Below are 230,686 nucleotides of genomic sequence, written 5' to 3' on the forward strand. Positions count from 1 at the left end.
GACTGTGGACATTTCTTCTTTGCAACTCTAGGTGATACGGCTGCATCGAACTGGATCTCACCGGAGATCGGAAGATCCGGGTTACGCTCCTTTGTCTTTCTTGCTGCATTTCTCATCTTATCCACATCTTCGCCCTTACCGGAACCATAGGTTGAATAGCTTAAGAATGCAACCTTTGGATCTACACCGAAGATTCTTGCACAACGAACCGTCTCCTCTGCGATCTCAACCAGCTCATCTTCGTTTGGCTTGATGTTGATACCGCAGTCACCCATAGCGAACACTTCATTACCACCTGTTGCAAATGGACGTACCAGAATGAAACAGGATGAAACCAGTGTGTTGCCCGGTCTGGTCTTGATCAGCTGTAAAGCAGGTCTTACTGTATCTGCTGTTGAATATGTAGCACCGCCAAGAAGTGAATCTGCAATTCCCATCTTAACAAGCATAGTACCAAAATAGTTATTCTGATACAGGATCTCTCTTGCCTGTTCCGGTGTCACGCCCTTGCTCTTTCTGAGTTCACAGAACATCTCGACCATCTCATCCATACGATCAAAATTCCTTGGATTAATGATCTCGGAACCTCTTATATTAAAACCGCTTTCCTCTGCAACTTCATAAATCTTATCAGGATCTCCTACAAGAATCGGATGCAGGAAGTTACTTGCAAGAAGTCTTGAAGATGCTTCCAGAATACGGGGATCAGTACCTTCAGTCAAAACAATTGTTTTTGGATTTTTCTTCAAAATATCGATCAATACACCGAAACCAAAATTTTTACGTTCTTCCACGATTATAGTCCTCCATTGATTATTTATACGAATCATATATCATGCATTATATACACGTTTCGTATATTTTCAGTATTAAAAGCTATACTTGCGCATAGCGAGTCATCTTATTTTTATTATATTGATTTTTAACGAATAAACAAGGTTTTCCATCGAAATAATTGTACCTTTTTTTGAACAATTTTAAAATTAGCTCTTGACAAATATATCATACCAGTGCAATATGAATACAATAAAACAAACCAATGAGCAAGAAGAGTAGCTTATGAACAACATGTCCAGAGAACTGCAGGTGGTGAGATTGCAGTGATGATTTCTTAAGTGAATGGACTTGCGAGGGCAAACCGAACGAGCGAATCTAGTAGGGGCGACGGAGACTTCCCGTTATAGAAAGTACATATATGTTAGTATATGGTTGAGTGCATCAGATTTTGATGAATATAGGTGGCACCGCAGGAGTGTTGTATTTGTATCTTGTCCTATAAGCGTTTTGCTTTTGGATGAGATTTTTTTATACAATCTTCTGATGGTGCTTTTTCTTTTTATAAAAAGCAGATCAGGCAAAGCGCACCTCACCATACATGAACAATTTCAAATAACTTATTAAACTATTATTTATGAACGAGGTGAAACATATGATACGACCAACACTTAACGAAGCAAAAGAATATGCGAAACAGGGATATCACATGGTTCCGGTCTGTTATGAGATGCTCTCTGATATCATCACTCCGATCAATCTGTTGAAGAAACTGAAAGCGGAAAATGAGCATTGCTACATTCTGGAAAGCGTGGAGAATCAGGAGCTCTGGGGAAGATACACCTTCCTTGGATACAGTCCAAAACTGGATATCACCTGTATGAACGGAACACTGACATTAAAGGATGAGAACGGAGCAGTCATCAAAGAGGCCTCCGGCATCCATCCGGAAGTCTTTATCCGTGAGGTTTTAAAAGATTATAAGAGTCCGAAGATCGAAGGCTTCCCTACCTTCACCGGCGGACTGGTTGGATATTTCTCTTATGACTATCTGAAATACAGTGAAAAGAAGCTGGTGCTTGATGCAAAGGACGAGGAAGGATTTCAGGATGTCGACCTGATGTTATTTGACAAGGTGATCGCATTTGACAATGTAAGATCCAAGCTGATCCTGATCGCCAATGCCGGCACAGCAAATATCGAAGAAGGATATCAGAAAGCCTTACAAGATATCAAAGAAATGAAAGAACTCATTCTCCATGGCGCAGAAGCCGATATTCCTGCTCCCGTTCTTAAGACAGAATTCAAACCATTATTTGACAAAGAAGCCTACTGCCGGATGGTAGAAAAGGCAAAGCACTATATATATGAAGGAGATATTTTCCAGGTCGTGCTTTCCAACCGACTGGAAGCCGAAATGGAAGGAAGCCTGTTCGATACCTACCGGCTGCTCCGAAGCACAAACCCATCTCCTTACATGTTCTACTTTGACGGTGACACGATCGAGGTTGCCGGGGCTTCCCCTGAAACTCTGGTCAAGGTAGAGGATGGCGTTCTCCATACATTTCCTCTGGCAGGCACAAGACCAAGAGGAAAGACAAAGGTCGAAGATCTGGAACTGGAAAAGAGCCTGATGGCAGATGAAAAGGAACTTGCAGAACACAATATGTTAGTGGATCTCGGAAGAAATGATCTCGGAAAGGTCAGTCAGTTTGGAACGGTCGAAGTCGAACGATATATGTCCATCCAGCGTTATTCACACGTTATGCGTATCGGCTCCACCGTACGCGGAACACTCCGTGAGGATCTGGATGCGATCTCCGCTGTCGATGCGGTTCTTCCGGCCGGAACCTTATCCGGTGCACCGAAGATCCGGGCATGTGAGATCATCAACGAGCTTGAAAATAACAAACGAGGTATTTACGGCGGCGCGATCGGTTATATCGATTTTTCAGGAAATCTGGATACCTGCATCGCGATCCGAATCGCATACCGCAAGGGGCATAAAGTATTTGTCCGTTCCGGTGCCGGCATTGTAGCCGACAGTGTACCGGCAAACGAATTCCAGGAATGCATCAACAAAGCAAAAGCCGTAACGGATGCATTGATTAATTCTCAGAAGATACGAGGTGACGAAGCATGATATTACTGATCGATAATTATGACAGCTTTTCCTACAATCTGTATCAGCTTGTAGGAAAGATCAATCCTGACATCAAAGTGATACGAAATGACGAATATACCTGTCAGGAGATTGAAGCAATGAATCCGGATAAGATCATCATTTCACCGGGTCCCGGAAGACCTTCCGATGCAGGTATCTGCGAAGAAGCCATCTCCTATTTTGCCGGCAAGGTTCCGATCCTTGGTGTCTGTCTCGGACATCAGGCAATCTGTGAAACCTACGGTGCAACGATCACATACGCCAAAAAGCTGATGCATGGCAAAATGTCCGTTGCAAATGTCGACATCAACTGCAAACTGTTCAAGGGACTTCAAAAAAGGATCGAGGTTGCCAGATATCATTCCCTTGCCGCTTCCGAAGAAAACTTCCCGGATGTTCTTACCGTTATCGCCAGAACCGATGATGATGAGATCATGGCAGTCAAACACAAAGATTATGAAATATATGGTGTCCAGTTCCATCCGGAATCGATTCTGACACCAAAAGGAACGATCATCTTACGAAACTTTTTAGAGGCGTAATCAAACATTTGCAATCAGCACTATATTTCTATGATTAAACATTCCTGACATTACCAACCAGTGGACGCTTCCGCTCGTTGAGACCTGCAGCGGTACTAAGATGCTGCTAACGCACCATCACACCACAGGGGTGCGCTTTCGTTCTAAGCTCGTGCAAGCACTCACTAAGTACGAAATGTGAGTACCGGCGGACTCAAATGTCCCTGTCTTGGTAAGTCAAAATCTTTAATCATAACAATTCTATACATAACCTGCAAATGTCTTATTAAAAGATAATATCAAGGAGGAAATGAATATGATTACAGAGGCAATTGCAACAGTAGTAAATGGTGAAAATCTAGACAAAGAAATGGCTGCGGCCGTTATGGATGAAATTATGAGCGGAGAAGCAACACAGGCACAGATTGGAAGCTTCTTAACAGCCCTTCATATTAAAGGTGAAACAATCGATGAGATCACAGCATTTGCTGAGATCATGAGAAAACACTGTGGTGAATTTACACCGGATGTCGATGAGGAGATCGACATCGTAGGAACCGGCGGAGACTGTGCAGGGACCTTTAACATCTCAACTGTTTCCTCATTAGTAACAGCCGCAGGCGGTGGTAAGGTGGCAAAGCATGGCAACCGTGCAGCATCCAGCAAATGCGGAACAGCCGACTGCCTGGAAGCCCTTGGCGTCAACATCGCAGCAGACTGTAAAGTCAGCGAAGCCTGTCTGAAGGATCTTGGTACCTGCTTCTTATTTGCACAGAAATATCACACAGCAATGCGATTTGTCGGCGCTCCAAGAAAAGAGATCAAGATTCCTACAGTATTCAATATCTTAGGACCTCTTGCAAATCCAGCAAAAGCAAATCTTCAGTTACTCGGTGTCTATGATGCCTCCCTCGTTGATTCGCTTGCAAAAGTACTCAGCAACCTCGGTGTAAAACGTGGTATGGTCGTTCATGGAAACGACGGTCTGGATGAAATCTCAGCGGTTACAACAACAACTGTATGTGAATTCAACGATGGCACATTTAACACCTATACCTTAGACCCAACCGCATACGGCTTCACCCTCTGTGACAAAGCCGAACTGGTCGGTGGTACACCGGAAGAAAATGCACAGATCACAAAGGATATCTTATCCGGCAAGATCACAGATGGCAAGCGTACAGCCGTTATCTTAAATGCCGGTGCGGCTTTGCATATCACAAACCGGATCTCACTTGAAGAAGGCTTCGCCCTTGCAGCCGATATTCTGGCAAATGGCAGCGGTCTGAAGAAGCTGGAAGACTTTATAGCAGCAACAAACGCTTAATTATTTGTAAAAGCAAAACACATAACCGACCCGGAACCTTTAATCTCCGGACCGCTATGGAGGAATATATATGATCTTAGATGAAATAGCAGCAAAAACAAAAGAACGGATTGCCAGATGCAAAGAGCAGATCTCATTTGAAGAAATGAAGGCAAAAGCTCTTGCAATCGTAGAAAAGGAAACAGAGAACGGAACAAAACCTTATACCGTTTTTCCTTTCCGTGACAATCTGGCAAAGCCGGGAATATCCTTTATCTGCGAAGTAAAAAAGGCTTCTCCTTCCAAAGGACTGATCGCACCGGATTTCCCATATATCGAGATTGCGAAAGAATATGAAGCCGCCGGTGCATCCGCCATATCCGTGCTGACCGAACCATTTTATTTTCAGGGAAGCAACGAATATCTGACAGCGATCCATGAAGCAGTATCCACTCCGATCCTGCGGAAGGATTTCACCGTCGATCCTTATATGATCTACGAGGCAAAAGTGATCGGTGCCTCTGCGATCCTTCTGATCTGTGCGATCCTTACCGACGAACAGCTCAAAAGCTATTACGAGCTTGCAACAAGTCTTGGCCTGTCCGTTCTGGTAGAAGCACACGATGAAGAGGAAGTCAGACGTGCGATCGCGATCGGTGCAGATATCATCGGTGTGAATAACCGTGATCTGAAAACCTTCATCGTTGACATCATGAACAGTGTAAGACTTCGGACGTTGATCCCGGATTCGATAAACGGAAAACCGGTCGTCTATGTATCCGAAAGCGGCATCCGCACACCGGAGGACATCGACCGTTTAAAGGGAAATGGCACAGATGCAGTATTGATCGGAGAAACCTTTATGCGAAGCCCTGATAAGAAAGCCGCATTTGCATGGTTACGGGGTGAAGCTATAGGATAGAACCGGATCCTGTTTCTGCAGGAACAACGAACTTTATTTGAAAGCATTAATGATATTTTATAATATAGAAACAACACATACAGGAGGAAACATATATGTCAAAAGGACGTTTTGGAATCCATGGCGGACAGTACATACCGGAAACACTGATGAACGCCATGCTTGAGCTTGAAGAAGCATATAAGAAATACAAAGATGACCCGGAATTCAACCGGGAGCTGACAGAACTGTTAAATGAATACGCCGGCAGACCTAGCCGTCTGTACTATGCCAAGAGAATGACAGAGGATCTCGGCGGTGCAAAGATCTACCTGAAGCGCGAGGACTTAAACCATACCGGAGCACATAAGATCAACAATGTTATCGGTCAGATGCTCCTTGCAAAACGAATGGGTAAGACAAGAGTTATCGCCGAGACAGGAGCCGGTCAGCACGGTGTTGCAACTGCTACAGTTGCTGCCATGATGGGTATGGAATGTGAAATCTTCATGGGCAAGGAAGACACCATCCGTCAGGCTTTAAATGTCTACCGTATGAAATTATTAGGAGCAAAGGTTCACCCGGTAGAAACCGGTACAGGTACATTAAAGGATGCCGTTTCCGAAACCTTCCGTGAATGGACTTCCAGAATCGATGATACTCATTATGTTCTGGGTTCTGTTATGGGACCTTATCCTTTCCCTGAGATGGTTCGTGATTTTCAGGCTGTTATCAGCAAGGAGATCAAGGAACAGCTTATGGAGAAGGAAGGCAGACTACCGGATGCCGTTCTCGCCTGTGTCGGCGGCGGTTCCAATGCGATCGGTGCATTCTATAACTTTATTCCGGATAAGAGCGTTCGCCTGATCGGATGTGAAGCGGCCGGACGTGGAATTGATACATTTGAGACAGCTGCAACGATCAATACCGGAAGACTTGGTATCTTCCATGGTATGAAGTCCTACTTCTGTCAGGATGAATTTGGACAGATCGCACCGGTTTATTCTATTTCCGCAGGTCTTGACTATCCGGGAATCGGACCGGAACATGCATACCTGCATGACATCGGCAGAGCAGAATATGTCGCTGTTACAGATGATGAAGCTGTTGATGCATTTGAATATCTGTCCAAGATCGAGGGTGTTATCCCTGCGATCGAGAGTGCTCATGCAGTTGCCTATGCAATGAAGCTTGCACCACAGATGGACAAAGACCAGATCATGGTTATTAACATTTCAGGACGAGGCGATAAAGACGTTGCCGCCATCGCCAGATACAGAGGGGAGGATCTCTATGAGTAATATTAAAAATGCATTCAAAAACGGAAAGGCGTTCATCCCATTTGTTACATGTGGTGACCCTGATCTTGAAACAACAGAACAGATCGTATATGCCATGGTAGAAGCAGGTGCAGACCTGATCGAACTTGGTATCCCATTCTCAGATCCAACCGCAGAAGGCCCTGTTATCCAGGGTGCAAATATCCGCGCACTCGCAAACCATGTTACGACAAATGATGTATTTGACCTTGTAAGAAAGCTCCGTAAGACAGTTACCATTCCTATGGTATTTATGACTTATGCAAATGTTGTCTTCTCTTACGGCTCTGAAAAATTTATCAGCATTTGTAAGGAGATCGGCATTGATGGACTGATCCTGCCGGATATCCCTTATGAGGAAAAGGATGAGTTCGACGGTATCTGTAAGAAGTATGATCTGGATCTGGTATCCATGATCGCACCAACCTCTCACGACCGTATCAGCATGATCGCAAAGGAAGCAAATGGATTTATCTACTGTGTTTCTTCTCTCGGCGTTACCGGAACAAGAAGCAAGATCACGACCGATATCGGTGCTATGACCAAGCTGGTCAAAGCCGCAACGGATACTCCGTGTGCGATCGGCTTCGGAATCTCTACACCGGAGCAAGCAAAGGAAATGGCTGCTCATGCTGACGGTGTGATCGTCGGCTCTGCCATCGTCAAGCTCTGCGCCAAATATGGCAGGGACTGCGTTCCTTACATCAAAGACTATGTCGCAAGCATGAAGGACGCTATCCGATAGAAGGACACCCATGTAAAACCATGTAACTATATAAAAGAACTGCCTTACTTAGACTCGCTGTGGTTTCTATGATCTGCATATACGTGATTCGCAAATGTTCCTGTGCCAACTCGCCTTTCAGGCTCAAACAGGCACCCACATTTGCTCGTATATGCATCTCATTACGAAATCCTCGCTAATGTCTTAGTAAGGCAGTTCTTTTATATAGATTGTATAGTTTCACATGGACTGATTTTTCTCATCTCCTTAAAATCCTATATTTGTAGTCTTAATACTGCTGTATATCTGTATATGCCTGCCGATATTGTAACTATGTACACAATCTATATATTTTCCCGTTTCTTAGCCGGTTTCTCACAAATATTTAATATTTAATCCGATTGACACTACCATACGTTAACTTTATAATTGTTACGGCGACAGAAGTCGACATAATAATGAAGTTAGTTGGGGTATCACATGGTTTTTTCCAGTTTGACATTTTTATATATTTTTTTACCGGTTACACTGGTTATCTATTATATTGTCCCGAAGCAGTTACGGAACCTGTTCATCCTGATCAGCGGTCTGTTCTTCTACGCATGGGGCGAACCAATCTATGTATTTGTACTGATCGCATCGACAATGATCGATTATTTTGCAGGTCTGGTCATTTATAAGGCAGGCGACCGTCAGGCACTTCGAAAGGTTGCACTGATCATATCGATGGTCATGAATCTGTCCTTACTTGGCTTTTTCAAATATAGCAATTTCATCATAGAAAATATTAATAACATATTCGGAACGCACTATGGTTCACCGACCTCTCTGCTTCCGATCGGTATCAGCTTCTTTACCTTCCAGTCCATGTCGTATACGATCGACCTGTACCGGAAGAACATCTCTGTTCAGAAGAATCCGATCACCTTTGCAGCCTTTGTCACGTTGTTCCCACAGATCGTAGCAGGTCCGATCGTTCGTTATGAAGATGTGGCTGCCGAGCTGAATGAACGTGTGATCGACATCGACCTGATCTGGGAAGGTGTTCTCCGCTTTGCGGTCGGTCTTAGCAAGAAGGTTCTGATCGCAAATAATATCGGTGTTGTCTGGACAAATGTCAAAGCTATGGACTTATCCGCGCTTCCGGTTGCAACCGCATGGCTTGGTATTGCCGCTTATACCTTACAGATCTATTTTGATTTTTCCGGGTATTCTGATATGGCAATCGGTCTGGGTAAGATGCTCGGTTTCCATTTCCCGGAAAATTTCAATTATCCGTATATGTCGAAGAGTATCAGTGAATTCTGGCGCAGATGGCATATGACCCTCTCCGGCTGGTTCAAGAGCTATGTATATTTTCCTCTCGGCGGAAGTCGCAAGGGACTTGCCCGTACGATATTCAACACCGCAGTTGTCTGGTTCTTAACCGGTGTCTGGCATGGTGCAAGCTGGAACTTCATTCTGTGGGGTTCTCTGTACGGTGTTCTGATCATTATAGAAAAGCTGGTTACAACTGCTCTGACAAAAGCAGGAAAGCAGGATATCTTTACAAAGATTCCTTCTATTATAAAACGTGTTTATGCGATCGTCCTCGTCATGCTTGGATGGGTACTCTTTGATACATCAACAATCGCACAGGCATTCTCCTATATGGGACGGATGTTCCGCTTTGGCAGTAGCTTCTACGACAGTTATACCATATATATCCTTGTGAACTTCGGATTGTTATTCATCATTGCGATCATCGGTTCTACGGATCTGCCAAAGAAGCTGGCTACTAAGCTCGCAGACAAAGTTCCGGCTGTCGGCAATTACGGAAGCGTCATTTTGATGGCGATTCTGATGCTGCTTTCCACCGCCTACCTTGTCAACGCAAGCTATAACCCATTTTTGTATTTCAACTTTTAAAAAATGAGCCATGCAGCATCTGCAACCCATATAGATGTTGGGAGCTTGCTCACAATCATCTATATGAGGTTCGGATGCTATACGGCGAATGCCGTAAATCGAGCCGTCAGGCGAGATTGGCATGGCGATAGCCTTTTCGAGCCGTCAGGCGAGATTGGCATGGCGTTTTGCAAACGCCTATTTATAGAATTTTGTGAGGTGAGCCCTTATGCATAAAAAAATCGGAATTATCATATTTGCATGTATCATCATCGCTCTTCCCATTTTGACACTTGTTAAGCTGCCAAAAGAGAAAGCGCCTTTTTCCGAAAATGAAAATCGTTATCTGTCGGAATTTCCAACCGTCAGTCTTTCCTCCATCAAGGACGAGACATTTATGAACGGTTTTGATTCCTGGTTCTCTGACCGGTTCTATGGCAGGGAACAGTGGATCTCAGCCATGAATGATTCTGAACGATTGATGGGAAAAACAGAGATTTCAACTGTATATACAAAGGATGATCAGATGATGCAGGTGCTTTCAGATTATGATGATATCGGTGCCGCGTACAATGCTGATAAGATCCATACAAATCTTGCTGTTATTAACAGCTTCGCTGCAAAGCATCCGGAGGTTCCAACCTACTTCATGCTGTGTCCAACCTCTGTCGGTATCTATGGAGACTCCCTGCTGCCTGCAGCTGTTATGAATGTATCAGTTGACGAAAAAGACATGATCGAATCCTGTTATCGCGAGCTGTCCGGCGTGACACCGATCAATATATATAATACATTAAAAGAACATGATAGCGAGTATATCTATTATCGTACCGACCACCACTGGACATCCCTTGGTGCTTACTATGCATATCAGTCTGCCGGAGCAGAGCTTGGATATACTCCTTATGAACTGAAAGATTTTACAAAGGAAACCGCCAGTACAGAATTTCAGGGAACCCTGTTCTCAAAGACCTTGGATCAGTCTGTTACAAAAGATGAGATTGATTTCTACACTCTGGCAGATAATAGTGTAACACCATCCATGACGACATCGAATGGATTTGACAAAGAAGATTCTCATGACTCCATTTTCTTTCGCGACTATCTGAATGTCAAAGACAAATACGCATCCTATACCGGACAGAATGTTGCAGTTGCAACGATCAGCCGCAACAAAGCATCCGATGCGGAAAATGCTTCAAATACTTCGGATTCCGGAAAGCGTTCCATCCTTGTGATCAAGGACAGCTATGCGAATTCAATGATGCAGTTTCTGATCAATAACTACGATACCGTAACCATGATCGATCTGCGATACACGAATCAATCGATCAGCAATCTGGTAAATGTCGAAGACTACGATCAGGTATTATTCTTATACAACTGTATTACTTTTTCCGATGAAAACGACATCATAAAAGCGGGCTTATAAAAGGCCCGCTTTCTCTATATCCCTTCATTTGTAAATGGAGGTATAAAACTCTCTGATGCCGTTTCTCCTTCCTGGATGAAACCATTTTCTACACCGATCGAGATCGCATAATCAACCAGTTCATCATATTCCCGCTCTGTCAGTTTGCGGTTCAGTTCCGGGAACTTCTCACCGATACCCTCCATCGGAGTGTACTGGTTCATAATGCTGATGTAAATATTATTTCCATATGTTTTATATAAGTAACGGACGACCGCCTTGGAATCCTCGATACATCCCGGCAGCTCCAGATGACGGACAATAACACCACGCTTCATGATGCCATCCTCGTCAAATGTCGTCTGATCGCCTCCAACCTGTCGTACCATCTCCGCCAGTGCCCGCTTCGCCACCTCCGGATAGTCCGGTGCGTGACTGTATCTTGCCGCCAGATCTGCCGACATATATTTGAAATCGGGCAGATAAATGTCAATGTATCCATCCAACAGCTTCAGGGCTTCGATCTCCTCATACCCGCTGCAATTATAGACAAACGGAAGATCGAACCCCTGCTCCTTTGCTATATCGATTGCCTCTATGATCTGTGGAATAAAATGATCCGGCGTAACCAGATTGATATTATTGGCTCCCTGCTCTTTTAACTCAAAGAAAATTTCCGATAAGCGTTTTATCGTGATCTCTTTTCCATTCAAACCCCCGGATATATCGTGATTCTGGCAGTATGCACATCCAAGCGAACACCCGGAAAAGAATACCGCACCTGATCCGTTCTCTCCGGAAATACATGGCTCCTCCCACATATGCAGTGCTGCCCTTGCGGCTGATATTGATAATGTTTCATTACATGCCCCTGTCTGTCCGTTTATGCGGTTCACCCCACATTTTCTCGGACACAGATGGCAGCTTTCCAGTAGTTTTCTAAGTTTCATCCTATCTTTCCCACGATCGTCTGTGCGAATTCCTTCAGCTTTGATTCCGGCATATCCTCGATCTTACCTTCATCCATCAGACCGGCAAGTGCAGGGTCGATCGGAAGCTTTATGACCGTCTCGATACCAAAACGATCCCGTATCTCCTCTACCTTACTCTCACCGAAGATGCTATGCTCTTTGCCGCAATCCGGACATTTAAAATAAGACATATTCTCAACCAGACCTAAGATACGGATTCCCATATCGTCTGCCATACGGACTGCCTTCTCCACAATAAGAGACACCAGATCCTGTGGTGTTGTAACAATAACTGCGCCATCAACAGGCAGAGACTGGAATACCGTAAGCGGTACATCTCCGGTTCCGGGCGGACAATCAACCAGCATATAATCAATATCTCCCCATACAACATCTGTATAAAACTGTTTTACTGCTCCCGCGATGATCGGACCACGCCAGATAACCGGTGCCGTCTGATCTTCGATCAACAGATTGATCGACATCATCTTGATTCCGGTCTTTGTTTCAACCGCATACAGGAAATCGTCGCCTCTCTCCGGTTCTTCATTTATTCCAAATGCTGTCGGAATCGAAGGTCCGGTAATATCTGCATCCAGAACCGCCGTTTTATAACCAAGACGATTCAAGGTAACTGCAAGAGATGTCGTTACGGATGATTTTCCAACACCGCCTTTTCCACTGATAACTGCTATGATATGTTTGATCTTTGTTCCTTCATGTGGTGTTTCAAGTAAACTCTGAGGAGCAGTTCTTGATGAACAGCTCTCTCCACAACTACTACAATTATGATTACAACCTTCTGCCATTTTCTTATACTCCAAATTTCATTTCATATTTTTTCAACTCTTACAAATGCATATACTTTCTATATGAACCGCCATGTACTTATTCATACTGACGGAACCATGCACATTCTTCCTCATTGCACTGTACGCCTTCCGGGTTTTTCAGATTAATGTGAAATACATGTCCGCTGTCCGGATGTTTCTCTCCAAATGACCGGATCACATGCCGGATACCCAGCTTCTCCATTCGTTCATCCAGATGAATGGTCTGAAATCTCAGATCATCATTTACACTGTACATCAGATATGCCGGTGGAAAATCTTTCGTCAGATACTCAAGCTGTGAAAGGAACAACTTTCTCTGCTCTTCAGATACTGCATAACTTCCATCTTCCTTCTTCATATACCAGTCAGAAATATTATCCTCCCGCTTGTCCATCTCATATGCTCCGCAGTTCAGGCACACAGCCTTTGGAAGTCTGTCATATGTAAAGAAATCCAGCTTGCTCCGATACGCTGCATTCCCGGCAATAATACAGTAATTTGCTGTAAGCTGCGCTCCTGCTGAATCCCCCAGCATATAAAACTTTTCCATATCCAGATGAAGCACACCTGCATTCTCATGAATATATCGGATAAGATATGCCACATCCTCAATCGCTGCCGGATATTTGTTCTGAGGTGCCAGCCGGTAATTAAAATTCACAACCGCAAATCCCTTTGATGCCAGATGGCAGCAATAATAACTATACAGCTCTTTATCTCCATAAAACCATCCACCGCCATGAACGCTGACGATCACCGGATATGATGTCTGCGCATCCGGCTCAGCCGGATAATATATATCAAATAAACTGTTTGATGCATAACGTTCAGAATCAAGATTCGAAGCATCGTCCGGTTCATTATAATAGAAAATCCGACTATACTTTTCCGATGTCTTTTCCCCCATAGTTCTCTGTGAAGCTAATAATTCAACTGCCTCACACCACTTCTGATGATCCGGCTCTTTTTTATAGTCCAAATTCTTGATCTGAATTACATTATTCGGATATATCAGTCCTTCATCCCGCTTTGCATCACTGGCACTCCATGCATGCCGCATATTTAACCATGCCGGAAGCTCTGCATTTTTATTTCCTTGATTTATAATTTCTGAAACATTTTTCATATTATTCTATTTCCTCTAATATCACATAATATATGAGTCTATCTTACTCTCTGACAAATACGAATGCAAGAAAACAATAAACTTCCAGTAAAGATTTAATTAAATTAAGCACGATTCTCTTGTAATCAATGGTTTTCTCGTGTAATATTTGACCATAGTAAAAAATGTATATGACAGAACAGGAGGCTTTTATATGAATAAACTAAAAACCATCTTTCGTTCCCTACACTGGAAAAATATCCTCGGGCTGACCATTGCCGGGCTTATCAATGCCTTCGGTATTACGATATTTTTAAGTCCTGTTAATCTCTATGACAGTGGCATATCCGGTACTTCCATGCTGCTAAGCCAGATCACTCCGGAACACCTGTCACTTTCTGTTTTCCTTATTATTTTAAATATTCCACTATTCTTATATGGCTGGAAAAAGCAGGGATCTACCTTCACCATCTATGCGATCTATGTAGTTGCAATCTACTCTCTGGGTGCATGGTTGATTACAGATGTCCTTCCTGTCGATGTCCGATTTGTATCTCCGCTTGCAGGCTCCGATCTGCTTCTGTGCGCACTCTTTGGCGGTCTGATCTCTGGTGCGGGAAGCGGACTTGCGATCCGTTTTGGCGGTGCAATGGATGGTATCGAGACACTTGCGATCATATTTGCCAAACGCCTTGGCATCACCGTCGGAACCTTTGTTATGGCATATAATGTAATGCTTTATATCATCTGTGGCATTATCCTGAACAGTTGGATCCTGCCTCTCTATTCCATCGTTACATATATGGCTGCACTTAAGACTATCGACTTTATCGTAGAAGGTATTGACCGTTCCAAAGCCGCCTATATCATTACAACGAAGCCACAGGAAATCTGTCAGGAACTCTCGGATACATTTTCCTGCGGTATAACGATGATCGATGCAAAGGGCTTCTATTCGGATCAGGAAAAGACCATGATCTACATTGTTGTAAACCGTTTCCAGATTGGAAAGATGAAGAATATTGTCCATGAACTTGACGATAAAGCCTATGTCTCCATCAGCGAGATTGCCGAGGTTTACAGCTTTAACAAACAATAATATCTCAATAACTTATTTGCGCAACAGAAACAGGCACCGGTATTATCACCAGTGCCTGCCTTGCATAAATACTTATGTGTTTATATGCCTGTGAATTATTCAGCAAGCTTTTTTAAAGAGATATTTGATACTGTGATTGTAGATGCAGGGGTATCAACATCCGCAATCTTACCCATAGAGAGGAAGAATCCAGCATCAGTATCTGTCTCTTCATTCATTGTGAATGTAATGGTTTTTACAACCTCTTCATTCTTTGGAAGAACAATTGTTTCTCCACCATACCATTTATAAGTGTTGCTCATGAAATTCAATAATACCGTTCTTGCTTCGGTTGACTTTAAAGTAATACTTGCTTCATAGGTCTTTCCATTTTCCAATGCCAGTCCCGTCTGCTTCAACTGTACATTCCAGTCAGCAGTTCCAACATCTGATAATTCATAAGTGATAACACCCTTATCAACTGTCTGTGTTCCAACAGCATCACCCATAATACCACCTTCCCAGTTTGAAAGTCCATTGTCTCCCTCTGAGAAATCTGCGTTCTTGATCAGATTCACATCTGACTCCGTCTCATCAACCTTTGGAGCATCAATTTTCTCAAGAATAATATCATCAATACAGATTCTATGCTGCTGTTTGATCTGAACACCGCCTACAGCACCCATAGAAATACTTAAAATTGTTCTAGGATCACTCTTGTTCTTCATCTTGAACTCAACAACAATAGACTGATATTCATCTGTAAGATCAACTGTCTTTGATCCTGAATATGGTGTCCAGTCATCATCAGATGAACCATCTCTCTGAAGTGCAACCATAAGCTTACGGTTCATATCTGATTTTGCCTTTAATGATAGTCTGTACCACTGACCTTCTTCAAGACTAATATTGTTCTGCTTTAACTGGATCATCCAGTCCTGAGCACCTGTATCCTTGATCGTAAAATCTGCTGCACAATCTTCTGTCTGACTGTCGACTACATAAGATACATCTGTGCTGCCTTCTGCATATACTTCGTAACCGGAGAAACCTGCCTTAAAACTTCCGTTCTTAATCAGTGTATTTTCAACAACGCGAACATTGTCCAAATAGATCGTTCCCTTATTTCCAAGGAAATATGTTATCGTCTTAAGTGCATCAGTTAACTCTTCCGGTGTTTTAAATACATAGTTAAATGTCTGTTTGTCTGTTGTTACATCTGCAGTAAATGTTTCACCTGCAATAACTACATCAAGCTGCATATCTGTATCTGCCTGTGCGTCAAAGCTCAATGCATATTCTGTCTCACTGTTAAGTGGAAGACCATCCTGTGAAAGGATTACATCCGCTTTATTCTTTGTATCAGCCTTTACCATAAGACGACGGCCATCTGCCAATCCTGTTACGCTAACTACTGCCTGGCAGTTATTTGTCACAGTCCAGTCACCGAGACGATTCTTACCTTCCTGAAAACCACCATTGTAAATATAGTTACCATCTGATAAAGGTTTTTTACTATTATCAATTTCCTTCTGTGCTGTCTTTTTAATTGATACATTTGTAATGTATACAGTAGCTGTTGAATCTGTAGCACCGAAATTGAACTCCAGACGTGCATTTGCATCCGGCTTATCCATCATGGTGTATGTATAAGTATAGGTCTGCTTCTCTGTTTTCAGGTCAACAACCGTATCATTCAGATAACGCTTGTAGGAACGATCTGGTGCAGATACATCTACTTTCATAGTACGTGCTTCATCTGCCCATGCATCAAATGTTACTGTATATTCGCCACCTTTTTCTGCAGGAATTGATGGCTGAACAAGCTGAATACTGTAATCAACTGTTCCTGCATTATCTGTATGTATTTCAATTGTCTTGTCATTAATAACTGCATTTCCTTCTCCTTCTAAAGTGGTAAGGAATTTCCAGTCTATGTCATCTGTGAGATCTTCTGTCTTAGCAAAATCTCCATTGTTTACATAGTTTCCATTTGCATCCGGATCACGGATAATTACTTCGTTAACAGGTTTTTCTACATCTTCATTGTAGCTGTCCTTCTGATATACTTTTACATAATCAATACTATAACTCTGAGTATTGATATAATCTGCATCATCATCCGGATATCCAACCCATGATCCACCAACTGCAAGATTTAAGATCATGTAAAATGGCTGATCAAATGGTGCCGGATAAGCAACCTCTGTCTCACCTTCAACTGCTGTGAACCAGTCACTTGTCTCATGATATTTTACTCCATCTACATACCATGTGATTTTACCTGGCTGCCAGTCGCATGAAAATGTATGATATTCATCTGCAAAATTTCCATCTTCTAATGTATATGTCCCCTGTTTTTCAGCATGTGGACTTCCATAATGAATCGTACCATAAACCTTATTTGTTTCCTGACCCATAACTTCCATAGCATCAATCTCTCCACATCTTGGCCACTGTCCATACAGATTTTCATCTGTTGGCATCATCCAGAAGGCCGGAAGGAAACCTTTTCCGCTTGGAACCTTAGCTCTTACCTCAAACAATCCATATGTAAAATCATGCTTACCCTGAGTATTGATTCTTCCTGAAGTAATAGAATATGAACCATCTTCATTCTTTGTCTTGACAGGCTGGATAACCAGCTTTCCATCCTTTACATATACATTCTGATCAGACTTTACATATGCCTGTAATTCACTGTTTACCCATCCTGGTGCATGCTCTTCATAATTCCAGTCATCCTCATTTAACGCATCACCATCAAAGTCATCTTCCCATTTCAGATTATATCCATCATAAGAAAGCTTGTTGTCTTTGTCGTCCGGCTTATTTGGGGTCTCTGGCTTGTTTGGTGTCTCCGGCTTGTTTGGTGTCTCCGGCTTGTTTGGTGTCTCTGGCTTATTTGGTGTCTCCGGCTTGTTTGGTGTCTCCGGCTTGTTTGGTGTTTCTGGTTTATTGGATGGCTTGGTGGTCTTCTTTTTAATAGTAATTTTACATTTTGCCTTCTTTCCGCTGCCATCTTTAGCCGTAGCTGTAATTGTAACCGTTCCAGCCTTCTTACATGTAACAACACCCTTCTTACTTACTGTTGCAACCTTCTTATTGCTTGAAGTAAACTTTACACCCTTTACACTGGTTTTTTTAGGTGAAACTGTTGCTTTTAATTTTACCTTCTTGCCAACCTGTGTTTTCACCTTGCTTTTATTGAGCTTTACAGATTTAACAGGTGTTCCAACAATAACCTTCAAAGTTGTCTTTTTCTTCTTATTCACCTTGCTTCTTACTGTTATAGTTGCTTTTCCCTTTTTCAGTGCTTTGATTTTACCGGTTTTACTTACCGTAGCAACCTTCTTATTTGAAGATTCATAGGTTACCTTTTTACTGATTTTTCCATTTACAGTTACTTTTGTTTTCAACTGGTATGATTTTTTTGCTTTTAAAACAAGTGTTTTTGTCTCAGGCTTTACAATCGATACCATCTTGATTGTTGCTTTTTTTGTTGTTGCAGCCATAACCGGCATCTGGATGGTGCTTACCAAAAGAGTAAGAGCCATTAAAAAAGCAATAATCTTTTTTGCATTTTTCATAAATACATACCTCCCGTATAGATTTTTATTATGCAAATAGTATAAGAAGATTACAGTTTTCTTTATATCGTTTATATTACTTTTATATCGTTTTATTGACCATAGCCATGTTTTATGATACAATTTATACAAATTTACTAATAGTCATTTTGTTTTATCTGTCATATTTACTATATAGTCTTATGACTGCTTTATACGAATGGGGATAGGATATGCAACTAAAAAAAGAACTTGTATACCGAGAATTTGTTCAAAGGGAAAATAATCTTCTGCGGGCTCCATACAATCCGGAGGTTTCCTTTTATGCAGCGATAAAAGAAGGAGATGTAGCAAAGGTTAAACAGCTGTGTCAGGAATCCTTATTAGATAAAGAAGGATTAGGCACCTTGTCCGACCACTATCTTCAAAACATAAAATACCATTATGTCATTACAACAGCAATTATTGCACGTTACTGCATTGAAGGTGGTATGGAATTGTCAAATGCCTACAGTCTGAGCGATTTCTATATCCAAAAAGCGGACCGTTGCAAAACGCCAGAGGAAGTTGCAGCACTTCATCCTGCCATGTGTATGGATTATGCGAAACGAATGCGAAACCTTCGAAAATCCAAAATATCATCACTCCATATTGCTGTCTGTCTGGATTATATCTATGATCATCTTCATACTCATATCACAGCAGAACAGCTTGCTAAGCTGACAGGATTAAATATCTCCTATCTATCCCGGCTTTTTAAAAAGGAAACCGGTCAGACAATCAGCAACTATATTCGTGATAAAAAAATTGAAACAGCGAAAAATATGTTACTTTATTCTGATTTCTCGCCTTCTGAAATTGCATCAATTCTGGCATTTCCCAGCCAGAGTTATTTTACAGAAGTATTTCGAAAGACAACTGGAGTCACTCCAAGAAAATATCAGGAATCTTTTTTACGAACAACTGCCCTTGGAAAATAATACAACAACTATCTGTGCATATCTTGTGTTATACTGGATATGCACATTTTATATTGTAAGCTTATTTCAAGGAGGCACATATGTCTGTATTATCATCTATAGAACCACAAAATGTATTTCATTATTTTGAAGAAATCTGCTCCATCCCACATGGCTCCGGTCATACCGATGCGATCAGTAATTATCTGACAGCATTTGCCGAAGCGCATGAACTGAAATATATCAAAGATGCTTCCAACAATGTCATTATCTTTAAGCCGGGAACCTCCGGCTATGAGACTTCTGCCCCTGTCATACTGCAGGGACATATGGACATGGTTGCTGTGAAAGAAAAGGACTGCCCGATCAATATGGATACCGATAGTCTGAAACTCAAATTGGAAAATGGCATTATCAGCGCAGAAGGCACGACCCTTGGCGGTGATGATGGAATCGCTGTCGCATTTGCACTTGCAATACTCGACTCCCACGATATTCCACATCCACCATTAGAAGCTGTCTTTACGGTTGACGAGGAGATCGGTATGCTCGGTGCGGCAGCTCTTGACTGTTCGCCACTCTCATCCCGTATCATGTTAAATCTTGATTCCGAAGACGAAGGCTATCTGCTTGTCAGTTGTGCAGGCGGCGCAACCGCAGATGTTCAGATCCCCGTTATATGGGAAAATACGAACGAAAAGGCATCGGCCTATAAACTCTCTGTCTCACATGCCTGTGGCGGTCATTCCGGTGTCGAGATCAACAAGCAAAGTGCAAATGCCAGCAAGGTGCTGGGACGTGTTCTGAACGCACTTGCAAATGATTTTGATATGAAATTATCCACGCTCTCCGGCGGTTTAAAAGATAACGCCATCCCGACCGATGCAGAAGCTGTCGTTATCTTTTCTGATACCGATATGTCTGACATAAACACACCAGACCATGCAAATATTCCAGCAAATTCTGTGCACTCAAGCCTTCAGGATCTCATCTCCAAATGGAATCAGATCATCCGTCATGAATACACCCATACAGACCCGGATATCTGTATCACCTTAGAGCCTGTTGATCTTCCGGCAGCCACAATGACGGATACATCTACCCATACCGTGATCGATGTCTTAATGACTTATCCAAATGGTGTCCGGAAAATGAGCAAAGATATCGCAGGGCTGGTTCAGACTTCCCTGAACCTCGGTATCCTGTCAACGATCAAACCAGACGATCAATCAACAAATGGCATAGTATCTTTTAAAAGCTCCGTCCGAAGCAGTATCGGAAGTGAAAAAGATGCTCTGCTTAACAGCCTGAAATCTCTCGCCACTCTTGCAGGCGGAACACTGACAATAACCGGAGATTATCCTGCATGGGAATACCGGGAGGTGTCTCCTCTTCGCGATCTGATGGTAAAAATATTTAAACAGCAATATGGAAAAGAACCTGTGATACAGGCACTCCATGCCGGTGTAGAATGTGGAATCTTTGCGTCGAAAATGCCGGGACTCGACTGTGTATCCTTCGGACCGGATATGGACGATATCCACACAACCAATGAATCCATGAACGTTGAAAGTGTCCGCAGAACATGGGAATATACCTTAAAGATATTGAAAGAATTGAAATAATATATCTTAAAAAAAGGAGCTGACACCTAACAATTCTATTGTTATCGTGTCAGCTCTTATCATAAAAGAATCTGAGAGAAATTAATAATATTTTATCTTACTTAGTATATAAATGTTATTTGTTGTTTGTCATCACTTGTTTGACTGCTTCCAAGCCCTACAACCCTCAAACTAACACTTTTATTCTTATCTATTGTGTTAGTAAGATTCATTGTAGTGTTTTTATTGTTCTTGTATAACTTAATTGATGATGAATATGCCGCCCAACTACCTGATATATTAGAACGGACTTGTCCATAACAGTACTCCATTTTACCAAATCCAGATGCATTCTTTGCATACACTATTTTTCCTGTTGATGTTTTTGTATATATACCATGAACGCTCCAGATAGATGGATGTACATACATTGTCTTTAAAGTTCCAGCCGCCTCTGCCTTTGGAACACTCGTAGGAGCTATACAAAATATTGCCATTAATGCTATAACAAGAATCTTTACCTTCATTTTCATAATTACCCTCCCTTATTCCTCTCTCAGATCCTTTAAGATTCTTTGTCTTTTTAATTGAATAACATCCATAAAAATTGCCACTATCTGAATAAACAGAACAAATGCAAGCACCAGTGCTATGCTTTTCCAGCCATCAACTAACACAATATTTTTTGTTATTTCTGACAAATATAAGCGGCACAAAAGTGTCACTATAAAGACAGCTACAATAGATACAACAATTCCCTGACCAATCTTGGTCAGAAGCATCGGCAAAATAATACTGCTGTCTGTGCGGCCAATTGCCTTCAGGATGGCAAAGTTGTGTCTGCGTCGAACGAATGTCAGTGCATGAATATATAAAACTGCCAGGAAATTAATTACCATAATGATTACAAAAATTCCATAAGTACCACCCTGAATCGTTTTCTTATTATCCTGATCCCGGATGTAATCTGTCAAAGTATCAAAAAAAGAATATTCATATACAGGTGCATGTGTATTCAGAAACTCTGCTGCCTTTAACTCATAACCCGACTTTACATTTATATTAATAAGTACATTTGTATAATCGAATTGTTTTTTAAACAGCTCTTCAGGAACAATGATAGCGATTCCATTCTGATCCTTCCAGTTTAAGAATCTGCTTCTTCCGAAAACCGGTACTTCTCCCTCTGAAAATACCGGTCCTTCTTCCTCCTGACGACCCGCATACTTTAGTGTATCCGGGATATCATTTAAAATACAATCTTCTGTATTCTTATAATTATCAATTATGATCACTCCTCCAGATTGGACAAACTTATTATAGCTGACCTCCTGTGACATCTCTATTTTTCGGTTATATTGTTTTTCACTGACACCAACAATCTCACACCACACACCCTTTTCATCATCTGAAAATATCAAATCATCTGCATAGTCCATATTGATAAGAGAAGGATCAATGAAAAACTCACCCATAGTATCATAAACCTCATCATAGTAGGAAACGCCCGGTATCAGATTTTCAAAATCGTCCATATGACTGACATCATCGGATATTAGTGAAAACTGTACATCCTGACTTTCCTCAGACAATAACTGATATGATACATAACGATTTACCATAAGAACCAGCATCGTTACCATTCCGATCAAGACAAGAGACAGGAATGAAAATACCTTTTCATAATCTCCGGTATCCCGAATGGAATACCGCATCATGATATTTCCTTTTTCAGATCCACGTTTATCCTTTACCTTATAATTGTTCTTTCCACCTTTCATAATATCGATCATTTTCATTCTTGAACGATATATTAATACAGGACAGATTCCAACTATAAAATCCAATACACAGATTCCCCAAATGACCATATATGAAATTGGCTGGAACTGTGGAGCGAAATGTTCCAGTGGGATGGTTCGTAATGACTGTATAAGCTTAAAGATCAAAATGGTAATATATCTTCCAAGTATAAGTCCAAGCACACATCCAATAATTATCAGAATGAAACCCTCCAGGAAATATGCCGAAAAAATATAGCTATTTGAAAATCCAAGACTCATTAGGATTCCCTGCTGATTACTTCTTTCACTCATATACGACAGGAAAATATGAATACCAAGAATGAGTGAAGTAAGTATGATTAGTATGATAAAACCCATGAGGAGTTGTCCAATATTGGTATCCTCCAGCCCGCCTGATCTGTCAATCTCTATCGCATTCAGATCTCCATTTGTAATCATATGGTATCCTTCCATAAATCCATGGGCGGTATCACCATTAAAAATCTGTTTGGAACTCAGATCCATATATTTTTTTATTGCTTTATATCCCGGCTGATAGTCCCGTCGATCATTAAAATGAATATAGATGTTGTATAAATTTCCCCGTATACTTCCATTTACGATCGCAACCTTATAGACATCCTGTGTACTATAATCATAATCATTTAAAATTCCACTAATCGTATAGGTCTGATCCTTGAAGGTAACTGTGTCTCCCAGATCAAATTGTTTTGCAATATATACATTTTTGTATTTGGCTGTTGCCGATATAGCAATCTCATTTTCTTTTTGGGGAAAAATGCCCTTTTCTAATTGGTAATGATTCATAGTGATCGAAGCTGCATCACTATCCACGATGCATAATTCATTATTTACATTTGCAACTATTTTTTCTACACCAAGTGTTGCCTGATCCTTATACTGCTCCAATATCCAGTCACGAACCTTATATGTTACATTATGTAAAGTAATATTATATTCTCCATTTGTCTGATACGCATTTTGCAGCCGCATATCCTGAAATGATATATATGCATTGATCGAGAAAAAGATAAGCATAACAGAAAAACAAATACTTATAATTGCCCGAACCGCTTTTTTCCTGTTGTGCAGGATATTGTGAAATATCAATCGGCACTTCATATTGTTTCCCCTCCTTAATTCTGCTGGATTCTTCCGTCAACAAGATGAATACAGTGATCTGCCTGCTTTGCAATATCAGCATCATGCGTCACCATGAGCAAAGTCATGCCATATTCATTTGTTGTCTGTTTCAACAGATCAATGACACGTCTGCTGTTCTCCGAATCCAGATTACCGGTTGGTTCGTCTGCCAGAATGATCCTGGGTTGATTGATCAATGCCCTCGCGATTGCAATCCGTTGTTGTTGTCCACCTGATAACTGATCCGGATATTTATTTAAAAGATCTTTTATATCTAATTGTTCTGTCAATGTATCAAAATAATCCTTCTTACATTTCTTTACACATTCATTTGCGATCATAATATTATCCCGACATGTAAGAACCGGTATTAACTGAAAAAACTGGAATACCATTCCAATCATTTCCCGACGATATCGTAAACAGTCTTTTTTACCATAGTCCAATATATTCCTGTCTTCAACCAATATGCTTCCAGAATCCGGCTTATCAATCAATCCGATCATATTTAATAATGTTGTTTTTCCGCTTCCACTTTTGCCTGTAATAACTGTAAATGTATTTTCCTGAATATCTGCACTAACGTCATTAAGCGCCAGACAACAGGAATCTCCTTCTCCATACTTTTTTGTCAAATGTTCTATTTTTATCATGATATCCACCTCTCTGCGCTCAATATTTTTATTTAACAAAAGCACGTCATATTTTCCATTTACAGTCGATTTTTCTTATTATAAACAACATGGAAAATATGACGTGTTTCATTATTTGAAGAATCACTTTCTACTTTTAGCCCCTCTAGCTAACCCTATGCTTATTGGCAAAAGCCGCTAATCCTTCAGGCTCTTCCGGCTGATAATACTTATTTCTACATATATCAGATACCAGTGGTGCGATCACCATAGCCACGGCACAGAGTTGTGCGCCAAACTTACAGATTAGTTTGGTTACTGTCTTCTTCATAAGTATCTCCCCCTTTCTTCTTTTTTGCCCTTTAATCACAACGGCTAAAGCCCAAACCGTGTCTTTATTTTAGCACATCTTTTTCAAATTGTGACGATTTTGGAGTGAGTGGTCGAAATTCGGGAGTGAACGGTAATTTTTGTACCATTCACTCCCGAATTTCGACCACTCACTCTAAAAAAATACATTTTTTACTATTTCATGTTATACTGATTTTATTAATAAAAAGGGGGATTTTTGCTGATGAAACAACCCGGAACATATCTGGCAGATATATTAACAGAAGACGGACAGATACCAAAAGAACAACAATCCATATATGCTTATCTCTTTGACTATCTGATCGAGTCTCTCTTATATGATATCATAGTTCTTATCTTCGGTCTGCTCGTCCATCGATTTGGCATTACCATTTGCTATCTTCTGGTTACTATCCCGATCCGTCATTTTGCCGGAGGCTTCCATGCAAATACAAGACTTGGGTGTACCCTGCTTTCATATGGCATTTATCTGGCGACTGTTTTTCTCGGTCCGGTTCTTGTACCATATATAGAACCTGTCGGGCTGCTTATTCTATATCTGATTTTCTGGGGTATGATCCTCCCTGTTGCACCGGTTGATACAAAGAACAAACGATTATCTGTAGATCAGCGAAAAAAATTATTTCACCGATGTATAATAACCTGTATAATTATGAGTATCCTTATGATCGTCCTCTATATATGCAGACAGATACTTTATATGGGAATGGTTACAATCTGTATGATGGAAGGCGTAATAAGTGTATACATCGGTATCTGGAAAAACAGGAGGAATTTATGACCTTTCGACTCGGCATCTGTGATGACACTCAGTTAGATATTGCCTGTCTGACAGAACACATTAAGCATTATATGATATCTTACAATATCCAATTTGAAATCGAATCATTCCAATCCGGCGAAGCCCTTTTACAGGCACAGCGGAAACATCCATTTCAGATTCTTCTGCTGGATATCGAAATGCCCGGAATCAATGGCATGACGATTGCAAGATATCTGCGTGATGAATTATATGATGAATCATTTATTGTATTTGTAACATCCTATCCTGAATACATGCAGGAAAGCTTTGAAGTACAACCATTTCAGTTTCTTACAAAACCGGTAAGCTATGTAAGAATTGAAAAATTACTGTCTGATATTATCCGTCGTTATCAACATTCACACATAACTAAAATTGTGATCGATACAAATGGAGAAGAACATCTGATCCCCGTTAATAACCTTTTATATATTCAGGCAGTGAAAGGTGAAAAACGGTATCTTGAATATCATCTGACTGATGCTATTCTATATGGCGAGGGAACCATTCAGGAATGGGAAAATCGTCTGGCAACACACAGCTTTTATTCAACTTATCGTGGATATCTGATCAACATTGGTCATATCCAGATCATTCAGCAGACACATGTTTTAATGGATAATGGTGAACAGCTTCCGATCAGCAGAAGAAAGATAAGTCCATTACAGCAGTTATATGCAGATCGAATCATACATGTATTAAACTAATTATTTTTATAGAGGAAAGAGAATCAATGTCAACATACATTACATTGTTAAGTTCTATAATTGATAACATCGTATTATATTTATACTTTCAGACGATGTTTGAAAAAAGAAAAGATAAAGTACGCTTTTACTGGCTGATACTTGCATTTTTATTATCTGATTTTATCTTCTGGAAGATAACTGCGCCTTTTAATGGTGATGTATCAAACATGGTTACCTTTTTCCGTACCTCACTGACAAATCTGAGGACCTTTCTTCTCTCTTTCTTTTTTGTCTCCGGGTTTATTTATCGTGTATTGGTAATTGTAAGCTACTCCATTATAATCTCAATCTGTGAGGAGCTTGCCTACTATATTATTGCTCATTTTACGGATGTTACGATCCAATTCGACACCCTCCCTGAGATAACATTTACATCCATTTCTTTTATATGTGATCTGTTAATAATCTTGATTATCATGATTATTCACATTATTAAGAAGAAAAAAGCCGGTGTAAAGTCAAAAAAATATGCAGCACTTCTGATTCTTATTCCAGCCTTATCCTGCATATTGGTTCTATTGCCATCCTTTTTCCACATGAATAAAACCAACCCTGATGCTTACCTGATCCTTGTTATCTTTCTGCTTATTATTAATATCGTAAACTACATTCTTCTTCAGAGCGTCTTAAAAGCTGAATCACTTGCCCAGGAAGCAGGACAGCTTACCGAGCAGGTAAACTATCAGCGACAGAAATACCAGCAGCTTGGAGATGCCTATAAAAACATTCGTGGATTCATGCATGATATCAAGAAGCATTTATTCTATATTGAGACCTGTGTAAATGAAGAACACTATGATCGTATCATTCCATATGCAAGAGAAACCATGTCCGATCTGGAAGCCAGATATTGTACTGTAAATACAGGAAATCTGGTCATCGACGCTTTTATAAGCAATCTTATGCTTCGGACTGCCCGACACAACATCAAACTCACAACCAAACTAAAAATCGACAATGACCTTGTTCCATGTGACGATTATCATATGACTATTATTCTTGGAAACCTGTTAGATAATGCATTAAATGCCTGTCTGGAAGAACAGAGTGGAGAAATCAATATCAATATTCAGACGATTGAACATACCTTTACGATCTATATTACAAATACCTACCATTTTCCTATTGGAGAAAAACCACCGGAAGATATAGAAAATCTGGACTTTATTCATGGATATGGTTTGAAGAATGTAAAAAATTCTGCTGAAGCCTGCGGCGGATTTTGCCTGATCAATTACGAAAATGGAATCTATTCCGTAACGGTTATTATTCCTGAAAAAAAGAGAACTACCTGAATCAAAAATATATATTCCTAAACCGAAAAAAAGCCCCAACCCAGCAGCTTCAAATATCTGCCAAATTAGGACTTTTGTAGTGGGCCGCCGGGGGCTCGAACCCCGCACACCCTGATTAAGAGTCAGGTGCTCTACCAAATGAGCTAGCGGCCCGAAGTCTTTTTTAATTTGTTATCTCGCCGACAACGAAATTGATTATATAACATAGTTTATCCAAATGCAAGCATTTTTTTCAAAAAATTTTAACTTTTTTTAATATCGGTTATTTGCATAGATTTTATGCGGATTTTTGTACTTTTTCCCTATTGATTTTTATCTTCTTCTATTGTAGCAGTGCGGTTTCTTTTCTCTATTACAACAATCCTGATTTAAAATCTTTTTTACTTCCTCATACCCCTTATACAGGCAGACACACCACCGGTTAAATCCTTTATTACAATAACTACGGGCTGTCACTTTTTTCTGAAATTTCTGATTCCGCATCGTTCACCCCTCCAAACCGAATTACTTTTTTCATCCATCAACGCCTTCCATCCTTCCGGTAAAAAAGTCCTCTATAACACATTATATGAAGAAACTGAAATAAGTTCCTTTATTTCGCAGATTTCCTTATGAAAACCCACGAAAAAACATAAAAAAAGCCGCCCTGCTATTTACTTTAAAACCCTAATATTGATATAATGGAACAATGAGCAATGCAGAATTATATATATGTAGAACGAGCGGAAGCTTGCTTACGGCGAGTTCTATATATATGTAATTCTATAGTGCGAAGCACTACAACGAGCCGTCAGGCGAGGTGGGCATTGCGAATTGACCACATAGTGGGCATTGCGAATTGACCACATAGTGGGCATTGCGAATTGACCACATGGTGGGCATTGCGAATTGACCACATAGTGGGCATTGCGAATTAAGATTATTTTGGAGGAACACCCTCGTGAGACTTAGAAACGTAAAAGGCTCCAGAGAGACAATTGCCGACAACAAATATGTCGTGCATGACGAAGAAAGCATGAAAGGCAAATGGAGCGAATTTTTTGGAAATACAAATCCTATCCACATCGAGATCGGTATGGGAAAAGGACAATTTATTATGGAGCTTGCCAGACAGAATCCGGATATCAACTATCTCGGTATCGAGAAATATTCCAGCGTTCTGGTGCGCGCCATCGAGAAACGTGAACAGGAAGAAGGCATGACCAATCTTTATTTTATAAGAATGGATGCCGAATATATCGAGAATGTCTTTGCAGAGAATGAAGTAGCAAATATCTACCTGAACTTCTCTGATCCATGGCCAAAAGATCGCCATGCCAAGAGACGTCTGACTTCAACTCACTTTTTCGAACACTACGATCATATCCTTGCGCCGGACGGACGTGTTATGTTCAAGACAGATAACCGCCCATTATTTGACTTCTCCTTAGAGCAGGTTCCGGAAGCAGGATGGACACTTGAAAACTACACATATGATCTGCACCATTCCGAATACAACGAAGGAAATATCATGACAGAATACGAAGCAAAGTTTTCTGCTCTTGGTACTCCGATCAACCGGCTGGTTGCATATCGAACAAAGAAATAGCATTGGAGAATAACCGTTCATGAAGATAAGAAAGAACCCGAAGAAAAACAGGACAAGACATGCAATTCCTGTCGTTATCCTGTCCACTGTTCTGTTATTTACCATGAGCGTTTTCTATATAGACAGCACGTCATCCTCTGCTGCCGGAACAGACCATTTGTTTCTTCCAGACAGTACAGTTACGAATACGGCATCTGATGACTCTACAAACGAAGGATCAGATAACAGCACAGATGAGGATGGAACAACTGAATACTTAGTTACAACCGAGTACCCTGACGAACCGGGCAAAGCACCGGAGCTTGCATCCAACTATGCCATCGTACTGGATGCAAATACTGGGAATATTCTATATCAAAAAAACGCTTTTGATAAACAGTACCCGGCAAGTATTACGAAGCTTTTGACCTTCTTACTTGCCATTGAAAATACAAAGCTGACCGATACTGTAACAATGTCACACGATGCCGTCTTCGGCATTGATCGAGGAAGCAGCCATATCGGTCTGGATGAAGGTGAACAAATCTCTATGGAGGATGCCCTCTATGGTATGATGCTGGAATCCGCAAATGAAGTTGCATGGGGCATCGGAGAATTTGTCTCCGGCGGAAGCATCGAAGATTTTGCTAAGATGATGAATGAACGTGCAGTCGAACTTGGCTGCCTTGGCACTCATTTTGTAAATGCAAACGGCCTGCCGGATGAGAATCACTATACGACCTGTTATGACATGGCGTTAATAACCAAAGCCTGTCTGAAACACGATGAATTCCGTAAAATAACAGGTACCAGAAATCACGTCATCGGACCGACAAATATCTGTGAGGAAGAACGTCAGCTCTGGCAACACTGCAAGATGACAAATCCTGACAGCAAATATTACTATGAATACTGTGAAGGTGGTAAGACCGGCTACACAAACGATGCATTAAATACCCTTGTTACCTGGAGTAAAAAAGGTGATACAGAACTGATCTGTGTTCTGATGAACTGCAATGGTGCGGCAAATACCTACACTGACAGCAAAGCCATCTATGAGTATTGCTTCCGGAATTATAGTCTCCAGACCCCTCTGGCCGACTATACCTTTGACAGCACCCAGACATCACAGACGCTTGATTATCTGAACTCCTATTACAAAGCTGATTCCGCTTCTGATATTACATTGCAGATTGATAAGGACTATAAACTGAATTTCAATAAAAATGATGATATTAAGAAATTAACTTACAGTATCGAATATAACAAAGAACCTGTAAAAGATGGAGATACTTATACCGTGGGGCATCTGATCCTCTCCTATGGAGGAAATATGATCGGAACAACAGATCTTACCGTAACCGGCTATAATCCGGATGGTAAACAGCTGTCATCAAAAAACACGGAGAATGCAGCTGATACTACAGTTGCAGCTCCAATAACAAAAAAGAAACTATTAATCCGTCCGTTATGGATCATTTTTGCAGCTCTGCTTCTTCTTGCCATATTATTTGTGATCTATCTGATCCATATAAAGAAGGCAAGAAAACGTCAGCGTGCGATTCAGGCAGCAAGAAGAAAACAATATGAAGAACGCCGACGACAGCTGCAGGAAACATTTGATAATGACCTTGACGAATAAGGTACAATAAAAACAACAAAACCTCTTATCGGTTATAGAGGAGAATGGAGAATATCATGGATATTTCAACAACGGAAAATCTGAAAACAGTGCGGGATTCCAATCAGGAAATGCTGGACTACTTCAACGGATTGTATGTAGCGAAGCTGGAACAGATCCAGTCTTTAAAAACAGAGCAGTTTGAATTGAAGATCAAAATTGATGAGCTTATGAAAACACTGGAGGTCTATTCCTTTAAAAACAGTGCCGGACATAATGTTTTTTCTCCATTTTCTACAACGACTACAACGCAGGAGGAAAAAGCAGCACAGATTGAACAGGAATTAAAAGAACTAAATGCTTCTGATGCTGAACTTACGGCAAATATCCATAGCTTACAGGCTGATGCTGACGAGCTGAAAAGCAGGATCACTCTCCTTCATACAGCGACCAGAAAACTGGATACTTTCTTGGACGAACTGGCAGATGAATTCACAAAAGAATCAACTGCACTTGAAGATGATGAATCTACCGAAGAAAATCTTCCGGTTATCAATCATGGATTCAATATCTTACGTCTGAAGAAATACGATCAGGACAAATTGGTACAGACCCTACATACCGATATTCTGGATCAGCTAGATCGAACCAGACATACTCTGGATTCCCTGTCATGGTTGATCAAATCCGATATCAACCGGGCAACAGTCACCCTTGATGAACTGATTGAAAGGACAATTTCCATGAAAGATTCTCTGAATGCTATCCTTTCAGGACTTACCGGGGACATCGATACGTCTGTACCGATTGAAACCTTGTTAAGGGATACCATTTTCCGATATAAAGACACTCACCCGGAATGTGTCATTGAATCTGACATTGACTGTCCGGACGCTTCGATCGAGATTCCGGAAATTATCACAATCAGTCTGATCCGTATACTGTGTGAATGTCTGGACAATGTATATAAGCATGCAAATGCAAATCGTATTGATATCAATATTCAGATTCTTAGCGATCAGATATCGGTACATATCAACGATAACGGCATCGGCATTGATAAGAATTACAGTCACACCTCTCCATGGAACAGTGGACTTCACCGCATTCAGGAGCTTATTTATCTGTTAAATGGACAACTTAAGATAGATGGTGATATCATTAGTGGAACAGATATCCGTTTTTCTATCCCAATTGAAATAATGTAGATTATGGGTTCTCCCCCTTAATTATGAAATGAAAGAAAAATAAGGACATTTCCTTAATATATAAGAAAGAATTTGAAAGGACAACCTTAATTATGAAAGAAAAAATCGTAAATCTGATTGCAGATCATGTAGAAGGCATGACTGCTGAAGAAATAGCAACCTTTATTGAGATACCACCAAAGCAGGAGCTTGGTGATTATGCATTTCCTTGCTTCAGACTTGCAAAGACTATGCATAAAGCACCAAATCTGATTGCAGCCGATATCAAAGAAGCTATCGGTGATGTTGATTTTCTCGATAAGATTGATGTTCAGGGTGCATATCTAAACTTCTTCGTAAAGAAAGATATCTTTGTCCAGACTATGATCGAAGCTGCATTAAAGGACAACTTTGGTGGTTCAGACGAAGGTGCAGACAAGGTTATCTGTATCGATTACTCCTCGCCAAACGTAGCAAAGAACTTCCACGTTGGACACCTCAGAACTACTATCATAGGTAATTCCCTCTATAAGATCTATTCCAAACTCGGCTATAAAGTAATCCGTATCAACCACTTAGGTGACTGGGGTACACAGTTTGGTAAGCTGATCGTTGCATATAAGAACTGGGGCACAAAGGAAGCAGTTGAGAAAGATGGCGTTGCCGAGCTTATGCGTCTCTATGTGAAGTTCCATGAAGAAGCAGACAAGAATCCGGAGCTTGTAGATGAAGCAAGAGCATGGTTCAGCAAGATGGAACATGGTGATGAAGAAGCACTTTCAATCTGGCAGTGGTTCAAGGACATCAGTCTTGTAGAATACAAACGTACCTATGATCTTCTGGGTATGGATTTTGATTATTATCTCGGTGAAAGCTTCTATCGTGACAAATGCCAGGACGTTGTTGACCAGTTGACAAACGCGAACCTGTTAAAGGAAAGCGAGGGTGCTATGATCGTAGATCTGTCCGACTATGATATGGCCCCATGTATCGTTACAAAGAAAGATGGAAGCTCCATCTATGCAACCCGTGATCTGGCTGCTATCTTCTATCGTAAGAATACCTATCATTTCACAAAATGCTTATATGTAACCGGACAGGAACAGAAGCTGCATTTTGCACAGGTGTTCAAAGTAGTAGAGCTTCTCGGAAATGACTGGGCGAAGGATTCTCTGGTTCACATTCCGTATGGACTGGTAAGCTTAGAGGGTGCAAAGCTTTCAACCAGAAGCGGAAATATCATCTACGCAGAAGACATCCTGCATGATGCAATTAAAAAGAGTTTTGAAATCATCTCAGAAAAGAGTCCAAACCTTCCTGATAAAGAAGAAGTTGCCAAGATCGTCGGTGTTGGCTCTGTTCTTTTCAATGACCTTTATAACCAGCGTATCAAAGATGTATCCTTTAGCTGGGACAAAGTATTGAACTTTGATGGTGAGACCGGCCCTTATGTTCAGTACACCCATGCAAGATGCTCCAGCGTTGTAAGACTTGCTGAGAATTTTGATCCTGCAAAGCCGGTTGATTATAGCACGATCTCTGAACCGGACGCTATGAATCTCTTAAAAGAAATCAACCGTTTTCCTAAGGTTGTATCGGATGCAGCAGAGAAATACGAACCATCTGTTGTTGCAAGATTTGCTGTAGATGTTGCTCAGGCATTTAACAAATTCTACAACTCTACACGTATCAACGTGCCGGAGGAAAATGTAAAGAATGCCCGTGTCATGCTCACATACCTTACAAAGAAAACACTTCACGATGCATTAGATCTCCTTGGAATCAATGCACCGGAAGCTATGTAAATCAGGTGATCTTTCATGTCTAAACGATTAAATAAGACAATTAAATGGGATAAACTCGATAATACAGCCAATCTGTTTCCTGTCATTGTAAGTGAAAATGTAAGTAATGTTTACCGCATTTCCGTTACATTGACAGAAGACATCGATGCAGAACTTCTGCAAAAGGCATTGGACAAGATTCTTCCATTTTTTGATGTGTTTAATCACAAACTAAAAAATGGTATTTTCTGGTATTACTTTGAAGCAAATAATCGGCCTGCTCCAAGGGTAATACCGGAAGATACATATCCTTGTCTGTATATCAATCCCTATACAAATAACGAATATCTGTTCCGTGTTACCTACTATCAGAAGCGGATCAATCTGGAAGTATTTCATGTCCTAACAGACGGAAATGGTGCTCTTATTTTTCTGAAGGAATTGACTTACCAGTACCTCCGGTACAAATACCCGGAACTTGCTGAAAAAGCAGGTAATACCTTAAATGCAGATTCCTCGTTGGATATCGAGGACAGCTATAAGAAGAACTATATACGACCTGCCAAACGTTCCTATAAGACGGAAAAAGCAGTTATCTTAAAGGGGGAAAAGCTGCCATTTAATCATTTTGCTATCCTGCACGGCTACATCCCGGTTGCCGAGATCAAACAGGCGGCAGCAAAATATGGCGTAACCATCAACCAGTATCTGCTCGGTACATTTACTTGGGCAATCTACAAAGAATACCTGAAGGGTCAGCCTTCCAAGCGTCCGATCAGCACCGTCGTTCCTGTAAATCTTCGCCCATATTTTAATTCCAATACAACGAAGAACTTCTTTGCCGTTGTCTCCGCTTACTTCAAGCCGGAGAAGGATACTTATACATTTGAAGATGTTCTGCACATCATCGCAGATAGTCTGAAGGAACAAATCAATAAAGAAAATCTGGAGAAGCTGTTATCCTATAACGTTTCCAATGAAGTAAATTTTATCATCCGTGCCGTTCCGCGTGTCTTTAAGAGCATCGCCATGCGCCGTATTTATAAAGCTTCATTAAAAGCAAATACATCAACGATCACAAACCTTGGAGTTGTATCCGTTGATGATATGTATAAGGAATATATCGACCGCTTCCATGTCGTTCTGTCAATGTCCAAAGGACAGTTCATCAAAGGAAGTGTCATCAGTTATAAGGATACACTGGTCTTCACCTTCAGCTCTGCCATTCGTGAAACATTTATACAAAAAGAATTTTTCCGCCAGATGGTTCGAGACGGAATTCATGTATCGATAGAAAGTAACGGGGTGTATTATGAGTAAATGTAGACGTTGTAACATAGATGTTCTGGATCACTCCCTTTCATGTCCTTTATGTAACGGAGTTCTGGAATATGATCCGGTGAAAGATCCGGAAAGTGAAAAAGACTTTCTTGACCATAGTCAAGGAACCGGTGAGAAGTCAAAATCTGTTATGTATCCGGATATTACGCCCGCAATGCGTCGTATGCGGTTTGTTATTAAACTGACAATATTTTGCAGTATTGTTGTAGAAGGTGTCCTTATTCTGATCAATTACCTGACATATTCAAAGGTAAAATGGTCAGCCCTGTGCGGAATCGGACTTGCATATGCCTGTTTTTCACTGATCTATTCATTTAGGCACAATAAGAGTCATCGAAAGAAAATGCTGGTACAGGCAATTTTCATCATGCCCGTTCTTGTATTGGTTGATTATATACTTGGATATACCGGATGGTCAATCGACTTTGCAATACCTTGTGTTATTGCAATGCTAGACATTGCAATTCTTGTTTTGATGATTATTAATACTGAAAATTGGCAATCCTATATTTTATTACAGGTATATATCATTATTATTTGTGTGATCCTGACAATACTTATGCTTACCGGAAAGTTCTTTAAACATGATTTCTTTATGATCATTGCAGATGTTATGAGTGCTCTGTTGCTCGGTGGTACACTGGTATTCGGAGATCGACCTGCAACAACAGAACTAAAACGTAGATTTCATGTATAAAATTATATTTCATATATAGAATTATATTTCAAGCATAGGATATTATTTTATAAATGACATCACAGGTAATAACCTACAAATACAAATTATCTTATAGTAAAAGCAGTGCCAGCAATTATTTTTCGTTGTGCACTGCTTACTATTAACTAAATTTAGAAAGAGAGATTTTATTAAATGGCACTTTTAGATAAATTAACCTCCGGTTCTTCCTCATCTCCTGATAATTCCGGAATGAGCAAACAAGCAAAACTTGTATGTGAACTGGTCGCAGATTTCAATAGTAACAACCTTCTTACACAGATTAGAAATAACAATCGTTCCAAAAGCGACATTGATAAAACATATAAATATCCGGATCATTTTACCAGCGAATTAATAGAAACAAAGAATTTCAAAATGGAAATGTTAAAATGGAAAAATTCCCATAATCCATATGTCATCCTTCAATTTCATGGTGGCGGATATGTCGGAGCTTTTAAGACACAGTATCGTATGTTTGCCGGTTTATATTCAGAGCTTGGGAAAGGCGCATCTGTTCTTTCCATTGATTATCGTGTTGCCCCGGAGAATCCATATCCAGCAGCTTTAAACGATGCCTTATATTCATATGACTGGCTGTTAACCCATGGCTACTCTGAAAACCATATCATTCTGGCCGGTGATTCTGCCGGTGGCGGATTAGCTATGGCATTATGCCATTATCTTGCAGATCGAGATCGTATTCTTCCTGCCGGAATCGTAGCTATGTCTCCATGGACAGACCTGACAGCAAGTGGTCCATCCTATACAGAGAATTTTGAGATTGATCCACTTTTTGGAAATACAAATGAAAGCTTAATCTACAACAGTGTTTATCCGGGAGCTCATGACTCAAGTGATCCTTATATCTCCCCATTGTTTGGTGATTTTACCGGTTTTCCTCCGATGCTGATTCAGGTTGGATCTAATGAGATGCTTTTATCTGATTCTGTTCTTGTTGCTGAAAAAGCAAAAGCCCAGGGTGTAAAAGTTCGTTTATCCATATATGAGAATATGTTCCATGTTTTTCAAATGGGTATGACCCTTATGCCGGAATCCAAAAAAGCCTGGGTGGAGGTTTCTAAATTCTTAGAGCAATTAATGATATTCTAACAGATATATGGAATAAACGGATAGGATACTCTTACACATAAAAATTTAGTAAGTAAACAAACATAAGATAGGATTGTCTTACTATAAAGAAGCAATCCTATTTTATGTTTCACGTGAAACACAGACATATTTTTTATTATTATATGTTTCACGTGAAACACAATCATACTTGTTTATCATTACTTGTTTCACGTGAAACACAGCGAGGAATTCATCTCACGAGAACATCTTTTTTAATTTTTTCTACATTTTTCAAAATAATAGTAGATATTTCTACATATTAGTGTTATAATAAATCCATCGAAACGCAGTCTATACGTTTTGATAAGATTGATGTGACTACACATAATATAGCAAAATTTAATCCCCCCCTTTTTTTAAATTGCTCTTTCCGGAGCCCGCTATATCATGTTACGTCACATCTTTCCTTTTATATAGACATTTTCTTGTACCCGTTCTGCTAATTTATTTTTTAATTAGTGTGACGGGATTTTATAATATATAGAGATTTTTTCATTTCAATAATTCTATTATAGTGATATAATGGACAAGGAAAAAATAATACAACAAAGCAAAAAATAAATTTGTAAATAAAATGTTTCACGTGAAACATCTGTTATTAGACTTTAAGAAGGAGATTATCAACAAGTGGGAAGAATAATCGCAATTGCCAACCAGAAAGGTGGCGTAGGAAAAACTACAACTGCAATTAATCTTGCAGCCTGCCTTGCAAAAAAGGGAAAGAAGGTATTAGCTGTAGATATGGATCCACAGGGTAATATGACAAGTGGTCTCGGTATCGATAAGAATGCACTTGAATACAGTGTATATGATATGCTAAATGGCGATTGTAACCTTGGCGAATGTATGATTATTGATGCCTATCCCGATATCAAAGGTTTGAATCTATTACCTGCAAGTCGAGAACTCGCAGGTGCTGAAGTAGAATTTGTTACGGTAGAAGACCCACAATATGTCCTTAAAAATCATCTTAAAAGTGTAAGGCGAAAATTTGATTACATCATTATAGATTGTCCACCTGCTCTCGGAATGTTAACTGTCAATGCCTTAACTGCAGCCAACACAGTATTAGTTCCTATTCAGTGTGAATTTTTTGCTCTGGATGGATTATCACAGTTAATCTATACAGTAAATTTGATTCGAAAACAGCTTAACCGTTTACTAACGATTGAAGGAATCGTATTCACTATGTATGATTCACGAACAAATCTTTCTATGCAGGTTGTAGAAAATGTAAAAGAAAATCTGAATCAGCATATCTATAACACTATGATTCCCAGAAATGTACGTCTGGCAGAAGCACCAAGTTATGGAATGCCTATAATTGAATATGACCCAAAATCTGCTGGAGCTGAACACTATATGATGCTTGCAGATGAAGTAATCGAAAATGATTATTATAAATAAAATACAGGAGGAAAATCATGCCCACAAAAAAAGGTTTGGGAAGAGGTCTGAATCAACTGATTCCCACAGGCGATGAAGCAAGAACGAAATCCAAATCTACTCCTGGCGAAACAACAAAAACCATTACAAAAGAAGTTGTAAAGGAAGTTGTAAAAGAAGTAGAACAAAAAGTTAAGATAACACAGATTGAGCCAAATAAATCTCAGCCCAGAAAGCAATTCGATGAAGATGCATTACAGGAACTTGCAGATTCTATCAAACAGTATGGTGTATTAGAACCCCTTATTGTTACAAAAAAAGGCAAATTTTATGAGATTATTGCCGGTGAACGCAGATGGCGCGCAGCCAGACTTGCCGGTGTAAAAGAAGTTCCTGTCGTCATTCGGGAATATACAGATCGTGAAATTATGGAGATTTCTCTCATTGAAAATATTCAACGTGAAGATCTGAACCCAATTGAAGAAGCTCTGGCATATGAAAGCCTGATTAATGAATATAGTCTGACTCAGGAAGAAGTTGCTGAAAAGGTGTCCAAGAACAGATCAACTATCGCAAATTCTCTTCGTCTCTTAAAATTATGCGACGAAGTACGTCAGATGATTATTGAAGATAAACTAACAACCGGTCATGCTCGTGCACTAATTCCGATTGAAGACGCTGAATTACAGACAGAAGCGGCCAATTTTATCTTTGATAATAAACTTAGTGTTCGCGACACAGAGATTTATATTAAAAAGCTTTTAAGTATTCCGAAAGAGTCGAAAGAAAATATTGTAGCCACAAACGATTTATCTATCTTCTATAATGATATTGAAAGTCGTTTAAAAGATATTTTGGGTGCAAAGATAGCTATAAAATCAAAGAACAATGAAAAAGGAAAAATTGAAATAAATTACTATTCTCAGGATGAATTGGAAAGAATAACAGAGATGTTATATTCCATCAACAGAGAATAAACGGAAAGGAACTATATCAGATGAACAATACATTACTTGATAAGATTGGTCTGGATCCTGCTATCCTTTTCATCATTTTATTCATTTTAATCATCGCCCAGTTTATATTTATATTCTATATACTGGCAAATATACGAAAAAGAAATAAAGATATCAAACGTCTTCTAAACGGGAAAACAGCAGGCGATATGGAAGACATTATTCTTGATCGTTTTGCTGAAATGGACGCTGTTAAAAATAATTCCAAACGTCTTACAAAGGAACATAAAGAGATACAGGAAACTCTTGCCTCCTGCATAAGTAAGATTGGTCTTGTAAAATACGATGCCTTTGAAGGAATGGGTGGAAGTCTCAGCTTTGCTATTGCATTTATGGATAGCAATAACAATGGTATTGTTCTAAACTGTATGCATTCCAGAGAAGGATGTTTTGCATATGCTAAAGAATTGATTCGAGGAGAATCTTATGTTGCTCTCTCCGATGAAGAGAAAGAAGCAATTGAACGTGCAAAAACTCTGGATGAAGAAATTGAAGATATTATAGAACAATAATAATTTTCAGAACAATAATGACTTTAGTCAAAAAAATATAAAAACATATGGATATACAATATTCATATAAACTAGGAGGAATATCAAAAAATGATAGACATTAAATTTTTAAGAGAGAATCCAGATGTAGTAAAACAGAACATTAAAAACAAATTTCAGGACAGCAAGCTCCCACTTGTTGATGAGGTAATTGAACTCGATGCACAGGCAAGAGCTACACAGCAGGAAGCAGATGATCTGAGAGCGAATAGGAATAAACTGTCCAAGCAGATTGGTGCTTTAATGGCTCAGGGTAAAAAGGAAGAAGCTGAAGAAATTAAGAAACAGGTAACAGAACAGGCTGAGCGTTTATCAGAATTACAGGAAAACGAAACAGAACTTCAAGCAAAAGTAAAAGAAATCATGATGGTCATTCCAAATATCATTGATCCATCAGTTCCTATCGGTAAGGACGATTCCGAAAATGTAGAGATTGAACGCTTTGGTGAGCCGGTCGTTCCTGATTTTGAGATTCCATATCATTCAGAGATCATGGAACATCTTCACGGACTGGATCTTGATTCAGCAAGACGTGTAGCAGGAAATGGTTTCTACTATCTGATGGGTGATATTGCAAGACTCCATTCTGCTGTTATCTCTTATGCAAGAGACTTCATGATTGATAGAGGATTTACCTACTGTGTTCCTCCTTTCATGATTCGAAGCAATGTAGTTACAGGTGTTATGAGTTTTGCGGAAATGGATGCGATGATGTATAAGATTGAAGGCGAAGATCTTTACTTGATCGGTACATCCGAGCACTCCATGATTGGTAAATTCATCGATCAGATTATTCCGGAAGAAGAACTTCCAAAGACATTAACAAGCTACTCTCCATGTTTCAGAAAAGAAAAAGGTGCTCATGGTATTGAGGAACGTGGTGTATATCGTATTCATCAATTTGAGAAACAGGAAATGATCGTTGTCTGTAAACCGGAAGAAAGCAAGATGTGGTTTGATAAATTATGGCAGAATACAGTTGATCTTTTCCGTTCACTTGATATTCCTGTTCGTACTCTGGAATGCTGCTCAGGTGACCTCGCAGATTTGAAAGTTAAATCACTGGATGTAGAAGCATGGTCACCACGTCAGAAGAAGTACTTTGAAGTAGGAAGTTGTTCAAATCTGGGTGATGCTCAGGCAAGAAGACTTCAGATTCGTGTAAAGGGCGAAGATGGTAAGAAGTATCTTGCACATACCTTAAATAATACTGTAGTTGCTCCACCTAGAATGTTAATTGCCTTCCTCGAGAACAACCTTCAGGAAGATGGCTCAGTAAGAATTCCAGAAGTACTTCGTCCATACATGGGTGGCAAGGATAAAATTGAAGCTTAATTATATAAAACAGACTTTTTTGACCATAGTAAATTAGACTAAATTATAAAAATGTAAGACAGGAGGTGTCTGTATGCACAGTTATCTGCGTTCAATTGGTTTTTCCGATATAAAAAACAGAAGGCAATTGACTCCGATCACAAAAGAAATCATTGCCTATCCAACAACAAGAAATATTATAACTGTTGATGCAGACACACGTCTTGTCCAACTGACCAAAGACTTTGGAGAAGGCTTTGGCATTTCACTTGTTGGTGAAATGGATATCGACAACACAGTTTCATTTGAATATTACTTTCCTTATGTTCGCAGTTCTTCCGTAATGAATCAGGAACGCATCTATATAGAAAAGCACGGAGATAAAGAATCTTTTGCCGGTGTATGTGAGGATTATAATCTCGGCATGACACTTATCTTCTTTCTTACCAATGTTTCCGACTATGCAAATACAAAATGGATGAACTACTCCAACCATCTGATCAATAAGGCTTATATGTCCGGTCTGTCTACAAATGGTAAGATCATACTTGATATAGAACAGCTTCCACCATCAACAAAAGAACACAATCATTCTTCTGCTAACCGAAACAAGTTAATTGAAGCTGCCAGACAAGGTGATCGCACCGCAATGGAAAGTCTTACGTTGGATGACATGGATATCTATACACAGGTAAACCGTCGGTCACATTATGAAGACATTCTTTCTATTGTAGAAACAAATTTCATGCCATATGGTATTGAGACAGAACATTATTCTATTATAGGAAATATTCTGGACTACACCTTATGTAAGAATGATTATACAAATGATAATGTCTATCTTCTGAACGTGGAAACAAATGAAATGCTTATGACCATAGCCATTAATGAAAAAGATCTTCTCGGGCTACCGGCTCCGGGGCGCCGTTTTAAAGGTGAAATCTGGCTGCAGGGAAATGTCATTTTTTAAAAATTGACATTTCTAATATTCTTAGGTATCATAGTAATGTTAGGGTTTCTATAAAGTTTAACTCGTCTGCATTTGTAGCTCAGCAGGATAGAGCGTCCGCCTCCTAAGCGGAAGGCCGTGGGTTCGAATCCCGCCAGGTGCATTTTTTATGAAATTCTTATATTTTAAATTATTTTCAGAATTTCATAGATGTAAATTAATTAATTTGAAAGTATACGACAGTTATTTTCATATAACAAATCAAAGGATCAATACACATGAACTATATCGTAATGGATCTTGAGTGGAATCAAAGTTATTCCGGTCATATCGGAGAACATCCCCGAATGCCTTTTGAAATTATCGAAATTGGTGCAGTTAAAGTAGATAAGAACTATCGCATCATTGATGAATATTCCAGTTTGATAAAACCCCGGATCTATAAAAAATTACATTCAAAAATCAGAACCATTTTAAATTATGATGAAACGGATCTGGCAAAAGGAAGAGGATTTAAAGAAGTCTGTACGGAATTTCTGGAATGGTGCGGTAAAGATTATATCTTTTGTACCTGGGGTCCCATGGATCTTACCGAATTACAGACAAATATGGCTTTCTACTATATGGACAAGCTTCCTCGTCCTTTGAAATTTTTAAATCTTCAGCAGATATATGCAAACATGGTCGATCCAACCGGTTCTACCGTCAGTAAACTGGAAAAAGCAGTTGCAGATTTTAATATACCGGAAGATGAACCTTTTCATTCTGCTGTAAACGATGCCAGATATACCGCTCTTGTTTTAAAAGAGATGCATCCAAGAAATTTGAAAGATTTATACAGCTTCGATCTGTATATTCATCCTACAAAAAAGGAAGAGGAAATTGTAGCCATACATAATAATCAGTATGAATACATTACAAGAGAATTTTCAAGCAAGCAGGAAGCAATGGACGATGAAGATATTACCTGTATAAGATGCTACAAATGTAACAAGAAGATCAATAAGAGGCTTGAATGGTTTTCAAACAGTCCGTCTTCTTACATCTGTGCAGGGAAATGCTGGCACCATGGTTATTTCAGTGGAAAGATAAAATTTAAACCACTTGATAACGGAAAATACTATGTTGTTAAAACAATTAAACCAATAGATAAAAACGGTGTTGAAGCTATCAAACAAAAACAGACAGAAATTCGAGAGAGACGTAAAGAAAAACGGCACACTCGTGCTACAAGATAATATTCTAACATTTGATAATAAAACGAACAGATCATTTTTCTGTATATTTTCCTAATAAAAATGGAGCAGGTTTACAAATACCTGCTCCATTTTTATATAATGTCTTTCATTGATATTATATATTTTTCATATTATATATTTTCATTTCTACTATACTTTTTTATTTTTCTTTCATTCCAAGAGGCTTCTTTGTCGCTGTTCCTGCTTTTCTTGGATACTCCTCCGGTGTTGCTGCTATCTTCTTCACGAAGACAAAACAACGCTCCATATCCGTATCAGGTATCGTTGTATGGAAGATATTCTCTACCTGTCCTCCAAGGATACGAATGGCTTTCTTTCCTGCATGGATCTCTTCATCCAGTCCGGATGCCTTATATGGAATAAAATATCCACCTGTCTTAACAAATGGCATACAAAATTCCGATAAAGAAGAAAGATTGGCAACTGCCCTTGATACCGCAAGATCATACTTCTCACGATACTGTACATTTCTTCCACCATCCTCAGCTCTGCTGTGAACAGCTTCTATATCATCCAGCTCAAGCGTGCGGATAACTTCATTTAAAAACTTTACACGCTTATTCAGGGAATCCATCAAAGTTACCTTTAATCCCGGAAATGCGATCTTAAGCGGTATTCCGGGAAATCCTGCTCCGGTCCCTACATCTATGACTGATAAAGATTCATCCAGCTTTTTATATTTTGCAAGTAGAAGACTATCTGCAAAATGCTTTATAATGACATCTTCCTTCTCTATGATGGCTGTCAGATTCATAACCTTATTCCACTCTACCAGAAGCTCATAATATTTCTGAAACTGTTCTAACTGATGATCACTTAATTCAATATCTATCTTCTTTGCTACTTCATATAGTCGATCCATATTTATGGTATCCTTTCTATATATTTCTGAACATATATATTACATCTCATATTATATGCTTTCAAAAATAACACTTACCTACAGATAATTTTATATTATCTTCATATCTGCTTTTTTATTTATTTTCAGGCTCTACGGCATGCTGCTTCATCTTCAGATAAACCAGCAGCACAGATATATCTGCCGGTGATACACCGGAGATTCTGGATGCCTGACCGATATTTTCCGGCTTGATATCCTTTAACTTCTGTCTGGCTTCTTTTCGAAGATTCGACACATCATCATAATTCAGATCAGCCGGGATCATTCTCTTTTCCAGCTTCTTAAACTGATGTACCTGTTCCGTCTGTCTCTTGATATATCCTTCATACTTGATCGATATATCAATTTGTTCGATCACATCCGCAGGCAACGGCTGTCTCTCCGGATCGATTGGTGCAATCTTCTCATAAGAAAGCTCCGGTCTGCGGGTCAGCTCTGCAAGACTTACTGCTGTCTTTAACTCTGTTGTTTCCATAGAACGCAAGAATTCCTGAATCTTACTGTTTCCGCCAACCATCGTTTCAGTTAAACGCTTTGTTTCTTCTTCGATCATTGTACGTTTCTGACAGAATTTCTCATATCTCTCATCGTCGATCAGCCCGATTTCATGACCTATATCGGTCAGTCGAAGATCCGCGTTATCCTGTCTTAACAGCAGACGATATTCTGCTCTGGAAGTCATCATTCGGTATGGTTCTTTTGTCTCCTTTGTAACCAGATCATCGATCAACACACCTATATAAGCCTGTGAACGATCCAGTACAACAGGCTCTTTTCCAAGCACCTTTCTGGCTGCATTGATACCGGCCATAAGTCCCTGTGCTGCCGCTTCCTCATAACCGGAGCTTCCATTTAACTGACCTGCTCCAAATAAGCCTTCCACATCCTTAAATTCCAGTGAATGCTTCAGATTGATCGCACTGATACAATCATACTCAATCGCATAAGCATTTCTTACGATCCTGACATTCTCAAGTCCTTTCATGCTCCGTATCATCTTATACTGAACATCCTCTGGGAGAGAGCTGGACATTCCGCCCATATACATCTCATTTGTAAATTCACCCTCCGGCTCTATAAAAATCTGATGTCTCGTCTTATCCGGAAACTTCATAACCTTGTCCTCGATCGAAGGGCAGTATCTAGGTCCTGTACCTTCGATCACACCGGAAAACAATGGAGAACGGTTGATATTCTCACGAATGATCTCATGTGTTTCCTCATTTGTATAACAAAGCCAGCAGGATACCTGATCCCTCTTGATATCTTCTTCTGTATTTGTAAATGAAAATGGAACGATATGCTCATCACCCTTTTGTTCCTCCATCTGAGAGAAATCAATCGTTCTCTTATCCAGTCTTGCAGGTGTACCTGTCTTAAACCGGCGGATACCGATTCCGGCTTCTTTCATGGAATCCGACAAATGATTGGCTGCCATAAGTCCATTTGGTCCTGTATGATTTACGACATCTCCATAGATACATCTTGCTTTCAGATAAGTACCTGTACAGAGAACAACTGCCTTTGCATAATAGGTTGCACCGGAAAATGTCTTAACACCCTTAACCACGCCGTCTATTACCATCAGCTCTGATACCTCAGCCTGACGTAATACCAGATGATCGGTATTCTCTAATGTATGTTTCATTGTACGGGAATAATTTGACTTATCTGCCTGCGCTCGAAGAGAATGAACAGCAGGTCCTTTTGATGCATTTAACATTTTGGACTGAATATAAGTCTTATCAATATTCTTTCCCATCTCCCCGCCGAGTGCATCCAGTTCTCTTACCAGGTGTCCTTTCGAGCTTCCACCTACGTTTGGATTACAGGGCATCATGGCTACACTGTCCATACTAACTGTAAACAGAATCGTTTCAAGTCCAAGCCGAGCAGAAGCAAGTGCAGCTTCACAGCCTGCATGACCGGCCCCCACAACTACCACATCATAATTTTCTTCAACCACTGGCATTTATCCATCCTCCTATTTACCCATGCAGAATTCTTCAAATATCTTATCTGCAAGATCATCTCTGTTCGTTTCTCCTATAATAAGCCCCAGATGTTCATAAGCATCCATCAGGTCAATTGAGAAGAAATCCTCCTCCATACCCATATCAATGCTTTCTCTTACCTTTAAAAGACTTTCTTCGGTCTTCATCAGTTCTTCTTTATGTCTCGCATTTGTAATGTACAACTGATCATTATAATCCAATTCTCCGGAAAAGAATTTGTCATTTAACAGATCATATAACTTTTCTTTTCCATCTCCTGTAGAAGCAGATAATTCTACGATATCACAACCAAGCTCGCATGTTATCCACATTTTATCCACAACTGTTTGTAAGTCGTTTTTATTCATAACGGCAATGACATTCTTGCCCTTAATCTCTGATATTATCTGCTTATCGTTGTCATCTAACGGTACAGATCCATCGATCACATATAAGATCAGATCTGCCTGTGATGCAAATTCCAGTGCTTTATCCACACCCATCTTTTCCACAATATCTTCTGTATCGCGAATACCTGCTGTATCCACAATGTTCAGTATAATACCATTTATGTTGACAACTTCTTCTAATGTATCTCTTGTCGTTCCTGCAATATCCGTAACGATTGCTCTGTTTTCTCCCAGAAACATGTTGAGAAGTGAGGATTTTCCGGCATTAGGCTTACCAACGATAACAGTCTTGATTCCCTCTTTTAATATTCTTCCGTTATCAAAAGTTCGCAGTAATTTATCCACATTATCACCCAATTTATCCACAATTGTTTGTAGTTTTTGTGGATAACCATCCAGACTGTAATGTTCCGGATCATCAAGTGCCGATTCTATAAACGCTACATTATATAAAATCTGTTCTCTCATATCTATGATCTGATTCTTCAGATCACCACGCAGCTGCATAAGAGAAGATTTCACCGCAAAGTCATTCTTCGCACTGATCAGATCCATAACTGATTCTGCCTGTGACAGATCGATCCTTCCATTTAAGAATGCCCTTTTGGTAAATTCTCCCGGTTCTGCAAGTCTTGCACCATTTTTAATTACTGCAGCAAGTACATTTCTTAATACAACCATTCCTCCATGACACTGCAGTTCACACACATCCTCACATGTATAAGTATGCGGAGCACGCATCAGAAGCAGAATACCTTCATCCAGCTCTTTATCGCCATCATATACCTGTCCAAATGCTGCCGTGTAGCTTTTCATGCTTTCTATTTTTTTTTCTTTATTTGCCGGTCTGAACACCTTTGAAGCGACTTCAACTGCATTCTTACCACTGATCCTTATAATACCAACTCCGGCATTTCCCATACCGGTTGCGATCGCGGCGATCGTATCATTTACAAGCATATGATTTCTCCTGTTTCTATCTGATCAATATTCTACATATCGTTTACTGTCATGACAGATATCATGTATTTTATCTTATCATGTCATTTTATTTATACTAACATACTTTTAGATAATACACCTATACATACTTTTTTTCTATCCCTAAAAAAAATTTCCGGAAGCCGATTCACCAGAGCCGTTACCCTGATTCTTCGTTTTCCGGAAATCATATTTTTTCAGAAATTCATATTTACATATGTTTTTCTGTTTTTATACAAGTATCTGTTAGCAAAATACTTTATTATTTGTTATTCCTGTCGTATTTTTTTAAATATACGATAACCTTACGATATGGCTCTTCACCCTCGCTTCTTGTGGATACATACTTATCATTCTGTAAAGTAGCGTGGATAATTCTTCTCTCATAAGGATTCATTGGTTCAAGTGCAAATGAACGCTTTGTTCTCTTTACCTTGAATGCAATGTTCTTGGCAAGATTTTCAAGAGTTTCTTTTCTTCTTGCTCTGTAATTCTCTGTATCAAGCTTTACTCTGATATAAGAGTCACTCTTCTTGTTTACTGCGAGACTGATCAGATACTGGAGTGCATCTAATGTCTGACCTCTCTTACCGATCAGAATACCCATCTCAGGTCCTTCTACATCGATATCAAGAAGATTGTCTGTCTCATTAAACTCAATCTTAATGTCAGCCTGAATATCCATAGCCTTGAATAATGTTTCAAGATATTCTCTTACATCATCCACAAATGTTTTCTTCTTTCTGGCACTGATGACAAATGGCTTTGAACCGATCAGTCCAAGAAAACCTGTGCATCCCTCACTGACTACATTATATTCCAGGTCTGTACTGGCACATCCAAGCTCAACACTTGCCTGCATAAGTGCCTCATCTAAAGTTTTACCTTTAAATTCTACAAACTCCATTATTTTTTTCCTCCCTTATCATTACTCTTATTCTGATACTGAAGCATGATATTTGCTTTGGAACCAATGCTTCCAGATTTGTAATGAACGTTGTTTTCTGACTGTTTCACTTCATCAACTGTCGGATTCGTATAACTTTTCAGTCTTGAAGATGCCATTCTGTTAATACTTTCAGACTGGGTGCTATCTGAACTTACATTACCATTCTGAGCGTCCATCATTCTTTCATAGAATGACTTCTTACCAGGATGCTTTGCTTCTTTCTTTGCCTGCTTCTTAGCTGCTTTTACTCTACATTTCTCAAGAACTGCTTCTTTATCACACTTCTTATAATAATTGTTGATAATAAGCTGTGTAATAATTGTAATAACAGAACCTATGATCCAGTAAAGACCAATAGCGATTGGCAGATTAATACAGATAAATAATGACATAAGCGGCATACCGTAAGTCATCATATTCATCATGCTGTTTGCCTGTGCAGCCGTAGGATCATTTGAATTTGTATTGGAAGCACTCATGCTGATTTTTGAAGATACAAACTGCAATACTGCTGACAGGATTGGAACGATCAGTGCTGCTGAAAGCTTCAATCCGGGAGCATCTGCAATATTCATATTAAATAAAAATCTGTTCATATTCTCAAAGTTCTGAATATAATCTGCTTCTTTTCCACTTGTAAATCCAAAAATATCCTGTAACTGTGACCAGTCATATGTGGATATCTTATCCAGTACATCAATTACCTTATTATTTGTAAGATCTCCATTTGATGCAGCCGTCATCATCTGCTTTGAAGCAGTAACTGCTGTAGAAACCTGACCTTCCTTATCTGTTGCAACCGCATTGATAATATCATAATATTTTGCACCGGAATCAAGTCCGATTGCCTGTAACTTGGAAGCATCTATCTTATCGATAGCTACACTCTGCATACTTGTTACAATCGCATCATACTTACCCTTCATATCTTCTACATAAGCAGGAATATTCTGGATAACACGGTACAAACCATAGAATACAGGAAGCTGGATCAGAGTTGGCAGACATCCGGATGTAAGGCTTACACCATACTTCTTCTGGATCTTCTGTGTCTCCTGCTGCTTCTTCATCAGGGATTCCTGATCTGTTTTATTGTTATACTTCTTTGTTGCCTTATTAATCTCCGGCTGGATAAAACTCATAATCTTAGAAGATTTCTGCTGTTTGAAATTCAACGGAAACAAACAAGCTCTTATAAAAAACGTAAATAAGATAACGCAGATACTAAGATTAACATATCCTATTCCCATGCTGTTACTGATAAGCTCAATCAATTTATACATAAGATCGAATATCTTACCGAATAACCAACATATCGGTCCTAAGATCAGACCGTCTTCTACTGTTAGAAACATCTTGTCCTCCTTTATGGAACGGGATCATATCCTCCTTTAGAAAAAGGATTACATCTAAGTATTCTCCATACAGCCAGGAGGCCACCTTTTATCACTCCATACTTTTCCAAAGCTTCGATCGCATATTGTGAACAGGTTGGAAAATACTTGCAGGTAGGATGTCCTTTTAACATGGACAAATACCTTTGATAAAATCTGATTAAACCAATTAACATTCTTTTCATTTTTAATTTTCACCATCTCTGACTAGCGTCAGTTTCTTCAGCCTGAACAGATGCATCATAGCACTTTCTATCTCATGATACCCTTTGTCCTTCGCTGTTGTTCTGGCAACGAACACAATGTCATAACCACTGCGGATACAGTCTTTGTTTAATCGATAAGCTTCTCTAATCAATCTGGTTACCTTGTGTCTCACCACACTGTTACCAACTTTTTTACTAACAGAGATTCCAAGTCTATTGTATTCCAAGCTGTTGGCTCTCAGATACATAACTAAATATTTATTGGCCACCGAATCCTTTGTGTTATAAACACTGCCAAACTCTCTGCTGTTTTTTAACGTAATAAAATTACTCATAACATAACCACCAAATCATTGATTGAAAATTAGAAAAACTAAAAAAGGCCACAACCTTGTGACCTATGCTGATAATTTCTTTCTACCCTTAGCTCGTCTAGCGGCCAGTACCTTTCTGCCATTAGCAGTACTCATTCTCTTTCTGAAACCATGTACTTTTGATCTCTGTCTCTTCTTAGGCTGGAAAGTCATCTTCATATCTATACACCTCCTTTAATTATTATGACCATGATTTATCCACATCCATTCGTTTCCTCTGTTTATAACAGACTCGGACGAACACATGTAGATACCTACAAAGTCCTTGCATATTATAAATAAATAACCACATACAGTCAAGTTTTTTTTGAATATTTCCTTTAAAATCAAGGGTTTTTACACTATAAAATACTTAGTTAGAAAAATGTGATTTTTTATTTTTCAAAAATTGGTGTACATATAATTTTCAAATACAAAATCTTGTGGTTTTTCTTTCTTTTCACATTTATCCATTGATATGTACTTTACCATAATCAATTTACATAATGTTATCCACAAATTGTTAATAACATGTGGATAACATCTGGATTTGTTGTTTTCATTCTTACATAAATCCATATTTTATCTTATTTTTTGATGTTCACAATTTATTAGGTAACATTTTTATTACTTAACATAACAATACTTTTTCATAATTATTATGTAACTTATTTTCAACCTTTTACAAAACGATTTCCATCCATAATGCAAAATGAGTTTCTTCCTATTATATAGAAAATTTTTATCATATGTCTGTCTGAGGGTAATAAAACTTGAAAAAATGGTCATTTTATTATAAGATATAAATACGTGGTTCTATGCCTATAACTCCATAGATACAACGAATGGACTGAAAGGATTTTCATAAAAATGAAAGAATTGATATTATCAAAATGGGACGAGATTCTCTCCCTTCTTGAGACTGAACATGGATTATCCCATATCGTTATTAATACATGGATAAAACCTTTGAAGTTATATTCTGTCGAAGGAAAAAAATTGTATTTCACAATTGACGAGCAGATGGGAGCAAGGGGCATAGAATTTATCAACAAGAAAATGTACGATATGTTTCTGGTTACTTCTATAAGAGAAGTTCTTCAGGATGATTCTATCGAAGTTGTCATTGATCTTGAAAGTAACCTCAAAAACGATTCAAAAGAAATCGTCACATCTGAGGAATACAACGAGGCAATTACAAAAAGCAATCTTTACCCAAAATATACATTTGAAACATTTGTAGTAGGTGAGAGTAACAAACTCGCCCATGCAACATGTCTGGCTGTCGCAGATTCACCGGGACTGGATAAATTCAATCCACTATTCTTATATGGTGGGGCAGGTCTTGGAAAGACACATCTGATGCAGTCGATTGCACATTATATATTACAACATAATAAGAATATGAAAGTTCTCTACGTTCCATCTAACAAATTCACAAATGAGATCGTAGAAGCAATCAAGAAAAATAAGACAGATGAATTTCGGGAAAAATACAGAACCGTCGATGTATTACTTATCGATGATATTCAATACCTGATTGGTAAAGAGAGTACCCAGCAGGAATTTTTTGATACCTTCAATGCACTTCATGATGAAGGTAAGCAGATCATCCTGTCTTCAGATAAACCACCAAAAGAGATCAAAACTCTGGAAGAACGTTTTCGTTCCAGATTTGAATGGGGTGTACCGATCGATATTCATGCTCCTGATTACGAGACAAGAATGGCGATTCTTAAAAACAAAGTAGAGATGAACGGTTATAAAAATATCAGTGATAACATTCTCGAATATATTGCTAATAATGTTACCTATAATGTAAGAGAACTGGAAGGTGCATTGAACAAGATCAGTGTATATGCCGAACTTGGAAATGTCACAATAACCGAAGATCTTGCAAAGAACATATTAAAAGACATGATATCCAAGGAAACCAATGTAGCTATTACACCTGATCTTATCATTAATACGGTTTCCGAACATTTAAATATAAGTGTAGATGATATCAAATCTTCCAAACGTAGTCAGGATGTTGCAAATGCAAGGCAAATATCCATGTATCTCTGCCGTAAGTTTACAACTAAAGGACTCAAAACAATCGGTGATGTATTTGGAGGAAAAGATCATTCCACTGTATTAAGCAACATAAAGAGAGTAGAGGAAAGAATAGCAAATGATCCTGAATATGCTGAAACCATTGATGTGATCATGAAAAAGCTAAGTCCTCACAGCTGATGTTAATTAAATGTGGATGAATGTATGTAATAGTATTATGAAATGTTAGTATCTGACAATTCATTCAATTCAAACGATTTTTAAATGTTAAAAACCTCCATTAAATTAACATTTAAAAAGAGCCTCATTAACATAGTCACATAATTAGTTTTATTATATTTTATAATGGGTTTTAAGAGTTTCAACAAATCCACACCTACTACTACTATTATTACTACTTTAATTATTAAATATATATATGGAATCAAACCGGGAAAGGAGTTATAAACAAAATGAAGATTTCGTGTATGAAGGGAAAATTGATGCAGGGAATAAGTAATGTATCAAAAGCTGTATCTACAAAAACCACACATCCAATTCTTTCATGTATCTTTATAGAAGCTGAAAATGGAAATATCAAACTTACAGCAAATGACATGGAGATTGGTATTGAATCATATGTTGAAGGAACTGTTATTGAGGAAGGAAAGGTTGCTATCGAAGCAAAACTTTTATCCGATATTGTTCGTAAGTTACCTGACAGCGAGATACATATGGAGACAAATGAAGATTTTAAGACAACTATAAAATGTGAGAAATCATTATTTACAATTGCCGGAAAGTCAGGAGAGGATTTTTCCAGTCTTCCTGTTGTAGAGAAATCTAAATTTATAACTATTTCGCAGTTTACATTGAGAGAAATCATTAACCAGACAATTTTTTCTATTTCAGACAGTGAATACAATAATGTTATGACAGGTGAGTTATTTGAAGTTTCAAATAATCGTCTTCGTGTAGTAGCAATTGATGGTCATAGAATTGCTATTCGTAACGTTGAACTTAAGAATGAAAGTGAAGATGTAAAGGTTATTGTTCCAGGGAAGGCACTCAGTTATATAAGTAAGATTGTAAGTGGTGGAGTAGATGATGATGTAAATATCTACTTTGCAGATAACAATATATTATTTGAATTTGATCGGACAAAGGTTGTATCCCGTCTGGTAGAAGGTGAATTCTTCAGAATCGATAATATGCTAAATGTAGATTATCAGATTAAGTTTACAATCAACAAGAGAGAGTTTCTTGACTGTCTGGATCGTTCTTCTCTTCTGATCAAAGAATCAGATAAGAAGCCTATCAAACTTACGATCGAGGATAATATGTTATATTTGAAGATTGATTCTCTGATAGGTTCCATGAATGAAGAGATTGAGATTCATAAAGAGGGAAACAATATTATCATCGGATTTAATCCAAAGTTTTTAATGGATGCGATCCGTGCAATTGAAGATGATGATATTACAATATATATGAATAATACAAAATCACCTTGCGTAATAAAGGATGAAGAAGAGAGTTATATTTATCTGATTCTTCCAATGGGTATCGGAAGCAGATAATCCGGGATTGGAGATAAGAAAAAATGGAAATAATCAAGCTGAGAGATGAATTTATAAAACTGGGTCAGGCATTAAAGGCAGCCGGTTTTGTAGAGTCAGGAGTAGAAGCAAAAGAGGTTATATCTCAGGGTCTTGTCATCGTAAACGGTGAGATAGAGACCAGAAGAGGAAAAAAACTGTATGATGGAGACGAAGTAGAATTTGATGGAGATAAGATAAGTATCCAGAAATAATTCTATATGTGTGGCTGGTAGATAGTATGTATGTAGAATCACTGAATATTAACAACTATAGAAATTATGATGAATTATTCATCACATTCGATAAGAATACAAATATCTTATATGGTGATAATGCACAGGGAAAGACAAATATATTGGAATCTATCTATATGGCAGCCACAACCAAGTCTCACCGCGGAAGTAAGGATCGGGAAATAATAAAAATAGGCGAAGAAGAGTCACATATACGTCTTTGCATTAAAAAAAGTGATATAAGTCATAGAATAGATATGCATTTGCGTAAAAACAAGAATAAAGGAGTTGCAATAGACGGACTTCCCATCAGACGTACAACAGAACTCTTTGGTTTATTAAATGTGATATTTTTCTCGCCGGAGGATTTATCTATCATAAAAAACGGTCCTTCTGAAAGAAGAAGGTTTCTGGATCTGGAATTATGTCAGTTGAGCAGATTATATTATCAGAACCTTTCATCTTATTCGAAAATATTGAATCAGAGAAATAATCTTTTAAAGCAGATTGTCTATAATAAGAGTCTGATGGATACCTTAGATGTATGGAATATCCAGTTAGTAGATTATGGAAAAAAAGTTATAAAAGAAAGACAAAATTTTATAATGATGTTAAATAATCTGATAGGAGAGATTCATTCGAAGCTTACTTCCGGAAAAGAAAAGCTGGAAATTATATATGATAAGAATGTAAGTGAAGATGAATTTGAAAAGGTACTGGCAGACAAGGTTCATGTCGATCTGAATTATATGAGTACCCAGACAGGACCTCACAGAGATGATATCATGTTTATGATAAACGGAATCGATGCGAGAAGATTCGGATCGCAGGGACAGCAAAGAACAGTTGCTCTTTCTCTTAAAATAGCGGAGATAAAGCTGGTAAAGAATATTATAAATGATAATCCGATATTGCTTTTGGATGATGTTATGTCAGAGCTTGACAGCAGCAGAAGAGAAGCTTTGTTAGAGGAGATCAAAGATATTCAGACAATTATAACCTGTACGGGTTATGATGATTTTATAAAAGAACAAGTAGTGATCAATAATGTGTATCATGTTATAAACGGAACTGTAAAAAAAATATAAGTTTCGTGTGTTGTGGAATATTAAGGAGGAAAAAAATGTCAAATAATTATGATGCTGAACAGATACAGGTTCTGGAAGGACTTGAGGCTGTCAGAAAAAGACCGGGAATGTACATAGGAAGTACGTCTACAAGAGGATTGCATCATCTTGTTTATGAGATTGTCGATAATTCCGTAGATGAAGCTCTGGCTGGTTATTGTAATCACATAGAAGTTTTTATTAACCCTGATAATTCCATAACGGTTGTTGATAATGGACGTGGTATCCCTGTAGGTATTCAGGAGAAGACCGGAAAGTCTGCATTGGAAGTAGTATTTACCGTTCTTCATGCCGGTGGTAAGTTCGGTGGTGGAGGATATAAAGTATCCGGTGGTCTTCATGGTGTAGGTGCTTCTGTTGTAAATGCTCTTTCCGAATGGTTAGAGGTTGAAGTTACAAGAGATGGTCATGTATATAAGCAGACCTATAAGCGCGGTAATGTTGACAGTACATTACAAATCATTGCGGATGCACCGGAAGATAAATCCGGAACAAAGGTAACATTTCTTCCGGATAAGACGATTTTTGATGACTGGATCTATGATTATGATACTTTAAGAACACGACTTCGTGAGACTGCATTTCTCACAAAAGGTTTAAAAATAACATTGACAGATCTTCGTGTAGATCCGCCAAAGGAACGTCATTTCCATTATGAGGGCGGTATCAAAGAGTTTGTTGAATATATGAACAGACACAGAGAAGCACTCTATGATAAGGTAATCTACTGTGAAGGACTTAAGGACGGTGTGTATGTAGAAGTAGCAATGCAGCATAACGATTCTTACAATGAAATGATACACAGTTATGTAAACAATATTAATACACCGGAGGGTGGTACACATTTAACAGGTTTCAAATCAGCTATTACTAAAATATTCAATGATTATGCCAGAAAGAATAATCTGTTAAAAGAAAAAGAGGATAATCTGTCCGGTGAAGATCTGCGAGAAGGTATGTCTGCGATAGTATCTGTAAAGATCGGTGAACCTCAGTTTGAAGGTCAGACAAAGCAGAAGCTTGGTAATTCAGAAGTAAGACCTGTTGTGGAAAATATCGTAAGTGAACAGCTTACCTACTTCTTAGAGCAAAATCCGAATATAGCAAAAATAATTATAAATAAATCTGTGATGGCACAACGTGCAAGAATCGCAGCAAGAAGAGCCAGAGATGTAGCAAGAAAGGCAAATCTTGCAGATAATATGGCACTTCCCGGAAAACTTGCAGATTGTTCCGATAAAGATCCGAAGAATTGTGAGATATATATCGTAGAGGGAGATTCCGCCGGTGGTTCTGCAAAGAAAGCTAGATCCCGTGCAACACAGGCGATACTTCCACTTCGTGGTAAAATATTAAATGTAGAAAAAGCAAGAATTGACAGAATCCTTGAGAATGCCGAGATTAAAGCAATGATCACAGCATTCGGTACAGGTATTCATGAAAATTTTGATATTGATAAGCTCAGATATAATAAGATCATCATTATGACGGATGCCGATGTAGATGGTGCTCATATCGCAACTCTGCTTCTGACATTCTTCTATCGGTTTATGCCGGATTTGATACGAAAAGGACATGTATATCTGGCACAGCCACCACTTTATAAACTGGAAAAGAACAAGAAAATCTGGTATGCCTACAGTGATGATGAACTGAACAGTATTCTGAATGAAGTTGGAAGAGATCAGTCAAACAAGATCCAGAGATATAAAGGTCTTGGAGAAATGGATGCAGAACAGTTATGGGAGACAACCATGGATCCGGAAAAGAGAATTTTATTAAAAGTTGCGATTGATGATGATGATGAATCAGAGATTGATATGACCTTTAATGTACTGATGGGAGATAAAGTAGAACCTAGAAGACAGTTCATAGAGACAAATGCCAAGTTCGTTAAGAACCTTGACATTTAAACGAAAGGGAGAAGAACATGGATGATGATAAGATTTTTGACAAAATAAGTGAAGTCGGACTCAAAAAAACCATGGAGCGGTCTTATATAGATTATGCCATGAGTGTTATTGCAGCACGAGCACTTCCTGATGTAAGAGATGGCTTGAAGCCTGTTCAGAGAAGAATTCTTCACTCAATGATAGAATTGAACAACGGTCCGGATAAGCCACATCGTAAATGTGCCCGTATCGTCGGTGATACCATGGGTAAATATCATCCACATGGAGATAGTTCCATCTATGATGCTCTCGTAAAACTGGCTCAGGACTGGAATACAAGATATCCATTGGTAGATGGTCATGGTAACTTCGGTTCAGAAGATGGTGATGGCGCTGCTGCGATGCGATACACAGAGGCAAGATTATCAAAGATAAGTATGGAAATGTTAGCTGATATCAATAAGGATACAGTAGATTTTGTACCAAACTTTGATGAAACGGAAAAAGAGCCTACGGTACTTCCATCACGTTTTCCTAATCTATTAGTAAATGGAACAACGGGTATCGCAGTTGGTATGGCTACAAATATTCCACCACATAATTTAAAGGAAGTAATCGGTGCAACCGTAAAAATTATTGATAATCGTATAGAAGAAGACAGAGAAACCTCCATTGACGAGATTATGCAGATCATAAAAGGACCTGATTTTCCTATGGGAGCAGAGATTCTCGGACATCGTGGAATCAAAGAAGCATACAGAACCGGCCGTGGTAAGATCAAGGTTCGTGCCGTTACAGATATCGAAGCAATGCCAAATGGCAAGCATAAGATTGTAGTAACGGAGCTTCCATACATGGTAAATAAAGCTTTACTGATCCAGAAAATCGTAGAGCTGGTAAAGACCAAGCGTGTAGAAGGAATCACGGATGTAAGAGATGAATCCTCCAGAGAAGGTATCCGTGTTGTCATCGAATTAAAGAAAGATACAAATGCAAATGTACTTTTGAATCAGTTATATAAGCATACACAGCTTCAGGATACATTTGGTGTTAATATGCTGGCACTTGTAGATGGTGTTCCAAAGATCTTAAATATTAGCCAGATGCTTGGATATTATCTGAAGCATCAGGAGGATGTAGTAACCAGACGTACAAAGTATGACCTGAATAAGGCAGAGGAACGGGCACATATTTTAAAGGGATTGTTGATCGCACTCGATAATATCGATGAAGTTATCAACATTATCCGTAGTTCTAAGAGTGTACAGGATGCGAAGAATTCATTGATCGAAAGATTCGGACTGACAGAGATTCAGGCACAGGCAATCGTAGATATGAGACTTCGTGCTCTGACAGGTCTGGAACGCGAGAAGTTAGAGGCAGAATATAAAGAACTGATGGATAAGATCAGTTATTTGAAAGCAATCCTTGCAGATGAGAAAAAATTACTCGGAGTTATCAAAGATGAACTTCTTGTTATTTCTCAGAAATATGGTGATGAGAGAAGAACAGCTCTCGGCAGAGATGTTGATGAAGTAACAGACGAGGAACTGATAGAGAGAGAAAATATCGTTATAACCATGACAAAGCTTGGTTATATCAAGCGTATGCCGGAAGATATCTTTAAAGCACAGAACAGAGGTGGAAAAGGTATTCGAGGTATGCAGACGATTGATGAAGATTATATAGAGAGTATGATCGTAACAACGACACATAATTATCTGATGTTCTTTACAAATACCGGTCGTGTATATCGTCTGAAGGGATATGAGATACCGGAAGCAGGAAGAACAGCCAGAGGTGTTGCAATCGTTAATCTTCTTCAACTTCAGGCAGGCGAGAAGATTACAGCAGTTATTCCGTTAAAGAGCTACGAAGATGGTAAATATCTGTTTATGGCAACCAGAAACGGTATGGTTAAGAAAACAGATATATCAGAATATCAGAATGTCAGAAAGACAGGACTTACAGCTATTGTTCTGCGTGATAATGATGAACTGATCGAAGTGAAAGCAACAAATGGAGAAGATGATATATTCCTGATCACAAAGAAAGGTATGACAATTCGTTTCAATGAAAAGAATGTCAGACAGACAGGAAGAACTTCCATGGGTGTAAAGGGTATTCATCTTGGAAAAGATGATATTGTAATCTCCATGCAGATGAGTTCACAGGGAGAAAAGATTCTGCTTGTTACCGAAAATGGTATGGGTAAGCGGACATTGATTTCAGAATTTAACGTACAGAACCGTGGTGGTAAAGGTGTTAAATGTTATAAGATTACAGACAAGACAGGTGATCTTGTAGGAGCAAAGATAGTTACCGATGAGAATGATATTATGATCATTACAACAGAAGGAATCATTATCCGTACAAGCTGTGAAGGAATATCTACACTTGGACGTGTAACCTCCGGTGTAAAGGTTATCAATCTGAATTATGATAATAATGTCAAGGTAGCATCCATGACAGAAGTACAAAAAGAAGAATTCGACGATGAGAATCCGGAGGGAGAAGGTCCGGAAGAAACGGAAGATACAGAAGTATCAGAAGAACAGTCATCGGAAGAAACTTCAACAGAAGAATAATATAAAAAATACCGGCTGAATAAAATCAGTCGGTATTTGTAAAGAAGGTAAAAGTTACTTAATAAAATTGGAGGTGGGATATGCCGTCTAAAATGTATTTGGGGTTATATAATGCTATCAACAGCATTGTATTTAAAACAGCAACAACGGAAGCAACGACAGAAGCACAGAATATAATTACCAAAAATGACAGGTTAAGTAAGTTTCTGGAATCTTCCAATAATACAATAGGTATTTCCAGTTATATTATGGATATTTTGTATATATTGATCGTTCTGGTCATTGCAGTGGCGTTTCTGACGCTGCTTGCACATATATACAAATATATGAAACAAAAGAGAGATCCACATTATAAAAGAAATGATGATGATTTCTTAGATAATTAAAAAAGAGGATAAAAGAGATGCGTACAATTAATACAGATGAGATTATTCAGACTGTAAAAAAGATGTGTATAGAGGCAAATCTAAAATTGTCAGAGGATATGGAAAAGGCAGTCAGAAATGCCGCAACAGAAGAAGACAGTGTACTTGGCAGACAGATTCTGACACAGTTATGTGAGAATCTTGATATCGCGGCAAAAGAACAGATACCAATCTGTCAGGATACAGGAATGGCAGTATTCTTTGTAAATGTTGGTCAGGATGTTCATATAGAAGGCATGAATCTGACAGATGCGATCAATGAAGGGGTAAGACAGGGATATACAGAAGGATATCTCCGTAAGTCCGTCGTAAGAGATCCGCTGATCCGTGAGAATACAAAGGATAATACACCGGCTATTATTCACTATGATATTGTTCCGGGTGAGAATATCGAGATCACGATTGCACCAAAGGGATTCGGAAGTGAGAATATGAGCCGTGTGTTCATGTTAAAGCCCGCCGATGGAGAAGAAGGAGTAAAGGCAGCTGTTCTTCAGGCAGTCAAGGATGCAGGTCCAAATGCATGTCCTCCGATGTTTGTAGGTGTAGGTCTTGGTGGGGATTTTGAAATGGCTGCAAAGCTTGCAAAAAAAGCACTTACCAGAAAAGCCGGAGAACATTCACCATATGAGCATATCGCAAGAATCGAGAGTGAGATTTTGGATGCCGTTAATCATACGGGAATCGGACCAGGTGGTCTGGGCGGTAAGACAACAGCACTTGCAGTTAATATCGAGACTTATGCGACACATATCGCAGGAATGCCTCTTGCAGTTAATATGTGCTGTCATGTAAACAGACATGTAACAAGGATTCTGTAATGGATCTCAAAGACTGCCATTAAGGTCAATACATGGCAGATATGAATTACAGAATTTATTTTATAGAAGAATAAAAAGAGAGAGATGAGAAAAATGGATAAGCATATTACAGCACCATTTGATAAAAAACAGGTAGAAGAACTTCATGCAGGAGATTATGTATATATATCAGGTGTGATTTATAGTGCCAGAGATGCTGCACATAAGAGAATGTATGATACATTGATCGAGAATGAAAATGATGAATCAAAGCTTCCAATTAAGTTGGAAGGAAATGTAATCTATTACCTGGGACCAACACCTGCAAGAGAAGGACAGGTCATCGGATCGGCAGGACCAACAACCAGCAGTCGTATGGACAAATACACACCACTCATTCTTTCAAAAGGTTTGAATGGAATGATCGGAAAAGGAAAGAGAAGTCAGGCAGTTATTGATGCCATCGTAGAAAACAAGGCAGTATATTTTGCTGCGGTAGGCGGTGCAGGTGCACTCCTTTCCAAATGTATCAAGAAATCAGAAGTCGTTGCATATGATGATCTGGGAACAGAAGCCATCCGTAAGATGACAGTAGAAAATCTTCCTGTTATTGTTGTAATTGACAGCAAAGGAAATAATCTGTACGAAACAGCGGTTGCAGATTATCTGAAACAGCAGGAATAATAATATAGAATAAAGCTGTTTTCGTTCTATTATATCAAAATTGATATATTAAAGAATTATAATAGGGATATTCACAGCTATACATAATTATGTGCATCAGGTTACAATAGCATTGTGATGTTCAAAGCCATTTAAATAGTAAATGTTTAAGAGAGATGCGCTGGGATGTTCCTGGCGCATTTTTTCGATTAAAGAGGAGAGTGATGGATATGGGTAAGAACAAAAAGAAAAAAGAAAGTTATTATGATGCAGACCAATCCGGCAGAAAATTTGGTAAATGGAATTTTATCATGTTGGCAGCAATCATCATAATAGAAGCAGTATTATATTATGTATTAACGCCGACAATCAATCTTCACAGTGTTGAATTCTGGATATGGATGATTGTAACAGTTGTTGCACTTTTTATTTGTACACTGAATTTAAAGGCAGAACAGATGGATGATATGCCTGTATCACCAAAACTGACGAAGATATTTGGTATTGTGATCGGAATCATGATCCTGGCAGCACTTGTTGGATGGATCGGATCATCCAAATTATTTGCAGCTTCCAAATATGCGGGTCTGATCCGGATTGAAGATGGAAATTTTGAGAAAGATATCGTTGAAAGCAAAGAGATCAATGACATAGCTCTGATGGATACAGATACAGCGGTTATCATAGGTGAACGTGCGATCGGTTCTTTATCTGATGTGGTCAGCCAGTACGAAGTAAGCAGTGACTACAGTACGATCGATTATAATGGAAGTCCGATGAAGGTAGCAGCTCTGGAATATGCCGGATTCATCAAATATATGAATAATAAAAAGAGCGGTATACCGGGATATGTACTCGTCGATCCGGTAAAGAATGAAGCAAAATATGTAAAGCTTGAAAAACCAATGATCTATTCACCTTCTGCATATTTCAATCAGAATCTTTATCGTCATGTGCAGATGGCATATCCGACGGCTATGTTTGAAGGCTTTTATCTGGAATTGGATGATAACGGAAATCCATATTATATCTGTCCGTTACTTACATCAAATGCAGGTTTGTTCGGTGCAAAGGATGTAAAGGGCGTAGTAATCTGTGATCCATGTACCGGTGATACTGAATATTATGAAGTCGGTGATGTACCAAAATGGGTAGACCGTGTCTATGACGGAGATCTGGCATGTAAAAAATATGACTGGTACGGAAAATTATCCGGTGGTTACTGGAACAGCGTATTTGGCAACAAGGGATGTAAAACGACAACAGATGACTATGGTTATAAGGTAATGAACGGAGATGTGTGGGTATACACAGGTGTAACTTCCGTAAATGGAGATGAATCTAATATCGGTTTTGTTATGATCAATCTTCGTACCGGAGAAAGCAAATATTATTCGATTGCTGGTGCAGAAGAACACTCGGCAATGGCATCCGCAGAAGGACAGGTACAGCACCTTGGATATAAAGCATCCTTCCCTTCATTGATAAATATTGGCGGTATTCCTACTTATATTATGGTATTAAAAGATAACGGTGGCCTTGTCAAAATGTATGCACTGGTTGATGTCGAGAAATACAACATCGTAGCAACCGGAAATACACAGAGAGAAACACTGGCATCTTATAATAAACTGCTGGCACAGAATGGACTAAAGACGGGTAAAGATCTGTCCGATGATCTTCCGAACAAGCAGATCACTGTCAAAGATATCAAATACATTAATCTGGAAGACAGTACCTATGTCTATATTACAGATGAAAATGGAAATGTCTATAAACAGGATTTTGCAGAAAATGAAAGTCTGATCTTCATTCAGCAGGGCGATTCAATCAAGGTATTCTATCAGGAAGGAGAGGATGCAATCAATCAGTTGATCTCGTACGAAAAATAAATCGTTTAGTAAAAAATACTGTATAAAATAAATTATTTTAAATATATACACTTATATAAAGTATATGCAAGATGTATTTAAAATCTGTGTAAATGTGTACAAACTGCATAAATAAAATTGGCAGTATTCACTAATCACATCAAATTGACACGAGATCAAATATATTGTAAATTATTATTATAGGCTGATTCTTGGGCTGAATCAGTTGATGCAAAAGGTTTTAAACAAGAAAAAAGGAGAGTTCTATGGAAAAGAAGAGAGTATTCAGTAAATCACTAATTTTACTGGCAATTACAAGTATTATGCTGTTTGCGATGAGCATTACATCTATGGCAGCAACTGAGACAAATATGAATATTCAGCAGACAGGTTCAAGCAGTAGCAGGGTAGATATTACATGGCAAACATACCTTGGTCAGAATATTCATTATCATGTGGAAATGAGTTATGATGGTGTAAACTGGGCAATGCAGGATTATGCATATAATTCTAATGAAACAATTTATGTAGGTTTGTCAAACATATGTTACACAGATGCCAGATAATCCTTTAGTACCTGATTTGGAGATTTCCATCCTAATGGACGCATAGGAAAGTTGTTATAATCCCTGCGATTATACACTTTCAACTGTTTGGCAAAGTCCTCAAAAGAATAAAAAGTATGAGTTGCATAAAAACGCTCATTATCCTTTCGGTGGCTTCTTTCAACTTTCCCGTTATGTCGTGGTGTAAAGGGTCGTATAACTTTATGGCGAATCCCATGCTGCTTCAGATGCACCTGAAATAGTGTGGGTTTATCACGGTGAGTGGTAAAACGATTTGTAAATTCTGCTCCATTATCAGTTTGGATACATTGAATGGGTAACGGAAAGGCTTTCACCAGATGCTCTATAAACATAGCAGAAGAATACGTGTTGTGTTCTTCAAAAGCCTCTACGAAACGCCATCTGGAATACTCGTCAATGGCAGTATACTGAAAGAATTGTTTGCCGATGACCTTGGGGTTTTTGAGGCATGCAGAAGGAACAAATTTTACATCAACCTGTATGCGTTGTCCCGGATAATCCATCTGTTCGTAAGGCTTTGGAATATATTTAGGATTTGGCGGATGAACTGCCATAATTCCCTGCTTACGGAGAAATCTGTATAGTCCAGGGATGGAACGGGAGTAACCACGCTGCTTGAGTTTAACCCAAAAGACAACAAGACCGGCATTGGGATTGCGTCTGCGCATATCAAAGATCAGCTTGATCTCTTCAGGGGTATGTTGGTTTGGATGATGATGGGGTCTGCGAGAGCGGTCACGAAGGGACTCAATAGAACCATCATAACGTCGTTTCCAACGATAAATGTATTGACGGTTGGTTTTATATTTGATAGCAGCTTTGGTGACACCAAACCTTTCAGCGTATTTGATTAAGGATAGACGATACCGCATATCTTGTGTTATAGTAGCCATAGCAGAGAACTCCTTTTTTGTTTTTTTGTTGTGGTGACTAAAATATAACACAAAAGAAGCATCTCTGCTTTTTTTATATTCAGTTGTAACACATGTATTGTAATCCTACAGCATATAATTCTAATGAAACAATTTATGGCTTGACAGAAGGCTCATCTTATTATGTAAGAATATCAGTATATAATAAAGATTTTCATTCAACAAATAGTAGCAAAGATGGCAATCTTGTAGCTGTATCACAGAAGCAGTTAGTCAGTACAAATCCTTCAGAGGTACAGAACCTGAGACAGACAGGAGCAACAAAGAATTCTATATCTATGGAATGGGATCCAGTAGCAGGTGCATCATATTATCGGATACTCATATGGGAAAACTATGAGTATAAGACAATCGCAACTTCAAATACAAATTCTGCTACAATTAGTGGATTAGATCCTTCCAGTGAGATCAGGTATTATGTGGCAGCTGTAAAAAATGTAAATGGATATGAGGCTGTAGGCGATGAATCAGAATCTTCTTATATGAAGACAGTTCCAAAGAAAGTAACCAGAGTAGCAATAACAGACTTATACGATAATATTAAGGTATGTTATTATGGTTGGACATCTTGCGAGAAAGCAGATGGATATCAGTATGAAATTACTAGCTTAAATGGAAAGAAAAAATATTATAAAGCTACAACAACCTCTACAAGTGCTCGTTTAACAACATATCCTGTAGGTGCATTTACAAAGGCAAGAGTAAGAGCATATGTTGAAATTAATGGAAAGAAAACATATGGTCCATGGTCAAATTATGATTATAATGCTTGCAGTAAGGACGTTACAGCAAGAAGAAGTAAAAATGGTAAGAAAATTACGTTGAAGTGGAAAAAGGTAAGTGGGGTATCAGAATATCGAATTTACATTTCAACTAAAGAAAAGAAAGGTTACAAAAAGGTTGCAACTGTAAGTTCCAAGAAATCAAGCTATACAATTACAAAGTATAATAAGAAGAAACTGAAGAAGGGTCAGAAGTATTATGTACAGTTAAGATATGTTGGTAAGAATGGAAAGAAGAAGGTTGTAAGTAACATATATAGTTATGTACGTCTTTAATAAACAAAATTGGTAAGAAGTCATATAAGGCAGATGCAACTTGGTAAACATATACATATATGAGCAAGTATTATTAAAAATATTACTTTAACAATCATAAAAGTATCTGGTAAAATTTAAAACACCGGAGGAATCATAGTTTTTTGCGATATGGTTTCTCCGGTGTATTTATTTTTCAGGCGAGACATGGTTTTGTGCATAATTAACAAAAATAAAACACCAAATTGACAAAATAAATAAAAACGAGTACTCTGAAATTACAGGGTACATTTTATATAGGTATTTTGTGCATCAAAAAAATAGAGGAGAGTATTTTATGGGACAAAGAGTAGTAAAAAGATCATTTCTATTGGTTGCAGTCATGTCAATCATGTTATTTGCAATGAGTATTACGGCATTTGCAGATGGCGGAGTGACAGGACTTAAGCAGACAGGAGTATCTGCATCAGAAGTAGCAATCTCTTATAACGAGGTAACGAATGCATCCGGATATTTAGTATACTATGCAGGCAGTGATGGTGTATGGCAGCGACCATATGGTCGGACAGAGGTCTCACAGCTAGACAGCAGATCAAACAGTGTAACAATATCAGGTTTGAAAGCAGCAACTGTTTATACAGTAAAAGTTGTTCCCGTATTTATTGTAAATGGTACATATGCAACAGATGAGAATCAGGCAGGTACATTGCAGGTATTTACATCTCCGAATGTAGTTACAGGTCTGAAACAGACAAAGGCAACAGCAAAGACTGCAACATTATCATGGAAAAAGGTAAGTGGTGCGAATAAGTATTATATCGTAAACAGTTCGAGAACAAAGATCATTGCAAAGACAACAAAGACTTCTGTTACTATCAAAAAATTAAAGACAGGCTCTGCAAATATATATTATGTGTATGCAGTAAAGAAATTTAATAAAAAGAATGCGATATCACAGGGAAAAGGGCTATATGTCTTTACAACACCCGGAAAACCAACAAAACTGGGGGATTATAAGTTAGGAAATTACATCTGGAAACCAACAGAAAGTAATCAGATAACGATTGGATGGAACAGAAGCAAGAAAGATAAGTATTATTCATCAGGATATCGTTTGGAGATTTATTCTTTAGAGGGCAAGAAGATAAAGGTGTATGATATCAAGAATGGTCATACATTATATAAAAAATTCACCGGTATGAAATCCATCAGAAACAAAGGCTTCAAATGCAGAGTTACCGGTTATGTCAAGTTGAATAAAAAGAAATTCTATGGAACAAAGTCAGACTGGAAGGTAATCATTCCACAGCCCGGTTTCAAGATGACAAGAACCGGATACCACACAGTAAAACTTAACTGGAACTCTATCAAGAATGCAACAGGTTATACTGTATATGCCTGTAAGGATATGAAGGCAGAGAAGCCGGCGTTCTATAAGGTAAAAGAGGTAGGGGCAGGTACAACTTCCTGTGAAGTAAGCAATCTTACAAGACAGAGATATGTTGGATTTTATGTTATTCCAACTGTAAAAGTAAAAGGAAAGACATATAAGCCGGCTCCAACGTGGACGATATATGGATATTTGAATTAATATGCGTTAATCATTGAATTAAGAACTATAAAAGTCATGGGAATATGTAATTTGTACAGATAACATTTCTTGTGCAGTAAAGGACTTCTATGGGGTAAAATGTATATTTGTAAAGAATGCATTTGAACCTGTAGAAGTTTTTTATATAAAAAAAGATATTGACTATAAATATAAAATTTGATATTTTTGTAATATAATTTTAACAAAAAGGAAATGATTTAAATGAAAACAAAGAAAATATCAATTATAAGGATGATTATAATGACTGTTATTGCGGTCTGTTTTTTTTGTAATCTGACTATGGTTGCACATGCTGAAAATGATGTAACAGAGATCAAGCAGACGGCTGCCGGCGAGAATACAGTTATGGTAAGCTGGAAAAAGGCAGAAGGTGCGTATGGTTATAATGTATACATATCGACAGATGGTGTTACTTTTGTAAGGACAACAAAGGGAAGCGAATGCGATGTCTATAATGATACAAAGAAAAAAATCAGTAATCTTACAGCAGGAAGTACATATTATGTATCAATAGAGGCAGTATATAAGGACAGTGAGGGAAATATCACATCGGGAACGATGTCTGATAAAGTGGAAGTCGTAACAGCTCCAAGTGCATCTAAGATATTCACATCATCTATAAAAGAGACAAAGACATCCCCGAATGCAATCTCTTTTAAATGGGGAAGTGTTCGAGGTGCAAACAGATATATCTTATATGTTAACGATAAAAAGATAGCAACGGTAAAGAAGACCAGTGCAAAGGTAAAAGTAAAGGTAGGTTCTGTGAATACAGTTCGTATCACACCGGTTCGACAATCAACATCCGGATTCCTCGCAAAGGGTGGTCATGCGGAAGCGTACGACCTCTATGCTGCGCCGGGAAAACCATGCAAAGTAGCATCTTTTAAGAGAAATAATTATACATGGTATCCGACTGTCAGCAATAAAGTTATGGTCGGATGGAATAAATCTGCCCGTGACAAATATGAACCGTCAGGATATCAGGTTCAAATTTATTCTTTAAAGAATAAAAAACTGAAAACATTTAATACTAAGAAGACAAAAGTAAGATTTGATATCCCTGCGGTGAAGGGAAAGGGATTTAAGGTTCGTGTAAGAAGCTATGTTAAGATCAACAATAAAAAATGCTACGGAAGATGGTCAGACTACAAGGTAGTGATTCCTCAGGCAAAGATCAGTATCCAGAGAACAGACGAGACAACGGTTACCGTAAGGTGGAATAAGGTTACAAATGCAAAGCGTTATTATATTTATGCTTGTAATGACATTAAAGCGGCAAAGCCATTATGGAAAAAAGTAGCTGTTGTTGGTCCAAATACCGGAAAATATGAATATAATAATTGTATCGTAGGAAGATCTACTGCGATTTATGTTATTCCGGAGGTAAAGGTTGGTAAGTCATTATATAAAGCTGCATATGTGTGGTATTTATATATGGATATTAAATAAAAAGTTCTTGACAAACCCAATATCCTTTGATATCATGTACTAGCGTCAAAATTTAATATCCCTGGTGGGAACATTTCATTTAGGCATTTTGCAGAAGTACTCAAGTGGCTGAAGAGGCGCCCCTGCTAAGGGTGTAGGCCGTTTGCGCGGCGCGAGGGTTCAAATCCCTCCTTCTGCGTATTCTATCTGAATTATTAAGTCATCAGTTGAAAGCAGATCGTGAACGGAAGCAGATATTAGAATTTTGACAGTGGTATTCCTCGATAGCTCAATGGTAGAGCACTCGGCTGTTAACCGAGGGGTTGTAGGTTCGAGCCCTACTCGGGGAGCTTAGCGAAAGCTAATTGAATAAATGGCGCGATAGCCAAGTGGTAAGGCCCCGGTCTGCAACACCGTCATCGCCGGTTCAAATCCGGCTCGCGCCTCTTTTAAAGAGATTGGAATGGTCCAGTCTCTTTTTTAGTTTGCACAAAGTTCTCCTGGTTTACTTTTATAGGGTGGTTTGATATAATATTTTCGGGAGTTTGTTCATTTTTTTATTTGGTGACTCTTATAGGAGGGTTTATGACGCAAAGAAACAAGGAACAACGAATTAATTACAAATTAGATGAAACCATACAGGTAGATCAAAATGAGATAAAAATATATAATGTGCCTTTTGCGGGAAATTCTAATACATGCAGAGAAGTGTTTGTGAAAGGTGATCGTGTTCTGGAATTCAATATTTCAGGAGATCTGACACTGGATCAGCTTGCACAGAAGCCGGTATTCAGGGATGAACTGGTTGAATATCTGTATAGTATCAGCAGACAGCTGGTTTCCATGGTACATAATGGATTGAAGTTAGAAAAAGTTGTATTCGATCTGAAGTATATGTATGTGAGATTGAGTGATTTCAGTATACAATTAATCTATCTTCCGTTTGAAAAGGTAGAACCAATGGAAGGACCGGATGCATTTATCCGTTGTCTGTTAAACAAGATGACGTATGCACACACATCTGCGCTTGAGTGTGCCAATCAGATCATTGATTATCTGAATAGTCAGAAGGAATTCAATGTAATACAATTTAATTTGTTTGTAAAGGAATTACGTTTAAAGAGTCAATTGCTTCTGATAGGTGAGCATGTGTCTTCAGAAAATAAAGAGAAAGCAGCGAATTCAGCGAAGACAGAATCAGCGATTCTGATAGCGGAGGAAGCTGCAAGAAATGCAGATATTGCGAGAATGCAGGCAGAGAGCGAAGCCAAGAGACTGACAGCTTATGCAAAACAGCAGGCAAAGGTTGCAAAAACAGCAGAAGAGATGCGTATGTTGGCAGAAGCTGCAAGAATACAGGCAGAAATCAATCGGCAGAAAGCAGAAAAAGAATATCGGGATCAATCGCAGACAGCAGTTCTGTATGCCTGTCAGGTGCAGGAGCAGCCAGATGATGCTGTAAGAAAAGAATATGAAGAGGCGAAGTTGCGTGCTGAGACAGCAGCTAAGAAAGCGGAGGAAGAATTCAGAAAAGCATCAGCGGAATCTGAACGATTGGCAGAGGAAGTAAGAGCTGCCAGGGAAGAAGAAATGCGTGCAGAAGAAGCAAGGATGCGTGCAGAATATGAAGCAAGAAGAAATTATAAAGAAGCTGAAAAACAGGAGAAGGAAGCCCGACGGAGAAACGAAGAGATTGGAAGACTGTCAGAGACTAGACAGACGAACAGGATTGATCCGGAGGAAGATGAGACAGTTGTTCTTACGAATGTAACAGAGAAAATCGGAAAAATACCGGTACTGATTCGGGAAAAAACCGGTGAACAGATTTATATTAATAAGCAGGCATTTTGTATAGGAAAAGCAGATCAGGGTGTCGATTTTAAGATCACGGATAATAAATCCGTAAGCAGGAGGCATGCTTATATTACAAATATAAATGGTATTTATTATCTTCGAGATAATAATTCCACGAATCATACATATTTGAATGGTGATATGGTCTATAGCAATGTGGAGATCGTTATTCCGGATAACAGTAGTATCCGGCTTTCAAATGAAGAATTTTTATTTAAAATGAATTAGGAGGAGCGGAATATGTTTTGTGACAATTGTGGGTGTGAGATTGCGCCAGAGGTGAAAATCTGTCCTGTCTGTGGAAAGAAAGTAGAGGATATGAATCCGGCAGGTATTACGGATGCCGGTACGATCGAAGATGTTTCTACAACAGCAGACGATAAAGCCGAGACAGCAGATGTGATGAAACAGGCATCAGATATAGAAAAGAATCTATCCGATGCTGCAGATAAAGAAAGTGCAGATGTCATTGATACAGATGATATGGAAGAAGAAGGGACTACTGTTTTAAAAGCAGTTGATCTGGAAAAAGAGACCTCTGTTGATGAAGATGAAGAAGGAACAACGGTTCTGAATTCCGATATGTTAAAGGGATCGGCACCAAATGGAATTCCATCATTCCAGAACAGACCAATGGGAGTGAACAATCAGCCAATGCAGGGACGTCCAATGATGGGACCAAACGGTCAGCCGATGCCGGGACGTCCGGTGATGGGACCAAACGGTCAGCCGATGCCGGGACGTCCAATGATGGGACCAAACGGTCAGCCGATGCCGGGGCCGAATGGTGAGGATAAGAAAAAGAACAAGAAGAAGGAAAAGGCTCCAAAGCAGCCAAAGCCACAGAAAGCACCTAAGCCACCGAAAGAGCAGAATGCTTCAAAGGAAAAGAAGGGCAAGGGCGGCAAGATCGCTCTGATCGTTATTCTTATCGTGATCGTTCTTGCAGGTGGTGGAGCTGCAGCAATATTTGTTCCTAAGTTCATGAATTATAATAAAGCTGAGGATGCTTTAAAGAATGGTAAAGTAGATGAGGCAATTGACCTTTATAATAAAGCAAAGCCGATCAAAGATTCTAAGACCAAGGTAAATGGTGGAGCATATTTTGAATACGCAGAGAATCTGTTTGCAGCCGGAAACTTTGTTGAAGCTGCAGATAATTACAGAAAGGCAGCAGGTCTTAACTATGAGGGGGCTGCTCAGAAGGAGAAAGAGAGCTACTTTAGTCAGGCCGAAAAGCTGTATGGTGAGGCAAATTACACAGAAGCAGCAGATTATTATGAGAAAGCAGGAGATGTAAATGGTGCAGCCGATAAGGTAAAAGAATGTTCTTATATGAATGGTTGTGCATTGGAAGGTGAGAAGAAGTACGATGAGGCCATTCAGGCATTTACCGCAGCCGGTGACTATCAGGATGCAGCCGAAAAAATTAAGGAATGTTATTATAATGATGCGGTTGACAAGATGGCAGCAGGCGATTATATTAATGCAAAAGATTTATTTGTAAAGTCAGAATATAATGATTATGCAGATAAAGCAAATGAGTGTCTGTGCTTACTGGCAGAACAGTATGTATCACAGCAGGATTATTCAAAAGCGATCGAGACATATGGTCAGGTCGATTCTTCCTATAAGGACTGTACAGCAGATATAGACGCTGTGCGAATCAAATGGGCAAAGCTTTTGAGTGATGGAAAAGATTATAAGGCAGCAGTAGAGATGTATAGTCAGGTTACGACCAAGGATATGACTAAAAAGATCAACAAAGCAAAGTCTAAATACATCAAGGATCATTTTGACAGTAACGATGAGACTACTATGAATTACATCTGTGATCTTCGTCAGGCAGGTTATGACTCAGCAGATGATGATTATACAGCACTGACAGGCTGGTTTATTGAGTCATTTGTAAATGATGACAAGGAAGATTATAAGAGTAAGAATGATTCAGCTTCATCTGATAAAACGATCTATATCCATACGATGTTTTTAACAGAGAATGATGTAACAATGAACCTGAAAGGTTACGTTGTATATTCAGATGGAACAAAGAGCAATGAAGTTACATTTGGTGAAGTGAAAGACAGATATACAACGTGGATGAGCATTGATTCCTCACAGGCGATCAAGGGAGCAGCTACGTTATACATATATGAGATTGATACAAACCGATTGATAGAGAAGTATGTATTTACTATAGAATAAAGATCGGAAAATAGTACAGATAAAAAGCGGCTGTATTCTGAATTAAGAGTTGCAGACGCTTTTTATGCCGAAGTATGTAGAAAGGAACAGTGGACACATGGAGTCAGTCAGCAAGAGAACAATGTCCAATCAGAATACGGGGAATACAGTACAGCAGATGGAAAGTGAATTTACTCCCGGAGTAGAGATCAAGATCATTGTAGCGGTTATTTTCCTTATGGCGTTCGGTCTGGTCATGATCTTCAGCGCGTCCAGTTATACATCATCTATAAGCAGTGCTACGAATTATGATTCGGCATTTTATTTTAAGAAACAGTTGAAAATGATTATTTTGGGAATGGTGGCTGCCGGAGTGGTAAGCGTGATTCCGTATAAGGCATTTAAGAAGGTCGGACCTTTGATGTATGGTTTATCGATCGTTTTGATCTTTGCTTTAAAAACGCCACTTGGTATAACATCCGGCGGTGCGACCAGATGGTTGAATCTTGGAATAATCCAGTTACAGGTTGCCGATGCTACAAAGGTATGTATGATTATCTTTATGGCATATTATGTCAGCAAATACTGGAAAGAAATGCATAAGTTTCTTAGGATATTTAAGCTGTGGCTGTTTATTGCATTTCAGGCAGGACTGATTCTTGCCATTTCTTCAAACCTGAGTAGCTGTCTGATCTTATTATTGATGGTATTTGTTCTGACCTTTATCGTAGGTAAGAATCCATCCCTGCATATCGGAGTCGGAGTGTTTGGTATTGTCGCTGTGATTATATTGATCATATGGTTGAAGGCAACAATGCCGCTTGAAAGTGAGATGGATAAGTATCCGTATCAGATCCAGCGTTTCTTCGGATGGATCGACCCGGAGCGTTATGCCGGCTCACTTGGTTATCAGCCATTGCAGTCCTTATATGCCATCGGAAGCGGCGGCTTACTTGGAAAGGGGCTTGGAAATGGTACACAGAAGCTGAGTAATATTCCGGAAGCACAGAATGATATGATCTTTGCGATCATCTGTGAGGAGTTGGGATTGGTTGGAGCGATCATTATGTTCCTGATGTTCGGCTATCTGTTGTATCAGATGTTTATTGTTGTAAGAGAATCGAAGAATCTATATGGAAGCGTAGTTGTAATAGGAGTTATGCTTCATATTATCTTTCAGATTATAGTTAATGTATGTGTTGCTGTGAACTTTTTCCCGAATACGGGTGTATCCCTTCCGTTTATCAGTTCGGGTGGTTCGGCGATCCTATGTACCATGATCGAGATCGGTCTGGTGCTTGGCATACGAAGACAGCAATGTAATAGAAAATATTCCAGAATAAATTAATTGAGGAGAGATTATGAGAAAAATAGGAAAAGGCTTAATTCTGACTGCATTATTTGCAGTCTGTACAGTAGGAATGATCGGGCTAAATCTGGATGCTGCAACTTTGCAGAATAAGGATCAGAAGAGTTATGATATCGAGATCATGACAGATGGACAGATCCCGGGCGCAGACAGTTCGACGACAGAAGCGCCAACAACAGAAGAACCGACAACGGAAGCTCCAAAGAATGGCTGGGTAAAAGAGCCTGATGGTAGAAAATACTATGTAAACGGTGTTGCAAAGACGGGAAGTCATGTAGCGATCAAGGACAGTAATGGCAAGAAATATTATTATTCTTTCGATAAGAAGGGTAATCTTGTGTATGGTCTTGTGAAGGTAAATGGTAAGCTGTACTATCATTCTTCAAGTGACAAGAAGCATCCGGGTGCAGCTGTTACTGGATGGCAGCAGATAAAAGGTAAGAAGTATTATTTCAGCAAGAAGACCTGTGCAGCTTATACAGGATATAAGAAGATAGGAAATTCCAGATATTTCTTTGACAGCAAGGGAAGGATGCTGACAAAGAAATGGAAGACGGTTGAGAAAAGAAAGTATTACTTTGGCAAGGATGGCAAGGCTGAAACAGGACTTGTGAAGATCAGTGGAAAGAAATATTATTTCAGTAAAAAAGGTGTCCTGCAGAAAAGCAAATTTGTAAAATATAAGGGAAAGAAGTATTACCTTGGAAAGACAGGTAAGGCTGCAGCAGGTGAAGTAAGGAAGGTAAATAGTAGCTACTATTACTTTAATAAATCAGCAAGCATGATAAAGAGTTCCTGGATTAAGACATCGAAGGGCAAGTACTATTTTGGTAAGAGCGGAAAAGCCTATACCGGATCACATAAGATCAATAATAAGGTGTATGTATTCCGTTCAAACGGAACGTTGGTAACACAATCAGGTCTGGTGACGATATCCGGCAAGACTTATTATATGAACAGCAATGGTACAGCACAGACCGGATATAAGAAGATTGGTGATGCATATTACTATTTTGGTAAAGATGGTGTTATGTATAGAAAGAAATGGGCGTATGTCGGTGGATATAAGTTCTATTTCTGTTCTAATGGTAAGCGTGCAGTCGAAGTAGATGATGTCATCGGAGATCAGGATGCTTATGAGATCATCATTAATAAGAAAACCAATGTTGTAACTGTATATGCAAAGGATGGAAAGAATGGATATATTATTCCGGTACGTGCTTTTATATGTTCTACCGGTGTGAGCACACCACTTGGTACATTCCATACACAGAGCCGTTACAGATGGCATGAACTGATGGGACCATGCTGGGGGCAGTGGTGCAGTGGTATCTACGAAGGCTATCTGTTCCATTCGGTATACTACAACGATGTAAATAATAACAATGCACTTAGCGTAAATGCTTATAATAAGCTTGGCACAACATGTTCACATGGATGTGTAAGACTGACAGCAGGAGATGCAAAGTGGATTTATGATCACTGCAGTGTCGGAACAAAGGTAACGATCATTAATGAAAGCGGCAGAGATCCATTTCCAAAGCCAACTGCATATAAGCTTCCATCATGGCATACATGGGATCCGACAGATCCTAATATGCAGTATAAATGTAAACAGAAGGGCTGCCACTAGGGAGGACGATCGTGCACACGATTATTAAAAAACTATTTGCGATATCTTTAATATGTATATGTATGTGTGCCTGTGTGTCCTGCAAAAAGGAGGAGACACAGACGGAAGGAACAACAGAGGCGATAACGAATGGATCGGTAGAAGATTCTTCGGCGTTTATTCCGTTGGGAATGGTCATTGATGTTTCACAAAATGATATGATCAAAGATGTAACTTACGAGATAAAAGACACAGAGATCGCTGTTGTGAATTTTAAATATAATGGACTTCAGTGTCAATTTCGGGGATCGGCAGTTCATAATGAATTTGATCTGGCCGGTGTTCAGAATAATGGTGACGGAAATATGGTTGTAACTTCTGTAGGAAGTTATAATGCGACCTATTATAAGCTGGATCCCGGAAGAGTGGTATTCTGGAGCGATGAAAATATTCATTACAGTCTGTATGTATATGTTACGGCGGAAGATTCTGTGTTAGAGGAGATTTTGTCAAATCTGATATTTGAGAATCATTATACGGAGCGTGCCGATGTAAAGAAAAGTACAGAGGCAGCAGCCGAAGAGTTTGCCGGACAGGTTATAACGATCATTCAGAATAAGGATATGCAGGCCTTATCAGAGATTATGAATTATCCGCAGGAGCTTGGAAGCGGACAGTCGATCGGAAATATAGATGAGCTTATGGCGATTCCGGCAGAAGATATTTTTACAAAGGATATTCTTGAAGCCGTGAATGAAGATTCTCTGGCTAACCTGCGACAGGGCAGAGATGGCGATTCTTATCTTATTGGTTCAAATTATAAAAACATCTATTTTCGAAAAAATGCAGATGGAGATTTTAAAATTGTAAAAATAAATAATTAAGAATAGAAAGCAGCCCATTTAGCTGCCCGTAATGCATAGACTGCCCCTGCAATAATATGTGCGAGGATTTCGTTGTGAGATGCATATTGCCGGTAAATACGAGCGCCCGTTCGAGCTCAAAGAGCGAGTTGACGCAAGAATATTTAAAAATCAGGCATATGAAGCGAACAGAAACCGCAGTAAGTTATTGCAGGGGCAGTCTATGCATTACGGGCAGCTAAATGGGCTGCTTTTTATGTGAAAAAAATATGGCGAAAATCTTGTAGAATTCTGTAGGAATAATGCCTACGATATGAATTGTAGAGATGGGAAGATAAATGTAGAATTATTTTGTGTAATGGACAGGCTGGGTCTGACTGTCCGAAAATAAAGCAGGAGGGTACATATAAATGGGAAATAAATATCTGATAAAGGAAGCGGCAAAGCTGGTTGATGTGGAGCCTCATGTATTAAGGTATTGGGAAGAGGAACTTGATATGCGGATCAAGCGGAATGATATGGGACATCGATATTATGATGAGCAGGATATCCGCATTTTAAAGAAGATAAAGGAATTGAAGGATCGCGGAATTCAGCTTAAGGCAATACATGAACTGGTGCAGAAAATGTATGATATTTTGGAAAATGGTGTTCCGGCAGAGGATGCATCCAAAGAGGTAGAGGCAGATTTTACCTCGGAGTTAGTGAATACGGTAACACAGATCGGTGAAGATGTGGATGACGATCAGGCAAGGATCGTGGATTTCAAGCTGGTTCAGTTCCAGTCCGTGATGTCAAAGATCGTTGGAAATTCCATAAAGGAGAATATTAAGCCAATCAGTCAGGCAGTGACAGCGGAGACAACCGAGCAGATAGCAAAGCAGATGGATGTCATTATGAGAGAACAGGACGAGCGGGCTGAGGAGCGGTACCGAAGACTGGATACCGTGATCCGGGAAATGCAGCAGACCAGACGGGAGATTGCGGCAGCAGAAACTACCGGAAAAAAGAAAAAACATTTCTTTGGCAAGAAAAATAAGTAACAATGTATGCAGATCCATCTATCATTCGTTTTCTTTATAAAAACTTCATATAAGAGGCTGCAAAAGCATGATATAATGAGCGTAAGCCGAGCAATGCAGAATAAAAAGTACATAGACCGAATGTAAGCTTGCTTACAATGAGGTCTATGTAGTTTTTATTCTATAGTGCGAAGCACGGACATCGAGTAATCAGAAAGATTACGAGATGAGCATTGCGAAGGAAAAGACATCGAGTAATCAGAAAGATTACGAGATGGGTATTGAAAATTTTTTATAAAGGAAAACATATGAAGATCATTAAAAAAGTTAAATGGGCATTGGTTTCGGTTTGGATTTTTATCGTGTTGATCATGGTGATAGGAACGATTGTGATCGGACGAAGTTATCTGTCAGAAATGTTTGGAGATGGATATAGTATACAGTCATTATATTCCATTAGTGATCCGATCAAGGAGACCTATAGAAATCTGTCGATTATCATGTCGGAGGTACAGGAAGATCTGCAGACAAATCCCAATAAATTTTATGATAAAAAATATTTTGAAAGTTTGAATCAGAAAGCTGGAAATTACAGGACATCGGTTCTCGTCTATCTGAACGGAGAATTTGTATATTCCGGAATACAGAAAGATATAGAGGAACTGGAATCCTCGTTACTTACTAAAAGAACCATTTATACAAATGGTGAAAGAGACATTGATCAGGATAACAATTTATCGGAAGTCAGTGTGGAAGATATGGGGGCACAAGGTTCATACTCATTTGGAGAGAATGGAAAAACCTATGAATATATGTTGACTACCCCGCAAGCATATCTGTGTAATGAGATTGATTATCAGATTGACGGAAAACCGATCAGCGTTTTTCTGGTTACCTACTATGGTAATTATGTCAGCCAGTTTAAGAGTGCACTTGTGGGTTTCATTTTTATGATGTTTTTGATCATGCTTGTGTTGACGACGGCATTGTTAGCGCTGGTATATACACAGTTTATTCGACCGTTGGTACGATTAAAAGAGGCAGCAGAGGAGATCGGTACAGGAAATTTGAACAGCCCGGTCGACGTGAGCAGCAGCAGAAAAGATGAGATCGGAGAGTTATGCCGGTCATTTAATGACATGAGGGTACGTTTGAATGAGTCTGTTGAGCTTAAGATGCAGTATGAGGAAGAGAACAGAGAGTTGATCAGTAATATTTCCCATGATCTGAAAACGCCGATCACGACGATCAAAGGTTATGTCGAAGGTCTGATGGATGGTGTGGCAGATACGCCGGAGAAACAGGATCGCTATCTGAAGATGATCTATAATAAGGCAAATGAATTGGATGCGTTGATTAATGAGCTGTCGCTCTATACAAATATTACGAACAATGCGATACCATATGAATTCCACAGGGTATCAGTTAAGGATTATTTTAATGATTGTATGGAAGAGGTTCGGGCAGATCTGTTGTCACATAATATGACTCTTACTTATAATAACTATTGTGCAGAAGATGTAAAGGTTGTCGTTGATCCGGATCAGTTGAAGCGAGTTATCAACAACGTTGTTACGAATGCAATCAAGTATACAGACAAAGAGGAAGGTCATATTGACATTTCTATAGAGGAAAGTGAGAAGATGATCAAGGTATCGATCAATGATGATGGACGGGGTATTGATAAAGAGAGCCTGCCGCATATATTTGACCGAACCTATCGTGCAGACAATGCAAGACGTTCCAGAGGCGGAAGCGGACTGGGACTTGCTATCTGTAAGAAGATCGTGGAAGAACATGGTGGAAAGATCTGGGCAACCAGTACGAAAGGCGAGGGTACAACGATCTATTTCACATTGAAGAAGTACATCAAGGAGGAAAATAAAGATGAGCAGAATATTGATAATTGAAGATGAACTTAGTATTGCAGAACTGGAGAGAGATTATCTGGAGTTAAATGATTTTGAAGTCGAAATAGAGACAAACGGAGCAAAGGGTCTGGATAAGGCACTGGAGAATGACTACAGTCTGATCCTGCTTGATCTGATGCTGCCGGATCTGGATGGATTTGAAATCTGTCGTCAGATTCGTGAGAAGAAGGATATTCCGATCATCATGGTAACAGCGAAGAAGAATGATATTGATAAGATTCGTGGATTGGGACTTGGTGTTGATGATTATGTAACAAAACCCTTCAGTCCAAGCGAACTGGTTGCCAGAGTAAAAGCACATATCTCCAGATATGAGAGATTGATCGGTTCAACTGCATTGCAGAATGATGTGATCGAGATTCGTGGTTTGAAGATCGATAAAACTGATCGTCGTGTCTATGTGGATGGCGAAGAGAAGGTATTTACAAATAAGGAATTTGATCTTTTGACCTTCCTTGCAAGCAATCCGAATAAAGTATTTTCAAAGGATGAACTGTTCAATAAGATTTGGAATATGGAGAGTATCGGGGATATAGCGACCGTAACGGTTCATATTAAGAAGATTCGCGAGAAGATTGAATTTGATACATCTAAGCCACAGTATATCGAGACTGTATGGGGCGTAGGATACAGATTCAGAATGTAGTGAGACAGAAATTATTCAGGCAGGAGAGAGCGTATCAGGGCTTTGGATTGTAAGAGGTTCTGATAAGGAGATAACAGATGAAGATAGAAGTATTATATGAAGATAATGATATATTGGTTGCTGTGAAGCCGTACGGACTGCCATCACAGCCGGATAAGAAGAATTCTGAAAATATGGTCAGTATGTTGAAGCTCCGTATCTTTGAGAAAGAGCATCGGACAGAGGAACCGTATCTGGCACCGATCCACAGATTGGATCGACCGGTTGGCGGCATTATGTTATTTGCAAAGAATAAAGAAGCTGCGGCAAAATTGTCTAAACAGAGCGAAGATGGTGAGATGGTCAAATATTATCAGGCGATCTTAACAGGTGAACTTCCGAATGATGCCGGAACGATTACGAATTATCTGATTCATGATAACCAGACCAATGTCACAAGGATTGTGGATAAAGATACACCGGGAGCAAAATTAGCAGAGCTTGATTATGAAGTGTTAGATGTCATGGAGACAGATGATGGAATCTTAAGCTATGTGCTGATCAATCTTATCACAGGCAGAACACATCAGATCCGTGTTCAGATGGCTGGTAAAAAAGCAGGCATTTGGGGTGATACAAAGTACAATCCTAAGTTCCGGAAGACAAAAAAATCTTATAAACAGATCGGTCTTCATGCATCCAGGCTGGAATTTGAACATCCTGTGACAGGAGAACACATGGTATTTAAGAATGAGCCGGAAGGCAAGGCATTCGAGATTATCGAGCTGGATGAATTTTAGAGATAAAAACCGAAGCTATAGGACAAAATGTGTTGATAAAAACCGCCTTCAACCCTGATAAATAAAGGGATGAAGGCGGTTTAATCTTTTTCAAATAAAATTTGAGGGTGAAAAATATGCTGATAGCTGAATCTGTCTACTACATATATCTATTTGGTTTTTGGGATAGATGTCGGATAGATTACATCTTCAAAGCCATTATAGCTGTGAACCCAGCGCATATTTCCATCGCTGTCATATTCTATTAAGTAGCTTATGATTTCGTCCCTGAAAGTCATAATAAGAACGTTCTGATCATTTATCTCATAGGTTCCTGTCCGTGTCGTCTGCCCTTTTTCGGTGACGGTCATATCTTCTGAGAAGGTAAAGTTCCCCTGATCCTCTACTGTCCATAGGGAATCGCACAGTTTTTCTTCAACTGTCCGTTCATCCCGTTTTTCAGGAAGATGGGTCATAACGAAATAGATTGAGACAAATGCTGCTGTGAGGATCAGAACAACGATAATGGTTATCTTCATAACTTTGAAGGTATGTGTCGTTTTCCTCTGTCTGGACAGGGATGCCTGCTGATCTTTGATCATATCCTGATAGGAGGCTGTGATACTGTAGCTTGAGCCTGTGATACTATTTGTCTTGTTTGTTGATAGTTCCTGTGTTGATTTTAACCGCAGGATAGCAGTCTCGGTCATGCCTTTGGTATTGATGTCTTCGGTCTGATTCGGAAGCTCTTTTTCCTGCAGGTATTGTTCGGAGATGGGAAGTCTGCCTGACTTGTCTGTTCCATTTTTCAGATGGAAGGAAGAATGGGTCTGTTCTTGTTCACTCATTTATTTATCCCTCGGTTTATATACGCAATTTATCATGGATACTATATACACAATTGGTAGAAAATGCAAGAAAAAAATATTTTGCATTCTATAAGAACAATTCCACGAGAACAAGCTATGAGAACAAGCAAAAATCCCTTGAAAATATTGGACTATATCTATATAATGACAGAAGGTATGTAACTTTTTAAAAGACAGGTATAGATGTCAGACACATTTAAAAGGTTACACGATAGAATTATTTTATGAGTATATAAAGGAGAAAATTGAGATGGCTAATGAAAAGAAATTAGTAGAGGCTATTACTTCCATGGACGAAGATTTTGCCCAGTGGTACACAGATGTTGTAAAGAAAGCAGAGCTTACAGATTATTCAAGTGTAAGAGGATGCATGATTTTACGACCGGCCGGTTATGCCATCTGGGAAAATATACAGAAGGAACTCGACAGAAGATTCAAGGAAATAGGCGTAGAAAATGTATATATGCCATTGTTCATTCCTGAAAGTCTTCTTCAGAAGGAGAAGGATCACGTAGAAGGATTTGCACCTGAAGTTGCATGGGTAACACAGGGTGGCTTGGATCCACTTCCGGAGCGTTTATGTGTAAGACCTACATCAGAGACTCTGTTCTGTGATCTGTATTCGAATATCATTCATTCATATAGAGATCTTCCAAAGGTTTATAACCAGTGGTGTTCAGTTGTTCGTTGGGAAAAGACAACCAGACCTTTCCTTCGTTCGATGGAATTCTTATGGCAGGAAGGTCATACGGCACATGCTACAGCAGAAGAAGCAGAGGAAAGAACCATCCAGATGTTAAATGTCTATGCTGATTTCTGTGAGCAGGTTCTGGCTATTCCTATGATCAAGGGACGTAAGACAGATAAAGAGAAGTTTGCAGGTGCAGAGGCTACTTATACGATCGAAGCTCTGATGCATGATGGTAAGGCACTTCAGTCCGGAACAAGCCATAATTTCGGAGATGGATTTGCCAAGGCATTTGGCGTTCAGTATACAGACGCAAATAATAAATTACAGTATGTACACCAGACTTCATGGGGTATGTCAACCAGAATTATCGGCGCGATCATCATGGTTCATGGTGATGACAGCGGTCTGGTGCTTCCACCAAGAATCGCTCCTACACAGGTTATGATCATTCCGATCAACCAGAAGAAGGAAGGCGTTCTTGAAAAGGCACAGGAGGTCAAGGCAGCTCTTTCTGAGAAGTTCACAGTTAAGCTGGATGATTCTAATAAGAACCCAGGCTGGAAATTCTCTGAGCAGGAGATGCGCGGCATTCCGGTTCGTATCGAGATCGGACCAAAGGATATCGAAGCTGGTCAGGCAGTTATCGTACGTCGTGATAACAGAGAAAAGACAGTTGTGTCATTAGATAATATTACAGAAGCAGTTGGAGAGATCCTTGAGAAGATGCAGGCAGACATGCTTGCAAAGGCAACTGCTCACAGAGATGCCAATACACATGAGGCTCATAACTGGGAAGAATTCACTGACATTCTGACAAGAAAGCAGGGATTCATCAAAGCTATGTGGTGTGGCGACAGAGCCTGTGAGGAAGCGATCAAGGATGAGACCGGTGCAACAACCAGATGTATGCCATTTGAGCAGGAGCATCTGTCCGATGTCTGTGTACATTGCGGTAAGCCTGCAAAGACGATGGTATACTTTGGCAAGGCATACTAAGAGGAACATCGGCAAAGACGATGGTATACTTTGGCAAAGTATGATAAAAGAAAGAGTAGCCATTAGCAGATGATAGATAAGTAGTGTATTTGATTTTGCAGAATTTATGATACTTGCAATAGGTGATAACAAACATATTAATAGATTGTTATCACCTATTTTAATGTAATATATATTTGGGATGGAATATGCTGTTTTCAATTGATATCATGAAATATGGCATAGATGATGGCGCAATCATGAAGTATATGGTATAGATGATGACGCTTGAGGGTATATTGGATGAAAAAGCTTGTTAATACCCAGACGAAGGATAGGCATACGGGTATGACAGCTAAGAAACAGAAGTGATACCCAAGTGAGAGGTAGGCATACGGGTATGACAGCTAGAAAACAGAAGTGATACCCAAGTGAGAGGTAGGCATGTGGGTATGACAGCTAAGAAACAGAAGTGATACCCAAGAGAGAGATAGGCATGTGGGTATGACAGCTAAGAAACAGAAATGATACCCAAGTGAGAGGTAGGCATGTGGGTATGACAGCTAGAAAACAGAAGTGATACCCAAGAGAAGGGCAGGCGCGTGGGTATGACAGCTAAGAAACAGAAGTGATACCCAAGAGAAGGATAGATCATAGGGTATACTAGAAGAGAAGATGAGAGATACCCTATCAAAAAATAAAGTAATGGTATTGTGTACAGAAAGGCATAGAAATACCCAAGGAGGAGGTTGTGATATGGAGATCAGGATGCCGGAGAATGCGAAAAAGGTAATAGAGACACTGGAAGCTGCCGGATATGAAGCCTATATTGTTGGTGGCTGTGTGAGAGACAGTATTCTTGGCAGAGAACCGGGAGACTGGGATATTACGACAGCAGCAAGACCGGAACAGGTAAAGGCGTTATTCAGACGGACGATCGATACTGGAATTAAGCATGGTACGGTTACGGTTATGTTTGGTAAAGAGGCATATGAAGTAACCACCTACCGGGTGGATGGAGAATATTCCGATCACAGAAGACCGGATTCTGTGGAATTTACTGCGAATTTAGAAGAAGACTTGAAGCGTAGGGATTTTACGATCAACGCTATGGCATACAGTCCTTCAGCAGGTGTGATCGATCTGTTCGGTGGAATGGATGATCTGGACAATAAGGTCATTAAGGCGGTCGGTGATCCGCTGGCACGGTTTGACGAAGATGCCCTGAGAATCCTTCGGGCGATCCGGTTTGCAGGCCAGCTTGATTTCACAATCGAGAGGGATACCAGAAAGGCGATGATCCTGCGGGCACAGTTCTTACAGGATATCAGTGCCGAACGTATCCGCGTGGAGCTTGACAAATTGCTGACTTCTGCGCATCCGGAGAAATTGATGGAAGCATATGTGACAGGTATAACAGCATATATCCTGCCGGAATTTGACCGAATGATGGAACAGCCGCAGAACAATCCATACCACAAATACAACGTAGGAGTTCATTCGATGGAAGCAGTTAAGGTTATTGAGCCAACTACAGTATGCAGATGGGCTGCGCTGCTTCATGATGTGGGAAAGCCGGAATGTCATACAGTGGATGAAAATGGTATCGACCATTTCTATGGACATAATGAGAAGGGGGCAGAGATTGCCCGTAAGGTGCTTCGCAGACTGCGGTTTGACAATGAAACGACAGATCTGGTATGCAAGATGGTGCTGTGGCATGATTATGGTTTAGGGGAGATGTTGAAAAAGACAACCTTCCGAAAAGCACTCAGCAGGATGGGAGCAGATTTCTTCCCTTATTATATCAAGATTCGCCGGGCGGATATGGCGGCGCAGAGTGATTATAAGTTAGAAGAACGGAGAGGCAGCATCGAGCATCTGGAGAAATTGTATCAGGAGATCACGGATGCGAAAGATTGTCTGACGATTAAACAGCTTGCCATCAATGGAAAGGATTTGATCGCACTTGGCGTAAAGCCGGGAAAAGAGATCGGCGATATCCTGCAGGAGCTTCTGAATCAGGTGCTTGGCAGTCCTGAGTTGAACAACAGAGAAACGCTGCTGTCTATGGCAGATAAATATATTAAGAAGTAAAAAAATAAAGGTGGAATTATAACTGCATCCAGCTAATTATATATTGACATTACCCAAGATTTCGTAATGAGATGCATAGTGCCGGTAAATACGAGTGCCTGTTTGAGTCCGAAGGTAAATGTGACATTTTATGTGAAAGACAGGAGATTATTTAAAACAGATAAAAATATGGAGGTGTAGAATGAGACTGAGGAATGTGTTAATTGTTGTGAAAGATATTGAACGGTCAAAGCAATTTTACCATGATCTGTTTGAACTCGAACCAATATTAGATAATGACGGAAATCTGATTCTGACGGAAGGATTAGTATTGCAGGATGAGAGGATATGGAAAGATTTTCTTAAAAGAGATGTGATATCCCACAATAATTCCACCGAGCTATATTTTGAGGAGCGGGATATCGAAGCTTTTGTTGAAAAGCTGGAGCGGTTATATCCATCGATTGAATATGTAAATCCACTTATGGTTCACAGTTGGGGACAGAAGGTGGTTCGTTTCTATGATCTGGATGGAAATCTGATCGAGGTTGGGACGCCGGCGTAACCGGAAACAGACAAGGAAGCTATATGCGGCGGAAAATTTATAATTCTGGGTGAAACATTGAGGTAACTGTGTATTAAGGGAAAATCTGTTTGACATGAAGGAAAGCAAGTAATACATAAGCTGACGGGGCTAAATAACAGGAGAGAAAAAATGAGAAACATCGTTTTGCTTGTCAGATATACAACACAATCAGGGATGAGAGGGAAATTTGTTGAGGCTGTGATGGCATCCGGGATTTTAGATCAGATTCGGAAGGAAAAAGGATGTGTGTCATATAATTATTATGAGGATGTCGAAGATCCGGACAAACTGCTGCTCGTAGAGGAATGGGAATCGGAGGAGGATCAGCAGAAGCATTTGCAGATGCCGCATATGGAGATGTTAAAGCAGATAAAAGAAAAATATGTCTTTGATACAGTAGTAACAAAAAGATAGGGTTTATATAATGGGAAAGGGGAAATTACTATGTGGAAAATATTTATAATTTTATTCGGAGTGCTTTTCGGCATATTTATTCCAAAATCAATATACGAGAATTATACAGATACAAATCGGGAAGACAGTACTTATGAAGAATATTCATATGCAGACTCAGAGGACAGTGTTTATGGGGACTATCCGTATCCAGATCCGGAGTATGCTGCCGGACGAGGTAACTTGAAAACCTATAACAACAAGGACTATGATCCGACAAAAACAGACTGGGAAAATTATGGGGATACCGGCTCGATCATGGAGATTGCGGACACGGACTGGGCATTAGAAAATGCTCCCGTGTTTCATGTAGAAACAAAGGAACAACTGGCTGGAGTTGTGTATTATGTCAATGCAGTCAAAGGGTATAATGATTCCGTGGAACTCTACCTTGAGGCGGATATAGATCTTGACGGTCTGGAATGGGTTCCGATGGGCGGATGGTACAGACCAGATAGATATCTTGAGTACACTACATTTGTGGGGCTTATAGATGGACAAAATCATATAATAAAAAATATGCATATAGATACAAAATACGGTGGACATTGCGGATTTGTAGGATATTCTTATTCCTTGCAGGTGAAGAATATCACTTTTGAAAAGGCATATGTGTCTGGAGGAACGTATGTAGGAATTGCAGGCGGAGAAATTTATGGTTCTGAAGACTGGATAAATGTAAATGTATCAGGTATGGTTGGAACACCCGGACCTGAAACCGGCTCGATCGTTGGCAGGGAAGCCGGTATTAATTTCAGAGACTGCGATGCAACGGTTGTGTATAAAAAGGAAAACGGAAGATTTGGAAGTATCCGGTATTTTTCACACAGATATCAGTTAATTGCAGAAACACCGGTTGTTGAAGCATTTACCCTGACTTATGAAAATGGCGTGATCATAAGAGATGAAGTTGAAGGATATGATAATCTGGGCTGGCATATTGAGCGGGATGGTTCGCTTCTTTTGGACAGAGCAGCAGAAGGTGAATTGCAGCTGCCGGCAGAATATACATATCCGGATACATCGATCTGGCTTGAGGCATATATAAATGGAACGTATATCAGAGTCAGCAATATAATCGAAGTGCCTTGATCAGATAGCGCTATTTTGTCCGGTATTTCAGGAGAAAGGGAAGTATATTATGTGTTTGCGGAGTGGTGGTGTTTCAGATATTATAATAATATACTTAAATTTGGAGAGCAAAAATGGTTGTATATAAATATGGTGATCCGGAAGCAAATATTGTATTGATTCAGCCAGTGGGAGATCATGATGTGCATGATATAGAAAATGAGGTTTCAGAGATAAAGAAGAGGACTTCTCTGGAATTTCAGATGGTCGCAGTTAAAGTAGATAGCTGGAATCAGGATCTGTCTCCGTGGAGAGCACCTGCTGTATTTGGAAATGAAAATTTTGGCGAGGGCGCATCGGCGTTACTGGTGCAGATATTGGAATTGTGCAAGGATGAAAGAAAGACTTATTATCTCGGTGGATATTCCCTTGCAGGACTGTTTGCACTTTGGGCATCCTGCCAGACGGACAGGTTTGCCGGGATAGCGTCAGCATCCCCATCAGTTTGGTTTCCGGGATTTCTTTCGTATGTGAAAGAATATGGGATTGCAAGCCCGGTTGTTTATCTGAGTCTTGGTGATCGGGAAGAAAGAACGAAGAATCAGGTTATGGCTACGGTAGGCGATTGTATCCGGGAATTGTATGGATGGCTACAGGAGCAGGAGATTGACAGTATACTGGAATGGAATCAGGGAAATCATTTTAAAGAACCGGGAATCCGGACGGCGAAAGCATTTGCATGGGTGATGGAAAGAACAAAAGGAACGATCAGAGGAAGGTGATACTTTATGAATGTTACGATGCTTGGAACAGGAAGTGCACTTGTTACGGAATGTTATAACACCTGTTTTGTGTTGCAGGAAAATGAGAAATATTTTATGGTGGATGGTGGCGGTGGAAGTGCCATTCTGCATCAGTTAAAGCATGCCGGAATTGACTGGAAAGAGGTTAGAACTATCTTTGTGACACATAAACATATCGATCACATTACGGGTATCATATGGATGATCCGTATGATATGCCAGCATATGAAGCAGGGCGAATATGAAGGCGAAGCTGTGATATATGCACATGATGAAGTCATTGATCTGCTGCTTGATCTGGCCAGAAAACTTCTGCCAAAGAAAGAGACAGATTTTATCGGTAAACGGCTGCATCTGATAGCAGTTAAAAATGGAGAGTCTGTTGAAATTTTGAATAAACGGGTTACATTTTTTGATATCCAATCCACAAAAGCGAAACAGTTCGGTTTCTGCATGGAACTGGGAGATGGAGAGAGATTAACCTGCTGCGGAGATGAACCATACAATCCATGTGAAAAGAAGTATGCAGAGAACAGTACATGGTTGTTGCACGAAGCATTTTGTCTGGATGGTCAGGCGGATATATTCCATCCATACGAGAAGCATCATTCAACAGTGAAAAATGCCTGTGAGTTTGCAGAAGAATTGCATGTGAAAAATCTGCTGCTGTATCATACAGAGGATCGGAATCTTTCACATCGAAAAGAATTGTATTATGAAGAAGGAAGAAAATATTTCAGTGGGAATCTTCTGATCCCGGATGATCTGGAAACGTTTATAATTTAATATGGTGATCCGGACGGCGAAAGCATTTGCATGGTTGATGAAGAATATGCTAATATAGTTAGCAGAGGCTAACTGCATTGGCATATTTTTTTTATAAAGGAGAATAGATATTATGTTACAGTGGAAAATATTTATGGTGATGGCATTGATCGGGCATATATTGTGTGGGATTTCAGATGGATTTCTGACATATGCTCCAAATGGAAAAGTCAATCTGACAAATTTTAAGGATTATGAAAAATCCAAGGTAGCCTTTCATGGAATGCCACTGAAGAATCTGTCGGTTGCGATGTTGTTGGGCGTGTGTGCAATGACGCTTGAGATATTCGGATACATAGCTCTTTGTGATTGGATGCAGCAGTATTCAGAAACATATTATCTGATCATGCTAATAACAACACTTGTCATGTTTATCAATCTTGCATTGCATCATCTGTTCTGTTGTCTGGTTGAATGGTTTTTTGTAAAATTAAATCTGACAGAAGAAGCTCTGCACGCGGTATGGGATTTCTTTAAGACAACCTGTTATACGATGTATCTGGGATATCTGGGAATGTTGGTATTTGCGGCAGCATTTTTTATTGCTGTTGTGACAGGAAAAACTTCACTTCCGGCATGGGCATGTATTTTTAATCTGCTGCCGCTTGCAATCGTGATCCTGCCAACAAAACTTCCGGCAAAAGCAAATGTAATCGGGGTGATCATGTTTGCCGGGTTGCTTTTTCTTATATAATGGTCACGTTCGAGAGTCGGGAACTATCGGCGTTCTTACTTTATAGAAATTATCTTGTAAAAAAGTATAAAATAAAGGAAAATGTAAAAAAAGTATAAAATGAGGTAATATATGCAGAAGCCATTTACAATTACATTTAGTAAAGCACCGAAAAACGCATGCATTCATGCAGATAAAACAGCATATTATCATTTACCGGGGCTGTTCGAATTCTATGAGCTGTATCGTGTATTCCTGCCATTGTTCCGGGAGCACAGAGAATATTTCTATGACTGGTGCGAGATCGGTTCGATCTATGGTGCTCCGGCGGACTGTCTGTGGGGTGGCGGACGTGTTGGATATGGTGATTGTGATCCGGAGGATGTACGGGAATTGATGGACGAGTATGGAATCTCAGCCCGATTGACCTTCAGCAACTCCCTGCTTTGTGAGGAGCATCTGGCGGATAAGAGATGTAACGAGCTTTGCAGATTATTTGAGAAAAACGGAAAGGCAGAAAATGGGGTGATCGTCCATTCGGAGCTGTTGTTAGATTACCTAAAAAAGCAGTATCCGGGTTTTTATTTTGTATCATCGACTACAAAGGTTCTGACAGATTTTGAGGAGTTGGTAAAGGAGACAGATCGGGAAGATTTCCGTTATGTTGTGCCGGATTTCCGATTGAATAAGGCATGGGAAAAATGGGAAACACTGACACAGTCGCAGAGGGATAAAGTGGAATTCCTGTGTAATGAATGTTGTTCCTTTGGGTGTAAGGACAGACGCAAATGTTATGAAACGGTCAGTCGCAAGAATCTTGGAGAGGATTGCCCGGAGCATGAGTGTACGGCTTCAGATGTCATGGGCGGTTATCGTTTTTCAAAGGCAATGACAAATCCGGGATTTATCGGAATCAATGATATAAAAGAAACATATCTGCCGATGGGATTTTCTCATTTTAAGATTGAAGGGCGAAGCCTTGGCAGTGCATTGATCTTGGAATTTTTGCTTTATTACATGACAAAACCGGAATATCAACTGCACGTTCGGGAGGTTGTCTATCTGGATAATATGCTGGATCTTTTTTAATGAAGTAAGTGGTTACGAAAAGGTGACTATGTAATAAAAAAGCGCGTACTTTTTTGCGTGATATTTCAATGTAAGCTATGAGTGTAGCAAAAAAACGCCGGATCATTATTTGTCCGAGATAAGAGAAATAAGGAGTTGGTTTCATATGGCATATTTTAACCGCACTCATCTGGCTGGAAGTTATGTATCAAAGGAGCAGCCACACAGCAAACCAAGAAAGTCGGGCAGAGTTAAGATTGTGGAGTAGTGCAAGAAGTAATATTATATGGTTCAAGGGCAAAAGGTACAGCGATGGAAAGAAGCGATATTGATATTGCTGTTTCGGGTGTGGATAACTTTGAATCACTTGTTGAAAAAGTGGAAGAATTGCCAACACTTTTCAGTGTGGATTTAGTGAATATGGATACCTGTAGGAATCAGTTATTATTGGAGGATATCAGGCAATATGGACGAGAAATTTAACAGACGGTTTTTATCTTTCTGCAATTCACTGGATGGATTGTCGGATTAAAGCCATCCCAATTTTTCGTTTGACTTTTTCGAAAATGAGAAATATAATAACGTCTTGAACGAGTAGCAAACATGCGTAAATCCAGTTTTGCTGCTCTTTTTTTTAATTATATATTGCCATTAAAAAGTGTGTAGCTTATCAGCGTAAGTCCAACTTATAAGATAAGTACACACTTTTTTTATGTGAAAAAAGGAGGATTAAATTAAGATGGCGGAAAGTAATAAGATGAGGGAGATGCCGGTAAATAAGCTGATGGTTCAGATGGGAATACCGATGATCCTGTCGATGGCATTACAGGCGGTCTATAATATCGTGGACAGTGCATTTGTAGGCAATATGAAGGTGGGGAGTGAAGCAGCATTAAATGCACTCACACTGGTATTTCCGGTTCAGATGCTTATGGTGGCTGTGGGAATCGGAACAGGTGTAGGAACAAATGCACTTCTTGCCATGACACTTGGGCAGAGAGATATGAAAAAAGCAGCAAGAGTCGCAGGCAACAGCTTATTTCTTGGTGGAATTATTTATGTGGTATGTCTGTTATTTGGTATCTTTGGAGTGAAAGCCTACATCTCATCTCAGACCGTTGATCCGGAAGTTATCTCGATGGGAACAACATATTTGCGGGTCTGCTGTGTGTTGTCCTTTGGCATTGTCTTCTTTTCATTATTTGAAAAATTATTACAGGCAACAGGACGTTCCCTTTATTCAACAATCGGTCAGGTTGCGGGAGCTGTTATAAATATTATTCTTGACCCGATCATGATTTATGGTATCGGACCTGTTCCGGAAATGGGAGTAGCGGGAGCCGCATATGCTACCGTCATAGGACAGATCGTATCTGCCGGTTTGCTTCTGGTATTTCATCTGAAGTTAAATAAGGAATTTGAACATGGAATAAAACATATGAAGCCAAGTGCCAGAACTATGAAAGAGATATATTCCATTGGTCTTCCTGCTATCATTGCACAGGCACTTATGTCAATTATGGTTTATGCGATGAATCTTATTTTAAAGTTCAATCCTTCCGCCCAGACGGCATATGGATTGTTTTATAAGGTGCAGCAGTTTGTATTGTTCCTTGCATTTGGACTGAGAGATGCAATCACGCCGATCATAGCTTTTGCATATGGCATGGGAAGCAAGAAAAGGATCAAAGATGGAATCCGCTATGGTCTTATTTATACCATAGCATTGATGATCCTGGGCGTTCTCATCACAGAGATTTTTCCAAATGCCTTTGCTTCGCTGTTCAATGCAGGTCAGTCAAGAGCGTATTTTATCGGTGCAATGAGAATTATCTCGATCAGTTTTATATTTGCCGGAATCAATGTGGCATATCAGGGAATCTATCAGGCATTGAATGGCGGCCTTGAGTCGCTTGTCATATCACTTCTCAGACAGCTTGTGATCATATTGCCATTGGCAGCGATTTTTTCTGTCTTTGTAAGAAATGGTCAGATAGGTGTTTCGTTGATCTGGTGGGCGTTCCCGATTACAGAATTTATCTCATGCTTAGCGGGATATGTATTTTTGAAGAAAATACAGAGAAACAAGGTAGAAAAATTAGGATAAACTACGAATGTGGTATCTGTAAGCTCGGTAAGAGGGAAAACTGTTTTGAATTTGTTCCGTGTCTGTGCAATATGGATGAGCGGAATTCAGGACAGGTGAATGAAAAGTCTAATCCTTCAGCTTTGTAAGATTGACAAAAACAATACAATGCAGTATATATAGAACAATATAAATGCTTGTCTCGGCGTTAAAGAAGACTATAGATTTTGCTGTTTCTGAACATAACAGTATGCTCTATAGTCTTTTTTATTTATGTAATTACAGAAGATGGAGGAAGAACATGATGTCATCAAAGAATTGGTTGAAAAAAATAGTGATAATTATAGTAGGTTCTGTTATTGCAGCTTATGGAATCACACTTGCCTTGTATGCGGGATTTGGAGGCGCAACACTTGCAGTTTTGTGGCAGGGTATTTCAGAAACATTTCATATAAGTATCGGAATGGCTTCGTTTGTTGTAGCTGTTGTGATGATCTTATTTGCGGCTATTTATGACAGGTCGCAGATTCATATAGGAACATTTTTGTATCAGGTTGTGTACAGTGGGTGTGTGGATGTATTTGCAAAATGCCATATATACAGCAAATACATGTGGATAAATTTCTTCATTATGCTGGCAGGTGTGGTCTTATTTGCAGTTGGAACAGGTCTGTATGCATCTGCATCTCTTGGCAGAGGTTCTTATGAAGCAGTAACCTTTGCATTGGCAGAGAAAAATAACTGGCAGGTTAAGATCGTTCGTATGATATTAGATATTTTAATGGTCGTGACAGGCGTGCTTTTGGGAGGAAAGTTTGGAGCATGTACGATCATCACAGTTATAATTTCAGGACCGGTTATACAATTTACAAATGGCAAGGCAAAGCAGATTTTTAAGATGTAGGATGAAAATATTCAAAAATATATCCTTAAAAAATCCTCATGATACTGTATGAATATGCCTATAGAAAAATAAAATATGCTGTGGTAAACTGAGAGAAGAATTATCCGTTATGGAGGGAGACAAATGGCATATAATCTTCCGGATAGAGTTATAAAGGAAATTACAGTGTTTGCAAAAGAAAATTCAATTATAAAAATAGTTTTGTTTGGATCTCGGGCAAGAGGAGATCATACAGAGAGAAGTGATGTGGATTTAGCTGTGTACGGTGGGGATTTTGATTCTTTTTATTGGAATATAAAAGAAAACATCCATTCGCTCCTTTCTTTTGATGTGGTTGATATGAATTCAAGGGTTACGGAAGAATTAAAAAAAGAAATTGAAAGGGATGGGGTTGTTATATATGAAAAAACTAGATAATTTTGCAAATTGCCTTGATATATTAAAGCAAGCAGATTTTGAACTTGCAGACAGCAATGATATATATCGAATGGGTGTTGTTGGGCAGTTTAATCTGACTTTTGAACTTGCCTGGAAAGCATTGCAGGAAGTGCTGAGAATGCATGGAGTAGAAGGAGCGGAAACAGGTTCGCCAAGAGAAATATTACAGGTCGGGTATAAAGTCGGATTTGTGAACGACTCATCTGTTTGGCTGCTGATGTTGAAAAAAAGAAATACATCAATTCATATATATAACGAGGAAGAAATTGATGAATTGATCGTGTTTATACGAGATAGTTTTATTCCAGCTTTTACAGATCTTGAGGAGACATTGCAGGAAAAACTTATAGAAGTAGATGAGTGGTAATCGTCTTTAATAAACTCCGGTTTGCAATAGTGAGATGAATAAGTCCTTGCACAAATACCCTGCATAAGGTAAAATAATTTCATATGAATATTTGTGAACTGGGGGCACCACTTTTCACAAGGAAGATAACAGGCGCCGGATCATACCGTTATGGTTATATGATCCGGTGCCTTTTTGTGTTACAGGGCATATGTCCTGTAGTGCAAAAAATGTGTAATTATGAAAGATAGGAGAACATACATGGTAAAAATCAATGGTGAAGAAAAAGAGATTGCCGGTAAGAATCTTCTGGAATATTTGAAGGAAGCCGGATTTGAGCCGGAACGTGTCGTTGTAGAACGGAATCTCGACATTATTCCAAAAGATGGACTTGGCAATACGATCATTCAGGATGAAGATGTGATCGAAGTATTACGATTTGTTGGTGGAGGTTGAGACATGACAGAGATGCAGAAGAAAATGCAGGAGCTGATCTCACAGGAAGAACTGGATCGTGCATTTGATGCAAGATTTCTGAAAGAGATGCAGGTAAAGTTACGTGCGGCGAAGGTGGCTGTTGCAGGTATCGGTGGACTGGGGTCAAATATTGCAGTCATGCTTGCAAGAAGCGGCGTCGGACATTTGCTTCTGGTGGATTTCGATGTGGTGGATGTGACGAATCTCAATCGTCAGATGTACTTTATATCCCAGCTCGGGAAGCCGAAGACGGAAGCCCTGCTCGAAACCCTGTATCAGATCAATCCATATCTGACGTATGAGACCGTGCAGACGAAAGTAACACCGGACAATGTAAAGGAGTTATTCGGTGAATATCCTATCGTGTGTGAAGCATTTGACAAACCGGATCAGAAGGCAATGCTGGTGCGTGAACTACTGATGCAGTGTCCGGATGCAACTGTTGTATCAGGAAATGGCATGGCAGGGTATGCAGATACGAATGCGATACAAACCCGCCAGATGATGCGCCGCCTGTATGTGTGCGGAGATCAGAGCACCGATGTCGGCGACGGTATAGGACTCATCGCCCCACGGGTAGCTGCCTGCGCAGCTCATGAAGCAAACAAAGTATTACAATTGATAATGGAGAAATAAATGTTAGAGAAAATTGGAGATTACATGATACTCGGATGCCTTGATATACCAAAACAAGGGCATTTGAGTCCGCCGGTACTTGATGGCGCATAAGCGGCATCTTAGTACCGCTGCAGGACTCAACGAGCGGAAGCGTCCCTTGGTTGGTAATGTCAAGGTATACGAGTATTATAATATATATAACTCTAACATTTATTTCTCTGCAGAGAAAAGGAGACAACATGGAAGATAAATTCATCTTAGGCGGCAAGGAATTCAAGAGCCGTTTCATTTTAGGATCAGGCAAATACAACCTGAATCTGATCAAGGCAGCAGTCGAACAGGGAGGGGCAGAGATTATCACCCTTGCATTACGACGTGCAAATACACAGGAAAGTGAGAATATTCTGGACTATATTCCGGAAGGAGTTACCCTGCTTCCGAATACCTCCGGTGCAAGAAATGCCGAAGAGGCTGTCCGCATCGCAAGACTTAGCCGGGCAATGGGCTGCGGCAATTTTGTAAAGGTAGAGATCATGCGTGATGCAAAATACCTTTTTCCGGATAATTATGAGACTGTGAAAGCAACCGAGATCCTTGCAAAGGAAGGCTTCGTGGTACTGCCATATATGAATCCGGATTTAAATGTAGCAAGGGATCTTCAGAATGCAGGTGCGGCTGCTGTTATGCCGCTTGCAGCTCCGATTGGAAGTAATAAGGGGCTTGCGACAAAGGCTATGATCCAGGTATTGATCGATGAGATCGACCTGCCGATCATCGTGGATGCCGGCATCGGAAAACCATCTCAGGCATGTGAAGCGATGGAAATGGGTGCAGCTGCGATCATGGCAAATACAGCCATTGCAACAGCAGGTGATGTACCGGAGATGGCGGCAGCATTTAAGCTTGCAATCGAAGCCGGAAGAAAAGCATACCTGACCGGAATGGGACGTGTACTTGCAAGAGGCGGAAGTGCATCGGATCCTTTGACAGGTTTCTTGCGTTAGGGGGCAGTCGGAAATGAATGAAGAAAATCAGGTATATTTTGTTGACAGTGACAAGCTTCCACAGGAAGCGCTAGCGCGCAAGCATCGTCTGGAACAGGATGCATCGTTCCGGACAAATCATATGGAATATATGGAAGGCATGCAGGTGATCGATTCGGATATCAAGGACAAAGTACTTGCGGCTATGGATGCATATGACTATGATTCCTATACTGCGGCAGATGTAGAACGTGCGCTGTCACATGAGAGCTGTACGATCGAGGACTTTAAGGCATTGCTGTCACCGGCAGCAGCACCGTATCTGGAACAGATGGCAAGGAAAGCAGAGGAGATCACGAAGAATCATTTTGGAAATACGGTCTATATCTTCACACCGCTTTATATTGCAAACTATTGCCAGAACTACTGCATTTACTGTGGTTTCAACTGTTATAACAACATTCGCCGGAAGAAGCTGACGATGGAGGAGATCGAGCATGAGATGCAGGTTATTGCGCATACCGGCATGGAAGAAATTCTGATCCTGACAGGCGAGAGCCGGGCATATTCGGATGTTACATATATCGGGGAAGCGGTGAAGATCGCAAGAAAATATTTTAAGAATATCGGAATCGAGATCTACCCGGTAAATGTGGATGAATACAAATATCTGCATGAATGTGGTGTTGATTATGTGACTGTTTTTCAGGAGACATACAACACAGATAAATACGAGACCTTGCATCTGATGGGACATAAGCGTGTCTGGCCGTATCGTTTTGATGCGCAGGAGCGTGCGCTGATGGGCGGCATGCGTGGAGCCGGATTCTCAGCACTTCTGGGACTGGATGATTTCAGAAAGGATGCACTGGCGACAGCACTTCATGTCTACTATATCAACCGCAAATATCCTCATGCAGAATTATCATTGAGCTGTCCGCGTCTGCGTCCGATCGTGAATAATGAGAAGATCAATCCAAGGGATGTAGGTGAGAAGGAGCTCTGTCAGGTGCTCTGTGCATATCGGATGTTCCTGCCATTTGCCGGAATCACGGTATCGAGCCGTGAGAGCGCAACATTCCGAAACGGAATCGCAAAGATCTGTGCAACGAAGGTTTCTGCCGGAGTATCGACCGGTATCGGTGATCATGAAGAAAAATACGAGGGCAAAGAGGATGAGGATGTAGGAGATGAGCAGTTCGAGATCAACGATGATCGTTCCTTTGCATCCATGTATCAGGATATGGAGAAGGGCGGCTTACAGCCGGTCTTAAACGATTATATCTATGTGTAAATGTTATGAGCATGCGATCGTGATCACCAATCGCGCGCTGGTAAACGGAGACTTTCTGGAACAGCTTCAAAAGGTCGCTCAGGTGCATCCACATGCATTGATCCTGCGGGAAAAAGATCTGCCGGATGCAGAATATGAGAAGCTTGCAGCGAAGGTTTTAGAAATATACAAAACGGCAGGCATACCTGTCTTTCTACATTCCAGAATGGAGATTGCAGAACGGCTTGGCTGTGAGAATATTCATTTGTCGATTCCTGTGTTGCAGGATTTGTCAGATGTCTGGCGTGATGCACTGACAACGAATTTTAAAGAGATCAGTGTGTCCTGTCACAGCATGGAGGATGTCGAGCTTGCAGTTAAGAGCGGAGCGACACAGATCGTGCTTGGAACGATATTTGAGACAGAATGTAAGAAAGGGCTGAAGGGCAGAGGGCTGGAATTTGTTCGTGAGATCTGTGCGAATTGTCCGGTTCCGGTATATGCGATCGGTGGTATCAATGAAGAACGCCTGCTACAGGTGATGGAAGCCGGTGCGGCAGGCGGTTGTATGATGTCCGGATTTATGCGGATGTAGGGAGATATGCCATGGTATACAGCGTGATATCATGTGCCATCTTCTTCTCGGCAGTTTTCGTCATGCCGCAATGTTCGTATTTGACAACCTTTTGGATGTTGTCGGTGTCAAGAATGCAGGGGCAGCCACGTTTGGCGGCTTCTGCAAATGGCAGCTCCAGAACCTTCTTCATGAAGCCCTGTCCCTGGTAAGCCTGTAAGACGACTACCATCGAGATGGCGATATAATCTTTTTCTTTGCGGTATAATTTCTTATATTGCTCGTTTGATCCGGTTGCGATATTTAATAATGATTTAAATGGAATCTCGCACAGCATTCTCCAGATCATATGTAGGGCAGGCCCGAGTGGCTGTCTGGTATTCTTATCCCAGTATGCAAGGAAGCCTTCATATTTTTCGGAGGTTGCATATAATGTACCCATCCGGTAGTAGAATTCAGTAATGATCTCGAAAGATTTGACGAGGTCATCATGTGGTATCGTCTCGGCAATTCCGGGAGATGCGGCAAATGCTTCCCCGATCAGTCTGCCGTATTTTGCTATATCTTCTGGTGACCAGTTTTCGATCTTTATCATGTTTTACCTCCTAAATTTCCTTTCAATATGTTTGAAAAGCCAGTATGGTTTCCATAATCTGAAAGTTTGCTGTTTATGAGTTTCACATATCGTTCGATCAATGTATTCAAAAAAATGATATCTCTGCAACGTAGAATATACCATTTTTTGAAATGTGAGTTATAACTCATATTATGTATGGCTGTAGAATATCACGCCGGGATTTTGCTGTCAATAGAAATGTGAGTATATACTCATGTTTTATTGACTTTATTTTATTATATGCTTATACTGGAAACAGTAAAACTATATGAACGGAATTGTTTTTTACATAAAGGAGTAACACATGCCGGAAGAAATTCGTATCCCAAAACAGAAAAGAAGTATTGAGAAAAAAGAAGCACTGAAGAAAGCGGCGGTCGAGCTGTTCTCGACAAAAGGGTTTCATAATACCAGCAGTAATGAGATTGCAAAGAAAGCAAATGTGTCGATCGGCACATTTTACAGCTATTTTGTTGATAAGAAGTCGTTATATGAGGAATTGATCACGGATCTTTATAATGAGTCTTTGCAGGAGATCACGATTATGGATGTATCTGAAATCACATCTCCACGGGAATTTGTCAGAAGATACGTTGCTCTGATCCTGCATAATCATGAACATATGACGGCATTCCAGAAGGAGATATCCGCCTTATCCCTGCAGTATGATGATTTGCACGAACTGGAAGCGAAGGCGCGTGCAGGTGCATTTCAGACATTTTTCTCGCTGCTTGAGACAAATAAAAAAATGCTCAGAATCTCTGATCTTAAGACCACATCCCTGATCCTTCAATGTGCATTGGAGTCCGTTGTGCATGAGGTGACTTTCTATGAAAATGACTATGATAAAGAAAAAGTCATCGATGCGCTTACGGATCTGATCTGCCGATATTGTATTGCAGATGAATATGATAAGAAAATGTAAGAAAGTGTGGAATCTGGCAGTCATTTAGAGTATACTGTCCATGGATGTTAGAATATACTAACTTGTGTTAGGGACAGGAGAACAACATGAAAAAACAATTTTTTGAAAACGAAAAAGATGGATTTTATGGAACGTATTACGAAAATCCCAAAGGGGCAGATTGTGCCGTGATCGGATTATTTGGGGATGATCCGAATGATTATATGGCGAAATGTGGAGCAAAATGGCTTCACAGACAGGGCGTAAATGCTATGTGTGTATCTCCGGGCAGAAAAAATTACAGTCATGTCAACAACCCTCTGGAAAGGATTCAGACCGCGATAAAGTGGTTACAGGCTCATGGAAACCGGAAGATCGGTATCATGGGAATGAGCACGGCTGGAATGGATGCGATCGTTGCAGCATCTTATTTCCCGGATATTACGATGACGATCGGACTTACTGCCAGTGATTTTGTATGGCAGGGATTTGAACAGGGAGAAAAGGATGGATGTAAGGAATGGCCGATACCGAATGCATCCACACTTTCATGGCAGGGAAAGCCGCTGCCTTATATGCCATTTGTCTATGAACATCCGGTGTATTGGCAGAAGATTGAGGAGGAAACAAAAGGCTCCGGTGATATCACACGGTCGACCCGGTTGTTTATAGATTCGGAAAAGGCAAGACCGCATACAGAGGAAGAAATGGTAAAGGTCGAGAATATAAAAGGCCGCTTATTCCTGATCGGTGCGGATGATGACAGCTTCTGGGAGGCCGGCAAATATGTCCGCCGTATGGATCAGCGTTTAAAGGAACGTCCACATACATGTGAATACGATGCTCTTGTTTATGAACATGGTACTCACTTTGTATTGCCGGAAACTTTGCTTCGGATCGCACTTCCGGTTGGACTCAAATTTGTATTGAAATTTGTCTTTAAGGCTGCAAAAGATTATCCAAAGGAATGTGAGGCAACCAGAAAAGATATTGACCGCAGATTGTCCGCAGCGTTAAAGGAGTGGACAGCGGATTAATATCCGTATTTGCTCTTATTTTTCATCAGGAGGGTCACAGTGATAATAAGGGTTATTAGCTCAGCAGCACTGATGGCACACCAGATTCCGTTGATCCCAAGTTATAAATGGAAAGAGATCATTGAGTATTCCGCTCTTATTGATCTACGGATTTATCATTGCTGTATATTCGTATGGGTTTGTTCGATTTCGGAAAACGAAGAAACGAAGAAATCCTGCAGGCAGTAAAACACATTGGACAAATAGACATATTATGATATAATTTGCATATAATATAAACGGAGGTGGTTTTTATGTTAACATTAAAGGAATCAATCAGACCATCGGCTGATTTAAGAAACCATTATAATGATATTTCAAAACAATGTAAGGAAAATAAAGAAGCGGTAATTATTACAGTAAATGGCAGAGGTGATACGGTAGCCCTCTCATATGAAGAATATAAAAATATGAAAGCTCGTATAGAGTTACTTGAAATATTAGCTGAGGCAGAGGATGATATAAAAAATAATCGTGTTGCACCGATAACTGAAACATTTGATGATTTGCGTAGAATGCTTCAGGAGGGCTAAGTATGGAATATGAGGTAATACGAACTGATACTGCGGATGCAGGAATTAGAAAAATAATTTTATATATAGCTCAGAATTTTGGCAATGAAGTAGCTTTGGAACAACTTGATTATATAGAGAAAAAAATTCTTGAACTTGGAAATGATCCATATATTGGAACAGATCCAAGATACCTTGTTCTTAAACGACAAGGATATAAAGTCCTTATACTAAAAAAGGATCTGGTTTTTTATAAAATTAATGAAGAGAATAAAACGGTTATTGTATATGCGGTAGTGGATGGCAGACAAGACTATTTGAATATAATACGTGGATTATAGAAAGTGCGCAAATTTTCTGGACAGAAATTAAGAATGAATTTGAAGGTTCCCTCATACAATTACTTATCGGGATTTCCGATTCATACAAAGTATGAAGACAATTCAAGGAGGGGATTTTTTGTCTGAGAAAATGAGTGAAGTCTACGAAGCATATGACATGGAAATACTGGGTGCCGTCAGAGGCCGGGGATCTATGATCCTGAAAACGGATCAGGGAATCAGGCAGATATCTCCATTTGACGGCAGCGAGGAACGGCTGGAGCAGGAGCGGGAATTTAAGGAAAATCTGTATGAGACAGGATTTCACCATATTGACCGCTGCGTGCCGAACCGGGAAGGAGAGCTGATCACCTGCGACCGCTACGGGAATCCATATGTGATGCGGGAATATTTTGAGGGACGGGAATGTAATCCCGGAAGTATCTGCGATCTGAATCAGGCGGCTGCAAATCTTGCGATATTTCATATCCGGGGGCGTGAGCTGTATGCAAAAGAGGGGAGAACGTATGCGTACCGTGAGCCGGGCAACTTCAGACGAAAAACGCAGGAAATGAAAAAAATCCGGAGCTTTATCTCAAAGCGTCCGACGAAGAATGATTTTGAGCTCTTATATATAGAAGCGTATGACGCATTTTACAGACAGGCAATCGACTGCCAGGCGATGATGGATGCCTGCGACCGGACAAATATTGCCGGGCATATCGGATATTGCCATGGAGCATATAATTACCATAGTGTGTTATTTTGCGGGGGGTATCTGGCGACTGTGAATTTCGACCGGTTTCATGTCGGATATCAGTTGATCGACTTATATCAGTTCATCCGGAAGGTCATGGAAAAGAATAATTATAACTTCAATATGGCGGTGAAGATCATAGAAGAATACGATCGTATTCTGCCGCTTACCGGAGAAGATTATCGATATATCTACATATTATATAGTTATCCGGAGAAGTTCTGGAAGGTCAGCAATCGTTATATGAACTCCAGAAAATGCTGGATTTCCCCTGCAAATCTTGAAAAACTCAGTAAACTTATAACAGATGAACAAGAAAAGCAGAAATTTTTAAGTGATTTTTGCAATCATTATGGGTTCACAAGTTAGGAATTTGAATGTATAATGTCATGTGTGAGAAAATCTAACTTTGGGATTTAGGAAATATATTAAGTGTAATGTTTTAAAGGAACGCACAGGAGGAAATATTAAAATGAGCGAACGCAATTATATGGAAGTATATGAGCAGTGGGTCAACAATCCATTATTTGGTCAGGAGACCAAGGATGAACTTCTTTCAATCAAGGATGATCCAAAAGAGATAGAAGAAAGATTCTACTGTGATCTGGTATTTGGTACTGCAGGACTTCGTGGTATCATCGGTGCCGGAACAAACAGAATGAACAAGTACGTTGTCCGTAAAGCAACACAGGGTCTTGCAAATTATATCATCAAGCAGGGCAAACAGGATAAGGGTGTTGCTATTGCATATGATTCCAGAAGAATGTCACCGGAGTTTTCCATGGAAGCAGCATTATGTCTTGCAGCAAATGGAATCAAGGCATACAGATTCGAGTCTTTACGTCCGACACCGGAGCTGTCATTTGCAGTTCGCTATCTGGATTGTGTAGCAGGTATTAATGTAACAGCCAGTCATAACCCACCGGAGTACAATGGTTATAAAGTATACTGGGAAGACGGTGCGCAGATCACACCTCCACATGATACAGGAATCATGGCAGAGGTTAAGGCCATTACAGATTTTGCGGATACTAAGACAATGGAAATGATCGATGCGATCAAAGCAGGACTTCTGGTAACGATCGGTGCAGAAGTTGATGATGCATATATGGGCGAACTGAAGAAGCTGGTTCTTCATCAGGATGCTATTGATAAATATGGTAAGGATCTGAAGATCGTATATACACCACTTCATGGTACCGGAAATATTCCTGCAAGAAGAATTCTTTCTGATCTTGGATTTGAAAATGTATATGTTGTTCCGGAACAGGAACTTCCGGATGGTAACTTCCCAACAGTTGATTACCCAAATCCGGAAGCAAAGGAAGCATTTACCCTTGCTCTTGATCTTGCAAAGAAAGTAGATGCAGACCTCGTTCTTGCAACTGATCCGGATGCAGACAGACTGGGTGTATATGCAAAGGATTCCAAGACAGGTGAATATAAGGTATTTACCGGTAACATGTCAGGAAGTCTTCTGTGTGAATATGAAGTAAGTCAGATGAAAGCACGCGATGGCAAGCTGCCGGAGGATGGTGCGATCATTAAGACGATCGTTACAACAAACATGGTTGATGCGATCGCAAAATATTACAATACAGACCTGATCGAGTGCTTCACAGGTTTCAAGAACATCGGACGTGAGATCTTACGTTTCGAGCAGGAAGGAAAGGGAACTTACCTCTTTGGTTTCGAAGAGAGCTACGGCTGTCTGATCGGAACACATGCAAGAGATAAGGATGCCATCGTAGCAACAATGGCACTTTGCGAAGCTGCTGCATTCTATAAAGGACAGGGTAAGACTTTATGGGATGTTATGATGGATATGTATGAGAAATACGGCTACTATGTAGATGATATCAAGACAGTAACTTTGAAGGGTGTAGAAGGTTCAAAGAAGATCGGACATATCATGAATGTGCTTCGTGACAATACACCGGCAGAGATCGCCGGATATAAGACAAAGGTTGTTCGTGACTACCGTCTGGAGACGATCAAGAACCTTGAGACCGGTGAAACTGTTAAGACCGGTATGCCGAACTCAAATGTTCTCTACTATGAATTAGAGAATGATGCATGGCTTGCAGTAAGACCATCCGGTACAGAGCCAAAGATCAAGTTCTACTATGGAATCAAGGGCAGCTCGTATGATGAGGCTCAGAAGATGTCCGCAGAAGCAGGCGACAAGATCATGGATCTGATCTATGATATTTTAGAGAAATAATAAAAGTTTAATTTAAATATAAAACACAGGGATTGCCCCTGTACAGACCATAAGCCCCATTATAATATGACATCAGCGAAGGTTTCGTCGTGAAATGCATATTGCCAGTAAATACGAGCGCTTGTCTGAGCCAACGTTTAGTTGGCGAGTTAGCGCAGGAGTATTTACGAATCAGGCATATGCATTGAACAGAAACCATAGCGAGTCATTTATAATGGGGCTTATGGTCTGTACAGGGGCAATCCCTGTGTTTTCTGTTAAAAAAGAAGGGCACAATGTCCCTAAAATATCAAAATGAAAATAGCCTTGATCTGTAAATGTTAGATATCGATATCTTAGAGAAATAATAAAAGAAAAACTTAATAAAAGACTGAGGCTCTATATAATTTATGAAGCAGACCTGTTCGAACGAAAGTGTTCTGCGGAATAAATTGATATAGAGCCTCAGCCTTTTTATTCAAAGTAGAAAATTATTTAACGATTACAACGTTAGTAGCTCTTGTTCTTGAACCACCCTTAGGATCTTCCTCTGTGTCGAATGTAACCTGCTGACCTTCAACAAGTGTCTTATATCCTTCACCCTGGATAGCTGAGAAATGAACGAATACATCTCCGCTTCCGTCATTGTTTGAGATAAATCCATAACCTTTTTCTGCGTTAAACCATTTTACTGTACCGTTGTTCATGTGGGTACCTCCTTATATATTTCTTGCTTGTACCCAATGAAAACGTGCATCATTTATGAGAGAAATACGATTAAAACCTTAATCCATACGTCCGCTTAAAAGCGATTACATAGTTAATCTTGAATACGCTCTCATAATAGTATGGGCGCACCTATTTGTCAAGAAAAACAAGGTAAAAATAATGATAAAATCCGGTAAAAAATGATCCATGGGTTCTTGGCAGAAAAGAAAAAGTAGGGTACTATAAATACAGAAAAATGCAAAAACAGGAGGAGAGCGTATGAGAAAGGGAAAACGTCTGATTGCATGGATCATGGCAGTTGTTATGCTGTTTACAATCTGTGTATTTGGTGGAAATGGAACGGCGGAAGCGGCAGCTACAACACCGGTTGCAAAGCATGGAAGACTGTCTGTAAAGGGAGCAGACCTGGTCGACAGTAAGGGAAATAAATTCCAGCTTCGCGGTATCAGCACACATGGAATCAACTGGGATGTCGGATCGCCATATGTGAATAAGAAAGCATTCAAGACGCTTCGTGATGACTGGGGCGTGAATGCGATCCGGTTGGCAATGTATACCGAAGAATACAATGGCTATTGCAGTGGCGGCAGTCAGGCAAAGCTTCGGAAACTGGTGGATAAAGGTGTCGGGTATGCGACTGATCTTGGTATGTATGCGATCATCGACTGGCATATCTTAAGTGACGGAAACCCGAATAAGAACAAGTCACAGGCGAAGAAATTCTTTACCACGATGGCAAAGAAATATAAGAACAATAAAAATGTTATTTATGAGATCTGCAATGAGCCAAATGGCTGTAGCTGGAAAGAGATCAAATCCTATGCGACAGACATTATCAAAACGATCCGCAAATACGACAAGAAAGCAGTTATTATCGTGGGAACACCAACCTGGTCACAGCTTGGAACGGATGGAACGTCAAATGAAGTTGCAGACAGCCCGATCAAGGGATATAAGAATATCATGTACTCCCTGCATTTCTACGCAAGTGAGTGGGCGCACAATGAATATCTTCCGGCAAAGGTTGCTTATGCAAGAAAGAAGAAGCTTCCAATCATTGTATCTGAGTTTGGTTTATCACCGGCCAGTGGCGACGGAGCCATTAACAAGGCATCCGCAGACAAATGGATGAAGCTGCTTAACAAATATAACATCAGTTATTTCTGTTGGAGCCTCAGTAATAAGAACGAGTCGGCATCTTTGCTTAAGCCATCAACAAAGAAAACCTCCGGCTGGAAGTCAGGTGACTTATCCACAGCAGGAAAGTATATCAAGAAGAAATATCTTGCGAGAAAGAAAGCTCTTGGCAAGAAAGCATAGTGATCATGTATATGAGATAAACAGTAATATCGGCAAACAGCCGGATGGTCTGTTTGTATAATGAATCAATCATATTTTGCACCTGTGCATCATAGAATAAATAATACAGGAAAATCGTATGAAGCGAATCGGATTTTTCCGGAATGATGACAGGACAGGATGTGATGGTATGAAGAAAAATAACAGGATTCTAGCCTGGTTCACCATGGTTTTGTTAGCATTTGCAATTCCATATGTGGGAACCAGGCTTTTTGTGCGTTATCGGGATGTGTCGGATGCCCGGATCGCGGCACTTAGTAGCAGCCGGGATGTGTGTATCCTGCAAAATGAGAACTACAGGCTGATCGACTGTGAAGAATATATTTTGTATGTCCTTGCCGGATTGTATGATCCGTCGTGGAATGTGGAAATGACAAAGGCGATGGCAGTTCTGACCCGGACTGCGATCTATTATGAAATGAACGATCAGGCGGACACTGCAAATGGCGGGGGCAAGATCATCAATGAGGGAGATCTGAAAGAGATCCGTGTGGAGAAAGATGAATTAAAGCAAAAATGGGGGAAAGAATATAAGCAGAATATGGAAATGGTATATCAGGCTGTGAAGGATACAATGGGACAGGTTATCGTTTATGATGGCAGACTTATTATTCCTGTCAGTCATGCAGTCAGCATAGGGGTAACTGTCAGTGCAGAAGAATTATATGGTACTGCGATTCCATATCTGGTATCCGTTGACAGCAGTCAGGATATCCAGTCGCCGGATTTCTCATCGACAAAGATCTACAGTGCGCTTCGTATAAAGAAAGAATTTGGCATGAATGGAGAGGGAGAAGCGTTTGACGGATCAGAGAATCTGGGGCAGACCGACGTGGATGTTGAAAAAAACGAATCTGCGACGACTGGTTCAGCACAGAGTGAGGAACAGGCAGTGGATGCGGATGCACTGACTGTGCTTGAGGCGACGAAATCAGGATTTGTCCGAAAGGTAAATGTGTTCGGGACGGTCGTGACCGGAGAGACATTTGCACAGACCCTGTCACTTGGAACGACAAATTTTCATATCGATCAGGTCGAGGAGGGATATCGGATCATCTCGATCGGTAAAGGCTCATCCCTTGGAATGTCGATGTACGGAGCCGGATGGAAAGCCGATCAGGGCAGTACATATCGTGAGATCATTGCATACTATTATCCGGAAACTTCGATCGCGGATGGAGCGGCATATTAAACACCTGCGAAAACATATAAGGACAATTACCAATATATTGAGGATATTTGAAAGCATACAGATGGAATTGCAAAAGTGGTTGCTTTGCAAATCATTTCATTTCGCTGGTGGCAGGATACGACAAAATGCATAAGATAAATAAAAAGCTTGTGGAAAATATTTGCCTGTGTATATAATCCGGAAGTTCAGGCAACAATATCCATGAGGTGATAAACATGAAGAAATTTTTGAATGTTATTAAGAGAAATATTTTCTACATTGCCCTGATCGCCGGAATGGTGGCACTTGTAGGACTTGTAGCTCTATATAATGTGAAAACCCAGTCAGATGATGAAAATGCTGTCAGCTCGGAGGCAGTAGAAGAAACCGCAGACAGAAGCAATCTCGGAACAACAGAAGCAGTAAAAGAAACACTTGGCGGTACCGCCAAAGCAGAGAACAAGACAGAAGCAACAACAGAGAAAAGCTCAGAAGTAGAAACCGGAGCAAATGCTGCCAAGGTGGAAGAACAGATCGAACTGAACTATGACGGCAGTACAGCTCTTATGTGGCCACTAAACGGAAACGTGATCATACCATTCAGCATGGACACCACAGTATTTTACGAGACATTAAACCAGTACAAATGTAATGCCGGAATCGTATTGGAAGCAGCCGAAAATGATAAAGTATCAGCCGCTTACAAATGTAAGATCACAGAGATCACAAGCACACCGGAATTTGGAAATGTGGTAAAGGCATCCCTTGGGAATGGCTATGAAGTCATGTATGGACAGCTTAAGGATATCAATGTATCCGTTGGTCAGGTGGTAGATGCCGGCTGCACCATTGGCACTGTAGCAGAACCAAGCCGTTATTATTCAAAAGAAGGAACAAATCTGTATTTCGCAATCACCAAAGATGGCAAACCGGTCGATCCTGTATCATTGATCGAAGGGGAATAATCAGAACAATCCATATAAAGTATAAGAACAGATGCATGTCGTATCCACAGGGTAGGGTGTGTGTCTGTTTTTATTTTATCTCCTTCCTCTGGAACACCAACAGGGAAATAACGGTTGGCAGGATCAGAAGTACGGCGGCGATCTCCATAGCGTGAACAATCAGGCCGGTGGTTAGTGTCTGCCATGCAACAGCGGTCAGGCAGACGGTAGGAAGATTGGTGTAGATGATACGGAGTGCTTCTACTTCCGGGAAAATGGCATAGAAAAGCATGATGCCATTTGGCAGCAGGGCAACGACTACAGCATAGATACCGCACCACAGAAGGTCTGTGGAGAAGAACATGCACAGGGAGGATGCCATTGTCTGTCCGGCGATGATCATAGGAAGCATGATCACAAAACGCAGAAAATAATTCTGATATGCCGAAGCGGTCAGACTTCCATCATGACGAAAACAGATGTAATTCGTCAGCAGATAGGCTGCAGATACCACAACGATTCCGATAAGCAGCAATAGTGTATTCACGATACATTTGCCAAAAAAAATTGTGTTTCGGCTGGTTCCGAATGACACGATATTCTTCATCGTATTATTCCTCCATTCACCGGAGAAACCGATATCGGTGGTGAAAATAATGCAGTACCAGACGATCGTTGCCATCATGTACAGACCGGCATTCATAATATCTGCACCTTCAATCGTAAATGGGATCCGGATAACATGGATGGCATACCAGACAGATACGTTGATCAAAATGGCAATGACCACTCCGATTATGAGCAGGGTATATGGATAAGCCCGATGGATTACTTTGTAACATTCGCTTTTGAGGAAATTATTCAATCGTTGTCCCTCCTAACAGTTCAATAAAGAAATCTTCCAGTGTGGTTTTCACAATCTCCAGTGAGTACAGATCATATCTCTTTTCAAATAAGAAACGGCTGATCTTCTCAGTTGGGTAAACCGTGTTGTTTTCAAAATAAATATAAATGGTATCATCATCTGCATTGTAGGATGCGTCGAGTTGGAGCTCTTTTGAAAGACATTCAGCAGCTTTTTCACCATCACTGGTACGCACCTTTACATAGCTTTTTTCTTTTGCTTCTAATTCTTCAGCAGACATTTCCTGTAAGATCTGACCGTGATCGATGAACCCGTAGCATGTTGCCATATTTGCAAGCTCGGATAGAATATGCGAGGAAATGATGATCGTGAGTCCGTTCTCTTTGTTCAGCCGCAGCATCAGCTTTCGCATTTCGACGATGCCGGCAGGATCCAGACCATTGATCGGCTCATCTAAGATCAGAAATTCCGGATCGTGCATGAGCGACAGGGCGATTCCCAGACGCTGCTTCATGCCGAGAGAGAAATTTTTAAACTTTTTATCCTTAGCTTCGTAGAGTCCCGTTTCCTTCAGAACTGTTTCAACAATGGATGGATCGTCGATTCCGCGTTGGATACGGTAATATTCCAGATTGCGTTCTGCAGAGAAAAATGGATAAAATGCCGGAGTTTCGATGATAGCACCGGTTCTTTTCCGGGCTTCATTTAGTCCATGTGTTCCCTTCTTGCCAAAAAGTTCAATGCTGCCATAATCAGGAGCATTCTGTCCGGTAAACAGGCGGAGAAGTGTCGTTTTTCCTGCACCGTTTTTACCGATCAGAGCATAAATGTCGCCCTTTTTCACGGACATATTTATCTTATCAAGTGCAGGCTTATCACCGTATATCACTTCTACATCTGTTGCTTTTGCAATGACTTCTGCCATGGAACAGCACCTCCTGATTCAACCGAATTTTCCTATAATCAGCATACTGTTTTGCCGCAGGAAAGTCAATTCATGGAGCCGGCTCCAAGTTGAAACTTTTTTTATTTTTTCAAAATTAAAAATGTGCAGTTTGTAAGTTTATATATGTGCTGGTACAAGGTAACAATTATACAGAATTATCTAATGAAAGTGCATAATGAAAAATAAGGAAAAAATAGTGAAGATATAATGGAGAAAAAGATCAATATTTATTATAATGAAAGAATATCATGTCCTGCCAGACAGGACGACAAGGGGAGAGTTACAAATGATGCAAATGTTAAAAATCATGTTCATTATTCTTGTGGGAATTGGCATGTTGATCATGGGGATATACGAATTTATCCGGTTGAAAAAACGACGTAGGAAATTAAAGCAGTTATTGGACAATATTGCTTCGGGATCAACGGTTGATCAGTTGTTAAAGGAAAACCATCCGAAGCTGTCAGCTATGGATGAGATGGAAAAAGGTATCTATATCATAATAGGATTTGGAGCCGGGCTTATTTTGTTTGGAGCATTTTTCATGGCACAGGAGCTGATGGAGAGAAATGTCATACCGGATATGACGGGAACGACCGGGTGGATGCTTGTGCAGCGGCTGGTTGCATTTGCATCCGGCATCATTCTCCTTTTTATAGGAAGTGGCATGAAGAAGAAACAGGTAAAAGAAAATGATTACATGGATATGATGATTCCGGGGAAGGTAGTCGGAGAAGTGCCGGGAGCCAAGACACTGACGCCGGGGAAGGCGATCCTTACGATCCAGTACAATGATCCTTATGATGATAGTGTGCATAACTACCAATTGGTGCAGGAATTGAGCCGGAAGAAGCATCCGGTTGGCAGCGAATATCCGTTGTACTATTCCAGAGAGCAGCGCAAAGTATATGATCCGGGATCAAACAAAGTGAACCGGAAAACAGAACTGTTTCTCAAATGGCTGGGGATTATCATATGTCTGGTGTCCGTGTTGAGTATGTTCACGGCATTTTGATGAGGATAAGATAATATGCTAGAATAGCATTGGTTAGCAAACACTAACCGATGCCATTTTACGTTAAAGGAGAGAAATTTATCATTATCTGAATGCATTTGGTCTGACACCATGGATGTGTTTGCACTTGTTCTATATTATGATCCTGTATCTGTATACATGGATGACCGGATATGGATATGCCGATGCGGCACTTCCGGCATGCGAAGCCTTATTCGATCATCTGTCATGGGTTATCATAGTAAGCGAAGTCGTTATGCTTCCGGTATTCTTATACTGGTTTTATGTGGTCGTGCGCGGCAAAACTACATTGCCAAGATGGATGGCAGCAGGAAATGTACTTGTATTCTACTGCATTCTCTCTGCCATAAAAACAATACTTCCGGACACAGCATTCCGCCTTGGATTCACAAACGGCTTGATGAGCGAAAGCATGATCTTTTTCTTTATCCTCATATGGATTCTGGGAAGCAAAACTGCGGAGAAATAATAAAAAGGGATTGCCCTGTTAATCAGATTTACTGCTGTCTCTGAAATGACTAACTGCGGTTTCTGTTCGATGCACATGTCTTATTCGTAAATACTCCGGTGCTAACTCGCCTTCGGCTCAAACAAGCACTCGTATTTACTGACAATGTGCATCTCTCAACGAAATCCTCGTAATGTCATCTACAGAGACAGCGGTAGATCTGTTTTAACAGGGCAATCCCTTTTTCGTTTTTATAGACTTTTTTTAAAATAATATTCACTAATATTACTTCTGTCTGATGCTAATATCGCCGCTGGTCGTGCTGACGCCACATTCATATTCGGAATAATTTGCACCATGTGGAATATCAACATCGCCACTTTGTGTATCTGCTAAGAAACTGTAGCTTCGGTCAGAAGCAAGATCCAGATCAATGTCGCCGCTCGTAGCAGAAATGCTGATCGCATCAGCGGCCGTGATGGACATATCAATATCGCCACTCGTCGTATTACTGGAAAGACTGGTATTAGCAGTAATGTCACTGGCTGATACATAGCCGCTTGTGGTATAGAATTCTGCCTGATCTGTTGTTATGCGGTTCAACTGGATATCACCGCTTGAGGCATGAAGCTCCAGCTTAGTTGTAAATGAACCATTGCTGATAGAGATATCACCCGATGTAGTTTTGACTGTGAGGGTATTAGCTTCGATATCTGCGATATGGATGTCACCGCTGTTTGTCTTAAGACTGGTATATGAAGCGTTAAACACTGGCTTGCCATCAGTCTTGTGAGAATACAGATAGTCGATATCTCCACTTGCTGTGGCTACCTGGATAGATTCGTATTCTTTATCTGCCAGATAAACAACGGTAGTAGTATCCTGACCAAATCCGAGTGAGATTGTCGGATGGTGGGTACGTTTGTCTTCGCAGCGGAAGGTGAGCACGCCGTCAACAACCTCTGCATGGTTGGTCAGACCATCTGTATCATAATATTCGATGTAATTCGTTCCGTTGTCGGAGTTTTTGATCATGACGTCGGTAGATGCTTCGCCTGCGATGTCAATGGCGTTGAAATCATCTTTGATCTGAACTGTTTTCTTCACATAGTCCGGCAAGGCTTTCATACCGAGCAGGTCGACAGAACCATTTGGAAAATGGAATCCGTTAATTGCAAAACTTAAGAATACGATAATGACGCCGACCACTATAAATATAGAAGCAACAATAACTGCTTTTTTGGATTTACTCATAATTATCTCTCCTTTACAAACATTCTCTTAATTCCATTGATGGATGCCTTGTACAGCTTGAAAATGCCGATCGTAACAGGCTTCACGGCTACGACGAACAGGATCGCAAGTCCGATTCCGGCAAATGCAGCTCCAAGCATGAAAAGGGCAGCCGGAACATTCTGTGTAACAAAAAATGGAATAACTCCCAGCAGCCCGCCGATACCTGCAACTGCCATCGAGAGTACGATCGCATAGAAGGACAGGAGAAGTGCCAAAATGACAACCGCCATGGCAATGACCAGAACGATCGCGGTCAGTAACAGCGGAGCCCATATAGGAGAGCCAAGAATCAGCAAAATGATCTCCCATGCTTTTAACCGGTGGGATGGTTTGATCTTTTCTTTCACAAGTTTCGTTAGTGGCATATCTGCCAGAATCTGGTCAACGACATCGTCCGGGGCATCCATATCGGCAACCGCATCTTCCTCCGACAGACCATCTTCCATACGGTCATCGATCATTTCACTATAATAATCCATAAATTTATTAATATCGTCTGCCGGCATTTTCCGGATCTTTCCTCGGATCGCCGACAAATATTCCTGTTTAGTCATTGTCATTCTCCTCTCTGATAATAAAACGATATATAGATTCAAGTTCTTTCCATTCTTCTTTGAATTCCTCGATTCGTGCTTTGCCCGCATCGGTAATATGATAGTATTTCCGAAGCCGTCCGTTGTGTTCTACGGAGCGAACGGTGAGGAATGCGCCGGCTTCCAGTCTTCGCAGGATCGGATACAATGTAGATTCCGATATCGTTACAAAGGGTTTCATGTCCTTGATGATCTGATATCCATAAGAATCTTCATCCTTGATCGCAGCCAGTACACAGACATCCAGCATACCGCGTTTTAATTGAATATCCATATGTATACCTCCTTATGCACTATACTATATTACGCATAGTATAATATGTCAAGAGGTATTTTATAAAAAATAATTTGACAAGAACGCTCATGGTTGCTATACTCAAGGTTGATAAAAATAAGAAGAAAAGCGATGACAGAGACAGTAGATCATGTTTGAAAGGCAGAGCGAGCCGGAGATGGTGCAAGACCGGTGCGAGTAGAAGATGATGGAAGATCACTCTTAAGCTTCAGACCGAAAACGACAGCCAGTAGGCTCTGACGTCATTCCCTCGTTACGGGAAGCACATATGTTAGTATGCAAGTAATAGGTGGTATAACGAGAACTTTAAGCCTTCGTCCTTTTTGCGGCGGCGGCTTTTTTTACTTTATATGCAAATTATCTTATAAAGTAAATACTCCGATAAAGGTGTGCACCTCGCGATGAAGTAATTAATTGCTTCGCAATTCCGCTCGGGCGCGAAAGAGCCGCAAGCTACTCTTTGTTCTTTAAATAAAAAATATTTTGCATACATTGAATAAAAAGAAAGGAAGAACAACATGTACGAAAAAGTATCGACCAAATTGAATTTCGTAGACAGAGAACAGAAGGTTCTGGATTTCTGGAAAGAAAATCAGGTATTTGAGAAGAGTGTGGAAGAAACAAAGGATCTTCCGACTTACACATTTTATGATGGACCTCCAACAGCAAACGGTAAGCCACATATCGGCCATGTGCTTACACGAGTTATCAAGGATATGATTCCAAGATATCAGACAATGAAGGGCCATAACGTAGTAAGAAAGGCAGGATGGGATACACATGGCCTTCCTGTAGAGTTGGAAGTTGAGAAACTTTTAGGAATCGATGGCAAAGAGCAGATCGAGGAATACGGTCTGGAGCCATTTATTCAGAAATGTAAAGAATCCGTATGGAAATACAAAGGTATGTGGGAAGAATTCTCCGGCAAGGTAGGATTCTGGGCAGATATGGATGATCCATATGTAACATACCACAATGATTTCATCGAGTCCGAGTGGTGGGCACTGAAGAAGATCTGGGATCAGGGACTTTTATACAAAGGCTTCAAGATCGTGCCATATTGTCCGCGTTGCGGAACTCCACTGTCAAGCCACGAAGTAGCACAGGGTTATAAGACTGTAAAGGAACGTTCCGCAGTTGTAAGATTCAAGGTTATCGGCGAAGATGCATATTTCCTTGCATGGACAACTACACCTTGGACACTTCCATCAAACGTAGCCCTCTGTGTAAATCCGGATGAGACTTATGTCAAAGTAAAGGCAGCAGACGGATATACCTATTATCTGGCAGAAGCACTGGCAGACAAGGTACTCGGTTCCCTTGCAAAGGAGGCTACAGACGATACACCTGCTGTACCTGCATATGAAATTCTGGAGACATACAAAGGAAAAGATCTGGAATACAAAGAGTACGAACCATTATATGAGTGCGTAAAGCCTGTATGCGAGAAGCAACATAAGAAGGGTCACTACATCACATGTGATTCTTATGTAACTATGACAGATGGTACAGGTATCGTTCATATCGCACCTGCATTTGGTGAGGACGACGCAAATGTAGGAAGAAAGTACGATCTTCCATTTGTACAGTTCGTAGATGGCAAGGGTGATCTGACAGAGGAAACCCCTTATGCGGGAATCTTCGTAAAGGATGCAGATCCAAAGGTATTGGTTGACCTTGACAAAGAAGGACTTCTGTTCGACGCACCAAAGTTCGAGCATGAATATCCACACTGCTGGAGATGTGATACTCCGCTGATCTACTACGCAAGAGATACCTGGTTTATCAAGATGACAGCAGTCAGAGATAAGCTGGTTAAGAATAACGACACCGTAAACTGGATCCCTGAGAGCATTGGTAAGGGACGTTTCGGTGACTGGTTAAAGAATGTACAGGATTGGGGACTTTCCCGTAACCGTTATTGGGGAACTCCGTTAAATATCTGGGAATGTGAATGCGGATGCCGTCATGCGATCGGTTCGATCGAAGAATTAAAGAGCATGAGCGACAACTGCCCGGATGAGATCGAGCTGCACCGTCCGTTCATCGACGCTGTAACGATCAAATGTCCGGAGTGCGGTAAGCAGATGCACAGAGTATCTGAAGTTATCGACTGCTGGTTCGATTCAGGTTCCATGCCATTTGCACAGTGGCATTATCCGTTTGAGAATGCAGACATCTTCGAGAAGCATTTCCCTGCTGACTTCATCAGCGAGGCAGTTGACCAGACAAGAGGATGGTTCTATTCTCTGATGGCGATCTCAACCCTGTTATTTGACAAGGCTCCGTTCAAGAATGTAATTGTCCTCGGACATGTACAGGATAAGGATGGACAGAAGATGAGTAAGTCCAAGGGAAATGCCGTAGATCCGATGGATGCATTGAACAAATACGGTGCAGATGCGATCCGGTGGTATTTCTACAGCAACTCCGCTCCATGGCTTCCAAACCGTTTCCATGAAGATGCGGTTATCGAGTGCCAGAGAAAGTTCCTCGGAACCTTATGGAACACTTACGCATTCTATGTATTATATGCAAATATCGACAACTTCAATCCACTTGAGCATGAGCTGGATTACGAGAAGCTGTCACTGATGGATAAATGGTTATTATCAAAGCTGAACTCAACCGTAAAGGCTGTTGATGAGAACCTTGCAGCATACAAGATCCCTGAGACAACCAGAGTATTAGAGGAGTTCGTAGATGACCTTTCCAACTGGTATGTTCGTCGTGGACGTGAGAGATACTGGGCAAAGGGTATGGAGCAGGATAAGGTAAATGCCTACATGACACTGTATACAGCCCTTGTTACAATCTCCATGACAGCAGCTCCGATGATTCCGTTTATGGCAGAGGATATTTACCAGAATCTGGTAAGAAGCATTGATAAGGATGCTCCATTATCTGTTCATCTGTGCGAGTTCCCGAAGGTAGAGGAGAAGATGATCGACACAGATCTTGAAGCAGCTATGGATGAGATCTTAAAGATCGTTGTTCTTGGACGTGCAGCCAGAAATACTGCAAATATCAAGAACAGACAGCCGATCGGAACCATGTATGTAAAGGCAGCAAAAGAGCTGACAGAGGATGAGACAGCGATCGTCAAAGACGAGCTGAACATCAAGAACGTAGTATTTACAGAGGATATCGCAAGCTTCAGTTCTTACACATTCAAGCCGCAGCTTCGTACCGTAGGACCAAAGTACGGCAAGCAGTTAGGCGGAATCAAGGCATATCTGTCATCCGTTGACGGAAATGCAGCTATGGCAGAGCTGAAGGAAAAGGGTGCTCTGACATTTGACGTAAACGGCACAGAGGTATCTCTGGCAGAGGAAGATCTGCTGATCGATATCGCACAAACTGAAGGCTACGTTACAGAGGCAGACGGTGCGGTAACAGTTGTTATCGACACAAATCTGACAGAAGAACTCTTAGAGGAAGGATTTGTCAGAGAGATCGTATCCAAGATCCAGACCATGAGAAAGGAAGCCGGCTTCGAAGTAATGGACAAGATCACAGTCTATGCAGAGGGAAGCGACAAGGCAACCGGACTTATGAATGCAAATGCTGACAGCATCAAGTCAGACGTTATGGCAGATGCACTGGTAACCGGAAGTGTAGATGGCTATTCCAAGGAATGGAACATCAACGGCGAGAAGGTAACACTTGGTGTAAAGAAAAACGCATAAATAATACAGGGCGATGACCGATGCCGAAAAAAGCAAATTTATACTTGCTTTTTTCGGAAAGCGTCTGTATTATAGATAACATATTAAAAGGTGCAAGGAAGTACTAGAGATAGCAACTTCCCTGCACCTTTTTCTCGTTAATGAAGTTGCCAATTACACAACAAGGAGTAGAAACGAGCGGAAGCGTTCCCTGGTTGGTAATGTCAAAAACATTCAAATATAACATCAAACAGTAGATATTGTGTAATTGACTATGAATGAATATGGAGGCGATGGGTATGGAAAAACTCAATCAGATTGTAAGTGCAGTTGATTCGTTTGTGTGGGGACCGGTGATGCTGGTGCTTCTCGTAGGAACCGGTATCTTTCTGACGATACGGACGCGATTCCTGCCGTGGAGGAATCTCGGATATGCGATCAAGAGCACACTTAGTAAAGAAGCAAGAACAAAGAACAGAGGAACCGGTGATGTATCCCCATTCTCGGCACTGACGACAGCGCTTGCCGCAACGATCGGAACCGGAAATATCGTAGGTGTGGCGACAGCAATGGTATCCGGTGGTCCGGGTGCTCTGGTCTGGATGTGGATCTCGGCGTTGTTCGGAATCACATCGAAATTCTCAGAATGTATGCTGGCAATCAAATACCGTGAGGTAAATGCCAAAGGAGAGATCTCCGGCGGCCCGATGTATACGATGAAGAAAGCATTGAAACACAAAAGATTCGGAAGTGTGCTCGGTTGGTTGTTTGCATTCTTTGCGGTTGTTGCATCCTTTGGTATCGGAAATATGACACAGGCGAACTCGATTGCATCCTCCATGAATGAGACCTTTCACATCAATCCGATCATTATCGGTGTAATCCTTACGATCCTTGCCTTAATGATCATTATCGGCGGTATCAAATCCATATCAAAGATTTCCGCGATCGTTGTTCCGTTTATGGCAATCTTCTATGTACTTGCAGGACTTATAGTAATTATCGGAAATATATCGAATGTGCCGGAAGGTCTGCATGAGATCTTCACAATGGCATTTTCCATGAAATCCGTATCCGGCGGTGTGCTTGGTACCGTAGTTGCATCTATGACAAATGCAATGCGGTTCGGTGTTGCCCGTGGTTGTTTCTCAAATGAAGCAGGTATGGGATCGGCAGCGATCACCGCAGCAGCAGCTACAACAGATAACCCGGTTCGTCAGGGATATATCAATATGACAGGAACCTTCTGGGATACGATCGTTGTATGTACGATTACCGGTTTGGTAATCGCAAGCTCCGGTGTGATCGGTAAAACATCGACAACGACGGAAGGCTCATATGCGATCACCTCTGAAGCCGAAGATACGCTGGCTCTGACACATGAAGAAAAAGGCAAGATGGTGACGACAGAATATACCGTTACATACCAAGATGGAACAATGACTTTGTCCGGTGGAGCAGAGGATATCGTTCTGACACCATATGCAGACGCTTCCGATAGTGAAGCATTTGCAAAGCTTCAGCATCAGCCGGACAGTCTGGAAGCAGTTTATGAGAATGGTGCGATCACAGGTGCATGGACCTCTGGCTGCAATGCTTATATTTTTGATGAAGATGGTACATATTATTATGAAGAAGCCTATACAGGATCGGCACTGACGATCAAAGCATTTGAGACAGTTCTGGGTAAGGCGGGAGCATGGCTGGTAACGATCGGTATTGCGTTATTTGCATTCTCGACGATCCTTGGCTGGGAGTATCATGGAGAGAAGGCCTTTGAATACCTGTTCCATTCCCACAAATACAACATGATCTATCGTATCGTATTCTCCCTTGTAGTATACATCGGTGCGACGACTTCACTGGATCTGGCATGGAACTTCTCGGATATCGCAAATGCACTGATGGCGATTCCAAACCTGATCTGCCTGCTTCTGTTAAGCAAAGAGATCGCAACGGATATGCAGGAATTCCAGAAAGTACTCGCAGAAGAAAAAGCAGCAAAGAAGCGTGCGTAAATAGTCGACCTGTCTGTAAGTTTTTTGATCAAAATGGAAAATACATTACATATTATTCCGCAAGTCGTTTGCACTCTATTTCAACGCAGCGGTGCTAAGCTCCTCGCCGGTGGCGACTCACTAAGAACCGGCGTTGAAACAGGCTTGCTACATAACAGTAATGTTATTTTCCATTTTGTCTTAAACATTTGCGTACGGACAGGCTGACTATTTTTGTGTAGAATATAATAGTAGTTTTTCACATTTATAGTAGCAAAATGACAGTTTATGAGTATAATTATAGTAAACGCGCAGACGGAATAATAAGAGGAAGATGCCGGAATGTGAAGCACAGCCGGATATGAGAGCGCATGAAGATGCGAGATTTACTGATGAAGTACCGGGATCTGTCTGCTTTATTATAATGGATTCAAAAATGAGTTCAGGGGGAAGCTGTCGGAGAAGCTCCGGCGGCATACCCGGATACATAGAAAGCTGATGACAGGACATTTGCGAGGCTGCAGGAAAGTGCCATGGCAGGACACTTGCCACGGAACACAGGAAAGGCGCTGGCTTGTCGATATCGGCTTTGGATAAAAAAGAAAACATGTGGGTAAGAACACAATGAGTACGACAGAAGAAAAACACAACTATACTTACATAGTCCGGTGTAAGGACGGAACGTATTACACTGGATGGACGAATAATCTGGAAAAGCGGATGAAAGCACATAATGAAGGACGAGGGGGCGCCAAGTATACCAGAAGCCGGCGCCCTGTTGTCCTTGTTTATTATGAGGAATCAGAGACGCCAGAGGAAGCAATGAGCAGAGAGTGGCACATCAAGCAGATGAGTCGGAGCCGAAAAGAAGAATTAATCAGAAATTTTCAACCAGATAGTATACAGAAGCCATGAAAATAGTATAAAATATAAGAATTGAGAAAATAAAAGTCGAACACCAGGAGGTTATAGATGGGAAGACAATTATGGAAACCGGGGAATATGCTGTACCCGGTACCGGCAGTTATGGTAACATGTAAGCGAGAAGGCGGACAACCGAATATTATTACGATCGCATGGGCGGGGACAGTTTGCAGTTCTCCGGCGATGGTTTCAATATCTGTTAGACCGGAACGCTATTCTTATGATATTATAAAAGCTAGTGGAGAATTTGTGATCAATCTGGTGACTGAGAAGCTGACATTTGCGACCGATTATTGCGGCGTAAAGAGTGGGCGCGATATTGACAAATTCAAAGCAACAGGACTTCATACCTGTCCGGGACTTACAGTTGCCACACCGGGTATCGCGGAGAGTCCGGTCAATATCGAATGTAAGGTAAAAGAAGTGATCCCGCTTGGAAGTCATCATATGTTCCTGGCGGAGGTGACCGGCGTACAGGTGGATGAAGCATACATGAATGAAAACGGCAAATTCGAGCTTAACCAGCTTGGACTGGTAGCATATTCCCATGGAGAATACTTTAAACTTGGAAAGAAACTGGGAAAATTCGGATATTCAGTGAGGAAGAAATAAGAAACATGAAGATAGAATTACAGGCATATGGTAAAGTAAATCTGGGACTGGACGTGCTCAGAAGAAGACCGGACGGTTATCATGAAGTAAAGATGATCATGCAGACGGTAAAATTACATGACACATTGACATTTGAGACAGTGGATGAGGATGTGATCGTTCTCAGCACAAATGCGGACGAGCTTCCGGTAAATGAAGATAATCTGGTATATAAAGCATGCCGGATGTTGAAGCAGGAATATCAGATCACGCGTGGAATCCGGGTATTTCTTCAGAAAGAACTTCCGGTTGCAGCCGGTATGGCAGGAGGAAGTGCTGATGCCGCTGCTGCGCTGATCGGAATGAATAAGATCTTTGATCTTCAGATTCCGAAACATAAGCTGATGGAATATGGTGTGAAGCTTGGGGCAGATGTTCCATATTGTATCATGAAAGGAACTGCATTATCAGAAGGAATCGGTGAGAAGCTGACGGCACTTGCACCGATGCCGGATTGTTATATTCTGCTGGCAAAGCCGCCAATCGCTGTATCGACGAAGATGGTATATGAGAACCTGCATGCAAATGAATTAAAAAAACATCCGGATATAGACGGCATGGTGATGGCACTGGAAGAACAGAGTTTACAGGGAATCACGGAGCGAATGGAAAATGTACTGGAAACGGTGACCGAGGTTCGGTATCCGGTTATTGCGGAGATCAAAGCCTGCATGAAAGAATGTGGTGCGATGAATTCACTTATGAGTGGAAGTGGCCCGACTGTATTTGGTATATTTACAGAAAAGGAAAAAGCGGAGAAAGCGGCAGATGCGATCCGCAGCCGGAAGCTGGCAAAGCAGGTATTTGTCACACAGCCATATAATGTGTAAGATCAGACAGAACAGAGGGAGTTGTTCTGCAGAAGAAATAGAGAGAAATGGGGTAACTTATGGAGTTGAAGTTAAATATGGATGAGTATCTTCCGCTTCGGGAGGTTGTATTTGAAGCGTTGCGGGATGCCATCGTACATGGAGAATTTGAACCGGGCGAACGGTTATTAGAAGTGGCACTCGCAAAACGTCTGGGTGTCAGCCGGACTCCGGTGCGTGAAGCAATCCGGATGCTGGAATTAGAGGGCTTAGTCGTGATGGTTCCAAGGAAAGGCGCAGAGGTTGCCCGTATCACGGAGAAGGATCTCCGGGATGCGTTGGAGATCCGCCTGAGTCTGGAAGAACTGGCAGTCGAACTTGCCTGCAAGCGGATTGATGAAGACGGCAGACTCAGATTAAAAGAAGCCTGTGAGAATTTCCGTGAGGCAGTCCGTTCCGGTCGTGTGCCGGATATCGTAGATACAGATGTTGCCTTTCATGAGACAATCTGTGAATTAAGCAACAATCCAAGGCTTGTGAGTCTTACCAAGAACTTCGGAGAGCAGGTGTACCGATACCGTGTGGAATATGTGCGGGATACCGGATATCATGGCAAACTGCTCCGTGAGCATGATGAGATCACGGAGGCGATATTGCTCGGAGATGTAGAGAAAGCAAAAGCAGTTATGCATCAGCATATTTACGATCAGGAACAGATCGTGATACAGAATATCAAACAGAAACAGGATACTATATAAGACTGAGTGGTCAAAAATAGGGAGTGGACAGTAAGAAATTTACCGTTCACTCCCTATTTTTGACCACTCAGTCCATTTTACAGTTTTTTTAAATGCAATCTGGTATAGTTTAGATATTCTAAAACATAAGGCGTGTAAAGTAAATTGACAAATACATATGTATGCCATATACTTGGTATTACTAGGTATAAAGATAATAGAAAGAGGAATTATGGCAAATCAAAGTATAAATCAGTTTAAAAAAGGAATACTTCCCATGCTCATTCTGCAGATTATATCAGATGAAAAGGATTATGGGTATAACATTGTCAATCGTTTTAATGCACGATGTGTTGCTGGGATGGATATCAAAGAAGGAACATTGTATCCGATCCTGCATAGATTAGAAGAAGATGGTGCGATTGCCAGTGAATGGGTGATGACATCTGAGAATGGAAAACCAAAGAAATTCTATAAGATTACAGAAGAAGGGAAGCTTCTATTGGAAGAACAGTGGAATTGTTGGATGCAGATAGAAGGAATGGTACGAGACTTTGAGAAAAAACATATATCTGATTAAAATATTCGTTTTGTTGCATGCACCATTTGGGCAGCGGATGCAGCTTGTAAAAGAGATAAGACAATCTATAGATGATAAATTGGATACGGGCATGACAATCAATGAAGTGATTGAGGAGCTTGGTGAAGCTTCCGCACTGACAGAAGAGTATAACGATATCGGTATGCGGCAGCAGACAAAGGAGTATGTATGGATGGTGCTCTGGATTCTGATTGGAATCTGTCTTGGCGTTTTGCTGATAATTGATGGATATACATTATACACCGGATATCATGAGATTAACCAGTACATAGCACCGACTGGATATGAGTGGATTGATTTTAGACCAAAGGCAGGGGGAACGTGGGGCAAAGTGATTGTAGAAAGCATAGGTTTTTGTATCTGTCTGGGAAATGTAATCTATCATTTTAAAAGGCGAAGAAAAGCAAAAAAAGATAATGAATTATAAATAAAAAGGGGAACAAAAGAAATGAAAAAGAAGAAATATCTTATGAAGATATTCATGCATCTGCATGCACCATTAAAGAAACGGATACAGATGGTAAAGGATCTGGGACGGTCGTTAGATGATAAACTGGCAGAAGGAGAAACTATAGAGGGAGCAATCGCAGAACTGGGAGAAGCCGCAGACATTATTCAGGAATATGAAGATCTCGGAATGAGAAAACGAACGAAGGAATGGGTGCTTGCTGTGATCTGGATATTGATCGGAATTGTGGTGGGGTATCTGTTGTTTACGGAATGTAGGATACTGTATAGGGGATACAATTATGTAATAATACGGACATCACCTAACACGGGTGTTGGAGTAGCCTATGGAATAAATATGGGCGCAGAGGTAGTGAAAATAGTGTTTGAATCGATAGGTTTTATTATATGTGTAGGAAATGTTATCTGGCATTTTATAAAACAAAAAAGAAAAAAGGAGATGTAAAAAAATGAAGAAAGTAGTGCGAAAGATAATAAGTATGGCATTAGCATGTATGTTAATTTGGGGACTTCCAATATCTGCTCATGCGGAAACAACGGAGTCGATAGTAGTGGATGAAGGAACAGAAAATACAATGGAGCTGATAGGACAGGAAGTTGTACATATTAAATATGATGGGACAATAGTCCGTGAACTAATATATACAAAATTGCAGAATAAAAAACTATTGTATGCAAGTCAATCGGATAAAGTTACATGTAGCTATGCATATTACTATTTGGGTAAAGATTCTAAGAAACAGCCTCAGTATCAGATTGTTATGAATATATCATCAAAGGAGAACTTAAAATCAAGTGTACTAAGTACCAAAGCAGAGGGAATATCAACTTGGCATAATAATACAGTGACACATTCCGGTAAGACAGGAAAAAATACGAGGACTTTTGTTTATACAAGCAGTAATCCACCGTCAAATCCGTATTGTTACGCAAAAGCAACAATTAAAACGGTTAATGGAACATATAATTATTCTTTTGGCAAACTGACGAATCCTAAGAGTAAATAAATGATATACCTTGATCATTATATAAAGATGGTCAATGGATATAGATGTAAGGACACTGGCTAATAATGCAAGTGCTCTGCAAAAAAAGAGACTCTGGCACAATTTTGCGAAGAGAACCAGAGCTTCATAGCCATATATACTTATGAAAAAGTACATGAATAAGATGATATACCGTTTTTTCATATGTATGTAAATTCAAAACAAAGGAGGGCAGCATTACATAAGGTGAAATGTAAATATGCATGTTTGAAGGTATAGGAAAATATACAAAGGAGATTTTTATATGAACAAAGTGGTAAAGACAATAAAAAATAAATTAATGATTGCAGCAATGGTGGCAGTAATGGTATTTGGAACGGCAATGGTTCCGGTGCATGCAGCATCTGTAGAGACAAATGTATATGGTGGAGGTTCTACCTATAATTATTATATCAGAAAGGCAGGGGGTACAGAGATATTGGGTATAATGCGTATTTCAAAAAGTGCAAGTAAAATAACAAATGTATTTACGGCAGAGATGGGATGCAGTAAGGCACAGGTATGGGTTAGAGAAAACTCAAAAGCATCGTATGCGACTAAAAGTCGTTCTAATATGGTAAAAGGTAATACAGTAACTGCTGTAAAAGGTGGACGAGAATTTACTGAAGCTTATGGAAAGGCTAAAGTTACTTATTAATAAATAGCAGATTATAACTTTGGTGTATGGACATCCGGGAATCTGCAATAATGGCAGATTCCTGTGATGTTTTATAAAATAATGAAAGCGGGGTAGACAGATGAAGAAAGTAGTGCGTACTATTTGCATTGTTTTATGTGTCGGTTTGATTTTAGGGTTGGGATATATTGTCTCACGAAAAATGAAAAAATATCCGGAAGAGATAGAATATTCGGCATTAAGGGCATTTACAGATAACGGTATGTATTATGCAAGAAGGAATATACTTTATTTCCTGGATTCAGCGACAGGAAAATCAGTAGTAGTTTGTAATAAGGCAAATTGTAAACATAATACGACGAAGTGCAATGCATACACGATAGATATTCAACCTGCTATGCTTTGCTATGGAGATAAAATATACATAAGTGAATTTGATTCTGAGTTAACGTTTAATGATGATGGTGATGCGGAACAAAAAGGAGTTTCACAGATTCGTGAAATAAATAAAGATGGAAGTGGAGCTCGGGTTTTGTATTCTGCAGATGAAGGAGCCGTTATAGGTATGGAAATGGTAGATGGAGTATTGTATTTCACTACATGGAAGTATCATGATGGATTTAAGTTGAATGAATATAAGCAAGACTGTACGTTATATGCATATGATTTAAGATGGAATCGGTTACGGACATTGCTAAGCTATGAAGGAGATGCAGAGCATGACAGTGCTGCACTATATATATTAAATAATAAGAATAAAGAAAAGCTTTATCTGACATATGAATATGAAGATAGCAAGGAAAACTGGCATACAATACTGTTTACATATAATATAAAAACACACGCAGATGAAATTGTCGAAGATGATCTAAATACAAAATATGGTGAGTATTTTGATATTATCAGCACTTCAAGTGGAAATTATATAAAGACTACAGAATTGGATAATGATGTTGAGTGGAGTGTGATATGTTCATGCGATGAAAATTTGCAGAATCAGAAAGAGATTTTTCGGTTTGTAGGGGGAAGTGTTGATTGTATGGATGGATATTTATATGTGATTAACACAGATTATAATAAGTTTTTTTATCAATGCGATACAGGAACAATTTATCTGGCAAATACCTGTTTTACAGGAGAAGGAACCTATATATCCGATATCTATGGATTGGATGAATCAAGTGACAAGCTATATATAGATGGACATGATTATACTGGTATGAAACCAGGTGATATAATCACATCGGATCAGAGTGAACAGACAGTGACAGGATGGACCAAATTCCGGGACACATATTTTACAAAACTGGAGGATGCAGATCAGAGCATCGTAAAGACATTTGACTGGGTGAAATGGCCATAAAAAAAGAGACTCTGGCACAATTTTGCGAAGAGAACCAGAGTCTCGTAGCCATATATACTTATGAAAAAGTACATGAGATAAATATACCGCTTTTTCATATGTATGTAAATACGAAATAAAGGAGAATAGAGAAAAATAGAAGTGTAAATAGTGTGTTTGAAGGTATAGAAAACATATGGAAAGACCAAAGTTACTTATTAATGTACAGTAGATTGTAACTTTAAGATTTGCAAAATTGAAAATTACGGATCAGAAAGCAGTAAGGGAGATGAACGTATGGAGTTAAAACTGGAACACATTTCGAAAGAGTATAAAAATACAACAGCGCTTGATGATTTTTCGATGACATTTTCAGAAGGGATTTATGGCTTACTTGGACCGAACGGGGCAGGAAAAAGTACCTTGATGAAATTGATTACAAGGAATATCAAACCGACCACAGGAGAGATCTATCTGGATGAAACGAATATTCATGACTTAAAACGGGAATATCAGCGGTTGATCGGTTATATGCCACAGCAGCAGGAGATCTATCCGTTTTATACCGGACGAATGTTTCTTGCCTACATGGGGCTACTGAAGGGAGTAGAGAAGAAGATGCTGAATGATGAGATTGAGAAATACGCATCAAAGGTAAATCTTCTTGACGTATTAGATCGGAAAGTTGGAACATATTCCGGTGGTATGAAGCAGAGACTTCTGATCGCACAGGCATTTCTTGGAGACTCGAAGATTATAATATTCGATGAGCCGACGGCAGGACTTGACCCTAAGGAGAGAATCCATGTGAGAAATCTGATCCATGATAATTCTACAGGAAAAATTATTCTGATTGCAACTCATGTTGTTCAGGATATTGAGGACATAGCAAGTCAGATTATGTTACTTAAAAAGGGTGTATTGATCGAGATGGCAGCACCTGAGATTTTGACCGGAAGAATTACAGATAAAGAAAATCCTGATTTGGAAGATGTATATCTTAGTATATTTGGAGAGTAGCTTTTGCATACCAGTCATTTTTTACAGAGAGGGTGACGGTTTGCGGAATTGGAGGACGATATGTATAAATCAAAACCAGAGAAAAAAGCTGCTCACATCAATTATTCCAAACGCAGGGGCGGTTTTTTTCGATTTTTTATGAATGAAATGCGGGCTATTATATATAACCGTAAATTAGTATTGTGTTTTCTGTTGTTCCTGGTTATGAATGTTGGTTTGCTGACTGTAGCTTTTGATACAGATGAGGTAGACAGCACGGTGTATACAAGGCTTCAGACAGACACGGATTCCATTATGGATATGTATATGGAAGATCCGGAATCAGAGACCTATAAACAGTTATATGATGAATATACGGCAAGTACTACATATGACGAATATTTGCAGCAGATTATCGAGGATGCGGAGAAGAACCAGTCGATTTCCATATTTCAGACAAAGTTCTCGATCAGTAATCTGGAACGGACGAAGAGAGATTTTGAGAGACTTGTGGGAACAGAAGTATTTTTTGTTGGAGGATATGGAGTCTGTAAGGCGTTAAATTTTACAGGAAGTTATATTCTGATCTTCTTTTTTCTTGTTGTGCTGGTGCTGGAGCTGGTACTACGTGATAAGAAGAATGGTCTGGCAAATCTGTATAAGACAACATGGAATGGAGACAGTCGATTATTGCTGTCTAAGTATGCGGCAGCAGTTGTCTATATGGCACTTTTTGTAGCAGGTATATCCTTAAGCAATTTTTTGGTTGCAGAATGGAAGTTTGGAGCTGTGGATCTGTCAGCGCCGGTACAGAGCCTGATGGACTATATCGGATATGGTTTTTCATGCAGAATTGGTACATTTGCTGTTCTTGTCTGTGTGGTGAAAATTCTGATCTTTTCTGTGATTCTTGCGGCATTATTCACATTTGCAGTTATTTCTTCGAATGAGATTATGCTATGTGTATGGACGGCGGTTGCCATGTTTGTAGAATTGTTGTTTTCCGTATTGGGAGAGAAACTGAATCTGACATTTTTATATCGATTCTCTATTTTTTCAATGCTGGATACAACCAAATTTTTCCAATATGAGAATTATAACCTGATATCCCATGCAAAGCCTGCGATCTATCTGGACTGTATTATCTGTGCAGTGTTGTTGGCAGGATTTCTTATCATATCGTCGGTGATCTATCTGGAGGGAAGCAGTGATTATCGGGAGAGTCGTATACGATTGCGAAAAAAAGGTACGAAATCCCGCAGGATATTTTCCTCAGTATGGAGACTGGAAGGTTATAAGTTATGGCTGGGATATAAAATGATATTTGTTATTCTGTTGCTGGTTATATTTCAGGTGTATATATATCAGAACAAATCTGTAAGGTGGAGCACAAATGAATATGTGTACCAATACTATATCAGTCAAATTGAGGGAGTAATCACACAGGGAAAGCTAGATTATATAACTTCAGAGGCAGAACGGTATGCAAATCTCCATAAAGATGGAGATCAGGTTGAGCAGGATTACGATGCAGGGAAGATAACAGAAGAAGAATATAGTGAAAGATGGAGAGAACTGAATAAACAGCTTGAAAATGAGGAAGGGTTTAATCGTTGTCAGGAATATGTAGATTATGTTAAGGGGCAATGTGGAATTACATCGCAGATTACAGAAGCTGATCCTGCTGTATTGGAACAGATGGGATTTGTCTATAACAGAGGCTGGAATATTCTTGCTGGTGGTAGAGATTATAAGGATGATGTAATGAATGCAGCAAAGATTATTGTTGTATTAATGCTTACAACTGCATTTCTGTATTTGGAAGATTACAGATATAAGATTAATGGCATTATTGATATTACAGAGAATTACAGGAAACTTCATGTGATCAAAGCAGTTCGGTTATTCTTGACTGTTCTTGTCACATATATCATGGTTTATCTGCCGGAATTAATGTGGGTAAAGAGTGAGATTGGGCTGACAGGTGGAAAATATCTGGCGCAGTCACTTCCGTATCTGGAACATGTCAGTATATCCACCAGTATTACAGGGTATTTTCTGCTGGTATATGGTATTCGGTTACTCGCTATTCTGATATTGACAGGTCTGTATGTTCTGGTTGGAAAATTGATTAGGAATACAAATGGTGCAATATTCTGCGCAGCAGCGGTTGTACTTCTGCCGTTGTTATTATATCTGTCAGGATTTACTGCCGCAAAATATTATCCATTAGTTCAACTGCTGTCAGGTAATATGGTGTTGAGGTAAATATTTACATAGTGGGATTTTTATCTGCTGTTACCAGTTCTTTCGTATCTCATCAAATAACCGCATAATATATAAAGTGTGTTCATGTGGCATTTCCGGACATTCGGTCAGACCTTTTTCCAGTGCTCGCTTACAGGCGAGCACTTCGTATTCATAGCCGCTGATCTGGGCAGGACAGTTGATCGTCTGAACCAGTCGGCGGTCATTTTCATATATATGGAATGCTTCGTAATTGTTGATGTTGTCAACCTCGATGTAGCCTTTTGTTCCGTAGATCACGCCACGGCGGTCGGTGGCTGATTCCATAGTTGTGAACAAGCCTGCGATCGCACCGTCTGGGTATGCCAGGTTGATAAATTCTGTTTTGTCTACGCCCGATTCGTGTGGAGTCATCGTTGTGTGGATCGCAGATACGTTGTCGCCAAGCACCCAGGTTGCAAAGTTTAAGGTATATGGTGCAAGATCTAAGAGAGCACCTCCGGCAAGCTCTGGGCGGATCAGACGTTCTACCTGCATCAGGGAATAACCAAGATTTGCGGTCAGCCCTGTTATTTTTCCGATAACGCCGGAATCTATAATTTCTTTTAAGGTAAATGACATTGGCATATAGCGAACCCACATCGCTTCCGCCAGTAATATATTCTTTTCTTTTGCAAGCCGGATCATATCTTCGGCTTCTTTTGTATTTACGGCAAATGCTTTTTCGCACAGAACAGCCCGGTTGTGATTCAGACACAGCATCGTATGTTCTTTATGGTGGGAGTGTGGAGTTGCAACGTAGACAAGATCAATCCCGTCATCAGCAACCATTTCTTCATAAGAGCCATACCATTTGGATGCATGATAAGTATCTGCAAATTGTCTGGCTTTTTCTTCTGTTCTGCTTGCTACAGCATAGAGTTCAACCTCTTGCATCTGGTTAACGGTTTCCGCCATCTTGCAGGCGATACCACCTGCGCCGAGGATGGCGAGACGTAATTTTCTATTTTCTAATCTGGTGTCTGAGTTTGTCGTAGCATTTCTGTTGTCTGATTTATGATCTGGATCTGTTGTATGTTTTTTGTAGTCGGATATATTATCTGATTTTATCATTTTTTTCGTTTCCTTTCCGGGTGGTTTGTGAAGTCATGGTATTTCTATATTTCCGGTTAAATTCTATATGGTACTGATGCAACTGAAGCTATTTGAATATTGCCGGGTTCATCATATGTGAGCAATTCTATGATTTTATGCAATTACTATAGAAGCTTTTGGGGATTTGTGCAAGCGCATCCCATCATAATGATCATTATATCGTACTCGTTCAATGCATTCGAAAAATCGACCCTTACAAGCAAGCGATTTTTCATCATTATATCATGTGCTTCGCACATTCTATGCATTCCGCAAAATCAGCATCCTTGCAAGCAAATAATTTTGCGTTCATTATATCATGATTCAATGTAACATTTTATGTATAGTTCAGAGAGTTGCTGGTAATACTGGAAATAGTAAGAAGATAAAACAAGTAATAGTTAGATCATGGAGGAATAAGGTTGGGGAAAGTCGGTCAGAGTCGTAAAAAATATAAATGTACATAGGAGCAGCGGGAGGTGGAACGTTTGGGGAAAGACAGAGATGCGGAAGGCGGAATTTATAGTGCAGACAGCCGGATCGATAAAGACATAGATGCAAATATCAGCCGGGTAAAGTCGCTGTTTGCTGATTGGGGAGACATCGTGGAACGTCGGTTTACTGTAAGAAGAACCGGAATGGATGTGTATGCAGAAGATACCATCGGATCAGCAGATGAGACATCCTCTTCGGTAGGAGCAATCTATGTAGTGTACATTGATGGGTTATGTGACAATGGTCTGATCGAGGATACGATCATTAAGCCTGTGACCTGGGAGTGGCGGCATGAGCATGGCAGTTCCCTATGGGAGGCAATGGATTCATTTGAGACACAATCGGCGGATATAAAGGCAGAAAATGACTTTAAAAATGTGATGTTTTCCATATTGAAAGGAGACACAGCGGTATTTGTATCGGATGCAGACCAGGCGTTTGTTGTGTCTTCCAAGAAGCTGCCGGTACGTGGGGTGGAAGAAAGTTCTACCGAGGGTGGAATGCGTGGTCCGCGGGATAGTTTTAATGAAAGCATCCGTACATCGACAGCGCTTATCCGGCGAAGAATCAAAGATACCAGATTGAAATTGATTCAGAATACGATCGGTGTTCGTTCCAGAACCGAGTATGGAATCATGTATATTGAGGATATTGCAGAGAAGAAGCTGGTTGAACAGGTGAAAGAACGGATGAATGAATATGAGATAGATGCCATATTTGACAGCGGTATGGCAGAACATCTGATGGAGAAGAAATGGTACCGGCCGTTTCCGGTATTCCAGTCAACCACCAGACCGGATAAAGCGGCAGCAGCACTGGCAGATGGCAGGGTAGTAGTTGTATTTGACAATTCGCCGGAGGTTCTGATCGCGCCGGCGACGATCAATACATTATTCCAGACTGCCGATGATTATTATAACCGTTGGCCGGTTGCAACTTTTGCCAGAATCATTCGTTATATAGCGGCATTTATCGCGGTGGGGCTGCCGGGCTTCTATATAGCTGTTACCTGTTATCACCGGGAGGTGATACCGGATAAACTTCTCTATGCGATTGCAGTTGCAAGAAATCAGTTGTCTTTTCCAATCGTGTTAGAGGTTTTGATCATGGAGTTGTTGTTTGAATTGCTGCGGGAGGCAGGGATCCGTCTGCCGAGTCAGCTGGGAAATACGATCGGTGTTGTTGGTGGTTTGATCGTTGGACAGGCTGCAGTGGAAGCAGGGATTGTCAGTACGATCGTGGTGATCGTAGTTGCGTTGACGGCAATCGCATCTTTTGCAATTCCAAATGAAGCCTTTGCGTCAGTGTTCCGCCTTTTGAAATTTCTTACCATACTGGCGGCAGCATTTTTTGGACTGTATGGCTTCCTTCTGGTGATGCTTTTATTGATCTATCATCTTGCCGGTCTAAACAGCTTTGGTGTTCCATACATGGCACCGGTTGTAACCTGTGGCTATGCAGAGGATGGAATGGAAGATTTTATCCTTCGTAAACCAATCAAAAAATTTGTCTTTCGGCCGGCATGGGCGAACCACAGAGAACGCAGGCGGCTTCGCAAAAAGTAATGATGAATGGATGTGAATTGATATATGGATTATAGAAATGTGACATTTCGACAGCTTTTTATAACGGGAACTTGCCTGATTTTTCCGATTGCTTTCTGGAATATAGTACAGATTATGACGAATTTTTCAAAAAATAACGGAATTTTATCACTTTTTTTGATGCTAATGCTTGCTTTAGTTTATGTGGTGCTACTACATCTTGCGCTTTCAGGTGTAGTGAAAATGTCAGATCCGGCTAAAGAAAAGACAGAGATAACGGGTGCAAAAGTATGGAATAATAAGAAAAAAGTGGCTATTGCGTCTATTTATGTGATCAGATATGTAATTCGGGTTCTTTTTTTGCTTTATTTCTTTGTACAGGGGAGCCGGATCCTGATGCTGCCGGATTATGCAGGAACGATTCTGGTTGTTCCGGTATTACTGGCACTTTTCTATATGGCAGGAAAGGGGCTGCGTGGTTATATCGGATTTGCGGAAGCAAGTGTGATCGGAATCGGGATCACATTGGTGCTGTTTGTCATTTGTGGATTTTGGAATGCAGATTTTTCCGGATTAAAAGAATATGTAGAATTCCAGATGCAGGCATCTGCATGTAACACGATATGTCAGGTTTTGATAAAAGGATATCTGATGATCGTAGGGTTATGTATGCTGGAATTTGTCATGTATCTTTATCTGAGAGTAGAGAAACGAAGACGTGGGATGCTGGTGTGGACGGTATCTGTTCCGGTTGTGTTAGCCTTTGTTGCTTCCTGTTTTGTGATATCATTGCTTGGCTTGCAGGGCAGAACAGCCGGCTCAAAGGGAATACTAAATGTTGTGGGTGCGATGATGTTCCCCGGAGGTGCAAATGCGAGGCTTGGTTTACTCGCCTGTTATCTGCTTATAATCTTCGGACTCTTGCTTCTGGCTATCCACATTGTATTCATTTGTCAGTTTGTGGATGAGATCTGGAAGATCATCTGTGTATGGAGAAAGAGCGGCGGGATGAGAGCAGTCGGGGATGATAAGAGTACAGACTTACATGGATGTGATTCTGATAATGCAATGGATAAAAAAGTGATGGAAGAAAAAAACGATACATTTGAGGATAAGACACAGAAGAAAAACAAATATTCGGCAGAAGAAGATATGGAAGAGAAAAGAAGCCTGTGGATAAGAGGGGGCTGTGTGGTTGTTTTGTTTCTGTTGTTTATGTGGATGGACCGGTTCCTTGGAGAACGGGATGCCGGCCGGGCATTCATGAGCTACATTGCTGCTGTGGATATTCCTTTGTCTGTTCTTGTACCGGCATTTGCAGGACGGAAACGGACGAATCCGGGGAAGCTTGCAAAGATGGCTGCAGAAGTGATCGGCGGAGTTCTGATCGCCTGTATGTTGTCCGGGTGCATGGACAGATCCATTGAAGCGGTAGACTATCTCCGGGTGGTTATGATCTCTGAGACGGAAGGGGGCTACGAGTACACATTTGTTACAGACAGTCTGGAGGGAGCGGAGTCGGCAGCCGAATCGGAGGAACGAGAGTATCCGGTCGTTGCGGAGAACCTGCAACAGGCGCGGGCTGAATATGATCAGGCGCATGACCGGAGTCTTGACCTGAGCCACGTTGAATATATCGTGGTGGATTCCGAAGAAACCCTGCGACAGATGTATCCGGAGCTGATAAAAGAATTTGTAACGAATTATGTAGAAGTGATCTGCACCGATTCGCTTTATCAGGGTGAAGCGTCCGGCAGCATCCGGAAATATATCGCAACGCATTACAAAGGAGAGTGTCTGGCGACACTGGGGGAGTAGACATTCGTTTAAAGTATTAGTTATTGATAAAGAGTGTGAAACAGAATTTGTTTCAATAATAAAGGAATTTAAATATATCAGATATAGATATTTCGTTAATGTAGATAAAGAAAAATGGAGGTTATGGAAATGGGTAGAGCAGTAAGGGCGGCAGTTGCCGGAATCCTGATCGGTTTATTTTGTGGAACATTATATGTGGAAATGGGAGCACTGAAAAGATTATACAGCGCGAAAAACAGCGTAGAGCAGGTGATGAACCTGATCGAATATGCGGAAGAAAATGAAGATATAGCCTATGACAGTACAGAGGAAAATTATGCCGGAATAACCAGTGACAAAACTTCACAGACAGACGGTAAGAATGATGGATCGAGCCAGCAGGTGGTAAATGGTCTTGAGCCTTCGGATGGTCAGGATACAGAACTGTCAAATGATATCCAGACTGCATTTCGGATTCTGGATGGCACAACATTAAATGCGTATGAAACACAGAAGCAGTTACAGGAACTGGAAGCAATGTATGATGACATAGCAGGGAATTCAAAAGCGGAGCTTGTGGAGAGCAAAATGAATGATCAGAATAAAACATCAGATGTTATCCGGATTCGGATAAGATATGAGGGAAATGAGAATTTATCGGATAAGCAATTGGATGAATTTACTTCATATGTTGAGCAGGCGGTACTTTATGGCATAGCCGAGAAACTTGGCGCAGACTATAACGATCAGGAGAAAAGCATTGTGCGAAAGAATCTGATACTGAGCAAAGAATATATCGATGCCTGTGCAGAGGAAAGTGCAGAAGAATACGGCATCCCGGTTACTGCCTGGTCAGCCTTTGAATACCTGAGCCTCCCGGCAGCAACATTGAATGGCGTTGCTTATCCGGCCGGGTATTATGAGACTTTGTGTGTGACGTTGAAAAGATTATGACTGACTTTTCCACCTACTCCTAAACCTACCCATAAATCCCCGGAATCCTTGAATTATATAGGTGGTTGTGGTATGATATGAGATATTTTGATTATATATTTCAAAGGAGCTCAAGGGAATATGACTAAGAAAAAACTGGTAGTTATTTTTGGAGGAAGATCATCGGAACATGAAGTTTCATGCATTTCAGTTCAGACAGTTGCCAAAGCGGTGGATACGGACAAATATGATATGACACTGATCGGAATCACAAAGGACGGCAAATGGCTGAAGGCTGACAGCATTGAGAGTATTGCTGACGGAAGCTGGTACGACAGTCAGGTTCGTGCAGTGATTTCACCGGATTCTGCAAAAGAGATTATCATAAAAGATGGCGACAGAATCTATGCGGAGCCTGTAGATGTTATTTTCCCTGTTTTGCATGGTTTATATGGAGAAGACGGTACGATTCAGGGATTGTTTGAGATGGCGGACATTCCATATGTGGGCTGCGGTGTATTTGCATCGGCTGCTGCAATGGACAAATTCCATACAAAGATCATTGCTGATCATATCAATGTAACACAGGCAAAATTCGTTCCTGTAGTAGAAGATGATTTTGATGATCTGGATGTTGCGATGGATCGGGTAGAGAGCGAGTTAAACTATCCGGTATTTGTAAAACCATCATCCGCAGGTTCATCAAAGGGTGTTACAAAGGCACATGACAGAGCCGAGTTAGAAGCTGGTCTGCATGAGGCACTCAACCATGATTCCAAGATCCTTGTTGAGGAGACGATCATCGGTAGAGAGCTGGAATGTGGTGTACTTGGATATGGCAATCATACAAAGGCATCCGGTGTTGGCGAGATCCTTGCTGCCGCAGACGCAGATTTCTATGATTTTGATGCAAAATACAATAATGCAGATTCCAAGACGATTATCGGTGCGGATATACCGGAAGAAGCTGAGGACGAGATCCGTGCAGAAGCAATCCGTATCTTTAATGCGATTGACGGCTTTGGACTTGCCCGTGTGGATTTCTTCCTTGAGAAGGACACCAATCGTGTAATATTTAATGAAGTAAATACATTGCCGGGATTTACATCGATCAGTATGTATCCGATGCTGTGGGATGCAGAGGGATATGATATCAAGACCCTTGTAAATACCTTAATTGAGATGGCATTTGAAAGATAATTTATGACGACGAGAGATATAAAGATAAAAGTAACGGGTGTACAGAGTGTTGCCGGAGCGGATGATGAGCCGGAGGTTCTGGAGCTTGAGACGCGGGGAACATACTCTGAGAAAAACGGAAACCGCTATATCAAATATGACGAATTCATTGAAGATGTGGAAGAACCGGTGAAGAATCTTCTGCGATTCGATGAGCATGCGCTTCAGCTGACGAAACGTGGCAGTGTGAACACGGTTATGTTATTTGACCGTGAGAAGAACAGCTCAGTGCATTATGTAACTCCGGTCGGACCGATCTGTATGAATATCTGTACGGAGGAATATCATATGGAGCAGTCCGAGAAGGGGATTCGGATCGATATTCGTTACTGTATTGATTTTAACAATGATTATATTACGGATTGCAGTCTGAATGTGACTGCGGACTACGAAGGGGTATAAATATATATGGGTAGTGAGAAATCCTTCGATAGCTTTTTGGGGATTGAAACGATCGCGGAGACAGCATTTGGAGATATGGATGTATGTCTTCCGGTGAACGAAGAAGATAATAATTATGAGGTTACATATTATAATGATCTGGTGACGATGTTCGATGAGATCAGCATGGAGCCTGAAGATACGCTTGTGGATTTTGGCTGTGGACTTGGCAGAGTGCTTTTTTACTGTAATTCCAGACATTACTGCCGGACGGTTGGAATCGAGAACAATGCCAGGGTCTATGACAGACTTCTGACAAATGCCGCAAGCTATCAGAGCAAATTCCTTGATCAGGAGGAACGGATGCAGTTCCTGAATGTGGAAGCGGAGGCATATGAGATCGGAGATGAAGACAATTATTTCTATTTCTTCAATCCATTTTCCGGCGTAACCTTCAGGAAGGTACTGGATAATATCATCGCATCGGTACGGAGACAGCCGAGAGATATTGAACTTCTGATCTACTATCCGACATTTGAATATCAGAAAGCAATCCGTGACTGCAACCTGTTCGTTTTAAAGAAGATGATCAAATTGTCCGGTTATGAAGAAGACCCGGATGAGAAGGTTCTGGTATATCATTTGTCACGATATTTTGTAGCGTAGAATAAATAAGGCGGTCTATCTGGCGGACTAGCTTTATATTGACTTGCTGCGATTCCTATTCAATGCACATGTCTGATTCGTAAATACTCCTGTGCCAACTCGTCCTTCGGACTCAAACAGGCACCCGTATTTACTGACAATGTGCATTTCATTACGGAATCTTCGCCAATGTCAATATACAGCCCTACTGCCAGTCAGACCGCCTTATTTATACACATTATATATAGCAGTCATGCAAATTGCAGTCAGGATACAGGTGATTCCGATGATTCCCCACAGTATAGAGGGGGAGATCGCTATACTTCCGATCACATAGGAAGAAGCGTTTAAGATTATATGAAGGATCATGCCTGGGACCAGGGAGCCTGACCATACGGCAAGACAGCCCAGAATGATTCCGGCCGGAACGCTGTAGCAGAACTGAACGACATTTCCATGATAGCAGCCGAAACAGAATGCTGTGAACAGGATTGCACAGAGGGCGGCATGCTTCGTGTGAAATGCAGAGACAGACAGCTTCAGTGCCACTCCCCGGAAGGCGAATTCTTCTGCGATCGGTGCGAGAAGTGTGACTGTACAGATACGGATGATTCCATTGTTGATGGAAAATGACCGCTGTACCCGTTCATGGTATGAGATTAGAAGCTCCGGCCTATAAGTGTCGATCAGACGAAGAATACAGGTTGTTAAGAGCTGAAGACTGATACCAAGGATCAGCAGTAAAATAAAGATAACAAAAGCACGCAGGAAAGGATTTTTCTTTCCTGCGTGCTTTGTTTTTGAATGATCGGACAGATAAAAATATCCGAAAATACAGATACAAAGAATATATGAAATACATGATGTGATACTGCCGACAGAATCAGTCTGACTGCCTGTAAGATCACAGATCCGGGTGCCTGCAAGATAGACAATATTATGTATCAGTAATGCGGTAACCGGAACCAGACAGGTAATAACTAATTTTCTGAGGTCGACACGAGTATTTATCATGATTACTGGATCTTCTTTGCCCTTTCTTTCTCTTCCTTTGCCTTTGCTTTTCTTGCGGCTTTTTCTTCTTTGCTGAGTTTCATGCTGGCAGTTTCCTGCTCATAAGTCTGCTCGTATTTCTTCTGTTTTGCACGAAGCTTCTGGCTGAATGATTTCTTTGCAGGCTCCGGTGCTTTCTTACCACGAACATTCTTAACGCTTGTGATGTAGATACCGCTGACCATAGCTTTAACTTCGCCACGGACAGGCATAACATCAAAGATTCCATCGTCGCAGATCAGATTGATGATCTGTGGGCCAATCTTGGCTTTAACGATAGGAAGCTTGGCTTTCTGGTAACGCTTTGGAGTTGATTCCAATACCTGTTTCGGAAGATTTGCATCTTTCATAGGCAGCATCTTTTTATCGATGACCAGCATCGTGACAGGCTGTGCAGCCTGAAGCATAGCTTCTTTCTGTGCGCTCTGCTTTTTCTGCAGGCGGTTTCCTACTATGTAAAGTACTACTAAGATTACAACTAATATTGCGATGACGATTAACATCCATCCCCACCAAGGCATAATAAGTTCCTCCTTATATTTCATTATTTGTCTGTGATTGCAAATTGTATATATTATGATTACTTTTGACCTTACCAATCAGGGAACGCTTCCGCTCGTTTCTGCGCTGCATAACTTCGAACTAAGCTCGAAAATACCTCGCTAAGATCTCAGTTACTCCTGCAGCGGTACTAAGATGCCGCTTCTGCGCCATCTAAGGACCGGCGGACTCAAATGTCCCTGTATTGGCAAGTCAAAGTAATCAAATATATATACAATTTGCAATTATATTATTTTTCTGTCATAGGCAGATTTTTTAACCGGGCTGCCTGAATCTTACCGGGGATTGCATCCAGAACCTCTTTACGTTCCTTCGGCTTCAATCCACGGATATCAACCGGCTCTAAGAATTCGATCACAACCTTGCTGCTGTGAAGAAAATTGTGTTTATTTGCTTCCATACATTTGTCTGTTCCGCAGATAGCAACCGGAATGATCAGACATCCGGCTTTCTGAGCGATCTTGAATGCACCGTCTTTAAATGGCAGCAGTTCGTCGCCCTTATTTCTTGTTCCCTCCGGGAAGATCATCATGGAGTGACCGGATTTGATGATATCAGCAGTCTGCAAAATCGTTTCCAGACCCTTTTTCAGATCGGTACGATCCAGATATGTGCATCCGATATCATCCATGTATTTGTAAAGCAGAGGTATATCCTTGATATTGTCCTTGGACATGAAGCCAAGCGGCATATCGATTGCATTGTGACAGGATAAAATATCAAAATAGCTTCGATGATTACCAACGAACATGACCGGTTGGTCGGTAGGAATATTTTCCTTGCCAATAATTGTTCGTTTACATCCGGTTAAGAACATAACTACTCCGAAAAATCCTTTTACCAGCTTCTGAGCCTTGATATAAGCTTTGTCCTGATCCTTTTTTGCAAGCTGCTTCAGATACAGATGATATGGAAAACAAAATATGATTCCAAGTACTGCAAACAGTACAGTAATAATGGTTCTCAAATATATCCTCCTGTTCTATCTGCCGTAGAGTTTTGCTGTCTCAAATAGACGTTCTTCTAATTTAGTATCCATGTCTTTATCCTCAAAGCGCCAAGCCCAGTTGCCTTCCCCTACACCCGGAGTATTCAGACGAGCCCATGAATCTAATTTCAGAACATCCTGCATAGGAACAACAGCCATATTTGCGACAGACGAGAAACATGCACGGATCATAACCCAGCAGATATCACTGGCATCTGTGCTGAAATAGCGGCGAAGCTTGTCCTTGGATGCTTCGTATGCTTTCTGATACCAGCCAAATGTTGTGTCATTGTCATGTGTTCCTGTGTAGCATACACAGTTTCTTGTATAATTATGCGGAAGGAAATCATTTTCTTCCGGATTCTCAAATGCAAACTGTAAGATCTTCATGCCAGGCAGATTGAATTTGTCACGCAATTCGATAACAGAATCGTCGATCTCACCCAGATCCTCAGCGATGATCGGAAGGTCATAGCCAAGATTTGCCTGTAACTGTGTGAAGAAGTTGATACCGGGAGCGGGTTTCCATTCTCCGTTGATGGCGGTTTCTTCGCCATAAGGTACAGCCCAGTACCGGTCAAATCCTCTGAAATGGTCAATTCTTAAGAAATCTGTCAGAGTGAGCTGGTATTTGATTCGCTCGATCCACCATTCATAACCGGTAGCGGTATGCTTTGGCCAGTTATACAGTGGGTTGCCCCACAACTGTCCGGTCTCTGAGAAATAATCAGGTGGTACACCGGCAACTTCAGTTGGGTATCCCTTTGAGTCCAGCATGAAAAGCTCCTGATGGCTCCATACATCGGCACTGTCCCATGCAAGGAAGATCGGAGCATCACCTATGATGCTGATGTTCTTTTCATTTGCGTATTCCTTGATCGCCATCCACTGTGTATGGAATAAGAACTGGATGAAATCATAGTAACCGATCTCATTTGCAAGCTTCTTTTCCCATGTGGTACGCTGTCTTTTGGTAGGTGCTTTCAGGGAATCCTCCCACATATACCAAGGCATTCCTTCATGGAAATCCTTACCTGCCATAAACAGGGAGTAGTCAGCGAGCCAGGAGGAATCCTTTTTGAAAGAAGCAAATGCTGCCATCTGTTCCTCGTCTGTTGACAATCCGTCCTCATAGTCAGGATCAGTAAAACGTTCGTAAGCGAGCTTTAACAGCTTTGTCTTAAAAGTGATCAAGGTTCCGTAGTCGATGTGGATGGGATCCCATTCCGGCATATCGGTAAAATCATCTTCTGACAGAAGCTTGTATTCTTTTAATGCATCAAGGTCAATAATTAACGGCTGACCGGCAAATGCGGAGAATGGCTGATATGGTGAATCACCAAATCCGGTATGTCCAAGTGGAAGCACCTGCCACAGATTCAAGCCCGAATTTGCCAGAAAGTCTATAAACCGGTATGCACCTTTTCCGAGATCACCGATTCCGTAAGGACTTGGAAATGAAGTCGGATGTGCCAGAATACCAGCGTATTTCTTTGGCTTTTTTTCATGGTTGTTTTCTAACATGCTTATCCTCTTTTCCTATTATTATATTGACGTTTTTGGTCTGGTCAGATATATCTGTCTGCCCGAACATCATAAAACCCCATTTTTCCTTGAAAAATCAAGGCGGTGTGGAAAAAAACACCGTACGTTTTATTATACATAAAACGAATTATTCTTACAAGCCTGAAATTGGGGGAAGTCGCAGTCCGCCTGCCCGCCTCTGTCGGTCTCCTTGGCTGGTATGGGTGGCTGGCATGGGCAGTTGGTCTCCCCACTATAATATGGCATCAGCGAGAATTTCGTCGTGAGATGCACATTGCCAGTAAATACGGGTGCTTGTTTGAGCCGAAGGCGAGTTAGCACAGGAGTATTTACGAATCAGGCATGTGCAACGAACAGAAATCGCAGCAAGCCATTTATAGTGGGGAGACCAACTGCCCATGCCAGTCACCCATACCAGCCAAGGAGACCGACAGAGGCGGGCAGACAGGTTGTGTTAGCTTTATAAAGTTTTGTTTATGATCTTCATAAATACATCAGAAAATAAACACAGTTTAGACACACTTCCCTTATATACTGTGTATTGTAAGAGTTTTTCATTTATTTGAATCCTCTCTCCCCTCATTTTTTGCAAGTGGTAATAAATCTTTCCCCGGTTTGTTACCACTTGTTTTTTGTTATAGCGACGAGGCAAGTGCAGTGTGCTTGCACAACTGCATTTGCCGACCGCTAATCACTGAGCCGATAGGCTTTTATCTTAAACAAAAATGTCAGTTTTAGTTTATAAACACATCAGAAAATAAACACAATTTAGACACACATCCCTTATATACTATGTATTGTAAGAGTTTTTCATTTATTTGAATCCTCTCTCCCCTCATTTTTTGCAAGTGGTAATAAGTCTTTTCCCCGATTTATTACCACTTGTTTTTTTGCCTTTTCGGCGGTATACTTCCATTATTAAATTCACAACAGACGGAGGATAACAGGTATGATTTCGGAAAAATATGCAGATATGACAACCAAAGGTTCTATAATAAGAGAATTTGCGCAGTATGCATCAAAACGTGCGGCAGAGATCGGAAAGGAAAATGTATATAACTTTACGATCGGTAATCCTTCTGTTCCGGTATGTCCGGAGTTTACAGAGACATTGGAACGGATGTTAAAAGAGGAAAATCCATTGACACTTCACGGATACAGCCCGACACTTGGTATTATGTCCGTCAGAGAAGCGGTTGCAGATTCTTTAAACAGAAGATTTGGAATGGAATATACAGCAGATGATATTTTCATGACCTCCGGTGCAGCAGGTGCGATCGCACATGCGATTCGTTGTGTAACAAAGCCGGGAGATGAGGTGATCACATTTGCTCCATATTTCCCTGAGTATGTTCCATATGTTGACGGAACAGGTGCGGTGCTTAAGATCGTGCCGGCGGATATTACATCCTTCCAGATTAATTTTGATGCATTTCTGGAGCTTTTAAATCCAAATGTACAGGCAGTTCTTATTAACTCTCCGAATAACCCATCCGGTATCGTATATTCAACAGAGACGATCAAGAAGCTGGCTGCAATTCTGGAAGAAAAGCAGAAGGAATATGGACATGATATCTATATTATCTCTGATGAGCCTTACCGTGAGATCGTATTTGAAGGAACGGATTCACCATTTATTTCATCCTTCTATGACAACAGTATCTGCTGTTATTCATTCAGTAAGTCACTTTCCCTTCCGGGTGAGCGTATCGGATATGTAGCGGTAAATCCGAAATGTAAGGATGCGAAGCTGATCGTTCTGATGTGTGGTCAGATCTCCAGATTTACAGGACATAACTGTCCGCCATCCATGATCCAGCTTGGTGTGGCAGAAGTGATCGATAAGACAGCTGACCTGTCAATCTATGAGAAGAATAAGAATATTTTATATAAAGAGCTTACAAATATGGGATATGAGTGTGTAGAACCGGGCGGAACCTTCTATATGTTCCCAAAGACTCCGATCGCGGATGCAAATGCATTCTGTCGTATGACAGCCAGCAAGCTGGATCTGATCCTGGTACCGGGAGACAGCTTTATGTGTCCGGGACATATGAGACTTGCTTACTGTACCACAACGGAGATGGTAGAACGCGCACTTCCGTTATTTGAAAAAGCAATGAAGCTTGCAAAAGAGATGGAGTAATCAAAGGAGAACATCATGGTTACACAGATTCCGATCATACTTGCATCGAATTCACCGAGAAGAAAAGAGCTGCTTGAAAGAGCCGGTTATACATTTACGGTTATGCCAAGTGACTGCGATGAAGCTACCGATATCCGTTTTCCAAAGGATATGGTGATGGAACTTGCCGGAAGAAAGGCAGAAAATGTATATAAAAAGGTATGTGCAGACCATGCCGGTACGGAGGCGGAGACACAGCCGTTTATCGTGATCGGTTCCGATACGGTCGTCGCATTAAATGGCAGGATCCTTGGAAAACCGGTTGATTATGACGATGCATATAATACGTTGAATAGTTTGTCAGGACAGACACATAATGTATATACAGGTGTTTCTATTATGTATTATGACGGAGAGAAATGCCGGACAAAGACATTTTACGAAAATACAGAGGTTACATTTTATCCGATGACGCATGAGGAGATCACCGGATATCTTGCGACGGGAGATCCGTTTGACAAAGCAGGAAGCTATGGGATACAGACACAGGGTGGTCTGTTTGTGAAAGGGATCAAGGGCAGTTATGATAATGTTGTCGGACTTCCGCTTTCCCGGTTGTACCATGAGTTAAATGAGATGTTATATGGGCAGTAATGTGTGAGAAAACGATGTGCCGATCATGTATGATAGAATAGTAGAGATTATAAACTGCTGAAAAAAGAAAGGCAGGAGGACAGAGATATGGACGAAAAAAGAAATTTTACCTTATTAACAGACTTCTATGAATTGACGATGATGCAGGGATATTTCCGTGAGAAAGCAGATGACATCGTTGTATTTGATGCATTCTACAGAAAAAATCCATCCGGAAGCGGCTATGCGATCGCTTGTGGTTTGGAACAGGTGATCGACTATATCAAGAATCTGTCCTTTTCCTATGAAGACGTTGATTACTTAAGAAGTCTGAATATGTTTGATGAAGAATTTCTGAATTACCTTGCAGGATTTCATTTCACAGGTGATATCTATGCGATCCCGGAAGGTTCTGTAGTATTTCCGTATGAGCCACTTGTGAAGGTGGTTGCACCGATCATGGAAGCGCAGTTGGTTGAGACTGCATTATTAAATATCGTGAACCATCAGAGTCTGATCGCTACAAAGGCATCCAGAGTCTGCTATGCAGCAAAAGGGGATGGTATCATGGAATTCGGACTTCGCCGTGCGCAGGGACCGGATGCCGGAACCTTCGGTGCGAGGGCGGCAGTTATCGGTGGCTGTGTCGGAACCTCAAATGTAATCTGCGGTAAGCAGTTCGGCGTGCCTGTGCTTGGGACACATGCACATAGCTGGATCATGAGCTTTCCGGATGAATATACAGCATTTAAGAGATATGCGGAATTATATCCGGATGCATGTACATTGTTGGTTGACACATATGACACATTGAAATCCGGTGTGCCAAATGCGATCCGGGTATTTGATGAGATGAAGGCAGAGGGAAAGATGCCGACCAGATATGGAATCCGTCTGGATTCCGGTGACCTTGCATATCTGTCTAAGAAAGCCAGAAAAATGTTGGATGCAGCGGGATATCCGGATGCAGTCATTGCAGCATCCTCTGATCTGGATGAATATCTGATCAACAGTTTGAAGAATCAGGGTGCAGCGATCACGTCATGGGGCGTTGGAACCAACCTGATCACGTCGGCAGATAATCCATCTTTTGGCGGTGTTTATAAGCTTGCGGCGATCAAGAAGCCGGAGGATGAAGAATTCACAGCCAAGATCAAGATATCAGAGAATCCGGCGAAGATCACAAATCCCGGAAATAAGACGGTGTTCCGTCTGTATAATAAAGAGACCGGAAAGATCAAGGCGGATCTGATCGCACTTTCCGATGAGACATATAATGAAGCGGAAGATCTGGAGATATTTGACCAGATGGCTACATGGAAGCGTTCGACACTTCCGGGTGGTTCTTATGAGATCCGTGAGATGCTTGTCCCGGTATTCTTAAAGGGACAGTGCGTATATCAGAATCCATCCACGATGGAGATCCGGGAGTATTGCCGGAAAGAACTGAACACACTCTGGGATGAGACCAGACGACTGGTAAATCCGCAGGAAGTATTTGTCGATCTGTCAAAGCCGTTATATGACCTGAAACAGAAGCTGCTAAACAGTAGACATTGATGCAGGAATGGTCAGATCAGAAAATATATATTATTTTATCGTCCGACCGGCGTTATAATGAAAATCTTTAATATCAAAATTCATAGCAGAGATCTCGCTCATAGCAGCGTTGATCTCTGTTGTTGTTTTAGGGACAGCTTTTGTAATATGAGCCAGAGTCGTCTCGTAGCCAAGCATCTGTTGAAGGATCTTCCTGCAATAAGCTTCTTCTTCAATCATGGTGTGGATGTCATGCTTTTGCAGATAATCAGTCATGAAGCCGGCACGGACATTGATCTGATAGATGATATAGGCTCGGATCACACGGCAGATCATATAGATCGTGCCGAGAATTAATGCACCTACGGCGATCCAGCCTTCATACGTCTGCATGACAACTCCGCCACCACTTAACATAATATTAGAAAAAAGAGAGTCAAATATTATCAGGCAGATCAGAAATACGACATTATAAAGAAAATGTGTTTTCAGGCTGTGCCGCCTTTTTGCCAGACCATCGATCTCAGCAGTATATACCATTTTATAATATTCGATCTGCTTGCCTGTATTATCGATCATATCCATCAGATCAAAATATTCCTGTGAATACGGCGAATCAGATGGGTCTGCATCTGATTGAAAAATGTCAGTTTCTATTATTGGTTCATTTTCGGATGACTCCGAATCTTTTGCCTTTAAAGTAAGCATGCTTTTATCCCCTTATGTAATGATGAAAGAATCCCCTGTCTGTATATGCGCAATTTTCAAATATATTGCATATGCGAAGCTCATATACATTGCTTTTCAAGTTTGTTTATGGATTTCATTGTAACACAATTTACTGCCGGATAGGGAGTCTTCCTCAAAAAGTAAAATAAAATATCTAGTCTTTCAAACCATGTTACAAAGCCCCGAAAACCATGGCTTTTCTATATAGAAACTACGATTGACATTTGCTGTTCGAATCATCTATATTATAAAAAGTTAAGGGATACAGGCATTTTTGAAACTTGGAATTAGTAGAGTGTATAAGAGTTTTGAAGTGCCGGTTTACAAATAGAAAGATGAGGTTTTACCTATGAGCAAGATCAGGATCATAACAGATTCAGCCAGTGATATTTCAACTGCTGAGGAACAGAAATATAATATATTAATCCTTCCGTTTCCGGTAACGGTCGGTGACAAATCTTATATGAGCAGAGTCGATTTTGACAATGCCGGTTTTTATAAGATAATGGAGGAAAATCCAAACGAACTGCCAAAGACGGCGCAGATCACAGCATTCCAGTTCGACGAGCTGTATAAGGAGCAGTTTGATGCAGGATATACAGAAATTATATTTGTCAGCATCAATAAAAAAGGTTCTGCTACCCATGATAATGCAGTCATGGCAAAGAATGAATTCTTTGAGGAGCATCCGGAGTATGCAGGAAAAGGAACGATCCGGATCTTTGATGGTGTTGGATACAGCGGTCAGTATGGATATCCGGTTGTGCAGGCAGCAAAGATGGCAGAAGAAGGAAAAACAGTGGATGAGATCACTGCTTATCTGTCAGACATTCTTCCGAAACGACGGATCTACTTCGGTATTTATGGATTGAAATATGCAGCAAAATCAGGACGTATTCCGAGTGCCGCAGCACTGGTCGGTGATGCACTTGGCGTAAAACCGATCATGAAGATATGGGCAAATGAGATCGTTACAGCATTCAAATGCCGCGGCGAGAAGAAATTACTGGCAAAGATGGCAGATGTCTCAGCAGCAGAGATGCTTCCGGGTTCGCCATATCAGATCGTATATGGATGCGATGATGTATGCAGGGATGAACTGGCTGCCAAGATGACAGAAAAGGTTGGTTATGCGCCGGACGATTTCTTCCAGATCGGAGCAGCGGTTGCTTCCAATGCAGGACCAAAGGTAGCCGGAGTTATTTTTATGGTAAAAGACGAAGCATAAACAGAATATAGATTTTCATAGAAAAGACCTTTGTTCACAGGAGCGGAAGCAGATATACAAGAACCGATGTGGATAAGGGTCTTTTTGTATGGGGATTGACTGGCAAGAAAAAGATGAATTGTGCGGCATAAAGGAAGCCGATTGGCGTAAAGAATGACAACAGTTGGTTGCATATGCTGATCTTAGTAGTGTATACTTAAAAGAATGAAGAAAAATGTGCCGGCAGATGAAAGGCAGATGAGAGATATGGGTGACACACCAAAGATTGAAGAAACAACATTTTATCATATTAATTATTATTTGTATGGAAAGGCATTTAAGGGAAGTTATCAGGGCATGCGGTTCCGCCTTGCCAGAAATCCGCTTGAAAATGTATTTTTTAAACCTAAAGAAGTACAGAATGCCGGAACTCTGATGGCAACGGTCTGGCCGGAGCCGTTCAGTTACGAGAATACGGATGATGAAAAGAAGCTGACAAAGGAATTTCCGTTTTCGGAGGATGGAAAGCTTGCGGCAGTAGACTGGTTCAATGAGCAGTATGAGAGCCGGAAAGAAGAATGGGATGCAGCGAAGCATACAGACTGGAGCAGTCTAAGAAAATAAATGACCGAGGAATATGAAGATGATATTTGAGACACACGGACACTATGATGATGAACAGTTTGATACAGACAGAGAGCGGTTATTAGAGGAATTTCAGAGACAGGATATCCGATATGTAATGAATATAGGGGCTAATATAGTGACCTCAAAGGCATCCGTTGAGCTTGCACACCGATATGATTTTATCTATGCGGCGATCGGAACGCACCCGGATGATGCACCGGAGCTGTCAGATGCGGCGATCGAGATGTATCGGCAGATGGCAGCAGATGAGAAGGTAAAGGCGATCGGAGAGATCGGGCTGGATTATTTCCATGAGGATGTGCCAAAAGAGGTGCAGATCCACTGGTTTCGAAAGCAGTTGGAGCTGGCAGAAGAACTGAAGCTTCCGGTTGTGATCCACAGCAGGGATGCGGCAAAGGATACCATGGATATCATGAAAGAGATGCAGGGAAGACTTTGCGGTGGCGTCATTCACTGTTTTTCATACAGTACAGAGATTGCAAGAGAATATATTAAGATGGGATATTATATCGGCGTTGGCGGTGTAGTGACATTTAACAATGGACGTAAGCTGAAAGAGGTGGTGGAAGCCATTCCGCTTACCAGCATCGTATTAGAAACGGATTCGCCGTATCTGTCACCCGTACCATTCCGTGGAAAACGGAACTCTGCCCTTAATATTCCTTATGTGGCAAAAGAGATCGCAGCATTAAAGGGAGTTACGGAAGAAGAAGTGTATGACGTGACATTCAGAAACAGTCTGAAGCTGTACAGAATGGAAGAAAATATGCAGGCAGAGGCGTAGGAAGAATGATTGCGTGATAAGATGAAAGCGTAAGAATGCATAGATGGAGGACAGAGCATGGAGAAATTAAGTAACCCGCAGGTTACGATACAGACAATAAAGAAATATGAGTTTGCATTTCAGAAGAAGTTCGGTCAGAATTTTCTGATCGATGACCATGTGATCACAAAGATCATAAATGCAGCGGAGATCACGAAGGATGATCTGGTACTGGAGATCGGACCGGGAATCGGAACGATGACACAGTATCTGGCAGAGTCGGCCGGAAAGGTGATCGCGGTTGAGATCGATAAAAATCTGATCCCGATCCTTGGGGAGACTTTGGCGGAATATGATAATGTAACGATTATTAATGAAGATATATTGAAGTTAGATATCAACCGACTGGTTGAGGAAGAAAACGATGGTAAACCGATCAAGGTCGTTGCCAATCTGCCGTATTATATTACAACTCCGATCATTATGGGCTTATTTGAAAGCCATGTACCATTACAGTCAATTACGGTCATGGTACAAAAGGAAGTAGCAGACCGGATGCAGGTAGGACCGGGATCGAAAGATTACGGTGCGTTGTCACTTGCGGTTCAGTATTATGCAAAACCATATATTGCAGCAAATGTACCGCCAAACTGCTTTATCCCGAGACCGGGTGTAGGATCTGCGGTGATCCGATTGACCAGATATGAGGAGCCGCCGGTGATGGTAAAGGATGAGAGCCTGATGTTCAAGCTGATCCGGGCATCCTTTAACCAGAGAAGAAAGACGTTACAGAACGGAATCGCAAACAGCCCCGAGCTTCCATATTCAAAAGCACAGGTGGAGAAAGCTCTGGAAAAAATGGGACTTGCCGCAAATGTTCGGGGAGAAAGTTTAACGCTGGCAGAATTTGCAAAGTTAAGTGATACTATTTCCGAAGAATAAAGGAATAAGTTACAGAAAAAATGCATAGATACAAGTAAGGCTTGTCTTTCAGGGATAATAGCGGAAGCAGACATGATTTCCTGTCAGATGAAAAATGTCAGATAGAAAAAAGAGGCGGAGGTATCTATGGTTTACTGGAACAGATTTATATCATATATTTTCAGATATCACAATTATGATAAATGTGAAAATGTTGGATTTGCAAAGGTGCAGAAGCAGAATGAGAAAGGTAAAATGCAGGTGAATCTTAAGGATCAGGTAAAGAAAGAGGGCTTATATTCGGTTTATCTGTATCGTGAGACGCTTGCGGACCCGGAGGAATATCCGGAGGCAGTGCCGGACGGTATGATTCCGGCTGTTCTGTATCTTGGGAAATTGAACATGAAATCCGGCAGGGGAGAAGGCTGCTTTACCTTTGACTGGAATAATGTCAATCAGACCGGACGGCCGATCACAGCGTGGAGCGGCATTATCATAAGGCGGATGGGCGAAGAAGAAAGTGATATTTTCTGTTCTTCATGGACAGATAATACTGTGGACTACAGTCAGGCATTTGCCAGACGGGAGGAAGAAGCTGCCCGCGGAATTGCAGTAACAGAGTATGATCGGAGAAGAATCGTGTCCGAGACGATGGCGGAATCAGAAAACATGGACAGCGAATCTGAGACGGAGACAATGGCTTCAGAGGTGAAAGAAACGGCACATACAGATACAGACAACTCGGAAACCGTTTTGCCGGAATCGGAGGAGTCTCCGGATGAAAAGATATTTTCCCGGGCCGATGAAGAAACGGAGAAACGGGTAACGGCAGCCGAGGTTTTAGAAACAATGAAAGAAGACGGAAGAGCGGCAGAACTGATGGCGAACCGGGAAAAGCTTCCGCTCCTGCCGAATTGTCCGGATGGAGAAAACGGAGTGATCGAGTGTGTAAAGATCAATCCGAACGATATCGGACTGCTGAACATGGATAACTGGCGGTTGGGGGTGAATAGCTTCCTGACACATGGATTTTACAGTTATAAATATCTGATGCTCGGCAGGGTGCTGTTTGATGAAGAAGATACGAACGGATACATATTGGGAGTGCCGGGAGAGTATTCATCCAAAGAGAAGTATCTCGCAGGAATCTTTGGATTTGATCGTTTTATTCCGGTGAAGGAGACAAGGATCAAGACAGGAAGCTTTGGCTACTGGGTGGTGGATCTGAAATAAAAAAAGAGCTGTGGCATAAAATAATGTTTATTGAATGATAGAAAAAGCCGGCATGGTGAAGAGCGCAGGTTGAATGACGGAGGATGCCGGCATGGAGAAGAAAATGGAACAGAATACAGAAGAAAATGTAATAGGACAGGGGATAGAAGATGATCAGAATATACGGAACAGGGAAGATGAAGTAAAAGATACATACGTAGATCGGCAAGGGACAGAACCTGAGATGTCGGGTGAAGACAGGAAGATGTATGAGATTTATATGAAAAAGGCAATTAAGCTGGCGCAGAAAGCTTATGTTCAGGGAGATGTTCCGATCGGTTGTGTGATCGTAAAGGATAATAAGGTGATCGCACGGGGGTATAACAAGAGAAATCTGAAGAAGACAACACTGGCGCATGCAGAACTGCTGGCGATCGAGCAGGCATCAAAGAAACTCGGTGACTGGCGGTTGGAGGATTGTACGATGTATGTGACATTAGAACCGTGTCAGATGTGTGCCGGAGCCATCGTACAGGCAAGGATCCCGAAGGTTGTGATCGGGTGTATGAATAAGAAAGCCGGATGCGCCGGTTCGATCCTTAATATGTTCGATATGTCGGCATTTAATCATCAGGTAGAAACAGTATATGGTATCTGTCAGGAGGAGTGCAGCAGCCTGATGAAGGACTTTTTTGCAGACCTCCGCAAAGGCGTGGTCGTAGGAAGCCGTCAGCGGTAGAATTTTTGAAGATTGCATGTTCAACATAGACGGATTTCATGACCTGCCAATTTATATATGTTGTCCAGCAATGTTTCTACTCATCACACACGCCTGATCCGCTCATGCTCCAGTGCTAACTCGCCCTTCGGGCTCAGACAAGCACCCGCATTCGCTGGCAGTGTGTTCTTCGTAACGAAACATATGCAAATGACACCATATACCAATCAGCAGGTCACAGAATCCGGCTGTTAAACATGCATCTTGCTTTATCGATAGCCGGATTTCATGACTTGCCAATTTATATATGTTGTCCAGCAATGTTTCTGTTCATCATACCTGCCTGATCTGTTTTTTTCAGTGTTGTTAGGGCGGTATTTGGGCTGCAGGCTGTGGCAGAGGCTGTTTGGACATTCGCAAAAGGACCGACGTGAAGAACGCGCTGCCAGCTCATGCGGGTGCTTGTCTGAGCCCGAAGGGCGAGTTAGCACAGGAGCATGAGCGGATCAGGCGTGTGTGATGAACAGGGACGTTGCGAGGATCAACAGCCTCTGCCACAGCCTGCAGCCCAAATACCGAATCCACCAAAAACGCTGCCAAAGAAACAGGTTGACGTATGTGCGATCGTCATTTATAATCAAATATGCGCCAAAAATGTGGCGTGCAATTGAATATGTTATAAAGTTTCCATGCAACCGGGGAAGTAGCGGTGCCCTGAACCTGCAATCCGCTATAGCAGGGGTGATAGTTTTCTTGAGGGATGTCCACTGTAGGGCTGCCCTTAGTAAGTGGCGTTGATGTCTGGGTCTTGCGCAACAGGACTCTTCGAACCGTGTCAGGTCGGAGACGAAGCAGCACTAAGGAGAATCTCCTGTGTGCCGCGAGGGTGCCTGGGCTGAGTTAACTGCTAAGGTAACGCTTATGGCGGCGTTTCGAGAGAAAACTGCATGGATTTTTTTGATAAAAATATTTATAAAATTTTCAAAAAAACATAGCAAATCTATACAAAAGATGCTATCATAGATAATGATACTTTCTTTTTTTATGAGAAAGTTTTGGAGAAAGTCTGTTTGGCAGGATTTTAAATCGTCAAATAGAGCGTAAGTTACAAAAAAAGGTATAAATCAAGGGGCGAACAGAGATGAATTACGCTGATGTAATTGAGTTTGTCAAAACGCAGACTGCGAAGAATGGCAGACCGCCAAATTATGAGTTTAGAAGTAGATATGAACACACGATGCGTGTATACAGATGGGCAATTAAGTTACAGTCCAAGTTAGGGGGCGATCTTGATATTATCGTACTTGCAGCACTTTTACATGACATTGGCTGGGATGAGAACAGACCACATGGAGAAGTTGGTGCAGAGATAGCTGTTGAATATCTGGACAGCATAGGAGTAGATCCTGAAAAGATCGCAAAGATCGGGGAGATTATAATGATTCACGAGGAGAAGGATACAGATGCAGATCTTTCTTTGGAATGTAGGATCGTTATGGATGCAGATCTGTTAGATGAAGTGGGAGCAGTCAGTGTACTATGGGATTCCATGGCAACTGCGCTGGAGGACGATGCAAGCTATAAGCGCGCATATTACAGAATAAAGAACTTTTACAGAATTAATAAACCAAAGATCAGAAGATGCAAGACAGATGCCGGCAGAGTGGAATATAATAAGCGTATGCAGCTCTTGGAAGAATTTATATTTCAGTTGGAAAAAGAACTGTTCTAAGTATTTAATAATAAAGGAAATGGGAGTGTTGATATGAAGACTTTTGTAAAAGTGTTAGTTGCTATTCTTATAGTAATCGGATTGTGCTTTGGAGTTTATGCTGTTCTGCCGCAGACATCAAAGATGTTTGTAAAGGGAAATATTCAGTATCGTACAGATGATACGGCGAAAGCTCAGGTAGATAAGATCAAGAAGACAAAGATTCCGGGATTTGATAAGACTTTTGGTGATGGTCTTGAAAATCTGTGTAAGAGCAGTGCTTGGTATTATGAAGAAGAAGCAAGCGGTGACTGGAAAGTTACATACTACGGATCTAAGGCTACAATGGATCTTACTACAGCAGGCATGGATCAGATGTATACAGATCAGCCTATGAAGGTTGAATTTACAGTAAGAAATAATTCTCAGGTTGATATCGTGATAACGATCAAGGATGATATTCTTTCGACCGATCAGGCAAAAGAAGCTGCCTATGAGAAGATCGCAAATGCAGCGAAGTAATTATAATATATACCATATAAAAGAAACAGGCATATATCGAAATGATATGTGCCTGTTTCTTTTATGCGCGTTATACCTGTTGCTGTATTTATTTGTTATTCACCAGTTCCTCGATCATGCCGATTATAATAGACGTGGAATCTGTAAGATTGCTCTTTTCCATTGTCTCGATGTAAGTCTGTTTATTATTATAGACATCATCGATCGCAGCAAATAATGTCTCGGAGGATAATTCCTCTTCTTTGATCACATAACTGTAACCGCTCTTTTTGAAGGATTCTGCATTTAAGATCTGGTCGCCGCGGCTGGCAGCAGCAGATAACGGGATCAGGATATTCGGTTTGCGAAGAGCAAGCAATTCACAGATCGCATTTGCACCGGCACGGGAGATCACAAGATCAGCAAGAGCAAGCATACTGCTTAGTTCTTTCTTTATATATTCATACTGAACATAACCGGACTTGTTATCAAGTGAATGATCCAGATTGCCCTTACCGCAGAGATGGATCACGTTAAAACGCTCCAGCAGTTTATCGATATTTTCACGGATCGCTTTATTTATCACGGCACTTCCCGAACTGCCGCCGACGATCAGGATCACAGGCTTGTTGTCTGTAAAACCGCAGAAGTTGATCGCATCAACTGCATTTCCATTGAAAAGCTCTTTACGGATCGGGGTTCCGGTCACGACTGCTTTACCTTCCGGGAACATATCCTTTGTCTCCGGGAAGTTGCAACACACACGGGAGGCCTTTGGAAGCTCCAGCTTATTTGCAAGACCCGGTGTCATATCAGATTCGTGGATGATGACAGGGATGTTGCAGGATTTGGCTGCGAATACGACAGGAACGGTTACAAAGCCGCCCTTTGAGAATACGACATCCGGCTTCAGTTCCTTCATTAACTTCTTGGCTTCACCCATACCTTTTATAACCCGGAACGGATCTGTAAAGTTCTTAAGGTCAAAATAACGTCTGAGCTTGCCGGAGGAGATCCCATGATAAGGAATGTTCAGATCCTCGATCAGCTTGCGTTCCATTCCGTTATAAGAACCGATATAATGGATATCATATCCAAGCTTCCGTAATTCCGGTATCAATGCTATATTTGGTGTAACATGACCGGCAGTTCCACCGCCGGTAAGGATGATTCGTTTCATATATTATGCCCCCTGAAGATAATTCTTAAGCGCCTTTGCCAATTGATCCGGACAGGATGTTGGCTTGAAGCTGCATGTTGTTCCTTCCAGTTTATCAATGACATCTTCCACCTTCATTCCCTCAACTAGGGCGCTGATACCCTTCAGGTTACCATTGCAGCCGCCTGTGAAAGAAACATTTTTAACTTTACCATCTTCCACTTCAAAATGAATGTTAGTGGAACAGGTTCCTTTTGTTTTATAATCCATTTTAATCTACCTCTTTTCTATTATAGTCCAAAATAACCATACACATTCTTAAATGAGTTCAAATCTAAATCAGTATACCAAAAATGAAAATAAAGGTAAACATTTGTCGTGTGATTTCACTTGAAAAATCAAAAATACCGAAACTATAATGAAACCACCCTGAATCCGGAGCGGGGTATCGGAACTGAAAACATGAAAAATTATTTGAAAAGGGGAAATGGTTATGTTTGGAACTATTTTGGAACAGAGTATTTTTTTGTATGTGATCGCAGCGACGGGAATATGTGGAATTGTAGCAAAGCTGATAATGGATGGATTTTTGAAAGGGCTGGTCAGAGGAGCAGGAAGTATGAAAAGTACAAAAAAGAAAGCACTGGTGGAGATACGAAAAAGGTACGAGGAATTATCGTATCTTGATGTGGGTATCCGGGATACGAGATCGTTTGTCGAGAAATACATATATAAACTGAAGCTGGGCAAGAGCTATGTCAGCTCCTGGAACAGCTTCTGCAGTAACATGATGATCCTTGCTGCCGGAACAGGTCTGATCGGAACCTGGTGGGAATATCGGACAGGCAGTTCTGTATTTGCAAGTGTGCAGATCGGTATGTGGGGTATTGTTGCCTGTGGAGTTATGCAGATGGTCTACAACATATTCAATACCCGGCGGAAATGTGAGATGTTATCGGCGGAACTCGTCAGCTATATGAACAACAGTTTGGCAAATCGTCTGAAACGGGAGCAGGAAAAACAGATGGAGAGCAGTAAACAGAAAGCAGATGACAGAAGCCGGAGTGGTCTGAAACAGACGGCAGCGGCTATTATAGAGCCAAATGTGATCGATATTGATGCGGCACTGGCACAGATGGGAGAACAGAAGGACAGACGGAACGAGAAAAAGGCTGAGGCAGAACGTAGAAAGAGTCGGGAGACTGATATTAAAAAGAAGGACCTGCAGGCAGTTGCAGAGACAGAGCCGGAAAATAAAGATGGACGGTTGGCCGGCGACGGACAGAAGGATGCACCGGAAAAGAAGCTTGGTACATCCGGAATGAAAATGCAGGAAATGGATTCGACACGGGAAAGAATCACGGCAAAATCGAAAAAAGCGATGCGGGCAGAACACCGCAGATCAGAGAAAAGCCGGCGGCAGCCGGCAGCCGAAGGGCAGCAGCCTCTGAAACAGACCGCAAAGGAAGATGACCGGGAGATAACGGAGGAACAGATCGCGGCGTGTGATGCATTATTTGACAAGCTGCTGCAGGGAATCAGTACAACCTGACAGGTATAGGTATAAACAGCGGAAGAAACAGCATATATTATATCCAAAATAACAATTGGAAGTGGTTACAGTCAAAAAACTGTATGTAGTTTCGGGAATTATGATGTGTCTGTTTCTGACAGGCTGTGCCGGAATGGCGAAGAGCAAAACGAGGAAAAACGGAAATGTGGCAACACCGGGAGACTGTCAGATGCAGAATGAGGGAAATCGGACGGCTGATGGTTCCGGTGGACAAAATGGCAGTCCGGACGGACGAAAAGGGGGAAATGATAATGGAAGTGTAGAAGACCGGACAGAAGCGGCGACGGAGGATATGACGCTGCTTCGTGATTATGATGCAGTCAGTAATAAGAAGTTTTCATGGTACATTGTACGGGATAAAAATCATGGGATCAGTGACTGCGATCACAGTTTTTCGATCGAACAGTATGATGCATATTATGTGGATCAGGATGCCGGAGATGACAAGGTTATATATCTGACCTTTGACTGCGGTTATGAGAACGGATATACAGAACAGATGCTGGACACGTTAAAGAAGCATAATGCAAAAGCTTGTTTTTTCGTCACACAGACGTATATCAGGGATAATGTGGAGCTGGTAAAAAGAATGAAAGAGGAGGGCCACCAGGTTGGCAACCATACAGTTACCCATCCTTCCATGCCCGGTATCAGTGTGGAAAAACAGAAGGAAGAATTGCAGACCTGTGCTGATTATATGAAAGAGGCCACGGGTTACCGGATGGATCCATATTTCAGACCGCCGAGCGGTGAGTACAGTGAAAGGGTGCTCCAACTGGCAAAGGATATGGGGTATAAGACCATTTTCTGGAGCATGGCATATTTGGATTATGATGTAAATAATCAGCCGGGGAAAGATTATGTGATCGAGCATTTTGATAAATATTATCATAATGGCGCAATTCCGCTCATGCATAATGTGTCGGAGTCAAATGCGCAGGCGTTAGATACGGTGTTGTCAAATTTAACAGAACTTGGTTACAGATTTGTATCACTTGATGAAATGTTCGAAAAATAGTTGATTATGGGGTTTCCTTTTGCTACAATTATCCATAGCTTTGAAAAATCATATAAGCAAGGAGAGATAATAAAATGGCAAAGACAGTAAGTTTCGATTTTAAGAATGTTGCTGGTATGGCTTCCGCTGAGGATATCGCAGCTATTAAGGAAGAAGTTGTTGCAGCAAAATCAACACTTGTAAACAAGACCGGTGAAGGAAATGATTTCCTTGGATGGATCGATCTTCCGGTTGATTATGATAAGGAAGAGTTCGCAAGAATCAAGAAAGCGGCTGCTAAGATCCAGTCAGATTCAGATGTTCTGGTAGTTATCGGTATCGGCGGTTCTTACCTTGGCGCAAGAGCAGCGATCGAAGCTTTAAGACACAGCTTTTATAATTCAGTAGATAAAGAGATTCGTAAAACCCCTGAGATCTATTATGCAGGAAGTAATATCAGCAGTACCTATATGGCACACCTGTTACAGGTGATTGGAGACAGAGATTTCTCTATCAACATCATTTCCAAGTCAGGTACAACTACAGAGCCTGGTATTGCATCCAGAATTTTCAAGAAGAAATTAATTGAGAAATATGGTAAAGAAGAAGCAGCTAAGAGAATCTATGCTACAACAGATAAGGCAAAGGGAGCATTGAAGACACTTGCTACAGAAGAAGGATATGAGACATTCGTGGTACCTGATGATGTAGGTGGACGTTTCTCAGTTCTGACAGCAGTAGGTCTTCTTCCGATCGCAGTAAGCGGTGCAGATATTGATAAGCTCATGGAAGGTGCTGCATCAGCAAGAAAAGACTGCCTTGCAGAGAACTTTGACGATAGCGATGCTATGAAGTATGCAGCAGTTCGTAATATCCTGTACAGAAAGGGCAAGTCCATCGAGATCCTTGCCAACTTTGAGCCGGCATTACATTTCGTAGCAGAATGGTGGAAGCAGTTATACGGCGAGAGCGAAGGAAAAGACGGTAAGGGATTATTCCCGACAGCAACTGACTTTACAACAGACCTTCATTCATTAGGACAGTTTATCCAGCAGGGTTCACAGAACCATTTCGAGACAGTAATCAATGTGTTACATCCAACATGTGAGATCGTAATGGAAGAAGAGGATTGTGATCTTGATGGTCTGAACTACCTTGCAGGCAAGACAGTAGATTTTGCAAATAAGAGTGCTATGAACGGAACAATTCTTGCACATGTTGATGGCGGAATTCCAATCATCCAGATCAATATTGACAAGATCGATGAGTTCACATTAGGTGAGCTGTTCTACACATTTGAGTTTGCATGTGGTATCAGCGGATACACTCTTGGAGTAAATCCATTTAACCAGCCAGGTGTAGAAAGCTATAAGAAGAACATGTTCGCATTACTTGGTAAGCCTGGTAATGAGGAACTTGGTAAGGAGCTTCTTTCCAGAATTAATGGTTAATAATTTAGATAGAAAATGATGATAAGCCGGCGGCATACGCATGAAAACGCGGATGCCGCCGGTTTTCGATAATGTTCGAAAGGTTTATTTGTAATTATATGAAGATGGTATTTTATATAAAACAGGTATTGAAAATGGCGATGCAGCAGATTTATCTGCCGCTGCTCTATAAACGGTATGCCGGAAAGCCGGTTGAAAAGGGGCTGGTGATCTTCGCCGATGCACATCATGAGGAACTGCCTTTTTCTATGAAAAAAATGTATGAAACACTGCAATGGGATCCGGAGTATAAGAACGAAACTTGGGTCACCGATTTTGGAAAGATGGGATATGGCAGTCTGTTAAAGTGGCTGAGGCAGTTTATGAAGCGGTATGCTGTCACAGAATATGTATTTATCTGTGATAATTTTCTTCCTGTATCGGCCTGTGAGAAACGGCCGGAGACAAAGGTGGTACAGCTCTGGCATTCCGGCGGGCTGCTTAAGAAAAGCGGATATGACACGACGGAAGATATTCCGAAGATGTATAAAGGCGATTCGGTTTACAAAAACTATGATCTGCTGACAGTCAGCGCACCGTGTTGTGTACCGGTGTTTACAAAGACAATGCGGCTTGCTTCGGGAGTTGTACAGGCGACCGGGATCAGTCGGTCGGACTATTATTATGATGATGCATGGAATCAGGCAAACCATGAGGAATTTTATCGGAAATATCCGGAAGCAAAAGGGAAAAAAGTAATTCTCTGGGCTCCTACATTTCGGGGAAATGCGGCTATGCCGACACTCTGTGGAATGGAAGAGATACAGAGAGTTATGAAAGAAACAGAAGATCGTTATTACTGGGTGATCAAGTTGCATCCACATCTGGAAGAAAAGGGAATGAAGTCGAATTGCGATCTGCCGTCCGAGAAAATATTTGCGGTTGCAGATCTGCTCATCACAGATTATTCTTCGATATTATTTGACTATATGGCATATAAGAAGCCGTTTTTATTTTTTGCACCGGACTTTGATTCGTTTGACCATGCCAGAGGCTTCTATGTTCCATATGATTCCTTCCCGTGTAAGGTGGTTACGGATGGAGCGGGGCTTCCTGCGGCAATCGAGTATGAACTGTCCGAGCGGGATCCTGCAGAGATCGAAAAGTGCTTTGCTTATCATATGTCGATGTGTGATGGTAAGGCAACGGAGAGAATATTGAAAACGATAAAACAAATAACACACAATGCATCAAGTCAAATATAAGTTGAATTTTTCTTGATTTCGTTATAAAATTAATATATCTATGCAGAATGGGGAAAGTCTATATAGCATTCTGTATCGCACAATTGCGGCAAAGAAGTGAAAAATTTAAAATAAACAGAAAAAAGGAGAAACAGTAGATGAATATAGCAATTATTTTTGCAGGCGGCAGTGGAGTAAGAATGGGAGCGGGAATTCCAAAGCAGTTCCTTGAGATCAACGGAAAACCGATCCTGGTTCATACATTACAGTTATTCCAGTATCATGATCAGATCGATGCGATCTACATCTCGGTTCTCGAGGATTATATTCCTTATGTAGAAGATCTGGCAGAAGAGTATCATCTGACGAAGGTAAAACATGTACTGGCCGGTGGAGCAACTTCTCAGGATTCTATTTACAATGCACTTAAAATGGCAGAGTCTGAATGCCCGGAGGATTCTATTGTTCTGATCCATGATGGTGTTCGCCCATATGTTTCATATGATGTTATTTCCAACAATATAGAGAGTGTTAAAAAGTACGGTAATGCGATCACATCGACTGCCTGCTATGAGACGATCATGATCAGTGAGAATGGTGTCGAGATCGATTCGGTACCACCTAGAAAAGACACATATTCAGCACAGGCACCGCAGTCCTTCTACCTGAAGGATATCATTGCCGCTCATGATGTTGTCCGTGCAACTCCAACCGGATATGAAGGAATGGTTGATGCATGTACCATTATCAGAAGTCAGAATATTGTGGCACATATTGTTGAAGGCAACAGAGGAAATATCAAGGTTACGACACCGGAAGATGTATATATGTTCCGTGCGTTGTTACAGTATAAAGAAAATGAACAGGCTTTCGGACTTGGCATCACGAATAAGATTGATACAAGAATGAGCCAGTATAAGAAGAAAAGCGAGAAATAGAAATGAATAAAAAATACAATGGAGCCCTCGACTTCTGGAAATTTGTGTTTTGCCTGGTGATACTTGTATTCCATGTAGGTGAGGTATATGGCGGCAAGCATGGATATCTGTTGGAATGGGGACGATATGCGGTTGAGATGTTCTTTATCGTATCCGGATATTTCATGTGTGTGTCAGCTGCAAAAGCAGAAGAACGGCATACAGGTATTTCTCTCGGAAAAGAGACATTCGGCTTTGCCCTTCATAAGATCCGACGGATCTTACCGGCATATTTGTATTGCTATGCACTGGGGCTTTGTGTATGGTTTGTGGAAGTTGGTCGATATGTATATCTAAAGGAAGGAATTATCGGATTATTTATTGCGATTGTGAAGATGATTCCGAACTTTTTACTGCTGTCCATGTCAGGCGTGCAGGGAACTCAGGTTGTGATGATCACTTGGTATATTTCGGCTATGCTTATCGCCATGCTGGTGATCTATCCATTATTACGAAAGTATAAGGACACTTATACACTGATCATTGCTCCTGTTACCGCGCTTTTGATATCAGGATATTTTTATAATACTGTCGGATATAATGGCTTTACGAAGTTTGAAGGTGTTATCACGCATGGCATCTTGCGTGCCTTTGTAGGCTTGAATATAGGATGTCTGGTATATATGTTTGCAGAATATCTGAAGAAGAAAGAATTTCGTCCGTCAGTAAAACGGCTTCTCGGAATCGCAGAGCTTCTGCTGTATCTGCTTGCGATCTTTATGATGCATGAAGGTGGAAAGACCTGTGTATTTTATAATAACATTTTGCTGTTGTTTGCGATATCGATCACTGCCAGTAAGCAGTCGGCAATATCAGGTGTTTTTGATAATAAAGTAAGTAAATTCCTGGGAGAGATGAGCTTGTTTATCTATCTTTGCCAGAGCCCGGCGCGGGCAACTGTCCGTTATATCTTCCCGGATGTATCGTATTGGACAGGATTTGCATACATTGTAGGTCTGACATTTGTTTCTGTGGCATTCGGTATGATCCTGCTCCATTGGATCGCACGGATGAACAGACAGAAAACACAACTAAAATAAACAGGATACAGATTATCCGGAAAGGACAGATTCGTCATGAACGAAAATAAACATACAAATAAAAGACATGATTTTTATACACAGATGCCGCTCTATATGATTGCATTGTTTGTGGTGTTTGATATCTGGATGTTTACGATCAGTGTGGCAGCAGGTGTGGTAGGTATCATTATTACTGCTGTTTATGCGGCTATGACTATCGTCCTTTATATATCTTCACGTGTATCAAGTGACGCATTATTTGCAAATCAGGCGATGGAAAATGGTAGAGTTCAGAAGGATCTGATCCGGGAATTCCCTATACCATACGCTATCTTAGACAAGACGGGAAGACTTGCATGGGTAAATGATGAATTTGCACATATCACGAATACAAGTAAGCGTAAGCTGATGCGGCTTACAGCTATGCAGGTGTTTGAGGGCTTAACACATGAGATGATACCGGCTGAGGGTGAAGATACGGTTCATGCAGATATCGAATATAATGAAAGAGAATATAAAGTAGAGATCAAGCGTGTCAGGGTAAATCCGAATGGCCCGGTAGATGCGGTTGCTGAACCGGAAGCACCGGAAAGTGCAGAAGCACCGGAGATCGTACTACAGGATACAGGTTTACAGGAGGAGAATAAAAAGACACGTACCTCGAAGAGAAAGAAACATACAGACGGTGTTACCACATTTATTGCCATGTATCTGTTTGATATGACGGAGCAGAACAAACTGGCGAAGGAGAATGAGGAGCAGAAGCTGGTTACTGGTCTGATATATATCGATAATTATGATGAGATATTCGATGATCTGGAGGAAGTCCGTCATTCACTGTTAGTTGCACTTGTAGATCGAAAGATCAATAAATATATGGCAAATGTAGATGCGATTGTACGTTCCTTTGAAAAGGATAAGTATATGTTCGTTATGCCGAAGAAATATCTTCCACAGCTTCAGGAGAATAAATTTGCATTGCTGGATGAGGTAAAAGCAATCAATATCGGAAATGATCTGCCACTTACGTTATCTATAAGTCTTGGAACGGAATATTCCAGCTTTCTGGCTGATTTTGAAGCGGCTCGTTCCGCAATGGAACTTGCACTCGGACGTGGTGGGGATCAGGTTGTCCTGAAATCCAATGATAAGATTACTTATTATGGTGGAAGAAGTCAGGGTACAGAGAAATCTACCCGTGTAAAAGCTCGTGTTAAGACACTGGCATTTAAGGAGCTGTTAGAGACAAAAGAAAAGGTGATCATCATGGCACACAAGGATCCGGATATGGATGCATTCGGATCTGCGATCGGTGTGTATCGTATGGTGAATTCTATGAATAAAGAGGCACATATCGTTATCAATGAAGTGTCATCGGCGATCAGTCCGATCTATGGTAATTTTACAGCAAACAGTATGTATGGTGATGACATGATCATCAACAATGAACAGGCGATTGAGATGATAAATGCGGATACGATGCTGGTAGTCGTAGATGTGAATAATCCGAGTCTGACTGAGTGTGAGGAGCTTATTTCCTATGCAAAGACGGTGGTTGTGTTCGATCATCACAGACAGACAAAGGATGTGATCGCGAATGCGACCCTTTCCTATGTAGAACCATTTGCTTCGTCAGCGTGCGAAATGATCGCGGAGATGTTACAGTACATGGATGAGAAAATCAAGCTTCGCCCGTCTGAGGCAGATGCGATGTATGCAGGTATTCTGATCGATACAGATAACTTCCTGACAAAGACAGGTGTTCGTACATTTGAGGCTGCTGCTTATTTGAGAAGAAGCGGCGCGGACGTTATGCGTGTCAGAAAGATGTTCAGAAGCGATATTGACACATACAGACAAAAAGCAGATGGCGTTAGAAACGCAGAGATGGTTCTTGGGATGTTTGCAGTATCGGTATTTGAGCCGAAAGAAGGACCTGAATCACCGACTGTACTGACAGCCAAGGTGGCAAATGAGATGTTGAATATTGCAGGTGTACGTGCTTCCTTTGTAATCGCACAGTTGGGAGAAAATGTAAAGATATCTGCCCGCTCTATCGATGATGTGAATGTCCAGATCATTATGGAGCGTATGGGTGGAGGCGGACATGCGAATATCGCGGCCGCGCAGTTTAAGAATACGACAAAGGAAAAAGTAAAGAAACAGCTTGTCAACCTGCTTGAGGAGATGTACAAGGAAGGAGATATTTGATATGAAGGTTATATTACTGGAGGATGTAAAGAGTCTTGGGAAAAAAGGTGAACTGGTAAATGTCAGTGACGGACATGCCAGAAATTATATTATACCGAGAAAACTTGGGCTTGAGGCAACACCAAAGAATCTGAATGATTATAAATTAAAGAAGGCACATGAAGAAAAAGTTGCGGCAGAGAATCTTGCAGCAGCCAAGGCTCTCGCAGCAGAGCTTGAAAAGGCATCTGTAACAGTCGGCATAAAGGTCGGCGAAGGCGGTAGGGCATTCGGCTCTGTATCGTCAAAGGAGATCTCGGATGCGATCAAGAGCCAGTTACATTATGATATTGATAAGAAGAAAATCGTGCTGAAGGATGCGATCAAAGCAATGGGATCATTTACTGTAAAGATCAAGCTGCATCCACAGGTACAGGCAGAGCTTACAGTAAAGGTAGAAGAGGCTGACTAATGGAAGATGCATTTATCAGGAAAAAACAACCATATAACCTGGATGCAGAACAGTCGGTTATCGGCTCTATGATCATGGATCGTGATGCCATAGTAGATGTGTCGGATATACTGACAAAGGATGACTTTTACAGTGCGCAGAATGCGATCCTGTATGAGAATATGATCGAGCTGTTTAAGGAAGGAATGGCAGTCGATCTGATCACGCTGAACAACAGGCTTCGGGAGAAGAATGTTCCGGAGGATGTTGCCGGTATGAGCTACATAGCTGATATCATAGCCGCAGTTCCGACATCGGCAAATGCGAAGTATTATGCGAAGATTGTAGCGGATAAGGCAGTGCTTCGCCGTATGATCAAGATGTGTGAGGATGTCGAAAAGGACTGTTATCTTGACACGGACGATGTAGACGGATTACTTGAAACGGCAGAGAGCGGGATTTACAAGATCGTTCAGCAGAGAAACGGCGCAAATGATTTTGCACCGATCGATTCGATCGTACTTGATGTAATCGATCAGATCGAGGCGGCATCCAGACAGAATACACGAGTTACCGGTGTGCCGACCGGATTCATCGATCTGGATAATATGCTAACGGGTCTGCATGGATCGGAATTGATTCTGGTAGCAGCACGTCCTGCTATGGGTAAGACAGCATTTGTACTTAATATTGCACACCATGTAGCTGTAAAAAAGAGGATCCCTGTTGCTATTTTCAGTCTGGAAATGTCAAAGGAGCAGCTGGTAACACGTATGATCGCCCTTGATTCTCTGGTAAATTCCCAGAAGATCCAGACCGGACAGCTGGTGGACGATGAATGGGATAAGATCATGGAGAGTACGGAGGTAATCGCGGATGCGCCGATCTTCGTAGATGATAATTCGGCGATCACTGTAGCCGATCTTCGTTCGAAGTGTAGAAAATTAAAACAGAACAATGATCTGGGACTTATCATCATCGACTACTTACAGCTGATGAGTACGAATAAGCATGTAGAATCCAGACAGCAGTTCATTTCAGATACATCGCGAGCGTTAAAGGTGCTTGCAAGAGAGCTTAATGTTCCTGTTATTGCGTTGTCGCAGTTGAACCGTGCGGTTGACTCCAGACCGGATCACAAGCCGGTACTTGCCGATCTGCGAGAGTCCGGTGCGATCGAGCAGGATTCGGACGTTGTAATGTTCATTTACCGTGATGATTATTACAATCCGGATACCGAGAAGAAGGGTATTGCAGAGATTATTATAGCAAAACAGAGAAAGGGCGCGACCGGATCGGTTGATCTTGTATGGATGCAGGATTACACGAAGTTTGCAAACAAAGAGCGCCCGCAGATGTAAGCCGCATATGACCAGATATTGATACAAAATGTATAAATATAAATTGAGAAAGAAAGTCCGGACAGATCGGATGATTAGAGGAGAAAATTAAAATGGTAGTAGAACCAAGAGTAAAAGATTATATCTGTACCACCGCTCACCCGGTTGGATGCGCAGAGAATATTAAGAATCAGATCAAATATGTAAAGGCACAGCCAAAGGTTGACGGACCGAAGAAGGTACTGGTGATCGGAGCATCTACCGGATATGGACTTGCTTCCAGGATCGCGGTTGCATTTGGCTATGGAGCAGATACACTTGGTGTAATGTTCGAGAAAGAGTCAAACGGAAGAAGAACCGCAACCGCAGGCTTCTATAACACAAGAGCATTTGAAGAAGAAGCAAAGAAAGATGGCTTATATGCAAAATCCATCAACGGAGATGCATTCTCATTGGAGATCAAACAGCAGGTGATCGACACGATCAAAGCGGATATGGGAAAGGTTGATATGGTTATTTACAGCCTTGCAGCACCGAGACGTGTAACACCGGATGGACATAAGTATACTTCTGTTCTTAAGACAGTCGGTGAAGAATATACAAATAAGACTCTGGTTCTAAAAGACAATACAGTTACAATGGCACATATTCCTGCTGCAACAGAGGAAGAGATCGAGAACACTATCAAAGTTATGGGCGGCGAGGACTGGATCGACTGGATGCAGGCATTATCAGATGCAGGCGTTCTGGCAGATCATGTAACAACAGTTGCATATTCATATATAGGACCAAAGATCACATTCCCGATCTATGCCGAGGGTTCGATCGGTATGGCAAAGAAGGATCTGTATAAGTCGAGCGACATTATTAATGAGAAGTTCGCAAATGTATCATCATATATAGCAATCAACAAGGCACTTGTTACACAGTCCAGTGCAGCAATTCCTGTTGTTCCGCTTTACATTACTCTGCTCTATAAGCAGATGAAAGCAAAGGGTGTTCATGAGGGCTGTATCGAGCAGATGGCAAGACTTTTCCTTGATAAGATGGCCGGTGAAGTTGAGACAGACGAAAACGGATTTGTCCGTATGGACGACTGGGAAATGGCAGATGATATTCAGGAAGCAGTTGCTAAGAACTGGGATGCCGTAACCAGCGAGAACGTTAAGGAACTTGCCGATATCGATGGATATTGGGATGAATTCTATAAGATGTTCGGATTTAAGATCGATGGCGTTGATTACAGCGCAGATGTAGATATTATGTAATAAATAATATGAGGTTGTTATGAAGCAGACAGGGCAGACATGGAATAAAAAACAGATATTATGGGCAGTTATTTTGGGACTGGCTCTATGCTTTGTTTTTGCATTGGTGTATAAAGCACAGCTTGCAGATAAATTTACAAAGCCGGTATTTGCTACACTTAAGATAGAACATAAGGATAACGGACAGGTAGAAATGTCCGCAAATAATCCTGTTATTGTAGAAGCCTTTGAATGTACAGTGCCTGGTCTTCAGGTATTATATGTTGAAACGGTTGGTGTGATATCAAATCCGGATGCAATGCTTCATATCACAGTCTCTGATGCAGATACGGGAAAGATTTATTATGAGAAAGACCGGCCGGCAAAAGGGGCTGCAAAGAAAAATAAGAAAAAAAGGATCCGCGTAGGAATATGGGATGATCCGGTATTTAAAGAGTCTGAGGGAAAACGGCTTGTGCTTACGATGGAGCTTCAGAATCCGGGTGATACTGTATTCTATGTGAATGCAGATCAAAAGCCGGGACTTGTTGCTATGTTTGGAGGAGATCCGGCAAATAAGACGAATGTCATATCGGGAATGAAATATGCAAGCTGCTGGAAGCTTCGCAGTATGTATGCAGTATTGTGCCTTGCACTTTTGATATTTTTTGAACTCATGTATATGCTTATCGTTGTTAAGAAGCTTCCGGTATCGAAGTTCTATATTCCGATGGCGCTGCTACTTGGAATGATCATGAATGTGGTGATCGCGCCGCATGGTGTACCGGATGAACCATGGCATATAGATACGGCATATAAGTATTCGAATAAGATAATGTTTGCAGGTGACACGGGCATTGAGGGAACGATATATAAGCGTACCTGTGATGTAAAAATGGAGGATATGCTTGCAAATGGAGTAGAGAGTAATTCCTATTACCAGCTGGCACATCATACATTTGAAAGACCGGATGATCAGGAGCTGATAGCAGTTCCGTATGTAGATTCCAGTAATATTGTACCGGGTATTTTCTTTATACCGATGGCATTTGGAATTACGATCGGACGACTGCTTGGACTTTCAACCATGCTAATGTTATTGATCGGAAGATTTATGAACCTGTTGGTATTTGTATTATTGACAGGATTCGCCATACGGATACTTCCGGTTGGTAAGAATATGCTTGCTGCGCTTGGTTTTCTTCCGATCGCGCTTCAACAGGGGGCATCTGCGTCTTATGACGCAATGATAAATGGAATTATATATGTATTTATCGCCTTATGCATGAGTCTTTCGTTGGAGAAAACATATAAGAAGTGGCAGGTAGTCCTGTTGGTGCTCTGTGGTATCCTGACCGCTGTCGTAAAAGGTGGTGTATATCTTCCGTTATTATTGCTGGTATTTTTGTTGATACATGCAAAAAGGAAGGAACATTCTCTGAAAGTAATGCCGAAGCACAAAAAGGGAATACTTATAACAGCAGTGATTTGCGGAATTATAATTGTTTTCTGCGGGGCATTATATTATTATTTTCCGGTTATAAAACAGCTGTTTGCGGGACAGGATACAGCTGTAACAGAGGATACATTATATTCACTCGGATATCTGCTTCGTCATCCGCTTAATGTTGTTTATCTGTATTGGAATACATTGATTAACGGAGGAGAAACGCTGTTGCGTGGATTCTTTGGCGGCCTTTTGTCATGGCTTGATATAAAGATCAGTTGGGTATTGCTGTTGGTGTTGGTATTCAGTCTGGTATTGTTTGCAAATGTTGAGGGTGATAAATATTGCGGAAATAAAAAGGAACGCATATATATGTTTGCGGTATTCCTGATATCGCTTGTATTGATCCTGCTGTCGATGCTGGTTGCATTTACATCGATATCATCAAGTAAGATCAGTGGCGTACAGGGAAGGTATTTTCTGTGTATTGCTCCGTTACTTTATTTGGCAACCACGACATCACTCGTTAATGTAAGTGAGGAGAAGTGCAGGAAGGTCTGGATGACTGTGATAGCGACTGAGATATTGATCGTATTGCAGATTGTCGTCGGAGCAATGTAGGCTGGAGAAACTGCCCGGATATAAAAATGGCGAGATAAATGGAGAAGAAAAATGGCTGAAAAGAAGCATACATTTGTTATATGTGCATATAAGGAAAGTCCATATCTGGAAGCGTGCATCCGGTCTTTGAAGAAGCAGACGGTTGCAAGTGCCATTTGTCTGGCAACATCAACGCCAAGTGATTATTTAAAAAATATATGTGAAAAATATGATATAGCCTATTATATCCGTGATGGAAGATCTAATATCGCGGATGATTGGAATTTTGCTCTATCTGTGTCAGATACAGAATATGTAACGATCGCACATCAGGATGATATCTATGAGGCTGCGTATACAGAGGAGATATTGAAGATAGCGGATCAGAAAGATACAGAAGCAAGAAAAACGCTCTTATTATTTTCTGATTACAGAGAGCTGATAGATGACAGAAAGTATTCGGATCGTAAGAATCTGAAGATAAAAAGGATTCTGCTTGGTCCGTTAAAAAATGAAAAGAAGCAGGGGCGCAGATGGAGGAAACGGGCTGTGCTCAGATTTGGAAATGCAATCTGTTGTCCGGCTGTCACATATCATAAAACAGTTATATGTGAATATCTGAGACAGGAAAAAAGAGTAGATTTATTTCTGAAACATTTCCGAAGCAATCTGGACTGGCAGACCTGGGAATGGCTGAGCAGGAAAGAAGGAGAATTCGTATATATTCCCGAATGTTTGATGGCGCATCGTATTCATGAGGATAGTGAAACGAGTGCAACGATCCGGGATCACGAAAGAGGGCAGGAGGATTTTGAGGTGTTTTGTAAGTTCTGGCCGAAGTGGGTCGCACGGATCCTGGCAGGGGCTTATGGTACAAGCGAGAAGGGAAATGAAATATAGTCTGTAAGACTGTTTCACAGAAGAATGGAGATCTGTATATGAAGTTACTGATGGTTATACCTGCATATAATGAAGAAGATAATATCGTGGGTGTGGTAAATACAATCAAAGAGAAATATCCGGAGTATGATTATATCGTGGTAAATGACGGATCGACGGATCATACTTCCAGAAGATGCCACAAGCATGGATTTGAGATCATAGATCTTCCGGTGAATCTGGGACTTGCCGGTGCTTTCCAGACGGGACTGAAATATGCATATTATAAAAATTATGACTGTGTATTGCAGTTTGATGCGGATGGACAGCACAAGCCTGAATATATTAAGGCTATGCTTGAAAAAATGGAACAGGGATATGATATTGTAATCGGTTCGCGTTTTGTGACAAAAAAGAAAGAAAAAAGTATGCGAATGCTTGGTTCACGGCTGCTTACATCAGCGATTCGCCTGACCACCGGAAAACGGATATCAGATCCAACCTCCGGGATGCGTATGTTTAATAAAGCAATGGTAAAGGAATTTGCAGTCAATATGAATTACGGACCGGAACCGGATACGATCTCTTATCTGTTAAAACAGGGAGCGAGCATCGCAGAGGTGCAGGTGGAAATGGATGAAAGAACTGCCGGAAAAAGTTATCTGAATTTTTCCAGATCAGCAATGTATATGTTCCGTATGCTGATATCAATCCTGCTGATCCAGAGCTTTCGTAAAAGAGACAGTAAGCATATCATTATGAAAAGAGGGGTATAAGCAGCTATGTCTATAATGTTAAGAGTATTACTGATTGCAATGTCGGTGATCAGTTCGTTTTATGTAATATGGAGAATTCGTAATTCCAAGATGCAGATTGAATATGCATTGTTTTGGATCATTATGGCAGTTCTGATGATCATTATGTCTGTATTTCCACAGATTGTATACTGGATCACCGGAAAGATGGGCATGATGTCGCCGGCAAATGTGGTGTACCTCTTTATTATAGCAATACTGTTGATCAAAACATTTATGATGACGATAGAACTATCCAGTCTGGAGAATAAATTCAAGGATCTGACGCAGCAGATCGCAATTAATGAGAAGCAGGCAGCGGATGAAAAGAAAGAAACTATTGGGGACAAAAATGGAACAGATTAATGTCTTGGTATCGACATATAATGGAGAAAAATATATAGAGGAACAGTTAAAAAGTATAGATTGTCAGACATATTCGAATGTTCATGTTTACGTTCGTGATGATGGATCGACGGATCATACAGTTGAATTAGTGAATCGATATATTCGGGAAAATGAACTTAGTGATAAATATACAGTTGCAACAGGAGAGAATATCGGATTTTCGAAAAGCTTTCATTTATTAATGCAGATGGCAGATTCAGGGGAGTATTGGGCATTTTGTGATCAGGATGATGTCTGGTATCCGAATAAGTTGTCAAATGCAGTGAAATGGATGCAAACACAGAAAAACGATATTCCTTTGTTATATCAGAGCAAAATTGCAATTGGAAATAGTGATCTGTCAGAAATAGTTCCCTATAAATATGAAAACTATAATTATAATTTTCAGAAAGCTTTTACATCTAATATTTTTTTTGGATTTGCCATGGTGATTAACCGGGAATTATATGATCGACTTATACGTGCAGATTTTGATCAAATAAAATATCATGATTGGTTTGCGGCGATCATAGTATCCGCTTTTGGAAAATATGTATTTTCGGAAGAAATAGAAGCTGTTCACAGGCAGCATGAAAATAATGCGTCTCCATTATATTTTTTAAAAAAAATTCCCGATGGGATTCGGTTGCTTCGAGGAGATAATTTTTATACAAGAAACGCAAGAGAATTTGATCGACTTTTTTTGTCTGAAATGGATGATGGTCAAAAAGAAATATGCACATTATTTATTAATGAAAAATATAGCTTAAAAACCGCTGTAAAAAAGACTTTTTATCCGAAAAGGTGGAATATGAGTCTAAGTGTGGAGTTTATACTGAGAGCCTTAATGTTGATTGGAAAAATATAAATATGATGGAGCAACAGATGAACAAAATAGCCGTTTTATTATCGTCATATAATGGATATGAATATATAGAAGAACAGATTGACAGTATCTGCAAACAGAAAAATGTGGATTTTACACTTTATATCAGAGATGATGGCTCAGAGAAAGAATTTGTAGAGTTACTTTGTGGACTTCAAAAAAAGTATGATTTTAAATTATTAAAGGAGAAAAATATTGGATTTTTAAAAAGCTTTATGGAGTTGCTTGCTGCTGTTGATGATGCGGATCTATATGCTTTTTCAGATCAGGATGATATTTGGTCAGAATCAAAACTGGAAATAGCAGAACAGTGGTTTCAAAAGCAGAATTCATATGATTCGATCCCACTTTTGTATCATAGTGCATATGATCTTGTAGAAAGGGGAAAAAAGGTAGGGCATTTTTATTTTCCTGATGCAGGATATGATTTTCGAAGAAGTATTACTGAAAACCATTTTTCCGGTTTCTCAATGGTTATTAACCGAAAAATGCGTGAAATGATGCTGCAGGGTGATCGTGACCAGATCGGATATCATGACTGGTGGGCAGCAATGATTGCACAGGCATTTGGAAAGTCATTTTCTGATGTTAAGACAGAAGCAGAGCACCGGGTGCACGGCGATAATGTGACAACATTTAATATAAAGACAAGATTAAAATGGTTGAAAAAGAATTTATGCGAAACTTCAGAGATAAAGAAACGGTCATGTGAATTTGAACGTTGCTTTAAAAATATGATGTCAGATAAAGATATACGGACATTGGCAATGTTCACACAGGAAAAGTATTCACTCAGGCAGTCATTAAAAAAGGCATTTTATCCTAAACGCTGGAGACCGGCAATATCCTCAGAGATCACAATTCGCCTTTTGATGTTGTTAGGCAGGGTGTGATTATTGCCTTATAAAAGTGATTGTGATAAAATGTGGCTGATATTGTAGAAAAATGTACTTAAATGTATAAGAATAAATGTAGATGAAGAAAGGAGTTGCACTAATTATTAAAGTAGTGTGGTAAAGGTTATGAAAGTAGCGGTAACAGGAGCGGGAGGATATATTGGTAGATTTGTTGTAAAAACGTTGGTAGATCAGGGACATGAGGTTGTTGCAATTGATTTTGTACATCAGGGAATTGATGAAAGAGCAAAGATTTGTGATGTGAATATTTTTTCAGGAGAGCCTGATGTATATGAGAAGATGGGCTGCCCTGACAGCGTAATTCATCTGGCGTGGAAGGATGGATTTGTACACAATTCTAATGCTCATATGGACAATCTTTCTTCTCATTATAAGTTCCTTCGTAATTTAGTTGATGCCGGATGCAAGAATATTAGCGTGATGGGTACGATGCATGAAATAGGATTTTACGAGGGAAAAATTGATGAAAATACTCCATGCAATCCATTGTCCCAGTATGGAATTGCAAAAAACGCATTGCGACAGGCACTTCTTACTTATACAAAAGATAAAGATGTAAATATATTTTGGCTTAGAGCATATTATATTCTTGGCGATGACAAAAAGAATAATTCTATATTTGCAAAGTTACTGGCTGCTGCTGAAGCCGGTAAAAAGGAATTCCCATTTACTACAGGAAAAGCAAAATATGATTTTATTCAGGTCGATGAACTTGCAAAACAGATAGTAGCTGCAAGTACACAGGATAAGTATACAGGAATTATAAATGTATGTTCCGGAAAGCCGGTATCACTTGGAGATCGGGTTGAACAGTTCATAAAGGAAAAAGGGTTAGATATATCCCTGCAGTACGGAGTCTTTCCTGAACGTCCATATGATTCAAAGATTGAATATGGAGATAATACTATTATAAGCAAAATAATGGAGAATGTTGGAGCATAATATGTTTAAAGAGATATATGATTATCGGACCATGATCGTAAGTTTGACAAAGCGGGATCTGATCGGAAGATATAAAAGGTCGGTTCTTGGTTTTTTATGGTCGTTTATCGATCCGCTGATTCAGCTGGCGGTATATACATTTTTATTTAAAATAATCTTACCGACAAATATTCCATTTTTCCATATTTGTTTATTTGTTGCATTGGTACCTTGGCTGATGATCTCATCCTGTTTAACAGGGGGATGTATGTGTGTTGCCGGTCAGCAGGATATGATAAAGAAAATATATTTTCCAAGAGAAGTGTTGCCGATAGCATTTGTTTCGGCACAGTTTATTAATATGCTACTATCATTCATTATTGTATTTGTTGTTCTTGGAGCGTCAGGATATGGTTTTTGTGGAAAAGCGTTATTGTTATTCCCTGTAGTTGTGATCATAGAATATATACTTGCATTGGGAATGACCTTGTTTTTTAGTGCCGTCACCGTATATTTTCGAGATATGCAGCAGATACTGGGAGCATTATCGCTGATTTTAATGTATGCATCTCCAATTATATATACGCTTGAACTGGTTCCTGAAAAATACAGACCATTTTATATGATAAATCCGATTACAAGAGTGATCGTTGCATACAGAGATATTTTTTATTATAAACAGGTTCCGGAATTTTCAAATATTATATTGGGATTGCTGGAAAGTATAATTGTTTTGATAATTGGACTCGTTGTGTTTAGGAAATTAAATAAGCACTTTGCGGAGGAACTGTAGTATGAACCAGGATGTTGCAATTGAAGTACAGCATATATCTAAATCTTTTAAGATTAGTTATGATAAAAGTAAAACATTAAAGGATAAAATCATATTTGCAAAGAAAGATAAATATGAAATTCATCAGGTATTGGATGATGTGAGTTTTACAATAGAAAAGGGTGAAGCAGTAGGTCTTATAGGTCATAATGGATGTGGAAAGAGCACGACTTTGAAATTATTGACCCGTATTATTTATCCTGATTCAGGAGAAATTAGTATTGATGGAAGAGTATCCAGTTTATTAGAGCTGGGAGCAGGATTTCATCCGGATATGACCGGAAGAGAAAATATATATACAAATGCTTCTATTTTTGGATTAACAAAAAAAGAGATTGATGAACGATTAGATGAGATCATAGAGTTTTCAGAATTGGAAGAATTTATTGATAATCCTGTCCGGACATATTCTTCCGGAATGTATATGCGGCTTGCATTTTCGGTTGCAATTAATGTAAATGCAGATATTTTGTTAATAGATGAAATACTTGCGGTTGGAGATTCTAATTTTCAGTTGAAATGTGCGAATAAAATGCAGGAACTGAAAAAAGAAGGGATTACGATAGTAATTGTTTCGCATTCCATGGGACAGATTGAGGAATTATGTGACAGATGTATATGGCTGGATAAAGGAAAGATTGTTTCAGATGGAACCCCACAGTATGTTCATAAATTATATATGGAATTTATGGGGCAGGCCAGAGCAGAACGATCTGAAAAAGAACGCCAGTTGATGGAAGAAGCTAAAAATCTGGATTTATCGATAACAAAGGTGGAATGTAAGAATAATGCCGGGGAGCCGAGAGTTGCATTTAGTATTGATGATGATATAAATATAACATTATATTATAAAATAAAATCCCCACGGAAGGTGGCTGTTCAATTTACTGTTTTCAGATCAGATTATATGATGTGTTATGAGAGAAGAACAGATGCTGAAAAGGGAACAGTACTTCTTGAAGGAGAAGGGAAAATACAGTTAAAGTTAAGAAAAGTACAGCTTTTATTAGGACATTATATGATTGATTTTTCATTCTATACGGAAGAGGGACATCTTATTAATTCATTTGAACGTATTTGTCAGTTTGACGTATATGCTGATGTAGAAGAACGGGGAATGTTCCGGATGGAACACCAGTGGAAGTTTTAGCCGGATGATCATTACAGATCAGACAATAAAAATAAGGGACAGATAGGATTATTTATATGAAGAGACAGGGTATTTTTTTATTATATGATGAACAGGGATGTGTAGATGAATATATAGTTTATATGCTGCAGAGTATGAACCAGTATTTTGATAAGATTACAGTGGTCTGCAATGGGATACTTTCATCAGAAGGACGGAAAAAATTAGAATCCATTGACAGGATCCAGGTGTTTGTCCGCGAAAATAAAGGATTTGATGTTTGGGCATATAAGGAAGCCATGGAACACATCGGATGGGAAGAGATAAAAGATATTGATGAATTGATCATGTTTAATTATACATTGATGGGGCCGGTGTATGAACAGGATCTGGACAGAATGTTTAAAACTATGGATGCGAAGAATGTAGATTTTTGGGGCCTTACTTTATATCATGGTGTTCCATTTGATCCATGGGGGATACTTCCTGATCATAAGCTCCCTGATCATTTACAGTCGCATTTTATTGCGGTTCGTAAACATATGCTTGCAAGTGTAGAATTTGAAACATATTGGAAGACCAGACCTATGATAACCTGTTATGAAGAGGCAGTAGCTTTTCATGAGGCAATATTTACACAACATTTTTCAAATTGCGGATTTAAGTGGAAAGCATATTGTAACCCTGAGGAAAATGTGATAGCTAATCCGTATCCTCTTTTTATGGCACCGATTCAGATGGTGATGGATTATCATTGCCCATTTTTCAAAAGAAAATTATTCTTTTATCCAATGAAAGAAAAAATAGTAGATTCCAGTAGTTATATTTCCCGAGTATTTTATCAATTTATTAAGCAGGAAACACCATATGATGAAACATTGATTTTAAAGAACCTTATCCGTACTGCTCCAATGCAGGATATTGTTGACGGATTAGGATTAAATGTAATTCCTGATTCAGAATGTGAAAGAATCGCAGAAAAGATAGCTGTTGTTATTGATGAAGATTTTTATCTGCAGCATCAACCGGATATAGATGATTTAGAAACACATGCAGATCTATATTATTGGGGAAGTGAGGAAAGCTTTCATCAGAAAAAAAATTGGGAGGAAATGCATCTTCTTGAATGTACGACAGGTAATTTTGCAGAAGTATATTATGCTGTTGGAGCATTTGCTAAGGAGTATGAATATATCTGTTTTCTGGTAAATGAAGATCGAAGTTATATTGCTGAAAATCTGGACAATGGACATACAGGCTGGATCATTGAAAACAGTATTTTAGGCAAAGGCGTATCGTTAGGGAATATAGTGTCTTGTTTAAATGATAATTCAGGAATTGGTTTGGTTTATCCTCCGAATTCAAGTCAAAGTTTATATTATTCAAGACAGTATAAAGAACGTGAATTAATTTCCTGCGAGATCCAACAGATATTAGAGGACAGTGATATACATTTGAATATAGCAAAAGTCAGGGGAAGTATAGGACAATATACAGGATGTTTCTGGTGTAGAAGTCAGGTTCTGCAAAATCTGACAGAGAATGTCGATGTCAGAAAGTGGTTATTGGCACAGACAGATCCATGTTTTGTTTTTACTTCTGTTCTGAGCCTGTGTGCACAGTCAATGGGATACTATACAGCAAGATCGTATAATAAACAGTTGGCGGGTATACAGATTGATAGTAATGATGTGATGAATGATGAAATTAATGCGGCTGTACAGAATACTTCTATGAGTTTCCCTCAGATGTGTAAGAAACTGGAGTGCTTACAGAACGAACTTACTTGTATTGCAGCATATGATTATGGTCAGGGATTTGCTTCAGTTTATCAGAAGAAAGTAGCAGTAGAGTATTTGGATAATGGAAAAGGGCAAATATGCATACCGGTACCTCGAAAAGTAAAGAATATCAAGCTTATTTTTAATGAAGATATGTATGTAATATTCGATGGATTAAGATGTGAAATTGATGGTATAAGTATTATAGATAATTTTATGTATAAGGATGATAAATATTCAATATTACATGGTTCGGATTCAGCAATATACTTGAACGGAACATTGAATGAGGGGGCTTCAATAAAAATATGTTTTGATGAAATATCCTATGGTTATTTGGGACATGGTATGGATTCTATTATTGGTAATATTCAGTATAAAGAGAGACAGCTTGCAGATATGCGATTATCGTTGCAGGATTACCAGAATGATCTTATAAATAAAAAAGCTGTTATTGCACTTCAGGAGCAGCGTCTTAAAGAGGCCAGAGAAGAAAATAAAAAGCTAAAGGAAGAACAGAAACAATTATATGAAATAAATGGCTATTTAACAAATGAAAGAAATGCATTAGTAGAATATCGTAATGATATCGAGAACTCTAAAACAAGAAGAATGCTTCAGAAAATTGATAAAGTGAGAGGAAAATAATGAAGATAAACAATGAGCAGGTAAAAAGATTAGGAATATATTTTTTCTATGAAAAAGAAGGAATAGTAGATTCTTATGTAAAATATTTTTTTAAGGACTATGTGAAACAGGTCACAGATATGATCGTTGTCTGTAATGGACAGCTCAATGAAGAAGGGCATAAGTTTTTTGAACAGTATACGAAATCTGTTATTGTCCGTGAGAATAAGGGCCTGGATGTTTGGGCATATAAGACAGCGATGGAATCGTTAGGATGGGAAAAATTAGTTCAGTATGATGAGATCTGTTTTGTCAATTGTACGATCATGGGTCCGGTTTATACATTGAAAGAGACTTTTGAAGCTATGTCAAAAGAGAATTTGGATTTCTGGGGAATGACCAAACATTATAAGAATGAATATGATCCATTTCATAATAATCGATATGGATATTTACCGGAGCATATCCAGTCTCATTTTATGGTATTCAGACAGTCTCTTGTAAAATCTGAAGATTTTCAGAGCTTCTGGGATGAAATGCCAATGATTAAAGGATACGAGGATTCAATTGGTAATTTCGAATCCATTTTCACAAAGCATTTTGCAGATCTTGGTTATAAATGGGATGTTTATGTTAAAACAGATGACATTTCAAATAAAACAGATTATCCATTAATGAATTATGCGAAGGAATTAATTCGTGATAAAAGATGTCCTATTTTTAAACGGAGAATGTTTTTTCAGCCATATGAGTACGAAATTTTCAACACTCTGGGACAACCCGGAAAAGAATTATATGATTATTTGAAATCAACAGGTTTATATGATGTAAATCTGATATGGGATAATATTTTAAGAACCTGTCATCAGGCAGATTTTGTAAAAAATCTTCATTTAAACTATATTCTTTCTTCATCTTCTTATGATCAGAATAAAATGGATGAGATTTTAAAGAAGAGAAAGCTTGCATTAGTCATGCACTTATATTTCCCGGACCTTGTGGAAGACTCTTTCCAGTGGGCGTCCAATGTTCCAAAGGAAACAGATGTATATATTACAACGGACACGGTGGAAAAGAAAGAAGCAATACTGAAAGTATTTAAAAATCTTCCATGTAATCATTTGGAGGTCCGTGTAATTGTAAACAGAGGAAGAGATGTCAGTAGTATATTGGTCGGCGTGAAAGACGTTATTCAGAATTATGATTATGCGTGTTTTGTACATGATAAGAAGACTGCTCAGGCGAAACCAGGCTCTGTAGGTGATTCTTTTGGCTACAAATGTTGGAATAATACATTATATAATAAAGAGTTTGTATGCAATGTATTGCAGACTTTTGAGGATAATGAGCGTTTGGGAATTTTATCTCCACCAGAACCAAATCATGGTCCGTTTTATCAGACATTAGGAAATGAATGGGGATGCAATTTTGAAAAGTCAAGAGAAGTAGCTGATAAGCTTGGCATTACAATCCCAATGTCAGAGGATAAGGAAGCACTTGCACCTTATGGTACTTTTTTCTGGTTCAGACCAACGGCATTAAAGGTTTTATTTGATCATGACTGGCAGTATGAAGAGTTTCCGGAGGAACCTAATAATTTTGATGGAACCATATTACATGCGATTGAACGGCTATATCCAATCTGTGTTCAACAGGCAGGATATTATCCTGGATTGTTAATGTCTGATCAGTATGCAGCCATAGAGGTAACAAACCTGAGATATTATGTCCGGGAATTAAATCGTGTTATGATTGACAAGGGATATATGGAATACGGATTGTTTAACATGGTTCTTCAGCGTTTGAAGCAGGGAGCAAAACAGGTTATTGCATTGGATGGACCAAGTTGCATGAAATTTGATTCGAAAATGCGAAAGATATTACCAAAATGGTTATATAAATTTTTAATTAAGATAAAACGAGCAATTTTTGGACCTCACGGATTAAAGGATCCGGATTAAGGGAGTAATACGGAAATGGGAAAAGAGAGATTATTTTATTTGGATTTTGTGAGGGCTCTGGCAGCTATCTCAATTGTAATTACACATTATAATGCTATATTTTTATATGCCAATCCGCAGATAAATAATTGTTATGTGATACATGCGTTTATTTTCAATATATATATTGGTGGATTTGGAGTATCGTTATTTTTAATTATTTCAGGTGCAGCATTAATGTATGTTTATGGTCAGGCATGTAATCTGAAAAAATTTTATTTGAAACGATTTAAAACATTGTACCCAATGTTTTGGATTGCATATATTATTGCATTCCTTGTTATATATGTATGGAAAGGGGCATGGAAATATACAACTATTCCAAAGGGAAAATTACTTCTTTCTGTAATCGGAATGGATGGTTATCTTGCAGATGTTATGCCAACATTTTATCTGGTTGGAGAATGGTTTTTGGGATTTATAGTCATATTTTATTTTGTTTTCCCATTACTCAGGTGGATGATCAATAAATGTCCGGTGGTTTTGGCCGTAATTTCGTTAGCAGTATATGTTATATTACTAAAATGGTATCCGATTCAATTTGCATCTTCTAAAAACCTGCTTGTGCGATTACCGGAGTTATTATTTGGGATGTATTTTATAAAATATATAAAGAAAGTAAAATTGCCTGTGGCGATTGTCGGCTTAGGAGTATTATTATTTAATCAGTTTTTTAAACCGGATCTGCCAACTGATTTGCAGACTACATATGTAGGAATCGCTGCATTTCTTGTATTAGTGTATATTTCACAATGGGTAAGAAGCCAGAGAATACAGGAGATATGTCAGTGGGTTAGCAAATATTCATATGCGATTTTCTTAGTACATCATATTGTAATTTATTATGTTATGATGACATTTAATTTATATGCAATTACACATGTTGAAAGTTATTTGATTTTCCTTGGATTCTGTGTCGTAATTGCAATTTTATCCAAGATACTGTTTGATGTAGATCATTACATCAATAAAGGCGTTGGTAAGTTAATTAGCAGAAAACAAAAACAATAGTAGAAGGAAAATAAAAATGAAAAAGATATTGATAACAGGTGGTGCGGGATTTATTGGCTCACACCTTGCAAATGAGTTGATAAAGAGAGGATATACAGTCAGAGTTCTTGATAACTTATCAGAACAGGTACATGGAAAAAATGCGAAGATACCAGCTGAATTAGATGAAAGAGTTGAATTCATCCTCGGGGATGTAAGAAATACAGAGGATTGGAGAAAAGCATTATCAGGAATGGATGTTGTTGTTCATCTGGCAGCTGAAACGGGTACTGGGCAGTCTATGTATGAAGTATATCATTATACTGATACGAATATAGGTGGAACTGCCAAGTTAATTGATATATTAACAAATGAAAAGCATTCAATTAAAAAAGTGTTGGTTGCATCTTCCAGAGCCATTTATGGAGAGGGAGCTTATAATTGCCTAAAACATGGAATTGTATATCCGGAATTTAGAACAGAGGAAGATCTGGAAGCAAAAGATTTTGGAATGAAGTGCCCGATATGTGGAGAAAGCGTTTCTGTTGTGGCTACAAAAGAAGATGCTCTTTTACATCCTGTAAGTGTATATGGTATTACAAAGCAGGTTCAGGAAGAATTGGTTCTTACATTGTGTAAAAATCTGGGTATACCGGCGTTGGCATATCGTTTTCAGAATGTATATGGTCCGGGACAATCTTTATCAAATCCATATACGGGTATTTTATCTATCTTTTCAACAAGAATTCGACAGGGAAAGGATATCAATATTTTTGAAGATGGTCAGGAATCACGGGATTTTGTCTATATTGATGATATAGTTGCAGCCCTTATCGCGGGAATTGAATCGGATCGCTACATGCACGAAAGTTTCAATGTAGGAACAGGCAAGATGGTAACAGTTGAAACGGTTGTAAATGAATTAATGCGGTGTTATAAAAAGACCGTTCCGGTACATATATCAGGCATGTTTCGTGTCGGCGATATCCGTAATAATTATGCAGATATGACAAAAACAGAAAAACTTTTAGGGTTTAGAACTAAAGTTGATTTTTCTGAAGGAATTGAGAAATTTGCTGATTGGGTATGCGGACAGGATATGAATCTGGATGGATATGAGCGGTCTCTTAATGAATTAAAGGAAAGAGGATTACTAAAATAGTTTTCAAATTTATAAGTTTTTAAACTTCTTAAACCTTATTAATTGGGAACTGAAGAGTGTAACAATACATAAGCGGATTCATCATAAGATGGATCCGTTTATTGTATAATAAAGATATGTAAATATTTATATTACCGGGCATCAAAACCACATGGGTTTGGGTAAAAGTTTGGTTTTTGTGTCTGAAAGGTTTGCTATACAAAAACAGGAATAAAGAATATAATCTATAAGCGTCAGGGTTATGGGGGTATGTATGAAACAAATGAATAACGAGATAATTTATCCACGATCGGAAGAAGAAGTGTTGCTGATTTTAGCGACAGCAAAAAAAGAAGGCCATCTGCTAGAGATTATTTTTGATGAGTTTGTGAAGAAACCATTTTCCATGCCGGTACTTTGGGGGTGCCGGGCATATTTCTACGGGCTGAAAAAAGAAGAGCTGTCAGCACATCCGGTTCTGTTTACTCATCTTGCATTGCTATCTGCTATGGATGGGGACTTGAGTCAGGCAAAATCATATGTACAGTTTATGGGGAAGACACCGCGGCTGGTGAAAATGGATACATATGATATGATGGACATTTGTCGTATCAAAACAGAACTTGTCATGCCATATATAAGTGATGCAATGTTTTTTCGGATCGTAAGTTTTCTAATTGAAGAAGAACTGGTGCCCGTGATGGGTCTTACGCTTTCAGCATGCAGACCAAGTATACTGAATGGTTTTCGCGACTTTACAAGATATGGCAAATATCTGAAAAAAAGTAAGGACGGGATAACAGAAGCCGCATGCCGATTATATGGTGGAAGTGTTGGACAGAAAGTGTATGAGATCATGCTGGCAGAGTGGTATTATCAGAACAATAATTGTTTTGAGGCACTGATTCTTGTGACCGGAACGATTCCGTTGATCGAGCAGGAGAAGGATATGCGTTGTCTGTTTGTGGCACTTGCACTTCAGATGAAGATCCTTTTGGTAAATGGACAGACAAAAGCTGCACGTCCTTTGGTGGAAAAGATTCGGAAACGGATACAGATTACGGGATGGGATGAATTAACTTCAAGTCTGAATGCGATCGAATGTCTTGGTGCCTGTTATGATGGGCGACTACAGGATGTAGAGCGTTGGTTAGATGATATAGCACCGGATGAGAATAAGGGCATCTTCATGATGGATATGTATGCATGGATGGTTAAGGTGCGATGTTATATACAGACAGGCAAATATATGGCTGCCTATGTATTGACACACCAGCTTATTGCATTGTTGATTCCGGGCAGACGTTATATGGATTTGTGTGAATGCTATATGTTGTCAGCTATCATATATTATAAGATGAAGAATATGGAAGGCATGTGTGAGGAGCTTTCCAAGGCCATTGTGCTTGCAAAAAGGTGCGGTTATATCAGACTGCTTGCGGACACGGGCAATTGTATGGTACAAATGCTGACAATTTATCAGAAAGAATATGAAGAAGATTCCTTCATAAGTGAGATTAAGGAACTTGCATATTCGGTCGGTACTTATTTCCCTGATTATTTAAAATCTCCATATGAATATTATGAACCTCTGACTCAGATGGAAGAAAAAGTCTTTCGTTTGATGGCACAGGGCTTAAGTAATGATGATATTGCACGACAACTGGGCAAAAAGACGGGAACTGTGAAGTTCCATAGCTGTAATATCTTTCGTAAGCTGCAGGTTCCGACGCGTCAGGAGGCAGTCGAACGCGGTCGGGAGATTGGTCTGTTATAAAAACAGACGCTTTAATATATAAGAGCATTTGGCTCTTTTATATAGAAAAATAAAAAGGAGGAAATAAGATTGAAACAGAAAATTAAATTTGTGAAGCGTTTCATGTCAGTGGTAGTGGCTGCAACTATGGTGTTTGCAATGGTTACAGGCATTGGTGACTTTTTTCCGAATATAAAATCGGAAGCGGCAGCACGCCAGACGCTGTATATCTGTGATATTAAATCCGGGGGATTTAGTGCCAATTATGCAGGATATACAAGACTGTCTATTGATAGAAATGCGGGAAATGTAAACAGGGGATGTGGAAAAGGATCCAATGATTATATCTGGGTAAAGACGACCACAGATCCGGCACAGGCATATACAAGGATATGGTCTGTATGGCAGAATAATTCAGGTACATCAAGCAGTCTTGACGGATATAGCGTTGAGAGAAAGACGGGTGACCTGAATGATGGTGTAGGTTCAAAGTCCGGTTATATCTACGTCTATGCAACAAAGGACAGAAATGCAGGAGATCCAATCTCATCACTTGGTATCTGGAATACCGATGATAGAAAGCTGCAGTATGCCGGAGGAAACTCAGGAAGCGGTCTTACAAGTGAATATCAGCAGGAGGTTGACAGCAACTGGAACAAGATTGATGGAGATCTCAATAAAAATGCCGGAGGTGCATATATTTATCTTTATTGTAAGAGAGCACCTTATGTGATTCCAAATGATATAAGGATTACTTTTGATGGTGAATATCATAGGGGATATGTAGAGTCAAAGACATCCGGCGTATCGATCTCATATGATAATACCGGTATGTATCAGGTAGGAAGTAATACTACAAAATATGCGGTGTCAAAATCCGGTATGGAGACAGCATATGGTACATTTACAAATACGATCGCTGATCCATATGGCTATGACAAATACACGAAGCTGGAGGATGGACTCTGGCTTGGAGTAAAGAGCACAGCGGAAACAGCAACAAAAGATGACTATTCTTATTCGGAGACAGATGGACTTACGATCAAATCTGATAAGGAGATGATCCTGTTCGGAACAAAATCCGGTAAGGTTATGAAGGGTCAGATCAAGGCAGCAGGGGATATTGATGTGAATCTTGCGATCCGTAGTCTGACGATCACACGGAATACTCAGGGGGCAGCGATCACAGTAAATCCGGCAGAGGGTAAGACCGTGACGATCACTGCTTACGGAACAAACAATCTGACATCATCGGGAGCTTATGCAGCGATCCAGAAGAATGGAAGCGGTAAGCTGGTACTGACTTCTACGACGAAAGGTACTATAAATGCAACTGCCGGTAACAATGCGACATATGGAGCAGCCGGTATCGGTGGTGGTACAGACAAAACCTTAAAGGTTGTTTCAAATATTGAGATAAATGGAAATGTAATTATAAAAGCAAGGGGATCACAGCCATCAAATGAAAGCTATGCAGCATATGGAGCAGCCGGTATCGGTTCTCAGTACAATATGCCGGTTGATGGCATCCGGATCTCAGAAAATGCAGACGTAACAGCAATTGGTGCAAACGGAGCAGCCGGTATCGGTTCCGGTGCAAATGCTGATGCTGCCAATATCGAGATTGCAGGCGGAATCGTAAATGCAACAGCGGGAAGTGGAACGATCGGTTCTAAAAATATTGGCGGAGCCGGTATTGGTTCCGGTGCTTACATAAATGATGAAGCAAAGCTTGCTTCCGGTATTACCATTTCAGGAGGAACTGTAATAGCGACCGGTGGAGACGGCGGAGCAGGTATCGGTTCCGGATCTGATGTAGAAGCAACAGAGATTAAGGTAACAGGCGGTGTTGTAAAAAAAGCAACAGGCGGCACAGATGCAGCTGGTGTTGGCTCGGGAGCAAATGCAAAGGTATCGTATATTATGATATCAGGTGGAACTGTAACAGCAGTTGGTGGAGCAAATGGAGCCGGTATCGGTTCCGGTCTGGCAGGTGCAGCCTCCGATATTTACATTTCAGGAAATGTAGCTGTAACGGTAACAGCAGGAACAGACGGAGCCGGTATCGGTTCCGGTAAGAATGCATCCGTTGATAATATCAATATTTATTTAGAGTATGCAGGAAATCTGACTGTCGATGGTACAGAAAACGGAGCTGGTATTGGTTCCGGAGCAACAGATACTGTATCAGAGGCAACAAATATTAATATTTCAAATACAGGTTTTATTAGTATCAGAGCAAGAGGAAATGGAGCCGGTATCGGAGCCGGTCTGAATTCAGAGACAAGGGATATTAATATTATCGGCGAGGTCGTTGAGACAAAAGGAAAGCTTATAGTTATTGCTGCAAATGGTCCGGCAATCGGTGCTTATGCAGGAGATGTTAAGAACGTAAATGTCTTAACAGATGCAACAGTTAACCTCAGTGCTGAAAATGGTATTGCAGTAGGAGCACTGAATGGCTCATCTGCTTCTGATATTACAATTATCGGTGATAATATCTGTGGAGCAAAGGCAGAGGATGTTCCTGTTCTGGGAACTGTTTCTAACTCTGTTCTGTTCGTAGGAAAGACATATGAGGTTTATGGAACAGCAACCATTCGCAAGAGTACACATATTAAAGCAGGAACAACATTAGAATTACCGTCATCATCCAAGCTGATCATTCCTAAGGACGTTGAACTTGTAGTTGATCCACAGCATGATGATGTACTTCCGGGTGCGCTTGTCTGGGCAGCTGACAGTGATGCACAGTTGATCATCAATGGTACTTTAACAGTTAAGGGAACAATGGCGATGGATTCCGAATATGGTATCATTGTATTGAACGGTTCTCTTAATCTGGAAGAAAATGCTAATATTTACGGTAAGTTCTTTATGAATGGTAAATATACCGGAAATGGTGTTATCACAAAGGGAAAGAATCAGACTCCGGAGGAAGGGGAGATTGCAGTATACCTTGAACTGAATATTGATGATGGTGTAACCTACAATGCAAAGGGAAATCTTGCAGAGAACCAGTTGATCATTGATGAGTCCAGTCTGGAGGATACTACTACCGGTACATATGCAATTAATAACATTGTTGCACATGACGGATTCCAGATCACAGATATCCTGTTGGATGGCAAGTCCATTATAAATGACAGCAGTTATGTTACAAAGAATCAGGAAACAGGAGAGTACAATGTAGTATTATCGGTATCTGAATATCGTGGTGAGACGATAAAATTTGCAGTTAAAGCAAAATCAACCGTAGAATCGATCAGCATCGAACGTTTCCCAAATAAGACAGCATTTGCCAAAGGGGCAGAGTTTGATCTGAATGGTCTGAAGGTAGTAAAGACATATAAGAATAAGAAGACTGCACCGGTTGATATTGATAAGGAGCTGAAGGTTACAGGCTATGATATGAACAGCGTTTCTGCACAGACGGTAACACTTCAGTATATTGCAGATGACAGATACAGTGATGATATTACAGCATCCTATGAGATAACTGTATTTGATTTTGCAGGCTTAAATCAGGGAAAGACCACGCTTACTGCGGGCGGCGAATCATTTGTTGCTACAGATGTAGATAATGCGGAGCATGTTGTTAAGTTTGCATTAGATAAGAATGTCGGTGATATCTCAGCACTGAAGGATAAGATCCGTCTTCAGGTACAGGGATTTACCAATTCAGTTGGTCAGATTGATTTTGTATCAAGTGAAGTAGTCGGACAGAATGCGGTTGAGGCAACATATGTAGCAGATATATATGTAGATAAAGCGAAAACAGTAGTGATTCAGTATACAATAGTGATCACACAGCCAACTTTATACTATGATCTTGCAGAGGCAGCAGTAGCAGTAAATGGCGAATATACCTATGATGGAACACAGCAGACACCGGATAAGGAAAATATCGAAGTTACAATCGATGGCGCAGTTGTTCCGGACGATCAGTATACGGTAGAGTATGGCGAGAATGTGAATGCCGGTACCGGTAGACTTACGATCAAGGGTGATGGTATTCATACTACAAACAGTAAGGAAGAAACATTTACAATTGCAAAAGCGAAGCTTACGGATATTGATGCACTTGTAAGATCAAATGAATTTACAGTTCAGAATGATGTAAAGCATGAGCTTCAGATAGAATTTGGCGAGATCAAGGGCCTTGCAGCAGATGAATATACTGTATCTTATAAGAAGATATCCGATCAGTCAAATATCGTGGCAAATGTATCAAACGGAGTTATCACGACTGCTTATGATACATCCTATTCAAAGGCAGGAACAGCAGAAATCGCTGTTAATGTAACAATTAAGGATAGTGCAGTAAACTACTATGCAGATTCTGAATTATCACATTCCGTAAATGTTACATTAACAAAGTATGTAAAGGGAACTAATATTACGATCACTTCCGATTCTGATGATTTTGCGTGGGATGCATCAGCCGGTGAATATAAGGTGACGCTTTATAAGGGCGAGAAGATCTGGATCGATGCCAAACTTAACGATGGATCAACAGATGTTATTGACTATAAGGTTGCAGAAGGCGGCGAAGAGGTAGCTGCTTGTGATGGAATTACCATTTCTGCGTTAGGCAAGGGATCGACCATTATCACTGCAAGTACAGGTAAGGGCGCTACAACAAAGAGGATTGCGGTAACGGTTCTTCCGACTACCAGACTTGAATTAACCGGTACGGAGACTTATGAGAAGGTATTTGGCGATAGCGCATTTACACTGGATGTGGCTTTGAAGGATGCAGCGCTTGAATCCAAGCTCTCTGCATTACGGTATGTTTCGGCTGATCCGGAGGTTGCTGCTGTAGATGAGACCGGTAAAGTTACTATAACGGGATGCGGTGAGACTACAATTACAGTAACATCCTATACAGAAGAAAGAGCATATACATCTGACGAATATGTGGTAATAATCAAGGTTAAGGCACCACATACGAAACATATCAAAGATAATGGAACAAGAGTTGAGCCAACCTGTGAGAAAAATGGTTCTATCACATATAGATGTACCGAGTGTAATGAGATTGTGGATACAGAAGAACTGAAGGCAACCGGACATAGATGGGATGAAGGACAGGTTACGACACAGCCGACTACAAAGACAGAGGGTGTAAAGACATATACTTGCAGCGTCTGCAAAAAGACAAAGACAGAGTCGATTGCAAAGCTTCAGGAGCCGACACCGGTAGAACCGGCACCGGCGAATCCAACACCGGTGACCCCAACGACACCGGAAAAACCGACAGTAAAACCGATCAAGAAGGGGGATGTGGTTTCTGATGACAGTAAAGCTGCAAAGGTTCAGGTTATAAGCACATCCAAGAAAACAGTTGCATATAAAGCACCTGTAAATAAAAAGGCTAAGACTGTCAGCATTCCGGCAACCGTGAAGATCAGAGGTAAGAAATACAAAGTAACACAGATCGCAGAGGGTGCTTTCAAGAATAATAAGAAGGTAACAAAGGTTACAATCGGAAGCAATGTTAGTAAGATTTCCAAGAATGCTTTCAATGGAGCGATAAAACTTAAAACCGTTACTATGGGACAGAACGTAACGGAGATCGGAGCATATGCATTTAAGGGCTGCAAAGCTCTTACCGGTATTACGCTTCCGGCGAAGACAACGAAGATTGGTGATCAGGCATTTAGCGTATGCAAGAAGCTGAAGACAATTACGATCAAATCTTCAAAGATCACATCCAAGAAGCTTTCCAAGAATGCATTTAAGGGCATCACAAAGGTTACTACAATTAAAGTACCGAAGAAGAAGGTTTCTTCTTATCAGAAGTTGTTTAAGAGTAAAGGCTTATCTTCCAAGGTTAAGGTAACAAAATAACAAAATAACAGTAAAAGCAATGGACGCCGTTTGTGGTAAAAATATCACAGACGGCGTTTTCGTTTTATCTGGACAGTATGAGTCAAGGTGAAAAAAATTTTTAAAAAAATTTGAAAACTTTAAAACCTTTTTCCTTTTGCCCCTGTCTTATATAGTAGAAGGCAGGAAATACAGAATGTTTTTCTTGCATCTATAAATATTTGTTGTAATATAAAAACATCAAAAAAATGAAAAGGAGAAGAAGAATGATGAAAAACAAGAGATTATGGAAAGGGTTAATTGTAATGCTGGCAGCATTCGTAATGTTAGTGATGCCAGTGCAGAAGGCATCTGCAGCAGGAACAACAGAGGGATCAAATCTGATGTGGGGCAGTGCATATAGTGGAGTGATCACATACAGAGGGGAATATTACAGTTATAATTTTTCATTGAAACAGTCTGGTCGGGTAACGCTTGCATTTAATGTGGATTCTGTAAGTGAATGTGCATGGACACAGATTGAGGAGATGAATTTCCTGGATGAGAGTGGATCGGTAGTAGGTTCTACCAGAGTTTCAGAAGGCAAGACGAACGTATGGATTGATCTGTTAGCTGGAAATTATACTTTGGAGATAGTAGGACATTGGGGAACAGGAACAGGAGCATCGTTCTCATTTGTGCCATCATTCAAGTCAGCAGGAGAAACAAAGTCAGAACATTCTATGGCAAAGAACAATGAGATTGGAATGGCAACTCCTTATAAGATTGGAACCAAGATCAAAGCTCAGTTAGCTTGTGGTGATAAGGTTGATATCTACAAAGTGAAGGTACCAAAGAATCTGTATTTGAATCTGACATTATCCAGTAAGCAGCAATATATGTCTGTTACTCTGAAAAATACAGCAGGAGATGTAGCAATAGGAGAATACAATATTACAGCAGGTACTCATAAATATAAATATTTTCTGCCAAAGGGAACATACTACATCACTTTTGAAAGAGGAATTAATACAGGTACTTATTCCTTTAAGACTTCTTCAAAAGTAATGCCAACTGTTAAGATTAAAAAAGTAAAGGATACTGGAAAAACAATTACAGCTACATTTAAAAGAAATTCAGATATGCAGGGTTACCAGATCCAGGTTGCAAGAGACAAGAAATTTAAAAAAGGAAAGAAATCATTTTCTTATGGTAATAGTGGGGATGTAAGCGCATATGGATTAAAAAAAGGAACTTATTATGTTCGTATACGTGCTTATAAAACACGGAATGTAAGAGTAAATCATAATTATGAAACACGTTATTATTACTCTGGCTGGAGTACAGTTAAGAAGGTTTATGTGAAATAATACAACCCTACATAAATAAATACAAAAACTGGCATATGGATCATCATATTTTCGGAAGAAAAGATACCTGATCCGCATGTCAGTTTTTTGTTGCCTTTATTTTCTTCATCTTGCTATCCTCTGTGAACTACGTTACAATGAAATCTGGAGAGACGGTGAGACGTGGTAGAAAAGGAAGTGAGTATTATGTGTAATTTAAGTCAGGGTATCAAGGAAGAAAGTGAAGCTAAAGGTGAAGAGAAGGCAAGAACAGAGATTGTACTAAATATGCATAAGAAAGGCTATTCTTTGGATCAGATTGTCGAGATAACAAATCTGGATGTTAGTGCAGTAAAGGCTATAATAGGCTAAACAGAGAAAACGGATCTGACATATTTCTATTAAAAGTATACAAAAATGAAAAAACAGGCGTGTGGGAGGATGCAAATGATTTGCAAAACATGTGGGAATGATCTGCAGGGAAATGAATATAACTGTCCGTTCTGTGGGGCGGCAGTCGATTATACAGAGGCGGTGGAGCAGGCAAAAGCCGGAAAGGAAGAAGGCTTTTCCTATCTGTATGAGATGACATATCGGAATAAACTGTATATTGCGATGAAATACATGAAGAATGAAGATGAAGCAATGGATGTTCTCCATGATTCTTATGTGAAAGCATTTGAACGGCTTTCCAGTCTTCAGGATGCAAATTCATTTCCGGGATGGCTCAGTACCATTGTTGCAAATACCGCAAGGAATACATTGAGAGATCGCCATACAGTGAATTTTTCGGATATGCAGAGAGAAGATCAGGATGGGGAGGCATTTGAATATTCGATTGCAGATGAGAACATGACAGCCCAGCCTGAGATGGCATGTACAACGAAAGAAACGCAGGAAATGGTACAGGAGCTGATTGGATCATTGTCTGATGAACAGAGAATGTGTGTGCTGATGTTTCATATTGAAGGATACAGCATAAAAGATATTGCGACAGTTCTTGGATGTTCAGAGAATACAGTAAAGTCCAGATTGAATTATGGACGTAAGAATATCAAGGCAAAGGCAGAGGAGCTTCAGAAGAAGGGCTACAAGCTGTACAGCTACACACCTATGGCACTTCTTACCTATCTGCTCATGGCAGAACGAGGAACTATGCTGGTAGCAGGAACCTTCGACAAGCTGGCAGGTGTTGGAAGTGTAGTCGGTGCCGGACTGATCCATGGTGGAGCAGCAGGTGCGTTATCTGCTGCGGGAAGTACAGTCACAGCCGGGGGTACCGGAGTCGCCGGAGCTGCAGGGTCGGCAGCGGGAACAGGTGCAGCGGCAGGAGGAAAGACTGCGGCAGCTACAGCGGCAAAACAGACCTTCTTGAAAACAGTAGCAGGAAAGATCACAATGGCGGCAGCAGGAGTGGCAGTAGCAGGTGGAGCAGCCGGAGTAACAATCTATAATCATAATAAGAATACTTGGCAGGATGCGTATACAGAAATAATAAAAGAATACAGACAGGAAATTGAGAATTATAGCTGGCAGACTTCACAAGTGAGGGAGAATGAACCGACGTTGGTAGGAGAATCCAGAGCGATTACTGTTGCTGATATTATGGGAGATGATACTCCTGAACTGATCTTTGCGGCACAGGATGAATCAGATCCGAATAAAGCTGATCTTCATATATATACATATATAGATAATGAAGCAATACAGGTCTATAGTGGAGAACTTGATACAAGGTCAGATGAGAATCGGGACAAATGGGGATCAGAAGGAACACCATATGTATTAGTTTGCACTAGAGAAGTTTCAGAAAATGGATGCCGGATGTATATACTTTGCAGCGATGGACAAAGTGATAATACAGAGATTGGTGTCATAGATAAGATGATAGAATTCGATGTGGCTACTTCTCGTGGAGATAGCTTACAACCGATTGTCTGGACCTGTCATGCAGAACAGGTGGGGGATGAAGAAACGGTGCCGGTTGCAGAACGGGATGGTATATCTGTGGCCTGGGAGGAATATCAGACAAAACGCGACGAAATATATCAAGAAGTGGATAGTGAGGTTCTGAAGAACATGGCGGCGACAGCTCCTTATGGCATATATGATCAGTTGGCAGATATTAACAGAGATTCGTCAGGAAATATAACGGCAGATCGAAATTTAGGAGGAGTAAGTGACGGATGTGAAATGTCCTATGCAGGTGCATTGAAATATTTTAAAGAGAGCAAATAATAAAAAATTATTAGCGTGCCTTTGGCTGTTTATGAGGATCGGTCGAAGGCATTTTATTTTATAAGAGAAAGTTCATTCTATAAAAAAACTCTCCGACTGAAAATACCGAATCTCTCCGATTGTATTTCCAAAAACTCTCCGATTGAAAATGCAAAAACTCTCCGATTATACTTAAAAAATGGTGTCTGAAAAATTTTTAAAAAATTTCAAAAAATATAAAACTTTTTTGCAACCTCTGTGTCATATAGGTGAAACGATACAGAGGTTGCATTTTTTATGGATGAATTTCCGGATGAAATGTTCCTCAGATAAAGAAAAGGAGAATAAAAAAATGAAGAAAATGAAAAGAATCGAAATCGCACAGTACATCGCATTGGGAGCAACCTGTTTAACCGTTTTAGGATTTGTCCTTTCCGGTATTTTTGGTGGCAGGATCCCGATGTCTATGATGGGGTATGGAGTTATGGCAGGCATTGTTTCCTATTTCTTTGGTGGATTTGGAACTGCGGTAAAGATGGCAGGCAAGATCGCCAAATGGGGCTGGCTCATCGTACCATTTCCGTATGACATCGTTACAGGTATGGTATCCTTCATCATCTCGATCATGGTATTTATCGGACTGCCGATCATTCCGATCCGTAAGGCATACAAAGAGCAGATGATGGATGTTGAAACAGTTGAGTAAAAAGAATGTAGAAAGAGAGGACAGATTATTATGAGTAGAAAAATGAAACAGATCATGTTAGCAGTAATTTTAATGGTGATGATGTGTGCAGTAAGTCCTGCGCGAAAGGTATCCGCAGAGGTGTTAAACAGTCCACAGCAGATCGTATGGGGACAGAGTTACAGTGGCGAGCTGGAGGATGCACAGAATACATATGAGTATACATTTACGATGAAGAAATCCGGTACATTTTCTCTTGCGATTGCGACGGAGGAAATTGGAAAGACACACACCGGGCTTAATTATATAAAAGTCAGCGATATGTATGATAATGAGATCTATACAGCATCAGTCAGTGAAGGAAATGGCAGCTATAAGGCAGAATTATTAGCAGGTGATTATAAATTATCACTGTGTGCAGGATTCTATACAGGCTGCAAGTTTACATTTACCGCATCATACAAGGCATCCGGCGAGACACGTTCCGAGGTATGGCTGTCACAGAATGATGAGAAAACGATGGCATTTACCTATAAGGCAGGTACGACCTATAAAGGACAGTTTGCATTTAACGAGACAACAGATATCTATAAGATGAAGATGACAAAGAACCGGTACATGAACATTCAGATCAACAGCAAGATCAAGGAAATGAATGTTGTGATCGAGAATACAAATGGTGACATTCACTATATTCAGACGGGTGTTACACCGGGAACCAGAAAATACACATTTTTCCTGCCAAAGGGAACCTACTACATCACGATGACCAAAGGCTGGCCATATAGTGTTGATCCAAATTATGCCGGAATGTATACATTTAAGACGACATTTACAGATGTTCCGAAGACCACTGTAAACAAGGTAAAGAATCTTTCATCCGGAAAGTTAAAGGTAACATGGAAGTGCAAGAGCAAGGCGACCGGATATCAGATCCAGATCGCAACGGATAAGAAATTCAAAAAGAATAAGAAAGTATATGATGCGCCATTTAAGAATTACAATAACTGTACATTCTGGGATCTGAAAAAGGGCAAGACTTATTATGTCCGTGTCCGTTCTTATGTAAAGGCAGGTTCCCGCGAGAAGAAATGTTATTCTGCATGGAGCAAATACAAGACTGTAAAGATAAAGAAATAGAATATAATGTTATCCTGATTTTGTGGTATGTTATAATAATGCAAAAAATATCCAAAAGCTTAAAACTTTTTATCCACCTGATCTGTCCAATAAACAGGAGGTGAGATATATGGATGTGTGGAAGGCAGTGTGCGCGTTTGTTGCATTGTTAAGAAAAGAACGAAAGGAGCTGCCGGATGATCCGGAACGCAAGAAAGAATTATTTGACCGGATCGAGCATGACAGGCAGTCCAGATAAATAAAGGTATAAAGAAAATATATAAATTACAGAAATAAGATAAAAAGCAGGAGGAGCAGGATAACATGAAGTGCAGAACATGCGGAAATGATTTACAGGGGAATGAATACAACTGTCCGTTTTGCGGAAGCTGTGTGGATTATACACAGGCAGTGGAACAGGCAAAGGCAGGGCGTGAAGAAGGATTTACGTTCTTATATGAGAATACATATCGGAATAAACTCTACATTGCAATGAAGTATATGAAGAATGAGCAGGATGCAATGGATGTCCTTCAGGATGCCTATATAAAGGCATTTGCCAGATTAGATAGTTTACAGGATGCAAATGCATTTCCGGGATGGATGAGTACGATCGTGGTAAATACTGCGATCAATGCACTTCAGAAGAAAAAGGCAGTCTTGTTTTCTGATCTGCAGAATGAAAATGATGAAGGGGATGTCTTTGAGTATAATCTGGAAGATGAAAACATGAGCACACAGCCGGAGATGGCATGTACCGTGCAGGAGACACAGGATATGGTGCGGGAGCTGATCAATTCCCTGTCGGATGAACAGAGAATCTGTGTGCTTATGTTCCATCTGGAGGGTTACAGTATCAAGGATATTGCCACAGTATTGAACTGTTCCGAGAACACCGTAAAGTCCAGACTGAATTATGGACGTAAGAATATCAAGGCAAAGGCAGAGGAGCTTCAGAAGAAGGGCTACAAGCTTTACAGCTACACACCGATGTGTCTTCTTGTATATCTGCTTATGGCAGAACGTGGAAATATGATCGTTACGCATGTATTTGAGCAGATGGCAGGTCTTGGTGGAAATATTGCAGCCGGCATCATTCATGGTGGTGCTATGCAGATGGCAGGCAATGTTACAGGTGGGGCTGCACAGGCAGGAGCCGCCGGACAGGTAGCAGGAGGAATTACACAGGCAGGAACTGCCGGACAGGTAGCCGGAGGAGCCACACAGGCAGGAACTGCCGGATCGGCTGCGGGTGCAGTAGAAACCGGAAAAACTGTAGCAGCTACAGTTGGTAAACAGGCGTTTATAAAGACCATGACAGGAAAGATTGCGATCGCAGCCGCTTCGATCGCGATTGTAGGCGGAGTCGCAGGTGGTACAATCGCCTATAAGTATTCACAGGATAAGGCAAAAGCTACCGATAAAAAGGAAGCAACAGAAGCAACCGATGATACATCAGATCAGACGACCACCGGTGAAGCAGATGCTTCAACGACAGAGATAACGACAGAAGCGTCAACGGAGATAACTACAGAGTCAGCTATCGATGAAAGTCTTTATAAAGCAGCATACAAAGAGGTACTTGAATCCTATAAGACACAGATCGACAATTATTACTGGCAGTATGAATATGATTATTCCACAAAGACTGCAAAAGAAGAACAGACGCCGATCGTATTTGCCGATGTTACAGGTGATGGTGTGCCGGAGATGATCCTGGTAAGATCAGAACAGAACGAAGCTTCAATTGCACAGATGGATATTTATAGCTTTGACGGAACAAAAGCAAAGAGAATCTTTGGAACGGATATGGAAGAATATGGTGGCTGGGATATAAATGCCGCTTCCGGAACCAGTTATTATCTGTTTACGACTAAGAAGGGAACCTTATATGCATATAGTGGGTTCGGAGATGAGAGTTATACAGACAGTTATATCAAATTCACGGTAGATGATTCCGGCATGCTTCAGAAGTCAACAACCTGGACAAGAAGGAAAGGTCCGAATGACGATTATTCAGCAACTGTTGTCACATGTCAAAAGAATGGTTCTGAGATTACAGAGGATAAGTATAATGCTCAGGTAGAGAAGCTGCAGAAGAATTTTGATACGTTATTAATGTATAATGGACAGGGCAAGGATAAAGCCAAGGAGGTTCTTGGTACGCTGGATGATACCGCTATGACTTATGATGAGGCTATGGAATATCTTGGAACGATCACACAAAAAGAAACAGATAAGGCGGACAAAAATCAGAGGGCTTCTAAAGACGGAAAAGAGATATCTGCCGGAAATGCAGGAGAAGTAAAGATGACATTACCGGAGGATCTCCCGGAAAGCTTTCTTATGTCAAGCGGAGTTGGTGCATGGGGCTCCAGTATGGATATCAAACCGGATGGAACCTTTACAGCTTCGTTTCACGACAGTAATTATAGTGGCAGGGGAGTTTCCAGTGGATCCGGATCCTTTAAGAATATTACGCAGATTGACAAATATACATATACCATGGAGCTGGATACCCTGAACTATGATGATGAGCTTGGCAAAGAAACAACAGATGACAATGGCTATACAACTACTTTCACAGAGCTGTATGGAATTGCCGGGGGTACTACCTTTACGGTGTATCTTCCGGGTGCACCGACAGCAGATATGCCGGATGGAATGAAGAATTGGCTGGGCTTTCATTATTACAATGTCCCGATACCGGATGCCCTTGACTGCTATGCCATTTATAATGTAGATAAGGAAAATGGATATTTCAGCACAGGGTTACAGTAAATAGTAAGATGTTTTGGATACGATGAAACCTGTATAAACGCAGAAAGCTGTAAAAATTTACGTTGAATTTTACAGCTTTTTTGCATATACTATTAGTAGAAATGAGCAATACATAAAGGAAGGAGTTGAAAGTATATGGCTAACATTTTACCAGTTTCAGATTTGAGAAATTATAATGAAGTTCTGAAAAATTGTCACAAAGGAGAGCCTGTGTATCTGACTAAGAATGGTAGAGGACGTTTTGTGGTTATGGATATTGAAGATTATGAACGTGATCGAGCAGAAAAGAAGCTCTTGATGAAACTTCAGGAAGCAGAAGAAGCGGTAAAGGATGGTGAAGGCTGGCTTAGCCTGGAAGAACTAAAAGAACAAATGGGGGAATGAAATGTTAAAATTACGGATCAATCCGATTGTTGTTAAGGATTTGAAAGAAATTCGAGAGTATATTGCAGAAGATAATAAGGAGTATGCAGCACGGACAGTACAGGAGATTTATAACAAATTTGAAAACCTTCAAATGTTTCCAGGAATAGGCGCAGAGCTTTCCAAAAGAGTTAGTTTTCAGACTGATTATAAGTATGCTGTATGGGAAGATTATGTAATCATCTACAAGGTAGGAGATGAATATGTCGAAATATATCGTGTCGTTAATCGTTATCGTGATATTACAAAAATATTTGAATGATAGGAACATTGTATTGAAACAGCCATATATGAATGAGAGTTGATGGAAGCTCTTGTTTATGCATGGCTGTTTCTATGATTTATCAGGAAAAGTCAGGAAGACTACACACAATAATACTAAAAATATATAAACCTTACTCTCTCCAGCGTTTCAAGAAAGGCGATAACACGTTTTAACATATCAGGAGCTTCTTCGGGGAACTGTTCTTCCATGATGGATACCAGATTGAATACCGTGTTGTCGCCATTTATATGGACCCATAAGGTACTGCCATATCGATCAAGCCTGATATGGCTTTTCTTTGGTTTGTGAAAATATTTCTGAGCGATCTTGTGATAAAAACCGGTATGCGGCATTTCAATCACAATAATTCCATCGGGCGACTGTTCCCATGCATAGTTCAGGTTGATGCAGGGGATTTTGTCCATATAGTTTGCAGTATGGGTAAGAAAACCGGATTTTGATCTTTTTATAAAAAATTGCGAGAGGGTATCTTTACGATTATGGTTTTGTTTTGCAATGACATTTTGTATATTATATTTTTGCATGAGAAAATAAATCCTTTCCGGGTGAAGATATTAAAGTGTGTTATTGGATGATTGTTTATCCTTCGTTTTATGGATCATGTAGATCATACTGAAAAGCAGGGCAAGGAAGAACAGGCAGCCGCCCCATTTTCCAAGATGGAATCCCATAAGTCCCAGATTGATCCGATCACTTACGCCGAATACGGCAAGGACGGCAAGCAGGATTCCAACCAGCCCTTCACCTGCGATCATACCGGAGGAAAAAAGGATACCATTATTGCGGACGGTTTCGCGGGAAACTTCATCGGCAAATCGACGTTTCTCTATGAAAAGGCGGATCAGACCACCGATCATGATCGGAACTGTCAGGTAAATCGGCAGATACAGTCCGATGGCAAATGGTAGAACCGGGATACCTAAGATCTCGACAACGACAGCAATGCAAATGCCGACAATAACAAGCCCCCATGGAAGATTTCCATTCATAACACCTTCAACGACCATTTTCATAAGGGTTGCCTGCGGAGCAGGAAGCTCGGTAGAACCATATCCCCATGCGGTATTTAGCAGATAGAGAACACCACCGATTGCAAGACCGGAAGCGATCGATCCGATCAGTTCGCCGATCTGCTGCAGATATGGGGTTGCACCGACGATATACCCCGTTTTCAGATCCTGCGAGGTGTCTCCGGCCATGGCTGCAATTATGCAGATAACAGTACCGATGCAGATGGCAGATGTCATACCCCGGTATCCTGTTATGCCGGCTTGCTTTAACAGGATCGTTGCAAATAACAGGGTTGCGATCGCCATACCGGACACGGGGTTATTCGACGAGCCGACGACACCGACCATTCTTGCAGATACGGTTGCAAAGAAAAATCCGAAAATAATGATCAGAATGGATGTGACCGGATTGATCGGAATATCAGGAAATGCACTCAGACCAAATGCTACGATCAGGATACCGCCGATCGCATAAGGAAGCGGAATGTCTTTAGATGTTCGCGAATTTCCATCTGTATGTCCGAAGCCTTTCAGGGCTTTGGCAAATGTGGATGCGATCAGCGGAAATGATTTTAGCAGGCTGAAGATGCCGCCGGCTGCCACCGCGCCTGCGCCGATATACCGCACATAATTTCCCCATAACTGATCGACTGACAGTTCGCGGATCGGAACGGAAGCGGGGAACAGGATGTTGTCACCTCCAATAAGAACGAGCAAAGGCATGATAACAAACCATCCAAGCACAGCACCGCTTAACAGATACGAAGCAACCTTTGCACCACAAATATAGCCGACACCGACCAGCGCAGGGAGGACATCCATACCGAAGCCAGATCCTTTATAAGAGGAAATCGTCCATGTGATCTCACTTGGAAACAAATGCAGACCATCAGCGATAAATTTATAGACAGCAGAGATGCCAAGCCCGGAAAATACCTGCATGGATTTGTGACCGCCGGTTTCTCCGGCGAGCAGTACTTCAGCGCAGGCAGTTCCTTCCGGAAATGGAAGTGTACCATGTTCTTCTACGATCAGAGCGGTACGAAGCGGGATCATGAACAGAACACCGATCAGTCCGCCACAGATGGCGACAAATGCAATCATCAGAAAAGATGGAGGTTTTATATCGGGATTTTCATCTGCCCACATGAACAGGGCTGGCAGCGTAAAGATAGCTCCGGCGGCCAGAGATTCACCTGCAGAGCCGATCGTCTGCACCATATTATTTTCAAGAATTGAATCGCGGCGCATGATCATGCGCACAATACCCATAGAAAGAACGGCAGCAGGGATGGAAGCGGAGACGGTCATACCGACTCGTAAGCCCAGATAAGCATTTGCACCGCCGAACACGACCGCCAGGATAATGCCAAGAATCACAGAAGTAGGTGTAAGCTCCGGCATCACCTTATCTGCCGGAATATATGGTTTAAATTGTTTCATATACAACCCTCAAATCATAGTTTTATGCCACTAGTATGTACAGAGTCTGGCAGAAACATACACAGAAAATCTGAAAAAAGAGCTTCATCAGATATGTCAAGACATGGAAGCTGAAATAATAAAATAGAAGGAAACTACATCTGTATCCAGCTCTATGGCTACTGGCAGGTGGTTTGAAACGCGTTCCACTTTCTATTCGGTTCGCACGCTGATTTGTCAGCAGCCGCCCAAACTCGTCCTTACGGACTCAGACAAGGGCTTGGTGCTGACAGCTAGTGCAAACCTCATAACGAAAGTTCCACTAATGTTTCAATTCACCTGCCACCAGCCATAGAGTTGGAAACAGGTAGGATGTGTTTAAAGAATAACGCCTGCTGGTTGTACCTAAGGAATATCGTATATTCCATGGATACAGCCAGCAGGCGTTTTTGCTTTATGTGTTATTGTTATAAAATAGTTTATTTATTGAGGGCGGCAAGCTGTGCTTTTAAAGCTGCAATCTCAGAAATCATTGCGTTCTTCTCAGAAAGAACAGCCGCAATCTCGGCATCCTTCTCGGATATTAGGGAGTCCTTTTCAGAGAGAGCGGCATCTTTTTCGGATATCAGGGAGTCCTTTTCAGACAGAGCCGCTACCGCTTCATCTCGTTCCTTTTGTAGTTCATCGATCATATAGTGAACCGTATTCTCATCTAACATTCGAAGTGCTTCTTAAAACATGGTGATCACCTCCTCCGGATCATACATATATTCAGACATATCCTTACAGATGGCTTCCATCCAAGGATAGTCAGATACCAGTGCAGAAAGGTCGTCAACCGACTGGGCAGTCAGTAATGACAGCCATGCATTAAGTTCATTGATATCTTTAGCATACTTACTTTCACGGAAAACGTCAAGGGCAACCACATAGAATTCCTGCAAAAGATTCAGTTTGATGCCGGTATCAAAAACAGTTTTCCCATGATGCAGATAAATGTCTGATACCTGTGTCTCTTTGCATTCATTAGGACTGTTTTCAAACATTACGATCGTGTAAACCGTTTTCAGATCCTTGTAGGTAAAGGCGTTTCCTTTCAGGCTTTTCACTCTTGTATACTGACGCAGCATGAGATCGGAGGAGTAGCAGGACATACGTTCACCCGGAAAAGCGTATGGAATTTTCTGGATCTCGACATTTGCGATCGAGCCATCTTCCAACTGGACAAGGATATCCAGAAGCAGGAGCGAGGTGGACGGCAGCATGCTGTCTTCATTTGACAGGATACACTGAACCGTCACCCTTGTTCCGATGATACTGCTGATCAGACTGGATAGCCGTTCCGGATAGATGTCCGGGTTGAACAGCTTCTTGAAAAATGGATCATAAGTTAAAGGCAGAGTTTTTTTACCCTCCATAAATCCCAGAAAACGGTTCTTCCATTCCTGTGTCATGTTCTGATAGGCAAAGTAGCTTCGCGGATGCTTCCGGAGCTCCGCAAGACATTCCTTTTCCGTGCGAGTAGGAAAGAGCTGGTGGATGTTTATTGGAGAACCATTGGTTGGTTGACTGGCATGGTTATGGTTGGTAATTTTTTCGTTTGATATCGGTTGATTGTTAAGGTGATGATTGTTGTTTTGGTTATACATAGATTTTATTCCTCATGATTTCCGGCGCCTGTTTTGTCGACAGGAACAGCATAGCAGAAAAAGAATGAGAAAAAACGTAAATGTAACAAATGGTATGTCTGGATGTAACTTTCGGTAATTTTTGCTGTTTATCCCCCCATAACCCAAGATTATATCAATGTTGTTGAGAGAAAAAAGGATCTATGCTACAATGGTGGCGTGAATTTTGAACGGACAGAAAGGCAACACTATGTATAAATACTATTTATTTGACCTGGACGGCACAATAAGCCAGTCCGAGCCGGGCATTCTCAACTGCATCCGCTATGCTCTGGATGCAGCCGGACTGCCGGAGCCATCGGAGAAAGTGTTAAAGACATTTATCGGACCATCGTTGTACGATTCCTTTACATCCAAATGTCATGTTGACCACGATCAGGCACTCTGGCTGGTGGACAAATACAGAGAACGCTATAACGTGATAGGCCTATATGAGACATCTATCTATGATGGAATCCCGGAGACACTCAAAGCCTTAAAAGAAAAAGGCGCGAAGATCGGAGTGGCGACCTCCAAACCGACAGAACCAACGAAGAAGATACTGGCGAAATTCGATCTGGCACAGTACTTTGATGTTGTGGTAGGAAGCAATCCGGATGGAACCGGCTCGGACAAGCAGGTGCTGATCGCAGAGTGCCTGAAGCGGTTGAAGGAAGCCGATGCGGAAGGTACGGATATGCCACAGGCAGACCGGGAAGAGGCAGTCATGATGGACGATTCCAAGCCAGAGGTTAAGACACAGATACATGAAAAGGATGCCATCATGATCGGTGATCGGATGTTTGACATTGATGGCGGACATGCCTGTGGAATTGATACGGTCGGTGTTCTGTATGGATATGGAAACCGTGAGGAATTTGAAAAAGCCGGCGCGGAATATATCATCAGCTGCCCGGAGGAACTCCTGACATTGTAAGAGAGATTAGACAGAAGCCCTTTTGGATATTATAAGGAGACTTTTAATGGGTATTCATAAGGATATTAAGGGTATATAGAAGGCAAATGCAGGCACATACCATAAAAGAGGAGACGAAAACGTGAGAAAATTATTGACGCTTGAGGATATCCATGAGCGTGAGAAAACAATGGTGTTCATGTTCCATGATCTGTGTGAGAAGCATGGGCTGCGGTATTATCTGTGCGGCGGCACGCTGCTTGGAGCAGTCAGACATCAGGATTTTATTCCGTGGGATGATGATATCGACATTCTGATGCCAAGACCGGATTATGAGAGATTACAGGAAGTGATCAAAGAGCAGCCGTTTCTGCCGGATCATAAGTTCCTGTCGACGAGCCTTGGCAATCTGGATGAACCATATACGAAGCTTGCGGATACGAGGACCAGACTGGACAAATATTATACAAAGGACAAATATGATATCTATCTGTGGATGGATATTTTCCCGATGGATGGACTGCCGGATGATGATGCAGAGATTGAACGGATCTATAAAAAGGCACATTGGTATCGCCGCATCATCCAATATCTGAAGATGAAGACAGGGCGGGGCGGTAATCTGGTCAAGAAGATCGTGAAGCCGATCCTGAAACCATTTGCGCATTTGATATGGGGCAAGAAGCGGACAGTGAAGAAGCTGATCCGGTTATGTACACAATATGATTTTGAATCATGCAAATATGTTGGCGGCATTGCCTGTGGCTATGGTCCGCAGGAGAAGATGCCAAGGGAAGAATATGTAAAACCAATGAAAGTGACATTTGGCGGACGGGAGCTGATCGCACCGGGTTGTACCGATTACTATTTGACATCCCTTTACGGTGACTATATGAAGCTTCCGCCGGAAGAAGACCGGAAAGCTCACATTATCAAAATGTATCAGGTGGAAGAATAATAGATATTTGCACGGCGGGCATAGCAATATGCCGAAAGTGCTTTCCATGACAGGATAACAATTCGTACAGATATTTAGAAAAAATATTGCAGGAGGAAATAATAATGAAAGATAAGATTTTAGAAGAAGATCTGTTGTATATTGCAAATGCAGGTGGAGATTATGAGAAATTATACGGCAAATCCATCTTGATCACAGGAGCAACCGGACTGGTTGGTTCACAGATCGTAAAGGCACTGCTTAAGATGAACGAAGTAAAGAATGCTGATATCACGATCTATGCATTTGTCAGAAATGCAGAAAAGGCAGACAAGATCTATGATGAATTTGCAAAGGATAAGCTGGTGTATGTGATCGGTGATGTCGGAGATCCGGTTACCGATGAGACTGTAACCCTGTCAAATGGCAGGAAGATCTCAGAAGTACAGATCAACTACATCATCCATGCAGCAAGCCCTACAGCATCCAAGTTCTTTGTGGACTATCCGGTGGAGACGATCATGACTGCGGTAAATGGTACAAAGAATATGTTAGACCTTGGTAAGGAGAAGCAGTCCGAGGGTGTTGTATATATATCATCGATGGAAGCATTTGGCGCACCGGATCCTGAAAAGCCATATGTAAAGGAAGATGATCTGGGATACATCGATATCCACAATCCAAGAAGCTGTTATCCGGAGGGCAAACGTCTCTGCGAATGTATGTGTTCTTCTTACGCAAGTGAGTATAAGCTGCCGGTTCGTATCGCAAGATTGTCACAGACATTTGGCGCAGGCATCAGCTATGAGGAGAACCGTGTATTTGCACAGTTTGCAAAGGCTGCTATGAATAAGACAGATATCGTTCTGCACACAGCCGGAAAATCCGTTGGCAACTACTGCTATACCAGAGATGCCGTAATGGGTATCTTACTCCTTCTTGTAAAAGGAAATGATGGTGAAGCCTATACCGTAGCACATCCGGAAGCACACATCACGATCGGAGATATGGCAAAGATGGTTGCAGAGAAACTGGCAAATAATGAGATCAAGGTCGTATTTGACATACCGGAAAGTGCCATGACATTTGGCTATGCACCGGATGTAAATATGCGATTGAATTCAGATAAACTTCAGGCACTTGGATGGAAGCCGGTGATCGGTCTTGAGGAAATGTATACCCGTATGATGAAGAGCATGGAGTATACAAGATAAAGTTCGGAAAGAAATAAACAGAAACTGCTGCTGCAGGGGACGACCTGTTCTATGGTAGCAGCAGTTATTTGCATTACAGGAAAGTCTGGGATAAAGAAAACAGGAGGAAGTGACAGTTGGTAAACAGGATCGTAGTCGGAGCGGACAGCTTCAGTATACATGGAAAATTTGATGAGCAGGGGATGTTCCTTTTGATGGAAGAGGGCGATATCCTTTCAGATGAGGATTTTGCGCGTATCGTGACCTTTGTTGATGACCACAGGAACGGAGATATCTTTCTGTTGCCGAAGAAATACGGACCGAGCAGGAACAGCAAGAAGGGAATTATGTATGCGCCGTTTTCCGCATATCGCGAGAAAGGAAAGCATGCGCCCTGGCTTGCACAGAAGCTGGACAGAGATCAGGAATTTCATGGTGTCTATGAGCAGCTTGCAAATGGTGTGATCTCTACGGAGATTTTAAGATTCCTGCACGGATTTACACCATTCGGTATGATATTTAAGGGAAGTCTGTTAAATCAGTTGATGGAGATTGCAGATGCCGGAATACAGAATGCCGGGCAGGATGCAAATGTGACATTCGGAAGCCCTGCACACACATTGGAGGACGTTCTGGTAAAGGGATCATTTCCGGTATTAAAATGGCTGCTTGCGGTTCAGGCAAGAGCCTGTCTGGATGAGAAGCTCTATTATATCGATGGTGTTGACTATACTTTGAAAAACAGCTTTGAAGGGGATAAGACCTTTTTTGAAGGAATCTATGACCGGGCATGGTATAAGGATACCGTTGATCAGCTGATCGAATGGTTAAAGGAAATGTCCATCCATCAGGAAACCCTGCAAATGCTTGTTATGCAGCATGCACTGTTCATTGTAAAATTTATGATCCAGGCAAATCTCGATAACCTGAACAAGCATTTATTTGAAGAGACCGACGGCGAGGCTTTTTTGTGGAAGCTTGGGGAAGTGCTCTCTTATATAGATGATTCGATCATTTGTGAGAATCAGGGATATCATGTGGATATGAAGAATGAAGACTGTCTGGTATGGGTATTGCTGATCTTAAAGTATAAGGACACCGGTCTGGAATTTGATTTTGCGGATGGCTGCTACAGCTATAATGATATTCAGATCGGAGAACTTACGAAGCCGACGGCGGACATTCAGTTTATGGATAATAAAGATATGGAGGATCACACAGAGCTTACGATCGAAGGACGGTTATCGCCGATTCTTTTGATGAATGGAGCAGAGTTTGGTGTTCTGGTCGGTGACCGCTTCTATCCGGCAGAATATAATGAGCGGTATGCACATACAAAAGCATTTGGCATGTCGATCTTCAAGCTTCGGGCATTTACGATCCGGGTGGAGCTTCCATATGGACAGGAAACAGAACTGGCTTATGTAACAAGAGTCCGGGCGGATGTCTTTGAAAATGGTGAAACGATGGGAATGTCGGTAGAGGATCTTCCGGTCACTCTGGAATTCGATTCTCATTTCAGCCGTTTGTGCGACCGTTTCCGTCACAGCTATTGGAAGATCAATAAGAAGCTGTATATGTATAAGACAGAAGCCAATATCATGAAGGTTGATCCGGTAAAGCATGGGAAGATTGCAGGCAGAGAACTGACGTTATGGCGAGATATGTTTGCAACCGGACAGAAGAAGGTTATTAAGTTTATCATTGTCCGGGCGTTCTTAAAGGCAAAGCCGTTTTTAAAGCATCGTCCGATCTGGCTCTTTTTTGATAAGATATATAAGGCGGGGGACTCTGCTGAATATATGTACAAATATGCAAGAAGCAAGAAGGATGGCATCAAATGCTATTATCTGGCAGATGGGGCATCGGAAGATTACGCACGTCTGGAACGCGAAGGCATGAAGCCGGTCAAACGGAGAAGCGTCAAGCACCGGTATGCATTTTTGTATGCGGATATGGTGATCGTGTCAAACTCTACCGTCTACGCATTTAATGATTTCGGTACGATCAATTCGGCACTGATCCGTGATCTGATGAACTTCCATGTAGCCTGTGTCCAGCATGGTATGTCTATCCAGAAGATTGCAGTTGCGCAGAACCGGTTGAGAGATAATACACGGTTGTATTTCTGTGCATCCAAATATGAGATTGAAAATCTATCGAAGCCAATCTACGGCTATGAGGGTTATGATGCATTGAAGCTGACCGGAGTACCGCGTTATGATGGACTTATAAATGAAGATAAACGGCAGATCCTGTTATCCCCGACCTGGCGGATGCAGGCAGCAGTTCCGGTTACAAAGAATGAGGGTGTGAGCCGTGACTACAATCCACTTTTTAAGGAGACAACCTATTATCAGGTATATAACAGCCTTATTAATGATGAGCGTCTGATCGCTGCGGCACAGAAATATAATTATAAGATCGTCTATGTACTGCATCCGATCGTCAGCCCGCAGATCGATGATTTTGATAAGAATCCTTCGGTAGAGATCATTCCGGCGGTTGCCGTTCATGGACATTCCGGTGTCAATTATGAGAAGGTGTTCCGGGAATCCAGTCTGATGGTTTCGGATTTCTCCGGTGTTCAGTTCGATTTTGCTTATATGCGTAAGCCGGTGGTCTACCTGCACCATCACGATATACCGAAGCATTATGAGGAAGGAACCTTCCACTATGATACGATGGGATTTGGCGAGATCTGTGAGGACAACGACGAATTGATCGATGTTCTGATCTCTTATATGCAGAATAACTGCGAGATGAAACCGGAGTACCGCAGACGTGCCGATGATTTCTTCCGGTTTGACGACCATGACAACTGTGAACGGATCTATGATGTCATGATCGACTACCAGAAGACAAAGATTCATTAAGATATAGCTTTTTCTATAGCATCAACTATGATCTCCAGGGTTTTTAACCGGGCATATTTTTTATCGACTGATTCGATGATGTGCCATGGAGCATAGGTGGTGCTTGTTTTTTGCAGCATTTCATTGACGGCTGTTTCGTATTGATCCCATTTTTCACGGTTCCGCCAGTCCTCATCTGTGATCTTCCATTGTTTTTCCGGTGTATTCTGACGCAGCGTGAATCGTTCAAGCTGAGTGTCTTTATCAATCTGTATCCAGAATTTGATGATCACAGCACCCCAGTCATACAGTTCTTTTTCAAATTCGTTGATTTCGTTGTAAGCACGTTTCCAGTCATTTTCACTGCAAAATCCTTCGATCCGTTCTACCATGACTCTGCCATACCATGTTCGGTCGAAGATAGCTACATGACCGGAGCGTGGAAGCCTGGTGAAGAAACGCCAGAGGAAATGTCGGGATTTTTCATACGGAAGAGGACTTGCGATTGGGAATACTTCGTAACCGCGAGGATCTAATGCTTCCGTTACACGCTTGATATTGCCGCCTTTTCCGGCAGCATCCCAACCTTCGTATGCAATGATGACAGGAATCTTTTTGTGGTAAATGCTGTTGTGCAGCTCTCGAAGCTTTCCCTGTAATTCTTTCAGATGTTTGGAATATTCTTCATCAGATACCGTCTTGTCCTGTAAAGAGATATCCGACAGCTTCGGCATGTCCATAAGAGGGAATACATTCTGTGGGATCGGAACTGCCAGTGAATGATTTTGTAGGGCAACATCGATTCCTTCGGTCAGGATTTCTAGAACCTGAAGCTCTGCCCATTTCTTGGAGCTGCCATCGATGATATACCATGGTGCGCGGGAAGAATCGGTAGCATCTAAGAATTTGTCAAAAATATCCATGTATTTGTCATAATGCTTGTTCTGTGCAAGGTCGGTATCGGTCACTCTCCATTTGGTTGCAGGATCATCGGCAAGCGTCCGGATCCGTTTCTTCTGTTCTTTCTTCGAGATGTTCAGGAAGAATTTGACAACCAGATAGCCGTTATCGGTCAGCTGTCGTTCAAATCTCCGAACATTGGCAATTCGAAGCTCGTAGTCTTTTTTTGACAATTCTTTGTGTGCGTATTCACGCGTAAGCTGATCCATCCAGCCGGAATCCATAAAGACAAAATTGCCGGCTTCCGGTATCTCTTTTACAAATCGCCAGAGAAATGGTTTCCGTCTGTCTTCTTCTCTGACCTTTTCCAGCGATGCAACCCGGTAAAAACGTGGATCGATATTGTTGATGATCCGTCCGACCAGACTGCCTTTGCCGGAAGTACCCCAGCCTTCTACCAGAACAATGACCGGAAGCTTGTGTTCCCGGACGGCTAGCGTCTGCGCCGCCAGCTTTTCCTGCAAAGCCTTTAACCGTGTCTTCATTTCCTCGTCCGATGGCTTTTCCTTCATAATTCGATTATTCAACATACATAACACCCCCTGTGTAATAATGAAATTAATTTTTTTATATTGTGTGAATTATGCGTTGGGATATCTTAACTTACCAATACAGGGGCATTTGAGGTCGCCGGTCCTTAGATGGCGCATTAGCGGCATCTTAGTACCGTTGCAGACCGAAACGAGCGGAAGCGTCCCCTGATTGGTAATGTTAAAGGTATCCCATGCATATCAATGTATAATTTAAAAAATTAATTTCATTATTTTCCGGTTATATCATAAAGTCAATGGACAAAATGCATTAAATATCAAATCGAGAAGAACACGCATATAAAAATTTTTTTTATTGTGTTAACAAATCCTATTGTCATGCCGACTGTTATATTGTAGAATATACATGAGGTTAGGGTTGGATTCTTGTAGAATTTATTTTGTGCTGAATTTTGAAATAATATTGAATGAAAGCATTCTTTTTTTTTCAGAAAGAATGCACATAGGAATGATACAGGAGGGACGCAGACTATGACATCAGGTGAAGAATTATTAGAATTAAGAAAGTCTACAGGAATGAACAGACGCGAATTTGCTGAGTATTTCGAGATACCGTATAGAACTGTACAGGACTGGGAACTTGGAAATAGAAGAATGCCATACTATCTTCTTCGTCTTATGGTTTACAAAGTAGACAAAGAAAATCTTGCAAAGCAGGACTGATTCAGGTAATTATTTTTTAAACAGATGATGGGCGAATAGGTATTGAAAAATCACGGGCATGTTATGTGTCCGTGATTTTTTAAGAAAAACAGAAAATAAAGCACACAAAACAGGGAGTAGAAACAGTGGCAAAGCAGTACGTGATGATCAATGACATAATCGAAGAACATAATGCGAGAATGTATAACTTAAGAAAATACTACCCGTTTTTTGTGTTATCGGAAACTGCATTTACACAGTACAAGGATGGACGATATAACAGTTTGGATATGGGATATATCACCATGGCGGTACTGCGTTTTTTTATTGAGGAAAACAACTTCAACGAGAGGGACATCACATATCCCCAGTGTGAAGCATTTATAAAAGAGCTACTGATCCGTGATTTCGATATTGAGATCGAGGACGAGGATATGGCAGACCTGATCTTATATATATTTGACAAGATCAGAAATGACGGAAAAGCATTTGAATTTACATTTTACGATCCGGGTAAGAAGCAGAAGAAGACCGGACGTGTCAGACTGATCGACAGCCGGATCACGGATGGAAAAGTGCTCTATTACATAACTGCGGATGGGATAGAATTCTATCTTGATACCAAGGAGATCAAGGACGAGAGCAAGATCAATGTAGAACAGGTTTTGCTTGAGAAGATGATCACCGGAGAGAATTTCAAGGGAGGTATCGAGGTTGTCAAGCGGATCAACAGCGAAGTGAACCGGCTTGTAAGAGAAAAAGACGATATCGTAGATCTGCTTTCTTACGATGTATTCGCCGGGGCAGAAGCTTATGAGAAATATATGAAGACGGTTGGAAAATGGTTTTCCGAGGAACAGAAATTATTTGCGAAGAACAAGACGCTGGTCGATAAGGCAGTTGCGAAAGCGAACTTTGACCACCTGACAAAAGGTTCTACGTTGTTGGATGAGATTAGTCAGTTGGAACTGGAATTGAAGAAGACCATATTAAAGCATGGAAATCTGATCAACAGCACCATGGAATTACAGAATATATCGGACAACATTATTCAGAAGGCGAAGTTAAAGCGTCTGCGTCCGGTATTTGATTTTGAAAAGGAATTACAGAAGATGATCAGGGAGGATCGGCCGGATAAGATGGGCATGATCCTTGCTCCTTTATTTGCACCGGCGATCGCAAAGTCATTTTCGATGACATCGATCGACAATCTTCTTACGCTCAAATCAGAGGATGAGGCGAAGATGGTGACAGCAAAGAAAGAAGATGTAAATGCAAACTTCCGCTATGAGGATGAGATCGAGGAAGAACGCTCCGGCAGGAACTACGGTAAGTTATTCTTTGAACTGATGGATGTACTTGTCCGCTGGAAGAAACTCAGCCTGAAAGAATTCAACGGATTCCTTGAGATACGATTTGGAAAAGAAATCTATGAGAATGCCGATTATTACGCATTCCTTACCCATCTGGCACAGAAGAAGGAATATGATATCAGCCGGATGTTAAAGAAGCAGGATACCATGCTTGAAAAGCTGGTAGTTGACAGCATCCGGGAATATCAGAAGGTTCGGGACAGCATCGGAGAGCAGCAGATACCACAGGCTACAGCCGACAGCATTTCAACCGTAAGCGTACCGGACATTTATTCGGAAGATGCTTATGCTCCGGACATCTCATTTGAGCCATACAAAGATATGCGCTTCACGCTGACCTTTGACAGCACCGAGGAGATCCCGGTTGGAGAGGATATGTATGTGACGAACATCCTGTTTGAAGTGCGATAGATGATATTTGAACAAAAAAATAGTATGTATATTGTCTGTAAATATTGATTTGTTAATACAGGGGCATTTGAGTCCGCCGGTACTTGATGGCACATGAGTGGCATCTTAGTACCGCTGCAGGACTCAACGAGCGAAAGCGTCCCCTGATTGACAAAGTCAATATATACAGACAAATATATGAATAGATATTTTGTTCAAACATCAATGATAAAAATACATGTGAGGAAAAAAGATGGACAGCAGAAATTTGGATAAGGCGATTGAGATCTACGCCAGACTGATACAGGGCGAAACGATCGCGAAAGCAAGCAGAGAAAACAGTGCTCTGTACGAAGATTATTATGGAAATGCAGAGGTCTACGAGATTGTAGGCAATCTGTTAAAGAAACTGAATCTGAGTATTTACGAATACAATGAAGCACTTTATATCACTCCGGGTGAAGGCAACCGGGTATTTGGTTATACAAATGACGATATGAAGCGCATACTTGGACTGCGGCTGAATAAAGAATTGTTCCTATGCTATTTCCTCATGTATGTGATCCTGCTGTATTTTTATAAAGATTCCGGAAGCTATCAGTTCCGTGAATTTATCAAGCCGGAAAAGGTGATTGAAGAGGCGGACAAATATCTGGCAGATGTGACGAAGCGGTTGTCTGTATTTTCCGCAGAGGATGTCGGGGCAGAGAGCTTTAAAGCGGTTGGACTGCTGTGGGATGAGCTTCCGGCAGTCAGTCATGCAGTCTATGACGGAGAAAAGACGAAGGCGTCAAAGGCATCCAAATCCGGTTATGTGAAGCTGACATTTAACTTTATGGTCAGCCAGAAATTATTTGTCGAGAACGAAGAACGCTACTATCCGACCGATCGGTTCAAGGCGTTATGTGAGAATTACTTTGAAGAATACAGGGGACGTCTGTATCAGCTGCTTGGAGGTGAAGAGGATGCCGTGCATTAACCGAATACGAGTGAATAATGTAAAATACAATTTTGGTACACAGCAGTACGATGATTTTTCGATGCGGATGTATGGCAAGAACACGCTTTATGACCTTGCAAATGGTGGAGGAAAGAGTGTGCTGATGCTTCTTCTGCTTCAGAATCTGATACCGAACTGTACGTTAGATGATAAGCAGCCGATCGAGAAATTATTCCGGAATGGCGGCGGCAATACGACTATTCATTCCCTGATCGAATGGAAATTAGACGATGCGGATATCAAGGACGGATACCGCTACATGACGACCGGTTTCTGTGCTAGAAAAGCAAAGGAATCCGATGAAGGAGCATCACAGGACGGACAGACGGCGGCGATCGAATATTTCAATTACTGCATTTTCTATCGGGATTACAATAAGAACGATATCATTAATCTTCCATTGTCAAATGGTAATGAAAGAATTACATACAGTGGTCTAAAATCCTACATTAAGGAGCTTGGACATAAGGATATGAGCCTTGAAGTGCGTCTGTTTGAGCGGAAAGGGGAGTACCAGCGGTTCATCAGCGAATATGGTCTGCATGAGAGCCACTGGGAGATCATCCGTGGAATCAATAAGACAGAGGGTCATGTCCGTACTTATTTTGAGACGAATTATAAGACGACCAGAAAAGTAGTAGAGGATCTGCTGATCGAGGAGATCATAGAGAAAGCATTTCTGACCCGTACCGGTAGGGATGGGGATGAGAGCACAATGGCAGAAACTCTGCTTGACATTAAGGATAAATTGAACGTATTGGCACAGAAGAAGAGGGATATTGCGAACTTCGATCATCAGATCGAGCTGATCAATGTCCTGCAGGCAAAGGTCAATTCCTGTATCAACCAGTACGAGGCACACGAAGATATCACAAGGCAGCTTGCGGATATCTATGTGACGGGAAAAGAACTGACATCGAGGGAAAATGAACATCTGGAAGAACTGCTTGTAGCAAAACAGACTGCATTTGAACAGAAGGAAAGTCAGAAGAAGCGGTTGGAGAATCTGAAGATCACCAGAGATGGTTTCCGTCTGCAAGAGCTTCGGGATAAGTCAGAGCAGTTAAATGCAAATCTTGCTGAAAATGAACGACAGGTATCGGCATTAAAGCAGGATATGAATATGAAAGAAAGTATCAATGATTATCTGGGTTATCTGGAAGATAAGAAACAGTTATCCGAGAACCAGAAGATCATCGATCATATCTTACAGAATACCGGTGCAGACCGCGAGAAGATGACGGTCTATGCCTATAACAGAAAGCTCAGGGATGATGCACATTTGAAAGAGCTTCTTCTGGCAAAGGAGGAGGTCGAACAGTCGCATGAACATGCGGTGAAAGAAGCTGATTACTGCACAAAATGCATCAAAGAGGGCGAGATCGAGCTGGCCGTATCCGGAGACAACCGGAGGGCAGCTTCGGACAAATTACAGTCCTTAAATAACAAGATATCCGAGCTGACCTCACAGGTTGCCCTGCTTGTTGTGTCGGATGCGGCAAACGTGATCGAAGCATCCGAAGAAAAGGCAGAAGAACTAGAGGCATCCTTACGGGCACTTGCAGAGAGCATCCGGGAAGATCAGGAGCAGGTATTTGAAGACCGTTACCGGTTGTCACTTGCGGAAAACAGTCTGGAAACACTGGAAAAAGAATATGAGACGAGCCATCTGGATGCAGAGGAATATCGTCAGGCAGCTAAGAAGTTAGAAAGCATTATGGCGGTATATAGTGTAGAGAAAGCAGAAGAAATCATAGATGCGATCAATGCAAGGATCACAGGAACGCTGACCGAGACGATCACCAGAAAACAGGAGATTGAACGTTTGCTCGAAAGACGCAAATATCTGGAATCCGGACGTTTATTCGGACCGAGTGCAGGAGCATCGGCAGTTATTGATTATATCGTGACCAGACATGGACATATGGCGATGCACGGAGCTGATTATCTGGCAGCACTTAAGCCGGAGCAGCGGACGGAGATCTTGAAGAAAAACAGAGCACTTCCGTATGGAGTAGTCGTGAAGAATTTCGCTGATATAGCCGAAGATATCAATCTGGATTCGATTCAGACGGACAATGAGATGGTTTTAATCTACGATATGGATGACCTGTCCGAAAAGGCAGTTACCTTAAACGAAAATGCCGTTATGGTCTGCAGAAAAGGCGAATATTTCACAGACGATGAGATTCTGAAATCGTTAAAAGAAGAACTGACGATCCAGATTCGTGGTCTTGAGGATGAGATTTCGATGATCGATGAGAAGCTTGCGACCTACCGGGAAGATCTGGCATTTGTCGGTCATCTGGCAGATGAGAGGCACCTGGATGCGGCAGATATTGAACGAAAGCTGAATCAGGATCTGTTAAATAAAAAGGATGAGGTCCGTGAGCTTCAGGATCGTATAGCAGAACGGACAAGCCGGATCACGCATCAGAAAGAAGATGAGGCATCCGTAAAAGAAAAGCTGCATGAGCTGGAGGAAGACAAATCGATCCTGCTTCGTATTAAGGAGCTTTCTGATCTGGCAGTTGAGGAAGAAGTCCGTTATACGGAGAATGTTCAGAAAGAGCAGCGGATCACCGGACAGATCGAAGAACTGAAGAGGGATGCAGTCAGATGGAATACAACAGTGAGCGAGACGGAAGCACGGATGCTTGCGATCGCAAACAGTATTCAGGATATACAGGATAAATGGCAGAATTATTTCAAACCTTATTACCCGGAGGATGGAAAAGTGGATGTGTCACTGGATCCAAAGCAGAAGATTCAGGTGGCACTTGGACAGGAAACGGAAGATGTATCCAGACGGGATATCGAGATCCTTACGATCTCTGATGAAGTGCTAGAGACAGAATTTATGGCGATGTATGCAGTAGCAAATAAAAATGCACCGGATGTAGAGGATAAGAAGAAGCTGGTTCAGGCATTGTCACAGTCAATGGATCGTATTCTGCATACGATCGAGAAGCGTGGCGTGAAGCTTTCGGATCTGGAAGCACAGACACAGTTATTTGCCACATCCGAGCAGCAGTTGCAGGCACTTTCTGATGAATTGATGCGTCTGGAACTGGTATCAGCATCGATGGCGGAAGAACTGAAGAATGTATCAAAGGCTTCCGGCAGATTGGAAGGAAATATCGAATATGCGGTTGCCAGTCTGAAAAAGACTTATGGTGAAGATGCATATGCAGAAGAACAGATTTCTCTAAGTGAAGCAGAGCAGGCGATCACACAGGGCGATCAGATCCTTGCCGAGCTGGAACAGAGTTATAAGAAGACAGCAGAGGAATATGAGACCTGTAACAAAGAGCAGGGCTATATGATCGAGCTTTATAAAGATGTAAAACGTATCGTAGATACAAATGACATTAATGTAGAAAACGGTAAGCTGTTAGAAGCCGGAAAAGAGGAGCTGCGACAGGCATTTGAGACCAGTCTGTTACGATATGACAGAAGCCGCAAGAATTTGGAAAAGACAAGAAATGAACTGATGCGGTTCAAGGGACAGACAGCGGAAGCACTCAGCGAAATGGGTGTATTCGAGATGGCAGAAACGATCCGCAGAGATGTCATCATACCCGAAAACTACTATGATGCAAAGGCGTTGCTTGAAAGCCTGTTACAGATCATTTCCTATATCGATCTGGAAAAGGAAAGAGTGGAAAAGGGAATCGAAGATATGGTTGCGATCAAGGAGAATTTCTGCAGTCAGTGTTTACAGCGTTGTATGGATGTAAAGACTGAGCTTGAGAAGCTTCCAAAATTATCGAAGATTACCGTCGGAGAAGAAGTGATCCGTATGGTCGATCTGACGATTCCTTATGTAAAAGAAGAATTTCTTGCACAGCGCATGTCTGATTATATTGACGATATCGTAAAAGGCGCAGATGCCTATGAGGATGAGCGGAAGCGTGTTCGCTATATCCGTGACTGCCTTGCATTGAAGCGGTTATTTGGCGTAATGGTCACAGACATGAATGCGATCAAGTTGAAACTATATAAGAGAGAGCGTATCAAGGAGCAGAGCCGGTATCTTCGTTATGAAGAAGCGGTTGGTAGTACCGGACAGTCACAGGGTATCTACATTCAGTTTCTGGTTGCGATCATCAACTATATTGCAGGTATGTATTCCTATGGCGCAGAGGGCGAGATCTCTACAAAGACGATCTTTATCGATAATCCGTTTGGTGCGGCAAAGGATGTATATATCTGGGAGCCGATCTTTGCCATGCTTGCAGCTAATCATGTGCAGTTGATCGTTCCTGCCCGTGGCGCAACTCCGGCGATCACCGGCAAATTTGATGTGAACTACGTTCTTGGCCAGCAGATGGTCGGTAACCGCCAGCAGACGGTTGTTGTCGATTACACCAGCAAGACCTCGCAGGAGGAACTGGAATATCAGGACATCACCTACCAGCAGGCAACCTTCGACTTTATATAAGGTGTTATACCGTACAAACAAATGCCGAACATACCATTTGTTACGCAAAACACTTGCGTTCGATTCTCACGCAGCGGTGCTAAACTCACTGCTTATGCAGTTCGTTAAGAACCGGCGTTCGAATAGGTTTGCTACACAAAGGTATGTTCGGCATTTGTTCTGATATGATTGTCAAACAGATTTATAACCCCAAAAGCAGGTATAGAACCAAAATGAAAGAGATTATTACATATTATTCCGTAAGACGCTTGCGCTCTAATCCTCGTGCAGTGGTACATAAGGTTGCAAAGGACGCAACCTAAGTACCGGCCTCGGATAAGGCTTACTTCATAACAGTAATAATCTCTTTCATTTTGCCTAAAATGTTAGAATTGTTTTACAATAGCCCCATGCATATTATAGTCTATAAGCTTTTTCTGCATTTACGCAAAACACTTGCGTTCGAATAGGTTTACTGATGGTAGTAGCTTAAGAAATCAGCAATTCTTCCCATAGCGGTTTTAAGCTGCACGATATTCGGCAGATATACGATACGGAAATGATCCGGGTCTGTACAGTTGAAGCCGGTACCACAGGTGATCAGGATCTTCTTCTCACGGAGAAGATCAAGGGCAAACTTCTCATCATCCTTGATATGGAACTTCTCCTGATCCAGTTTCGGGAATATGTAGAAAGCAGCTTTTGGCTTCACAACGGATACACCGGGAATGTCACAGAGGGCGTTGTAGATATATTCACGCTGTTCGTAGATTCGTCCGCCCGGAAGCAGAAGTTCATCGGCACTCTGATAACCGCCCAGAGAAGTCTGAACGATACTCTGTGCAGGAACATTTGAACAAAGGCGCATTGAAGACAGAAGATTCAGACCTTCGATGTAGCCTTTTACATGATCCTTTCTGCCGCACAGACACATCCATCCGATACGATAACCGGCTACACGATGGGATTTGGACAGACCATTGAAGCTGATCGTGAATACATCCGGTGCCAGAGATGCGAGTGCAACATGCTTTCTGCCATCCATAACCAGTCTGTCGTAGATCTCATCTGCAAACAGGATCAGGTCGAATTCTCTTGCAAGATCAACGATCTGTTCCAGAATCTCCTTTGGATATAAGGCACCTGTTGGGTTATTTGGATTGATCACGACGATACCCTTTGTATTTGGAGTGATCTTACTTCTCATATCATCGATATCCGGATACCAGTCACTCTGTTCATCACAGATATAGTGAACAGCAGTACCGCCTGCCAGTGTGACAGAAGCTGTCCATAATGGGTAATCAGGAGAAGGAACCAGAATCTCATCTCCATTATTTAAAAGTCCCTGCATAGACATGGTGATCAGTTCACTTACACCATTTCCGGTATAGATATCGTCAATTCCGACATTTGGAATATGCTTTAACTGGCAATACTGCATGATAGCCTTTCTCGCGGAGAATAAGCCCTTGGAATCGGAATATCCTTCGGTGTCTCTCAGATTGTAAGACATGTCTTTGATGACTTCATCCGGTGCGTGAAAACCAAATGGTGCAGGGTTTCCGATATTCAGTTTCAGAACATCAATGCCCGCTGCCTGCATGCGGTTTGCTTCGTCCATAACAGGACCTCTTATGTCATAACAAACGTTATCGAGTTTCGTTGATTTTTCGTATGTTCTCATGCGATATACCTCTCTTTATAAGAATTTATCCGGCTCCCAAAACCGGAAGTTAAGCAACCTTAAGAATCCATTTTTGTACAGGAAACTGTTGTTATGGGAATCTGCCGGACTTTATAAGATGACAATAAAAAAGCCCAAGCAAATAAATTTTGCTTAGGGCGAACTTATCATTTTATAGTCCGTGTTACCACCTAACTTCAGGAAAAAACTTCCTGCACTCTGTACGGCCAGATCTCTTAACCGTTGTTCCTGTAACGTGGAACCTTCCGTTGACTGCTAATCTAAAACCTATTTCGCAATCACAGCTCGGGGACTGCTTCCTTAAGATGTTCTACAGGCTCACACCAACCGCCTGCTCTCTGAAGTAACACTTGCTTAAGTACTCCTTCCTGTCATAGCCTTTGATTTTTCTAAAAGTCTAGCACTGCACAGGGGAAAAGTCAACTTAATTTTTATGCAAATTTTTCGGACGGTCAAATGTGTGTAGCAGATGAAAATGGATAATAAACGCAGGCATATATCAACTGGAATTGAATGGTATATTTATTGGTTTATAATGCAAATAGATGTGAATTGTTCGACAGAGCCTTAATTAAATATACAATATATGCAATTAATACCACAATGCAATAAATGAACACAAAAAGACAAAATAAATACAATAAAATGATTAAATTGTCAAAAAATAATGTTGACAAATCGGGTATTATCACATATAATAAAGATACATTAAAGAACGGTCATCAAACAGATGCCACCCGGATAAACAGATCGAGGTCCGGTACACGGAAACTGGTCAAAAGTAAAAGATGTTTTCCGGAAGTTCAAGGAAGGAGGAGATTCCGTTGGATACAATTGAAGAACAGTTTTATCGTAGCAGCATACATGATTGGGAAGTTGTTTCCACACGGGATGCCTTATCGATATAACTTGAAACAAGTCCCCACACGGATGCCGGTTCGGCATAGATTGAAGTATCGGGACGTAGGTATTAGATTACTGGTTATGTTCTGCTAGGATTGTTCAAAAACACAAGATATAGATAGTGTTTCAAGGGCATTAGGCTATATCACATAGACGCTTAGAAATTGTTGGAAGGATTGGTACAACATAGTATCTGTTCAGGCAGTGACTGTTACAGATGCCACTTGTTTAGATTCGTTATAAGCAGGAGTTTATATAATATGTACCATTGCGGTATAACATTTCACATCTTTTGAAATATTGTACCATACATCTAAGATTTGAATGATGCAGTTGCATCGGGAGCATAAATATTTGCTCATCCTTCAGTAGAATTTATTTATAGATTTTATATAAAATGGCGTTTTATATGGCAGGTGTGGAAACCTCGAATATTTACAGAATACTTCGATAATAATCTAAAATTAAATACATACAAAGACCCAGGTGCTTATGCATCTGGGTTTTTGTATGTATTTGTATGAAAAAGGTGGCAGTCAACCCACAGCAGGTGGATGGTCAATTGACATTAATGGTGATTTCGTTATTTGAAGCACATTGCCAGTAAAGGCGGGTGCTTGTTTGAGTCCAAAGGACGAGTTGGCACAGGAGCCTTTACGAATCAGGCATGTGCATCAAATAGAAATCGAAATGAGTCAATTGACCATCCACCTGCTGTGGGTTGACTGTCACCTTTTTTTCATACCGTCTGATCAGGCGGAACAAAGAGCGGGAGATCTGGGATATTATAAGAGAATACAGCTGTAATAATGATAAGTCCGATCAGAAGAATATAACCGATACTATACACCCATTTTGGAATCTGGTGGAGCGAAAGCAGGTGAATCACACTTAGAAGCTGTCCTGCCAGAATACCGATGCCATAGGCTGTAAGGTCGATAGACATTCCGGTAAGTCCGAATCCGCCGGAGAACACATAATAGATGCTGACAATGATCAGATCTGAGATGCAGACGCTGGCTGAGATCATCAGGATCACTTTATGGATCGAAGGTCCACAGGGAATAAAATGCAGACCATAAAGAATCAGCATAACGATGAGCACCGGATACAGGGTAAGCTTCAGATGCTCCCAGATACTTTCATTGATCGGTGTGCACCAGGCGACCAGATTACTTTTCTCTAAGATGGCATATAGAAAATGCCAGCCGCTTCCAAGTATCACAATACAGATGGAAGAGAAAACACTCCAGATAAAAAAGTTGTGTTTAACAGACTGATTCATTGAAATCCTCCATATTATTTTGTGGTATTAATTGCTGTTATATGCCAGCAATTTATGTTATTATATCTATATAATATATTCACAAAAACCAGAATATATGCAAAAACATCGGCTGTTGATTATATCAGTAACAGATATAGCAAGATTAATGGCTGATAAGATGATCACCAGGAGGGATGAGAGAGATGAAATGTAACAATTGTGGAACAGAAAATGCAGATGGACAGCAGTACTGTCAGGGATGTGGAGCGGCATTATATGGGCAGAGTAATATGTATACTCAGCAGAATCAGAATACATATGGACAGCAGAATGCAGGTACATATGCTCAACAAAATGCTGGAACATATGGACAGCAGAATTTGTATAGTCAGCAGGCATATACAACACCTCCACAGCAGGTTGTTTATAATCAGAGAATAACAAAAGAAAATCTGCCTTACGAATTTCAGCCGATTTCCATGTGGGGATATTTTGGATATCAGATTTTGTTTATGATTCCTATAATAGGATTTATCCTTCTGATTGTTTTTGCACTGGGCGGAACAAAGAATGTAAACCTGAAGAATTTTGCAAGATCTTATTTCTGCGTTACAATTATAGTTTTGGTAGTAGTATTGATCATAGCGGCAACAGGCGGACTGGCAATTCTTGGGGGTAGTATGAATATGTAAAAAATTTCTGGGTTTACAACGTGCCTGCGAATGAATGTACATATGATGGCCATATGGAAGATGGCTTCAGATATAATAATCAATGAATAAAGGAGTTATACAAATGGATTACAATAGCCTGAGCTTAAAGATGCATGAGGAGAATAAAGGAAAGGTTGAGGTCATCTCAAAGGTTAAGATCAAAGACAGAGACGACTTAAGCACAGCATATACACCGGGTGTTGCAGAGCCATGCAGAAAGATCCGTGACAATAAGGCTGATGTATACAAATATACATGTAAGGGCAATATGGTAGCGGTTGTTTCCGATGGAACAGCAGTTCTCGGACTTGGAGATATCGGACCGGAAGCTGCGATTCCTGTTATGGAAGGCAAAGCGATCCTGTTCAAAGAATTCGGTGGAGTGGATGCATTCCCAATCTGTCTTGATACAAAGGATGTAGATGAGATTGTAGAAACCGTAAAACGGATCGCTCCTGTATTTGGCGGTATCAATCTGGAGGATATATCAGCACCGAGATGTTTTGAGATTGAGAGAAGATTAAAGGAAGAACTGGATATCCCTGTATTCCATGACGATCAGCACGGAACAGCTATCGTTGTATCCGCAGGTCTGATCAATGCACTGAAGCTGGTAGGTAAGGATTTCGATAAAGCAAATGTTGTAATTAATGGTGCAGGTTCAGCGGGTATCTCTATCTGCAAGCTGCTTCTTCAGCTAGGTATCGGAAACGTAGTTCTGGTTGATAAGCAGGGTGCTCTCTGTCCGGGTCAGGAATGGATGAATCCGGCACAGGCAGATATGGCAGAGATTACAAATAAAGACAGACAGACTGGAAATCTTGCGGAGATCATGAAGGGCAAGGATGTATTTATCGGTGTATCGGCTCCGAATATTGTAACGGCAGAGATGGTAGCATCCATGGCCACAGATCCAATTGTATTTGCTATGGCGAATCCGACACCGGAGATTATGCCGGAGGAAGCAAAGAAGGGCGGCGTTCGTGTTATGGCGACAGGACGTTCCGACTATCCAAATCAGATCAACAATGTTCTGGTATTTCCCGGTATCTTTCGTGGAGCACTGGATGCGAAGGCAACAGGTATTACAGAAGAAATGAAGATGGCAGCAGCAAAAGCTATTGCATCTATCGTAACCGATGAGGAATTAAATGAAGAGTACATTATTCCGGGTGCGTTTGATGACAGAGTAGCAAAAGTGGTAGCTAAGGCAGTTGCGGATGAAGCACATAAGCTTGGTATAACAAAATAACAGAGACTTGCTGAAAATCTGATGGCCGGTAATACAGTAACAATTTCCGGCAGGTAAGCTGCAGGTTTGGACAGAAAGGAGATCTTATATGACAGATGATTTTGTGACACTCACGATTGAAAGACAGAAGAATATCGCACTGATCGCACATGACAGCAAAAAGGCTGAGATGATCGAGTGGTGCAATGACAATAAGGACATACTGAAGAATCATTTTCTTTGCGGAACCGGAACAACAGCTCGGATGATCGCAGATAAGACCGGACTGCCGGTTCGCGGATATAACAGCGGTCCTTTAGGCGGTGACCAGCAGATCGGAGCCAAGATCGTAGAAGGCAGGATCGATATGGTAATCTTTTTTTCAGATCCACTGACGGCACAGCCACACGATCCGGATGTAAAAGCGCTGCTTCGTATTGCACAGGTATATGATATTCCAATCGCAAATAATAAATCAACTGCTGATTTTATGATCAATTCCAAGTATATGGATCAGGAATATGACCATAAGGTTATCAATTTCAAGAAAAATATCAAACAGCGCGCGGAAACTTTATAAAACAGATAGAAAAATACGAAATAAATTCCACGTTCAGTTAGAAATTGCCCTGCCAGGTTGTTCTATAATGTGACTTTTTTTGACAGAATACAAGAGTAGCTTTTGTACACATTATAGAATAAACATAATTGGAGTGGACAACTTGGCAGGAATCGATAAAGAGATGTTTGGTCAACGTCTTAGAGAGATCCGAAAGAAACATGGGATGACTCAGGCTGAACTTGGAGAAAAGACTGGTCTTGCAGATAAATATATTAGCAGGATTGAGACAGGAAAAGCAGATGTTTCCCTGGACTGTTTTGTAAAGCTGGTGAATGCATTTGATGTTCCCGCAGATTATTATCTTCAGGATAGTATAAGCTATGACTATAAGGTCGAAGGCGGAGAACTGGAGAAATATGTATCTTTTCAGCGGTTTGGTACTGCAAAGACAGAACAGTTACTGGCGGTTCTTGATAAGCTGATCATGCTTATGGATATAACCAAATAGTCGGTAATCAGATAAATATAATCGGGGGGGACAAATGATACAAATAGCAATTTGTGATGATGATGCAGTTATGCTCACAGAGATGCAGAGTGTAATTACACAACATATGGAACAGAAAAATCTTAATTATCAGCTATATTCTTATCAAAATGGAGAAGCATTATTGCTGGGAACGGAAGATGCCGGAATGTTTCATATTGTTTTTCTGGATATTGAATTAACAAGAATGGATGGGATTCGGGTAGCAGGAATACTACGGGAGAAATACCCATCCATTATTCTTGTCTTTATATCTGCGTATAGTGAATATTATAAGGCGGCTTTTGATGTTCAGCCTTTTCAGTTTCTTGATAAGCCGGTTGCGGCAGACAGGCTTCTTTTAACATTAGATCAGGTTTTAGAGCGTGTTGTCAATGACACGGAGCTTCTAACATTCTGTCAGAATCGAGTTTATTATTCTATCAAAATTGGTGATATTGTTTATCTGGAAAGCAATAAGCGTATGATAACAGCTTTTTGCACTTCCGGGACATATGAATTTTATGACAAGCTGGAACATCTGGAGGAGTATCTTGGAACAAGACAGCAGAGGTTTGTTCGGATCCATCGGTCTTTTCTCGTAAATACGAATCATATTCGAACGATTTCCTATACTTGCGTAGGTATGAGTAATGGCGTGGAATTGATGATCAGCCGGGATAAAAGAAGCCGGGTGCGTGAGTACTATACAAAGTGGCTGGAAGGAATGAATTTTTGATCCGGATGATCACGCTGGCGTCTGATCTATTCTATCTTTGGAATATAAGATCTTTGGGGCATGCGTTATATCATCGGTCGAAATATAAAAGTACAACAGAGATCATGCTGGAAATGATATGGTTGTGTGTCTACTGCATTATTTCCCGCATGATATCAATATATAAAAATCTGGTATTTGTAAGTTTGTTTTTTTTGTACTTTTTATTTTTTAAATTACTTTTTGATAGTGCAGAGAAAAAAGCTTTATTGACCTCGGTTTATCTTGTATTAATGCAGGTTATTGCAAAGATATTCATCCATGTTGTATTTGCAGAACATGGATGGCTTGAAAAGATGAAGGGAAGACCGGCTGTCCCGATAGAGATGTATCGCATTATTCTTTCAAATTTGCTGGTGTGTCTGTTTATAAAGATCTATATTCTAATCTACAAATTCTTACTTAATCGATATAATAACAGATTTCAAAAAATTGAAACAAAAAAATTATTTATAGAAGCAGATCGTCTGGATCATCATCTGTATTTTTCTGATTGGCTGGAGGCTGTGTTGATCCCATGTATGTCCATGGTGGTTATAGGAACTTTTTTTATGGATAATACAAGGTGTCGGATAGTCTGGATGACCATGGCTGTCTACAGTATTAATTTGATGGCGCAGGATCTCTATATGAGAACAAGAAATGAGAGAAGTTCGACAGTATTTGTCTGGAATATTCAGAGACAGGCAGAACAGTATCGTGCTTATTGTCATTCGCTTGGAGAAGCTTGGGAAAGAAACAGGCGTTTTCGGCATGATCTGAAGAAGCAGTATATGTTAGAACGGATTTATCTGGAACGGGGCGAATATGAAAAGCTAGAACAGGAATATGACCGCGTGATCCAGATCACTTCGTCGCGTGAGGTTATAAGTGGTCATGTTATGACAGATGCCATTCTTTCCTGTAAGCGTTCGGAAGCGGATCAGCGGCAGATCGGACTTACGGTGGAGACTTCAATACCGACAGATCTTGCAATCAGTGACTATCATCTGAATATGCTGCTTGGAAATATACTGGATAATGCGATTCGTCATACCGGACTAGGAGGACAGATTTGGATCAAGATGGTTTATGATCGGCAAAATCTTCTGATCCATTGTAAAAATACCGTGGATGAATGTGAAAACAGATCAACAGATTCCGGATCTTCTGACGGATGTGGAGAGTCGTTTGTTCCGGGTATAAAAAATGGAGTGGCAAATTCTGAAATGCATGGAATCGGACTGCATATCATGAGGGAAATTGTTGCTTATTATAATGGAACGATGGATATA

Annotated in this window: 201 protein-coding genes, 5 tRNA genes, 1 other RNA gene and 2 other annotated features (2 of these 209 running past the window's edge); of the genes, 165 read left to right on the top strand and 42 right to left on the bottom strand. The window is 40.7% G+C overall.

The features are described 5' to 3' along the window. Window positions 1–794: the 5' portion of a phosphate acetyltransferase gene (gene pta / locus LK416_11170; protein ID UEA74207.1), read on the bottom strand. 220 nt of this gene lie to the left of the window's left edge; 794 of the gene's 1,014 nt are visible here — the first part of the coding sequence; the start codon lies at window positions 792–794; its stop codon lies off the left edge, out of view. A 236-nt stretch (window positions 795–1,030) separates the two neighbouring features. After that, window positions 1,031–1,279 (top strand) — a binding site (T-box leader). Between the two features lie 150 nt (window positions 1,280–1,429). Between pta and LK416_11175 the strand changes: the two genes are divergently transcribed. The 8 genes from LK416_11175 to LK416_11210 all read left to right on the top strand — a co-directional run bounded on the left by LK416_11175 (window position 1,430) and on the right by LK416_11210 (window position 11,028). Then, a complete protein-coding gene (locus LK416_11175) occupies window positions 1,430–2,917 on the top strand; it encodes a chorismate-binding protein (GenBank protein ID UEA74208.1) in 1,488 nt (495 codons plus the stop codon). Further along, the gene (locus tag LK416_11180) at window positions 2,914–3,480 is read left to right on the top strand and encodes an aminodeoxychorismate/anthranilate synthase component II (GenBank protein ID UEA74209.1); all 567 of its coding nucleotides are present in this window, start codon (window positions 2,914–2,916) and stop codon (window positions 3,478–3,480) included. The genes LK416_11175 and LK416_11180 overlap by 4 nt, the downstream gene beginning before the upstream one ends. A 295-nt stretch (window positions 3,481–3,775) precedes the next feature. Beyond that, window positions 3,776–4,786, top strand: a complete 1,011-nt coding sequence (gene trpD, locus LK416_11185; GenBank protein ID UEA74210.1) for an anthranilate phosphoribosyltransferase — start codon at window positions 3,776–3,778, stop codon at window positions 4,784–4,786. 70 nt (window positions 4,787–4,856) lie between these two features. Further along, window positions 4,857–5,687 carry an indole-3-glycerol phosphate synthase TrpC gene (trpC, locus tag LK416_11190; GenBank protein ID UEA74211.1) on the top strand — a complete coding sequence of 277 codons (831 nt, stop codon included), beginning with the start codon at window positions 4,857–4,859 and terminating at the stop codon, window positions 5,685–5,687. A gap of 95 nt (window positions 5,688–5,782) precedes the next feature. Then, entirely contained in the window at window positions 5,783–6,967 is a 1,185-nt protein-coding gene (trpB, locus tag LK416_11195) for a tryptophan synthase subunit beta (GenBank protein ID UEA74212.1), read from the top strand. After that, window positions 6,960–7,730 (top strand): tryptophan synthase subunit alpha, encoded by a 771-nt coding sequence (gene trpA, locus LK416_11200; GenBank protein UEA74213.1) that lies wholly within the window; start codon window positions 6,960–6,962, stop codon window positions 7,728–7,730. Before trpB ends, trpA begins: the two co-directional genes overlap by 8 nt. A 459-nt stretch (window positions 7,731–8,189) precedes the next feature. Next, a complete protein-coding gene (locus LK416_11205) occupies window positions 8,190–9,617 on the top strand; it encodes an MBOAT family protein (GenBank protein ID UEA74214.1) in 1,428 nt (475 codons plus the stop codon). A 208-nt stretch (window positions 9,618–9,825) separates the two neighbouring features. Beyond that, window positions 9,826–11,028: a hypothetical protein gene (locus LK416_11210; GenBank protein UEA74215.1), complete on the top strand. Its 1,203-nt coding sequence runs from the start codon at window positions 9,826–9,828 to the stop codon at window positions 11,026–11,028. Window positions 11,029–11,042: 14 nt separating this feature from the next. Here the strand turns inward: LK416_11210 and LK416_11215 are convergent, their stop codons facing one another. The 3 genes from LK416_11215 to LK416_11225 form a co-directional block, all read right to left on the bottom strand. Further along, on the bottom strand, window positions 11,043–11,957 hold the full coding sequence (locus tag LK416_11215; protein ID UEA74216.1) for a radical SAM protein: 915 nt from the start codon (window positions 11,955–11,957) through the stop codon (window positions 11,043–11,045). Beyond that, window positions 11,954–12,787 (bottom strand): Mrp/NBP35 family ATP-binding protein, encoded by an 834-nt coding sequence (locus LK416_11220; GenBank protein UEA74217.1) that lies wholly within the window; start codon window positions 12,785–12,787, stop codon window positions 11,954–11,956. Before LK416_11220 ends, LK416_11215 begins: the two co-directional genes overlap by 4 nt. 79 nt (window positions 12,788–12,866) lie before the next feature. After that, window positions 12,867–13,937 (bottom strand): alpha/beta hydrolase, encoded by a 1,071-nt coding sequence (locus LK416_11225; GenBank protein ID UEA74218.1) that lies wholly within the window; start codon window positions 13,935–13,937, stop codon window positions 12,867–12,869. A 193-nt stretch (window positions 13,938–14,130) separates the two neighbouring features. On the opposite strand from LK416_11225, the gene LK416_11230 reads away from it, so the two are divergent. Next, on the top strand, window positions 14,131–15,015 hold the full coding sequence (locus tag LK416_11230; GenBank protein UEA74219.1) for a YitT family protein: 885 nt from the start codon (window positions 14,131–14,133) through the stop codon (window positions 15,013–15,015). 95 nt (window positions 15,016–15,110) lie between these two features. Here LK416_11230 and LK416_11235 read toward each other — a convergent pair whose 3' ends face one another. After that, a complete protein-coding gene (locus LK416_11235) occupies window positions 15,111–18,584 on the bottom strand; it encodes a carbohydrate binding domain-containing protein (GenBank protein UEA74220.1) in 3,474 nt (1,157 codons plus the stop codon). Window positions 18,585–18,796: 212 nt separating this feature from the next. Between LK416_11235 and LK416_11240 the strand changes: the two genes are divergently transcribed. Both LK416_11240 and LK416_11245 read left to right on the top strand, forming a co-directional pair. After that, window positions 18,797–19,543 (top strand): AraC family transcriptional regulator, encoded by a 747-nt coding sequence (locus tag LK416_11240; GenBank protein ID UEA74221.1) that lies wholly within the window; start codon window positions 18,797–18,799, stop codon window positions 19,541–19,543. 80 nt (window positions 19,544–19,623) lie between these two features. Beyond that, on the top strand, window positions 19,624–21,147 hold the full coding sequence (locus LK416_11245; protein UEA74222.1) for an aminoacyl-histidine dipeptidase: 1,524 nt from the start codon (window positions 19,624–19,626) through the stop codon (window positions 21,145–21,147). 101 nt (window positions 21,148–21,248) lie between these two features. On the opposite strand, the gene LK416_11250 is transcribed toward LK416_11245, so the two are convergent. The 4 genes from LK416_11250 to LK416_11265 all read right to left on the bottom strand — a co-directional run bounded on the left by LK416_11250 (window position 21,249) and on the right by LK416_11265 (window position 25,037). Then, window positions 21,249–21,659, bottom strand: a complete 411-nt coding sequence (locus tag LK416_11250; GenBank protein ID UEA74223.1) for a hypothetical protein — start codon at window positions 21,657–21,659, stop codon at window positions 21,249–21,251. 12 nt (window positions 21,660–21,671) lie between these two features. Continuing rightward, complete coding sequence (locus tag LK416_11255; protein UEA74224.1) at window positions 21,672–24,053, bottom strand: ABC transporter permease; 2,382 nt, start codon at window positions 24,051–24,053, stop codon at window positions 21,672–21,674. Window positions 24,054–24,067: 14 nt separating this feature from the next. Next, window positions 24,068–24,727, bottom strand: a complete 660-nt coding sequence (locus LK416_11260) for an ABC transporter ATP-binding protein (protein UEA74225.1) — start codon at window positions 24,725–24,727, stop codon at window positions 24,068–24,070. Between the two features lie 145 nt (window positions 24,728–24,872). Next, the gene (locus tag LK416_11265) at window positions 24,873–25,037 is read right to left on the bottom strand and encodes a hypothetical protein (GenBank protein UEA74226.1); all 165 of its coding nucleotides are present in this window, start codon (window positions 25,035–25,037) and stop codon (window positions 24,873–24,875) included. A gap of 243 nt (window positions 25,038–25,280) precedes the next feature. Between LK416_11265 and LK416_11270 the strand changes: the two genes are divergently transcribed. From LK416_11270 to LK416_11280, 3 genes are read left to right on the top strand one after another with little or no spacing between them, the layout of a single operon-like run. Then, a complete protein-coding gene (locus LK416_11270; protein ID UEA74227.1) occupies window positions 25,281–25,859 on the top strand; it encodes an accessory gene regulator B family protein in 579 nt (192 codons plus the stop codon). After that, window positions 25,856–26,587 carry a LytTR family DNA-binding domain-containing protein gene (locus LK416_11275; protein UEA74228.1) on the top strand — a complete coding sequence of 244 codons (732 nt, stop codon included), beginning with the start codon at window positions 25,856–25,858 and terminating at the stop codon, window positions 26,585–26,587. Before LK416_11270 ends, LK416_11275 begins: the two co-directional genes overlap by 4 nt. Window positions 26,588–26,613: 26 nt before the next feature. Continuing rightward, window positions 26,614–27,924 (top strand): GHKL domain-containing protein, encoded by a 1,311-nt coding sequence (locus LK416_11280; GenBank protein ID UEA74229.1) that lies wholly within the window; start codon window positions 26,614–26,616, stop codon window positions 27,922–27,924. Window positions 27,925–28,004: 80 nt separating this feature from the next. Here LK416_11280 and LK416_11285 read toward each other — a convergent pair. Beyond that, window positions 28,005–28,077: transfer RNA gene (locus LK416_11285), tRNA-Lys, on the bottom strand. A 787-nt stretch (window positions 28,078–28,864) separates the two neighbouring features. Between LK416_11285 and trmB the strand changes: the two genes are divergently transcribed. The 14 genes from trmB (at window position 28,865) to LK416_11355 (ending at window position 43,727) form a co-directional block, all read left to right on the top strand. Continuing rightward, complete coding sequence (trmB, locus tag LK416_11290) at window positions 28,865–29,512, top strand: tRNA (guanosine(46)-N7)-methyltransferase TrmB (protein ID UEA74230.1); 648 nt, start codon at window positions 28,865–28,867, stop codon at window positions 29,510–29,512. A gap of 19 nt (window positions 29,513–29,531) precedes the next feature. Then, window positions 29,532–31,133, top strand: a complete 1,602-nt coding sequence (locus LK416_11295) for a D-alanyl-D-alanine carboxypeptidase (protein UEA74231.1) — start codon at window positions 29,532–29,534, stop codon at window positions 31,131–31,133. A gap of 56 nt (window positions 31,134–31,189) precedes the next feature. Then, entirely contained in the window at window positions 31,190–32,320 is a 1,131-nt protein-coding gene (locus LK416_11300; protein UEA74232.1) for an ATP-binding protein, read from the top strand. A gap of 92 nt (window positions 32,321–32,412) precedes the next feature. Continuing rightward, window positions 32,413–34,104 (top strand): arginine--tRNA ligase, encoded by a 1,692-nt coding sequence (gene argS, locus LK416_11305; GenBank protein UEA74233.1) that lies wholly within the window; start codon window positions 32,413–32,415, stop codon window positions 34,102–34,104. 15 nt (window positions 34,105–34,119) lie between these two features. Then, the gene (locus tag LK416_11310; protein UEA74234.1) at window positions 34,120–35,403 is read left to right on the top strand and encodes a hypothetical protein; all 1,284 of its coding nucleotides are present in this window, start codon (window positions 34,120–34,122) and stop codon (window positions 35,401–35,403) included. Continuing rightward, the gene (locus LK416_11315; protein ID UEA74235.1) at window positions 35,396–36,121 is read left to right on the top strand and encodes a DUF6320 domain-containing protein; all 726 of its coding nucleotides are present in this window, start codon (window positions 35,396–35,398) and stop codon (window positions 36,119–36,121) included. The genes LK416_11310 and LK416_11315 overlap by 8 nt, the downstream gene beginning before the upstream one ends. Window positions 36,122–36,295: 174 nt before the next feature. Then, window positions 36,296–37,252: an alpha/beta hydrolase gene (locus tag LK416_11320; GenBank protein ID UEA74236.1), complete on the top strand. Its 957-nt coding sequence runs from the start codon at window positions 36,296–36,298 to the stop codon at window positions 37,250–37,252. 648 nt (window positions 37,253–37,900) lie between these two features. Then, the gene (locus LK416_11325; protein UEA74237.1) at window positions 37,901–38,680 is read left to right on the top strand and encodes an AAA family ATPase; all 780 of its coding nucleotides are present in this window, start codon (window positions 37,901–37,903) and stop codon (window positions 38,678–38,680) included. A gap of 17 nt (window positions 38,681–38,697) precedes the next feature. Continuing rightward, window positions 38,698–39,636 carry a ParB/RepB/Spo0J family partition protein gene (locus LK416_11330; GenBank protein UEA74238.1) on the top strand — a complete coding sequence of 313 codons (939 nt, stop codon included), beginning with the start codon at window positions 38,698–38,700 and terminating at the stop codon, window positions 39,634–39,636. Between the two features lie 20 nt (window positions 39,637–39,656). Then, a complete protein-coding gene (locus LK416_11335) occupies window positions 39,657–40,187 on the top strand; it encodes a DUF4446 family protein (GenBank protein UEA74239.1) in 531 nt (176 codons plus the stop codon). Between the two features lie 90 nt (window positions 40,188–40,277). Continuing rightward, the gene (gene serS, locus LK416_11340; GenBank protein ID UEA74240.1) at window positions 40,278–41,561 is read left to right on the top strand and encodes a serine--tRNA ligase; all 1,284 of its coding nucleotides are present in this window, start codon (window positions 40,278–40,280) and stop codon (window positions 41,559–41,561) included. A 73-nt stretch (window positions 41,562–41,634) separates the two neighbouring features. After that, window positions 41,635–42,510 (top strand): DUF3881 family protein, encoded by an 876-nt coding sequence (locus LK416_11345; protein ID UEA74241.1) that lies wholly within the window; start codon window positions 41,635–41,637, stop codon window positions 42,508–42,510. Between the two features lie 68 nt (window positions 42,511–42,578). After that, window positions 42,579–42,652 (top strand) — tRNA-Arg (locus LK416_11350). A 115-nt stretch (window positions 42,653–42,767) separates the two neighbouring features. Beyond that, window positions 42,768–43,727 (top strand): exonuclease domain-containing protein, encoded by a 960-nt coding sequence (locus tag LK416_11355; protein ID UEA74242.1) that lies wholly within the window; start codon window positions 42,768–42,770, stop codon window positions 43,725–43,727. 160 nt (window positions 43,728–43,887) lie between these two features. Here the strand turns inward: LK416_11355 and rsmG are convergent, their stop codons facing one another. From rsmG to rpmH, 8 genes are all read right to left on the bottom strand, one after another. Further along, window positions 43,888–44,610, bottom strand: coding sequence for a 16S rRNA (guanine(527)-N(7))-methyltransferase RsmG (gene rsmG, locus LK416_11360; GenBank protein UEA74243.1), 723 nt, complete (start codon window positions 44,608–44,610; stop codon window positions 43,888–43,890). Between the two features lie 115 nt (window positions 44,611–44,725). Next, window positions 44,726–46,624, bottom strand: a complete 1,899-nt coding sequence (gene mnmG / locus LK416_11365; protein ID UEA74244.1) for a tRNA uridine-5-carboxymethylaminomethyl(34) synthesis enzyme MnmG — start codon at window positions 46,622–46,624, stop codon at window positions 44,726–44,728. A 12-nt stretch (window positions 46,625–46,636) separates the two neighbouring features. After that, complete coding sequence (mnmE, locus tag LK416_11370) at window positions 46,637–48,016, bottom strand: tRNA uridine-5-carboxymethylaminomethyl(34) synthesis GTPase MnmE (protein ID UEA74245.1); 1,380 nt, start codon at window positions 48,014–48,016, stop codon at window positions 46,637–46,639. A 283-nt stretch (window positions 48,017–48,299) separates the two neighbouring features. Further along, window positions 48,300–48,944, bottom strand: coding sequence for a protein jag (locus LK416_11375; protein UEA74246.1), 645 nt, complete (start codon window positions 48,942–48,944; stop codon window positions 48,300–48,302). Beyond that, complete coding sequence (locus tag LK416_11380; protein ID UEA74247.1) at window positions 48,944–50,341, bottom strand: YidC/Oxa1 family membrane protein insertase; 1,398 nt, start codon at window positions 50,339–50,341, stop codon at window positions 48,944–48,946. Before LK416_11380 ends, LK416_11375 begins: the two co-directional genes overlap by 1 nt. Window positions 50,342–50,352: 11 nt before the next feature. Then, a complete protein-coding gene (gene yidD / locus LK416_11385; protein UEA74248.1) occupies window positions 50,353–50,565 on the bottom strand; it encodes a membrane protein insertion efficiency factor YidD in 213 nt (70 codons plus the stop codon). A 2-nt stretch (window positions 50,566–50,567) separates the two neighbouring features. Continuing rightward, window positions 50,568–50,921, bottom strand: a complete 354-nt coding sequence (gene rnpA / locus LK416_11390; protein ID UEA74249.1) for a ribonuclease P protein component — start codon at window positions 50,919–50,921, stop codon at window positions 50,568–50,570. Between the two features lie 63 nt (window positions 50,922–50,984). After that, window positions 50,985–51,119: a 50S ribosomal protein L34 gene (rpmH, locus tag LK416_11395; GenBank protein ID UEA74250.1), complete on the bottom strand. Its 135-nt coding sequence runs from the start codon at window positions 51,117–51,119 to the stop codon at window positions 50,985–50,987. Between the two features lie 690 nt (window positions 51,120–51,809). Here rpmH and dnaA point away from each other — a divergent pair. The 11 genes from dnaA to LK416_11450 all read left to right on the top strand — a co-directional run bounded on the left by dnaA (window position 51,810) and on the right by LK416_11450 (window position 64,739). Next, on the top strand, window positions 51,810–53,174 hold the full coding sequence (dnaA, locus tag LK416_11400) for a chromosomal replication initiator protein DnaA (GenBank protein UEA74251.1): 1,365 nt from the start codon (window positions 51,810–51,812) through the stop codon (window positions 53,172–53,174). A 272-nt stretch (window positions 53,175–53,446) separates the two neighbouring features. Next, the gene (dnaN, locus tag LK416_11405; protein UEA74252.1) at window positions 53,447–54,553 is read left to right on the top strand and encodes a DNA polymerase III subunit beta; all 1,107 of its coding nucleotides are present in this window, start codon (window positions 53,447–53,449) and stop codon (window positions 54,551–54,553) included. Window positions 54,554–54,576: 23 nt separating this feature from the next. Further along, a complete protein-coding gene (locus LK416_11410) occupies window positions 54,577–54,786 on the top strand; it encodes an RNA-binding S4 domain-containing protein (protein ID UEA74253.1) in 210 nt (69 codons plus the stop codon). 26 nt (window positions 54,787–54,812) lie between these two features. Further along, complete coding sequence (recF, locus tag LK416_11415) at window positions 54,813–55,895, top strand: DNA replication/repair protein RecF (GenBank protein ID UEA74254.1); 1,083 nt, start codon at window positions 54,813–54,815, stop codon at window positions 55,893–55,895. A gap of 35 nt (window positions 55,896–55,930) precedes the next feature. Beyond that, window positions 55,931–57,847, top strand: coding sequence for a DNA topoisomerase (ATP-hydrolyzing) subunit B (gene gyrB / locus LK416_11420; GenBank protein ID UEA74255.1), 1,917 nt, complete (start codon window positions 55,931–55,933; stop codon window positions 57,845–57,847). 17 nt (window positions 57,848–57,864) lie between these two features. Continuing rightward, window positions 57,865–60,414, top strand: coding sequence for a DNA gyrase subunit A (gyrA, locus tag LK416_11425; GenBank protein UEA74256.1), 2,550 nt, complete (start codon window positions 57,865–57,867; stop codon window positions 60,412–60,414). 80 nt (window positions 60,415–60,494) lie between these two features. Then, window positions 60,495–60,800: a hypothetical protein gene (locus LK416_11430; protein UEA74257.1), complete on the top strand. Its 306-nt coding sequence runs from the start codon at window positions 60,495–60,497 to the stop codon at window positions 60,798–60,800. A 17-nt stretch (window positions 60,801–60,817) separates the two neighbouring features. After that, a complete protein-coding gene (locus LK416_11435) occupies window positions 60,818–61,660 on the top strand; it encodes a fumarate hydratase (GenBank protein UEA74258.1) in 843 nt (280 codons plus the stop codon). Window positions 61,661–61,753: 93 nt separating this feature from the next. After that, a complete protein-coding gene (locus LK416_11440) occupies window positions 61,754–62,323 on the top strand; it encodes a Fe-S-containing hydro-lyase (protein UEA74259.1) in 570 nt (189 codons plus the stop codon). 209 nt (window positions 62,324–62,532) lie between these two features. Then, window positions 62,533–64,194, top strand: a complete 1,662-nt coding sequence (locus LK416_11445) for a hypothetical protein (GenBank protein ID UEA74260.1) — start codon at window positions 62,533–62,535, stop codon at window positions 64,192–64,194. A gap of 245 nt (window positions 64,195–64,439) precedes the next feature. Then, window positions 64,440–64,739, top strand: a complete 300-nt coding sequence (locus tag LK416_11450) for a hypothetical protein (protein UEA74261.1) — start codon at window positions 64,440–64,442, stop codon at window positions 64,737–64,739. Here LK416_11450 and LK416_11455 read toward each other — a convergent pair. Then, window positions 64,721–65,653: a DDE-type integrase/transposase/recombinase gene (locus LK416_11455; protein ID UEA74262.1), complete on the bottom strand. Its 933-nt coding sequence runs from the start codon at window positions 65,651–65,653 to the stop codon at window positions 64,721–64,723. The two genes, LK416_11450 and LK416_11455, sit on opposite strands and share 19 nt — an antisense overlap. A 92-nt stretch (window positions 65,654–65,745) precedes the next feature. Here LK416_11455 and LK416_11460 point away from each other — a divergent pair, with 92 nt between their 5' ends. The 15 genes from LK416_11460 to LK416_11530 all read left to right on the top strand — a co-directional run bounded on the left by LK416_11460 (window position 65,746) and on the right by LK416_11530 (window position 82,032). After that, window positions 65,746–66,750 (top strand): fibronectin type III domain-containing protein, encoded by a 1,005-nt coding sequence (locus LK416_11460; GenBank protein ID UEA74263.1) that lies wholly within the window; start codon window positions 65,746–65,748, stop codon window positions 66,748–66,750. A gap of 316 nt (window positions 66,751–67,066) precedes the next feature. Next, window positions 67,067–68,320 carry a fibronectin type III domain-containing protein gene (locus tag LK416_11465; protein UEA74264.1) on the top strand — a complete coding sequence of 418 codons (1,254 nt, stop codon included), beginning with the start codon at window positions 67,067–67,069 and terminating at the stop codon, window positions 68,318–68,320. Window positions 68,321–68,542: 222 nt separating this feature from the next. Then, complete coding sequence (locus LK416_11470; GenBank protein UEA74265.1) at window positions 68,543–69,793, top strand: fibronectin type III domain-containing protein; 1,251 nt, start codon at window positions 68,543–68,545, stop codon at window positions 69,791–69,793. 90 nt (window positions 69,794–69,883) lie between these two features. Next, window positions 69,884–69,971, top strand: a tRNA-Ser gene (locus LK416_11475). 79 nt (window positions 69,972–70,050) lie between these two features. Beyond that, window positions 70,051–70,122, top strand: a tRNA-Asn gene (locus LK416_11480). 25 nt (window positions 70,123–70,147) lie between these two features. Then, window positions 70,148–70,218: transfer RNA gene (locus tag LK416_11485), tRNA-Cys, on the top strand. 139 nt (window positions 70,219–70,357) lie between these two features. Next, entirely contained in the window at window positions 70,358–71,854 is a 1,497-nt protein-coding gene (locus LK416_11490; protein ID UEA74266.1) for an FHA domain-containing protein, read from the top strand. Between the two features lie 12 nt (window positions 71,855–71,866). Next, the gene (locus tag LK416_11495) at window positions 71,867–73,831 is read left to right on the top strand and encodes a DUF4366 domain-containing protein (protein UEA74267.1); all 1,965 of its coding nucleotides are present in this window, start codon (window positions 71,867–71,869) and stop codon (window positions 73,829–73,831) included. 64 nt (window positions 73,832–73,895) lie between these two features. Further along, window positions 73,896–75,158, top strand: coding sequence for an FtsW/RodA/SpoVE family cell cycle protein (locus tag LK416_11500; GenBank protein ID UEA74268.1), 1,263 nt, complete (start codon window positions 73,896–73,898; stop codon window positions 75,156–75,158). A 13-nt stretch (window positions 75,159–75,171) separates the two neighbouring features. After that, window positions 75,172–76,812 (top strand): L,D-transpeptidase family protein, encoded by a 1,641-nt coding sequence (locus tag LK416_11505; protein ID UEA74269.1) that lies wholly within the window; start codon window positions 75,172–75,174, stop codon window positions 76,810–76,812. Between the two features lie 11 nt (window positions 76,813–76,823). Next, on the top strand, window positions 76,824–77,675 hold the full coding sequence (locus tag LK416_11510; protein ID UEA74270.1) for a hypothetical protein: 852 nt from the start codon (window positions 76,824–76,826) through the stop codon (window positions 77,673–77,675). Between the two features lie 389 nt (window positions 77,676–78,064). Continuing rightward, window positions 78,065–78,697, top strand: a complete 633-nt coding sequence (locus tag LK416_11515) for a helix-turn-helix domain-containing protein (protein UEA74271.1) — start codon at window positions 78,065–78,067, stop codon at window positions 78,695–78,697. Window positions 78,698–78,984: 287 nt separating this feature from the next. Further along, complete coding sequence (locus LK416_11520; GenBank protein UEA74272.1) at window positions 78,985–80,586, top strand: HAMP domain-containing histidine kinase; 1,602 nt, start codon at window positions 78,985–78,987, stop codon at window positions 80,584–80,586. After that, entirely contained in the window at window positions 80,564–81,253 is a 690-nt protein-coding gene (locus tag LK416_11525; GenBank protein UEA74273.1) for a response regulator transcription factor, read from the top strand. The genes LK416_11520 and LK416_11525 overlap by 23 nt, the downstream gene beginning before the upstream one ends. Before the next feature lie 77 nt (window positions 81,254–81,330). Further along, entirely contained in the window at window positions 81,331–82,032 is a 702-nt protein-coding gene (locus LK416_11530) for an RluA family pseudouridine synthase (protein UEA74274.1), read from the top strand. Window positions 82,033–82,181: 149 nt separating this feature from the next. Here the strand turns inward: LK416_11530 and LK416_11535 are convergent, their stop codons facing one another. Further along, window positions 82,182–82,859, bottom strand: a complete 678-nt coding sequence (locus LK416_11535) for a hypothetical protein (protein UEA74275.1) — start codon at window positions 82,857–82,859, stop codon at window positions 82,182–82,184. Window positions 82,860–83,130: 271 nt separating this feature from the next. On the opposite strand from LK416_11535, the gene proS reads away from it, so the two are divergent. From proS to LK416_11630, 19 genes are all read left to right on the top strand, one after another. Further along, window positions 83,131–84,567, top strand: a complete 1,437-nt coding sequence (proS, locus tag LK416_11540) for a proline--tRNA ligase (GenBank protein ID UEA74276.1) — start codon at window positions 83,131–83,133, stop codon at window positions 84,565–84,567. Between the two features lie 735 nt (window positions 84,568–85,302). After that, on the top strand, window positions 85,303–86,643 hold the full coding sequence (locus tag LK416_11545) for a CCA tRNA nucleotidyltransferase (GenBank protein UEA74277.1): 1,341 nt from the start codon (window positions 85,303–85,305) through the stop codon (window positions 86,641–86,643). Window positions 86,644–86,824: 181 nt separating this feature from the next. Next, window positions 86,825–87,187: a VOC family protein gene (locus LK416_11550; protein UEA74278.1), complete on the top strand. Its 363-nt coding sequence runs from the start codon at window positions 86,825–86,827 to the stop codon at window positions 87,185–87,187. A gap of 150 nt (window positions 87,188–87,337) precedes the next feature. Further along, window positions 87,338–87,622 carry an antibiotic biosynthesis monooxygenase gene (locus LK416_11555; protein UEA74279.1) on the top strand — a complete coding sequence of 95 codons (285 nt, stop codon included), beginning with the start codon at window positions 87,338–87,340 and terminating at the stop codon, window positions 87,620–87,622. Between the two features lie 30 nt (window positions 87,623–87,652). Next, entirely contained in the window at window positions 87,653–88,753 is a 1,101-nt protein-coding gene (locus LK416_11560; protein UEA74280.1) for a hypothetical protein, read from the top strand. A gap of 113 nt (window positions 88,754–88,866) precedes the next feature. Continuing rightward, on the top strand, window positions 88,867–89,514 hold the full coding sequence (locus LK416_11565; protein ID UEA74281.1) for an esterase: 648 nt from the start codon (window positions 88,867–88,869) through the stop codon (window positions 89,512–89,514). A 6-nt stretch (window positions 89,515–89,520) separates the two neighbouring features. Continuing rightward, window positions 89,521–90,321, top strand: coding sequence for an MBL fold metallo-hydrolase (locus tag LK416_11570; GenBank protein ID UEA74282.1), 801 nt, complete (start codon window positions 89,521–89,523; stop codon window positions 90,319–90,321). A 112-nt stretch (window positions 90,322–90,433) separates the two neighbouring features. After that, entirely contained in the window at window positions 90,434–91,054 is a 621-nt protein-coding gene (locus tag LK416_11575) for a hypothetical protein (protein ID UEA74283.1), read from the top strand. Window positions 91,055–91,165: 111 nt separating this feature from the next. Beyond that, window positions 91,166–92,122 (top strand): hypothetical protein, encoded by a 957-nt coding sequence (locus LK416_11580; GenBank protein UEA74284.1) that lies wholly within the window; start codon window positions 91,166–91,168, stop codon window positions 92,120–92,122. Between the two features lie 246 nt (window positions 92,123–92,368). Beyond that, a complete protein-coding gene (locus LK416_11585; protein UEA74285.1) occupies window positions 92,369–92,584 on the top strand; it encodes a nucleotidyltransferase domain-containing protein in 216 nt (71 codons plus the stop codon). 256 nt (window positions 92,585–92,840) lie between these two features. Next, the gene (locus LK416_11590; protein ID UEA74286.1) at window positions 92,841–94,208 is read left to right on the top strand and encodes an MATE family efflux transporter; all 1,368 of its coding nucleotides are present in this window, start codon (window positions 92,841–92,843) and stop codon (window positions 94,206–94,208) included. Window positions 94,209–94,491: 283 nt separating this feature from the next. Further along, window positions 94,492–95,091 carry a YitT family protein gene (locus LK416_11595; protein ID UEA75916.1) on the top strand — a complete coding sequence of 200 codons (600 nt, stop codon included), beginning with the start codon at window positions 94,492–94,494 and terminating at the stop codon, window positions 95,089–95,091. 123 nt (window positions 95,092–95,214) lie between these two features. Continuing rightward, complete coding sequence (locus LK416_11600) at window positions 95,215–95,508, top strand: nucleotidyltransferase domain-containing protein (GenBank protein ID UEA74287.1); 294 nt, start codon at window positions 95,215–95,217, stop codon at window positions 95,506–95,508. Further along, the gene (locus LK416_11605) at window positions 95,492–95,896 is read left to right on the top strand and encodes a nucleotidyltransferase substrate binding protein (GenBank protein UEA74288.1); all 405 of its coding nucleotides are present in this window, start codon (window positions 95,492–95,494) and stop codon (window positions 95,894–95,896) included. The genes LK416_11600 and LK416_11605 overlap by 17 nt, the downstream gene beginning before the upstream one ends. Window positions 95,897–96,136: 240 nt before the next feature. Further along, complete coding sequence (gene thiS, locus LK416_11610) at window positions 96,137–96,331, top strand: sulfur carrier protein ThiS (GenBank protein ID UEA74289.1); 195 nt, start codon at window positions 96,137–96,139, stop codon at window positions 96,329–96,331. 3 nt (window positions 96,332–96,334) lie between these two features. Continuing rightward, on the top strand, window positions 96,335–96,988 hold the full coding sequence (gene thiF, locus LK416_11615; GenBank protein ID UEA74290.1) for a sulfur carrier protein ThiS adenylyltransferase ThiF: 654 nt from the start codon (window positions 96,335–96,337) through the stop codon (window positions 96,986–96,988). A 221-nt stretch (window positions 96,989–97,209) separates the two neighbouring features. Then, entirely contained in the window at window positions 97,210–97,974 is a 765-nt protein-coding gene (locus tag LK416_11620) for a thiazole synthase (protein ID UEA74291.1), read from the top strand. A gap of 13 nt (window positions 97,975–97,987) precedes the next feature. Then, window positions 97,988–99,247 (top strand): 2-iminoacetate synthase ThiH, encoded by a 1,260-nt coding sequence (thiH, locus tag LK416_11625; GenBank protein UEA74292.1) that lies wholly within the window; start codon window positions 97,988–97,990, stop codon window positions 99,245–99,247. After that, a complete protein-coding gene (locus LK416_11630) occupies window positions 99,240–99,821 on the top strand; it encodes a thiamine phosphate synthase (GenBank protein UEA74293.1) in 582 nt (193 codons plus the stop codon). The genes thiH and LK416_11630 overlap by 8 nt, the downstream gene beginning before the upstream one ends. On the opposite strand, the gene LK416_11635 is transcribed toward LK416_11630, so the two are convergent. Then, a complete protein-coding gene (locus LK416_11635) occupies window positions 99,808–100,395 on the bottom strand; it encodes a GNAT family N-acetyltransferase (protein ID UEA74294.1) in 588 nt (195 codons plus the stop codon). The two genes, LK416_11630 and LK416_11635, sit on opposite strands and share 14 nt — an antisense overlap. Window positions 100,396–100,720: 325 nt before the next feature. On the opposite strand from LK416_11635, the gene LK416_11640 reads away from it, so the two are divergent. The 7 genes from LK416_11640 to LK416_11670 all read left to right on the top strand — a co-directional run bounded on the left by LK416_11640 (window position 100,721) and on the right by LK416_11670 (window position 106,209). Further along, a complete protein-coding gene (locus LK416_11640) occupies window positions 100,721–101,341 on the top strand; it encodes a TetR/AcrR family transcriptional regulator (GenBank protein UEA74295.1) in 621 nt (206 codons plus the stop codon). Window positions 101,342–101,427: 86 nt separating this feature from the next. Further along, complete coding sequence (locus LK416_11645) at window positions 101,428–102,357, top strand: acyl-CoA thioester hydrolase (GenBank protein UEA74296.1); 930 nt, start codon at window positions 101,428–101,430, stop codon at window positions 102,355–102,357. A 39-nt stretch (window positions 102,358–102,396) separates the two neighbouring features. After that, window positions 102,397–102,585, top strand: a complete 189-nt coding sequence (locus LK416_11650) for a hypothetical protein (protein ID UEA74297.1) — start codon at window positions 102,397–102,399, stop codon at window positions 102,583–102,585. Window positions 102,586–102,650: 65 nt separating this feature from the next. Next, a complete protein-coding gene (locus tag LK416_11655; GenBank protein UEA74298.1) occupies window positions 102,651–102,929 on the top strand; it encodes a type II toxin-antitoxin system Phd/YefM family antitoxin in 279 nt (92 codons plus the stop codon). A 2-nt stretch (window positions 102,930–102,931) separates the two neighbouring features. Beyond that, the gene (locus LK416_11660; protein ID UEA74299.1) at window positions 102,932–103,249 is read left to right on the top strand and encodes a type II toxin-antitoxin system RelE/ParE family toxin; all 318 of its coding nucleotides are present in this window, start codon (window positions 102,932–102,934) and stop codon (window positions 103,247–103,249) included. A 118-nt stretch (window positions 103,250–103,367) separates the two neighbouring features. Then, complete coding sequence (locus LK416_11665) at window positions 103,368–104,354, top strand: hypothetical protein (protein UEA74300.1); 987 nt, start codon at window positions 103,368–103,370, stop codon at window positions 104,352–104,354. A gap of 103 nt (window positions 104,355–104,457) precedes the next feature. Beyond that, entirely contained in the window at window positions 104,458–106,209 is a 1,752-nt protein-coding gene (locus LK416_11670) for a phospho-sugar mutase (protein ID UEA74301.1), read from the top strand. Window positions 106,210–106,679: 470 nt separating this feature from the next. On the opposite strand, the gene LK416_11675 is transcribed toward LK416_11670, so the two are convergent. Beyond that, window positions 106,680–106,895, bottom strand: a complete 216-nt coding sequence (locus LK416_11675) for a cold-shock protein (GenBank protein UEA74302.1) — start codon at window positions 106,893–106,895, stop codon at window positions 106,680–106,682. Window positions 106,896–107,175: 280 nt separating this feature from the next. On the opposite strand from LK416_11675, the gene LK416_11680 reads away from it, so the two are divergent. From LK416_11680 to LK416_11690, 3 genes are all read left to right on the top strand, one after another. Next, window positions 107,176–108,237 (top strand): glycoside hydrolase family 5 protein, encoded by a 1,062-nt coding sequence (locus LK416_11680; protein ID UEA74303.1) that lies wholly within the window; start codon window positions 107,176–107,178, stop codon window positions 108,235–108,237. A 118-nt stretch (window positions 108,238–108,355) separates the two neighbouring features. Beyond that, window positions 108,356–109,468 (top strand): SpoIID/LytB domain-containing protein, encoded by a 1,113-nt coding sequence (locus tag LK416_11685; protein ID UEA74304.1) that lies wholly within the window; start codon window positions 108,356–108,358, stop codon window positions 109,466–109,468. 215 nt (window positions 109,469–109,683) lie between these two features. Beyond that, window positions 109,684–110,412, top strand: coding sequence for a M23 family metallopeptidase (locus tag LK416_11690; protein UEA74305.1), 729 nt, complete (start codon window positions 109,684–109,686; stop codon window positions 110,410–110,412). Window positions 110,413–110,482: 70 nt separating this feature from the next. Here the strand turns inward: LK416_11690 and LK416_11695 are convergent, their stop codons facing one another. Then, the gene (locus tag LK416_11695) at window positions 110,483–111,256 is read right to left on the bottom strand and encodes an ABC transporter permease subunit (GenBank protein ID UEA74306.1); all 774 of its coding nucleotides are present in this window, start codon (window positions 111,254–111,256) and stop codon (window positions 110,483–110,485) included. After that, window positions 111,249–112,181 carry an ABC transporter ATP-binding protein gene (locus LK416_11700; protein ID UEA74307.1) on the bottom strand — a complete coding sequence of 311 codons (933 nt, stop codon included), beginning with the start codon at window positions 112,179–112,181 and terminating at the stop codon, window positions 111,249–111,251. Before LK416_11700 ends, LK416_11695 begins: the two co-directional genes overlap by 8 nt. A gap of 307 nt (window positions 112,182–112,488) precedes the next feature. Here LK416_11700 and LK416_11705 point away from each other — a divergent pair, with 307 nt between their 5' ends. Continuing rightward, on the top strand, window positions 112,489–113,217 hold the full coding sequence (locus LK416_11705) for a hypothetical protein (protein ID UEA74308.1): 729 nt from the start codon (window positions 112,489–112,491) through the stop codon (window positions 113,215–113,217). Between the two features lie 127 nt (window positions 113,218–113,344). Continuing rightward, entirely contained in the window at window positions 113,345–113,707 is a 363-nt protein-coding gene (locus tag LK416_11710; protein ID UEA74309.1) for a hypothetical protein, read from the top strand. Between the two features lie 264 nt (window positions 113,708–113,971). On the opposite strand, the gene LK416_11715 is transcribed toward LK416_11710, so the two are convergent. From LK416_11715 to LK416_11725, 3 genes are read right to left on the bottom strand one after another with little or no spacing between them, the layout of a single operon-like run. Next, window positions 113,972–114,940: a DUF4097 domain-containing protein gene (locus LK416_11715; protein ID UEA74310.1), complete on the bottom strand. Its 969-nt coding sequence runs from the start codon at window positions 114,938–114,940 to the stop codon at window positions 113,972–113,974. Window positions 114,941–114,942: 2 nt separating this feature from the next. Further along, window positions 114,943–115,536, bottom strand: coding sequence for a DUF1700 domain-containing protein (locus LK416_11720; protein ID UEA74311.1), 594 nt, complete (start codon window positions 115,534–115,536; stop codon window positions 114,943–114,945). Then, a complete protein-coding gene (locus LK416_11725; protein ID UEA74312.1) occupies window positions 115,529–115,849 on the bottom strand; it encodes a PadR family transcriptional regulator in 321 nt (106 codons plus the stop codon). Before LK416_11725 ends, LK416_11720 begins: the two co-directional genes overlap by 8 nt. Before the next feature lie 539 nt (window positions 115,850–116,388). On the opposite strand from LK416_11725, the gene ileS reads away from it, so the two are divergent. From ileS to LK416_11800, 15 genes are all read left to right on the top strand, one after another. Further along, entirely contained in the window at window positions 116,389–119,559 is a 3,171-nt protein-coding gene (gene ileS, locus LK416_11730) for an isoleucine--tRNA ligase (GenBank protein ID UEA74313.1), read from the top strand. A 278-nt stretch (window positions 119,560–119,837) separates the two neighbouring features. After that, entirely contained in the window at window positions 119,838–121,556 is a 1,719-nt protein-coding gene (locus LK416_11735) for a sodium:alanine symporter family protein (GenBank protein UEA74314.1), read from the top strand. Between the two features lie 313 nt (window positions 121,557–121,869). Beyond that, window positions 121,870–122,034 carry a hypothetical protein gene (locus LK416_11740; protein ID UEA74315.1) on the top strand — a complete coding sequence of 55 codons (165 nt, stop codon included), beginning with the start codon at window positions 121,870–121,872 and terminating at the stop codon, window positions 122,032–122,034. A 125-nt stretch (window positions 122,035–122,159) separates the two neighbouring features. Beyond that, on the top strand, window positions 122,160–122,450 hold the full coding sequence (locus LK416_11745) for a GIY-YIG nuclease family protein (protein UEA75917.1): 291 nt from the start codon (window positions 122,160–122,162) through the stop codon (window positions 122,448–122,450). Between the two features lie 57 nt (window positions 122,451–122,507). Next, entirely contained in the window at window positions 122,508–123,071 is a 564-nt protein-coding gene (locus LK416_11750; protein ID UEA74316.1) for a flavin reductase family protein, read from the top strand. 5 nt (window positions 123,072–123,076) lie between these two features. Then, window positions 123,077–123,940: a 4-(cytidine 5'-diphospho)-2-C-methyl-D-erythritol kinase gene (gene ispE / locus LK416_11755; GenBank protein UEA74317.1), complete on the top strand. Its 864-nt coding sequence runs from the start codon at window positions 123,077–123,079 to the stop codon at window positions 123,938–123,940. A gap of 59 nt (window positions 123,941–123,999) precedes the next feature. Beyond that, a complete protein-coding gene (locus LK416_11760; GenBank protein ID UEA74318.1) occupies window positions 124,000–124,677 on the top strand; it encodes a GntR family transcriptional regulator in 678 nt (225 codons plus the stop codon). 211 nt (window positions 124,678–124,888) lie between these two features. Continuing rightward, window positions 124,889–125,236 (top strand): PadR family transcriptional regulator, encoded by a 348-nt coding sequence (locus LK416_11765; protein ID UEA74319.1) that lies wholly within the window; start codon window positions 124,889–124,891, stop codon window positions 125,234–125,236. Continuing rightward, window positions 125,211–125,684 carry a hypothetical protein gene (locus LK416_11770; protein ID UEA74320.1) on the top strand — a complete coding sequence of 158 codons (474 nt, stop codon included), beginning with the start codon at window positions 125,211–125,213 and terminating at the stop codon, window positions 125,682–125,684. The genes LK416_11765 and LK416_11770 overlap by 26 nt, the downstream gene beginning before the upstream one ends. A gap of 21 nt (window positions 125,685–125,705) precedes the next feature. Then, on the top strand, window positions 125,706–126,170 hold the full coding sequence (locus LK416_11775; GenBank protein UEA74321.1) for a hypothetical protein: 465 nt from the start codon (window positions 125,706–125,708) through the stop codon (window positions 126,168–126,170). A gap of 4 nt (window positions 126,171–126,174) precedes the next feature. Then, window positions 126,175–126,732, top strand: coding sequence for a hypothetical protein (locus LK416_11780; protein ID UEA74322.1), 558 nt, complete (start codon window positions 126,175–126,177; stop codon window positions 126,730–126,732). A 283-nt stretch (window positions 126,733–127,015) separates the two neighbouring features. Continuing rightward, a complete protein-coding gene (locus tag LK416_11785; protein ID UEA74323.1) occupies window positions 127,016–127,408 on the top strand; it encodes a hypothetical protein in 393 nt (130 codons plus the stop codon). A gap of 100 nt (window positions 127,409–127,508) precedes the next feature. After that, on the top strand, window positions 127,509–128,750 hold the full coding sequence (locus tag LK416_11790; protein UEA74324.1) for a hypothetical protein: 1,242 nt from the start codon (window positions 127,509–127,511) through the stop codon (window positions 128,748–128,750). A 276-nt stretch (window positions 128,751–129,026) separates the two neighbouring features. Further along, window positions 129,027–129,749, top strand: a complete 723-nt coding sequence (locus LK416_11795; GenBank protein UEA74325.1) for an ATP-binding cassette domain-containing protein — start codon at window positions 129,027–129,029, stop codon at window positions 129,747–129,749. Between the two features lie 60 nt (window positions 129,750–129,809). Beyond that, on the top strand, window positions 129,810–131,996 hold the full coding sequence (locus LK416_11800) for a hypothetical protein (protein ID UEA74326.1): 2,187 nt from the start codon (window positions 129,810–129,812) through the stop codon (window positions 131,994–131,996). 30 nt (window positions 131,997–132,026) lie between these two features. On the opposite strand, the gene LK416_11805 is transcribed toward LK416_11800, so the two are convergent. Next, window positions 132,027–133,088: a Gfo/Idh/MocA family oxidoreductase gene (locus tag LK416_11805; GenBank protein UEA74327.1), complete on the bottom strand. Its 1,062-nt coding sequence runs from the start codon at window positions 133,086–133,088 to the stop codon at window positions 132,027–132,029. A gap of 509 nt (window positions 133,089–133,597) precedes the next feature. Here LK416_11805 and LK416_11810 point away from each other — a divergent pair. The 6 genes from LK416_11810 (at window position 133,598) to LK416_11835 (ending at window position 140,164) form a co-directional block, all read left to right on the top strand. Next, entirely contained in the window at window positions 133,598–135,169 is a 1,572-nt protein-coding gene (locus LK416_11810; protein ID UEA74328.1) for a spore germination protein, read from the top strand. Window positions 135,170–135,391: 222 nt separating this feature from the next. Continuing rightward, window positions 135,392–136,966 carry a hypothetical protein gene (locus LK416_11815; protein UEA74329.1) on the top strand — a complete coding sequence of 525 codons (1,575 nt, stop codon included), beginning with the start codon at window positions 135,392–135,394 and terminating at the stop codon, window positions 136,964–136,966. 129 nt (window positions 136,967–137,095) lie between these two features. After that, a complete protein-coding gene (locus tag LK416_11820; GenBank protein ID UEA74330.1) occupies window positions 137,096–137,899 on the top strand; it encodes a hypothetical protein in 804 nt (267 codons plus the stop codon). A 120-nt stretch (window positions 137,900–138,019) separates the two neighbouring features. Continuing rightward, on the top strand, window positions 138,020–139,078 hold the full coding sequence (locus LK416_11825; GenBank protein ID UEA74331.1) for a D-alanine--D-alanine ligase: 1,059 nt from the start codon (window positions 138,020–138,022) through the stop codon (window positions 139,076–139,078). 3 nt (window positions 139,079–139,081) lie between these two features. Next, window positions 139,082–139,519 (top strand): DUF1934 domain-containing protein, encoded by a 438-nt coding sequence (locus tag LK416_11830; GenBank protein ID UEA74332.1) that lies wholly within the window; start codon window positions 139,082–139,084, stop codon window positions 139,517–139,519. A gap of 6 nt (window positions 139,520–139,525) precedes the next feature. Then, complete coding sequence (locus tag LK416_11835) at window positions 139,526–140,164, top strand: SAM-dependent methyltransferase (GenBank protein UEA74333.1); 639 nt, start codon at window positions 139,526–139,528, stop codon at window positions 140,162–140,164. A gap of 204 nt (window positions 140,165–140,368) precedes the next feature. On the opposite strand, the gene LK416_11840 is transcribed toward LK416_11835, so the two are convergent. From LK416_11840 to malQ, 4 genes are all read right to left on the bottom strand, one after another. After that, window positions 140,369–141,157, bottom strand: a complete 789-nt coding sequence (locus LK416_11840) for a CPBP family intramembrane metalloprotease (GenBank protein UEA74334.1) — start codon at window positions 141,155–141,157, stop codon at window positions 140,369–140,371. A gap of 2 nt (window positions 141,158–141,159) precedes the next feature. Then, on the bottom strand, window positions 141,160–141,741 hold the full coding sequence (locus LK416_11845) for a DUF3093 family protein (protein ID UEA74335.1): 582 nt from the start codon (window positions 141,739–141,741) through the stop codon (window positions 141,160–141,162). A gap of 245 nt (window positions 141,742–141,986) precedes the next feature. Next, window positions 141,987–142,724, bottom strand: coding sequence for a 1-acyl-sn-glycerol-3-phosphate acyltransferase (locus LK416_11850; GenBank protein ID UEA74336.1), 738 nt, complete (start codon window positions 142,722–142,724; stop codon window positions 141,987–141,989). Window positions 142,725–142,739: 15 nt separating this feature from the next. Further along, on the bottom strand, window positions 142,740–144,269 hold the full coding sequence (gene malQ / locus LK416_11855) for a 4-alpha-glucanotransferase (GenBank protein ID UEA74337.1): 1,530 nt from the start codon (window positions 144,267–144,269) through the stop codon (window positions 142,740–142,742). Between the two features lie 970 nt (window positions 144,270–145,239). Here malQ and LK416_11860 point away from each other — a divergent pair. The 3 genes from LK416_11860 (at window position 145,240) to LK416_11870 (ending at window position 148,608) form a co-directional block, all read left to right on the top strand. Continuing rightward, window positions 145,240–146,436: a pyridoxal phosphate-dependent aminotransferase gene (locus LK416_11860; GenBank protein UEA74338.1), complete on the top strand. Its 1,197-nt coding sequence runs from the start codon at window positions 145,240–145,242 to the stop codon at window positions 146,434–146,436. 15 nt (window positions 146,437–146,451) lie between these two features. Beyond that, the gene (locus tag LK416_11865) at window positions 146,452–147,069 is read left to right on the top strand and encodes a Maf family protein (GenBank protein UEA74339.1); all 618 of its coding nucleotides are present in this window, start codon (window positions 146,452–146,454) and stop codon (window positions 147,067–147,069) included. Between the two features lie 87 nt (window positions 147,070–147,156). After that, window positions 147,157–148,608 carry a nicotinate phosphoribosyltransferase gene (locus tag LK416_11870; protein ID UEA74340.1) on the top strand — a complete coding sequence of 484 codons (1,452 nt, stop codon included), beginning with the start codon at window positions 147,157–147,159 and terminating at the stop codon, window positions 148,606–148,608. Window positions 148,609–148,638: 30 nt separating this feature from the next. Here LK416_11870 and LK416_11875 read toward each other — a convergent pair whose 3' ends face one another. Next, the gene (locus LK416_11875) at window positions 148,639–149,295 is read right to left on the bottom strand and encodes a metal-sensitive transcriptional regulator (protein UEA74341.1); all 657 of its coding nucleotides are present in this window, start codon (window positions 149,293–149,295) and stop codon (window positions 148,639–148,641) included. Window positions 149,296–149,665: 370 nt separating this feature from the next. Between LK416_11875 and LK416_11880 the strand changes: the two genes are divergently transcribed. The 9 genes from LK416_11880 (at window position 149,666) to LK416_11920 (ending at window position 157,018) form a co-directional block, all read left to right on the top strand. Continuing rightward, window positions 149,666–150,544 (top strand): DegV family protein, encoded by an 879-nt coding sequence (locus LK416_11880; protein UEA74342.1) that lies wholly within the window; start codon window positions 149,666–149,668, stop codon window positions 150,542–150,544. A gap of 204 nt (window positions 150,545–150,748) precedes the next feature. Continuing rightward, window positions 150,749–151,147 carry a hypothetical protein gene (locus LK416_11885; protein ID UEA74343.1) on the top strand — a complete coding sequence of 133 codons (399 nt, stop codon included), beginning with the start codon at window positions 150,749–150,751 and terminating at the stop codon, window positions 151,145–151,147. A gap of 19 nt (window positions 151,148–151,166) precedes the next feature. Beyond that, window positions 151,167–151,955 carry a TatD family hydrolase gene (locus LK416_11890; GenBank protein UEA74344.1) on the top strand — a complete coding sequence of 263 codons (789 nt, stop codon included), beginning with the start codon at window positions 151,167–151,169 and terminating at the stop codon, window positions 151,953–151,955. Window positions 151,956–152,012: 57 nt separating this feature from the next. Continuing rightward, window positions 152,013–152,876: a 16S rRNA (adenine(1518)-N(6)/adenine(1519)-N(6))-dimethyltransferase RsmA gene (rsmA, locus tag LK416_11895; GenBank protein UEA74345.1), complete on the top strand. Its 864-nt coding sequence runs from the start codon at window positions 152,013–152,015 to the stop codon at window positions 152,874–152,876. Window positions 152,877–153,002: 126 nt separating this feature from the next. Further along, complete coding sequence (locus LK416_11900; protein UEA74346.1) at window positions 153,003–154,088, top strand: DUF6128 domain-containing protein; 1,086 nt, start codon at window positions 153,003–153,005, stop codon at window positions 154,086–154,088. 244 nt (window positions 154,089–154,332) lie between these two features. Next, entirely contained in the window at window positions 154,333–154,806 is a 474-nt protein-coding gene (gene tadA, locus LK416_11905; protein UEA75918.1) for a tRNA adenosine(34) deaminase TadA, read from the top strand. 666 nt (window positions 154,807–155,472) lie between these two features. Beyond that, an RNA gene (ffs, locus tag LK416_11910) (signal recognition particle sRNA large type) lies at window positions 155,473–155,736 on the top strand. A 190-nt stretch (window positions 155,737–155,926) separates the two neighbouring features. Next, complete coding sequence (locus LK416_11915; GenBank protein UEA74347.1) at window positions 155,927–156,517, top strand: HD domain-containing protein; 591 nt, start codon at window positions 155,927–155,929, stop codon at window positions 156,515–156,517. 33 nt (window positions 156,518–156,550) lie between these two features. Next, window positions 156,551–157,018, top strand: a complete 468-nt coding sequence (locus tag LK416_11920; GenBank protein UEA74348.1) for a hypothetical protein — start codon at window positions 156,551–156,553, stop codon at window positions 157,016–157,018. Between the two features lie 88 nt (window positions 157,019–157,106). On the opposite strand, the gene LK416_11925 is transcribed toward LK416_11920, so the two are convergent. Together LK416_11925 and LK416_11930 are read right to left on the bottom strand one after the other, a co-directional pair. Further along, window positions 157,107–158,177 carry an undecaprenyldiphospho-muramoylpentapeptide beta-N-acetylglucosaminyltransferase gene (locus tag LK416_11925; protein UEA74349.1) on the bottom strand — a complete coding sequence of 357 codons (1,071 nt, stop codon included), beginning with the start codon at window positions 158,175–158,177 and terminating at the stop codon, window positions 157,107–157,109. 3 nt (window positions 158,178–158,180) lie between these two features. Beyond that, complete coding sequence (locus LK416_11930) at window positions 158,181–158,426, bottom strand: TIGR03905 family TSCPD domain-containing protein (protein ID UEA74350.1); 246 nt, start codon at window positions 158,424–158,426, stop codon at window positions 158,181–158,183. A 223-nt stretch (window positions 158,427–158,649) separates the two neighbouring features. On the opposite strand from LK416_11930, the gene LK416_11935 reads away from it, so the two are divergent. From LK416_11935 to LK416_12095, 33 genes are all read left to right on the top strand, one after another. Beyond that, window positions 158,650–159,708 (top strand): hypothetical protein, encoded by a 1,059-nt coding sequence (locus tag LK416_11935; GenBank protein UEA74351.1) that lies wholly within the window; start codon window positions 158,650–158,652, stop codon window positions 159,706–159,708. 133 nt (window positions 159,709–159,841) lie between these two features. Then, window positions 159,842–160,747, top strand: coding sequence for a polysaccharide deacetylase family protein (locus LK416_11940; protein ID UEA74352.1), 906 nt, complete (start codon window positions 159,842–159,844; stop codon window positions 160,745–160,747). Between the two features lie 74 nt (window positions 160,748–160,821). Beyond that, window positions 160,822–162,177, top strand: coding sequence for a glucose-6-phosphate isomerase (locus LK416_11945; protein UEA74353.1), 1,356 nt, complete (start codon window positions 160,822–160,824; stop codon window positions 162,175–162,177). A gap of 98 nt (window positions 162,178–162,275) precedes the next feature. Then, entirely contained in the window at window positions 162,276–163,421 is a 1,146-nt protein-coding gene (locus tag LK416_11950; GenBank protein ID UEA74354.1) for a CDP-glycerol glycerophosphotransferase family protein, read from the top strand. A gap of 137 nt (window positions 163,422–163,558) precedes the next feature. Continuing rightward, entirely contained in the window at window positions 163,559–164,338 is a 780-nt protein-coding gene (locus LK416_11955) for a 2-C-methyl-D-erythritol 4-phosphate cytidylyltransferase (GenBank protein ID UEA74355.1), read from the top strand. A 2-nt stretch (window positions 164,339–164,340) separates the two neighbouring features. Continuing rightward, window positions 164,341–165,417: an acyltransferase gene (locus LK416_11960; GenBank protein ID UEA74356.1), complete on the top strand. Its 1,077-nt coding sequence runs from the start codon at window positions 164,341–164,343 to the stop codon at window positions 165,415–165,417. 36 nt (window positions 165,418–165,453) lie between these two features. After that, window positions 165,454–167,610: a DHH family phosphoesterase gene (locus LK416_11965; protein UEA74357.1), complete on the top strand. Its 2,157-nt coding sequence runs from the start codon at window positions 165,454–165,456 to the stop codon at window positions 167,608–167,610. Between the two features lies 1 nt (window position 167,611). Beyond that, window positions 167,612–168,061 carry a 50S ribosomal protein L9 gene (rplI, locus tag LK416_11970; GenBank protein ID UEA74358.1) on the top strand — a complete coding sequence of 150 codons (450 nt, stop codon included), beginning with the start codon at window positions 167,612–167,614 and terminating at the stop codon, window positions 168,059–168,061. Continuing rightward, on the top strand, window positions 168,061–169,401 hold the full coding sequence (dnaB, locus tag LK416_11975; GenBank protein ID UEA74359.1) for a replicative DNA helicase: 1,341 nt from the start codon (window positions 168,061–168,063) through the stop codon (window positions 169,399–169,401). Before rplI ends, dnaB begins: the two co-directional genes overlap by 1 nt. A 92-nt stretch (window positions 169,402–169,493) precedes the next feature. Then, window positions 169,494–170,648 (top strand): trans-2-enoyl-CoA reductase family protein, encoded by a 1,155-nt coding sequence (locus LK416_11980; protein ID UEA74360.1) that lies wholly within the window; start codon window positions 169,494–169,496, stop codon window positions 170,646–170,648. A 19-nt stretch (window positions 170,649–170,667) separates the two neighbouring features. Beyond that, the gene (locus LK416_11985) at window positions 170,668–172,695 is read left to right on the top strand and encodes a DUF2142 domain-containing protein (GenBank protein UEA74361.1); all 2,028 of its coding nucleotides are present in this window, start codon (window positions 170,668–170,670) and stop codon (window positions 172,693–172,695) included. Window positions 172,696–172,746: 51 nt separating this feature from the next. After that, the gene (locus tag LK416_11990) at window positions 172,747–173,574 is read left to right on the top strand and encodes a glycosyltransferase family 2 protein (GenBank protein UEA74362.1); all 828 of its coding nucleotides are present in this window, start codon (window positions 172,747–172,749) and stop codon (window positions 173,572–173,574) included. A 38-nt stretch (window positions 173,575–173,612) separates the two neighbouring features. After that, a complete protein-coding gene (locus tag LK416_11995; GenBank protein ID UEA74363.1) occupies window positions 173,613–174,329 on the top strand; it encodes a glycosyltransferase family 2 protein in 717 nt (238 codons plus the stop codon). A gap of 15 nt (window positions 174,330–174,344) precedes the next feature. Continuing rightward, entirely contained in the window at window positions 174,345–174,713 is a 369-nt protein-coding gene (locus LK416_12000) for a DUF2304 domain-containing protein (protein UEA74364.1), read from the top strand. Further along, the gene (locus LK416_12005; GenBank protein ID UEA74365.1) at window positions 174,670–175,602 is read left to right on the top strand and encodes a glycosyltransferase family 2 protein; all 933 of its coding nucleotides are present in this window, start codon (window positions 174,670–174,672) and stop codon (window positions 175,600–175,602) included. The genes LK416_12000 and LK416_12005 overlap by 44 nt, the downstream gene beginning before the upstream one ends. A gap of 17 nt (window positions 175,603–175,619) precedes the next feature. Next, entirely contained in the window at window positions 175,620–176,513 is an 894-nt protein-coding gene (locus tag LK416_12010; protein ID UEA74366.1) for a glycosyltransferase, read from the top strand. A 129-nt stretch (window positions 176,514–176,642) separates the two neighbouring features. Further along, a complete protein-coding gene (locus tag LK416_12015; GenBank protein UEA74367.1) occupies window positions 176,643–177,479 on the top strand; it encodes an NAD-dependent epimerase/dehydratase family protein in 837 nt (278 codons plus the stop codon). Window position 177,480: 1 nt separating this feature from the next. Next, the gene (locus LK416_12020) at window positions 177,481–178,251 is read left to right on the top strand and encodes an ABC transporter permease (GenBank protein UEA74368.1); all 771 of its coding nucleotides are present in this window, start codon (window positions 177,481–177,483) and stop codon (window positions 178,249–178,251) included. A gap of 1 nt (window position 178,252) precedes the next feature. Beyond that, the gene (locus tag LK416_12025; protein ID UEA74369.1) at window positions 178,253–179,440 is read left to right on the top strand and encodes an ABC transporter ATP-binding protein; all 1,188 of its coding nucleotides are present in this window, start codon (window positions 178,253–178,255) and stop codon (window positions 179,438–179,440) included. A 56-nt stretch (window positions 179,441–179,496) separates the two neighbouring features. Next, window positions 179,497–181,848, top strand: a complete 2,352-nt coding sequence (locus LK416_12030; protein UEA74370.1) for a hypothetical protein — start codon at window positions 179,497–179,499, stop codon at window positions 181,846–181,848. Continuing rightward, complete coding sequence (locus LK416_12035) at window positions 181,848–183,788, top strand: rhamnan synthesis F family protein (protein UEA74371.1); 1,941 nt, start codon at window positions 181,848–181,850, stop codon at window positions 183,786–183,788. The genes LK416_12030 and LK416_12035 overlap by 1 nt, the downstream gene beginning before the upstream one ends. A gap of 15 nt (window positions 183,789–183,803) precedes the next feature. After that, window positions 183,804–184,838 carry an acyltransferase gene (locus tag LK416_12040; protein ID UEA74372.1) on the top strand — a complete coding sequence of 345 codons (1,035 nt, stop codon included), beginning with the start codon at window positions 183,804–183,806 and terminating at the stop codon, window positions 184,836–184,838. Between the two features lie 16 nt (window positions 184,839–184,854). Then, the gene (locus LK416_12045; GenBank protein UEA74373.1) at window positions 184,855–185,979 is read left to right on the top strand and encodes an SDR family NAD(P)-dependent oxidoreductase; all 1,125 of its coding nucleotides are present in this window, start codon (window positions 184,855–184,857) and stop codon (window positions 185,977–185,979) included. Window positions 185,980–186,232: 253 nt separating this feature from the next. Then, the gene (locus LK416_12050) at window positions 186,233–187,735 is read left to right on the top strand and encodes a LuxR C-terminal-related transcriptional regulator (protein ID UEA74374.1); all 1,503 of its coding nucleotides are present in this window, start codon (window positions 186,233–186,235) and stop codon (window positions 187,733–187,735) included. Between the two features lie 69 nt (window positions 187,736–187,804). Next, window positions 187,805–193,567 carry a leucine-rich repeat protein gene (locus tag LK416_12055; protein ID UEA74375.1) on the top strand — a complete coding sequence of 1,921 codons (5,763 nt, stop codon included), beginning with the start codon at window positions 187,805–187,807 and terminating at the stop codon, window positions 193,565–193,567. 245 nt (window positions 193,568–193,812) lie between these two features. Beyond that, window positions 193,813–194,895: a hypothetical protein gene (locus LK416_12060; protein ID UEA74376.1), complete on the top strand. Its 1,083-nt coding sequence runs from the start codon at window positions 193,813–193,815 to the stop codon at window positions 194,893–194,895. Between the two features lie 186 nt (window positions 194,896–195,081). Beyond that, window positions 195,082–195,246 carry a hypothetical protein gene (locus tag LK416_12065; GenBank protein UEA74377.1) on the top strand — a complete coding sequence of 55 codons (165 nt, stop codon included), beginning with the start codon at window positions 195,082–195,084 and terminating at the stop codon, window positions 195,244–195,246. 75 nt (window positions 195,247–195,321) lie between these two features. Continuing rightward, window positions 195,322–197,112 (top strand): RNA polymerase sigma factor, encoded by a 1,791-nt coding sequence (locus tag LK416_12070; GenBank protein ID UEA74378.1) that lies wholly within the window; start codon window positions 195,322–195,324, stop codon window positions 197,110–197,112. Between the two features lie 331 nt (window positions 197,113–197,443). Continuing rightward, entirely contained in the window at window positions 197,444–197,797 is a 354-nt protein-coding gene (locus tag LK416_12075) for a hypothetical protein (protein ID UEA74379.1), read from the top strand. Between the two features lie 30 nt (window positions 197,798–197,827). Then, window positions 197,828–198,916 carry a fibronectin type III domain-containing protein gene (locus tag LK416_12080; protein UEA74380.1) on the top strand — a complete coding sequence of 363 codons (1,089 nt, stop codon included), beginning with the start codon at window positions 197,828–197,830 and terminating at the stop codon, window positions 198,914–198,916. 303 nt (window positions 198,917–199,219) lie between these two features. Continuing rightward, window positions 199,220–201,676, top strand: a complete 2,457-nt coding sequence (locus LK416_12085) for an RNA polymerase sigma factor (GenBank protein ID UEA74381.1) — start codon at window positions 199,220–199,222, stop codon at window positions 201,674–201,676. 135 nt (window positions 201,677–201,811) lie between these two features. Then, window positions 201,812–202,060, top strand: coding sequence for a type II toxin-antitoxin system prevent-host-death family antitoxin (locus LK416_12090; GenBank protein ID UEA74382.1), 249 nt, complete (start codon window positions 201,812–201,814; stop codon window positions 202,058–202,060). 1 nt (window position 202,061) lies between these two features. Beyond that, a complete protein-coding gene (locus LK416_12095; GenBank protein UEA74383.1) occupies window positions 202,062–202,361 on the top strand; it encodes a type II toxin-antitoxin system RelE/ParE family toxin in 300 nt (99 codons plus the stop codon). 116 nt (window positions 202,362–202,477) lie between these two features. Here LK416_12095 and LK416_12100 read toward each other — a convergent pair whose 3' ends face one another. From LK416_12100 to LK416_12115, 4 genes are all read right to left on the bottom strand, one after another. Further along, on the bottom strand, window positions 202,478–202,789 hold the full coding sequence (locus LK416_12100) for a PqqD family protein (protein ID UEA74384.1): 312 nt from the start codon (window positions 202,787–202,789) through the stop codon (window positions 202,478–202,480). A gap of 150 nt (window positions 202,790–202,939) precedes the next feature. Beyond that, window positions 202,940–204,838 (bottom strand): oligopeptide transporter, OPT family, encoded by a 1,899-nt coding sequence (locus tag LK416_12105; protein UEA74385.1) that lies wholly within the window; start codon window positions 204,836–204,838, stop codon window positions 202,940–202,942. 458 nt (window positions 204,839–205,296) lie between these two features. Next, on the bottom strand, window positions 205,297–205,536 hold the full coding sequence (locus tag LK416_12110) for a hypothetical protein (GenBank protein ID UEA74386.1): 240 nt from the start codon (window positions 205,534–205,536) through the stop codon (window positions 205,297–205,299). Between the two features lie 12 nt (window positions 205,537–205,548). Further along, on the bottom strand, window positions 205,549–206,271 hold the full coding sequence (locus tag LK416_12115; GenBank protein UEA74387.1) for a PD-(D/E)XK nuclease family transposase: 723 nt from the start codon (window positions 206,269–206,271) through the stop codon (window positions 205,549–205,551). A 400-nt stretch (window positions 206,272–206,671) separates the two neighbouring features. On the opposite strand from LK416_12115, the gene LK416_12120 reads away from it, so the two are divergent. The 4 genes from LK416_12120 to LK416_12135 all read left to right on the top strand — a co-directional run bounded on the left by LK416_12120 (window position 206,672) and on the right by LK416_12135 (window position 212,406). Further along, entirely contained in the window at window positions 206,672–207,421 is a 750-nt protein-coding gene (locus LK416_12120; protein UEA74388.1) for an HAD hydrolase-like protein, read from the top strand. Window positions 207,422–207,542: 121 nt separating this feature from the next. Further along, window positions 207,543–208,358, top strand: a complete 816-nt coding sequence (locus tag LK416_12125) for a LicD family protein (protein UEA74389.1) — start codon at window positions 207,543–207,545, stop codon at window positions 208,356–208,358. 104 nt (window positions 208,359–208,462) lie between these two features. Further along, entirely contained in the window at window positions 208,463–209,551 is a 1,089-nt protein-coding gene (locus LK416_12130) for an NAD-dependent epimerase/dehydratase family protein (GenBank protein UEA74390.1), read from the top strand. 116 nt (window positions 209,552–209,667) lie between these two features. After that, window positions 209,668–212,406: a CDP-glycerol glycerophosphotransferase family protein gene (locus tag LK416_12135; protein ID UEA74391.1), complete on the top strand. Its 2,739-nt coding sequence runs from the start codon at window positions 209,668–209,670 to the stop codon at window positions 212,404–212,406. Here the strand turns inward: LK416_12135 and pap are convergent. Beyond that, window positions 212,403–213,875 carry a polyphosphate:AMP phosphotransferase gene (gene pap, locus LK416_12140; protein ID UEA74392.1) on the bottom strand — a complete coding sequence of 491 codons (1,473 nt, stop codon included), beginning with the start codon at window positions 213,873–213,875 and terminating at the stop codon, window positions 212,403–212,405. The genes LK416_12135 and pap overlap by 4 nt on opposite strands. A 492-nt stretch (window positions 213,876–214,367) precedes the next feature. Between pap and LK416_12145 the strand changes: the two genes are divergently transcribed. From LK416_12145 to LK416_12160, 4 genes are all read left to right on the top strand, one after another. Beyond that, window positions 214,368–214,559 (top strand): transcriptional regulator, encoded by a 192-nt coding sequence (locus LK416_12145; GenBank protein ID UEA74393.1) that lies wholly within the window; start codon window positions 214,368–214,370, stop codon window positions 214,557–214,559. 125 nt (window positions 214,560–214,684) lie between these two features. Next, a complete protein-coding gene (locus LK416_12150; protein UEA74394.1) occupies window positions 214,685–216,322 on the top strand; it encodes a hypothetical protein in 1,638 nt (545 codons plus the stop codon). A gap of 232 nt (window positions 216,323–216,554) precedes the next feature. Further along, a complete protein-coding gene (locus LK416_12155) occupies window positions 216,555–217,280 on the top strand; it encodes a DUF6063 family protein (GenBank protein UEA74395.1) in 726 nt (241 codons plus the stop codon). Then, a complete protein-coding gene (locus LK416_12160; protein UEA74396.1) occupies window positions 217,267–221,745 on the top strand; it encodes a hypothetical protein in 4,479 nt (1,492 codons plus the stop codon). The genes LK416_12155 and LK416_12160 overlap by 14 nt, the downstream gene beginning before the upstream one ends. A gap of 451 nt (window positions 221,746–222,196) precedes the next feature. Here the strand turns inward: LK416_12160 and LK416_12165 are convergent, their stop codons facing one another. Beyond that, on the bottom strand, window positions 222,197–223,411 hold the full coding sequence (locus LK416_12165; GenBank protein ID UEA74397.1) for an aminotransferase class I/II-fold pyridoxal phosphate-dependent enzyme: 1,215 nt from the start codon (window positions 223,409–223,411) through the stop codon (window positions 222,197–222,199). A 151-nt stretch (window positions 223,412–223,562) separates the two neighbouring features. Then, window positions 223,563–223,816: a binding site (T-box leader), on the bottom strand. Window positions 223,817–225,074: 1,258 nt separating this feature from the next. Continuing rightward, window positions 225,075–225,620: a DUF6512 family protein gene (locus LK416_12170; GenBank protein ID UEA74398.1), complete on the bottom strand. Its 546-nt coding sequence runs from the start codon at window positions 225,618–225,620 to the stop codon at window positions 225,075–225,077. A 185-nt stretch (window positions 225,621–225,805) separates the two neighbouring features. Between LK416_12170 and LK416_12175 the strand changes: the two genes are divergently transcribed. The 6 genes from LK416_12175 to LK416_12200 all read left to right on the top strand — a co-directional run. Further along, window positions 225,806–226,294 (top strand): zinc ribbon domain-containing protein, encoded by a 489-nt coding sequence (locus tag LK416_12175; protein ID UEA74399.1) that lies wholly within the window; start codon window positions 225,806–225,808, stop codon window positions 226,292–226,294. A 103-nt stretch (window positions 226,295–226,397) separates the two neighbouring features. Further along, window positions 226,398–227,567 carry an NADP-dependent malic enzyme gene (locus tag LK416_12180; GenBank protein ID UEA74400.1) on the top strand — a complete coding sequence of 390 codons (1,170 nt, stop codon included), beginning with the start codon at window positions 226,398–226,400 and terminating at the stop codon, window positions 227,565–227,567. Window positions 227,568–227,655: 88 nt separating this feature from the next. Continuing rightward, entirely contained in the window at window positions 227,656–228,126 is a 471-nt protein-coding gene (locus tag LK416_12185) for a methylglyoxal synthase (protein UEA74401.1), read from the top strand. Window positions 228,127–228,268: 142 nt separating this feature from the next. After that, a complete protein-coding gene (locus tag LK416_12190) occupies window positions 228,269–228,616 on the top strand; it encodes a helix-turn-helix domain-containing protein (protein ID UEA74402.1) in 348 nt (115 codons plus the stop codon). A gap of 34 nt (window positions 228,617–228,650) precedes the next feature. Then, on the top strand, window positions 228,651–229,373 hold the full coding sequence (locus LK416_12195) for a LytTR family DNA-binding domain-containing protein (GenBank protein ID UEA74403.1): 723 nt from the start codon (window positions 228,651–228,653) through the stop codon (window positions 229,371–229,373). 248 nt (window positions 229,374–229,621) lie between these two features. Beyond that, window positions 229,622–230,686, top strand: the 5' portion of a protein-coding gene (locus tag LK416_12200) for a GHKL domain-containing protein (protein ID UEA74404.1). It continues 66 nt past the right edge of the window; the window shows 1,065 of its 1,131 coding nt (coding positions 1–1,065); the start codon lies at window positions 229,622–229,624; its stop codon lies beyond the right edge, outside the window.

It is taken from the genome of Lachnospiraceae bacterium GAM79, assembly GCA_020735665.1.
Lineage (GTDB): Bacteria > Bacillota > Clostridia > Lachnospirales > Lachnospiraceae > Coprococcus.

Excerpts from the sequence above, each read along its gene's own strand:
- LK416_11175 (UEA74208.1), top strand. The coding sequence starts at position 1,430 with ATGATACGACCAACACTTAACGAAGCAAAAGAATATGCGAAACAGGGA.
- LK416_11180 (UEA74209.1), top strand. The coding sequence starts at position 2,914 with ATGATATTACTGATCGATAATTATGACAGCTTTTCCTACAATCTGTAT.
- trpD (UEA74210.1), top strand. The coding sequence starts at position 3,776 with ATGATTACAGAGGCAATTGCAACAGTAGTAAATGGTGAAAATCTAGAC.
- trpC (UEA74211.1), top strand. The coding sequence starts at position 4,857 with ATGATCTTAGATGAAATAGCAGCAAAAACAAAAGAACGGATTGCCAGA.
- trpB (UEA74212.1), top strand. The coding sequence starts at position 5,783 with ATGTCAAAAGGACGTTTTGGAATCCATGGCGGACAGTACATACCGGAA.
- trpA (UEA74213.1), top strand. The coding sequence starts at position 6,960 with ATGAGTAATATTAAAAATGCATTCAAAAACGGAAAGGCGTTCATCCCA.
- LK416_11205 (UEA74214.1), top strand. The coding sequence starts at position 8,190 with ATGGTTTTTTCCAGTTTGACATTTTTATATATTTTTTTACCGGTTACA.
- LK416_11210 (UEA74215.1), top strand. The coding sequence starts at position 9,826 with ATGCATAAAAAAATCGGAATTATCATATTTGCATGTATCATCATCGCT.
- LK416_11215 (UEA74216.1), bottom strand. The coding sequence starts at position 11,957 with ATGAAACTTAGAAAACTACTGGAAAGCTGCCATCTGTGTCCGAGAAAA.
- LK416_11220 (UEA74217.1), bottom strand. The coding sequence starts at position 12,787 with ATGGCAGAAGGTTGTAATCATAATTGTAGTAGTTGTGGAGAGAGCTGT.
- LK416_11225 (UEA74218.1), bottom strand. The coding sequence starts at position 13,937 with ATGAAAAATGTTTCAGAAATTATAAATCAAGGAAATAAAAATGCAGAG.
- LK416_11230 (UEA74219.1), top strand. The coding sequence starts at position 14,131 with ATGAATAAACTAAAAACCATCTTTCGTTCCCTACACTGGAAAAATATC.
- LK416_11235 (UEA74220.1), bottom strand. The coding sequence starts at position 18,584 with ATGAAAAATGCAAAAAAGATTATTGCTTTTTTAATGGCTCTTACTCTT.
- LK416_11240 (UEA74221.1), top strand. The coding sequence starts at position 18,797 with ATGCAACTAAAAAAAGAACTTGTATACCGAGAATTTGTTCAAAGGGAA.
- LK416_11245 (UEA74222.1), top strand. The coding sequence starts at position 19,624 with ATGTCTGTATTATCATCTATAGAACCACAAAATGTATTTCATTATTTT.
- LK416_11250 (UEA74223.1), bottom strand. The coding sequence starts at position 21,659 with ATGAAAATGAAGGTAAAGATTCTTGTTATAGCATTAATGGCAATATTT.
- LK416_11255 (UEA74224.1), bottom strand. The coding sequence starts at position 24,053 with ATGAAGTGCCGATTGATATTTCACAATATCCTGCACAACAGGAAAAAA.
- LK416_11260 (UEA74225.1), bottom strand. The coding sequence starts at position 24,727 with ATGATAAAAATAGAACATTTGACAAAAAAGTATGGAGAAGGAGATTCC.
- LK416_11265 (UEA74226.1), bottom strand. The coding sequence starts at position 25,037 with ATGAAGAAGACAGTAACCAAACTAATCTGTAAGTTTGGCGCACAACTC.
- LK416_11270 (UEA74227.1), top strand. The coding sequence starts at position 25,281 with ATGAAACAACCCGGAACATATCTGGCAGATATATTAACAGAAGACGGA.
- LK416_11275 (UEA74228.1), top strand. The coding sequence starts at position 25,856 with ATGACCTTTCGACTCGGCATCTGTGATGACACTCAGTTAGATATTGCC.
- LK416_11280 (UEA74229.1), top strand. The coding sequence starts at position 26,614 with ATGTCAACATACATTACATTGTTAAGTTCTATAATTGATAACATCGTA.
- LK416_11295 (UEA74231.1), top strand. The coding sequence starts at position 29,532 with ATGAAGATAAGAAAGAACCCGAAGAAAAACAGGACAAGACATGCAATT.
- LK416_11300 (UEA74232.1), top strand. The coding sequence starts at position 31,190 with ATGGATATTTCAACAACGGAAAATCTGAAAACAGTGCGGGATTCCAAT.
- argS (UEA74233.1), top strand. The coding sequence starts at position 32,413 with ATGAAAGAAAAAATCGTAAATCTGATTGCAGATCATGTAGAAGGCATG.
- LK416_11310 (UEA74234.1), top strand. The coding sequence starts at position 34,120 with ATGTCTAAACGATTAAATAAGACAATTAAATGGGATAAACTCGATAAT.
- LK416_11315 (UEA74235.1), top strand. The coding sequence starts at position 35,396 with ATGAGTAAATGTAGACGTTGTAACATAGATGTTCTGGATCACTCCCTT.
- LK416_11320 (UEA74236.1), top strand. The coding sequence starts at position 36,296 with ATGGCACTTTTAGATAAATTAACCTCCGGTTCTTCCTCATCTCCTGAT.
- LK416_11330 (UEA74238.1), top strand. The coding sequence starts at position 38,698 with ATGCCCACAAAAAAAGGTTTGGGAAGAGGTCTGAATCAACTGATTCCC.
- LK416_11335 (UEA74239.1), top strand. The coding sequence starts at position 39,657 with ATGAACAATACATTACTTGATAAGATTGGTCTGGATCCTGCTATCCTT.
- serS (UEA74240.1), top strand. The coding sequence starts at position 40,278 with ATGATAGACATTAAATTTTTAAGAGAGAATCCAGATGTAGTAAAACAG.
- LK416_11345 (UEA74241.1), top strand. The coding sequence starts at position 41,635 with ATGCACAGTTATCTGCGTTCAATTGGTTTTTCCGATATAAAAAACAGA.
- LK416_11355 (UEA74242.1), top strand. The coding sequence starts at position 42,768 with ATGAACTATATCGTAATGGATCTTGAGTGGAATCAAAGTTATTCCGGT.
- rsmG (UEA74243.1), bottom strand. The coding sequence starts at position 44,610 with ATGGATCGACTATATGAAGTAGCAAAGAAGATAGATATTGAATTAAGT.
- mnmG (UEA74244.1), bottom strand. The coding sequence starts at position 46,624 with ATGCCAGTGGTTGAAGAAAATTATGATGTGGTAGTTGTGGGGGCCGGT.
- mnmE (UEA74245.1), bottom strand. The coding sequence starts at position 48,016 with ATGCTTGTAAATGATACGATCGCCGCGATCGCAACCGGTATGGGAAAT.
- LK416_11375 (UEA74246.1), bottom strand. The coding sequence starts at position 48,944 with ATGGAGTTTGTAGAATTTAAAGGTAAAACTTTAGATGAGGCACTTATG.
- LK416_11380 (UEA74247.1), bottom strand. The coding sequence starts at position 50,341 with ATGTTTCTAACAGTAGAAGACGGTCTGATCTTAGGACCGATATGTTGG.
- yidD (UEA74248.1), bottom strand. The coding sequence starts at position 50,565 with ATGAAAAGAATGTTAATTGGTTTAATCAGATTTTATCAAAGGTATTTG.
- rnpA (UEA74249.1), bottom strand. The coding sequence starts at position 50,921 with ATGAGTAATTTTATTACGTTAAAAAACAGCAGAGAGTTTGGCAGTGTT.
- rpmH (UEA74250.1), bottom strand. The coding sequence starts at position 51,119 with ATGAAGATGACTTTCCAGCCTAAGAAGAGACAGAGATCAAAAGTACAT.
- dnaA (UEA74251.1), top strand. The coding sequence starts at position 51,810 with ATGAAAGAATTGATATTATCAAAATGGGACGAGATTCTCTCCCTTCTT.
- dnaN (UEA74252.1), top strand. The coding sequence starts at position 53,447 with ATGAAGATTTCGTGTATGAAGGGAAAATTGATGCAGGGAATAAGTAAT.
- LK416_11410 (UEA74253.1), top strand. The coding sequence starts at position 54,577 with ATGGAAATAATCAAGCTGAGAGATGAATTTATAAAACTGGGTCAGGCA.
- recF (UEA74254.1), top strand. The coding sequence starts at position 54,813 with ATGTATGTAGAATCACTGAATATTAACAACTATAGAAATTATGATGAA.
- gyrB (UEA74255.1), top strand. The coding sequence starts at position 55,931 with ATGTCAAATAATTATGATGCTGAACAGATACAGGTTCTGGAAGGACTT.
- gyrA (UEA74256.1), top strand. The coding sequence starts at position 57,865 with ATGGATGATGATAAGATTTTTGACAAAATAAGTGAAGTCGGACTCAAA.
- LK416_11430 (UEA74257.1), top strand. The coding sequence starts at position 60,495 with ATGCCGTCTAAAATGTATTTGGGGTTATATAATGCTATCAACAGCATT.
- LK416_11435 (UEA74258.1), top strand. The coding sequence starts at position 60,818 with ATGCGTACAATTAATACAGATGAGATTATTCAGACTGTAAAAAAGATG.
- LK416_11440 (UEA74259.1), top strand. The coding sequence starts at position 61,754 with ATGGATAAGCATATTACAGCACCATTTGATAAAAAACAGGTAGAAGAA.
- LK416_11445 (UEA74260.1), top strand. The coding sequence starts at position 62,533 with ATGGGTAAGAACAAAAAGAAAAAAGAAAGTTATTATGATGCAGACCAA.
- LK416_11450 (UEA74261.1), top strand. The coding sequence starts at position 64,440 with ATGGAAAAGAAGAGAGTATTCAGTAAATCACTAATTTTACTGGCAATT.
- LK416_11455 (UEA74262.1), bottom strand. The coding sequence starts at position 65,653 with ATGGCTACTATAACACAAGATATGCGGTATCGTCTATCCTTAATCAAA.
- LK416_11460 (UEA74263.1), top strand. The coding sequence starts at position 65,746 with ATGTATTGTAATCCTACAGCATATAATTCTAATGAAACAATTTATGGC.
- LK416_11465 (UEA74264.1), top strand. The coding sequence starts at position 67,067 with ATGGGACAAAGAGTAGTAAAAAGATCATTTCTATTGGTTGCAGTCATG.
- LK416_11470 (UEA74265.1), top strand. The coding sequence starts at position 68,543 with ATGAAAACAAAGAAAATATCAATTATAAGGATGATTATAATGACTGTT.
- LK416_11490 (UEA74266.1), top strand. The coding sequence starts at position 70,358 with ATGACGCAAAGAAACAAGGAACAACGAATTAATTACAAATTAGATGAA.
- LK416_11495 (UEA74267.1), top strand. The coding sequence starts at position 71,867 with ATGTTTTGTGACAATTGTGGGTGTGAGATTGCGCCAGAGGTGAAAATC.
- LK416_11500 (UEA74268.1), top strand. The coding sequence starts at position 73,896 with ATGCCGAAGTATGTAGAAAGGAACAGTGGACACATGGAGTCAGTCAGC.
- LK416_11505 (UEA74269.1), top strand. The coding sequence starts at position 75,172 with ATGAGAAAAATAGGAAAAGGCTTAATTCTGACTGCATTATTTGCAGTC.
- LK416_11515 (UEA74271.1), top strand. The coding sequence starts at position 78,065 with ATGGGAAATAAATATCTGATAAAGGAAGCGGCAAAGCTGGTTGATGTG.
- LK416_11520 (UEA74272.1), top strand. The coding sequence starts at position 78,985 with ATGAAGATCATTAAAAAAGTTAAATGGGCATTGGTTTCGGTTTGGATT.
- LK416_11525 (UEA74273.1), top strand. The coding sequence starts at position 80,564 with ATGAGCAGAATATTGATAATTGAAGATGAACTTAGTATTGCAGAACTG.
- LK416_11530 (UEA74274.1), top strand. The coding sequence starts at position 81,331 with ATGAAGATAGAAGTATTATATGAAGATAATGATATATTGGTTGCTGTG.
- LK416_11535 (UEA74275.1), bottom strand. The coding sequence starts at position 82,859 with ATGAGTGAACAAGAACAGACCCATTCTTCCTTCCATCTGAAAAATGGA.
- proS (UEA74276.1), top strand. The coding sequence starts at position 83,131 with ATGGCTAATGAAAAGAAATTAGTAGAGGCTATTACTTCCATGGACGAA.
- LK416_11545 (UEA74277.1), top strand. The coding sequence starts at position 85,303 with ATGGAGATCAGGATGCCGGAGAATGCGAAAAAGGTAATAGAGACACTG.
- LK416_11550 (UEA74278.1), top strand. The coding sequence starts at position 86,825 with ATGAGACTGAGGAATGTGTTAATTGTTGTGAAAGATATTGAACGGTCA.
- LK416_11555 (UEA74279.1), top strand. The coding sequence starts at position 87,338 with ATGAGAAACATCGTTTTGCTTGTCAGATATACAACACAATCAGGGATG.
- LK416_11560 (UEA74280.1), top strand. The coding sequence starts at position 87,653 with ATGTGGAAAATATTTATAATTTTATTCGGAGTGCTTTTCGGCATATTT.
- LK416_11565 (UEA74281.1), top strand. The coding sequence starts at position 88,867 with ATGGTTGTATATAAATATGGTGATCCGGAAGCAAATATTGTATTGATT.
- LK416_11570 (UEA74282.1), top strand. The coding sequence starts at position 89,521 with ATGAATGTTACGATGCTTGGAACAGGAAGTGCACTTGTTACGGAATGT.
- LK416_11575 (UEA74283.1), top strand. The coding sequence starts at position 90,434 with ATGTTACAGTGGAAAATATTTATGGTGATGGCATTGATCGGGCATATA.
- LK416_11580 (UEA74284.1), top strand. The coding sequence starts at position 91,166 with ATGCAGAAGCCATTTACAATTACATTTAGTAAAGCACCGAAAAACGCA.
- LK416_11590 (UEA74286.1), top strand. The coding sequence starts at position 92,841 with ATGGCGGAAAGTAATAAGATGAGGGAGATGCCGGTAAATAAGCTGATG.
- LK416_11595 (UEA75916.1), top strand. The coding sequence starts at position 94,492 with ATGTCATCAAAGAATTGGTTGAAAAAAATAGTGATAATTATAGTAGGT.
- LK416_11600 (UEA74287.1), top strand. The coding sequence starts at position 95,215 with ATGGCATATAATCTTCCGGATAGAGTTATAAAGGAAATTACAGTGTTT.
- LK416_11605 (UEA74288.1), top strand. The coding sequence starts at position 95,492 with ATGAAAAAACTAGATAATTTTGCAAATTGCCTTGATATATTAAAGCAA.
- thiS (UEA74289.1), top strand. The coding sequence starts at position 96,137 with ATGGTAAAAATCAATGGTGAAGAAAAAGAGATTGCCGGTAAGAATCTT.
- thiF (UEA74290.1), top strand. The coding sequence starts at position 96,335 with ATGACAGAGATGCAGAAGAAAATGCAGGAGCTGATCTCACAGGAAGAA.
- LK416_11620 (UEA74291.1), top strand. The coding sequence starts at position 97,210 with ATGGAAGATAAATTCATCTTAGGCGGCAAGGAATTCAAGAGCCGTTTC.
- thiH (UEA74292.1), top strand. The coding sequence starts at position 97,988 with ATGAATGAAGAAAATCAGGTATATTTTGTTGACAGTGACAAGCTTCCA.
- LK416_11630 (UEA74293.1), top strand. The coding sequence starts at position 99,240 with ATGTGTAAATGTTATGAGCATGCGATCGTGATCACCAATCGCGCGCTG.
- LK416_11635 (UEA74294.1), bottom strand. The coding sequence starts at position 100,395 with ATGATAAAGATCGAAAACTGGTCACCAGAAGATATAGCAAAATACGGC.
- LK416_11640 (UEA74295.1), top strand. The coding sequence starts at position 100,721 with ATGCCGGAAGAAATTCGTATCCCAAAACAGAAAAGAAGTATTGAGAAA.
- LK416_11645 (UEA74296.1), top strand. The coding sequence starts at position 101,428 with ATGAAAAAACAATTTTTTGAAAACGAAAAAGATGGATTTTATGGAACG.
- LK416_11655 (UEA74298.1), top strand. The coding sequence starts at position 102,651 with ATGTTAACATTAAAGGAATCAATCAGACCATCGGCTGATTTAAGAAAC.
- LK416_11660 (UEA74299.1), top strand. The coding sequence starts at position 102,932 with ATGGAATATGAGGTAATACGAACTGATACTGCGGATGCAGGAATTAGA.
- LK416_11670 (UEA74301.1), top strand. The coding sequence starts at position 104,458 with ATGAGCGAACGCAATTATATGGAAGTATATGAGCAGTGGGTCAACAAT.
- LK416_11675 (UEA74302.1), bottom strand. The coding sequence starts at position 106,895 with ATGAACAACGGTACAGTAAAATGGTTTAACGCAGAAAAAGGTTATGGA.
- LK416_11680 (UEA74303.1), top strand. The coding sequence starts at position 107,176 with ATGAGAAAGGGAAAACGTCTGATTGCATGGATCATGGCAGTTGTTATG.
- LK416_11685 (UEA74304.1), top strand. The coding sequence starts at position 108,356 with ATGAAGCGAATCGGATTTTTCCGGAATGATGACAGGACAGGATGTGAT.
- LK416_11690 (UEA74305.1), top strand. The coding sequence starts at position 109,684 with ATGAAGAAATTTTTGAATGTTATTAAGAGAAATATTTTCTACATTGCC.
- LK416_11700 (UEA74307.1), bottom strand. The coding sequence starts at position 112,181 with ATGGCAGAAGTCATTGCAAAAGCAACAGATGTAGAAGTGATATACGGT.
- LK416_11705 (UEA74308.1), top strand. The coding sequence starts at position 112,489 with ATGATGCAAATGTTAAAAATCATGTTCATTATTCTTGTGGGAATTGGC.
- LK416_11715 (UEA74310.1), bottom strand. The coding sequence starts at position 114,940 with ATGAGTAAATCCAAAAAAGCAGTTATTGTTGCTTCTATATTTATAGTG.
- LK416_11720 (UEA74311.1), bottom strand. The coding sequence starts at position 115,536 with ATGACTAAACAGGAATATTTGTCGGCGATCCGAGGAAAGATCCGGAAA.
- LK416_11725 (UEA74312.1), bottom strand. The coding sequence starts at position 115,849 with ATGGATATTCAATTAAAACGCGGTATGCTGGATGTCTGTGTACTGGCT.
- ileS (UEA74313.1), top strand. The coding sequence starts at position 116,389 with ATGTACGAAAAAGTATCGACCAAATTGAATTTCGTAGACAGAGAACAG.
- LK416_11735 (UEA74314.1), top strand. The coding sequence starts at position 119,838 with ATGGAAAAACTCAATCAGATTGTAAGTGCAGTTGATTCGTTTGTGTGG.
- LK416_11740 (UEA74315.1), top strand. The coding sequence starts at position 121,870 with ATGCCGGAATGTGAAGCACAGCCGGATATGAGAGCGCATGAAGATGCG.
- LK416_11745 (UEA75917.1), top strand. The coding sequence starts at position 122,160 with ATGAGTACGACAGAAGAAAAACACAACTATACTTACATAGTCCGGTGT.
- LK416_11750 (UEA74316.1), top strand. The coding sequence starts at position 122,508 with ATGGGAAGACAATTATGGAAACCGGGGAATATGCTGTACCCGGTACCG.
- ispE (UEA74317.1), top strand. The coding sequence starts at position 123,077 with ATGAAGATAGAATTACAGGCATATGGTAAAGTAAATCTGGGACTGGAC.
- LK416_11760 (UEA74318.1), top strand. The coding sequence starts at position 124,000 with ATGGAGTTGAAGTTAAATATGGATGAGTATCTTCCGCTTCGGGAGGTT.
- LK416_11765 (UEA74319.1), top strand. The coding sequence starts at position 124,889 with ATGGCAAATCAAAGTATAAATCAGTTTAAAAAAGGAATACTTCCCATG.
- LK416_11775 (UEA74321.1), top strand. The coding sequence starts at position 125,706 with ATGAAAAAGAAGAAATATCTTATGAAGATATTCATGCATCTGCATGCA.
- LK416_11780 (UEA74322.1), top strand. The coding sequence starts at position 126,175 with ATGAAGAAAGTAGTGCGAAAGATAATAAGTATGGCATTAGCATGTATG.
- LK416_11785 (UEA74323.1), top strand. The coding sequence starts at position 127,016 with ATGAACAAAGTGGTAAAGACAATAAAAAATAAATTAATGATTGCAGCA.
- LK416_11790 (UEA74324.1), top strand. The coding sequence starts at position 127,509 with ATGAAGAAAGTAGTGCGTACTATTTGCATTGTTTTATGTGTCGGTTTG.
- LK416_11795 (UEA74325.1), top strand. The coding sequence starts at position 129,027 with ATGGAGTTAAAACTGGAACACATTTCGAAAGAGTATAAAAATACAACA.
- LK416_11800 (UEA74326.1), top strand. The coding sequence starts at position 129,810 with ATGTATAAATCAAAACCAGAGAAAAAAGCTGCTCACATCAATTATTCC.
- LK416_11805 (UEA74327.1), bottom strand. The coding sequence starts at position 133,088 with ATGATAAAATCAGATAATATATCCGACTACAAAAAACATACAACAGAT.
- LK416_11815 (UEA74329.1), top strand. The coding sequence starts at position 135,392 with ATGTCAGATCCGGCTAAAGAAAAGACAGAGATAACGGGTGCAAAAGTA.
- LK416_11820 (UEA74330.1), top strand. The coding sequence starts at position 137,096 with ATGGGTAGAGCAGTAAGGGCGGCAGTTGCCGGAATCCTGATCGGTTTA.
- LK416_11825 (UEA74331.1), top strand. The coding sequence starts at position 138,020 with ATGACTAAGAAAAAACTGGTAGTTATTTTTGGAGGAAGATCATCGGAA.
- LK416_11830 (UEA74332.1), top strand. The coding sequence starts at position 139,082 with ATGACGACGAGAGATATAAAGATAAAAGTAACGGGTGTACAGAGTGTT.
- LK416_11835 (UEA74333.1), top strand. The coding sequence starts at position 139,526 with ATGGGTAGTGAGAAATCCTTCGATAGCTTTTTGGGGATTGAAACGATC.
- LK416_11840 (UEA74334.1), bottom strand. The coding sequence starts at position 141,157 with ATGATAAATACTCGTGTCGACCTCAGAAAATTAGTTATTACCTGTCTG.
- LK416_11845 (UEA74335.1), bottom strand. The coding sequence starts at position 141,741 with ATGAAATATAAGGAGGAACTTATTATGCCTTGGTGGGGATGGATGTTA.
- malQ (UEA74337.1), bottom strand. The coding sequence starts at position 144,269 with ATGTTAGAAAACAACCATGAAAAAAAGCCAAAGAAATACGCTGGTATT.
- LK416_11860 (UEA74338.1), top strand. The coding sequence starts at position 145,240 with ATGATTTCGGAAAAATATGCAGATATGACAACCAAAGGTTCTATAATA.
- LK416_11865 (UEA74339.1), top strand. The coding sequence starts at position 146,452 with ATGGTTACACAGATTCCGATCATACTTGCATCGAATTCACCGAGAAGA.
- LK416_11870 (UEA74340.1), top strand. The coding sequence starts at position 147,157 with ATGGACGAAAAAAGAAATTTTACCTTATTAACAGACTTCTATGAATTG.
- LK416_11875 (UEA74341.1), bottom strand. The coding sequence starts at position 149,295 with ATGCTTACTTTAAAGGCAAAAGATTCGGAGTCATCCGAAAATGAACCA.
- LK416_11880 (UEA74342.1), top strand. The coding sequence starts at position 149,666 with ATGAGCAAGATCAGGATCATAACAGATTCAGCCAGTGATATTTCAACT.
- LK416_11885 (UEA74343.1), top strand. The coding sequence starts at position 150,749 with ATGAAGAAAAATGTGCCGGCAGATGAAAGGCAGATGAGAGATATGGGT.
- LK416_11890 (UEA74344.1), top strand. The coding sequence starts at position 151,167 with ATGATATTTGAGACACACGGACACTATGATGATGAACAGTTTGATACA.
- rsmA (UEA74345.1), top strand. The coding sequence starts at position 152,013 with ATGGAGAAATTAAGTAACCCGCAGGTTACGATACAGACAATAAAGAAA.
- LK416_11900 (UEA74346.1), top strand. The coding sequence starts at position 153,003 with ATGGTTTACTGGAACAGATTTATATCATATATTTTCAGATATCACAAT.
- tadA (UEA75918.1), top strand. The coding sequence starts at position 154,333 with ATGTATGAGATTTATATGAAAAAGGCAATTAAGCTGGCGCAGAAAGCT.
- LK416_11915 (UEA74347.1), top strand. The coding sequence starts at position 155,927 with ATGAATTACGCTGATGTAATTGAGTTTGTCAAAACGCAGACTGCGAAG.
- LK416_11920 (UEA74348.1), top strand. The coding sequence starts at position 156,551 with ATGAAGACTTTTGTAAAAGTGTTAGTTGCTATTCTTATAGTAATCGGA.
- LK416_11925 (UEA74349.1), bottom strand. The coding sequence starts at position 158,177 with ATGAAACGAATCATCCTTACCGGCGGTGGAACTGCCGGTCATGTTACA.
- LK416_11930 (UEA74350.1), bottom strand. The coding sequence starts at position 158,426 with ATGGATTATAAAACAAAAGGAACCTGTTCCACTAACATTCATTTTGAA.
- LK416_11935 (UEA74351.1), top strand. The coding sequence starts at position 158,650 with ATGTTTGGAACTATTTTGGAACAGAGTATTTTTTTGTATGTGATCGCA.
- LK416_11940 (UEA74352.1), top strand. The coding sequence starts at position 159,842 with ATGGCGAAGAGCAAAACGAGGAAAAACGGAAATGTGGCAACACCGGGA.
- LK416_11945 (UEA74353.1), top strand. The coding sequence starts at position 160,822 with ATGGCAAAGACAGTAAGTTTCGATTTTAAGAATGTTGCTGGTATGGCT.
- LK416_11950 (UEA74354.1), top strand. The coding sequence starts at position 162,276 with ATGAAGATGGTATTTTATATAAAACAGGTATTGAAAATGGCGATGCAG.
- LK416_11955 (UEA74355.1), top strand. The coding sequence starts at position 163,559 with ATGAATATAGCAATTATTTTTGCAGGCGGCAGTGGAGTAAGAATGGGA.
- LK416_11960 (UEA74356.1), top strand. The coding sequence starts at position 164,341 with ATGAATAAAAAATACAATGGAGCCCTCGACTTCTGGAAATTTGTGTTT.
- LK416_11965 (UEA74357.1), top strand. The coding sequence starts at position 165,454 with ATGAACGAAAATAAACATACAAATAAAAGACATGATTTTTATACACAG.
- rplI (UEA74358.1), top strand. The coding sequence starts at position 167,612 with ATGAAGGTTATATTACTGGAGGATGTAAAGAGTCTTGGGAAAAAAGGT.
- dnaB (UEA74359.1), top strand. The coding sequence starts at position 168,061 with ATGGAAGATGCATTTATCAGGAAAAAACAACCATATAACCTGGATGCA.
- LK416_11980 (UEA74360.1), top strand. The coding sequence starts at position 169,494 with ATGGTAGTAGAACCAAGAGTAAAAGATTATATCTGTACCACCGCTCAC.
- LK416_11985 (UEA74361.1), top strand. The coding sequence starts at position 170,668 with ATGAAGCAGACAGGGCAGACATGGAATAAAAAACAGATATTATGGGCA.
- LK416_11990 (UEA74362.1), top strand. The coding sequence starts at position 172,747 with ATGGCTGAAAAGAAGCATACATTTGTTATATGTGCATATAAGGAAAGT.
- LK416_11995 (UEA74363.1), top strand. The coding sequence starts at position 173,613 with ATGAAGTTACTGATGGTTATACCTGCATATAATGAAGAAGATAATATC.
- LK416_12000 (UEA74364.1), top strand. The coding sequence starts at position 174,345 with ATGTTAAGAGTATTACTGATTGCAATGTCGGTGATCAGTTCGTTTTAT.
- LK416_12005 (UEA74365.1), top strand. The coding sequence starts at position 174,670 with ATGAAAAGAAAGAAACTATTGGGGACAAAAATGGAACAGATTAATGTC.
- LK416_12010 (UEA74366.1), top strand. The coding sequence starts at position 175,620 with ATGAACAAAATAGCCGTTTTATTATCGTCATATAATGGATATGAATAT.
- LK416_12015 (UEA74367.1), top strand. The coding sequence starts at position 176,643 with ATGAAAGTAGCGGTAACAGGAGCGGGAGGATATATTGGTAGATTTGTT.
- LK416_12020 (UEA74368.1), top strand. The coding sequence starts at position 177,481 with ATGTTTAAAGAGATATATGATTATCGGACCATGATCGTAAGTTTGACA.
- LK416_12025 (UEA74369.1), top strand. The coding sequence starts at position 178,253 with ATGAACCAGGATGTTGCAATTGAAGTACAGCATATATCTAAATCTTTT.
- LK416_12030 (UEA74370.1), top strand. The coding sequence starts at position 179,497 with ATGAAGAGACAGGGTATTTTTTTATTATATGATGAACAGGGATGTGTA.
- LK416_12035 (UEA74371.1), top strand. The coding sequence starts at position 181,848 with ATGAAGATAAACAATGAGCAGGTAAAAAGATTAGGAATATATTTTTTC.
- LK416_12040 (UEA74372.1), top strand. The coding sequence starts at position 183,804 with ATGGGAAAAGAGAGATTATTTTATTTGGATTTTGTGAGGGCTCTGGCA.
- LK416_12045 (UEA74373.1), top strand. The coding sequence starts at position 184,855 with ATGAAAAAGATATTGATAACAGGTGGTGCGGGATTTATTGGCTCACAC.
- LK416_12050 (UEA74374.1), top strand. The coding sequence starts at position 186,233 with ATGAAACAAATGAATAACGAGATAATTTATCCACGATCGGAAGAAGAA.
- LK416_12060 (UEA74376.1), top strand. The coding sequence starts at position 193,813 with ATGATGAAAAACAAGAGATTATGGAAAGGGTTAATTGTAATGCTGGCA.
- LK416_12065 (UEA74377.1), top strand. The coding sequence starts at position 195,082 with ATGTGTAATTTAAGTCAGGGTATCAAGGAAGAAAGTGAAGCTAAAGGT.
- LK416_12070 (UEA74378.1), top strand. The coding sequence starts at position 195,322 with ATGATTTGCAAAACATGTGGGAATGATCTGCAGGGAAATGAATATAAC.
- LK416_12075 (UEA74379.1), top strand. The coding sequence starts at position 197,444 with ATGAAGAAAATGAAAAGAATCGAAATCGCACAGTACATCGCATTGGGA.
- LK416_12080 (UEA74380.1), top strand. The coding sequence starts at position 197,828 with ATGAGTAGAAAAATGAAACAGATCATGTTAGCAGTAATTTTAATGGTG.
- LK416_12085 (UEA74381.1), top strand. The coding sequence starts at position 199,220 with ATGAAGTGCAGAACATGCGGAAATGATTTACAGGGGAATGAATACAAC.
- LK416_12090 (UEA74382.1), top strand. The coding sequence starts at position 201,812 with ATGGCTAACATTTTACCAGTTTCAGATTTGAGAAATTATAATGAAGTT.
- LK416_12095 (UEA74383.1), top strand. The coding sequence starts at position 202,062 with ATGTTAAAATTACGGATCAATCCGATTGTTGTTAAGGATTTGAAAGAA.
- LK416_12100 (UEA74384.1), bottom strand. The coding sequence starts at position 202,789 with ATGGACAAAATCCCCTGCATCAACCTGAACTATGCATGGGAACAGTCG.
- LK416_12105 (UEA74385.1), bottom strand. The coding sequence starts at position 204,838 with ATGAAACAATTTAAACCATATATTCCGGCAGATAAGGTGATGCCGGAG.
- LK416_12110 (UEA74386.1), bottom strand. The coding sequence starts at position 205,536 with ATGTTAGATGAGAATACGGTTCACTATATGATCGATGAACTACAAAAG.
- LK416_12115 (UEA74387.1), bottom strand. The coding sequence starts at position 206,271 with ATGACACAGGAATGGAAGAACCGTTTTCTGGGATTTATGGAGGGTAAA.
- LK416_12130 (UEA74390.1), top strand. The coding sequence starts at position 208,463 with ATGAAAGATAAGATTTTAGAAGAAGATCTGTTGTATATTGCAAATGCA.
- pap (UEA74392.1), bottom strand. The coding sequence starts at position 213,875 with ATGTTGAATAATCGAATTATGAAGGAAAAGCCATCGGACGAGGAAATG.
- LK416_12145 (UEA74393.1), top strand. The coding sequence starts at position 214,368 with ATGACATCAGGTGAAGAATTATTAGAATTAAGAAAGTCTACAGGAATG.
- LK416_12155 (UEA74395.1), top strand. The coding sequence starts at position 216,555 with ATGGACAGCAGAAATTTGGATAAGGCGATTGAGATCTACGCCAGACTG.
- LK416_12160 (UEA74396.1), top strand. The coding sequence starts at position 217,267 with ATGCCGTGCATTAACCGAATACGAGTGAATAATGTAAAATACAATTTT.
- LK416_12165 (UEA74397.1), bottom strand. The coding sequence starts at position 223,411 with ATGAGAACATACGAAAAATCAACGAAACTCGATAACGTTTGTTATGAC.
- LK416_12170 (UEA74398.1), bottom strand. The coding sequence starts at position 225,620 with ATGAATCAGTCTGTTAAACACAACTTTTTTATCTGGAGTGTTTTCTCT.
- LK416_12175 (UEA74399.1), top strand. The coding sequence starts at position 225,806 with ATGAAATGTAACAATTGTGGAACAGAAAATGCAGATGGACAGCAGTAC.
- LK416_12180 (UEA74400.1), top strand. The coding sequence starts at position 226,398 with ATGGATTACAATAGCCTGAGCTTAAAGATGCATGAGGAGAATAAAGGA.
- LK416_12185 (UEA74401.1), top strand. The coding sequence starts at position 227,656 with ATGACAGATGATTTTGTGACACTCACGATTGAAAGACAGAAGAATATC.
- LK416_12195 (UEA74403.1), top strand. The coding sequence starts at position 228,651 with ATGATACAAATAGCAATTTGTGATGATGATGCAGTTATGCTCACAGAG.